This window comes from Mycobacterium sp. DL99, assembly GCF_004762045.1.
Taxonomy (GTDB): Bacteria; Actinomycetota; Actinomycetes; order Mycobacteriales; family Mycobacteriaceae; genus Mycobacterium.
This window is the reverse complement of the sequence record NZ_SJOM01000007.1, coordinates 3,297,906-3,520,657: the sequence shown is the minus strand read 5'-3', so window position 1 is coordinate 3,520,657 and position 222,752 is coordinate 3,297,906. Positions and strand designations below refer to the sequence as shown.

Genomic DNA, 222,752 nt, shown 5'->3' with positions numbered 1-222,752 from the left:
AGAACGCGATGAACGGCCGGGCCGCGCGGATGTAGACCAGATATGGCGGGATCAGCAGCATCGCGGCGGTTTCGGGTCCCGCGATGGCGATGTTCTTCGGCACCATCTCACCGAGCAGCACGTGCAGGATCACCACGATGGCCAGCGCGACGAAGAACGAGACCGTGTGCAGCACGGTGTCGGACACGCCGACCAACGCGAACGGCTTCTCCAGCAGATGCGCCACGGCCGGTTCGCCGACCCGGCCCAGCAGGATCGAGCAGATCGTGATGCCCAGCTGAGAGCCGGCCAGCATCAGTGAAAGGCGCTCGCCGGCCCGAATGACGGTGACGGCGCTGCGTTTGCCCTGTTCTGCCAGGGCCTGCAGCCGATCCCGGCGGGCCGAGATCAGCGCGAACTCCGCGGCCACGAAGAAGGCGTTGGCGGCCAGCAGCAGCACGGTCAACAGCACACCGAGGATGTCACCCATGACTGTTCTCCCGGTGGCCGAGGCTGGTCAGCTCGAGCAGGTCGATGCGGCGGCCGTCCATCCGCACCACCGTGGCCAGCCAGTGCGTCGGTTTGTCGGGGTCTCCGTCGGGATCGAAGGCGGCGAGCTCCACGGATTCGCCGGGCTCCGGTATGTGGCCGAGTTCCTGCAGGACCAGGCCTCCTATGGTCTCGTATTCGCCTTCGAGAGCCCGGAATCCGGTGCTGGTCGCCACCTCGTCGATGCGCAGCAGCCCGGATACCTGCCAGCCGTCCCCGGCCGGCACCACGTCGGGGGTGGCGTCATCGTGTTCGTCGCGCACGTCGCCGACGATCTCCTCGATCAGGTCCTCGACCGTCACCATGCCCGCGGTGCCGCCGTATTCGTCCACGACGAGCGCGGTCTGCAATCCGTTGGCACGGATCTGGGTCATCACGGCGTCGCCGTCGAGGGTGGACGGCACGGTGGCCACCGGCAGTGCCAGGGCGGCCAGCCGGGTCTTGTCCCGGTCCTCGCGCGGAATCGTGAACACCTGCTTGATGTGGACGACGCCGATGGTCTCGTCGAGGTCGCCCTCGACGATCGGGAATCGGGAGTAGCCGGTGCGGATCGCCGCCGACATCAGGTCGGCGACGGTGTCGCCTGCGTCGAGGACCTCGATCTTGGAGCGCGGGGTCATCAGTTCCTCGGCGGAGCGCTCGCCGAACTGCAGCGAGCGGTGCACCAACAACGCGGTGGACGGGTCGAGCGACCCGCTGCGGGCCGAGTTGCGCACGAGTGACGCCAGTTCCTGCGCCGAGCGCGCCGACCGCAGTTCCTCGGCCGGTTCGATGCCCAGCCGGCGCAGGATCCAGTTGGCGGTGCCGTTGGTCAGCCGGATGACCGGGGTGAACAGCATCGAGAACAGCAGCTGGAACGGTGCCGACGCGCGGGCCGTCGGGACCGGGCGGGCCACCGCCAGGTTCTTCGGCACGAGCTCGCCGAACACCATCGACAGTGACGTCGCGATGAGGATGGCAAGGAACAGGGACAGGCCGCCGGTGAATCTGGCAGGAATGCCGATGGCATCCAGGCCGGGGCGGATCAGTTCCCCGACGACGGGTTCGGCGAGATAACCGGTGGCCAGGGTGGTGATCGAGATGCCGACCTGGGCCCCGGAGAGCTGGAAGGACAGCGTGCGGTGGGCGCGGCGGACCAGCTGGTCGCGGCGGTCCCCGGTGCGGGCATTGGCCTCGACCGTGCTGCGCTCGAGTGCGGTCAGAGAGAACTCGGCAGCCACGAACACCGCGGTGCCGAAGGTGAGCAGGACGATCGCCAGGATCGACAGCAACGAGAGAAACACGTCCGCTGAGCTGCCCATCAGATTCTCACCAGGGGTACGCCGGGCCCGGGGCCCGGCCGACTAGAAGAGGGGTCGTCAGCTTCGGCGCTCAGAAGTGACTGCTGTTCCACCCGGAAGGCCGGTTCAGAACCGGAGGCCTCGGTGGGTGCCTGCGGCACGTGAACCCTTTCGTTCGATCTGACCGAGCGGGCGAAATGGGCAATCTGCCATCGTCCACTCGGTATCCAGGAAACCCAATAGTATCGCGACTCGGCGGATTACCAGCCCGTCGGTAGCGGATGCCCCTCGGCGAAACCAGCGGCCGACTGCACGCCCAGCACCACGTTCTCGTGCAGCTCGGCGAGGTTGGTGGCGCCGACGTAGGTGCAGGTGCTGCGCACCCCCGAGGTGATGTGGTCGAGCAGGTCCTCGACACCGCCGCGGCCCGGGTCGAGGCTCATCCGTGAGGACGAGATGCCCTCCTCGAACAGGGCCTTGCGGGCCCGGTCGAACTGGCCGTCTCCGGCGGTCCGGGCGGCCACCGCACGCTTGGAGGCCATGCCGTAGCTCTCCTTGTACGGGCGTTCCTCCCGGTCGTGCATCAGGTCGCCGGGGGACTCGTAGGTTCCGGCGAACCAGGAGCCGATCATCACGTTCGACGCCCCTGCGGCCAGCGCCAGCGCCACGTCCCGCGGGTGCCGCACTCCGCCGTCGGCCCACACGTGAGCGCCGAGTTCCTTTGCCGCAGCGGCACATTCGACGACTGCGGAAAACTGCGGTCGGCCGACGCCGGTCATCATCCGGGTGGTGCACATCGCGCCGGGCCCCACGCCGACCTTGACGATCGTGGCGCCGGCTTGGATGAGATCGCGGGTGCCCTCGGCGGAGACCACATTGCCCGCCGCCAGCGGCAGGCCGAGATCCAGGGCCGCCACCGACTTGATCGCGTCGAGCATCTTGAGCTGATGACCGTGGGCGGTGTCGATGACGAGCAGGTCGACCCCGGCCTCGGCCAGCGCGCGGGCCTTCGCGCCGACATCGCCGTTGATGCCGACGGCTGCGGCGATGCGCAGCCGCCCGGCGGAGTCGACGGCCGGGGTGTAGATGCCGGCCCGCACCGCAGCGGTGCGGGTCAGCACGCCGGCCAGGGAGCCGTCCGGCTCGGTGAGCACCGCGAGATCGATCGGCGCGTGCTCGAGAAGATCGAATACCTTCCGGGGATCGGTGCCCACCGGCGAAGTGACGAAGTCCGTCACCGCGACCTCACGGATCCGGGCGAACCGGTCCACCCCGGCGCAATTGGCCTCGGTGACCAGTCCGATCGGGCGTCCTTCGGACACCACCACCGCCGCGCCGTGCGCACGCTTGTGCAGCAACGCCGCGGCGTCGGACACCGAGTCGTCCGGGCCCAGCGTCACAGGCGTGTCCACCACGAGATCGCGGCTCTTGACGAACTGCACGGTGTCGGCGACCACGCCGCTCGGCAGGTCCTGCGGCAGCACCACGATGCCGCCGCGCCGGGCGATCGTCTCGGCCATGCGTCGACCCGCCACCGCCGTCATGTTCGCCACCACCACCGGGATGGTGGTGCCGGACCCGTCGGAGGTGGACAGATCGACGTCGAAGCGCGATGCCACATCCGACCGTCCGGGCACGACGAAGACGTCGTTGTAGGTCAGGTCGTACGGCGGGATGTGTCCGTTCAAAAACCTCACAACAACGAATCTACTCAGGCAGGCACTTCGCTGTGGTCGCCGCTCCAGAGCGTGTGGAACTTCTGACCGGGCTCGGCGTCGGTGCGTCCGTAGGTGTGCGCGCCGAAGTAGTCGCGCAGGCCCTGGGTCAGTGCCGCGGGCAGCCGCTCGGTGCGCAGCGCGTCGTAGTAAGACAGTGCCGACGAGAAACCGGGGACCGGGATACCGAGCTGGGTGGCGGTCACCACTACGCGGCGCCAGCTGTCGATCGCCGACTCCACCGCGCTGCGGAAGTACGGGGCGGCGAGCAATGTGGCCAGCTCCGGCTCCGCGTCGAAGGCTTCCTTGATCCGGTTGAGGAACTTGGCCCGGATGATGCAGCCGCCGCGCCAGATGGTGGCCAGATCGCCGGGATTGACGTTCCAGTTGTACTCGGCACTGCCGGCCTGGATCTGGTTGAAGCCCTGTGCGTAGGCGACGATCTTGGACGCATACAGCGCCTGGCGCACATCCTCGGTGAACTGCTTTGCGTCACCGGGCATTGCACCGAGCTCGCCGGAGGCCAGACCGGTGGCGGCCTTGCGCTGGGTGACCGAACCGGACAGTGCCCGCGCGAACACGGCTTCGGCGATACCGGTGACGGGAACCCCGAGGTCGAGTGCGGACTTCACGGTCCAGCGCCCGGTGCCCTTCTGCTCGGCCTCGTCCACGATCACGTCGACCAGCGGCTTGCCGGTCTTGGCGTCGACCTGACGGAGCACCTCGGCGGTGATCTCGACCAGGTAGCTGTCCAGTTCGCCCTTGTTCCATTCGGCGAACACGTCGGCGATCTCGGGCGCGGACTTGCCCAGCCCGTCGCGCAGCAACTGGTAGGCCTCGCCGATGAGCTGCATGTCGGAGTACTCGATGCCGTTGTGCACCATCTTCACGAAGTGCCCCGCCCCGTCCGGGCCGATGTGGGTGCAGCACGGCACACCGTCCACGTGGGCGGAGATCTCCTCCAGCAGCGGGCCGAGGGACTTGTAGGACTCGGCGGGGCCGCCGGGCATGATCGACGGGCCGTTGAGTGCGCCCTCCTCACCGCCGGAGATGCCCGCGCCGACGAAGTGCAGGCCGCGCTCGCGGACCGCCTTCTCGCGGCGGATGGTGTCGGTGTAGAGGGCGTTGCCGCCGTCGATGATGATGTCGCCGGGCTCCATGGCGTCGGCCAACTCGTTGATCACGGCATCGGTCGGGTCGCCGGCCTTGACCATGATGATCACCCGGCGTGGTTTCTCCAGGGCGTCAAGGAATTCCGCGATTGTCTCGCTGCGCACGAACTTGCCCTCGGAACCGTGTTCGGCCAGGAGTGCATCGGTTTTGGCGATCGACCGGTTGTGCAGCGCAACGGTATAGCCGTGGTGGGCGAAGTTGCGAGCGAGGTTGGAGCCCATCACGGCCAGGCCGGTGACTCCGATCTGCGCCGTACCGGAAGTGCTGGTCTTGCTCATGCAGCAGCCTTTCGTTGTTTTGTTGTAGCAGAACGCCTGTCGTGCAGCGCTTTATCCGAGTCCGGAGAACAGGCGGTGAAGCTCGGTGAGCCAGGGGACGGCGACGGCGACGGTGGGTACCACCAGAACCGCGGCCGCGGTCAGATAGGCGGTGACCGCCATGGCCACGCTGTTGGGCCTGCCGCCGAGGCGGCGCACCCGGATCACGGTGGTCGGTCCGCCGGCGGCCAGCGCGCCGGAGGGGGTGCGGCCGCCCGCGCAGGCGACCAACGCCCGGGCCAGGGGAGTGGGGCCCGCGGTCCGTACCGCGGCGTCGTCGGCCAGCAGCTCGATCAGCAGCCGGACCGCGTCCAGGGCGTTGGCGCTGCGGACGAACCGAGGGAAGGCGGCGTGGACGGCGGTGAACATCTCCAGGACCAGATCATGGCGTGCGCGCAGGTGGGCCCGCTCATGGGTGAGGATCGCGGCGACCTCGTTGTCGGACAACGTGGTCAGTGTTCCCTCACTGACCACGACGCGACTGCGGACCCCGGGCAGGCAGTAGGCGAGAGGCTGTGCGACGTCGAGGATGCGCAACCCGTCGCCGGCGAGCGGGCGGTGGGCCGTACAGAGGTGGGCCGGCACCGCGTCGCGCGACTTGCTGAGCAGGTCGACCATCATGCGGTGATGGGCGCGGCGGCGCCGGGTGGCCACCGCCACCTGGATCACCGCTACGCAGAGCCGCCCGCCGATGAGCAGGGTCAGGGTGAACACCACGACGTAGAGCAGCCACAACGGCAAACCGAGAGCGTCGATCTCACTGGTGATGGTTGCGGTCGGCCGGCCGTCAGGACCGGGAACGAACAGGCGGCTGGCGATCGCGATACCGGCCGAGAAGGCCGAGAGCACCGCGGCCAGTGCGATCGATTGCCACAGGACGATCGCCGCACGAGGGGCGCGCAGCGGCCACAGCGCACGGGCCAGCACTGCCGGCACTGGTCCCACCAGGGCCAGCGCGACGAGAGTGAAGGCCAGCGCGGACACGCCGTAAGTCTCTCTCAGGCAGTGCCCGAATTGCCAGCCGGTGGGGGCAGCTGGTGCTTGCTCTCCAGTTCGGCGAGCGCTCGGCGCAGTGCCCGGGCTTCGTCGACACCGACTCTCTCGACGAAATGGACCAGGGCGGCCTGGCGGCTGCCGGAGTCCGCGGCCTGGTCGAGGGCATCGACCATCAGGCCGGCGACCAGCTCGTCGCGGCCGTTGGTGGGCGCATAGCGGTGCGCACGGTCATCGCGGTGCTGTACGACCAGGTTCTTCTTCGCCAGTCGTTGCAGCACGGTCATGATCGTGGTGTAGGCCAAGTCGCGGCGGGCGGCCAGCGCCTCATGGACTTGGCGCACTGTTTGGGGTTCGGGCGCGGACCACAAGTGGTCCATCACCTCGCGCTCAAGCTCCCCGAGACGCGTCATTTTGGCCATGTTCCGTTCACTCTCCTGAGCAGTAAAGCCAGCGTACTACGGGTTTACTACCGCGCGTCGTATGCGTTTGGCGACGGCGCTCCAACTGCCTTCCATCGCGGTTTAGGGCAAGGTCAGCGCCATATATGGGGTCCGTTGTGAATCGAGTCACAGGAGGTAGCTCTCATCCTTCACGTGACTATAGTAAGGCTAACCTAAGTCAAACTGGAGCCTTCGGAGGTGACATGACGGTCTTGATCGAAGATCCGCTGATCGCGGGTATGGCCATCGAGCGGACGCTGCCGTTGCACGAGTCGAGTCGGCGTTTACGTGAGCTGTATCCGGAGTGTCCGCGGGTCTACGGTGTGGCCGTCGTGGGGGACCTGTCGCGCCGGCGGTGGTGGCCGCTGGCCGAGGCGTTGTCCGCCGATCGGTTGCAAGGCATGTTCGACGCCGCGATGGCCGAGACGGGTAATCGCGCCGCCGTCGCCCAGCAGTTGGCTGCCACGTTCACCCATGTGGTGATCGGCCGGGTGGTGCCGCTGCTGGTGCTGGAAGGGCGGGCCTGGGACACAGGCCTGGAGAACCTCTGGGTCCACGTCGATTCCGAGGGGGCGATCGACTGGGTCGGTGTCATCGATCCGACCCTGCGTGGGCTGCCCGGGGACCCCTATTTCGCGGGCCGGGCCGCCCGGTTTGTCAACGCATCCCATGACGGGATCGTCGCGCTGCCCAGCGAGGCCGCACTGACCACCTGGGTGGCGCATCGCAGTCATCGCGCGCTTGAGCCGCTGTTCGGCCGGTTGGTGCAGATCAGTGACGGCGCTGTGTCGGTCGCGACCATGTGGCACATGGTGGGCGCGGCAGTGGTCGGTGCGGCCACCCAGGTCCCGCTGCTGGCCGGGTCCAGCGAGGTGGTGAGCATGCGGCGTGGCCAGGCGGTGCTCGATGCCCTGGTGGGGTTCGGTCTGCCGGTCCGAGGCTCGGGCCGGGCGGGGAAGGTCTTGCTTAATTAGGATAGCCTTGCCTAGTATGTAGGGACGAGACTAACGGACCGTGCCGGAGTCCTGAGGGCTGCAGAGACCCCCGGTCCGCTCGAGGGCGGGTCCCGCGTTTGATACGCGGGACCCGCCCGCATCTTTGTGGCAATACGGCGTGTAGACACGAGGACTGTGACCACTGATTTCCCCGAAGGTCTGGGCAAAGGTTTCGACACCGAACTAGGCCTCACCTATCTCGAGCTCACCCCCGACGGCGGCCGCGCACAGCTGACGATCCATGACAAGCTGCTGCAGCCCTGGGGCATCGTGCACGGTGGCGTGTACTGCTCGATCGTCGAAAGCCTGGCCAGTGTGTCGGCCCATGTGTGGCTGTCGGAAAACGGCGGCGGCACCGTGGTCGGGGTCAACAACAACACCGATTTCCTGCGCGCGATCGGATCCGGCACTGTCACAGCGGTTTCGGAGCCGATCCACCGGGGCCGCCGCCAGCAGCTGTGGCTGATCACCATCACCGATGAGAACGGCAAGCTCGTAGCCCGCGGTCAGGTTCGGCTGCAGAACATTCCCGAGTAGCGAATTCGCCCGCCGGTCGTGCCGGGACAGCGAGCGCTGCCGAACCCCGCTCGCCGTGGCAGGATCGCGCACTATGCGTTTGACCCCGCATGAGCAGGATCGTCTGCTCATCTCGTATGCCGCGGAACTGGCGCGGCGCAGACAGGCTCGCGGCTTGCTGCTCAACCATCCCGAGGCCGTCGCGGTGATCACCGATCACCTGTTGGAAGGTGCCCGTGACGGTCGGACGGTTGCCGAGTTGATGGTTAGCGGACGCGATGTGCTGACCCGCGAGCAGGTCATGGAGGGAGTGCCCGAGATGCTGGATGACGTGCAGGTCGAGGCCACTTTCCCCGATGGCACCAAGCTGGTCACCGTCCACCACCCGATTGCCTGAGATCGCCATGGTTCCCGGCGAGATCGTGTTCGGTGACGGTGGCATCGCGCTCAATGCCGGTGCGCCGCGGTTGATGCTCGACGTCGTCAACACCGGTGACCGTCCGGTGCAGGTCGGCAGCCATGTGCACCTGCCGCAGGCCAACGCCGCCCTGGACTTCGACCGGTCCGCTGCCCGCGGTCACCGCCTCGATATCCCGGCCGGTACCGCGGTTCGATTCGAACCCGGTGTCGCCCAGCGCGTTTCACTGGTTCCACTCGGCGGCGCCCGCGAGGTTCACGGGATCAGTCTCGACCCGCCCGGCCGATTGGGAACCGAATGACCGAATTGACCCGGGCCCGCTACGCGGCACTGTTCGGCCCCACCACCGGTGACCGGATCCGGTTGGCCGACACCGACCTGTTCATCGAGATCACCGAGGACCGCAGTGGCGGCCCGGGCCTGGCCGGTGACGAGGCGGTGTTCGGCGGCGGCAAGGTCTTGCGTGAGTCGATGGGGCAGTCGCGGGCGACTCGCGCCGACGGCGCGCCCGATACCGTCATCACCGGCGCGGTGATCATCGACCACTGGGGAATCATCAAGGCCGACATCGGGATCCGCGACGGCCGCATCGCCGCCATCGGTAAGGCCGGCAACCCCGACATCATGACCGGTGTGCACCCGGATCTGGTCGTCGGTCCGTCGACCGAGATCATCGCGGGCAACGGTCGCATCCTGACCGCCGGCGCGATCGACTGCCACGTGCACCTGATCTGTCCGCAGATCATGGAAGAGGCCCTCGGCGGCGGCATCACCACGATCGTGGCCGGCGGTACCGGCCCGGCCGAGGGCAGCAAGGCGACTACGGTCACCCCGGGCGCCTGGCACCTGGCCAGGATGCTCGAATCGCTGGATTCCTGGCCGCTCAATGTCGCGCTGCTCGGCAAGGGCAACACTGTCAGTTCCGAGGCGATGTGGGAGCAGTTGCGTGGTGGCGCAGCGGGATTCAAGCTGCACGAGGACTGGGGCACCACGCCGGCGGCCATCGATGCCTGCCTCACGGTCGCCGAAGCCGCCGGGGTGCAGGTCAACATCCACACCGACACCCTCAACGAGGCCGGTTTCGTCGAGGACACGCTGGCTGCGATCAAGGGCCGCGGCATCCACGCGTATCACACCGAGGGCGCCGGTGGCGGGCACGCACCCGACATCATCACCGTTGCCTCGCATCCGAATGTGCTGCCCAGCTCCACCAATCCGACCCGGCCGCACACGGTAAACACCCTCGACGAGCACCTCGACATGCTCATGGTGTGCCATCACCTGAATCCGAGCGTGCCCGAGGACCTGGCATTCGCCGAAAGCCGGATCCGGCCGTCGACGATCGCTGCCGAGGATCTACTACACGACATCGGGGCCATCTCGATGATCGGCAGCGACTCGCAGGCGATGGGGCGGGTCGGCGAGGTGGTACTGCGGACCTGGCAGACCGCGCACGTAATGAAGCGCAGACGCGGAGCTCTCGAAGGGGACGGTCAGGCCGACAACAACCGCGTCCGCCGGTATGTCGCGAAATACACCATCTGCCCGGCCATCGCGCACGGCCTCGACGATGAGGTCGGGTCGGTCGAGGTCGGCAAGCTGGCCGACCTGGTGCTGTGGGAACCCGCGTTCTTCGGAGTGCGCCCGCACGCGGTGATCAAGGGCGGCATGATCGCCTGGGCGGCGATGGGTGACGCCAACGCGTCCATCCCCACCCCGCAGCCGGTGCTGCCGCGGCCGATGTTCGGTGCGGCCCCGGCCGCCGCGGCCGCCACCTCCGTGCACTTCGTCGCACCGCAGGCCATCGGGGACGGCTTGGCGGACCGCCTCGACATTCGTCGAAAGCTGGCTGCGGTCAAGAACGTTCGGCAAGTAGGCAAGGCGCAGATGCCGCTCAACGATGCGTTGCCGCACATCGAGGTCGAGCCGGATACCTTCACCGTTCGGATCGACGGGCAGGTCTGGCAGGAACAGCCCGCCGTCGAACTGCCCATGGCCCAGCGATATTTCCTGTTCTAGATGAGCAGCCTGGCAACGCTTCTGACCCTGGCCGACTCGCGGTTGCCGACCGGCGGTCACGTGCACTCCGGTGGCGTCGAGGAGGCGATCACCAGCGGTCTGCTCACCGACGTCGCCACCGTGCGCGCATACCTGGTCCGGCGGGTTCGCACCAGCGGGCTGGTCGCCGCCTCGATCGCGGTGGCGGTACAGACCGGGACCCTGGGCCCCGAGGTTGCCGACGTCGAAACCGACGCCCGCACACCAGCTCCGGCGGCGCGCGAGGCCTCGCGCGCCCAGGGCCGCGGATTGGTCCGGCTGGCCCGGCGGGTCTGGCCTCAGGAGTCGTGGGACGCGCTCGGACCCCGGCCGCATCTGCCGGTGGCGGCCGGCGCCGTCGGGGCAGCCGCCCAGCTGGATCCGGGCCAGACGGCACTGTCGGTGGTGTACACCACCATGACCGGCTCGGCCACCGCCGCGCAGCGTCTGCTCGCGTTGGATCCGGCCGATGTCGCAGCGCTGACCTTCGAGCTGTCGGGGTTGTGTGACGCGGTGGCGGCCGAGGCGGTCACCGGACTGGCCGACCTGTCCGATCCCTTGCTCGACGTCCTGGCGCAGCGGCACACCGAACGTGACCGGCCGCTGTTCGTCTCGTAAATCCGTAGTTCGATCTCGAAAGGCCCACCATGCCACCGCATTTCCTCGACGGCGAGCCCCACACCCACGTCGACCGGCCCAAGCGGGTGCGCCACCCCGGCGAGCCGCTGCGCATCGGCGTCGGCGGCCCCGTCGGGTCCGGAAAGACCGCGCTGGTGGCTGCCCTGTGCCGGCAGTTGCGCGATGACCTGTCGCTGGCCGTGCTGACCAACGACATCTACACCACCGAGGACGCCGACTTCCTGCGCAGGCATGCGGTGCTGCCCGACGAGCGGATCGCCGCGGTCCAGACCGGGGGATGTCCGCATACCGCGATCCGCGACGACATCACCGCCAACCTCGATGCCATCGACGACCTGATCGAGGCGAACCCCGCACTGGACCTGATCCTCGTCGAATCCGGTGGTGACAACCTCACCGCGACGTTCTCGTCGGGCCTGGTGGACGTTCAGATCTTCGTCGTCGACGTGGCCGGCGGAGACAAGGTGCCCCGCAAAGGTGGGCCCGGCGTGACGTACTCGGACCTGCTGGTGGTCAACAAGACCGATCTGGCGCCGTTGGTGGGTGCCGATCTGGACGTGATGCGACGCGACGCGGCCAAGGTCCGCGCAGACAGACCGACGGCGCTCATCTCACTGACCGAGGATCCGTCGGCGGGTCCGGTGCTGGCCTGGGTGCGTGAGCAGTTGAAGGTCGCGCAGGCGCCGTCGGCGTGATGCATCCGAACGTGGTTGTCGTGGCCTCGCCGGGACGGTTGCCGCGGATCGAGGCGCGCGGCGGGCTGGCGGGACGCTGCACCGAACCCGATACGGTCCATCTGATCTCCACGGCGGCCACGCCGCTCGGCGGCGACACGCTCACGGTGCGCGTGGTGGTGGAAGCCGGTGCCCGGCTGCGTATCCGCACCGCGGCCGCGACGATGGTGCTGCCCGGCGGCCACACATTGCGGTCGGTAGCGCAGTGGGAGATCGAGGTGGCCGGCCAGTTGGACCTCGATCCGCAGCCGACTGTCGTGGCCGGCGGCTCGGTGCATCACACCACGACACGACTGCGACTCGCCGAGTCCGCGCAGGTGCGGATACGGGAGCGGGTCCAGATCGGCAGGTCCGGTGAGCAGGAAGGGTTCTGGTCGTCAGCGCTGTACGCCGACGTCGAATCGACGCCGCTGTTGCGTCATCGCATCGAACTCGGCTGCGGGGCCGTTGGCGACGATGTGCTGGCCGCACCTCGGGCCTGCATCAGCGAATTGCGTTATCCCGCAGCTTCATTCGAGGCGCACGGGACTGTGCTGGAGCTGGCCCGCGGCGGCAGCCTGGCCACCTGGCAGGGGGACCGGCTGCCGCCTCAGACAGCAGAAGGCACAGAGGCCTAGGACGCGGCTTTCTCGGTTTCCTGCACGGAAGCCGCGATTTCCTCGAGTTCTTCGATTCTGGTGCGGGCGTAGGCCTGCTGCTCGGTGATGGTGAGCTGCCCCCGCTTGGTGCTCAGGAACGTCACACCCCAGGACAGCACCGTCACCAGCCGGCTCTTGAACCCGACGATGTACACCAGGTGCAGCACCAACCAGCACACCCAGGCGAAGAACCCGGAGAACTCGATCGGGCCGACCTTGGCGACCGCAGAGAACCGCGACACCGTGGCCATCGAGCCCTTGTCGAAGTACTCGAACGGGGCCCGGATCTTCGGGCTGGTGCCGGCGACCTCGCGCTTGATCAGCTTGGCCGCGTAGCGGCCGCCTTGGATCGCGCCCTGGGCGACGCCCGGCACCCCGTCCACAGCGGCCATGTCGCCGACCACGAACACGTTGGGATGACCGGGGATCGTCAGGTCGGGATCCACCTTGACCCGGCCCGCCCGGTCCAGTTCGACCCCGGACTGCTCGGCCAGATCCTTACCCAGCGGGCTGGCCGAGACGCCTGCCGACCACACCTTGCAGGCCGATTCGATGCGTCGCAGCGTGCCGTCGGAGTCCTTGACCGTCAGGCCGTTGCGGTCGACGTCGGTCACCATGGCGCCGAGCTGAACCTCGACCCCCATCTTCTCCAGCCGGGCCTGGGCCCGTTTGCCCAGTTTTTCGCCCATCGGCGGCAGCACCGCGGGCGCGGCGTCGAGCAGGATCACCCGGGCCTCGGTGGGATCGATGTGGCGGAAGCTGCCACGCAGGGTCTGGTCGGCCAACTCGGCGATCTGCCCGGCCATTTCGACACCTGTCGGACCGGCGCCCACCACGGTGAAGGTCAGGAGCTTGGCCCGGCGCACCGGGTCGCTGGAACGCTCGGCCTGTTCGAACGCGCCGAGGATGCGGCCACGGAGCTCCAGCGCATCGTCGATCGACTTCATACCGGGAGCGAACTCGGCGAAATGATCGTTGCCGAAGTAGGACTGCCCGGCGCCCGCGGCGATGATGAGACTGTCGTACGGAGTGGAGTAGGTGTGTCCGAGCAGCACCGAATCCACCGTCTGGTTTTCCAGATCGATGTGGGTGACGTCGCCCAGCAGCACCTGGGCGTTCTTCTGCTTGCGCAGGATCACGCGGGTGGCCGGGGCGATCTCGCCCTCGGAGATGATGCCGGTGGCCACCTGGTACAGCAACGGCTGGAACAGATGGTGGGTGGTGCGGGCGATCAGCTTGACGTCGACGTCAGCACGTTTGAGGGTCTTGGCGGCGGTCAGACCGCCGAAACCCGATCCGATGATGACTACCTTATGCCGATCCGATGCCGTAGCTCCGGGATGGCTCATTGCTGCTCCTCGCGGACGTGTTTGCCACTCGATACAACCGATAGGTTAGTCGGCGCGATTCCCCGCAGCGCGGTGAGATGGGCAACCGCACCGAACGTTTACCCCGAAATCAGTGTTTCAAGACTTCAGCTACCCCGAAATCAGTGGTTTCAAGACTTCGGCCACGGCAGTGATACCGCCCGGTACGTATCCGCCCATGGTCACCGGGCTGAGGATGACGCCGTCGACCCCGGTGTCGAAGAGCTTGGTCTTGAGCTGCTCGGCGATCTGCTCGGCGCTACCGAACACGGCGCGCTGCTGGAAGTCGGGCGGGATGGCGTCGGCGGTGAACTGCTCGCCGATCAGGGCGATCACCAGCATGCTGGTTTCCAACGTCGCCGGGTCACGGTCGATCTGCTCGCACTGCTGCCGGATGACGTCGAGCTTGCGGGGCAGTTCGTCGAAGTTGGCGATGATGTTGAGATGGTCGAAATGCCGCGCGGCCAGCGGGATCGTCTTCTTCTCTCCGCTGCCGCCGATCATCAGCGGAATGTGATCGCGGAAGCGGGGATTGGCCATCGCCTCGACCGTGCGATAGTACTTGCCGCTGAACGTCGGGCGCTCGCCGGCGAGCATCGGAAGGATGATCTGCAGCGCCTCACCGAGCTTGTTGAAGCGGTCGGTGAAGGTTCCGAACTCGTAGCCGAGGCTGTCGTGCTCGAGCTCGAACCATCCGGTGCCGATGCCCAGAATCGCTCGGCCCGCACTGACCACGTCGAGCGTGGTGATGGCCTTGGCCAGCAGCGTGGGGTTGCGGTAGGTGTTGCCGGTGACCAGGGTGCCCAGCTGCACATTTTGCGTCGCGGTGGCCAGTGCACCCAGTGCGGTGTAGGCCTCCAGCATCGGCTGGTCGGGGGTGCCGAGGCCGGGCAACTGATAGAAGTGGTCCATCACGAAGACGGAGTCGAAGCCCGCGGCCTCGGCTTCCTGCGCCTGGGCGATGACGGTGGGGAACAGTTCGGCGACACCGGTGCCGTAGGAGAAATTGGGTATCTGGAGTCCGAGTCGGATCGTCACTCCATCTACCGTAACCCTCTAGCCCAGAGTGGCCAACGCTCCGCGGCTGACGTGCATCGTCTGCCCGGTGATGTGGCGAGCCGCCGGGGTGCTCAAAAACACTGCGAGACGGGCGAATTCGTCGGCGACGGACGGCGGCGTGCTGCCCAGGCCGTCGTAGCCCGGCTCGGCCGACAGGCCGGGGGCGATGGCGTTGACGGTGATTCCGCGGGTGCCGAAGTATGTGGCCTGACCGGCGGTCCAATCGCCGAGGGCTGCCTTGACGGCAGCTTCTGCGCTGCCCTCACGCGGGCTTGTGGGCACGACGTTGATGATGGAACCGCCCGAGCGCAGGTGATCGCCGACGATCTGCACGGTCAGCACCGCGGAGACCACGTTGGCATCCAGCGCATTGCGCCACGCGGTGGCCAGATCGGTCAGCGTGAACGTGCGGGGGTCCTTGGCCTCGAACAACGGGGCCGGGACGTTCACAAGGGTGTCGAGGTGATGGGGAAACAGCGCGCGGGCGCTCTCGAGGCTGGCGGGATCGGTGTTGTCGAACACGATCGACGCGACGTCGAGCTGCTTGGCGGCCAATTCCAGATCTTCGCGGCGAGCGCCGGCGATGACCACGTTGTGGCCTGCGTCGAGAAAACCTGCCGCGATCGCGCGGCCCAGTTCAGTGTCGCCGCCGGTGACCAGCACCTCCGCCATGATGTACCTCCATGTACCCGGGGATCGCCGCGCCGGACGGGGGCGACCATCGGCCAATGTTACTGGACAGTAGCTAGGAGGCGAAACCCGGCGCGCCCGTGCCGGCTCACCTAAGGTTGCGCGGATGACCCGACCCAGCGCTCTCATCTGCGTCGACGTCGTCACCGGGGCTACATCGTGACGAATCCGCCACGGCTTCCGCGCTGGATCTATCTCCCTGCCGCGGCGGGCGCGATATTCGTCGTGCTACCGCTGGTTGCGATGGTGGCGAAGGTGAACTGGCCGCAGTTCGGGTCGCTGGTCACCAGCACGTCGTCCACCGCGGCGTTGAAACTCAGTCTGGAGACCTCGCTGGCGAGCACGGTGTTGTGCGTGCTGTTCGGTGTCCCGCTCGCGCTGGTGCTGGCCCGCGCCGAAGGGCTCGTCGCTCGGATCGTGCGGCCGCTGATCCTGCTGCCGCTGGTGCTTCCGCCGGTGGTCGGCGGCATCGCGCTGCTGTACGCCTTCGGCCGGCTCGGGCTGGTAGGCCGGTATCTGGAGGGCGCCGGGGTGCAGATCGCCTTCACCACGGTGGCGGTCGTGCTGGCGCAGACGTTCGTATCGTTGCCGTTCCTGGTCATCTCGCTGGAAGGGGTGGCCCGCACCGCCGGCGCCGATTTCGAGGTCGTGGCGGCGACGCTGGGTGCGTCGCCGGCGACGGTGTGGTGGCGGGTGACCCTCCCGCTGTTGGGACCCGGCCTCATCTCGGGAGCCGTGCTGGCCTTCGCGCGCTCCCTCGGCGAGTTCGGCGCCACGCTCACGTTCGCGGGGTCGCGCCAGGGCGTCACCCGCACCCTTCCGCTGGAGATCTACCTGCAGCGCGAGGGTGACGCCGACGCCGCTGTGGCGTTGTCGGTGCTGTTGGTGGTGGTGGCTGCGGTGGTGGTCATCGGTCTCGGCAGTCGACGGCTGCGGGCCGGGGGATGGGCATGACGCTGCATGTGCGCGCTGTCGTCGAGAACCGCGGCCTGGACCTGGAGTTCGGTGTGGCGGCCGGAGAGGTGCTCGCGGTACTGGGCCCCAACGGCGCGGGCAAGTCGACCACCCTGCATTCGATCGCCGGATTGGTCGGCCTGGACGCCGGGCGCATCCAGGTGGGTGATCGGGTGCTCACCGACGCGGCAGCGGGTGTGCAGGTGCCGACCCATGCCCGCCGGGTCGGCCTGCTGTTGCAGGACTCCCTGCTATTTCCGCATCTGAGTGTGCTGGCCAATGTGGCATTCGGTGCCCGCAGCGGGCGCCGGCTCGGGCGACGCGCCGCGCATGAGACCGCGCACCGGTGGTTGGCCGAGGTCGATGCCACGGATCTGGCCCACCGGCGGCCGCGCCAGTTGTCGGGTGGCCAGGCTCAGCGGGTCGCGCTGGCCCGGGCGTTGGCCGCCGATCCCGAGGTGCTGTTGCTCGACGAACCGCTGGCGGGTTTGGACGTGGCCGTGGCCGCGTCGATGCGCAGGGTGTTGCGGCGAGTGCTGACGACGGGCGGCAGGTGTGCGGTGCTGATCACCCACGACCTGCTCGACGTACTCACGCTGGCCGATCGGGTGATTGTGGTGGAGAGCGGGCGGATCATTGAAAGTGGTTCTGCTGCAGAGGTGTTGGCGACGCCCAAGAGTCATTTCGGGGCGCGGTTCGCCGGGGTGAACCTGATCGGCGGCACGGCTGCCGGCGACGGCGTGGTGGTCACCGCATGGGAAGCGAATTGGCAGGGCACGCCGGCGGTCGAGGTCCGGCCCGGGGCGCCGGTGGTAGCGGTGTTCTCGCCGGCGTCGGTCTCGGTGTACCGGGACGAGCCACATGGCAGTCCGCGCAACACCGTCGCGGTGACGGTCGCGGAGCTGGACAGCCGGGGGCCCGGCATCCGGGTGCGGGCCGATGAACAGCCCGACGGTGCACCGGGCCTGGCCGCTGACATCACCGCCGAATCGGCCGCCGAGCTGCGACTGACCCCTGGGGACACGGTGTACTTCTCGGTGAAGGCGCAGGAGGTTGCTGTCCACCCTGCGGGCGCCGGAAGTAACTGACCTGCGCGGCGTAACGCATGTGCGCGCACGTCCGAATCACGTGGTGAGGATCGCGGCACCGCGGGTGTCGAAGGTGGGTTGCCAGGTCCGGCGTGGCGCCCGACACACCCACGCTTCAGCAACTCGTCACCCTGCTGCCTAGCTGGGCATATCTCATCTGTCGCAATCGCACTTTTTGGCACTCTAAGAGCAACTCACACTTGCGTCACGGCCGTAACACGGTAGTTTCTTCCCCATGGACGAGTCGGATGCGATGTCACATCGGCGCAGAGGTCTGTCGAAGAAGCTGGCGCTGGTTGCGATGACCGGCGCGACCGCCGCGGCCGTTGCGCTGCCGGCGGTGGCGTATGCGGATCCCGAGCCGGCGCCCCCGGTGCCGGCGCCCGCCCCGGCAGTGCCCGGTGCACCGGCCCCGGCCCCGGCCGCACCTGCTCCCGCTCCCGGGGCCCCCGCCGCGGCGGCGCCTGTCGATCCCAATGCTCCGGCTCCCGCGCCGGCTCCGGCTCCCGTTGACCCGAACGCGCCGGCCCCGGCACCTGCTGACCCGAACGCCCCGGCCGCGGCACCTGCTGCTCCCGCGCCGGAGCCCGGCCGCATCGACAACGCCGCAGGCGGGTTCAGCTACGTCGTCCCCGGAGGCTGGAAGGTGTCCGACGCGACCCAGTTGTCCTATGGGCAGGCGTTGTTGACCAAGATCCCGCCGGAGGGCACGCCTGAACCGCCGAACGACACCAGTGTGCTGCTCGGGCGCCTCGACCTGAAGTTGTTCGCAGGCGCCGAGTCTGACAACGCCAAGGCTGCCGTCCGCCTGGCCTCCGACATGGGTGAGTTCTTCATGCCGTTCCCCGGGACCCGGGTGAATCAGGAGACCGTGCCGCTCGACGCCAACGGGCTCAGCGGCGTCGCCTCGTACTACGAGGTGAAGTTCACCGATACCAACAAGCCCAACGGCCAGATCTGGGCCGGTGTGGTCGGCGCGCCGCCCGCCCCGGGAACCCCGCGCGGGCAACGCGCACCGGAACGCTGGTTCGTGGTCTGGCTGGGGTCGGCCAGCCATCCGGTGGACAAGGCTGCCGCCGCGACGCTGGCCAACTCGATCCGGCCGTGGACGCCGCCGGCGCCACCCGCGGGCGATCCCAATGCGGCACCGCCGCCGGCCGACCCGAACGCGCCGCCTGCCCGTCCGGGTGTCGGGGTGCCGGTGCCGGTCACCAACGCTCCGCCGGAGATGCAGCCCCCGGCCTGATATCCGTTCATTGCTCACGCCGGCCCTGTTCAGGGTCGGCGTGAGGCATTTCTAAGCAACGTGATTTTTCGTCTGCCCACACAGGTGTGACCTGTCTGTGCCGTGGGAAACCCATAGGTGAACGTTGATCGTTCCCAAACAGCCAACCGAATCGTTACGTTCGGTAGGTACACCTTGGGTGAGGCTCAGCGAGCCCGCTGAGCATGGCCAGTGACAGGCAGGAGACCTGCAATGGACGTAATGGCGGCTACCGAAATCCTGGCGCGTTCCTCCACACTGACGAGTGTCGGCTGGATCGGCTACATCATCATCGGCGCGATCGCCGGGTGGATCGCCGGCAAGATCGTCGAGGGCGGCGGCCAGGGCATTCTGATGAACATCGTCATCGGTGTGATCGGCGCGCTCATCGGCGGGTTCCTACTCAGCTTTTTCCTCAACACAGCCGGCGGCGGGTGGTGGTTCACCCTGTTCACCGCGATCCTCGGATCGGTGATCCTGCTCTGGCTTGTCGGATTGGTACGTAAGCGCAGCTGACCGGAGCGGCTGATGCCGACCGGAACCGCTGGGACCATGACGGCCTGGCAGGTCGTCAGCCCGGGTCCGGTGAGTTCACGTCCGCTGCAACGGGTTAACGTGTCCACCCCGCGACCGGGGCCTGACGAACTGCTCGTCGCGGTCCTGGCCTGCGGGGTGTGTCGTACGGATCTGCATGTGGCGGAAGGGGATTTGGCCGTGCACCGGCCGCGGGTGATACCCGGGCACGAAGTTGTCGGTGAGGTGATCGCGGTCGGCCCCGAGGCCGGCGGCGGGTTCGCGCCGGGTGATCGCGTCGGCGTGGCCTGGCTGCGCCACACGTGTGGGCGGTGTGCCTACTGTGTGCGTGGTCGGGAGAATCTCTGTCCGTCTTCGCGGTACACGGGCTGGGATGCTGACGGCGGCTATGCCGAATTCACCACCGTCCCGGCTGCATTCGCGCTCCGGCTGCCGACCGGTTACTCCGATGTCGAGCTGGCGCCGTTGTTGTGCGCTGGGATCATCGGCTATCGGTCGCTGTTGCGCACCGACCTACCGCAGGGTGGGCGGCTGGGTATCTACGGCTTCGGCGGTAGTGCGCACCTGACCGCTCAGGTGGCGTTGGCGCAGGGGGCCCGCGTGCATGTGATGACCCGTGGCGAGCGCGCCCGCGAACTCGCGCTGGCACTGGGTGCGTCGTCGGTGCAGGGCAGCGCCGACATGCCGCCTGAGCCATTGGATGCGGCGATCCTGTTCGCTCCCGTGGGGGATCTGGTGCTGCCCGCTCTGGCGGCACTGGACCGTGGGGGCGTGCTGGCGATCGCGGGCATCCACCTCAGCGACATCCCGACCTTGAACTATCAACGGCACCTGTTCCAGGAACGCGAGATCCGCTCGGTCACCGCCAACACCCGTGCCGACGCCCGAGAATTCCTGGCGTTCGCCGGTGGCCACCGGATGGCGGTCAGTACTCCCGTGTACGGCCTGGACCGTGCGGACGAGGCGCTGGCCGATCTGAGCGCCGGCCATGTCGCGGGTGCTGCGGTGCTGCGGGTGTAGTTCAGAGCGCGGCCAGCGCAGCGCCCAATCTGCCGTTCAGGTCACCGTGGCCGAACGCGTACATCGGTCCGAGTCCGTCATTGATCACCCGGCTGAGCCGGGCCATGCCGCGCGCGTCCACCGGCGCAGGTGAGTGCAGCCGCAGGGTGATCGCGTCGATCATCATCTCCGCTGCGGCAATGTTCTTCCGGTGTAACGGGATTCGCGACGACCACAAGATGGTGTCGTTGGCGGCCTCACGCACGCAGCGGCGCAGTACGCGGGCGATCGCCTCGCGCTCGGAGGCCGACGTCAGCCGGGCCGCGCGCGCGGCGATCGCGCTGCCCGGGGTGATCGGCGCGCCGACGGCAAGCATGGCGTCGAGGCGACCCGACCGGATGCGTGCGGTCAGGCGGGCGCGGATCGAGGCACGGCAGGGGATGGCTGCACGGCGGACTGAGGTCGCGGGTGTCGCAGAAATTCGGTTGTCGTTCACGGCGATACCTCGTATTTTTCCGTATGCCCAGTCCGGAGATCGTGACTATCTATTACCGTACGCTGGTCATGAATGACTAGTCAAACCAATTTAGTGGTCACGGCGGTACGCTGGAGCGATGACGACGACGTGGGCCGGTGACTCCGAGACCAAACCCGCGCCCGGACCGCTGGCCCGGATTCAGGCCCTGGTCAACACGATCGAGTTACCTGCGGGAATCGACCGCCTCGCAGATCCCGACGACGCGGCGCCCTGGCTGGCGGCCAACGGGTTGCTCGCCGTAGGGGCGAGCCTGACCGCAGCCGAACTGGACCTGGTGCGCCGGGTGCGCGAAGCACTGCGCGCGCTGCTGATTCACAACACCGGCGGTCCGCCGCCGGATGCCGGTCAGCTCGCTGTGCTGCAGTCGCTCACCGACGCGTCCACCGCAAAGGTCGACGTGAACCCCGACGGGCAGGTGCGGTTGTCAGCCGCAGGAGAGGGCGTGGGTGAGCGCCTGCTGGAGCTGCTGCTGGTGATGCGCGACGCGCAGCAGGACGGGACGTGGGCACGGCTCAAGGCGTGTGCGAACGATGAATGCACGTGGGCGTTCTACGACCGGTCCCGCAACCATGGCGGTACCTGGTGCGTGATGTCCGAGTGTGGGAACAAGCTGAAGAACCGTGAGTTCCGGGCGCGTCGCCGTGCCGGAGGCGCGAGTTAGGTCCCGTGCCGGAGGCGCGAGTTAGGTCGACAGATGCCAGACCAGGGCGGCCGCCAGTGCACCCACCCCGTTGAGTGACCAGTGCAGGGCGATCGGGGCGATCAGGCTGCCGCTGCGCCGCCGCAGCCAGGTGAACACGAAACCGGCGATGCCGGTGGCCACCACGGCCAGCACCACACCGGCGAGCATGCCGAACACGCCGCCACCGAACAGTCGCGTGAAGCCGACGTTCTCACTCGTCAGCCCGAGCGAACTGGCGATGTGCCACAGGCCGAACAACAGCGAACCACCGGCGGCGACGCCGCGAAAACCCCAGGCCCGGTTCAGGGCTCCGTGCAGCACACCGCGAAACGCCAACTCCTCGGGGATCACGGTCTGCAGCGGGATGATCACCATCGACGCGAGCAGCGCACCCGAGACGGTCGCGTAGTTGTCGTTCATGAACATCGGCCGGGTCCACGGCAGCGCCGCGCCGATCGCGATCACCGAGACCACGAGTGCGACGGCACCCAGGGCGTACCCGGCGCCGGAGCGCCAGTGTTCGCGGCCCAGCCCCAGCTCTGCCCAGCCCAGGCCGCGGGCCCGCACCAGGACCAGCAGGCCCACCGCGGCCGCCGGGACGGTGGCGATGCTGGCCCACGGGGTGGTGAAGTGCGCGATGAGGTTGGTCAGCGTGAGGATGACGACGACGATGCCGATGTCGGCGTAGATCCGGAAATGGTGCAATGCCGAGAGCTGGGCCACCAGCGGATGGGGATGCGCGGCCACGGCGCTCTGATCAGACATAACTTGCCAATCGTACCGGTGCGGCGCAATTACCCAGGTCACACCGCATTCCACGTCCACTGGGAAATCGCCGGATCGTCCTCGCCGTGTTCCCGGGTGTAGCGCCGGGCGGCGAGTCGCGCGTCGACCATCTCCTGACGGAGCCCCGCGGCGCTGACCGCGAGCCCCTCGACTCGGTCGATCACATCCATGACCAAGTGGAACCGGTCGAGGTCGTTGAGCATCACCATGTCGAACGGCGTCGTTGTCGTGCCCCGCTCCTTGAACCCCCGCACGTGTAGCTGGGCGTGGTTGGTGTGCCGGTAGGCCAGCCGGTGAATCAGCCAGGGGTAGCCGTGATAGGCGAAGATGATGGGCTTGTCCGTGGTGAAGATCGAGTCGAACTCGCGCTCGGACAGCCCGTGCGGATGCTCGGACTCGGGTTGCAAGCGCATGATGTCGACGACGTTGACCACCCGGACTCTCACCTCGGGGAGTCGGCGGCGCAGGATGTCGGCGGCGGCCAGCGTCTCCAGCGTCGGGATGTCCCCGGCGCAGGCCAGCACCACGTCGGGTTCCCCGGTCGTATTGCCGGCCCACTCCCAGATCCCGAGCCCGCGGGTGCAGTGCGCGACCGCCTCGTCCATCGCCAGGTATGTCAGGGCCGGTTGTTTTCCGGCCACGATGACGTTCACGTACTGACGGCTGCGCAGGCAGTGGTCCGCGACCGACAGCAGGGTGTTGGCGTCCGGCGGCAGGTAGACGCGCACCACCTCGGGACGCTTGTTGGCGACGTGGTCGATGAAGCCCGGATCCTGATGCGAGGCACCGTTGTGGTCCTGGCGCCAGACATGGGAGGTCAGCAGATAGTTCAGCGACGCGATCGGCTGGCGCCAGGTCAGATGCGAGCTACTGAACAACCACTTGGCGTGCTGGTTGAGCATGGAGTCGACGATGTGGACGAAGGCTTCGTAGCAGTTGAACAACCCGTGGCGTCCGGTCAGCAGATATCCCTCCAGCCAGCCCTGGCACAGATGCTCAGAGAGCACTTCCATCACCCGGCCATCGGGGGCCAGGTTCTCGTCGACGGGCAGGATCTCGCCCTCCCAGGCCTTGTCGGTCGCCTCGAACACCGCGGCCAGACGGTTCGAGGCGGTTTCGTCCGGACCCATCAGCCGGAAGCGGTCCGGATTGTCGGCGATCACATCACGCAGGAACGTGCCGAGCACCCGGGTGGCTTCGGCCGTCCCGGTGGCCGGGCTCTCGACGGTGACCGCGTAGTCGGTGAAGTCCGGCAGGTCGAGGTCACGCAACAGCAGTCCGCCGTTGGCATGCGGGTTGGCGCTCATCCGCCGGGTGCCCGAGGGTGCCAGGGCCCGCAGATCGGGCCGCAGCGCCCCGTCTGCGTCGAACAACTCCTCGGGACGGTAGCTGCGCAGCCACGTCTCCAGCTGCGCCATGTGCGACGGGTTGGTCCGGGTCTCGGAAAGCGGCACCTGGTGTGCGCGCCAGGTGCCCTCGACCAGTTTCCCGTCCACCTCGTGGGGGCCGGTCCAGCCCTTGGGAGTGCGCAGGATGATCATCGGCCACAGCGGACGGCCCGGCTCGTCGTCGAGGCGGGCCGCGCGCTGGATCGCCGCGATCTCGTCGAACGCTTCGTCCATGGCCGCGGCCAGCTCCTGGTGCACAATGGCCGGGTCGTCCCCGGCCACGGTGATGGGGCGATAGCCGTAGCCGTAGAACAGCGATTCGAGTTCCTCGGCCGGAATGCGGGACAGCACTGTGGGATTGGCGATCTTGTAGCCGTTGAGGTGCAGGATCGGCAGCACCGCACCGTCGACGACGGGGTTGAGGAACTTGTTCGAATGCCAGCTGGCGGCCAGCGGGCCGGTCTCGGCCTCACCGTCGCCGACGACGCAGGCCACCACGAGGTCCGGATTGTCGAACGCGGCGCCGTAGGCGTGCACCAGTGCGTACCCGAGTTCGCCGCCCTCGTGGATGGAGCCGGGTGTCTCGGCGGCCACGTGGCTGGGAATCCCGCCGGGAAACGAGAACTGGCGGAACAGTTTCCGCAGGCCATCGGTGTCCTGCCCGATACCGGTGTAGACCTCGCTGTAGGTGCCTTCGAGATAAGCGTTGGCCACCAGGCCCGGACCACCATGACCGGGCCCGGTCACGTAGATGACGTTCGCGTCGCGCTCACGGATGATCCGGTTGAGGTGCGCGTACAGCAGGTTCAAACCCGGAGTGGTGCCCCAGTGGCCCAGCAGCCGCGGTTTGACGTGCTCCGCGGCCAGCCGCTCGTGGAGCAACGGGTTGTCCAGAAGATAGATCTGGCCGACGGACAAATAGTTGGCCGCCCGCCAGTAGGCGTTGAGCTGCTCGAGTTCTGTGTCGGTCAGTGCCGGTGAGAGGGTCGCGTCGCTCATGTTCTCCATAGTGGCGGGTGTCGGTGAATGGCGCCCACGATCCGGGTACCTGATTTCGTACGGGTCAACCAACGCCGCGCGAAATACCCCGCCGCACCCGGCCCGATGTGCTATTCACAGCCTGAGAACTCACGCAGATCGGAGCCCATCATGGATCGCGTTCCCGCTCCGGGCGAGCCCGCCCAGTTGTTCATTGACGGTGCGTTCCGTACTGCCGAGCGGGCCGAGCCGGTGATCGAGGCCGGCACCGGCGAACCCCTCGGATCAGGCTGTGCAGCAAATGAATCCGAGGTCGACCGGGCGGTCGCTGCGGCCCGCGCCGCATTGCCCGGCTGGCGGGAGGTTCCGCTGGCCGAGCGTGCCGCGGTACTGATCCGGTTCGCCGACGCGCTGCAGTCCCGGGCGAACAGCACCAGGGAACTGTGCAGCCGGGAGAACGGGATGCCGCTCGCCCTGTCGCGCGGGGCAAACGGCGCATTTCCCGCGGCGCTGCTGCGCTACTACGCCGCGCTGATCGTGGAGACCGGCGTCGAGGAAACCCGGCCGAGCATGATCGGCCACACAATCGTGCGGCGTGAACCGGTCGGCGTGGTCGCGGCGGTCATCCCGTGGAACTACCCGCAGGCGCTGGCCGCGATGAAGTTTGCGCCCGCACTGGCCGCGGGCTGCACCGTGGTACTCAAAGCAGCACCGGAAACAGCCCTGGACGCACTGGTTTTCGGGGACGCGGCGACCGAGGCCGGACTGCCGCCGGGGGTGTTGAACGTGCTGGCCGGTGGACCCGATGCCGGGGCGCATCTGGTGTCGCATCCCGGGATCGACAAGGTCGCCTTCACCGGGTCGACGGCGGCCGGGCGCAAGATCGCCGAGGTGTGCGGGCGGCTGATGCGTCCGGTCACCCTGGAGCTCGGCGGGAAGTCGGCGGCGATCGTGCTCGACGATGCCGACCTGGACGCGACGATCCGCGGGCTACGCAGCGCGTCGTTCGTCAACAACGGCCAAACCTGTCATCTCAATTCGCGCGTGCTGGCCCCTCGTTCGCGATATGACGAGGTGGTCGAGGCGGTGGCGGCTCTGGCCGACGGGTTGCAGGTGGGCGATCCGTTGGACACCGCGACCGAGGTCGGGCCGCTGGTCAGCGCCCGGCAGCGACGGCGGGTGCTGGACTACATCGAGGTGGGACTGGGTGAGGGAGCCAAGCTGGTGGCGGGCGGGTCGGTTCCCGCCGATCAACCGCGCGGCTGGTTCGTCTCGCCGACCGTGTTCGCCGAGGTGGACAACTCGGCGCGGATCGCGCAGGAGGAGATCTTCGGGCCGGTGCTGACGGTCATCCCGTACGACGGCGACGACGATGCGGTGGCCATCGCCAACGACAGCGAGTTCGGTCTCGGCGGCAGCGTGTGGTCCACGGACGTGGAGCGGGCCACGAACATCGCCAGGGCGGTACACACCGGCACCATCGGGATCAACGACTATCAACTGGACATGGGCGCGCCGTTCGGCGGCGTGAAATCCAGTGGCATGGGGCGCGAATTGGGACCCGAGGGTTTGGCCGCCTACCAGATCCTCAAGTCCATCTACCGCGTCGGCTAGGTTCGTGGGCATGACCCTGCCCAGGACTCTCGACCCGCGAACCCCGGTACTGGTGGGCTACGGCCAGGTCAACCAGCGGGAGGAGAAGCCGGACGTCGAGCCGGTCGATCTCATGGTGGAGGCGGCCCGGGCCGCCGCCGACCCGCGGGTTCTGGAAGCGGTCGACTCGGTACGGATCGTCAATCTGCTGTCCTGGCACTACCGCGATCCGGGTTTGCTGTTGGCCCAGCGCATCCGGGCTGACAAGGCCGCCACGCGCTACACCGGGGTGGGCGGAAACGTACCGCAGACACTGGTGAACGAAGCCTGCCTGGATCTGCAGGGCGGCCGGGCCGAGGTGGTGCTGATCGCCGGCGCCGAGACGTGGCGTACCCGCAGTCGGCTGCGCGCGGCCGGGGCCAAACCGGACTGGACGCGCCAAGACGAATCCGTGCCGGAGGCCCCGGGTGCGCATGAAGGTGTGCCGATGGCCGGTGAGGCCGAGATCCGGATCAAGCTGGACCGCCCGGCCTACGTGTACCCGATGTTCGAGCAGGCGCTGCGGATCGCGGCCGGCGAGACCAGTGAGGAGCACCGCAGGCGGATCGGCGAGTTGTGGTCACAGTTCAGTGCCGTGGCGGCGGGCAATCCGCATGCCTGGAGCCGGGAAGCCGTGCCCGCCGAGCAGATCTGGCAGCCGGGCCCGGACAACCGGATGATCAGCTGGCCCTACACGAAGCTGATGAACTCCAACAACATGGTGGACCAGGGCGCGGTGCTGATCCTGACCACAGTCGAGAAGGCGACCTATCTTCAGATCCCCACCGACCGTTGGGTTTTCCCGTATGCCGGGACAGATTCGCACGACACCTATGCGATCGGTGAGCGGGCCGAGCTCTACCGGTCGCCGGCGATCCGGATCGCCGGTAGCCGGGTTCTGGAACTGGCCGGTGTGGGAGTTGACGAGGTCGACTTCGTCGACGTGTACTCCTGCTTCCCGTCGGCGGTGCAGGTGGCGGCGGCCGAAATCGGTCTGCCTCTGGCCGATCCGTCGCGGCCATTGACGGTGACCGGCGGGCTGACGTTCGCGGGCGGGCCGTGGAACAACTACGTGTCCCATTCGATCGCCACCATGGCCGAGCGGCTCGTGGCCAATCCCGGGACCCGGGGGCTGATCACCGCCAACGGCGGTTACCTCACCAAGCACAGTTTCGGTGTATACGGCACCGAGCCGCCGACTCATGAATTCCGTTGGCAGGACGTGCAATCCGAGGTGGACGCCGAGCCCACACGTCAGCTGCAGGTGGAATTCGCGGGCACCGGCACCGTGGAATCCTGGACCACGCCGGTCGGTCGCGACGGCACCGCGGAGCGGGCGTTCCTGGCGGTGCGCACCCCGGAGGACGGTCGCACACTGGCCCGGATCGTCGACGAGTCACAGGCCGCGGCGACCATGTCCGAGGACATCGCCGGCGCGAAGGTGCAGGTTCACGCCGACGGCAGCGCGACCCTCCTCTGAGCCTCGGATCGGGTCAACGGCTCAGCGCGTCGCCGGCTCTCGCTGCGCCAGCGCGAGGACCTCGTCGGTCGTCGGCGGGCTGGGCGGATGATTGGACAGGCACCACGGCGTCTGGATCTTGTGAAAGGCGTTGCCTTCCAACGCCACATAGAACTGGCCCGACCGCAGCTTGCTGATGTCGGGTACGTGGCCGCCTTTCACCCGGGCCATCTCCCGGGCCACGGCGATCTGCGCGGGGGAGTTCAGCAGACCGTAGAACTGCGTGGTGGCATTGCCCGGGATGTGGTTGTGCAGACCGCGTGGAGACTGCGTGGCGAACACCAGCCCCAGCCCGTACTTTCGCGCCTGCGAGGACAGCGCCAGGGTGCTGTGTGTGGAGGCAGTCGTGTGACTGGAAGGCGCGAAGTTCTGTGCCTCGTCCATCACCAGCAGCCCACCCAGCGGCCGGTCCCCGGCCGGGTTGCGCTTGATCCAGGCGAACAGGGCCATCTGCAGCTGGTTGACGAACCCTTCGCGCTGTTGATCGCTGGTCAAACCGACCATGCTGATCACCGACACCCGGGCCCGGTAGCCCGGTGACGGTGTCAACAGCACGCCGGGGTCGGCGGCAGTCCCGGAGCCACCGAACAGCGGATCGTTGACGGTCGCGGCCCGAAGATTCTGGGCCAGTTCGGTGGCCAGTTTGTGCGCCCCGCTCAGTGCGCTGACCTCTGGGGGCAGATTGCCGAGCAGGTCGATGAATCCGCCCAGGGACACCGAGGGGCTCGCACCGTAGAACCGCAGCGCCTCGCGCAGCACCGCGCGAGACCGCTCGGCCTTGGCGGTGTTGCCGGCGATCAGGGCGCGGGGTTCGAGTGCGGCGACGGCGGATTCGACGGCGTCGGAGAACTCATCGGCGTCATCGATGACGCTGGCGAAGTCGGGGAGTGGCTGGAAGGACAGCGGGCGGCCGGTCGACCGGCCCGGCGTCCACACCACGACCTCGGCGTTGTCGAAGTACGCGTCGGCGCGTTCGTCGTCGGCCGGGTTCCATCCCGGGGGATTGTCGGGCCAACGGGCTCCCAGCCGGGACAGGTCGTTGTTGGGGTCCAACACGATCGACGACACGCCGCGCAGCGCGCACTCCTCGACCAGGCGTCGGATCAGCACGGTCTTGCCCGATCCGGAGCCGGCGAAGATCGCGGTGTGCTTACGCAGCGCGGCCAGGTCCACCGATACCGGGCGCCCGCCGGGACTGTCCAGGCCCAGGGTGACGGCGATGGGCGAATGCTCGATCGACGGCGTGGGCGGCTGCACCCGTATCGGCCCGGTCGCGAGCTCGGCCTCCACATCGATCTGGGCCGGTGGCGGCGGATCACCCGCGATGTCCCCGAGTGCGGATCGCAACCAGCCGATCCCGTGGGCGGGGCGGCGCCGGCGCAGCCACTCGGGCAGGTCGGGGTGATTGTCGTCGATCAGATCGCGCAGCGCCGTCATGGTGCGTACGTCGTCCTCGCTCATCGGCAACACTCGGCCGCCGGCAGCCTCGAACTCGGCGATCACCACCGCGGTTTTCGCGCCCTTCGGCCACGCGGTGTTGCGGAGCAGGAACAGCCGACGCCGGTCAGGGTTGAAACCCGTTGCTTCCCAGGCTTTCCGAATCCTGTTTTGTACCGCGACGGCATTGCCGGACGAGATCGCGCGAAATGCCCAGTGCCGCTCGTCGTCGGTGGCGGCGTCGAGCGTCTGGCGCAGCCGCCCGTGCAGCACCACCCGTTGGCCCGGCAGCGGATCGGGGCGAAACGCCTGCCCGGCCTCGCCGAGTTCGGTGATCCACGCATCCAATGCCGCCGACAACAGGCCGGGCATCGTGGTGTCCTCGCCGTCGGGGTCGAGCGCGGCGACGGTCACCGCGCGGCGCCGGTAGTCGGCGAAGCGACGGTCCAACTCGCCGGTGTCGCCGGCGGCGGCGCCCGTGGCGCGTTCGTGTGGTTCGGCCACCTCGCCGGTGAGTTGGGACAGCTCTTCGATCGTGTCGCGGTCCAGGCAGCGGCGGACATGGGTGTCGGCCCGCTTGAGCAGTTGTCGCGGCGTGTATTGGGTGGCGTCGTCGAACGCCGAGGGCAGGATCGGCCAGCTCGGGTACGGCGCGGTGAATCCGATGGACGCGTAACTCGCGGTGAACCGCCGTTCCAGGATGGCTCGGCCGACCTCCGGCGTCGGCAGGCCCTGCAGCAGCGCGGTGGTCCGGAACCGGTCCTGCACGGTGGCGGTGGCCCGGTCCTGGATCGCCTCCCAGGCTGCGGGCAGGCAGGCCACCACACCCACCGTGCGCCGCATGGTTTGGCGGATGGACATCAGCCCGTGCGCGATGTGCTCGAGGTCGCGGTTGCCCGGGGAGTGGGCAGTTCCGCCATCGCCCGGGGAGCGGGCAGTTCCACCGGGGTCGGCGCCGGACACGGCGCCCGCGGTGTCGGTGCGTTCGGTGGATTGGGCCAGCAGCGTGTCGATCTGGTCGAGGGCCAGCACCGACGGCCCGGCCAGGGCGATCAGGCGCGAGATGTCGCGCACCGATTCCTGCGGGGTGAGCACCGGCGCGGGCAGGCCCCACGATTCCTTCTCGCCGCTGCCGGTCAGGAAGGCCTCGCCGATGTCCTGCAGCTCGAGGTCGCCGGCACCCAGCAGCACCAGGGCGCGCAGGGTGTGGTGCGCGCGCTTGACGGTGTGGCGATGGACCTTGTGCAGGGAGTTGACGAAGTCGGTGAGGATCTCGGGGGTCAGGTCGTCGTCGCCGATCACGGCCCGGCGATTGGCGCGGGAGATGTGGGCCACCGAGGACAGTTCCCACAGCAGGTCTTTGAGTTGGGTTTCGCGCTCGCTGCCCGGCCGGCCCAGGCTTTCCAGGATGCCCGCGCGGGCGGACTGCCAGAAGCTGGCCGCATCGAGCAACTCGACGAGAAAGAAGAAACCGCCGCCGGTTTGCACCTGTTCGCGCACCTGACCGAGCAGGTGGGTCTTGCCGGACCCGGCCGGGCCCCGTACCACCACGCCCAGCGGGCTGGAGTCGATCTCCCGTTCGGCATCGCCGAACGCGGCCATCACATCGCCCATCGGCCGGTCGTGCAGCCCGCGCACGTGCAGCGCGCCCTGCGAATGCCACAGATCGTCGGCGGTCGGCGCCCAGGTCAGGCGAAGCGCGCTGAGCGCTTCGCGGTGCTGTAACTCCATCAGGACTCGATCGCGATCAGGTGCTTGTCCTGGTTGCCTATCTCCACCGCGGCTTCGCGGTCGGCGGGGGTGAGCACCTTCTGGTTCTCCTCGGGGATCAGGCTGACGCCGGGTTGCTGATAGAGGCTGATCAGCGCGGCGTCGACGGTGGGTCGGGGCAGACCGGGCACGGCCTGGCGCAGGCGCAGCAGACTCACCCAGCCTCCGGGCCGGGCGGTCAGCCCGGCATAGGCGGTGCGCAGCTGGATTTCGGGACCGGCTTCGGGAGCCGGCGCGGCCGCCTGGGCGGGCACCTCGGCGGGCAGGAATACGTCGGAGGGAACGAGGTCGGCGTGTTCGAAATAGCGGTGCAGCGCACCCAGCAGCGTGTACAGGGCCTTGCCCTGCCCGGTGGACCGGGGCGGCGCGCCGGCGCCGAACAGGGATCGGCACAGCGCCCACCCCGTGTCGGTCAGTTCGTGGACGAGGGGGCGGGTGCCGGTCGACTCGATCAGGCCCAACCGGTTGAGCCGGTCGCGCTTCGGTTTGTCGAGTTTGGGCCCGAGCCGCTCCAGTTCAGCGTTGGGCACCGGGCGGGACTCGGCCATCAGTACCAGCAGGACTGCCTGCTCGGTGCCGGACAGCTCGTCGGGCGCGACATTCACCGGATGCTCACCTTCCTGCCGTCATGGTTTGGGCACGCGGGCGGGGCGATACCGGCACGTGTCTCATGCACGTTAGCGCGTACCCCTGACCGCAGGAGAATGTTGTTGCGCTGCACGGATTTCGCCCGCGCGGCAGGCCCAGTGCCCGCAGCTACCCGACCGACAACGGCTGCGCCGGGTCGGCGATGCGTTCCGGGTCGACCGGCTCGGCCGATCGGATCAGCGCCTTGACGTCGTCAAGGACATCCCACACGTTGACGTTCATCCCCGCCAGGACACGGTTGGAGGCGTCGAGCCAGAATGCCACGAACTCGCGCCCAGCAACGTCGCCGCGGAACACCACTCGCCGATATTCGGGTGCGTGGCCGACATACTCCATGCCGAGGTCGTACTGATCGGTGAAGAAATAGGGCAATTCGTCATATTCGGCTTGCTTGCCCAACATCCCCGCAGCGGCCACCGCGGGCTGCTTGAGCGCGTTGGCCCAGTGTTCGGTGCGGATTCGCACTCCGAAGAACGGATGCTGTGCGGCGGCGATGTCGCCGACGGCGTAGATGTCGGGATCGCTGCTGCGCAGCGAGGCGTCGACGAGCACGCCGCCGTCCGCGATGGCCAGCCCGGCGGTTTCGGCCAGGCCGATGTTCGGTGCCGCGCCGACGGCGATCAGGACCGTGTCGGCGGTGACGGTGGAGCCGTCCCCGAGGCGTAGTCCCGTGGCGGTGCCGTTGTCGGTGGTGATTTCCTTCACCGACTGGTCCAGCCGCAGATCGACCCCGTGCTCGCGGTGCAATTGCGCGAACACCCCACCCACCTCGGCGCCGAGGGCGGCCAGCAGCGGTAGGTGCGCGGCCTCGACGACCGTGACGTTCACGTCGCGGCCGCGCGCACCGGCGGCGACCTCCAGCCCGATCCAGCCGCCGCCCACGATGGCCAGCGTCGAACCCGGGGTCAACGTGGCGCTCAGGGCCGCGGCGTCGTCGATGGTGCGCAGATAGTGCACGCCTGCGGCGTCTGATCCAGGGATCGGTGGCCGGCGTGACGAGGAACCGGTGGCCAGCAGCAGCTTGTCGTAACCGACGGTGGTGCCGTCGGGCAGTGCGAGCGTGTGCTCGGCGGCGTTGACGGCGGTGACCTCGGTTCCCAACCTCAGCTCGACGTTGTGGTCGCGGTACCAGGACGCCGGATCGACGGTGAAGTCATCGAGCTTCTTTTTTCCGGCCAGGTACTCCTTGGACAGCGGCGGACGCTCGTAGGGGAGCTGGTCTTCGGCGGCGAAAACCACGACGTGGCCGTCAAAGTCGTTGTCCCGCAGAGCTTCAGCAGCCTTGGCGCCGGCCAGGCCGCCACCGACGATCGCGAATGTGGACGACGTTGTCATGTCGATTCAGCCTACTCGCCCGATACCAACTGCTTCAGTTTTCGGGCGTTGCGTACCGCATGACCACCGAGATCGTTGTTGAAGTACACGACGACGCGGTGGCCGTCGCGGTCCCACTGCCGGATCTGCTGCGCCCACCCGCTCAGCTCGTCGTCGGAGTAGCAGCCGGTGTACATGCCGTCGTCGCCCGGACCGTGCATCCGGAGATAGACCAGATCACCGGTGGCCACCGGGCGGCAGGTCAGCCCGGGGCCGCTCATCACGACGTACGCCGCGCCGTACCGCTCCAGCACGGCGTACACCGCAAGCTCGTGCCAGGACGGGTGACGTAGTTCCATCGCGACCCGGATCTGGCGGGGGAGTTGGGACAGGAACGCGGTGAGCAGCTCGTCGTCGCGCTCCAGGGCGGGGTGAAGCTGGACCAGTAATGCTTCGTTGTGTGCGTCGAGCAGTTGCCAGCAGCGCTCGAACCGCGGCGTCCAGCTCTCCGGAGACCGCAGTCGCCGGTAGTGGGTCAACCCGCGGTGGGCCTTGACCGACATCGTGAAACCGGCGGGCATCTGTTCGCGCCACCCGGTGAACGTGGCGTCAGTGGGCCAGCGGTAGAAGCTGCCGTTGAGTTCCACGGTGTCGAACTCGTCGACGTAGTGGGCCAGCCGGGTCTTCGCCGGTGTGCCCCGCGGATACAGCACATCGGTCCAGTGGTCGTATGACCAGCCCGAGGTGCCGATCTGGATCATGTGCCATCGCTAGGGGACGTCGGTGTAATGCGGGGTGTAGCCCTCGGCCGAGAAGGTGAAACCTCGGCCGGTCAGCTCCCGTACGCAGGACACCCCGGACTGCTCCTGGACGTTGCACCGGAATCCGGCGACCGCCAGCACCTTCCCGAACGGCAGCGCGACGGCGGTCGGTTGCGCGAATTCGGGCTGTGCCAGGTTGACGAACTGGGCGTCGTTGTCCCGGTCGAGCACAAGGGCATTCGGTGCTGCCGTCCCACCGGTCCCGTCGGGCACCTCCGTCGGCGCTCCCGTCACCGCCATCGCCGATGCGCCGCCCGCTGCCTGGCAGCCCGCGCGATCGCGGGGCAGTATCGCGCACTGCCACCGGCCGCTCGGGGTGCTGAAGTAATAGGCCTTGCGCCCGTTGACGTCGAGCAGGTAGTCGGCGGCGTTGACCAGGTGGGCGGTGCCGAACGCCGGTGGCGCCGCGGTGGTGCTCGCGGGCGGCGGCGACGCGGCGTCGTCGGTGTTGACGACGGTTCCCGACGTACATCCGGCGAGCGCCGCAGCGGCGGCGACTACGACGAGACAAGCCTTCACGACGCAAGACCCTAGTCAATCGCCCCGGCCGCCCGGACGGTAGCGTCGAGTTTCCGTGACACCTGCCCGACGCCCCGCAGCTTCCCGACTCACCACGGCGTTGCTGGCGGCCGGGCTGGGCGCCGGATTGTCGATCACCACGGTTTCGCTCACCCTGGCGTTCACCCGCCCCGGCTTCGACCTGACCCGACATGCCAATTCCATGCTGGTTCTCGGTGATTGGGGCTGGATTCAGACGGTGAACTTCGTTGTGTGCGGGCTGTTGCTGATCGGGTTCGGGTTCGGGATCTGGCGCGTGGCCTCGGGCGTGCTGTCCGGCCGGGTCGCGGCGATGTGCGTGACGCTCTACGGGTTACTGGCCGGTGTGGTCGTGGGGCTCAACCCGACCGATCCGGGTTTCGGGTTCCCGCCGGGCTATCCCGAGGTGGAGGAGCTGAGTACTTCGGCGCAGATCCACGGCGTGGCCGGTGGGCTCGGCTTCCTGGCCGCGACTTGCGGATGCTTCGCGCTGGCAAGGTATTTCGCGCAAATGGGAGACCGGGGGTGGATGGCGATGTCGGCCGGGGTCGGCGTCGCGGTGTTGTCGGTGGGTGCGTACATGGGCCTCAATGCCGGTGCACACACCGAGACGTTCAACTTTGTGCCGACGTGGATCGGTGGTGCGGTGCTGTGGCTGTTTGTCGCGGCTGTGGCCGCGCGGCTGTTGCATTCACATCGCGACGCATATGTCGGCACCCAGTAGCAGCACCGGCCACAGCAGCGTCACCTGACCGAAGGCCACCAGATCGGCACCGGCCGGGAATTTGGTAAGCAGGCTCGCCTCGATGAGCTGTACCTGTTCGGGGTGGAAGAACGTCCAGACCAGGCCGATCACGAGGTAGGGCAGGGATATCCACATCAAAGTCTCGAGCAGTTGCTCGACGCTGAGCTTGTAGCTCAAGATGTGGCGGATCCGGTCCATCAGATCAGTGCCTTGTCGGCGGCCACACGTCGGCGGACATTGGCGAGCAGCAGGTAACTGCCCCCCTGGCGGACGAACACCGGTAGGAACCGGTTGCCGAATGCCACCGCCAGGAACAGCCATTCGAACAGCCGCTGCCGGCGACGGCCCCAGCCGAAGCCGACGGCATTCCGGAACACCGGCGCCAGAAATCCCGTGGTCAGGAATTTCAGCAGCGGCCGAAACGGTATTCGCAACAGCGGGTTGATCATCCGCAGATCCACCAGGTCATGTAAATACCGCCTGACGACGTCGTCCATCTGTATCTGCTCGCACGCGGTGTCCCAGTACGTGTCGAATTCGGCCCGAGTCGCCGGCCACTGCTCCGGGTCGACTTGCAGAGTGGTGCCCAGGGTGGCGGCGGATCGGTAGAACTGCTCGGCCTGCGCGGCGGTCATCTCACCGCGTAACAGCTGGTACACGTCCTCCAGTCCGACGAACAGACAGGCCGCCACCCACAGTTGCAGGTCGCGGTCGAAGGCGTTGTACTGCACGGGACTTGCCGGCCCGGACCGGACCTGCCGGTGGGCCGCGTCCACGGCGTCGCGGAACGCGGCCCGGTCCTCGGGCTCTCCGAGGATGGCCACCGCCAGATAACTGAGCGTGGTGCGGGCCCGCTTCCACGGATGTTTGAGCAGGTTGCCGGACTCCACCGTGCTCTCCACGACCCCGTAGCCGACGCCCGGCGAGGACAGCTGCATGATCACGTTGGCCGCGCCGGCGGCGAAGCCCCACAGGTCCATCGCATCGGCGACGGTGACGTCCTCGTCGGACCAGCGCGCGGTGCGTCGGGTGATCGAGATCCGGTTGGCGGAGGTTTCGTCGGAAGGCATTCGTCGGCTCCTCGTCAACTCATGCACACGTTGGTGAAGAGCAGGACCGGCCACGAGACGATGGAGCCCAGAAAGGACACCACGGTGTCGGCGCCGTGCAGGCCGGCCAGGTGGCTGGTGTGGGTGAGTGACCAGATCAGGCCGATGAGCAGGTAAGGCACCGCCAGGATGATGGCGGTGCCGAGCCACTCGGCGATCGTCATCTGGAAGCCGAGGATCTTGCGTACTGCGGTCAACATCAGAGCGGGCCCCCGTCGTTGTCAGGCACGCTCTATGTTAATGGGGATTCTCCTCGGCCGCGCCGGAAATTACTTGGGCGGCAGTCCCTTGGCGTAATCGATGCCGCGGGTGACCCACGACTGGAGCTGCCGCCGGGTCTTGATGCCGGGGCCGGCGATCCGCAGCCAGCCCCGCATCTCCCGGCCGCCCATGACCATCGGCTCGACGTGATCGCGTTGCAGCAGTTTCTCGCCGTCGTCGCGCGAGACCCGCACCATCAGGCCGCCTTCCCGGGTCGCCGCGACGGCCATGTTGCCGTTGACCAGAAAAGCCAGCCCACCGAACATGCGCCTCTCGTCGAGACCGCTCTCGGATGCCGTCAACTCGCGGATGCGGTCGGCCAGGTCCGGGTCGAAGGCCATGTCAGTCGAGGTCGATGCGGAGGGTCAGCAGGTCGCTGCCCACGGCGCGGACCACCGCGCTGTTGAGCGTCGGCAGCTCCTTGAGCCGCGCGGCCGGGTCGTCGTCGGGCAGCAGGTGCGCCGTCCCGGTCCGCCAGTGACCGTTGATCCGGAGCCGCACAGCAGGATTGGCCTTGATGTTCAGCACGTAGTGGGATCGTTCGCCGTGCTCGGAGACCATCCAGAACTGATCGCCGATCACCCGGCCGCCCACAGCGGTGTGCCGTGGTTCGCCGGATTTGCGGCCAATGGTCTCCAGCATGGTGACGGGCAGTTGACGGCCGACCGGATTGACGAACCGGCGTTGGGCGCCATGGACGATGCGTCGCTTCAGATCACGAAGATCCACCATGGCGCCACCCTACCGAGCGTCAGTCGGAATCCGTGGACTCCAGCTCGGCGCGGAACTTGGCTTCGCGGGCCAGATGTTGTGGGCGACGCCGCAGCACCAGCCAGGCGATACCCAGGACCAGGAACCACACCGGCGTCACCAGCTCGGCCTGCAGGGTGTCTTCCTTCAACGCGAACGCCACGATCAGGAAGGCGAAGAAGGCCAGGACGACGTAGCACATCACGACGCCGCCGGGCATCTTGAACTTCGAGGCCTCGTGCAGTTCCGGCCGGCGTTTCCGGTACACGAGATAGCTGATCAGGATGACCGACCAGACGAAGATGAAGCACAGCGACGAGATGGTCGTGACCAACGTGAAGGCCGCGACGATCGAGTCGCCGGCCACGACCATGACCACACCCGACAGCAGAAACACCCCGGACAGGAACAATGCGTTTGCGGGCACGCGCCGCGAGGTGAGCCGGCCGAACAGACTCGGCGCGTCACCTTCGGTGGCCAGGCCGTAGACCATCCGGGAGGTCGAATAGATGCCGGAGTTGGCCGACGACGTCGCCGAGGTCAGCACCACGAAGTTGACCACCGATGCCGCGATGCCCAGGCCTGCGAGGCTGAACATGGCCACGAACGGGCTGAGTTTGGGATCGATCTCGCGCCACGGCGTGACCGCGATGATGACGGTCAGGGCGACGACGTAGAAGAGCATGACGCGTACGGGGATCGAATTGATCGCCTTGGGCAGGTTGCGTTCGGGGTCCTTGGCCTCGGCCGCGGTGGTGCCCACCAATTCGATTCCGACGAACGCGAAGGTGGCGATCTGGAAGCCCGCCACGAATCCCATTGGGCCGGTGGGGAAGAACCCGCCGTCGTTCCACAGATTGGCGAACGAGGCCTGGGCGCCGGTGGGCGCTTCGAAACTGGTGAAGATCATGACAAGGCCGATGACGATCAACGTCACGATCGCGATGATCTTGATCAGGGCGAACCAGAACTCGGTCTCGCCGAAGGCTCGCACAGTCGGCAGATTCAGACCGATCAGCACCACGACCGTCGCGAGTGCCGGTATCCACAGCGGGAGATCGGGCCACCAGAAGGCCACATACCCGGCGATCACCACGACGTCGGCAACGCCCGTGACGATCCAGCAGAACCAGTACGTCCAGCCGGTGAAGAAGCCGGCCCACGGGCCGAGCAGGTCGGCGGCGAAGTCGGCGAAGGACTTGTAATGCAGGTTGGACAGCAGCAGCTCGCCCATGGCCCGCATCACGAAGAACAGCATGAAGCCGATGATCATGTAGACGAAGAGGACCGACGGGCCGGCCAGCGAGATGGTCTTGCCGGACCCCATGAACAGGCCCGTTCCGATCGCACCGCCGATCGCGATCAGCTGGATGTGCCGGTTGGACAGCTGGCGCGAGAGGTGTTGTGGCTCGCCGGACGATGCCGGCGATTCCGCTGATTCAGCGGACAGATCACTGGATTGGGACATAACAACCTAAGGATCTCAGGCCCCATGGGGAGCGCGGACTGCGGGCGCCTCCCCGCTCTGTCGTTTTGAACCTGAGAGTTTTCACGAACCGCCGCTATCGGCGCTTCACCTGCCCCTTCGGTGAGCCGGTCCTGGACTGGCCGACTGCTTTCCAGAGGTGCCTAGTCGCGGCGATACGGGGGCCTGAGAGATTCCTGGGGAGGATTTGCTCCTGCGGCGCCCGCCGGCTGGATGGGGCGGGACTCTCCCGCCGCGACTCAACGGCATCTTGAGTTGTGAGCCACTCCGAACCCGGAGTGTGCCGCGCGTCACGTTAGCAGCCGAGTGCGGAATGCGCACCCCCCCTGGTCAACCCTGCCCGCCGAGAGACCGTGTCTGTACGGTGACCGGCCGTCACCTGCGTACATTCACGGTCCCCCGCGCGGTGGCCGTCCTTACGCGGCGGCTGTCGCGAGCTCGGCAGCCGGCTCCAGCGCCGCCGCGATGATGTCAGCCACGTCGGTCATGGGCCTGACCTCCAGCGCATCGAGCACCTCGGCCGGCACGTCGTCCAGGTCGGGCTCGTTGCGCACCGGGATGAACACCGTCTTCAGCCCGGCTCGCTGTGCGGCGAGCAGCTTCTGCTTGACGCCGCCGATCGGCAGCACCCGGCCGTTCAGCGTGACCTCACCGGTCATGCCGACATCGCCGCGCACCTGCCGGCCGGTCGCCATCGACACCAGTGCCGTCACCATCGTGACGCCGGCCGAGGGACCGTCCTTCGGCACCGCGCCCGCGGGGACGTGCACGTGGATCTGGCGGTCCAGCGTCTTGGGGTCGACACCCAACTGCTCGGCGTGGGCCCGCACATAGGACAGCGCGATCTGTGCCGACTCCTTCATGACGTCACCCAATTGACCGGTCAGCTTCAGACCCGGTTCGCCGTCGTTCCCGTTGGCCTCGATGTAGAGCACATCGCCGCCCAGGCCCGTGACGGCCAGGCCGGTCGCCACGCCGGGCACCGCGGTGCGTTCGTCGGATTCCGGTGTGAATCGCGGACGGCCCAGGTACTCAACGAGATCCGGCTCATCGATGACGACCGGAGCGGCCGTCGAGTCCAACTTGGTCGTGACCTTGCGCAGCGCCTTGGCCAGCAGCCGTTCGAACTGCCGCACGCCCGGCTCGCGGGTGTAGTCCGCGGCGATCTTGCGCAGTGCCGCGTCCGTCACACTCACCTCGGAGTCGGTCAGCGCCGCACGCTCGGCCTGCCGGGGCAGCAGGTAGTCACGCGCGATGGCGACCTTGTCGTCCTCGGTGTAGCCGTCGATCTGCACCAACTCCATCCGGTCCAGCAGGGCCGACGGGATGTTCTCGATGACGTTGGCCGTCGCCAGGAACACCACATCCGACAGGTCCAGGTCCAGATCCAGGTAGTGGTCGCGGAACGTGTGGTTCTGTGCCGGGTCCAGTACCTCCAGTAGGGCGGCCGACGGATCGCCGCGGTAGTCCGAGCCCACCTTGTCGATCTCGTCCAGCAGCACAACGGGATTCATCGAACCCGCCTCACCGATGGCCCTCACGATGCGGCCGGGCAGTGCGCCGACGTAGGTACGTCGGTGGCCACGGATCTCGGCCTCGTCACGCACGCCGCCCAGGGCGACGCGCACGAACTTGCGGCCCAGCGCGCGGGCGACGGACTCGCCCAGCGAGGTCTTGCCGACCCCGGGCGGCCCGGCCAGCACCATCACGGCGCCCGAACCGCGCCCACCGACGACGGCCATGCCGCGCTGCGCACGACGGGCTCGCACGGCCAGGTACTCGACGATGCGGTCTTTGACGTCGTCCAGCCCGTGGTGGTCGGCGTCCAGGATCTCGCGGGCACCCTTGAGATCGGTCGAGTCCTCGGTGCGCACGTTCCACGGCAGATCCAGCACGGTGTCCAGCCAGGTGCGGATCCAGCCGCCCTCGGGGCTCTGCTCGCTGGAGCGTTCCAGCTTGCCGACCTCGCGAAGCGCGGCCTCGCGAACCTTCTCGGGCAGGTCGGCGGCCTCCACCCGGGCCCGGTAGTCATCGGACCCTTCCGGTTCACCCTCGCCCAGTTCCTTGCGGATGGCGTTCAACTGCTGGCGCAGCAGGAATTCCTTCTGCTGCTTGTCCATCCCGGCCCGGACGTCCTCGGCGATCTTGTCGTTGACCTCGACCTCGGCCAGGTGCTCGCCGGTCCAGTCGATCAGCAGACGGAGCCGGCGACCCACATCTGAGGTCTCCAGCAGCTCACGCTTCTGCACGTCGGTCAGGTACGAGGCGTAACCGGCCGTGTCGGCCAATGCGGACGGGTCGGTGATCTTGTTGACCACGTCGACGATCTGCCAGGCCTCGCGCCGCTGCAGCATGGCCAGCAGCAGCTTCTTGTATTCGGCAGCCAAGGCCTTGGTCTCGTCGGTCGCCGATTCGGGCTCGGCGGCTTCCTCCACCTCGACCCACAGGGCTGCGCCCGGTCCGGTGGTTCCGGAACCGATGTGGGCACGGCGCTCACCGCGGACGACGGCGGCTTCCGCACCGCCGGGCATGCGCCCGACCTGCACGATCGACGCGATCACACCGTGAGTGGGGTAGCGGTCGTCCAGGCGCGGGGCGATCAGCAGCTTGCCGGATTCGCTGGCCTGGGCGGCGTCGACCGCCGCACGGGCAGCGTCGTCGAGTTCGACGGGCACCACCATTCCGGGCAGGACGATCGGCTCGCTCAGGAACAGGATGGGCACTGCGTTTGATTGGGACATCAAACCTCCAAAGTTCAGTCTGATGCGCTCAACCTTGGCGGGCTCCCGTTTGTTCCCGGAGGAGTTCCCCTTTGGCCCTGGCCCGCTTGGCCACCACGACAGTCGCCGCCATCAGCAGGGCCGTGAAACCCAGCGAAACGACCGTGTTCACGCCATTCGCGATGTCTATGGCCAGGGAGAAGATGATCGCCAGGCTGATCAACATCCCGACCAGCAGGCCGATGCCCCACATCGCTGAGAGCGAAACGTGGACCCGGTGCCTGAACGCCGCCTCGCCGGGTTCGGGAGCCTCGTCGGAGGCGAACCGGACCCGTTCGGCGACGATCTGGGTCAGCGGTTTTCCGATGAAACAACTGCCGAGGAAAACCAGAGCGCCGATGCCGCCGACGAGGGTGTTGCCCGCCATCAGCATCCGGGCGTCCGAGGTGGCCAGGCCCACCGCGAGGCTCAGACCGAAGCTGAGCATCAGGTAGCCCGCGAACGGATCGAGCCGGCGAGCCTTGATCGCGTCATAGGCGACCTTGATTCCCGCGACCACGGTCGCCGTCAGCAGTGCGGCGTACTCGGAGATGCCCGCGGCGCGCAGCCCGTAGTAGGCGATCAGTGGAGGGGCGACATCAAAGAGGATGCCCCGCATCACGGGGCGCAGTGAGTGATCTTGGCTCACCACCACGAAGATATGGACACACCCTGTGAACTGTCTGTGCGCTTGGGGAACGGTGGATCGGTTTCGCGACCACTTCGGAATGTTTTCGGCCGGTGGGTCGTCTTAGGCCTTATGAGCAAAGCAGTCCAATTCGATGAATACGGCGGGATCGACGTCCTGCAGGTGCGTGACGTGCCGAGGCCGGTTCCGGCGGCAGGCGAGGTGCTCGTGGAGGTCCGTGCTGCTGGAATCAACCCGGGCGAGGCCATGATTCGCCGTGGCGCGCTGCACGACCGGTTCCCGGCCGCATTTCCGTCCGGCGAAGGCAGCGACCTCGCGGGTGTGGTGGCCGAACTCGGGCCCGGTGTGAGCGGGTTCGACGTCGGTGACGAGGTACTCGGATACACCGACGATCGCGCCAGCCACGCCGAGTATGTGAGCGTGCCCGCCACCCAGTTGGCTCCCAAACCTGCCGGCCTGCCGTGGGAGGTCGCCGGATCGCTGTATGTCGTGGGTGCCACCGCCTATGCGGCGGTGCGGGCCGTGCGGCTGCAACCCGGGGACACCGTGGCGATCGCGGGTGCCGCGGGTGGTGTCGGCACCATCGCCGTGCAACTCGCCAAGCGTGCCGGTGCCACCGTGCTCGGCATCGCCGGGCCCGACAACGACGACTGGCTCGCCCGGCACGGCGCCGTCCCGGTCAATTACGGCGACGATCTGGCCGCCCGGCTACGCGCCGCGTCCCCGTCGGGTCGCGTCGATGCCCTCCTCGATTTCTTCGGCGGCGGATACGTGAAGCTGGCCGTCGAGGAGTTGGGCGTCGCGCCCGAGCGAGTCGACACCATCATCGACTTCGGCGCCATCGAGGAGTTCGGCGTCCAGGGGGCCGGAAATGCCGAGGGGGCCGACATCGCGATCATCGCCGAGCTGGCCGATCTCGCCGCCAACGGGGAACTCGACGTGCCGATCGCCGGGGTGTTCGCCCTCGACGACGTCCGGGCCGCGTACACCGAGCTGGAAAAGCGGCACACCAGAGGGAAATTGGTGCTGCGTCCGTGACCGGTCCATCGATCGCCGGAACGGTGGTCGCAGTCACCGGAGCCAGCAGTGGCATCGGTGAAGCGACGGCGCGACTTTTGGCAGCGCGGGGCGCGAGGTTGGTCTTGGGCGCCAGGCGAGAAGACCGCCTTGAGCGGATCGCCGCCGAACTCGTAGCGGCGGGATCGAGCGTGGTCGCGCTGGCTGTCGATGTCACCCGCCGGGCCGACGTCGAAATGTTCGTCGAAGCGGCGACGAACGAGTTCGGCCGGCTGGACGTGTTGGTGAACAATGCGGGCATCAGCAAGATCGGGCAGCTGTCCGACGGTGACGTCGACGGGTGGTCGGCGATGATCGACGTCAATCTGCGCGGCGTGTTGCACGGAATCGCAGCGGCCGCACCGGTGTTCCGGCGCCAGGGCCACGGGCATTTCGTCACTACGGTGTCGACCGCCGGGTTGAAGATCGTGCCGGATATGGGCGTCTACGCCGCGACCAAGAATGCGGTACGGACCGTGATGGAGGCACTGCGACAGGAATCCACCGACGGTGTCATCCGGACCACCTCCATCTCACCGGGATTTGTCCGTACGGAGCTCGACGGCTCGATAGATGATCCGGTGCTGCGCGCCCGGATACGTTCCAACATGGACGAATTCGGCCTCCCGGCGGAAGCGGTGGCTCGTGCGGTGGCATTCGCGATCGAGCAGCCACGCGATGTCGAGATCGGCGAAATCGTCATCCGGCCCACCGTTCAGGGCTGAGTTGACGCACATTTGCGCGTAGCATCCAGCCATGAACAGGGGATACGTCGTGGCGTTCGCAGTCGGTGTGATCGTGGCTTTGTTCGGCCTGCTGTGGGCGCTACAGGGATTCGGTGTGGTGCAGGGCAGCCCGATGAGCAACACCACCACCTGGTCGATCATCGGACCGATCACCGCGGTGATCGGCGTCGTGATCGCGGCGTTGAGTTGGCGCAAGATCTCGTCGAAGTAGCCGTAGCAAGGGCCTGCGTTACGCGACGGTGAAATTCACCGAATGCCAACCGGTCGCGCCGTCGGGCACCGTAGGGGCTTCGTCTGATGTCTGGACAGCTCCGGTGTTGTCGGTCGCCCGCACCGTGATGGTGTGTCCGCCCGGGCTGTTCGCCTGCCAGTCGAAGCTCCACAACCGCCATGTCTCGTTGGAGTACGTGTCCCCGAGTTGGGCGGGTTGCCACGGGCTGTCGTCCATTCGGACCTCGACGCCGCGCACGCCGCGGTTCTGCGCCCACGCCACTCCACCGAACGTCGTCGGCCCTACCGGTACTTGTTGGCCGCGTTTTGGAACGTCGATGCGTGACTCGGTTTTGATCGGGCCCCGCGGTGCCCAGCCCTGTTTGGTCCAGTACGCCTCAGCCCGGTCGAAGCGGGTGAGTTCGAGGTCGGTGACCCATTTGGTGGCCGACACGTAGCCGTAGAGTCCGGCCATCACCAGCCTGGCCGGGTAGCCGTGCACGACGGGAAGCGGTTGCCCGTTGAGGCCGACGGCCAACATCGCGTCGCGGCCGTCGCCGATGGCCTCTACCGGGGTACCGACAGTGAATCCGTCGACGGATTTCGACAGCAGCATGTCCGCATCGGGAGATACCCCGGCGGCCCGCAGCAGGTCGGACAGTCGATAACCGGTCCACATTCCCGTCGAGATATATTCGCCACCAACCGGATTGGAGACGCAGGTCAGCGTCACCGCCTTCTCGACGACTTCGAATCGGTCCAGGTCGGCGAAGCTGTAGGTGATCTCGCGGTCCACCATGCCGTGAATGCGCAGCCGCCATTCGTCGCGGCTCAGCTGGGGAACGGAAAGCGCGATGTCGACCCGGTAGAAGTCGGCACCATCGGTGATGAAGCTCGGCAGGGCAACATCTTTCGGCTGCACACCGGCCGGTATCGGCGGAGCGGGTATGCGCGGACGCGGGATCACCGAGACATCGCGCTCGGCCGCCACGGAATTGGTCAAGCGGCCGATGACGACACCCAGCAGCCCGCTCGCCGCCCCGAAGGCCAGCAGGCCGCCGGTGGTGAGCCACATTCGTCGGGTGACGTCGGGTTCGTCACCGCCGTCGGCGGGGCCGGTCTCGGGGACCGTCCACAGCCGCAGCGCAAGGAGACGCAGCACTGCCACGCCGCATGCGGTGCCCGCCACCGTCGGCACGATGTCGGGCAGGGTCGCGCCGGGCCGCGAGAGCACGGCGGCACAGCTGAGAAGTCCTGCGATGACAAAGATCACGCTGCCGACCGGCCGGCGCCGAGTTTCGTAGGTCGCGGCGAGGGCGGCGATGGCCGCGATCACGACCAGGAGGACGACGACGAGGAAGAGCTTGTCCAGGCCGCCCAGCGTTTGAATCACCCATTCTTTGACGGCGCCTGGTGTGCGGTCGACGATCACCGCGCCGACCGCGCCGAGCGGTTGGGCCTGAGTCGGGAACGGAATGCCGACAACCGCCGCGACACCGAGCGAGACCGCGGCGGCCGCAACTCCGCCGAGCATCCGTGCATTCGGCGAGGGCCCGGACGAGGACCTCGACGGGGACTCAGTCATCGCCACCAACGTACTCCGGACACAGGGCAGGGAGCCTGCCGTAGGGGTGACGACAGGCTCCCTGGGTGGGTGGTCTTCTAGGTGGCCGACTGCGCGCCCAGCACCCGCTGGATGTCGGGCTTCATCTGCTCGAGCTGCTGTCCCCAGTAGCTCCAGGCGTGCGTGCCGTTGGAGGGGAAGTTGAACACCCCGTTGGTGCCGCCGGCGGCGATGTAGTTGTCCCGGAAGGTGACGTTGGTGCGCAGTGTCAGGCCTTCGAGGAACTGAGCTGCCATCAGGTTGCCGCCGTTGGTCCCGGAGTCGAGATCCGACGGGGTGCCGGTGCCGCAGTAGATCCAGAGGCGGGTGTTGTTGGCGACCAGCTGGTTGATGTTGACCATCGGGTCATTGCGCTTCCACGCCGGGTCGGTCGACGGTCCCCACATGCTCTCGGCGTTGTAGCCGCCGGCGTCGTTCATCGCCAGCCCGATCAGCATCGGCCACCAGCCCTCGGACGGGTTCAGGAAGCCCGAAAGCGTTCCGGCGTAGATGAACTGCTGCGGGTGATGGATCGCGTAGGTCAGCGCTGCGCTGCCCGCCATCGAGATGCCGACGACCGCGTTGCCGGTCTGCGACACGCCGCGGTTCGCGGCCAGCCAGGTCGGCAGCTCATTGGTCAGGAAGGTCTCCCACTTGTAGGTGTAGTCCTGACCGTTGCCCTTCGAGGGCTGGTACCAGTCGGTGTAGAAGCTGGACTGGCCGCCGACCGGCATGACCACCGACAGGCCCGATCCGTTGTACCACTCGAAGGCGGGGGTGTTGATGTCCCAACCGTTGTAGTCGTCCTGGGCCCGCAGGCCGTCGAGGAGGTACACGGCATGCGGTCCGCCGCCCTGGAACTGGACGCGGATGTTGCGGTTCATCGACGGCGAGAACACGTCGAGGTACTCGACCGGAAGACCCGGGCGGGAGAACGCGCCAGCGGTCGCCGAACCTCCTGCGAGACCGATCAGCGCGGGCAGGGTGGCGGCAGCCATTGCCCCCGCCGCCAGTCGGCGCGTCCACGCTCCGCGAATCTTGTTGAGGAACTTCATAACGGCAACCAACCGTCCTTTCTGCACGTATCCCAAGCAGTTTGCCGCTTGCTTCCGTAGTGAAACACGCGTCCCATCAGTCACACGCGTAACAACACCGCACATGCAGATCGCGGTTTACTAACGGTTGGAACTCGGCGCCGAGACCCTCGGCGACCGCATTCAGCGAGCGGCCGCGACGAGCGCCTGCCTGACGCTGGCCCGGCGCTCCTCGATCGCCCGGCCGATGTCCTGCAGCAGTACCGGCTTCCGCGCCACCAGATCCTCGATGCATTCGCGGTCGAACTGCGCGACGGTGACCTCTGTCAGCGCGTAGGCCGTCGTGATGACCGGCTCGCGGGTCAGGGCGGTCTGCCCGAGGAAGTCACCCTGTTCCAGGGTGAGGACCGGGACGAACAGATCGTCCGCGTCGGCAACGGCCAGCTGTACCGTGCCGGCGACGACGAACGTCATCTTCTTGGGAACCTGACCGACGACCTGGATGATCTCGTCCGTGCCGTACCGGGTGAGACGGACGTACGGTGCCAGATCCTGCTGGTCCTCGGCGCTCAGGCGGAGTGTCGGTGCGATCAGACGGAGCGTCTGCTCTACACGTTCGCTGGTCTCGAACTCGTCCTCGGCCTCGTCCAGATGCAGACCGGCACGCCGCGAGGCGTACCACGTCCAGCGCAGGAACGTGGATCTCGCGCTGAAATCATCGGCGGGCGAGTGCAGTGGGATGAGCGTCTTGTACTGCAACGAGCCGGCCGCAACGGTGGATACCGTTCCGTCGCTTCGTAGTTGAGGTAGGCGGCGGCCCACTTCGTTGAGTACACGGCAGACCTCGTCGGGGGCATCATCGACGGCGAACACCGTGATCACAGAAATGGTGTGCGCGCCTGACGGGCGGCTCAGGTTGGTGAACGATCCGCCGGCCAGCACGGAGTTCGGGATCACCTGCAGGCCGCTTCCGGTGTCGATATGGGTTGCGCGCCAGTTCACCTCCACCACGCGCCCGCGCGCCGATGGCGCATCGACCCAGTCACCGAGTTGGAACGGCTGCTCGAACAACACCAGCAGCCCGGAGATGATCTGGCCGACCGAGTTCTGCAGGGCCAGGCCCAGCACGATCGACGACACTCCCAGGGCCGTGAATAGCCCGCCGATATTGGCGCCCCAGATGTAGGCGAAGATCAAACCGATGCCGATGGCTATCAGTGCGAACCGGGCGACGTCGAGGAAGATCGACGGAATGCGCTTGCGCCAACTGCCTTCCGGAGCACTCTGGAACAGTGTCGCGTTGAGTCCGGACAGCAACAGGACCAGTACGACAAAGCCGAACACCGTCGCCACAATCCGCACCGGCGTGGTTTCCCCGGAGATCTGCATCGCCTGGCTCAGCAGGATCAGCAGCGCACCCAGCGGCAGGATGTAGGTCCGGACCAGGTGCACCGGGCCGGCCAGGAAGCTGCCCCGTCTGCGGAGCGCGTTATGGAGTTCGGTGAGGAGCACCAGACAGACGGGAAATCCGACCGCGACGCCGATCGCCCAGTAGAACCAGGGAGCGTCGAGCAGACCGGTCATCGTCGGTCCTGCAGTTTCCAGATCGGCTGGTCGGTACCGTCGACGTGCACGGTGCCCACCGGCTCGAGGTCGCGGGTATCGCCCATCACCTCGAACACCCGCTCGGTGACGTACACCCCCGGCTGCGGCGAGCCCCGCTGAACCCGGTAGGCGAGGTTGACCGCCGAGCCCCACATGTCGTAGGCCAGGTTGGAGCGTCCGACCAGGCCACTGCTCACCGCGCCGGTGTCGATGCCCGCGCGCAGGTTGAGTGCGGTCCCGGCCTCGGTGTTGAACCGTTCGATGATGCGCTGCATCTCGAGAGCGAAGTCGACGGTACGGCGGACATTGTCGAGCCGTGGGACGCTCAACCCGGAGCTGGCCCAGTAGCCGTTGCGCAGGGTGCGGACCCGTTCCACTCCCAGATCATCTGCGGCGGCGTCGAATTGGTGCACCAAGCGGTTGACGATGGCCAGCGCTTCCTCGGAGGACATTTCGGATGTCAGCTCGTCCAGGCCGACGGTGTCGGCGAACAGGACCGTCACGTTGTGGTGGTCCTGTGCGATCGTCTCCTCGCCGTCGCGGTAACGCTGTACCACCGACTCCGGCATCAGCGTGCGCAGCAGGCGGTCGTTCTCCCGGCGCTGCTCGGCGAGCAGATCTTCCTTGATCGCCAAATTGCGGCTCATGTCGTTGAAAGCTGTTGTCAGATCACCGAACTCGTCCCTCGACTGCACCGGCATCGAGATGTCGTAATCGCCCGCGCCGATCTGCTGGGCGCCGGCCTCCAGCCGGCGCAGCGGTCGGACGAACAGCCGGGCCAACATCATGGCGGCCAGACACACGATGAAGGTGATGATGACGGTCGACAACACCAGGGTGCGGGTGAACGTCGCGACGGGAGCGAATGCCTCGGCCGTGTCGATCTTGGCGATGATCGACCAGTTCAGCCCTTGCAGATTGACCGGTGCGTAGGCCTGCAGCGTCTCATTGCCCAGGTAGTCGTCCTCGATCACGGTGCCGCTCTGGCCGCGCAGGGCCAACCGGGTCGCTGTCGTCTCGACCGGCTGGACCAGCGTGGTCCCGTGCTGACGGAGTGATTTCGCCGCCACCGCCGGTGGGGTGCCGGCATCGACGACGTCGCGTTCGAACTTCTCCGGATTCTCCAGGAACAGCCGTGAATCGGACCGCATCAAACCGTCGGGACCGACCACGAACGTCTCGCCGGTCGCACCCATCCCGGCGGTTTCCCATTGTTTGTCGGCCGTCATGAGCCGGTTGATCTTGGAGATCGGGAACTGCAGGGCGAGTACGCCCTCAACCCGGCCGGGCGGGCCGACCGGCACCATCATCCAGGCTGTGGGCTCATCGGCCGGTTGATAGTCACCGAAGTCGGTGATCCCGACATAGTCGACCGCGTTCGACGCCAGGGTCTTCTCGTACGCGTCCGACAGCAGGCTCTGGCGGTACGGCCCGGTGACGACGTTGGTGCCGAGGTCGATGCCCTTGTACGCGGTGTAGACGACGTTGCCTGCGGTGTCGAGCAGGAGCGCATCCTCGAACTGGAATCGTTCGACGATCTCCCGGAAGTAGTCGTTGAACCGGGCATTCGCGGCCGACCATGCACTGCCGTCACGGGCGTCGTCGGCCCTGATCGCCTTCTCCGGGTCGGCGACCGGCGCCGTGTAGTACGCCTGGAGGTACTTCTGCGCGTTGGTAGTGGGCAGCAGCCGGGACACGTCCACGGCGTCGCCGGTCTGCTTCTGTTCCTGCGGCTCGAACTCGGTGTTGTAGTAGTTGACGATCGACTGCCACTGCTGCGGGTTGATCGTCGAGTTGTTGAGCTGACCGAACGCACCGGAGAACGCCTCGACGGCCTCGATGGTCGTCGTCCCCCGGGTGTAGACGATCAGGGAATCCTCGAGGTCGGCGAACTTCGACTCCAACTGCCGGGTTTGCGATTCCCGAACTTCGGTCAGCCGGTCGAATACCGACTGACGAAGCGACGACCTGCCGGACTGGTATCCGATCGCACCGACGATGGCAGCCGACAGAATGCTGGTCATCAACAGCATCACCAGCAGCTTCGACTGAATGCTGATCCGCGACAGGACGCGCCGACGCGGACTTCTGGTACGAGCGACGTGCTCGACGTCGGCAGTTGTAGTCATTGAATCCCGAAGATTAGCTTGTCGCGATGTATTGCGTGAGGTTGCGCGACAAACTTGAGGTATGAGCGACCCACTCGACTTGCAGAGGTTCGTCGATGCCCAGGCTGGCGTCTACGCCGAAGTTTGCGGCGAGTTGCGGGACGGCCGTAAGCGCAGCCATTGGATCTGGTTCATCTTCCCGCAGCTGCGCGGGCTCGGCCGGAGCCCGACCGCTGCCCACTACGGCATCGCCTCCGCCGAGGAGGCCCGTGCGTATCTGGCGCACCCGACGCTGGGGCCGAGGCTGCGGGAATGCACCCGACTGGTTGCGCAGATCGACGGGCGGACAGCCGAGCAGATCTTCGGTTGGCCGGACTGGCTGAAGGTGCGCTCCAGCATGACGTTGTTCGCCGAGGCCGCCGCGGACCCGGCCGAGCGAGTCGACTTCCAGGCCGTGCTGGACAAGTTCTATGACGGGCTGGAGGATCAGATGACTCTCGAAATGCTCAGTGCGGCTGGATGATCAGCCATCCGTGTGGAGGAACCTCCGTGTGGCTGATGTCCTCGTGCGGCGGTGCACCCGACCCCGCGATCACCCGGCCGGATACTGCCGCGAGATCGGGCAGCGACAGCCGCAGTGGCGCGTCACCGATGTTGAGCGCCACGATCAGGGACTCGGCACCTGCACTGGTTCGGTAGACATAGTGCGTGTTGGTCAGCAGCAACGGCGACGTCGTGGCGGTGTGCAGCCACGGGTGCCGACGGCGCAGCCCGATCAGATATTGATGCAGCCGGAGCGCATCGGAATCATCTGGCGGAGTGGAGAATTCCGGCCGCACGGCATCGTCGCCGCCGCGACGTTCCTCCTTGACGCCCCGGTAGGCCGACTCGTCGCCGGAGTAGATGCTCGGTGTCCCGCCGGTGGTGAGCAACAGCACCAGGGCGTGCTCGAGGTGCGCGGAGTTCTCCAACTGGCTGGCGATCCGGGTCACGTCATGGTTGCCCACGAAGGTCAGCGGCACGAAGGTGTCGAGGAAGTCGTTGTGCCGCTTCAGCGCCCAGTCCAGTTCGTGGAAGTTGCCGTCGTTGAGGCTGCTCCAGATGGCCTTCCACAGCTCGTACTGGGTCACCGAGTCGCAGGTGGCAGCGCGGACTGTCGCGGAATAATCGCCGTGGATCACCTCGCCGACGAACCAGGCATCGGGGAACTCCCGACGCACCGACGGCAACACCTGCGCCCAGAACCGGTCGGGCACCGCATACGCGGCATCGAGGCGCCAACCGTCGGCGCCGCGGCTCAACCAGTGCCGTAGCACCGTGGCGGTGTAGTCCGCCACCGCGGGCTCGTCGTGATTGAGCGCGATCAGCTCCCCGTGCCCTTCGAATGTGTCGAACTGGGATGCGTTGCCGCCGTGCCGAAACCAGTTCGCGGCAGGGTGATCCGGCCCGCCGTCGAGCGCTTGCCGGTACGTGGGGAAGTCGGTGCCCACGTGGTTGAACACGCCGTCGAGCAAGACGCGGAGTCCGCGCTGTCGGGCCTCGGCAACCAGGTGATCGAAGTCGTCGTCGTCACCCAGGCGCGGGTCGATGCGGAAGTGGTCGGTGGTGTCGTAACCGTGGGTTCGTGACGCGAAGATCGGGCCGAGCGCGATGCCGGAGGCGCCGAGCTGCACGGCGTGATCAAGCCAATCGACGATCCGGCGCAACCGGTGCTCGCCGGTGGACGGTGGCTGGTCGGCCGGAAACGCACCGACGAAACCCAGTGGGTAGATCTGCCACCAGATGGCGTGCGCGATCCAGGCGGGCTCAGGCACGGAACTTCGCCGCGTACAGATCCTTCATGGTCTCGGCCAGATCCCGCGCCGGGCCGTCCACCTCGATGCCCGGTGCCACGGTGGTGATCGGCAGCGGTGCCACCGGACCGGCAGGCGCGCCCCAGTCGGACAGCCAGCCACTCAGCTGCGCCGAGGAGGTGGCGTAGACAATTCGGCCGAGGCCGACCCAGGCGTGCGCGGCAGAGCACATCGGGCAGTGCTCGCCTGAGGTGTATACCGTGGCGCGGGCCCGGTCCTCGGGGCTCAGATGTTCGACGGCCCAGCGGGCGATGGCGAATTCGGGATGCTGGGTGGCGTCCCCGTCCTTGACCCTGTTGCGGTCGGTGAACAACGTCGTCCCGGTGTGGTCGACCAGTATCGATCCGAAAGGTTCGTCACCGCTGTCGAGTGCTTCGCGGGCCAACTCGACACATTTGCGCAGCTGACCGAGGTCGTTCTCGCTGATGGCCACGGGGGCGAGTTTACGCCCGGGCCGAAACGCGAACGTTCAGTCGCCGCCGCAACACGGATTCGCCACCTCGAGGCGGCACGCGCAGGAGGCCTGCACCGTGACGTCGGCGCGCGCCTGGGCCAACTCCAGCTGCCGGCCGATGATGACGGCCTCTACGCCGCGGCCCAGCCGGCGAAGACACTCGTGGTAGCCGTGCAGACTCCAGACGTTGTTCGGATGATGGCTGGACCGGCTCAGTGTGGGGTCAAGGCCCAGGTCGGCGGCGTAGACGCGAGCGGCCTCCTCGACACGTCCCTGTTCGAGCAGCAGCGCGCCGTAGGCATGCCGGGTCGGCTGCATCCAGCCCCAGGGTTCGTCGTAGGGCAGGGCGTCGTCGAGTTCGATGGCCCGGCGCAGGTACGTGAAGGCCGTATCGTAATCGCCTTCCCGGTAGGTGATTTCACCGTTGAGCATCTGCTCGGCGATCGCCAGGATGTCCCGGCTGGTGTTGTTGAACAGGTAGCGCGTGTCGGGGATGCGGCGGTACGCCGCGAGGAACTTCTCCCGCTCGGCACGGGCCTGCTCCACCCGTCCGGTGGCCGCGTAGGCGACGCCGCGGCCGTAGTGGATCGTCGCGGTGGTGGTGCAGTAGAGCTCGGGATCTGCGGGCAGCGGTTCGGCGATCAGTTCGTCCCAGCGGCCGAACCGCACCAGCACGTGCACCCGCAAGGGAGCGAAGGCCTCGAGCCAATCTGCCATCGGTGGTGAGGAGACCGACAGCACCTCAGGGGTGAGCTGTGCCGCCAGTTCCTCGGCCGCGTCCAGGGCGATCTGCGAACTGCCCTCGAACATGGCTGAATACACCACGAAATGCAGGTCGTGCGCCCGGTAGAGCGAATAGAAGTTGAGGGGGCCCTCGCGGGCGACGAATTCTCTGTCCGCTTGTACCGCAGCGAGATTGGCAGTCACCGAGTTGTGGTAATCGCCACACAACACATCGATGTGGCTGGCCATGTGCTGCAGGTGGCCGGCGTCGGGCACCAGCCCGCGCAACAGATCGGCAGCGGGCAGCGCCGCCTGCGGCGTCGTCGACATCTCCATCGCGTGGATGTACAGGTGCAACACCCCCGGGTGCTGCCGTCCGGCAGCGGTGGCCAGTGCCGCGTCGAGGATCCGTTTCGCCTCCACCACACGGGATCCCGGGGCGGGGTCACCGGTGCGACCGTCCCATAACGCCCACGCGGTCACGTTGAGCAGGGCATCGGCGGCCAGCGTCTGCACGTCGATGTCCTCGGGGTGGGCGGCGGCCAGGGCCGTCATCGCGTCCGCGTAGTCGGCGTGCCCGGCCGTCAGCGTCTCGGCGTCATCGGGGTCGGCGGTCGGAAATCGCTTGTGTAGAGCGGCGATCAGGTCGCGTTCCAGCGCCGAGGCGCGGCCCGTGGCGGCGTGTTCGAGTTCGGCGCGAGCCCTGGTCAGCGATGTGCTCAGGTCAGTCGGGTCGAACGCGTCCCAGGCCTTGTTGTAGTTGGGGCCGACAGCGTAGGCGATGCCCCAGCGGGCCAGGGCGAAATCCGGGTCGAGCTGCAATGCACGCTCGAAGCAGCGGATGGCCTCCTCGTGGTTGAAGGCATATGACCAGACCATGCCGCGGTCGAACCAGACCTGTGCCGGCGGTGAGGGCGTGTCCGTCGGCCGGTGGTAGCTCCCGAGCCGGTAATACGGTTCGGTCTGGGCGGGATCCGTCACGGTGCTGACGTTAGTTCAGCAGGGATGCGGGTGCGTAGCGTTGAAGGAACCGCTGAGCCGAATTCGAGCTGGCTCGACACCGGCGCGCCGCACATGTTCTAGTTCACCAATGCCGGGATACACCCATGTCGAGGGGCTCAGTTCTGCGGATGTGCAGCGTCTGCGGTCGGTGTGGGCGCCGCTGGCCGATTCGGTTCGGGCGCTGATCGACGCGAGCATCCGTTCGGAGGTCGACGCCGACGAGGTCGCGGCCGTGCAGGCGCAGATCGAGGACGCGACCGCGCGGTTGCGGGCCAGGCAGATCGACGGGCCGTTCGGCGTCCAGTTCACTTCGGACGGGGACCGGATGCCGTGGGGCAACCCGGCGATCGGCATCCGCAACCCGATCGCGCCGCCACTGGTGATGGTGAAAGAAGCAGACGGCGGTGTCCACACCGACTTCCACCTCGGTGCCGCCTACGAAGGACCGCCCGGCCATGTCCACGGCGGCATGGTGGCGATGGTGCTCGATCACGTATTGGGGGAGGTGGCTGCCAGTGACTCGGATCGCCCGCGGTTCACCGGTACCCTGACCATCCGCTATCTGCGGGCCACTCCGTTGGGCGACCTTCACGCCGAGGGGCGGATCACGCGCACGGATGGGATCAAAGCCTTTGCCTCCGGCCATGTTTCAGATGCCGAGGGGATCACTGCCGAGGCTGAGGGGGTTTTCATCCTGCCGAAATGGGCGCGCGGGTGAGCTAGCGCGAGCCGCCGGAAGGCTCGACGTGATCGATCGCGATGTCCTCGAGGCTGCGGGTGATCGTGGTCAACTCGCCGATCAGGATGCGGGCGGCGCCGTTGTCTGCGGACAGTGTCGAGGCCACGTTGTGCACGCGGCGTAGTGCGGTCGACAGTTCGGCGGTATCCAGGCTCCACGGCACGGCGGGGCTCGGCGGGGCTCCGCGCAGCGCCTCCACGTAATCGTCCACCGCGGCGACGAATTCGCCGTGCAGTGCCGACGACGGATGCGTCGGCAGGCTGCCCTCCAGCGTGGTGCAGGCACTGGTCACCGAGTTCAGCGCGGCGCGATAGGACCGCAGCCACCGCCGGAGGATCGGCGGGTCCAGACTGGTCGCGCCCCACGCGGCCTCGAACGCCGCCCGCGCACGGAACGCCCGCTGCCAGGCCGCCGACAGAATCTCGGCCGGGTGGTCGATCTCATGCACGAAGGCCTTGATCACCAGCGCGGCGTAGTCGATCTCGGTCATCAGCAGTTCCCCGGCCCGCTGGCGCAACCGGATCATGGCGTGGTCGGGTAGTGCCACGTGGGCCATCACGGCCAGCGCGCCGCCGATCATCACCGCGAACAGCCGGTCGGCATTGCCTGACCATGGCTCCGATGCGCTCACTCCGATGGCGAACATGACGATCGCGCCCACCGCCGCGCCGACAGCGAGGTAACCGAACTGTGCGACGCCGTAGGCCAGTCCGACGAACAACAGCGCGCATACCGCTGAGCCGATCGGGCCGGGTTGCCAGACGAAGGTGAGGATCGAGGCGACGATGATGCCGACGCAGAGGCCGGCGATGCGACCGGCGCACCGGGTGTAGGTGTGTGCCGTCTCCGGCCGGAGTACCACCACGACTGTCAACGGCATCCAGTAGGCGTGCTCGAGGCCGCCATACCGGGCGGCGGCTACCGTCAGTGCCGTTGTCACCGACAGCCGGATGGCGTGGCGCAGGATCGGGGAGGTCCAGGTCAGGTGGGAGCGCACCACGGCGGGGGCCGAGGCCAGTGAGCCGATCAAATCGGGCCGGTGCAACTGGCCGAACCGCAGGACCGCGGCCTCGCGCAGCTGTTCACAGAACCGTTGTGCCAGCGCCGCTTCGGGACCCGTCACGGCGGCCGCAGCAGTCTGGACGCGCACCAGGGCATGCTCGGCGTCCCGTCGTGCGGTGTGCCCGTGATCGGCGATCGCGTCGAGCAGCACCGCCGCGGCCGTCAGCAGTTGCGGCAGCCCGGTGTCCGCCGCTGATTCGTCATCGGCCTTGTCGTCACGTTCTGCGGTGGCGTGCAGCGAGGCGAGGGTGCCGGCGAGGCGTTCCGGCAGCCGGTATCCGCCGTGGTAGGCCCGCGGCCTCTGGCTCACCTGGCTGTTGGCGAACACCTCACGCAGCCACGTGAGTGGCGCGTCGTCGACGTCGGCGGCGCTGTTCGCCGCGACGTTGCGGGAATCGGTGGCCAATGACCGGTAGGCGCGGGTGAGTCCCTCGCGCTGGGCCCGCCAGCGTCGTGGCGGCCAGACGGCGATGAGCGCCGCCTGCACCACGCCGGCGGCCACCACCAGGGTGGGTGCCAGCAGGGACTGGCCCAGTGTCGGTGCGACCGGTGGTGCCAGCACGAGCAGTGCGCTGGCCGCCGAGGCGACCAGGCCGGAGTTGGCTCCGAGCGACCATTGCATGCCTGCGGCGAAGCACCACAGCGCCACGACCGCGATGAACGCCGGGTTGTGCCCGCCGGCGAGGGTGCCCAGCAGCACCGCGATGGCCAGTTCGACAGAGCCGGTGACAACGAGTGGGACCCGGCCGCCGGGACTGCGCTGCAACGCGATCGCACCGGCGATCACACCGCCGCCCAGCGTCCACATCGCGGTCGCGCCGGTACCCCACGTCAGGGCGACAGCGGTCACTGCCAGGACGCCGATCAGGCTTCGGGCCACCGCACCGGCGTCGGGGGTGTTCAGCCGGAGCGCGTCGGCTGCCTGTCCACCCGTGTGCACCCCACCATTCTCACTCGGCACGGGCCGCCCGTGTGGCAACCACCCACGCGTGGCGCGGATCGGGACGCCGGTAGGTTCTGGAGACCGTGGAGAAAGTCATCGTCCTGCTGCGCGCCGCACAATCGGATCAGCGGTGGTGTGAGCGGCTGCGCACCAGCGTCGCCGACGAGCTGCTGGCGCTCGGGCTACCGGGCCTGACGGTCAATGTCCGTGACGATGCGGTGCGGGAGTCGTTGATGACGTTGACGACGTTGGACCCACCGGTGGTCGCGGTGGTCAGCCTGTGGGTCCAGCAGTACTACGGCGAACAGGCCGTCCGGGCTTTGGAAGTGCTTGCTGCTGAATGTGATTCGCTGGCGGCGTATCTGGTCACCGAATCGGTTCCGATGCCTCCGCCGGCGACCGGGGTGGGGGAGCGGACCGATGGCCTGGCCAATATCGCGCTGCTGCGCCGGCCTTCGGACCTGGACCGGGCCACCTGGCTGCACCGCTGGCACATCGACCACACCTCGGTGGCCATCGAAACCCAGGACACGTTCGGTTACACCCAGAACACCGTGGTCCGTGCGCTGACGGACGATGCCCCGGCGATCGACGGCATCGTGGAGGAGTTGTTCCGCCAGGAGGCGGTGTCGGATCTGCATGCGTTCTTCGGCGCTGCCGACGACGACGATCTGGGCGATCGCATGCGCCGCATGGTGGCCAGCACCGACGCCTTCGGCGCCAGCGGCAATATCGACACGGTGCCGACCAGCCGTTACGTCTACGTCAGCCCCTTCGGCGGCGGGTTGCCCGCACCCGGCCGGCATTAGTGGAACGTGTTCTAGTTAGGCTGCAGCGGCCACGGCGCGTACGCGAGGAGTGAGAGATGATCCTGCTGATCGAGGACAACAATCGGGTTCGCACGCTGACCCTCAACCGTCCCGACGCGCTCAATGCGTTCAATGAGGCGCTCTATGACGAGACGACGGTTGCCCTGCGCGCCGCGGCCGAGGACCCCGATGTGGCCGTGGTGCTGCTGACCGGCGCCGGCCGGGCGTTCAGCGCGGGCAACGACCTCGTCGAGATGCAGACCCGCATCAGTAACCCGGAATCCACCCCGGGTGAGCACGGGTTCTACGGGATGCTCGAGGTGCTCGCCGATTTCCCGAAGCCCTTGATCTGTGCGGTTAATGGGGTCGGCGTGGGTATCGGCGCCACCATCCTCGGGTTCGCCGACCTGGCGTTCATGTCGTCCTCGGCCCGGTTGAAGTGTCCGTTCACCAGCCTGGGGGTGGCGCCTGAGGCGGCCTCGTCGTATCTGATGCCACGGCTGCTGGGTAGGCAGAATGCCGCCTGGCTGCTGATGTCCTCGGAGTGGGTGGGAGCCGCCGAGGCCCGGGAGATGGGCCTGATCTGGAAGGTCTGCGAGCCCGATGACCTCCTGGCCGATGCCCGCCGGTATGCCGAAACCCTGGCGGCCAAGCCGATTTCGAGCCTGATCGCCGTCAAGCAGGCCATGGTGGCGCCCATCCGGGACCAGATCTCGGCGGCCGTGGAACGGGAGAAGGCGTTGTTCGGTGAACTGGTCGGCGCGGCGGCCAACGTCGATGCGCTGGCTCAGTTCGCCGATCGCAAGCGCTAGCGGGTGACGCGTGACGGGCAGCCGTTGAACTCCGAGGGACGCCCGTCGGCCGCCTGATGGGCGGCGATGATGGCGCGGATCGTGCGCCGGCACCGTCCGCAGTCGGCCCCGGCGCCGCAGGCTTCGGCCACCTCTTTCGATGTGGTGGCTCCGGATTCCACGATTTCGTTGACGACCTGACTGGTCGCGCCGGTACAGAGGCAGACGAACATCAGTCGTCCTGCTCGTCGACGTTCATGATGTAGGCCAACTTGCCCACGAACAGGCTCGGGTACGCACCGAAACCGGCCGTGGTCATCCACTCGGCGGCCGCGTCGGGGTGATCGATCCACTGCCGGGCGGCGATCTCGTCGGAGACCTCCTGCAGGATCATCACTTCCTGGCCGTCGTCGAGCGCCTGGTAGACCCAGATCTTGCGGATGCCGCCCTGCTCGAAGCGGTCGAGACCGTCGTGCACTTTGCGCATCAGGGTGGGGACGTCGTCGACGGTGGCCACCGCACCCACGATCACCCCGGCCACGTGACCCTCGGGGGACGGCTCGGTCAGGTCGATTTTCTCGACCACCTCGCCGCCGAATATCGGCGGAATATCTTCGACGCCGGAAATATCGAACCACTCGAAAATCGCTGGTGAACGCAACACGTCGCGGATGGACCGGGCGTGCCGTATGCCGATCGTCACCAATACCCGGCCGGGTTCCCAAATTGATTTGTAGAGCACGACATGATGGGCGCCGATCGATAATAGGCCGGAACGGTGTTTCTTCATCCATTTCCACATTTGTTCGACGTCGTCGACGCGGAAATCGCACGAAAGAATGAGCGAGTGTAAATCGTACTCACTCATTCGTTACCGGCCTTTCTTTGGAAGCACACCAACAGATTAGTGCAGTCTAACCTTAGTTAGGACAGCCAGTCCACTCTTCGTGGCCACGCCTCGCTCCGGGTCGCCGCGAGGGTCGGACAATGTCGCACGGACACGCCGAATTAGCCGACAACCATTGCATGCCACAGTGCTTTCTGCACTAGATTGGATGTGCACGGCATGCGGCAACACTTGACCAGCCCTCAAGGTGCTTAGGAGTCACGATGCAAGGCGATCCGGATGTTCTGAAATTGCTCAATGAGCAATTGACAAGCGAACTCACGGCAATCAATCAGTATTTCCTCCATTCGAAAATGCAGGACAATTGGGGATTTACCGAATTGGCGGAGCACACCCGCTCGGAGTCTTTCGAAGAGATGCGGCACGCGGAGACCATCACCGACCGAATCCTGATCCTGGACGGTCTGCCCAACTATCAGCGGCTGTTTTCGCTGCGCGTCGGCCAGACGCTTCGTGAACAGTTCGAGGCGGACCTGGCGATCGAGTACGAGGTGGTCGCGCGGCTGAAGCCCGGGATCATCATGTGCCGGGAAAAGCAGGACGCCACCTCGGCGAACATCCTGGAAACCATCCTGGCGGACGAGGAAGGTCACATCGACTATCTGGAAACCCAGTTGGAGCTGATGGAGAAGCTGGGCGACGCTCTCTACGCCGCGCAGTGCGTCTCCCGGCCGCCCCATTAGGCCCTGGTAAGCGCCGCCCGTTTCGATCGAAGCCGCCCTGGGTAGCCGGTGACCCAGGGCGGTTTTGTTCGTGCTGTAACTTTCATAGCTTGTCTAACGATAGTCATGGTTGAACTGGCAGGCTGGTGAAAGGAAGACATGTCGAGCCCATCAACCACCGCCGAGCAGACCTCCGGCGCAGCGCTGCTGAGTGTGCGCAGGCGCAACCTCGTGTTCGTCGCCGTTCTGCTCGGCATGCTGCTGGCGTCGCTGAACCAGACCATCGTCGCCACGGCCCTGCCGACCGTGGTGGCGGATCTCGGCGGTGCGGGCCATCAGGCGTGGGTCGTGACGAGCTACCTGCTCGCCTCCACCGTCGTCACCGCCGTGGTCGGGAAGGTCGGCGACATCTTCGGCCGCAAGGTGGTGTACCAGGCCGCGGTCCTGTGCTTCCTCATCGGATCGGTCCTGAGCGGTCTGTCCGGTTCGATGGCCATGTTGGTGGCGGCGCGGGCACTGCAGGGGATCGGCGGCGGCGCGATCATGGTGACCTCCTCGGCCCTGATCGCCGAAGTCATCCCGCTGCGCGACCGTGGGCGGTATCAGGGTGCGCTCGGGGCGGTGTTCGGTGTCACGACCGTGGCGGGTCCGCTGCTGGGCGGCTTCGTCACCGATCACCTCGGCTGGCGGTGGGCGTTCTGGCTCAGCATCCCGGTCGGCCTGGTTGTGCTCGTGGTCGCGGCCGCCACCATCCCGGCACTGACGTCCCGGCCGGCACGTCCGGTGATCGATTACGCCGGAATCGTCTGGGTCGGAATCGGGGCGTCCGGCCTCACCCTGGCCACCAGCCTCGGCGGCGAGTTGGCTTGGACGTCACCGACGATCGTCGGACTCGTGGTCGGGTCGATCCTGGCCCTGGCGATGTTCGTGCGGGCGGAAACCAAGGCAGCCGAACCGATTCTGCCGATGCGCCTGTTCCGGAACCCGGTCTTCACCATGTGCTGCGTGCTGTCGCTGGTGGTCGGCTTCGCGATGCTCGGTGCACTGACCTTCATGCCGACGTTCATGCAGTTCGTGGACGGTGTGTCACCGTCGGAATCCGGACTGCGGACGATGCCGATGGTGATCGGGCTGCTGATCACCTCGACCGTCAGCGGCAGCCTGGTGGGCCGCACGGGTCGCTACAAGATCTATCCGATCGCCGGTACGGCGATCATGCTCGTCGGCTTCGTGCTGCTGTCGCGGATGAATGCCGCGACACCGATCCCGCTGCAATCGCTGTACCTGTTGATCCTGGGCGCCGGTATCGGCATGTGCATGCAGGTGCTCGTCCTCATCGTGCAGAACACGTCCGATTTCTCGGATCTGGGCGTCGCGACGTCCGGGGTGACGTTCTTCCGGACCATCGGGAGTTCCTTCGGTGCCGCCATTTTCGGCTCGCTGTTCGTCGGATTCCTGTCGGACCGGCTGCCGGGGGCGCTCGCGGCCAGCGGCGCCCCGCCCGTCGCGGGTGCGTCGCCCAAGGCCTTGCACGAGCTGCCGCCCGAGGTCGCGGCCCCGATCGTGAACGCCTACGCCGACGCGCTGGACCTGGTGTTCCTGTGTGCCGCGCCGGTGGCACTGGTCGGCCTGATCGTGGCGCTGTTCCTCAAAGAGGTGCCCTTGCTCGAGGCGGAGGCCACGCTGGCGGCCGATCTCGGCGAGGGCTTCGGCATGCCGAGTTCCGAATCTGCCGACCAGGTGCTGGAAAACGTGGTCAGCCGGCTGATGCGCAGTTCACCGGAGATCCGGCTGCGAAACGTGGCCGGCGGGCCGGGGTGCGAGCTGGACGTGGCCGGGTTGTGGGCGCTGCTCAAGATTTACCGGCACAGCCAGATTTTCGGTACAGCCCGCCTGACCGAGATCGCGGACCGGCTCGCTGTGCCGTTCGAAGTGCTCGAGCCGACCTTCAACCGGCTAGTGCGGGACGGTTACGTGTTGCGCACCGGGGACAGCCTGTGGCTGACCCAGAGTGGGGTACGGCAGGTCGACGGCGTGTCCGCGGCGCTGGTAGGGCGAATCGTCGACAAGCTGGGCGAATCCCCGTCCTTCGAAGGCCGCCCGGACCGGGCCCAGGTGGAGGCCGCGCTCGAGCGCATCGCCCACCGGATCGTGGTGCAACGGGACTGGGGTGACGAGGACCGGGCCACCGAGCTGAATAGCTCGGGACCGAAAAACTAGAACTTGTTCCAGAATTGCCGAGTCTTGCGTACGATTCGGCCATGAGCCGTATCGGAGAATTTCCCGACGACGACGTGGCCGGCTGGATCCTCAGGTCTCCCGAGATCGGCACCGCCATGGCCAACTACACCAACGCGGTGTACACCAAGGGGCGGTTGCCGTTGCGAGTACGCGAGCTGGCCCGGATGGTGATCGCCCTCGACAACGAATGTGTGGTGTGCCAGAACACCCGGGACTCCGACGGGGCCGCGGCGGGAGTGGACGAGGATCTCTACGATCACGCCGCCGAGTGGCGGACCTGGCCGGGTTACAGCGCGCAGGAGCGGATCGCCGCCGAGTTCGCCGAGCGCTTCGCGAGCGATCACACCGGACTCCGCGACGACGAGGACTTCTGGGACCGCGCCGCTGAGCAGTTCGATGCCGAACTGCTCACCGACCTGGCGTTGTCGTGTGCGATGTGGCTGGGTATGGGCCGGATGTTGCGGACGCTCGACATCGGCCAAACCTGCAAGATCACGCTGTAGCGCACCGCGCCTCGGCGCACAATGAGGTTGTGACGGCTGGATCATCACGACCGGCGAAACCCCTGGCTGCGGCAGCTATCGCGCAGCTGGAATCCGACGGCGTCGCGACGCTGATCGGCACGGTGGTCAGCCCGGCCGGGTTGACCCACGCGAAAACCGTTCCGCTGCGCCGGATGGGGATCTTCGCCGATCCCGGTCTGGGTGCCAGCCCGGTGTTTCACGCGTTCACCATCGACCAGACCGGTATCGCGATGAGCGAGGCCATCGGGGTGGTGGGGGATCAGCGGATCCGCATCGACCTCGGCGCGCTACGGATTCTCGGCGACGGATTGGCCTGGGCCCCAGCGGCTTTCTACAACCAGGACGGTTCTGGAGATCCGTACTGCAGCCGGGGCGTGCTGCAGCGCGTGCAGGACCGGCTGGAAGCCGCCGACCTGACCGCACTCGTGGGCCATGAGGTGGAGTTCGTACTCGTCGGGCCTGACGGGGCCCGGCTACCGTCGGTGCTGTGGGCGCAGTACGGGTTGGCCGGGGTGCTCGAGTTCGAGGGATTCGTCCGCGATGTCACCGATGCGGCCAACGGCTCCGGAGTGGGGATCGAGCAATTCCATCCCGAGTACGGGTGCAACCAGTTCGAGATCTCGCTGGCGCCGCTGCCGCCGGTGGCCGCCGCCGACCAGCTGGTACTGATGCGGATCATCGTGGCCCGGGTCGCCCGGCGCTACGGGCTGCGGGTGAGCCTTTCCCCGTTGCCATTTGCCACTGGCGTGGGTTCTGGTGCTCACCAACATTTTTCGCTGAGCCTGGCGGGTGTGCCGTTGTTCTCCGGCGGGACCGGGACGCAGGGAATGACGCCGGAAGGCGAGTCCGCGCTGGCCGGGCTGCTCGCCGGGTTGCCCGCCGCGCAGGGTGTGCTGTGCGGATCGGTGCTGTCCGGGCTGCGCATCCAGCCGGGCTACTGGGCGGGCGCCTATAACTGCTGGGGCACCGAAAATCGGGAAGCCGCCGTACGTTTCCTGATCGGCGGCCCCAGTAACCCGTATGGCGCCAACGTCGAGGTCAAGGTCATCGACCCCTCGGCCAACCCCTACCTGGCGACCGCGACCATCCTCGGGCTGGCCGAGCACGGAATCAGGCGAAGGCTGGCGCTGGGACCTGAGGTGCGGGTCGACCCGGACTCGCTGACCGACGCCCAGCGCGCCGACGACGGGATTGTGCTCCTGCCGAACCGGCAGGCCGACAACCTGGCCGCGCTGCGTTCCTCGACGCTGATCCGCGGAATCCTCGGCGACCCGGCGGTGGACGCGGTACTCGCGGTGCGCGACTACGAACAGGAGCACTTCGGCGACCTGGACGCCGAGCAACTCACCGAGCGGTTCCGGATGGCTTGGAGTTTGTGAGCCTCTGCGTCAGACCAGCCCGGTGGCGTCGAACACCCACGACATGTCGGCGGTGGCGAAGTTCTCCAGCCAGTCCGGCGGGGCGTGGTTGGCCAGGGCGCTCATGTCCCAGTAGTCCTTCCACAGCGTGACCTTACCGTTCTCGATCCGGTGCACCGTGACGAACTTCAGCACGGCGGATTCGCCGCTGGCCCAATGCCATTCCTCATGATGTTCGTACATGGCATCACGACCGTTCTCCACGAGCAGGCCCGGGAAGTTCTCGTAGGATGCCAGCGGTTCGAGACCGATCTTGAGGCGCTTGACGATGTCCTCGGGGCCCTTGGCAGCAGCGGCGGGACCCACCGGCATGTCGAGGTAGATGCAGTCGTCGGACAGGTACGTCTTGAGCGTTTCCCAGTCGCGATCCGACAGCGCTTTCCACATTCCGTGGACAGTTTCTTCAATTGATACGTCGTCAACGGACACTGGTCAGCTCACTGTCTTTGGCGGAGATCGACTGGGTCTGGTGTGCGGCCCGCAGGAACTGGCCGGTGCGCTGCTTGCCGACCAGGCCGGTCAGCTGACCGCCGGCGAAGACCGTTTGTCCGCCGACCAACACCGCGGTCACGGTCTCGTCGTTGCGATTCACCATGCGGGACAGCCCGCCATAGTGGTCGACGGTCTCCTCGGCGTAGGCATCGAGGGAGTCGTCGAGACGCTCCGGATCGATGACCACCACGTCGGCGCGGTCGCCGACGCGTAGGTGGCCGGCGTCGATCCGGTACCAGTCGGCGAGCTCACCGGTGAGCCGGTGCACGGCCTGCTCGATCGACATGAACGACGTGCCCGCCCGCTCGGCGTCACGGACATGCCGCAGCAGCCGCAGCCCCATGTTGTAGAACGCCATATTCCGCAGGTGCGCACCGGCGTCCGAGAACCCGAGCTGAATACCGGGATCGCGGGCCAGCTTCTTGAGCACCTCGGGCCGGTGGTTGGAGATCGTGGTGCGCCACCGCAGCGCGGTGCCGTGCTCGAGCACGAGATCCAGGAAGGTGTCGACGGGGTGGAGCTCGCCGCGCTCCTGACCGACCTGACCGAACGACTTGCCGACCACGGATTCATCAGGGCAGGCGACGATTTCGGCATCGAAGAAGTCCCGGTGCCAGACCCGCACCCCGAACTTGTTGTCGTAGTCCTTGCGGAACTTGCGACGGTATTCCTCGTCGCGCAGCAGTTCATTGCGCTCGACCTCATCGCGCAGGTGCAGCGCCGCCGCGCCGGAACCGAATTCCTCGAACACCACCAGATCGATACCGTCCGCGTACACCTCGAACGGCACCGGCAGGTGCTGCCACCGGAAGTTGCCGCCGAGTGCGTTGGCCACCCGGGCCAGCGGACCCATCATCCGGATCGCGTACGGGTTGGCCTTGATGTCGGCCGCCGACAGGAGGCTGGTCTTCAGGTTGTTGCGGAACAGCCCGAGTGACTGGGCCACCTGGGAGGCCAGGTTGAGCGGGTTCTGGATGTCGGGACCGGACTGCAGCACCCGGCCGGTGCGGCGCAGCATCGACTTGAGCCGGCGCAGTTCACGGGGTTTGGCGTAGGTCGACGGCAGGGTGCGGGACCGGCAGGTGTCGCCGTCGATCTTGTCGAAAAGCAGCTGCTGGGAAGACATCCCGACGAAGCCGGCGTCAAGGGCCTCTTTGAGCATCTGCTCCATCCGGGCCTGCTCGGCCGCGGTCGGCCGCTCGTCCTTACGGGTGGCGCGGTCGAGTCCCATCACCGCGGTCCGCATATCAGAATGCCCGATGAAGGCGGCCAGGTTGGGGCCCAGCGGCAGGCTCTCCAGCGCCGTCACGTATCCGTCGCAGTCGGTCCACGTCTTGTTGTCGTCCACTGCAGCGATCACCTGGTCCCGCGGGATCGCCTCGACCCGGCCGAACAGGTCGCCGGCGTCGACCCCGCCGACGTGCACGGTCGACAACGAGCAGGAACCGAGCATCGCGGTGGTCACGCCGTGGCGCAGTGACTCCGACAGCGACGGGCCGTTGAGCACCTCGACGTCGTAGTGGGTGTGGATGTCGAGCATTCCGGGCAGAACCCACTTCCCGGCGGCGTCGATGACCTGCGGGCAGTCCGTCTCGTCGAGAAACTCGGGGGAGATGGCAACCACATGCCCGTCGCGAATTCCGATGTTGCGGACTGCTGACGGGGCGCCGGTGCCGTCGAACCACCGGCCGTTGCGAATGATCGTGTCGAAGCTCACCCAGCCATAGAACAGGCCGGTAACGCCACTGTCAATGAAAATAGTGAACAGATTTGAAAAAATGTCTACTGCTCGGGTGGGATGCCTGCCCACCTGGGGTTATAGCGGGGTCCACGCGTCTGGCACGCGCCCGTCGAGGTCGCTGAACCCGTAGTGGCGGGCCAGTGCGGCCGAGCTGACGGACTGCTGGTTCCAGCGGGCCCGGTGCGGGTCGGCGGCCAGCGCGGCGATCCCGCGACCGACGAGCCGCGGCGACTCGGATTCGGCGAAGCCCGGCGGTGCGGCCGGATAGCCGTCGGTGCGGGCCAGGTCGAGGGCGCACCGCCAATTGGCCTCGGTGACGCCGTAGTTGTCGAGCATCATCTCCGAGCGCAGCCAACCCGGCGTGACGGAGACGGCGGTGGCCCCGAACGCGGCGAGCTCGTGCCCGTGGCTGAAGGCCAGTCGGTTCACCGCGGTCTTGACCAGATCGTAGAAGACCGAGAGCCGCGGGTTGGTGGCGTTGAATTCGGTTGTCCCATCGGTGACCTCGACCAGGAGCCCGCCGGGTCGGTCGGCGAGTAGCGGCAGCACACAGTGCGACGTGATCAGATGGGTGTCGAGTCCCAGCCGGAGCATCCGCAACCCGTCGTCGAGATCGTGCTGCCACATCGGCCGGCCCCAGGTGTCGGGCGGTCCCTTGAGCACCTCGGCGCCCCAGATGTCGTTGACCAGGATGTCGATGTGTCCGTAGTCGGCCTTGAGCCGTCCGGCCAGCATGCGCACCTGGGTCACATCGAGGTGGTCGACCTGTACGGCGATGCCGGACCCGCCCAGTTCCGTGACCAATTCGGCTGTTTCCTCGATGGTTTCGGGCCGGTCGTAGTCGGAGTCGCGGCTTCCGCATCGGCTGCTGCGTCCGGTGCACACGACGGTCGCACCGGCCTCGCCCAGCGCGGCGGCGATGCCCCGGCCCGCGCCCCGGGTGGCCCCGGCAACCACGGCGATGTATCCCCGCAGCGCTTCCGGGTCCGGTGTCCAGCCCATCGGATGAGTATCCCGCCGTGCGCAGTTCTAAGGCTGCGGTTCGGCATTTCGGCGCATACTGGCGGAGGTGACTCCACTGCAGCGCTACATCGCCGAGGAAATCGCAACCGATCACCTCGACGGGTTGTTGTCGCGCCGGGAGGCGCTGCGTCGACTGGGACTGTTGGGAATCGGCGCCGCCGCGGCGACCGCGCTGATCGCCGCCTGCGGGGAGGCGAAGCATGCCAACACCACCGCAACCCCCGACGCGGCTCCGAGTACCGCGCCGGCACCGGCCCAGCCGCCCGGACTGCAGGGCGCCCTGCCCACCAGCTCGGTGACTTGGACCGGCCCCGGCGGTGCGTTGCAGGGTGCCTGGGCCGCCGCGCCGGAACCCAGGGGCGCCGTTCTGGTGATCCACGAGAACAAGGGGCTCACCGACCACATCCGTTCGGTGGCCGGGCGGTTCGCCGGGGCCGGGTACTCGGCACTGGCGATCGACCTGCTCTCAGGTCAGGGCGGTACCGCCGCATTCGCCGACCCGGCCAACGCCACTGCCGCGTTGAGCAAGATCGAACCACCGGAGTTCATCGCCAACCTGAATTCGGGCATCGAAGAGGTGCAGCGGCGCGCGCCGGGCCGCAAGGTCGCCGCCGTGGGCTTCTGCATGGGGGGTGGGCTGGTCTGGCGGCTCTTGGCGGCGGGCACTCCCGCGCTGGCCGCCGCAGTGCCGTTCTACGGTCCGGCCCCCGATGACCCGGACTTCGCCGGCTCCCGCAACGTCGCGGTGCTCGCCTTCTACGGCGCCTTGGACCAGCGGGTCAACGCAACAGAACCAGTGGTACGCGCGGCGCTCGAGAAGGCCGGGATGGTGCACGAGTTGATCACCGAACCCGACGCCAACCATGCGTTCTTCAACGACACCGGTGATCGCTATCAGCCCGTTGCCGCGGCAGATGCCTGGCGCCGCATCCAGGGCTGGTTCGCGACGCACCTCGCCTGAGCCTCGCCCGGGCTTGTTCAGCGACTGTTCAGGTCTCGGTTCCAGCTGCGTTGTTGACCGCACACGCGGCCCGGTTCTGATCGTGGCATGCGGGTTGTCCAGGTAGCCAACTTCTACGGCCCGCGATCGGGAGGCCTCCGGACCGCGGTCGACCGCCTGGGCGCAGAGTATTGCGCCCTGGGCCACGAGGTGTATCTCATCGTCCCGGGTCCGCACCCGCAGCGCCATGTCCTCGCCAGTGGCGTCGTGCGGATCTCCTTGCCTGCCAGGCTCATCCCGTTCACCGGCGGCTACCGGGCGGTGCTGCCCGGTCCGGTGACGGCGTTGTTGCAGCAACTCGGTCCCGACGCCATCGAGGTGTCGGACCGGTTGACCCTGAGGTCGCTGGGCCCGTGGGGCCGTAAACACGGTGTGGCCACGGTGATGATCTCCCACGAACGCCTGGACCGGTTGGTCGGTCAGGTGCTGCCGCGGTCGGCCGCGGTCATGGTGGCCGACATCGCCAACCGTCGCACCGCGGCCAACTACGACACAGTGGTGTGCACCACGGGCTTCGCGCGTGAGGAATTCGACCGGATCGGCGCGGACAACGTCGCGACCGTGCCGCTCGGGGTGGACCTCGAGCAGTTCCACCCGAGGTGCCGGTGCGCCGAGATGCGCAGCCGCTGGGCCGCACCGCAGCAGACCCTCCTGGTGCACTGTGGCAGGTTGTCGGTGGAAAAACACGCCCACCGGAGCATCGATACGGTTGCCGCCCTGCGTGATTCGGGAGTGGATGCGCGGCTGGTGGTGGTCGGGGAGGGGCCGTTGCGGGCCCGGCTCGAACGGCAGGCCAGTGGGCTGCCGGTGGCCTTCACGGGGTACATCGGCTGCCGCGATACGGTGGCGTCGATTCTGGCCTCGGCAGATGTCGCGCTCGCACCGGGACCGCACGAGACCTTCGGCCTGGCCGCGCTGGAAGCGCTGGCCTGTGGAACTCCGGCGGTCGTGTCACGTACCTCGGCGCTGGCCGAGATCCTCACCTGCGACAGCGGGGCCACTGCCGACAACGACGCGCACGCCATCGCGCGCGCCGTCACCTCGGTGATCGGCCGCCCCGAACCGTTGCGGCGCAGCAGCGCGCGTCAGCGGGCCGAGCAGTTCACCTGGCCGCGATCCGCGGCCGGGATGCTCGATGTGTTGGGGGCGCGCTAGGCAAACCGACTTTTGCGCACGATGACGCCAGACCTGTTGTGCCGGCACACCCCGGCCCTATGTTCCCCGGGTCATGTTTACGCGCACGCTGCCTGAAGGACGGTCGAGCATGTCCGAAATCACCACAGCCCCAGAATCGTTGGGCTACCAACCGCCGCCGGCCGGCCGGCAGCTGCGCGGCAACCTCGGGGTGGCCTCGATCGTTTTCATGGTGGTGGCCGCGGCCGCACCACTGGGGGTGATCGGTGGTGTGGTGCCGTTGGGTATCGCGTCGGGCAACGGTGCCGGATTCCCCGCCACGTTCATCGCCTCCACGGTGGTGCTGCTGTTGTTCGCGGTCGGCTTCACGGCGATGACGCCGTATGTCGACGAGGCGGGCGCCTTCTTCTCTTATGTTCGTCAGTCACTCGGGTTGCCCGCAGGCATCGGTATCGCCTTCGTGGCACTGGTGAGCTACGTGGCGCTGGAGGCGGGCGTGTACGGACTGCTCGGGCCAGCCGGGGCCAGTGTCGTCGAGCTGGCCGGCGGGCCGGCTCTGCCCTGGTGGGTGTTCGCCGCGGTGGCCTTTGCCGTCACCACCTACCTCGGTTACCGCAACATCGAGCTGTCCAGCCGCCTGCTGGGCGTGCTGCTCACCGCCGAGATCGCGATCGTTCTGGTGCTCGACCTGGTGATCGTGGCCAACGGCGGCGACCACGGACTGTCCTCGGGCATCGTCAACCCGAGCGCGATCTTCTCCGGGTCATTGGGGATCGGTCTGCTTTTCGCGATCATCAGTTACGTCGGATTCGAGGCCACCGCGATCTTCCGCGACGAGGCCCGCACTCCCGAGCGGACGATTCCCCGGGCCACTTACCTGGCGCTGATCCTGATCGGGGTGTTCTACGCGGTCACCAGCTGGGCGTTGATCTCGGGTTGGGGTGACGAGCAGGCCATCGCCCGCGCCACAGACTCCGGCTCCACCTTCCTCGGCGACACCGCGCACCGGTACATCGGTGCGGCCGGCGCCGACATCATCACGGTGCTGTACTTCACCAGCCTGTTCGCCTGCATCCTGGCCTTCCACAACGTGGCGTCGCGCTACGTGTTCGCGCTGTCGCAGCGCGACGTGCTGCCCGCGCGGCTGAGCCAACCGCACGATCGGCACGGCTCACCGCATCAGGCTTCGCTGTGGATCTCCGGTGTCGTGGCGGTCAGCGTCCTGCTGGCGGTGGTGTTCGGGCTGGACCCGGCCGCCCAGTTCTACACCTGGTTCGCCGGGGCGACGACGGTCGGTGTGGTGCTGCTGATGATCGCCACCAGTGTCGCGGTCCTGGTCTACTTCGCTCGCGACCGGCACGGCCACTCACTGTGGCGAGTGCGCATCGCCCCGGGGCTCGGTCTGGCGGGTCTGCTGGGTGCGCTGGTGCTGATCCTGACCAACCTCAACGATCTGGTCGGCGGTTCCAGCGTGCTGGCCTGGGTGATCGTCGGTGTGCTCGTCGCCGCGTTCGCGGCCGGTGTGGTCACCGGTCGTCGGGTCGGGAGCACCTCATGACGGTCAACGGTGCGGCGAGGGTGCCGACGCGGACTTGAGATGTCGGATCGACGGAATCGGACACATCGGGCCCTGACGGGGCGATAATTGTCTGCGGTCAGGACGAACCTCAGGGGGCCCGGATGTCTCGACTTGCAGCGTTGGCGGTGTCGATGGTCCTGCTCGCGGGGGCGAGTGTTGCGTGCGGGCAAGCCAATTCGCCGGCCGGCCAGGGCCAGCATTCCGAAACGGTCACGACCAGCCCCGGTACATCGGTCCCGACCGGCCCCGTCATCACGATCGAGGGCATGGGATTCAGCTCCCTCGGACCCGTCGCGCCGGGCACGGAGATCACGATCATCAATAACGACGAGGTCGAGCATTCGGTGACGTCGCGGACCAAGGGGCTGTTCGACGTCCACATCGAGGGCAAGGGACGTGCGACGCTGACGGCTCCCCAGGAGCCGGGGGAGTACGCCTTCTACTGCCTCTATCACCCGGCGATGCTGGGCACGCTGACGGTGAAGTAGACCGTCAGCGGGTGGACCAGGCCACCGGCATCCGTTTGATGCCGTGAATGAACTGCGACTGCAGTCGGTCGGGTTCCTCGGTCACGACGATGTCCGGCAATTGGCGGTGCAGTTCCTCGAACGCCACGGTGATCTCACGGCGTGCCAGGTTTGCTCCGAGGCAGAAATGCGCACCGCCGCCGCCGAATCCGAGATGGGGATTGGGATGGCGGGTGACGTCGAACGTCCACGGATCGGCAAACTTCGACTCGTCCCGATTCGCCGATCCGTACCACAGCGTCACCTTGGCCCCGGCGGGCAGCGGCGTCCCGCCGAGCACCGTGTCCTGGGTGACCGTGCGGCGCATATAGCTCACCGGCGACGCCCAGCGCACGATCTCCTCCACCGCGGTGGGGGCCAATTCCTGGTACCGCGACCACCACTTCTCGCGCTGTTCGGGGAATCGGGTGAGTGTGAGCAGGCCGTGGCTGATGGCGTTGCGGGTGGTCTCGTTGCCCGCGACCACGAGCAGGATGAAGAAGGAGGCCACCTCCGCGGAGGTCAGCCGTTCGCCGTCGACCTCGGCCTGAACCAGGCTTGTCGTGAGGTCCTCGGTGGGCACCGCGCGTCGCTCATCTGCCAGCGCGGTCGCATAGGCGCCGATGTCCATCGCCACCTTGAGGAACTCGTCGAAGTCGGTGGTCAGATCGGGATCGCCGAACCCGAGGATCACGTTGGTCCAGTGGAAGATCCGTTGATGGTCCGGCTCGGGGATGCCCATCATGTCGCAGATGATCTGCAGCGGTAGGGGACCCGCGAGTTCGGTGACGAGTTCGGCGGTGCCGTCGGGATTTCTCGCCACCATGTCGGCAACCAGTCGCCGGGCCCGATCACGGACGGAATCCTCGATGAGCGCCACCACCCGCGGCGTGAATGCGCTGCGCACGATGTTGCGCAGGCGGGTGTGGCGGGGATCGTCCATCACGATCATGGAACCGAAATACTCGGCCAGTTCCACTGTCTGGTCGCCGATGGTGATTCCCGACGCGGAGCTGAAGATCTCCGGATGACGACTGGCGTGGAAGACGTCGTCGTACCTGGTCACCGCCCAGTGCCCGGGGCTTTCGGGAAAACCGCCGAGGACGCATGCCGGGTGAAACGAGATCGGGTCCTCACGTCGCAGCGCGGCGAATGCTCCGTCGCGAATGTCGTCGTCCTCGCGCCAGAACTGCCACGATCCCAGATCGATCTCCGAGCGCGGCACGTCCGGAGGAGGTGCCCCATTGACCCGCGGTGCGATACCCACCCCGCCAGGTTAGAGCCGGAGCCGACCGGAGAACGCGTAACGCTCGGATCCGTCGCGGCGATACCCCCACCGGGGTGCACGTTCCGCCGCTCGGTCCAGCGGCGAGTTGCAAGGCGTTGCGGCGCCGGGCCATTGGGGGATGGCCGGCGCCGGGGTCACGACTGTAGGAGGTCCAGGTATGAAACTGACCAGGTTCGTGGCGGCTGCGTTGACGGTCGGTGCGTTCGGAATAGGCGCTGCGGGGTTGGGGGTTCCGGTGGCGTCGGCATCGCCCGCTGTGCCGGTACCGCTCAAGCCGGGGCACGGCAACGACGACTGCTTCCCGTTCTGTGATGGCGGGCCGCCCGGCCATGACCGTGATTTCGACAATCGAGGGCGCGATTTCGGCAATCGTGGCCCTGATTTCGACCACCGCGATCACTGGGACGACAAGGGTCCCTGGTGGGCGAACAACCGGCACGACTGGTGGGATGACCGTAGAGGCCCGCCGCCGTGGGGTTGGGGCCCGCCGCCGGCGATGCACTGGAACGGCGGACCGCTGCCGCCGACCGTGAACTACTGGGGTTACAACTTGAACCCGGTGTGGGACAACGGGTTCCGGCAGTGGGGCGTGTGGCTGTTCGGCGTCTGGATCCCGATCATCGGGGTCGGCGTGGGCTGATGCCCCACCGATAGGTACCAACGGCCGCGCCGTATGCCGGTCAGCCGCTCTCGCGGGTGCGGGCGTCGCCGTCTTGATCGGAGTCATCCTGATCGTGGCGGACGATCCGGACCCGCCCGTGCGGCAGGCATGCGGCGTAGCCGTGGTACTTCCCGTACAGCTCCCACGAAGTGTGGCGTTCGTCGGGCCGGACATCGATCCGGTGGCCGTCGGAAAAACACAGGTGGAGGCTGCCGTCGTTCTCCCAATCGGCATGGGTGCAGCGTTGGCCGGCGAAATCGAACAGGGGCCGTACCTCGTTGCGGAGTGCGCGCGGATCCAGCGACACCACTTCGGGATCGTCGGCTCCGGTTGGCGGCAGCGTCAGTTCCAGCGGGACCGAGATGACCAGTTCGTTGTAGTCGTCGAGGTTGAGCACCAGGCCATCACGAAATGTGATCCGCTGGACCAAGCACCCTTGAATCCATTGTTCGCTCATTTTCTTACTCTGAACCGCAGACTGACCGGGCACAAGAGGCGCACCTTGGGTGTTACGTCCAATATGAATGGCATGGGACATCCTCGATGAAGGTCCGCTTCGGCGTGGGACTCGGCGCTGAAACCACCCCGGACGAACTGGGCGGCATCGTCGATCACCTGGAGAGTTCCGGGGTCGATTCGGTGTGGTTCTCCGAACTGGTCTACACCCCGGCAGTGGATCCGTTCGTCGGCATGGCCTACGCGCTGGCACGCACCCGGCGGCTCAAGGTCGGGACCTCGGTGGCGATCCTGCCGGGACGCCATCCGGTTCTGGTGGCCAAACAACTGGCATCTCTGGCGGCACTGGCGCCCAAGCGGGTGCTGCCCGCGTTCGGCCTGCATTCGGCACTGTCTCCCGAGCGGGACATCTTCGTCGTACCCGACGGCCGCCGGGCCGCGGTTTTCGACGAATCGCTGGACCTGCTGCGAGCAGCTCTGCGCGGCGGCGATGTGTCGTTCGAAGGGGAGTACTTCACGGTCCGCTCCGCGCAGGTTCAACCGGTACCGGCGACCCCGATCGACATCTGGCTGGGCGGGTCGGCGCCGGCGGCCCTTACCCGCATCGGCAAATTCGGCGACGGGTGGCTGGGCAGCTTCCTCACCGCCGACGAGGCGGCCGCAGCGCGCCGCCGCATCGAGGCTGAGGCGGTTGCCGCGGGCCGCACCATCGAGCCCGACCACTTCGGCATCAGCCTCGCCGTCGGGGACGGCGCGCTCCCGGCTGATCTGCTCGCCGCGGTCCGCCGCCGCAGACCAGACATCGACCCCGAGGAGCTGATCGCCGCGGACTGGCCCGATCTGCACCGCCAACTCGATCGCTACGTGGCCGCCGGCCTGACCAAGTTCGTGATCAGGGCGGCGGGTCCCGCCGACCGCGGTGCGTTCCTCGACCGGTTCGCCGCCGAACTGTTGCCGCGGCAGAACTGACGGGTGCGCAAAACTGCACACCGTTGAACTCTGATGTGCCTACCGCCGTGTCAGGGTTATGCGCACGCCGCACCTGTGCCTGCGCCCTGAGCGAAGGAGACGGTGCCATGAGGATGCGACTCGCGCGGTTGCACCTGGCGTTCACACCCGGCCTGCTGGGCCTGCTGTCCGCGGTCGCGATGGTGTTCGCACTGGTCGCGGCGCCGGCAGCGGCCGCCGACGACCGGCTGCAATTCACCGGCACCACCTTGTCGGGTGCCCCGTTCAACGGGTCGAGCCTGGCCGGGCGGCCCGCCGTCCTGTGGTTCTGGACGCCGTGGTGCCCGTTCTGCAACGCCGAGGCGCCGTCAGTGAGTCAAGTTGCGGCGGCCAACCCGCAGGTCAGCTTCGTAGGCATCGCGGCGCACTCCGATGTCGGAGCCATGCAGGGGTTCGTCGACAAGTACCACCTCAATTTCCCCAATCTCAATGACGCCGACGGGTCGATCTGGGCCCGCTACAACGTGCCCTGGCAGCCCGCCTACGTCTTCTACCGGGCCGACGGGTCATCGACGTTCGTCAACAACCCGACGTCGGCGATGCCGCAGCAGGAGCTGGCCGATCGGGTCGCGGCCCTGAAGAGCTAAGTCACCGGCGTGCCAGACAACCTGGTGGGGTTGGCGTTCGGCGCCGGACTCGTCGCGGCACTCAACCCCTGTGGGTTCGCCTTGTTGCCCGGGTACCTCGCGCTGGTGGTGCGGGGCACCTCGCCGCATGGACCGCTGCCGGCGCTGGGCCGGGCGCTGGTCGCCACCCTGGTGATGACCGCCGGATTCGTCGCGGTGTTCGGCACATTCGGGCTGCTCACGGTCGCGGCCGCGAGCACCGTCCAGCGCTACCTGCCGTACGTCACGTTGCTCATCGGTGTCATCCTGATCGTTCTCGGCGGCTGGCTGCTGGCCGGTCGCCGGCTCGGGTTGCTACTGCCCGACGCTGTGGCGGGCCACACCGGTTGGGCGCCGACCGCACGACTCGGCTCGATGGCCGGTTACGGCGTCGGGTACGCGCTCGCGTCACTGTCGTGCACCGTGGGACCGTTCCTGGCGGTCACCGGCGCAACTCTGGAATCGAATACGGCACTGCATCGGCTGGCGGTGTTCGCCGCGTACGCGGCGGGTTTCGCCCTCGTCGTCGGCGTGCTGGCCGTCGCCACGGCGCTGGCCGGCACGGTGGTGGTCGACCGGTTGCGACGCGTCATTCCCTACGTCAGCCGGATCAGCGGAGCGCTGTTGATCGTCGTCGGCGCCTACGTCGCGTACTACGGCTGGTACGAGATCCAATTATTCACTGCCGGAGGCAATCCCGAAGATCCGGTGATCGCCGCCGCCGGGCGCTTGCAGGGCACGCTCGCGGGGTGGGTGCACCGGCACGGGGCGTGGCCATGGCTGATGGCACTGGTGGCCCTGGCCGTGGCAGGAATGGTGGCGCGGACGGCGGTACGGGCGCGGTCCGCTCAGCGATCGAAATCGGACTCGTCGTCCAGCGGCACCCCGATCGCCTGATCGATCAGATCGGCTTCGGTGGCGTCGGCATCGGTTGAGATCCGTACCCGCCGCAGATCCGACATCGCGTCGTCCTCATCGTCGACACCGACCGGTATCAGTTGTTCGACGACATCGGCCTCCGGGGCGTCGTCATCGAAACCGTCATCGAAGTCGTCACCGTTGGCGTGCGTCATAATTGCCCCCTCACCGACCGGCATCGCCGTCCATACCGATTGTGCTACCCGTGAACTGGCGTTTCAACGTGAATTTCCGGCTGTTCAGCGCGCGGGCGGCCCTGCCGGGGTCTGAGTGGCGTCACGCCGCCGGGCGGCCATGCCCGCCAGCGCCTCGAACACCACCCGGTGCGCGGCGTTCACCGTGAGTTCGGCGTGGTCGTAGGCCGGGGCCACCTCGACGACGTCGACCCCGGCCACGTCGTGGGTGCGGCACAGCTCACGCACCATCCGCAGCAGGTCGGCACTGGTGATACCGCCGGGCTCCGGGGTGCCGGTGCCCGGTGCGTGCGCGGGGTCGAGAACGGCATGAGCGTCGAAGTGCACGATTCCGACGTTGCACGTATCCGTGCACGTCGGCCACCGCGGTCGCCGACGGCCAGGTGATCGAATGATCGCCGCCGAGCACCACGGGAACGATGCCGCGCGAGGCCACCGCGTGGACCCGCTCGCGGATGTTGGCGTGGGATACCTCGGTCTGACCGTATGGGCAGTACGCGTCGCCGAAATCGACCACTTCGAGCCAGTCGAAGATCTCCAAGCCGAGGTCGAGGTGGTAAGTGCCCGGTTCATAGGCCGTGGCCCGAATCGCCCGGGGACCGATCCGGGCACCTGGACGGTTCGTCGTCGAAATGTCGAACGGCGCACCGACGATCGCCACATCGGGCTGCCAGGCGTCGAGTTGGGCCGTCTCGGTCAGGATTGGGCGGTGCCCGAATGAGACCATGCCCGAGTGCGGCAGACCGAGTTGCTCGGCCATGCCGGGCGGCAACTCACGCTGCGGACCGTGATCGTGCTGATCGGCCATGAGCAGACATTACCGCCGAGGGCGGCACGGCACGCTCGGGTCGAAAGATTCATTGGCCGGCAACGGAACTGAGCGCTGCGCGAACACCTTCGGGGACTTCTCGCTTGGACCAGTCGCCGGTTGAGACGACGACGTAGACATTGCTGCCGCACACCCGGGGCTGCTCGTCACCGGCGGAGTCGGTGCCCAGCACCGTGAAGCCCAGGGTGAAGCTGGTGGTACCGATGCGCTCGCACCGCACGGCGATCCGCACCGACTCCCGCCACCGGACCGGCGCCCGGAAATCGATCTCGGTATGCACCACCTGCATGTCGAGGCCATCGGCGATCAGGTCGGCATAACTCACCCGCAGGTGGTCGAACAGCCCGGTACATGCCTCGTCGAACCAGGTGAGGTAGTGGCCGTTGAACACCACACCCTGCTGGTCGATCTCGGCGTAACGCGGAACGATGCCGAAGCTGTACTGGGTCACGTGAGCACTCCGATGCCGGCGGGTCTGCCGCTCCACGGTAACGGGAGGTGCCGCGGCCCGGACTTTCGCGGGTGCGGTCCGCAGGAGAGACTGATGTGGTGAAGCTGGTGACCCTCGACGACATCGACGCCGCGGCCCGGCGGATCGACTCCGACATCGTGCGAACCCCGCTGCTGGCGGCCGGATGGGGCGACCCCGGTCGGCCGTTGTGGCTCAAGCCCGAGAATCTGCAACCGATCGGCGCCTTCAAGATCCGCGGTGCGTTCAACGCGCTGGGCCGGCTCGATCCCGGCGTACGGGCCAGGGGAGTGGTGGCCTACTCCAGCGGTAATCATGCTCAGGCGGTGGCGTATGCGGCTGCGGCCTATGGCGTTGCCGCCCACATCGTGATGCCCGAGGAGACGCCGGTCGTGAAGGTGCAGGCCACCCGGGATCGCGGGGCGCAGGTGGTGTTGTGTGGGGCCGGGCAGCGTGAATCGGTTGCCGCCGAACTGGTCGAGCGCACCGGCGGTGTGCTGGTGCCACCGTTTGACCATCCTGACGTGATCGCCGGCCAGGGCACCATCGGGTTGGAGATCGCGCAGGATCTCCCCGACGTCGCATCCGTCTACATCCCGATCAGCGGCGGTGGCCTGGCCTCGGGTGTGGGTACCGCGGTCCGGGCGTTGTGCCCGCGGGCCAGGATATTCGGCGTCGAGCCCGAACTCGCCGCAGACACCGCGGAAAGCCTGGCCGCCGGTCACCGAGTGGACTGGTCTGTGGCGCAACGCAATCGGACCATTGCCGACGGACTGCGCTCGACACCGTCCGCATTGACGTTCGCCCATCTGCAACGTGTGATCGACGATGTCATCACCGTGACCGAGGACGAGATCTGTGCAGGAGTGCGAGAACTCGCGCATCGTGCGCACCTGGTGGCCGAACCCAGCGGTGCGGTGGCGCTGGCGGGCTACCGGAAGGCAGCGGCGCCACCGGGGCCCGCCGTCGTGATCGTCTCTGGCGGCAACATCGAGCCACCGCTGCTGGCCGAGATCCTGTCTCAGTGAACCCCTTCCATCAGCCGGCTGATCCGCGGTGACATCAGCAGAACCACGACACCGACGATGATCGCGACCGCCCCGAGTACGCCGAAGTAGGCGAACTCGTGCGCGGGATCGTAGCGCTGTGCGAGCACGCCCGACATCGCCGTACCCAGGCCGACCGAGAAGAAGAACAGCGCCATCATCTGAGCCCGGAATGCCTCTGGCGCAAGCTTTGTCGTCACCGAGAGGCCGATCGGCGACAGTAGGAGTTCAGACACCGCGAACACCACCATGATGCCGGCCACCAGTAGTGCGGGTACCACCCTGCCGGTGGACGGTGCCATCGGCAGGAACAGCAGGAAAGCCGCGCCCATGCCGATCACGCCGTAGGCGAATTTGCGCGGAGTGGTCGGTGCCCGGTTGCCCAGCCGGGTCCACAGGATCGCGAACAACGGGGAGAGCAGGATGATCCAGACGGGTTCGATCGACCCGATCCAGCTCGACGGTGCGGTCCAGCCGAAGACGGACCAGTTGACGCGTTCGTCGGAGTAGACCGCCAGCACTGTGAAGGTCTGCTGGAACAGCGACCAGAACACCGCGTTGGCGATGAACAGCGGGATGAAGGCACGGACCCGGATGCGTTCGGTTTCGGACACCTTGGCGCTGGTCAACATCACCACGAAATACACCACCGAGGCCACGACGATGACCCCGGTGGTGAACTGGGACAGGTTGGCCAGCTCGACCACGTGCATCGCGAACAGCACCGTCACGGCCACGGCCAGTGCGGCGACGACGCCGATGACCTTGCCGATTGCCCGCGGCGGCAACGGGTTTGCCACGACGCGTCCGTGGGTCCCGAGATTGCGCCGGAACAACACGTACTGCGTGAGGCCGAGCGCCATACCGACGGCCGCCGCGCCGAACCCGTAGTGGAAGCCGACCCGGGTCTGCAACAGTCCCGTAGCCAGCGGCCCGACGAAGGCGCCCAGATTGATTCCGAGGTAGAACAGGGTGAAGCCGCCGTCGGCACGCGGGTCGTTCTTGTCGTAGAGCGTGCCGAGCAGCGAGGAAGCGTTGGCCTTCAGTGCGCCGGATCCCAGGGCTACCAGCACCAGGCCGACGCCGACCCCGGACAGGCCCGGAACGACCGCGAGCGCGATGTGGCCCGCCATCACCACCACCCCGCCGTAGAACACCGTGCGTTCCATGCCCAGCACCCGATCGGCGATCCACGCGCCCAGGACGGTGGACAGGTACACCAGGCCTCCATAGGCGCCGACGATGCCGGTCGCGGTGCTCTTCGGTAACCCCAGGCCGCCGTCGGCCGCCATGTAGTACAGGTAGTAGCCGAGGATGGTGAGCATCCCGTAGAACGAGAAGCGCTCCCACAATTCCACCCCGAACAGGTTCGCCAACCCGATGGGATGGCCGAAGAGCGTGCGGTGGCGTGGTGAGTCCTGCCCTTGCTGCATGGGCCATAACCTTGCCACGGGAGCGGTCCGGTCGGTCGAAATTGACGGCGTCGGCGGCAAACCGGAACGCCGTTGTGTACTGGCGCTTCTGTGGCACAGCACATTTCGTCGCGGGTCGGATGCGGGCATCGCAGGTGCAGGGGATGGATACGATGCTGCCACCCGGTAATGTCATCGTGAAACGTTTGGGACGATGGCCACACTTTTCGGGGGTGCATGTGGAGGCGGTGCTCGGTGTTTCGTTGACACCGTCCACCGTCGGTCTGGTCCTGGTCGAGGGCAGCGAGGCTGACGGGGCGACCATCGACCACGACGCCTTCGACATTCGCGGCTATACGCCATCACGAACCGGCGAGATCTGCGCTGATGTGGTATCCGCGGTTCGGCGCGCCGAAAAGGTTGCGGCAGAACACGGTCGGCGGCTGACAACGATCGGTGTCACGTGGAGTTCGGGCGCAGGCGCCGAGGCCGCGGTGCTGCTGAAAAAGGTGGCCGAGGCCGGGTACGCCTCCGTGGTTCCGGTTCGGCTGCCGCAGGCCACGGATGCGCTCGCGCATCGCATCGCCGGCATCGTCGGATTCGACACGACCGGCGTATGCGTCCTGGAACCCGATGTCGTGCAGGCAATGACGGTCCGTGACGGCACTCCCGTGCAGACGACGGTCAGCCGGGGGATCGAGACCGTGGCAGGCCTGACCACCTGGCTGTCCGACACGTTCGACGCGGCTGATCCACGTCCCGATGCGCTCGTGGTGGTGGGCTCTGCCGTCGATCTGGACTCGGTGCTGCCGAAGCTGGAACAGGCCCTGGCGGTGCCGGTGTTCACGCCCGCCGAACCCGGATTGCCGTTGGCCCGGGGCGCCGCGCTGGCTTCGGTGCGCCGGGGCCGGACGCCGGCCGACAACGGCATGGCCCCGGCCGGGTGGCGCTGGCCCGCTACGCAATTGACCCCGCTGGCAATATTGCTCGGCGGAGTGCTGGCCTTCGGAGTGTCGCTGGCGCTGGCAGTGGGTCAGCAGCTGCTGCCGGGTTCAGAGCCGACTCCGCATCGGAGCACCCGTCCGGTGGTGAGTACGTCGGGCGACTCGGCCGTCGTGCACCAGCCGCCCGCGGCCGCCACCCCCGCGCCGTCCGAGGTGCCGCCGATGCTGGAGCCGGTGGAGGACGTCGCGCCGGAATACGTCATCGGCGAAAGTGCCACGGCCCCATCTGAGAACACCGTATTGCCGGACGGGCAGCTCGCGCCTCCCGGCTCCGAGCTGGAGCCGGTGCCACCGGAGCAGTCACCGCAGACGCCCGAGCACGTCCCCGGTGCCCCTCCGCCCGAAGCGGGACAAGAATCCCCGCCCGCAGGCCAGGCCCCGCCGACCGAGACCATGGTGTCGCCGGCACCGTCCCCGACATCGGAGGCACCTCCGCCGGCGCCGGCATCCGAGGTTCCGACGCCTCCGCCGAGTGCACCGCCAGAGGCGGCACCGATACAACAGACGGCTGCGCAGGCTCCGGCGACAGAACCTACGGCACCCATGCCGGAGCCCTTACCCTCCGAGGCTCAGTTACCTGCGCCCGATCCCGCCGCGCCCTGATCGCTGTGACGTTGCTGAGATCCGCGCGAGTTCGTCAATGCTGCGGTGAAACGTTCTGACGCATCGCGTCGATGTGTTCACCATGGGCAACTCATCGCGCTACCGCCGACACCGATTCGCCGCCGTCACGCTGCGCCTGAAAGGTACAGTCCCGGCGAGCACCTACACTGGTGGAATGCTGAGCGCCCCATCGTCGTCATTCGGAACCGTTCGAGCGTCGGTACTGAAAGTGTTTGCGGCGATCGGTGTCGCCACCTTGGCCGCGGCGAGCACGGTCAATGTCGCATCGGCTGCGGTGAGCACGCCCGAGCCTGGGGCGACGATCGAGCCTGCCGCCGGTTCGGTGGTCGGTGTCGCCATGCCGCTGACCGTGACTTTCGACAACCCGGTGACCGACCGCAGCGCGGCACAGCGCAGCTTGCAGATCAGCTCACCGCACACTCCCACAGGCACATTCACCTGGCTCAGCGATGACGTGATGCAGTGGAAGCCCGATCAGTTGTGGCCGGCTCACTCGAAGATCTCCGTGTCGGCGGGCGGCGCCAAGACCAGCTTCGAGACCGGGGCCGAGGTGCTCGGCGTCGCCGACATCGACGCTCACACGTTTACCGTCAGCATCGACGGCGCGGTGGCCCGTACCATGCCGGCCTCGATGGGCAAGCCCAAGCACCCGACACCGATCGGCACCTTCAGCGCATTGTCCAAAGAGCCTGTCGTGGTGATGGATTCGCGAACCATCGGGATTCCGCTGAGCGACCCTGAGGGGTACAAGCTGACCGTGTACGACGCGGTCCGCGTGACTTGGGGTGGTGTCTACGTGCATGGAGCCCCCTGGTCGGTGGGATCCCAGGGATATGCGAACGTCAGCCACGGCTGCATCAATTTGAGCCCTGACAACGCCGATTGGTACTTCAACACCGTGCACCTGGGTGATCCTATTGTCGTGCAGGCGTAGCCGCGTGCAGGTTCTTCGACGTCGGTGAGGCCGGCACCGTCGCCGGGTCGGGGTAGGTCCCCAGTGCGCGGTCGGCGGTTCCGGCGGTGGTGACCGTGAACCAGTAGTGCTCGTTCTTGTAGTGGTGCTGGCGGTGGTTACGCCAAACCGCGCGGTACACACGGGTTTTCGGCTTGTAGTCGCTATGGATCAGATAGTGACACCACTCGTAGGACAGACCCAGCACCGTCACGACCGACAGGAATGTCAGTCCCAGGCCGAGGCGAGGGAATGCCAGCAGCGCGACGGCCACTGCGACGGGCAGGATCCACAGCAGAGCCCGCCACGGTATGAAGATCAGCGGGATGTCGCGCGGGTCGACGTGGTGCAGGCGGTGATCACGGGCCAGCACTGAATCCAGTGTGATCCGGCCGAACCTCCTTGGCCGCCAGTGCAGTACGAGAACGTGGACGATCCATTCGAAGAACGGAAATGCCGCGAGCATCCCTGCGGGCACGAGTACATCGGTGAATTGCCAGTCCCCGGCCGCGCACCGCGCGGCGACGCTGCCGACAAGCGCGGTGCCGAGCATCCAGGGGGAGGGGTGTCTGACGAACTCCCGTGCCGCGTCACCCAATGTGAAAACGTTGCGCGTCATCGGTTTTCCTCCACTGCCTCGAGGGCGCCCATGAGCGCGTTGGTGGCCGGTTCCAGCAGGTCCTGAGCGGCCGCGCGGGCAGCCGCCGGGTCACCCGCTTCGATTGCCTCCACGATCCGCCGGTAGGCGTCCGGACGGCCGACCTCGGCGGCCATCATGGTGGCCAACGCCGGCAGCGCGGGCTCGTAGGTCTGCCGAAGGGTGTTGTACATCAAGCGGAATGCGATCGAGTCCGCTCCGTCGACAACCTGGTCCCAGAAGGTGAGCGCCTGGCGCTGCTTTTCCACCGGATCCGGTTCGGCCGCCAAGGCATCCACGGTGCGGCCGAGTTGGGCTGTGAGATCGGCCTGGGCTCGCTCGGCGGCCAGCTCGGCGACCTTGGGGCCGTTGTGCAGGCGGGTTTCCAGGATGCTGCGGACCACGCTGACGTCGAGTTCGCCTGCGCGCAACAGCAGTCGGGGCAACAGGTCGAGGCCGGCATGCTTGCGGAAGTCCCGCACTGTGGTGGAGTCGCCTTGCCGAACCTCTACCAGGCCGGCCTCGGTCAGTCGCTTGATCGCCTCGCGTACGGCCGGGCGGGACACCCCGAGCACCTCGGCCAGGCGGCGTTCGCTGGGTAGCGGTTCGCCGGGCTGCATCTCGCCGCTGAGCACTTCGGCAACGATCTGCTCGAAGACGTCCTCGGGTACGGATCGGCGGTTGACCGGTTGTAGCGCCATGCGGCCATGTTGCCTGTCCGACGGTCAGAGGTCAAGTGGTAAGACCACTGGCGATCAGCGCAGTGCGGCGGCGGTCTCGGCGTCCGCCGGCAGAAATGCCTCGATGCTCAGCTCCGCGGCGGTGAGGTCCAGCGCGGTGCCGAACGTCGTGACGGTGCTCAGGAAGGTCAGCACGGTGCCGTGAGGCGAGGTCAGTTCCAGTGGAACCACCACTCCGCCGAGATCGCGGACCGGTTCCATGCCTCCCGGGTAGGACTCGACCTCGGCGAGGAGGCCGGCCAGTTCGGCTGATCCGCTCACTGTGACCTCGCGGCGCAGCCGGCTGATCAGATGGTGGCGCCATTCCGCCAGATTTCGGATGCGCGGGGCCATGCCCTCGGGATGCAGGGTGATCCGAAGCGCATTGGGCTGGGCCAGTAGATGCGGTGCGACGCCGTCCAACATGACCGCGGTACCGGCGTTGGCCTGCAACAGGTTCCAGGTGCGATCGACGACCACGCAGGGAAACGGGTCGTAGGCGTCCAAAACCTGGGTTACGCCGTCGCGCACGGCGGTCATCTCGGGATCGTCCAGCCTGCGTTCGGCGTATACCGGTGCCAGTCCGGCGGCCAGCAGCAGTTGGTTCTGGTCTCGTAGCGGCACCTCGAGGGCTTCGGCAAGCCGCAGAACCATGGTCCGACTCGGCACCGAGCGCCCCGTCTCGATGAAGCTGAGGTGACGCGCCGACACATCGGCTTCGATGGCCAGGTCGAGTTGACTGATCCGGCGGCGCAACCGCCAGTCGCGCATCAGTGAGCCGATGGGTGTCTGGGTCGTCGCACTCGTCACCGTCCGAGTCTCACTCACACGACGCGAGATAACCACTACCTCAAGGGTAATTGCAGTGGCTACCTGATCCGCGTCACCGTGGAGTACGTCCCTACCAAGGAGGCAAGGATGTGTAAGCCACCTCAGTCGCCCCAGTCGATACCGCGTTGGCTGCACTTCGTGATGGCGGCCGACCGGGCCGGGTCGGCCGCCTACATCGGCACGGGGTTCTTCTTCGCGCCGGTGCTCGCTTTGGCGTCGCCGTGGCCCACGCTGACAACGGTGCTCTGGATCGCGATCGCGCTTGCCGGCCTGTGGCTCGGCCTACTCGGCATCGCGATGGCAACCGGTCTGGCGATCGTGCTGCGGTCGAACACCGAAATCCCGGAGGACTACTGGCGATCCATCATCGACTATCCGAGTGGCCGCGGTAATCCACCTGCCAATGCTTGATACCGTTCAGCCAGCCCGACCGCAGCCGTTCCGGCGCCGAGATCGGGGTCAGGTCGGGCATCACGTCGGCGATCGCATTGAAGATCAGGTCAATGGTCATCCTGGCGAGGTTGGCGCCGATGCAGTAGTGCGCCCCGGTGCCACCGAAACCCACGTGCGGGTTGGGATCACGCAAGATGTTGAAGCTGTACGGGTCGTCGAACACGTCCTCGTCGAAATTCGCCGAGCGGTAGAACATCACCACCCGCTGGCCCTTCTTGATCGGCACACCGGCGAGTTCGGTGTCCTCCAACGCGGTGCGCTGGAATGACGTCACCGGGGTGGCCCACCGCACGATCTCGTCAGCGGCGGTGCCGGGGCGCTCCCGCTTGAACAACTCCCATTGGTCGGGGTGATCGGCAAACGCCATCATTCCCTGGGTGATCGAGTTGCGGGTCGTCTCGTTACCCGCCACCGCGAGCAGGATGACGAAGAAACCGAACTCGTCGTCGGAGAGCTTGTGCCCCTCCACGTCGGCCTCCAGGAGCTTGGAGACCAGATCCTCGCCGGGGTTCTTCGTCCGCTCGGCCGCCATCTGCATCCCGTACATGATCAACTCGACCGAGGCGCTGATCGCATCGTTGGACGCGAACTCCGGGTCCTGGTCTCCGACCATCTGATTGGACCAGTCGAACAGTTTCTTGCGGTCCTCCTGCGGCACACCCATGAGTCCTGCGATCGCCTGCAGCGGCAGTTCGCACGACACCTGCTCGACGAAATCCCCGGAGCCTTCGGCGGCGGCCGCCTCCACGATCGCGCGGGCCCGCTCGGCCAGGTCGGCGCGCAGGCGTTCGACCGCCCGTGGTGTGAAGGCCCGCGAGATGATCTTGCGCAGGTGCGTGTGATGCGGGGCGTCCATGTTCAGCATCACGAACTTGCCCTGGTCGATCTGCTGCTGGACGGTGCCCTCCCGATAGCGCGGCAGGGCTGTCTTCTCCTGGCTGGAGAACACGTCACTGCGAAGCGACACCTCTTTGACGTCCTTGTGCTTGGTGACGACCCAGAACCCGCCGTCGTCGAACCCCCCTTGGCCCACCGGCTGTTCGTTCCACCAGATCGGAGCCAGCTTGCGCATCTCCGCGAGTTCCTCGACAGGCAGCCGTTCGGCGTAGATATCGGGATCGGTGAAGTCGAATCCGGGTGGAAGATTCAGAGTCGGCATGACGTGGGCACTCCTCGCGACGACGTTGTGTAGTGGCGTAAGCCATTGCTACACCACAGGTGGGGCCCCATGGAGTGGGTTTCGGAAACTCCGACATCGTTGGTATTGGAACGTGTTCCGATTTGTCCTCTGTAACGATTGAACGAGCGCAACGATGCACTCAGCGTTACCATCTGTCCCTGGAGCAACAGCAGGAAGGCCAACGCGATGAGTGTCGACATTCGAAGGTTCACGTCCGTCTTGGCGTGGAGTGTGTCAGGGCCAATCATCGCGTTGTCGATGGCCGCCGCGGCGGCTGCCGAGCCGGCCAACCCAGCACCCGCGCCTGCGCCGGCACCTGCTCCCGGGTTAGCGGCTCAGGCCGCGGCCGGAGATCCGGCAGCGCCGGCGGCCGCGGCCCCGGTGGGAACCCCTCACCTGGCGAGCCCGGATGCCCTGCCGCCGGGGGCGACGATGGATCCCACTGGACAGGGAGCCGAAACCCCCAATCTGAGCTACCTCAAGGATCTGTGGCACGCCGTGCAGAACCAGGAGATCAGCGGCAAGGAAGCACTGGTACTCGGGCTCGCGCAGCGCGGCATGAACACGCCCGTGCCGGGCCAGGTGCCCGGTCCGAACGTTCCGATCGCGCCACAGGCGACGGGGGAGGCACCGGTGTCCGCCGGACCGGGCGCTCCGGTTCCGTCCGTCGGCCCTGGTGGCGCCGTTGCGCCGGCCGGCCCTGGTGGTCCCGTTCCGGTAGCCGGCCCGGCCGGTCCGGTTCCGGCCCCGCCCGCGCCCCTGCCCTGACGGCCCACGGCGGGCTGATCAGGCCGGCACGCTGGCGACCGGAATCCGGTCGACCCGGGCGGGCACGTGCTTGTGCCACGGTGTGCCCGCGTACTCGTCGCGCCACTGTGATGAGGTGAGCTCGTTGGGTGCCACCCCTGGCGCGACGGCCCGCCCGTCGCCGTCGGTGTGATCCACGCCGAACCCGTTGGGTAGCGAGATGTGCCCGGGCAGCATCGCGTCGCTGATCTCCACGGTGGCCTCCGCGCTGCCCGCCGCCGTCGTGATCCTGGCCCGGTCGCCGTCGTGCAGTCCGATGGTTTCGGCATCGTCGACGCTGATCCGCAAGGCGCCGTTGGTGTCTCGCTTGCGCCAGCCCGGGTCTCGGATGATGTCGTTGGCGGTGTAGGCGCGCCGCTCACCCGCGGACAGCACCATGGGGAACTCCTCGGTGGTCAGCGCCGTCGGCATGGTCGGCAGCGCCCCGACCGCGTCGAGCATCTCGGGCATGTCCAGCGCGATCTTGTGGTCCGGGTGGCTGATCAGGGCGAAGTCGTCCGGATATTCATGGACGCTGAACGTGAGCCCGGACCGGCGGGCAAGGATGGCCTCGAACAAGGCGTTGCCGTCGGCGTGCCCGGCACGGCGTACCGCGTCGGGGTAGGTCATCGCGGTCTTCTGGGCCAGGCCCCACAGCGCCGCGGCCCCGGCCAGGCCGTCCGGCAATACCGGTCCGAGCGTCTCGTACAGCACGTACGGCAGCACCCGCCCGAGCCCGGGATTGGCGCCCACCGCGCCGAGGAACGCCGCGGCATAGGAGTCCAGCCCCTCCCGGGCGGCGCGCCGCAACGGGTCCAGCTCGGCGTCGTCGACCGTGCCGATGGCGCGGACCAGGCGTGCCCAGATCTCCGGTTCGGGCAGGGTTCCGGGCAGCGGCTCGAACAACGGGTGGCGCAAATGGAAGTTGTTGCGCGGGAATTCGAGATTGAAGAACGTCGCCTCGGGCTTCTCGAACTGATTGGCGGCGGGCAGCACATAGTCGGCCAGTCGTGCCGTCTCGGTCATCGCGACATCGATGACCACCAGTAGCTCGAGTGATTCGAGTGCCGCCCGCACCGCCGCCGAATCGGCGACCGAATGGGCCGGGTTGCTGCTCTCGACGATCATGGCGCGGAACCGGTCGGGGTGATCGGTGAGGATCTCCTGGGGTACCGCATTTGACGGCACCAGGCCGGCGATCACCGGGGCGCCGGTGACCGGACTACGGCCGACCCCGCCCGAGCCGAACAGCGGGGCGAACGACGAATGCAGGTGCTGCCCACCGGGTTTTGCGAAGTTTCCGGTGAGGATCCACAGCATCTTGTTGAGGTAGGAACACAGGGTGCTGTTGGGGGCCTGCTGGATGCCGAGATCCTCGAACACCGCCACGCTGCCGGCCGCGGCGATGCGGCGCACTGCCTGGCGCAGCAGCGATTCCTCGACACCGCACCGTGCGGCATAGTCGCCGATCGGCACCTGCCGGAGCGCGTCCCGGACCGGTTCGACACCGTTGACGTGCGCGGCCAGAAATTCCTCGTCGCACAGGTCTTCCTGCACCAGCACCGCGGCCATCGCGGCCAGGCACCAGGCGTCGGTGCCCGGCCGGACGCGCAGATGGAAGTCGGCGAGCTTGGCGGTGTCGGTGATCACCGGGTCGATGACGATCATCGCGCGGCCCGGATCCTTGGCGATCTCGTTGAGCACCACCCGGGCCCGTGGGAAACTCTGCGACATCCAGGGGTTCTTGCCCACGAACACCGAGACCTCGGCGTGCTCGAACTCACCGCGGGTATGCCCGCCGTAGAGGTGCGCATCGACCCACGCCTCACCGGTTTTCTCCTGCGCCAGGGCATTTGACCGGTACCGCGATCCGATCGCCTTGAGGAAGGCCCCGCTGTACGCGCCGCCGAGGTGATTGCCCTGCCCGCCACCGCCGTAGTAGAAGATCTTGTCCCCGCCGTGCTCGTCCCTGATGGCGAGGAACCCGGCCGCGATCTCGGAAATGGCGGTGTCCCAGCCGATCTCCTCATAGCTGCCGTCAGGACGACGGCGTAGCGGTGAGGTCAGCCGGTTGGCGTTGCTCTGGTAGTGGTCGAGTCTCAGTGCCTTGTTGCACGTGTAGCCCTGCGACGCCGGGTGGTCCTTGTCGCCCCGGATCTTGGTGATGGCGCGGTCTTCCGTCTGGACCACGATCCCGCAGTTGCACTCGCAGAGGATGCAGGCGGTGGGCTGCCATTGGTCGACCGTCATGGCGGAATCCTTTCGGTGGACTTTCGGGTCCGGAAGGGGTCAGGGGATTTCTGCCGCCAGTTGCGCGCGCAGCCGGTGGTGGATCAGGTCGAGCGGTTTGACGTCGCGGGTCGCACGCGCCACCACCACCGCGCCTTCGATCGCCGTCATGATCAGCATCGCCAGTTCCTCGGCGCGCTCGGCGGAGACTCCGTCGTCCTGTAGTCGACGGGCGATTTGACCGGTCCAGCGGAGAAAGGCGGCCCCGGCGCGGTCGAGCGCCGCGGTTTCAGCGGCGCCGGGTTCGCCGGCCTCGACGGCAACCGCGACCACCGGGCATCCGGCGCGGAAGTCGCTGGCCGACAGTTGTTTCCGAAATCCAGCGATCATGGCGTCGAGCAACACCTCGGCGCTGTCGGCCCTGTCGATCCGGGCGGCCACCTGATCGCTGGCGAAATCGATTGCCTCGCAAAGGAGTTGGCTGCGTCCGCCGGGGAAGTAATGATAGGCCGAGCCGCGCGGCGCGCCGCTGTGGGCCAGGACGTCGGCAATCGCGGTCGGGTGCGCACCGCGCTCCCGGATCAGCAATGCGGCCGAGGCCACCATGCGTTCACGAGGACCAGTCATCCGACGCCCTTTCACGGTCTATGTATGCAACCATACATAACCGACGGACATGGGTCTATCCCTGTGACGGGCATCGGTTACCCGGTCTCGAGCCCTTGTGCCAAGGATCGCAGCCACATGGTGGCCGGGATCCTCGGCGCAGGCACTCGGAAGCTCACGTCCCGTTGGTGACCAACCACAGCGCGAGGAACGTGGACATGCTCGTCAGGCACAGCAGGTGGTCGCGGCAGATGGCGCGCGCCAGTAGAGACTGCTCGGCAACGGTGCCCCCGCGGTGACCCAGTTCCACGGCCCGGGGGACGGTGCGTAGCAAGGCCAGCAACACGGGGCCACCGGCGAGCGCCGCGAACACCGCTGTCAGCCAACCCGGGCCGGTGCCGTCGACCGCGTGAAAAGTCAATGCCGCCAACAGGATCACCATGACGGCGGCGATCAGCAGGCTCATTGGGCGCGATGTGGTGGTCGCGCGGCGGTAGTAGCCGGCGATGGACGCCAGCACGGGTTCCGGTAACTCAGCCGACCTGCGATGGGGCAGCACCTGCACATCGAAGATCAGGTCCATCCACAGGACGGCGATCAGGAACCCGCTGCCGGCGGCCTCGATCACACGCCGGCAGCCTCGTTGAGGGCGTTGAGGGTGCCCGTCGCCTCCAGGTATTCCTGCACCCAGCGCTCGATCACCGCGGAGGTCTTCTCGACCTTGGTGAACTGGCCGACCACCTGGCCCACCGGGTTGAACGCGACGTCGACGCTCTCGTTGGGGTACTTGTGCGTGGCGGCCACGGCCATGCCGGACACCATGTACTGCAACGGCATGCCGAGCGGCTTCGGGTTGTCCGGGTTCTCCCAGGCGTCGGTCCAGTCGTTGCGGAGCATGCGGGCCGGCTTGCCGGTGAACGACCGGCTGCGCACGGTGTCCTTGCTGGTGGCCTTGGCGTACGCGGCGTGCTGTTGCTCGGTGTGCTCGCTCTCCTCGACCATCACCCACTGCGATCCGGTCCAGGCGCCCTGGGCGCCGAGCGCCAGCGCCGCGGCGATCTGCTGGCCGCTGCCGATACCGCCGGCGGCCAGGACCGGAACCGGGGCCACTTCCTTGACCACCTGGGGCCAGAGCACGATCGAGCCGATCTCGCCGCTGTGGCCGCCGGCCTCGCCGCCCTGGGCGATGATGATGTCGACGCCGGCATCGGCGTGCTTGCGGGCCTGCGAGGGCGATCCGCACAGCGCCGCGACCTTGCGCCCTTCGGCGTGGATGCGGTCGATCATGTCCTTCGGCGGGGTGCCCAGCGCGTTGGCGATGAGGGTCATCTTGGGGTGCTTCAGAGCGATCTCGACCTGAGGGGTTGCGGTGGCCTCGGTCCAGCCCAACAGCTGCAGGGCGTCGTCGTCACTGTGGTCGACCGGCACGCCGTGGTCGGCGAGGATCTTCTTGGCGAAATCCAGGTGTTCCTGGGGCACCAGCGACTGCAGCATGCCCTTGAGTTCGTCAGGGGACATGTTGGCGTCCATGCCCTCGTACTTGTTCGGGATCACGATGTCGACGCCGTAGGGGTGGTCGCCGATGTGCTCGTCGATCCAGTTGAGCTCGATCTCGAGCTGCTCGGGGCTGAACCCCACAGCGCCGAGCACGCCGAAGCCACCGGCCTTGCTGACGGCGACCACAACGTCGCGGCAGTGGGTGAACGCGAAGATCGGGACGTCGATCCCGAGTTCGTCGCAGAGTGCGGTGTGCATTCGGAGCTCCTTCAATGGCAATGCGGTTTGGGAGTCCTCGGCCGCTGCGGCCCGGACGGAAGTGAAACGTGTTCTAGTTTAGTGCCATCTTCGGCTGTTTTGGGTCGCGACCCGGCAGATTCACGCGAGCTCGGCTACGAACGACACCTCATTTCCGTCTGGGTCGGCGACATCGATGATGGCGACAATATCGGCGATGACCTGTGGTTCTGTGACGGCAACACCATTGTCGCGCAGCCAGGCGGCGGTGGTGCCCAGTTCGTCGACCCCGAATCGCACGGCCGATCGCCCGGCGCCGGCAGGATCGGTGACGACCTGTAGCCACGCAGTCGCGGTCAGCTGCCATTCCGCCACACCTGGAACAGGTTCCAGGTCCGGTTCCCGGCCGACGAGCCGGGTGTACCAGGCCTTTGCCTCCTCGAACCGCCCGGTGGTGATGACGGCTGCGACATCCTTGATCCCGATGGAGGGTGCGGTTGGGGTCATTCCCCATTTCTAGTCTCGATTGGCCGACTGTCGTGGTGGCTTGGTTTAGTAGCTCCATGGGCCGCACGTTGTCGCCACCCGAGTCGCTCGCGGAAATCGAGGGTGGTCCGGGCGGCGCGCTGGTGGGCGCCTTCTTCGACCTCGACGGCACATTGGTGGACGGATTCACCGCGACTGCGCACGCCGGTCATCGGATCCGTCGGCGGCAGGCCGCTGCCGGCGAGATCCTCGGCATCCTCGAAGCCTCCGTGCGGTACCGGATCGGCCGGATGCCGTTCGAGCGGCTCCTGGTGCGGGCGGCCGGGTACCTCCGCGGCGAATCCCTCGTCGAACTCGACGAGCTGGGGGAGTACCTCTTCGAGAATCGGATCGCGCAGCGGGTCTATCCCCACATGCGGGAGGTGGTGCGTCGGCACCAGGACCGCGGCCATACCGTCGTGTTGAGCTCCTCGGCCCTGACCATCCATGCCGAGCCGGTCGCGCGACACCTGGGAATCGAGCACGTGCTGTGCAATCACTTCATGACCGACGGCGAGGGCCGGCTGACCGGCGGGATCGTCGAGCCGATCATCTGGGGTACTCGCAAAGCCGATGCGGTGCGGAATTTCTGCCAGGCAGAGCGGATCGACCTGGCTCACAGCTATTTCTATGCCGACGGTGACGAGGACGGCGCACTCATGCGGTTGGTGGGCCATCCGCGGCCGGTGAACCCGCGGCCCGGGCTGGCCTCGGCCGCCACCGACCACGATTGGCCGGTGCTCACCGTGCCCCGCCCGGGTGGCCGGCGCCGGGGCGATCGCCGGCTGCGGCCCGGGGCATGACCGGACCGGATCAGCTCAACTTGTAGAGGCCCTTGCCGGTCACCAGCGGCAGGTCCAGGGTGGTGCGGATGCCCGGCGCCGCGGCCACCACGTCGGGGATGGCGTTGACGATCCGTCCGGCCGCCGCCACGATCGCGGCGTGGTTGTGGTCGCCCTTGCGGCTGCTCGGGCAGATGTCGACCACGTAGGAGGGCTCGCCGACAATCTCGACGCGGTAGGAGCCGCCGGATTGGGCCGACTGCGCCCAATCGGGCCGCAGATCCTCGCGCAACCGGGTGACGTGCTCGATGACGATCACCGGTTCCCCTTTGACCATGCCGCGGATCTCGAACCGCAATGCCGCCACGGTGCCCTTGGCGACATGGCCGGCGGCGATGTCGAAGGCCTCGGGTGCGGGCTCCTTCTCGCAGACCTCGGTGATGTCGTCGATCTCGATGCCCAGACCGGCGGCCAACTGCCGGATCGAGGTTCCCCAGGCGATGCTCAGCACGCCGGGCTGGAACAGGATCGGCGTTTCGTCCAGCGGCTTGCCGAAACCCATCACGTCGAACATCACCGTGACGCCGTCATAGGTGGCGTAGTCGGCGATCTCCATGCAGCGCACCTGCTCGATGCTCTGGCAGGTGCCGGCCAGCGCGAAAGGGATCAGGTCGTTGGCGAACCCGGGATCGACCCCGGTGATGAACAGGCTGGCGTTGCCGGCCTTGGCGGCCTCCTCGATGCCGTCGATGTACTTGTGCGGCATCAGTTTCCACGGGAACTGCAGGACCACCGGCGCGGATCCGACGACGTTGATCCCGGCCCCCAGCAAACGCACCACGTCGGTGATGGCCTCCGGTCCGCGGGTGTCGCCCATCGCGCAGTACACGGCGCAGTCCGGCTTGGCCGCGATCACCGCATCCAGGTCGTCGACGGCCGTCACCCCGGTGGTGATGTCCAGTCCGGCGAGCTCTCCGGCGTCCTTGCCGACCTTGGACTCGGAGGACACGCACAGGGTGGTGAGCTCGTAGGCCGGGTTGGTCAGCAACCCGGTCAGGGCCAACCGGCCGACGTTTCCGGTACCGATGTGGGCGACGCGGATGGCCCTCGACATACCTTGACATCCCTTCATCGAGTTGTAACGCGGACTGATGTTCCGCATCACGTTGTAGTGCACGTTTGCCTGTACTTCGAAGTATGCCTACTCAATGGAAGAATTGGAACAGGTTCTAATTTGGTGCCGCACCCGGTAGCCTCACCCGTCATGGGACGGGTAGACGGAAAAGTGGCACTGATCAGTGGCGGTGCGCGGGGTATGGGCGCCGAGCACGCTCGGGCGCTGGTCGCCGAAGGCGGCAAGGTGGTGATCGGGGACATCCTCGACGACGAAGGCAAGGCACTTGCCGCCGAACTCGGCGATTCGGTCCGCTACGTGCATCTCGATGTCACCCAGGAAGACCAGTGGAACGCCGCGGTGGACACCGCCACCGCGGAGTTCGGTCTCCTCAACGTGCTGGTGAACAACGCCGGGATCGTCGCCCTCGGCCAGATCGGCAAGTTCGACATGGCCCAGTGGCAGAAGGTGATCGACGTCAACCTGACCGGCACCTTCCTGGGCATGCAGGCGTGCGTCAAGGCGATGAAAGCCGCGGGCGGCGGATCGATCATCAATGTCTCGTCCATCGAAGGACTGCGCGGTGCGGCCATGGTGCACCCGTACGTCGCCTCCAAGTGGGCGGTGCGGGGCCTGACCAAGTCCGCGGCACTCGAGTTGGGCCCCAAGCAGATCCGGGTCAACTCGATCCACCCCGGATTCATCCGCACCCCGATGACCGAGCACTTCCCCGAGGACATGCTCACCATTCCGCTGGGCCGACCCGGGCAACCCGACGAGGTATCCAGCTTCGTGGTGTTCCTGGCCAGCGATGAATCCCGCTACGCCACCGGCGCCGAGTTCGTCATGGACGGGGGCCTCGTCAACGACGTCCCGCACAAACTCTGAGTGCGCACCGGCCGCACGCAGCGGTACGGACCACGGCAGAATGACCCGGCAGGGCATCGACTCACCGACACGGTGCCGCACCGGTCTGTGAGGAGCTGCCCATTTCCGCCCGGAATCGCCGCGCCGGCCTGAGCCTTCGGACCAGGATCGTGGGGTTCGTCCTCGCTGCGGTGCTGCTGTTGTCGCTGTGCGTCGCCGATTTCCCGCCCTTCGCCAAGCCGGAGCCGCCGTCCGGGCGCATGGAACTGGCACAGGGGTGGCAACTGGCCTCGGCGCGCACCGTGACGGCCGACGGCGCTGCGATGTCCACGCCCGGCGAGGTGAACGCCGACTGGCACCCGGTCAGGCAGATGCCGTCCACCGTGCTGGCGGCGCTGCAGGACGACGGCACCTATCCGGACCTCTATGTCGGGGACAACCTGGCCGACGTGCCGGATGATCTGTTCCGCCAGGACTGGTGGTACCGCACGACCTTCACCGCGCCGCAGGGCAGCTCGAGTTACCGGCTCGATTTCCCGGGCATCAACTACCGCGCGGAGGTCTGGCTCAACGGCACGATGATCGCCGGCAGCTCGCTGCTGGTGGGCATGCACACGATCCACGAGATCGACGCGACTCCGTGGATCAACCCCGGGGGCGTCAACACGCTGGCGGTCAAGGTGACTCCCGAGCAGGCGCTGCAGGACATCGATGGTGTGGAGCTGGCCGACAGCTGGTGGGACTGGCTCAACTGGAACCGCATCGGCTACCAAGGGCCGGACAAGAACCCGTTGCGGGGCAATTCCTATGTGGCCGACCGCAATGCGGGCATCTTCAAACCCGTCTACCTGAGCTACTCGGGCCAGGTCGTACTCAGTGACCCGGTGGTCACCACCGAGCTACCGCTGCCCGCCACCGATTCGGCCCGGCTCACCGTCTACTCCGACATCCGCAACACCGCCGACGTGCCGATGCGCGGTGTGGTGCGGGCCCGCATCAGCCGGCCCGGCAAACCGACCATCTCGGTGGATCAACCGGTTAGCCTGGCACCGGGGGAGAACCGTGAAATCCGTTTCGACCCGGATACTTTCGCGGCCCTGAGGGTCAGCAACCCCGATCTGTGGTGGCCCTACACCATGGGCAGGCCCGACCTGTACGACCTGCGGTTGGAGTTTCTGCGGTACGGCCGCGCCACTGACTCCCTGGATTCCCGGTTCGGCATCCGCACCGTGGCTCAGCACCGCGACAACGACGAGCAGTTCCCCGACTTGGGCCTCGGCGGCAGCTTCTACCTGACCGTCAACGGGCGCGATTTCCTGGTCCGGGGTGCGGCGTACACACCTGACCTGTTGTTCCAGTACGACCCGCGGCGGGAGGACGCCATCCTCGGATACGTCCGGGACCTGGGGCTGAACATGCTGCGTCTGGAGGGAAAGTTCCCGGGCGACAACATCATCGAACGCGCCGATGAGCTGGGCATCCCACTGATGTACGGATGGATGTGCTGCAACCAGTGGGAGAAGTGGTGGCAGTGGGACGACGAGGATCGACGGGTGGCCGACGAGAGCATGCGCTCACAGATCCTGTCGCTGCGCGGGCACGCGTCGGCGTTCCTGTGGGCCAACGGCAGCGACGGCAAGCCCCCGGCTCCGGTGCTCGAGGGCTATCACGGGATCCTGCGCGATCTGCACTGGCCGAACACCGTGGTCGACACGGTGTCGTCCCTGGCCCGCGACGCCAACGGGGAACCTGACTGGGACGGCATCCACATGGCCGGCCCCTACACATGGCGCCCGCCGAGCTACTGGTTCAGCGGCCAGTATCAGGCCACCCGCGGGTCCAACGCCGAACAGGGCGACAACGAACACATCCCGCCGTTCGCCAGCCTGCAGAAGTTCATCCCGCCGGACAAACTCTGGCCGATCAACGAGGCCTGGTATTTCCATGCCGGGGCCAACCCCAGCAACGCCGCCCTCGAGAGCATCCGAACCGCGGTGGTCCAACGCTACGGATCATCAAGCGGTGCAGAGGAATTCGCCCGCAAAGCGCAGCTGGCCCACTATGAGTCGACCCGAGCGCAGTTCGAGGCGTTCGCGGCCGGCGGGTGGGACAACCACAAGATGACCATCTACTGGATGCTCAACAATCACTGGCCGTCGTTCTTCGGTCATCTCTTCGACTACTACCTGCGGCCCGGCGGCGCCTATTACGGGGCCAAGAAAGGTCTGCGTCCGCTGTCGGTGGTGTTCGACTCCTATGCCACCGGCGATCACGACACCGCCCACGTGAGCGTGGTGAACCAGTCCCCGCAGGAGCAGACCGGCCTTCGGGTGCGGGTGCGGACCTATGACCTGACCGGCCGGATGCGCGACGACCGGAGCTCCGATGTGCCGCCCGTGCCGTCGAACGGCGTCGTGCCCGGGTTGTCGCTGCCCCGGCTGGCCGCCGACTCGCCGGTGGTGTTCGTCCGGTGTGAACTGCTCGACGAGGACGGCGCCGTCGTCGCCGACAACACCTACTGGCAGTCGCAACAACTCGACGATGTCGGCCCTCCGGTCAACGACCAGGCATTCGACCTCGTACAGAGCGGCTGGGCCGACATGACCCCGCTCAACACCATGGCGCCGGCATCGCTACAGGTGACCGCGCACCGGACCGAGTCGGCGGACGGCGGCGCCAGCGTGCTGATCCGGCTGCACAACCCCGGCCGTCAGATTGCGTTCTTCGAGCGCGCCGAGATCACCACCACGCGCGACGGTGACGAGATCCTGCCGATCGAGTACTCCGACAATTACGTCACCGTCTACCCGGGGGAGACGGTGGAGGTCACCGGCACGGTGCCCGGGTCGGAGCACGGCCCCAACTGGGTCCGGGTCGGCGGCTACAACAGTGCACCGACGGTGGTGCCGATCGACCAGCGGGCACGGCGATAGGATCGGCTGATGACCACAACCGATGAGCGCCATGAGGTCGGACAGCTGGCCGGGAGCGGCGGATGGCTGCACCGCGACCTCGACCGGGTGGATGTCTACCAGCGCGGTGCGAACCGGATCAGGGTGGTGTGGCAGGGCCCGACCACGATCAGCGGGGCGACGCTGTACCAGGACGACATCATGACCACCTACACCCGCGACCTGGCGACCTTGAACGCGTGGCTCAAGCGCTGATTTGCTAGCCGCCGGATCGTGCGAGCCGAAATTCGGTCGCATTGTCCGGTGATTGTGTGGCACCGTCGGACTCCGTGATCGACAACGTGGCTTCCCCGGCAACAACTCTCACTCTGCACAGCGTCACCGACGCCGACTGGGCGGGCATGGCACTGCTCGGCAACACCGCATTCGGCGAGATCAACCACCCCGAATCGATGGCGGCGTGGCAGCAGCTGGTGCCTGCCGACGGCGGCGTGGTGATGCGTGACGGTGGCAGCGAAGGCGACATCGTCGGGCAGTCGATCTACCTCGATCTCACCCTCACCGTTCCGGGCGGCGCTGTGCTGCCCGCGGCGGGTATCAGCTACGTGGCCGTCGCCCCCACTCATCGGAGGCGCGGGATCCTGCGGTCGATGTACACCGAGTTGCACCAGCGGATCGCCGATTCGAAGTATCCGATCGCCGCGCTCACCGCGAGCGAAGGCGGGATCTACGGCCGGTTCGGCTACGGCCCGGCCACCACCGTGCACCTGATGACGATCGACCGCAGGTTCGCCCAGTTCCATGCCTCCGTCCCCGACCCGGGCGGGGTGCGACTGGTCAAACCCGCCGAGCAGCGCGACGCCCTGGCCGAGATCTACGACCGCTGGCGACTGCGGACGCCGGGCGGTCTGGCGTGCCCGACGCCCCTGTGGGACGACGTCCTCGCCGATCGGGAGAACGCCCGCGACGGTGGTTCCGAGTTGTTCGCGTTCCTGCACCCCGACGGATATGCGCTGTACCGGGTGCACGGCGAGGAGTCCCGGTCGCTGCGGGTACGCGAGGTCACCGCGGTGACCCCCGACGCCCACATCGCACTCTGGCGGGCGCTGCTCGGGATGGACCTCATGGAGAAGGTGAGTATCTGGACACATCCCGGTGAGATCGTGCCCTACCTGCTGACAAACCCACGGCTGGCCCGGGTGACCTCGAGCAGCGATGACATGTGGGTCCGGATCATGGACATCCCGGTTGCCCTTGAGGCCCGCCGGTATCAGGCCGACCTCGACACCGTGCTGGACGTCGCCGACGGTTTCCGCGATGACGGCGGACGGTATGCCCTGCAGATTCGCGACGGCCGGGCCCGGTGTACGCCCACCGACGCTCCGGCTGACATCGAACTCGACCTGGATGTGCTCGGCAGTCTCTATCTGGGCGCCCATCACCCCGAGTCGTTTGTTGCCGCAAACCGGTTGCGCGGCAAGGACTCAGAGGTGGTGCGGCGGCTCGGTGCGGCCTTCGCGAGCGATGTTCCGGCCGAACTGGGCTACAGCTTCTGAGCCGGGGCGAGGGCCTGCTGCGTAGTGTTCATCTGGTGAGCGCACGTGCAGGCATCGTCGTTACCGGAACTGAAGTACTCACCGGAAGGGTCCAGGACCGCAACGGTCCGTGGCTGGCCGACCAGCTCCTCGAGCTCGGCGTGGAACTTGCCCACATCACCATCTGCGGTGACCGTCCTCGCGACATCGACGCGCAGTTGCGGTTCCTGGCCGCCGAGGGCGTGGACCTGATCGTGACGAGCGGTGGGCTCGGGCCGACAGCCGACGATCTCACCGTGGCGACGGTCGCCGAGTTCTGCGGTCGCGAACTCGTTCTGGACGAGGCGATGGAGGAGCGCATCGCCGCGATCCTGCGCAAGCTGATGGGCGACCGGCCCGGCGTGGATTTCGACGCGGTACGCGCCGCCAACCGCAAGCAGGCGATGGTGCCCGTCGGTGCGGAGGTCCTCGCGCCGGTCGGCACCGCCCCTGGCGTCGTGGTCGGCGGCAGTCCGACGGTCGTCGTGCTGCCCGGCCCGCCGCGGGAGTTGCAGCCGATGTGGCACACGGCCGTCGCGACCGAGGCTGTGCAACAGGCTATTTCGGGCCGCACGCAGTACCGGCAGGAGATGGTGCGGATGTTCGGCCTCGCCGAATCCGGTCTGGCCGAGACGCTGCGCGACGCCGAGGCCACGATCACGGGTTTCGACGCACTGGAGATCACCACCTGCCTGCGCCGCGGTGAGCTTGAGATCGTCACCCGTTACGAGCCCGACGCGGCCGGCACCTATCAGGAACTGCTGACGCTGCTGCGCGACCGGCACGGCGCCGCGCTGTACTCCGAGGACGGCACGACCGTGGACGAGCAGGTGGCCGGCCTGCTGGCCGGGCACCGGATCGCCACCGCGGAATCCTGCACCGCCGGACTGCTGGCCGCCCGGTTGGCCGACATCCCCGGCTGCTCGGACTACTTCGCCGGTGGCGTCGTCAGCTATTCGAACGAGGCCAAAGCCGAACTGCTGAACGTGGATCCGCTTCTGATCACCGAGTACGGCGCGGTGTCCGAGCCGGTGGTCGAATCGATGGTCACCGGTGCGATTCACCATTTCGGTGCCGATACCGCGGTGGCCATCAGCGGTATCGCGGGCCCGGACGGCGGCAGCCCCGAGAAGCCCGTCGGCACAGTGTGTTTCGCGGTCCGGGCCGGATCGACGGCAATCACCCGCACCCTGCGCCTCCCGGGCAATCGATCCGATATCCGGGAGCGGGCCACGACGGTGGCGATGCACCTGCTGCGCCGGGCCCTAACCGACGGTGGTGACTGACCCGGGTGTCGTCAGCCCAGCGGCGCCACGGCGGGTTCGGCGGGAGCAGGCCGTCGCGTGCGGCGCCGCCGGGACGCGCCGGCCGCCACCCGCCGCACGATCGACGGATGCACCAGGCGGCTCGGCGGATCGACCAGGTTCATCACCCGGAAGAACGCCTCGGTCACCACTGGATCGTCTTCGGCAGCCGTGAGCACCCGCTCGGTGTACCAGTTGGACAACCGCACCGAGACGGGGCGAGGCCCGGGTATCTGGGGCATGGCCAGGTCAGCGCCGCAGGCCATCTGCCATGCCGTGTTGACGCAGCCGGCGGCGGCCCGCAGGAATCGGCGGCCCAGGTCATCGCCGCCGCGGGCCAGGCAGTCACGCAATGCGAGCGCCTCGAGCGCGGCCACCGACATGCCTTGTCCGTAGACCGGATTGAAGCTGCAGATCGCGTCGCCGAAGACCAGTAGACCGTCGGGGAACCGGGTCAGGCGCTCATAGCGCCTACGCACACTCGCCGGGTAGCGGAAGGTGGCCGGCGGGCCCAACGGTTGCGCGGTGCGCAGGGCTGCGATGGTCTCGGCGGGGAACACATCCTCGACAAAGGCGATCATCCCGGCCAGGTCGGCGGGCGGTTCGCGGCCGCTCATCCCGGCGGTGGTGAGCAGCCAGGTGTCGTCCTCGTAGGCGAACAATGAACCACCACAAGGTCTTTCGGGGATGGTTCCGACGAGGGTGAGCCGGTCGCGCGGGGCGGTGCCGCCGAAGCACAACAGTTGGCTGGAGTAGGCCACCTGTACCGCTATCCGGTGCTCGGGCGGACGTCCGAATCCGGCGCTCTCCAGGAACACCGGTGTCCGTCCGGCGCGGCCCATGGCGTCGACGATCAGGTCGGCGGATATCGCCCGCCCGGCGCCACCGGTCCGGTCGGCCACCAACACACTTGTCACGCGCCGGGTGTCATCCATCAGCAACTCGACTGCGTCGTGGCCGTCCAGGATGTGGACATTGTCGATGGCGCGTACCCGGTCCCGCACGTGGGCCTCGAGGAACGGTCTGCTGGCCAGATAGGACTCGATCGGTTTGGCCGGCTGCCCGTTCAGATTGAGGGTGTGACCGCTCAACGTCAGGGAGATGAGGGACAGATTCGCGCCGTCGAGCACCGTGGCGCCGTCGGCCGCCAGTTCCTCTGGGAGCCCGGGAAACAGTTCGGCAAGTGCCTGCAGTCCGCCGCTGAGCAGCCCGTGAGCGTGCCGGCCCTGCGGGACGCCGCGCCGCTGAACCGGACCGTCGGGCAGCACGTCGCGCTCCACGAGCGTGACGGTGTCGAAGAAGTCAGCCAGTGCCCGAGCGGCCAGGAGCCCACCCATGCTCGCGCCCAGCACCACTGCGTGTTTGCCGATCGTTGCCATTGCCGACCTCCGGACCCGCTGGCACATCGCCAGTTGTTCGAAGTATCGGAGCAGGCCGGAGCCGGGCCTAGAGTAGTGCGCTACTCGAACGTCACCGGGTCACCGCTACCGAAGGTCGACTCCGGGGGTGCTCAGTCGGTGCTCGCCTCGTCCCACGTCGAGATCATGGCGCCCATGATCTCCTCCGCGCAGCCCAGTCCACCGAGGTGGCTTTCGTAGGGCAGCTCGGTCATCACGGCGTCGGGCAGCCGGGAGACTACATGCTGACCGTGTGCGAACGGCACGATGTGGTCGTGGTCGCCGTGCCACCAGCGCACCGGGACCTTGACCTCGTCGAGCCGGAAGCCCCAATCGCGCTCGAACACCACGATGTCGTAGAACGGGGCGGCCAGTTGCTTGCGGCTGCCGTTGAGCAGATCGTCGAGGAACATGGCCTTGAACTCGGGCCGGCCGAGCATGCGCCGGTCGCCCTCGGGGGAGATCCGGGCGTAGATCTCCAAGGCCGGGGAGGCGACCGGACGGATCAACCTGATCAGCCCGGATGCGACCAACCGGATCGGCGCACCGGCCACCTCCAGGATCGGTGCGACCGCCGCACCGAGCTGCATCAGCGGACTGCTGATCGCGTCGGGGCCGACCATCGGCGCCACCCCGCCGAGCACCCCGGCCGCCACGACCCGGTCGGGCATGGCGGCAGCGGTGGCCAGGGTGTAGGGCCCGCCACCGGACAACCCGATGACGGCCATCTTGTCGATGCCCAGCGTGTCGGCGATGGTGCGCAGATCGTCACCGAAATCCAGCACCCGGTCGTACTGATGCGGGGTGGAGGATCCGATGCCCGGGCGGTCGACCCCGATCAGCCGGATGTGGTTCCGCTCGGCGTAGATGCGGGCCTCGGTCGGGATCTGCCTGCGCGCACCCGGGGTGCCGTGCAGCCAGAAGACTGCACGGCCCTGTGGATCACCGAACTCGGCGAACCCGAGTTGCCGGCCGTCGCCCACGGCGACATTGCCCTCCAGTTTGGGGCGATCGATCGGGATGACCATCTTCGTGCGCCTCGGCCCGCCGGGATCCGCGACTAGCCTGCGACGGAGGCGTCGTAGATGGACTGGATGGACTTGTCCAGCGTGGCGTTGAACTCGTCGTCGCTCTGCTGGGCCGACAGACCCTCGGTCAGCGCCCGGCTGAAGCTGGCGATCACGCCGGTGTTTGCGGCCAGCAGCTTGTTGGCCTCATCGCGTGAGTAGCCACCGGACAGCGCCACGACCCGCATCACCTTCGGATGCTCGACCAGCGACTGGTAGTGATTGGCATGAGTCGGCAGGGTCAGCTTGAGCATCACCTTCTGGTCGGCGGGCAGCGCGTCGAGGTTCTTGGTGATCTCGTCGCGGAGCAGGTCCTCGGCCTCGGCCTTGTCGGAGATCGAGATGGTGACCTCGGGCTCGATGATCGGGATGAGACCGTGCGAGAGCACCTGGTTGGCCACCTCGAACTGCTGGGCGACCACGGCGGCGACGCCGTCGGCGTTGGCCGCGCCGATCACGGAGCGCTCCTTGGTGCCGAAGATGCCGTTCTTCGCCGCGCGGGCCAGCAGATCGTCCAGGCCGGGCATCGGCTTCATCACCTGCACGCCGTCAGCGACGTCGGCCAGCCCCTTGTCGATCTTGAGCAGCGGCACCACGCTCTTGTCTTCCCAGAGGTAGGTGGCGGTGGGCTTGCCCTCGATGGAACGGTCCATGGTCTGCTCGAACAGGATGGCGGCCAGGACCCGGTCGCCGTTGAACACCGGGGAGGTGATGATGCGCGAGCGCATCTGGTGGATCAGGTCGAACATCTCCTCTTCGGAGGAGTAGGCGCTCTCCTCGACCCCATACAGACGCAGGGCCTTGGGGGTGGACCCGCCACTCTGGTCGAGCGCGGCGATGAAGCCCTTGCCCGTGGTCATCTTGTCGGCCTGCTGCTGGTTCACCATGAGGTTGTCTACTCCTTTGAAGACGGCGTCCTGCGGTTGTTGTGCTGTCGAGGCGCTCACCGCTGGTGGCGGACAGTTCGACTCAGAGGATATGCGGCTACGTCCCGGCGGTAGCGGCCACCCATCGAGGCGGGGTGCGGGCACCCCACGGGGCAGCCTGCTCGAGCTGACCGGCCAGGCTGAGCAGGACCGATTCGTCGGGAGCCATCAGCTGCACCCCGATCGGCAAACCGTCGCGAGTCTGCCCCAGGGGCAGCGAGATCGCCGCCCAGCCGGTGACATTCGCCAGCGCCGTCCATCCGGTGGTGGCGAACTCGACGTCGAAGAAGGCTCGGGTGGTCCCCCGGGGCTGATTCAGCAGCCCGTACGGCGGTGGTCCGGTCAGCAGGGTCGGCACCAGCAGCACGTCGTGACCGGCCATTCCCGCTGCGAACCGACGGGTCTGGGCATGGATCGCTGCGATCGCCTGGGCATAGGCCAGGCCCGTGGTGGTGAAGCCCTCGCGGATCATCACCCAGGTGCTCGGCTCGAACTCGTCCTCGCGGGGCGCCCGGCCCAGGTGCTGCCGGGCCAACTCGTGCAGCTCTGCGTTGCTGACGGTGTGCAGCACCGCGATGGCCTCGGCGACCGCGTCCGGATCGATCGTGGGAGCGCCCGGGGTGAGGTGATGTCCGAGGCCTTCCAACAGCCGCCCGGTAGCTTCGACCGCCGACACCACCTCGGGGTCGATCCGGTCGGTGGGAAACGGCGATGCCGTGGCGATCAGGATGCGCTGGGCCGACGGGGTTCGCGCGGCCGTCTCGAGGTAGGAAACGGCTGGCACGGCGGCGCTGTAGGGATCACCGGGTGCGGTGCCGGCGATGATGTCCAGCAGGGCCGCGCAGTCGCGCACCGTCCGGGTCAGTGCGTGGTTGTTCACCAGGCCTTCGAGTCCGTGGCCACCGTCTGGCGCGAAGGAGGATCGTCCGCGCCGTGGTTTGAGGCCGACGACGCCGCAACATGAGGCCGGTACCCGGATGGAACCCGTGCCGTCCCCACCTGAGGCCGCGGGAACCACGCCGGCGGCCACGGCCGCGGCCGAACCGCCGCTGGATCCGCCCGGGGTGACGGTCGAGGACCACGGGTTCACGGTGGCGCCGGACAACAACGGCTCGGTGGTGCAGTGGTTGCCCCACTCCGGCGTGTTGGTCTTGCCGAACACGACGAGTCCGGCATCGAGGTACCGGTTCACCGTCCACGCGGTTTCCGTTGCGACATGGTCGCGAAACGCGCGTGAGCCCATGGCTTCGGGGGCGCCCGCCAGGGCTGCTCCGAGATCCTTGAGCAGGAAGGGGACGCCGGCCAGCGGCCCGGCCTGTCCGGTGCGCAGCACACCGGACTCGTCGAGGGCCGCGGCCTGGGTCCGGCCCCGCTCGAACAGGTCGGTGAGCACCGCATTGAGACCGCGGGTCGCCTCGACGCGGGTGATCGCAGCGTCGAGTAACTCGACGGCGGTCACCTCACCGTCCGCGGCGAGCGCCGACTGCCCGATCCCATCGGCGCGGGCAAGTTCGAAGGCGAACGACGAATCCATCTCACATCACTCCGGGAGATCGCTGGTGGTGTCTGTCGGTGAACTGATGCGGGTCAACTCGAGCGCGATGAGAACCTCCACCGCGGTGATGACCAGACCCGCGAAGTACATCCACTTGAGAGTCGGATCTGGTTGTGCAGCAAAGTAAACGATCAGGAAGATCGGCCCGACGATACCGACGACGAACACCATGGCCTGGATACCGAGGTACCGCCAGAATGTGGACATCGATCTCCCGCCGCGTGGCCGATGAGCGGCCAGCTTAGCGCGGTTACCGCGGTGCGATGACGACGGGCGTGGACAGAATCTCGCGGTATTCGACCATCGGTTCGCGCTTGAGGACCGCACTACCCGAGGTGACGAGCAACTCGGTCGGTGACACCGCGTAGTTGACCTGATAGTTGCTCGCGACGAAGCGGCGGCCCGACGTGGCATCGGCCGATGCGGCCAGCGCGGCGCGGTCGGAGAGTCGGACACCGTGGTACTCGAGCCGGCCGGTGCGGTCCAGGCAGATCACCACCAGCGAGCGTTCGGTTCGGCCGATGGCCCTGGCCGTCTGGTTGTCGCCGCAACGTGCCTGGGAATCGACGAATCCGGAGCCGTCAGAGGCGAACGCCGCGACGGCCGGAGCGGCCGCCCGCTCGGCGAAGCTGGGGAGCGGCTTCCGGGTCGGTTTCACCTCGTACGTCCTGGCGCCGACGGCATACACCGAATCCCTGGACGAGAATTTGGACGCAAGCGTGGTGAGGATGACGAACGCGGTGAGCATGGAGCTGACGACAGCCGCGGCCGCCACCCCCATGCCGACGGGCAGCCAGCGTCGCTGCGGAGCCTTGCGGTGCCGTCCACGGCGAGCCGGCTGATACGACGGATGCGGTGTGGAAACTAGGCAGGTGACCAAGCTTGCTCCCGGGGAACGGCGGTGTGATGGGCGTGGCAGGCGGCGACGGGCGCTCACGCGAGCTCATATTGTGCACGATGAGGTGCGGCGCTGTGGGTAACACCCGGGAATTCGGCGAAATCCACTTTCAGTGTGGGACTGTCGCGCGGCTGCGATGAAATTAGCTCGGCAACAGTGAGATTCGTACTCACGTACCGGCAGTGAGCCAGTACGCCGCAGGCAGAAGCGATTTGGGTCGTCTGGTTTGGGCACCGCCGGCAACGCCGCTTCGGTGTCGCGATCGCCGAGCGCCATTACGTCACGCCGATTCAAACCGGTAAGCCGCGAGGCCAACCTCGTTAGCGTCGAATCGTCGATATAAGCAGTCGCTTTCGAGGGAAGTGTGGCGATGTCTACTTCTGAACTGTCTTCTTCTGAACTCACGATCAGTCCGTTGTCGGGATTCACCGGGGCCTTGATCGACGGGGTCGATCTGTCTGTGCCGCTGCCGCATGAACAGGTCGCCGCCGTCCGCGCCGCACTGCACCGGTGGAAGGTGGTGTTCTTCCGCGGACAGGACCTCGACCACGCGTCTCAGATCGCGTTCGGCGCCCAGTTCGGTGAGGTGACTCCCGGCCACCCCTACGAGGGTGACTCTGCCCCAGCCGGATTCCCGCAGATTCACACGGTGTCCCCGGCCGCCTACGACCACCGGTACGGCACCAGGTACCGCAAGCGACAAAGTCCGAATGGTCCCGGCTGGCATGCCGACGTCACCCCGCTGATCAACCCGCCGTCGCATTCGATACTCCGGGCAGAACGGGTCCCCGAGTACGGCGGCGACACCCAGTTCGCCAATGTCGCCGCCGTGTACGCGGGACTGTCGCCCTCGGTGCAGACCCTGATCGGCGAACTGCGTGCCGAGCATCGCTTCGGTTCGACGACGTCGGCCGAACGCAGCACCGAGAAAATCGGCGATCTGGTGCGCGGCAATCCGCTCGCCACCATCCACCCTGTGGTCCGGGTACACCCGGAGACAGGGGAGAAGGTGCTCTACGTCAACCCGTCTTTCACGCGCGAGATCGTCAACCTATCGCCCCGGGAGAGCAGGCACCTGCTGGACCTGCTCTTCGAGGAGATCGCGCGACCCGAGTACTCGGTGCGGTTCAAGTGGGAGTCGGGCAGCGTGGCGTTCTGGGACAACCGGGCCGCGCTGCACCTGGCTCCGCGCGACTTCGAGCACGTCGAAGGTGACCGGGTGTTACACCGCATCACTCTGGTGGGCGACATTCCGGTGGGGCCCGATGGTGTTGCATCGGAGTCGATTTCGGGCGACTACTTCGGGGCCGCCTGAGATGTCCACTCTGTTGTCGCGGCCGGCGGGAGCCCCACCCACCGGCGCACCGATCGGGCTCGTCGATCCCCGCGCGGCGGTGCGGCGGGTGCAGCGCAAGCCCGTGGTGCCGCGTGCGGTGCAGCGGCTCCTGGGCCCGGTCCTGTTGGTGGGCCTGTGGCAACTGTGCTCCACCGTCGGCATCTTCGACGAGCGCACGGTACCGCCGCCGACCCGGGTGCTCGATGCCGCCTGGACACTGATCGCCGACGGAACCTTTCAGGACCATCTGACCGCCAGCCTGCTACGGGTCGGATATGGGCTCGTGTTCGGTATCGTGCTCGGACTCGGGCTGGCCCTGATCTCGGGACTGTCCCGGATCGGGGAGAACTTCGTCGACGCCAATATGGAAGTGCTGCGCGCGGTTCCGAACTTCGCACTGGTGCCGCTGCTGATCGTGTGGTTCGGCATCAGCGAGGTCCCGAAGATCCTGTTGATCACGCTGGCCGTCGCCGTCGCGATCTACATCAACACCTTCAGCGCGATCCGCAGCGTCGATGCCGCACTGGTGGAGGCGGCCCGATCCTTCGGCGCCGGCCGGGCCGAGATGATCTACCGGGTCATCATCCCGGGATCGCTGCCCGGGTTTCTGGTCGGTCTGCGCCTGGCCCTGACGGCGTCCTGGTTGTCGTTGATCTTCGCGGAGACCATCAACGCCAAGAAGGGTCTCGGCCGGATGATGACCGACGCCCGCGAATACTTCCAGATCGACATCGTCTTCGTGTTGATCGCGGTCTACGCGATTCTCGGGCTGATCTCGATTCTCGTGGTCCGGTTCCTCGAGGGGCGCCTGCTCACCTGGAGGCGGGCCTATGACGGAGACTGACACGCTCACAACCACTGTCGGCACGTCGTCGGTGGTGATCGCGCGCGACATCCGGAAGCGGTTCGGGGACAACGTCATCATCGACGGCCTCGATCTGGAGATCAGAGCAGGCGAGTTCGTCGCGCTGCTGGGCCGAAGCGGTTCCGGCAAGAGCACGTTCCTGCGGGCGCTGGGTGCGTTCGACAGTGACGTGGACGGATACCTCCGGGTGCCCGAGCGGCGCGCGATCGTTTTCCAGGATTCCCGGTTGCTGCCGTGGCAGCGCGTGCTCGCCAACGTGACGATCGGATTGTCCGCCACCGGCGTCGTACAACGACGCGCTCTGGCCGCGCTGGGTGAGGTCAATCTGGCGGACAAGGCAAAGGCGTGGCCGCGCACGTTGTCCGGTGGCGAGGCGCAGCGGGTCGCCCTGGCCCGGGCTTTGGTGCGCGAACCGCAGCTGCTGCTTCTCGACGAACCCTTCGGTGCACTCGACGCCCTCACCAGGATCAAGATGCACGGGCTGCTGATGGACCTTTATCGCAGGCATACCCCGGCGGTGCTGTTGGTGACCCATGACGTCGATGAGGCGATCCTGCTCGCCGACCGCGTGATCGTCCTGACCGACGGGGTCATCTCTCTCGACGTCGACGTCACGGTGCCGAAGCCCAGGGCCCGGGACACCCACGAATTCGCCACGCTGCGAAAGCGATTGCTGTCCGAACTCGGTGTATCCGAAGACAAGGAATAGTCACATGCCATTTGCTGGGCGGGCGCGGCGGGGTTCCGCGGCGCTGTTGCTGATGCCGTTGTTGCTCAGCGCGTGCGGGTTGTCCGATGACGAGGCCGGCAGCTCCATCGACACAGTGAAGATCGCCGCGAAGACCGAGGTTCCGGCCGGCACCAAGCTGGTCATCGCCGAGCAGAACGGGACGCAGTCACTGCCGTGGAACCTGGCCAATGCCGGCCAGGGGACACCCTACGAGGTTGACTTCGCCGATTTCAGTGGCGGTGCGGCGGTCATCGAGGCATTGCGCTCGGGTGCGGCCGACGTCGGATCGATCGGTGAGGCACCGGTCCCCATCGCGGTGGACAGCGGTGTCACCGATCTGGTGACCATCGGGCTGCAGGCGAACCCCGGCACCAGCGGCGGCTACTACCTGGTGGCACACCCCGACAGCGGAGTGAAGACGATCGAGGATCTTCGCGGCAAGCGGGTGGCCTACCCGCCGGGATCGGGTCGTCACATGGTCACCGCCGGACTGCTCAAGCGTCATGGCCTGGACCTGAGAACCGATGTTCAGCCCGTGGAACTGGCTGGGGCAGAAGTGGTTCCGACTTTTGCGGCCGGTGCCGTCGAAGCCGCCATCGTGCTGGGCAACCAGTACTACCAATTGGGCGAGCCACCGATCCTCGGTGACGGCACGGGCATCAACACCGGCATTCAGACGCTGATCGTGCGCCGCGATGTGCTCGACGACCCGGCCAAGGTGGCGGCGATCGGTGACTACGTCGGCCGGGCTGTTGCGGCCAACAACTGGAAGGACACCCATGCCGACCAGTGGATCGACGAGTACTACGTGAAGGTGCAGGGCATCACGTTCGACCAGGGCAAGAAGTTGTACGAGGAGGACGGGATCGCCTCGTACTACCCGATCGATGCCGATTCCACGGCGTTGTTCCAGACCGTGGCCGACGGCCTGCACGAGACCGGAACCATCAAGGGCCGCGTCGAGGTCACGCCGTACGTGGACGGCCGCTACAACGACATCGTCAACGCGCAGAACGAACTCGACAGTGTCACACCGAAATCGCTGAAATCGTAGCGATTTCTGCCATACGAAACAGAGGGGACAACAGATGACTCAATTGGCATCCGCACTGACCATCCGGCCGCAGTCCGGGTGGATCGGCGCCGAGATCCACGGAATCGACCTCACCGCACCGCTGCTCGCGGAACACGTGGCCGAAATCCGTGCCGCACTGCTCAAGTGGAAGGTGGTGTTCTTCCGCGACCAGTTCATCGGTCATGACGATCACCTGCGGCTGGCGCGGGCTTTCGGCTCACCGACGCCGGCGCATCCGCTGTTCGATTCCATCCCCGACCCGGAGTACCCGACGATCTACCCGATATTCGCCGACCGGTTCAATGCACGGTATGGCAGCAGCAGGGGCTACGACAAGGCGAACTGGCATGCCGATGTAACCGCGGCGGTGAATCCGCCTGCCGCGTCGATTCTTCGGGCCGAGGTGATCCCGCCGTACGGCGGCGACACCCAGTGGGCCAACACCGTTGCCGCGTACGACGGATTGTCCGCACCGTTGCAGCGATTGGCCGACGGGCTGCGGGCGGTGCACCGGTTCTCGCCGCCGGACGGCGCGACGGCAACCGAGGATTACGAGCGCCGGGTGAAGCGGCGTCCGCTGCTGACCGAGCATCCCGTCGTGCGGGTGCACCCTGAGACAGGGGAGCGGGCGCTCTACGTCAACCCCGGTTTCACCAGCCATATCGTAGATGTGTCACCGCACGAGAGTCGTCGCCTGCTGGGCCTGTTCTATGACGAGCTGGTGCGACCCGAGTACACTGTGCGGTTCAGGTGGGAGCCGGGGAGCATCGCGTTCTGGGACAACCGCTCGACCGTGCATCTCGCGCCGTCGGATCTCACCGGCGAGCATGACCGCCGGTTGTATCGCGTGACGCTCGTGGGGGATGTGCCGGTAGGGCCGGACGGCCGCCCATCGCAGGCATTGGACGGCGAGCCGTTCGAAGCGGCTTGAGCCGGCGAGCCGGTCGAGCCGTCAGGCCGGCACCACGACAGTGATTTCGTTGCCGTCACGTTCCACGCGCATCCCCGCACGGCGGGCGACTCCGGCGACCGCGGCAGCATCGTCGGGCTCGCTTCGGGAGCCGGCCAGCGCGCGGGCCAGGTGACCTTTGTGCGCCTTGTTGAAGTGGCTGACCACGGTGCGGTGCCCGTCGTCGTGTTCGGCCAGCACCTGCACGCGGACGGCACCGGGAATCCGGCCCAACCCCGCGTATGAGCCGGACCGAAGGTCCACGATCAGCTCACGTGCGGAAATGTCGGCCAGCACCGGCTCCAGCAGCGGGCGCCACCGTTTGGCCAGTCCGGGCTGACCGGGCAGCTTTGAGGAGGCGGAGAGTCGGTAGGCGGGCACCGGATCATCGGCCCGAAGCAGACCGAACAACGCCGATCCGACCGCCAATCGGGTGCGGGCCCGGGCGGCGGTCGCGCCGCGCAGGGATCCGATGTCGAGCGCGTCGTACAACACCCCGGTGTATCGCTCGATGGCCGGCATCGTGGGCGCCTGCCGGAGCGCGGCGTTGCGCTCGATCTCAACGTCCTGGCTGGCGGAGATGGCCAGGGCCTTGCGGCACGCCGGCGGGTCTGCGGCGAGATCGACAAGTTCGTCGAGCAGCGACTGGCGAAGCGGGGTGAGTTGAGGCGAGCTCAGAATGTCCAAACGCACCGGAGGGCCGTCCCCGCCGGTGCGTTTGGTCTCCGACGGTGGCAGGAGCACGATCACATCCAGACGTTATCCGAACGATCGCGGCCCGCTGACCACCGACAGGTGTGATCTCAGATGGCGATGGGAGCGGCGCTGGTAGGCGCCGCCGCCACCCACCCGCACGCCGTGGCCACCCTCGCCCGAGGAAACGGGCGTGCCGTCGGGCAGGGTCACCGCGGTGTGGCCGCTGTTCCAGCCGATCACCAGGGCGCCGGGTTGGGTGCCGTACTTGAAGCCACGGGCCAGGAGCGCGCGCTCCTGATTGCCGGTGTTGAAGCGGTCTCCGTATACCGGTCGGCCGGTGGCCATGTTGCTGACCCAAGAAGCCAGGCCCGAGCAGTCCGTTCCCGATGGGGAGTCTCCACCGGAGATGTACGGCGTGCCCGAAACCTGCTGGACAAGCGCCATAAGCGTCGCGATAGCAAACATGCGGCGGGACGCTAGCAGAGCAGATTTTGACCGGGCAAAATATGTGACTCCGTTCACAACGGGTGCTCTATATGGACTGATTCACGCATTTTGGGAATGAGTGCGGTTACCTGCGCGTGCAATTCGGTTGCCGGTGGCACCTGTTTGCCGGCGGATGGGTAGACGTCTGCAACTATCGCCAATAGTGCTGTGGCACTGGGCTTGTGATGCGAATCGTCCGGTCGATTGTCGGCTTGCGCAGGGCAACGGTGTGCCGAATTATATTGATGTGAATGGGATTTCGGGCACCACCCGGACATGCGTCCGACTCGGGGGCGCCGATTGGCATCGATGACCCGGCGCACCGCGGCGCCCCAGCTGCACAGGGAAACGGACGTGGTCGTGCCGGCAACGTCGACCCTCGTTTCATGGTGGCTGGCCGCCCCCGATCCAGTGTGCTCATTCATGGTTCTGGCGCCCGTCCTCGGCGTGAGTGAAAGTTGACATGCAGCCTGTGGGCTGCATGATTGACACGGACGACCGATCGGAAGCGTGTGAGGAGATGGCGAGGGTGGACGAAGTCTTCAAAGCACTGGCGGACCCGAGTCGGCGGCTACTTTTGGACAGCCTCAATGACCGCGACGGACAGAGTCTGCGAGAGCTCTGCAGCGGCCTGTCGATGGCTCGGCAGTCGGTCAGCAAGCATCTGGCCGTGTTGGAGGCGGCCAACCTCGTCACGACAGTCCGCCAGGGCCGGGAAAAACTGCACTACGTCAACGCCGAACCGATCAATGCCATCGCGGACCGCTGGATCGACCGCTACGACTCCACGAGGATGCAGACCCTCGCGGACCTGAAGACGGTATTGGAGACTCCCAACCCGGCCGGAGAGTTCGTGTACACGACCTATATCCGCACCACCCCGGAACGGCTGTGGCAGGCGATCACCAATCCGGCGTTCTCCCGCGGCTACCTGGGGCACGCCATCGAATCAGAATGGCAGAGGGGCTCGACCTACGTCTGGGTCGATAACGGGCTTCGCATCGAGGACCCCGAGCAGGTGATCGTCGAGTCTGATCCGTACCAGCGGATGGCCTTCATGTTCCACGCGTTCACGCCTGACCTGCAGCAGATCGCCCCGGATCTGAGCGAGGAGGCCATTGCCCAGGCCGCGGCCGAACGCCGGTCACGGGTGTCGTTCGACATCGAACCCGTCGGGGATCAGGTGAAGCTCACTGTGACCCACGACGGGTTCGACCCGGGCAGCATCGTGCGGGAACTGATCGCGCACGGTTGGCCGCTCAGGCTGTCCAGCCTGAAGTCCGGGCTGGAGCAGGCTGACTAGACCAGCGAGTCCTGCGGCTCACGCTGGACGGGCGTGGGCCAAGGCGCCGGCAGCGGACGCTGACGCACCCGTTGCGGCCACCAGAACCACTTGCCCATCAGGGCCGCGATCGACGGGGTCATGAAGGACCGGATGACCAGGGTGTCGAACAGCAGGCCCAGGCCGATCGTGGTGCCGACCTGGCCGATCACGGCGAGCTCGCTGACCGCCATCGACATCATGGTGAACGCGAACACCAGGCCCGCCGAGGTGACCACCGACCCGGTGCCGCCCATGGCGCGGATGATGCCGGTGTTCAAGCCGGCGTGGATCTCCTCCTTGAACCGGGACACCAGTAGCAGGTTGTAGTCCGCGCCGACGGCCAACAGCACGATGACCGCCATCGCGAGCACCATCCAGTGCAGTTCCAGGCCGATCAGGTGCTGCCAGATCAGCACCGACAGACCGAAGGATGCGCCGAGGGACAGCACCACCGTGCCGACGATGACCGCCGCGGCCACCACGCTGCGCGTGAGGATCAGCATGATGATGAAAATCAGGCACAGTGCCGCGATTCCGGCGATCAGCAGGTCGTAGTTGGCGCCTTCCTGCATGTCCTTGAAGGTGGCCGCGGTACCGCCGAGGTAGATCTTGGATCCCTCCAGCGGGGTGCCCTTGATCGCCTCCTTGGCGGCGTTTTGAATCGCCGCGATGTGGGAGATTCCCTCGGGGCTCATCGGGTCGCCTTCGTGGCTGATGATGAACCGCACCGCATGCCCGTCGGGGGACAGGAACATCTTCATGCCGCGCTTGAAGTCCGGATTATCGAAGGTTTCCGGTGGCAGATAGAACGAGTCGTCGTTCTTGGAAGCGTCGAAGGCCTGACCCATGGCCGTCTGGTTCTCCATCATCGCTTCCATCTGATCCTGCAGACCGCCCATCGTGGCCTGCATGGTCAGCATCATGTTCTTCATGTTCTTCATCGTCGTGATCATCGGCGGCATGATCGTGAGCATCTGGGGCATCAGCTGATCGAGACGATCCAAGTCCGGCATCATCTTCTGGATGTCATCGGTCATGGTGTCGATACCGTCGAGGGTGTCGAAGATCGACCGGATCGACCAGCACATGGGAATGTTGAAGCACTTCGGTTCCCAGTACAGGTAGTTGCGGATCGGCCGGAAGAAATCGTCGAAATCCGCGATGTGATCCCGCATTTCAGCCACGTCGGCGACCATGCTGTGCATCTTGCCGACCATGCTGTGGGTGGTGTCGGACATTTCCTTCACCAGCACCAGCATCTGCTGCATGGTGTCGACGGTGGTCTGCATCTCGTCGGCCATCTTCAACATGTCCTTCATGCGGTCCTGCATGTATTTCATGTTCATCATCTGGGTCGTGCCCTGCATGCTGATCTGGAACGGGATCGAGGTGTGCTCGATCGGCGTTCCCTGCGGGCGCGTGATGGCCTGGACCCGGGAGATACCGGGCACCTGGAAGATCCGCTTGGCGATTCGGTCGATGACCAGGAAGTCGGCGGAATTGCGCAGATCGTGATCGCTCTCGATCAGCAGCAGTTCGGGGTTCATCCGCGCCTGGGAGAAGTGCCGGTCGGATGCGGCGTACCCGGTGTTGGCCGGCAGATCCGCAGGCAGATACTTGCGGTCGTTGTAGTTGGTCCGGTAGCCGGGGAGAGTCAACAGACCGATCAGCGACAGCGCGATGGTGGCGATCAGGATCGGTCCGGGCCAACGCACCACGGCCGCACCGATTTTGCGCCAGCCTCGGGTGCGCATGGCCCGCTTGGGTTCCAGCGTCTTGCCGAACTTGCTGGCCACCGTGATGATGGCCGGCCCCAGGGTCAGGGCGGCGACAACGCCGGTGACCATGCCGATGGCCAACGGGATGCCCAGCGACTGGAAGTACGGCAGATTCGTGAAGTGCAGACACAGCGTGGCGCCGGCGATGGTCAGACCCGAGCCGAGCACCACATGCGCGGTGCCGTGGAACATCGTGTAGTAGGACTGTTCCCGGTCCTCACCGATACTTCGGGCCTCTTGATATCGGCCTATCAGGAAGATCGCGTAGTCGGTGGACGCGGCGATCGCCAGAGTCACCAACAGGTTCGTCGCGAACGTGGACAGGCCGATGATGTCGTAGTAGCCCAGAGCGGCGACGACGCCGCGTGCCGCTGAGAGTGAGAGCACCACCATGACCAGGGTGAGGATCACCGTGACGACGGACCGGTAGACCAGCAGCAGCATGATGATGATGACCGTGAAGGTCAGCGCCTCGATGATCTTGACACTTCGGTCACCGGCGATGTGCTGGTCGGCGGCCAACGCGGCCGGCCCGGTCACATAGGTCTTGACGCCCGGCGGCGGCGTGACACTCTCGACGATCTTCTGGACGGCTTCGACCGATTCGTTGGCCAGCGCCTCGCCCTGGTTGCCGGCGGTGTAGACCTGCACGTAGGAGGCCTTGCCGTCGGAGCTCTGCGCACCGGAGGCGGTCAGCGGGTCGCCCCAGAAATCCTGGACGTGCTCGACGTGCGCCTTGTCGGCCTCGAGCTTGGCGACGACTTCGTCGTAGTAATCGTGCGCCTTGATGTCCAGTGGCTCTTCGCCCTCGAGCACGACCATGACCGAGCTGTTGGACTTGAACTCCTGGAACACCTCGCCGACGCGCTTCATGGCGATCATCGACGGCGCCTGGTCGGGGCTCATCGACACCGACCGCATCTTGCCCACCTCTTCGAGCTGGGGCACAGCGGTGTTCAGGACGCCGATAAGGGCGACCCAGCCGATGATGATCGGCACTGCCAAGCGCCGGATCCACTTGGCGATCCCGCCGTGCTGGGCATGCCGCGGCCCGGTGACCGGGAAGGCTTCGGTCGGGGCGTCGTGGGTGCTCATGCGGATTTCACCAAGCAGAAGGTCTGGGCGTTCACGCCGTTGGAGGTTCTCTCGTCCTTGAGTTCGTCATCGACGGTGATGCGGCAGCTGATCGTGCTGCCGTCGCCCTGGGCCACGATGTTGGGGAACACCGACGGTGCGGTGGATTCCAACCGCAGCGTCCACGGCAGGGTCACCCCGTCGATGCGCTGGGGCTGAGCGTCGAGATCGAGATAGTTCACGTCCGCGGTGGCCCCGGGCTCGCCGTAGATCTCATAGACCACGACTTTGGGGTCGAACGGTTTGGTGTCATCGACCTTGGCACTGGAGATACCCGAACCGCCGCCTGCGCCGAAGAACGTGCGTACCCGCATCACCGTGAACCCGCCCACCAACACCACCACGATGATGATCAACGGAATCCAGAACTTCCTTGCCAGGCCTGAAATCGAAAACTGTTTCCGGCGAGGGGTTTTCGTCGCGTTGGTCGTCGCGTTGATCATCGTGAAAAGGCACCGGTCCGTCGGGTGTGGGCAATGTGGGCAATGTGCAGGTGGGGCGAGGTCGACACGCAGGCGGCAGGACAGCCCGAGGGGGAGGGCCTGTTCGCCATGTTCACCTCGATCCGTCTCGTTGTCTAGCCGAATGGCTAACCAGAACTTAGCGAGATATTAGCCTATTTAAATGAGTCGCAAAACGGTGACACAGCCTTGACTCCGCGCGCCCAATGTCCAGCCTTGGATGATCGTCGAACGTTGCCCTGAGGTGCGCAGGGCGAGGTGGAGCGGCTTTTTCGTATTGCGCAAAAAGCAAGCGGGCCTCGGCGGAGCCACCGATTGTGATGGAGCTAACGGGAATAAAGCGGGGCCCCACCGCCGCGTGACCGGCGACGGGGCCCCGTCCTCATCGAACTCGGTGGCTAGTGCCAATCCCAGACGGACATGTCGTTGGGCGGGTAGTTCTGGCAGACGTCGGTGGTGTTGGCCGCGACGCCCTTGTTGTTGAAGAACAGCTTGGCCCAGTTCGGCCAGCGCCAGGACATGTTCTCGAAGAACGCGTTGGTGGCGGTGTTCTCGGAGTACTGGCGGCGGCCCGCGTAGTCCATGGAGAAGAACCAGTGGATCCGGTCCTGGGCGCCCTGCTGATCGGCGACCGGCTTGTTGTTGTAGTCGATCATGTAGCGCTCGTAGTACACCGGTTCGACGTCGCGGGCGGCGGCCATGATCTGCTCCGCGGTGCACGGCGTCCTGAGGATCCGGTTGGGGATCGGGTAGTCATCGGTGGCGTCGGCCGAGGCGATGCCGGCCCCGGCCAAGCTCCCGGCGACGGCACAGGCGGCCACTCCGGTACGGATCAGGTTCTTGACACTCTTGCGATTCAACATCTCGCTCCAAAGCTCTGAGATCGGCGTCGGGAATCAGACTACGGCCGGTTAGCGGCCTGTTCGTAGATAAAGCGCTGATCGGGGCAGTAGTAATTGATTGCGGTACCAAGGAACTGCCACGACTGGGCATCGGAGCTGTCCTTGGCCAGCTGCTTTTTCACGAAACCGACCGAGTCCTGGGCATTGTGGTCGACACCGTTGTGCAGTCGCTTGCACATGATCTTGGCGATCCAGGCGTTGTAGTCACGCTGCCCATAGATGCCGAAAGTGTGCAGCTCATTCGCGAAATCGGTGTCGGGATCGGCTTGTGCGGGAGCGGCGAAGGCGATAGCCGCCGCGGCGCCGATTGCTGCCAGACCTGCAAGCTTCATGCGGTGAATCTTAGCCCATCTAAGCCTGTTTCGTGTGTGCGGTTTACTCATCCGATTGCAGACACCATCGGGACATACTGTTCGGCGCTCGTCAGCGAACCGTGATGGCCGATCAACGACGACTCCATGGGCTCGACGGAACGCCGCAGCAACGCGGCGGCCCCGCGGGCCGCGGCGACGACGTCGCCGATGCGGGATCGGACGTCGTCGCGTACCCGCGGGCCGAACCACCCCTCAGCGATTGCCTCATCTCGCGACATCACCCACGCGGAATCGCCCAGGGTGGTGCGCCACGCCGCGAGAACGTCGTCGGCCGCCCCGGCGGCGGTGTAGACGTGGCGGGCGCGGGCCTCGCCGCCGATGGCGGTCACGCCGTCGCGCAGCGGTTCACACTCGTCGATGTCGTGCACGGCGGCCGGGTCCACGGTGACCATCCCGTGGTCGGCCACCACGGTCAGCAGGCATTCTGACGGCAGGGCCTCCAACACCGATTCCACCAGGCGGTCGACCTGCCGCAACTGCATCCGCCACGCAGGCGAGCCGGGTCCGTGCAGGTGGCCCACCAAGTCGAGGTCGGCGTGGTATCCGTAGCAGAAGCCGCTGCCCGCGACGGCTGCGATGACCCCGGCCGCGAGATCGCCGAGTGCGGTCACCCCGACATAGCGTCCGCCGCGCAGGAGCGCCCGGGTCAGACCCGAACCGGCGTGCTCGGCGCCCGAGACGACCGAGACCTCGAACCCGGCCGCCCCAGCACGCTCGAAGGTGGTGGGCGACGGTTGAATCAACTCGGGCACCACACGGTCGCGCAGGTCCGGCCCCCACGGATGGGGGCGCCACCGCAGCGCATTGATGACGTCGAATTCCGGACCGGCCTCGGGGACCCGGAACGAGTAGCCGACAAAACCGTGGTCGCCCGAGCGGCGCCCGGTGCCGATGGCCGCCAATCCTGCTGCCGTGGTCGATGGAAACCCGACACTCAGAGTCCGGGAGGGTGACTGGTCGGCCAAGGCCGTCAGGACCGGCGCATCGGCGGCATGGGTGGCGAGCAGTTCCGCGCCGAGCCCGTCGATCAGCAGGACACATGCGCCGCGGATCGGGCTGGACCAGAACAGACGCGGTTCGAATCCTGGCGCCCCCATCGCGGCGAGTACCGAGGGCACGACGTCGGCCAGGTGGGGTGCATCGGGATCGGGACGCGGAGACTCCACTCCGCGAGCGTGCCACAGATCACGTCAGCGGGTTTTGGCAATGCAGACCTCCCCGCAAGTGCGCCCGACCACACCGCTTTGCCCGGTACGCTGGGTTTTCATGAAGCCGATGAAAGCCGTGATCTTCGCTGCCGCTTTGGCGGTGTCCGCAGGTGGGGCGTTCAGTGGCATTGCCAGTGCCGATCCGGAGACGCCGGCGCCCGTCCCCGCGCCCGGCCCGCCTCCGGGCCCGGTCGATGCAGCACCGGCTGCACCCGCCGCGCCCGGTGCCCCCGCTGCGCCGGCTGCTGCGAAGGCAATGGACCACGACGGCCTCTTCATGGTCGGTACCGATATCCAACCCGGCAACTACGCCTCGGCTGGGCCGGTCGAGGGCGGCACCTGCTATTGGAAGCGGATGGCCGATCTGCACGGTGGCGACATCATCGACAACGCGTTCACCAAGAAGCCACAGGTCATCACGATCGAGGCCACCGACAAGGCGTTCAAGACCAGTGGCTGCCAGCCGTGGCAGCCGACCGACGCCGTCCCCGACACCCCAGCCAACGGCACCATCCCGGCATTGGTCGGCCAGGCCAAGCTGCGCGCGTGGATGGATTCACTCAACAACAACGCCCGCAATTACGACGGTTCCTCGGTGCCGATGCCCTGATGACCCGGCGCTGAGTGATCAGCCGGGCGGGATCAGCGGGGGCCGGCAGGCAGTCCCGACCGGGTCCCACCACCAGCCGTTGTCGCACATCGGGGGCGACGGCACCACCGGCGGGCGACAGTCGTTGGCCACCGGGTCCCACCACGCACCGTTTTCACAGCCCAACGGCACGACCGGCGGCCGGCACACACTTGCCACCGGGTCCCACCATTCTCCGGCCCCACAGTCGGCCCAGCTGACGGCCGGCGTCGCCACCGTGACTACCGCCATCAGACCGAGCGGTGCCAATACGGCGCCGATGCCTGCGGTGCAGCGGCCGATGATGCTGGTCATCTCAAACCTCCCCGAGAGATCACGTGACCCGACCCTATCTGGCCATCCGGTCGACGGCCAGGAATCGGACACGCCGCGTCGCCGCTGACCACGACGGTCACCGTTCCCGTGTCTGCGCGTCAATTTCTTTGCTGCACAAGATCATCCGAGCCCGCCGTCGCCGGCGGGCGGGAGTCGCCCAGGTGGTGCACACCGCGCGGACAGCGCGCCCCGTAACGGCACGCTGCTAGTCTGCGAGAGCTGCCGGTTGCGTCAATCGCGGGCCGATCCGCCCGGCCAGCCGCGGCAATGACATGACAAAACAGCGAAGTGACGAATCAGCTGAGTGGATACGGAAAAGGGTGTTGTGCGCGGCGCAGAGATCAAGGCCCTGACGGGTCTGCGCATCGTGGCAGCGGTGTGGGTGGTCCTGTTCCACTTCCGGCCCCTGCTGTATCAGGTGGCGCCCGATGTCACCAAGGCACTGGCTCCCGTACTCGACCGCGGCGCGCAGGGCGTCGACCTGTTCTTCATCCTCAGCGGTTTCGTCTTGACCTGGAACTACATCGACCGAATGGGGCCAACTTGGTCCACCCGGGCCACGTTGCACTTCTTGTGGCTGCGGTTGTCGCGGGTGTGGCCGGTGTATCTCGTCACGCTGCACCTGGCCGCGCTGTGGCTGATCTTCACGCTCAACGTGGGGCATATCCCGCCCGAAGACACCAGCGGCTACAACGCCGTCAGCTACGTGCGTCAGCTCTTCCTGGTGCAATTGTGGTTCCAGCCCTACTTCGACGGTTCGAGCTGGGACGGGCCCGCTTGGTCGATCAGCGCGGAGTGGTTGGCCTACCTGCTGTTCGGAGCGCTGATCATGGTGATCTTCCGGATCGCGCGGGCCACCCGGGCGCGCAGCCTGGTCCTGCTGGCCATCGCCGCCGCTGTGCCACCGGTGGTGCTCTTGATGGCCACCGGCCACTTCTACACCCCGTGGAGCTGGCTGCCGAGGATCGTCATGCAGTTCACCGCGGGTGCGTTGGCGTGCGCGGCGGTGCGCAAGCTGCACCTGACGGATCGGACCCAGAAGCGCGCGGGTTACCTGTCGATCGTGCTGGGCGTTGTGATCGTCGGCGGGCTGTACTTCTTCGACAAGCACCCGATGAACACCGTCGGCGACGCCGGCGGCATGGTCGATATCCTGTTCGTCCCGCAGGTGGTCGCCCTGGCGGTCGGCGTCGGCAGCCTCCCCGCGTTGCTGTCCACCCGGCTTCTGGTCTACGGCGGACAGATCTCGTTCGGCCTGTACATGGTGCACGAGTTGGTCCACACCGCCTGGATCTGGACGACCAGGCAATTCGAGCTGACCCTGACACCCACGCTCTCGGGCAAGTTGACGCTTCTCGGCCTGTTCGCGATCGCACTGGTCGGCGCGATCGCGCTCTATCACCTCGTCGAGGAACCGGCGAGGAGGTGGATGCGCAGAATGGTCGACATCCGTCCCGTTGACTCGGTCGGAAAGAAACTGCACCGAATCGACACCGAGCCCGAGGACACCTCCGACGAGGTTTCAGCGCGCGCGGGCTGACCCGTTGTAACCATCCAAAGCCGCTGTGCGACAGGTTGTTATGCCCTTGTTATCGCTGTGTCACCGGCCGCCTATCTACGGCCCAGCTTCACACCATAGGCTGTTCGGCGTATTGCGGTCCGGGACGAACTGAGTCTCGCTGGGAGTGGAGGTTGCAGTGAGTCGTCTGGCCACTTTCATTGTCTCGCTCGCCCTCGTGGTGGGGCTGTTCGCGCAGGCCCCTCAGCAGCGCTATGTCACCTCGGGCCTGGATCCCCAGATCAACCACATCGCGGTGATCGGGGACTCCTACACCACAGGCATGCTCGCCGAGGGCGGCATGGGACCGAGGAACTGGGCCCCGCTGGCCTGGCAGGAGTTGGCGCAACGCGGCGTGCAGGTGGATGCCGATGTGGTGGCCGAGGGTGGCGCCGGCTACGAGGCCCGCGGCAACCGCGGCAGCGTCTTCGCCGACCTGACCGCCCGAGCGGTGCAACCCGACGACGCGTTGATCGTCTTCTTCGGGTCGCGCAACGACAAGGACTCCGATCTGGGTGCGGTCACCAGCTTGAGCCACGATGCCCTGACCACGGCCCGGCAGTCCGCACCCACCGCTCGGATGCTGGTGATCGGTCCGCCGTGGGTGAATGCCGATGTGCCGCCGAATCTGCTGGGCGTTCGTGACATCCTGCGAGACCAGGCTCGGCAGGTGGGGGCGACATTCGTCGATCCGATCGCCGAGCGCTGGTTCTTCGATCGCCCTGAGCTGATCGGCGCCGACGGTATCCACCCGACCGATGCCGGCCATGCCTATATGGCCGACAAGATCGCGCCGTTGATCGGCAAGGAGCTTCCGCGCTGGGTCTGAGCGTGCGCATTCAGCCACTGGATGTGGTGCGGAACCGGTCTCGGTAGGCCTTCGGCGATACCCCGAGGTGGTTGACGAACACGCGTCGTAGGGTCTCGGCGCTCCCGAATCCGGCCAACCGGGCGGTTTCTCCGACCTGGCGGCCCGCGTCGAGGGCCGCTCGGGCGACATCGATCCGCACCGTTTCGACATAGCGCGCGGGTGTGGTGCCCAGCTCGGCCTGAAACAGCCGGGTCAGCTGTCGGGTGCTCAATGAGGCCAGCGCCGCAAGGCTTTTCACGTTGTGGTCTGCGGTCGGGTCAGCCGCGATCGCGTCGGTCACCCGTCGCAGCGCCGACTCCGCGGGCGCGTCCGACTCGACCAGCGCGGAGAACTGCGATTGGCCGCCGGCGCGCTTGAGGTACACCACCAGTGACCGTGCGACGTTGCGTACCAGCTCAGCTCCGAAATCCGATTCCACCAGTGCCAATGCCAGGTCGATGCCCGCCGACACTCCGGCCGAGGTGTAGACGTCTCCGTCCCGGATGAAGATGGCGTCGGGCTCGACCGAGATCGTGGGATACGCCCGCGCCAACAGCCGTGCGTGCCGCCAGTGTGTGGTGGCCCGGCGACCGTCGAGCAGGCCGGCCTCGGCCAGAATGAAGGACCCCGTGCAGATCGACGCCAGCCGTCGGGTCCGGGTGGGTAGGTCTCGCAGCGCTGCCACCAGCCCGGGATCGATCGGCCGACCCACGAGATTGTCTCCGCCGGACACCAATACGGTATCCACGCCGGTGATCTCTGCGATCCGATCGGTCACCGCGAACCTCGTGCCGATCGAGGTGGTGACGTCGGCGCCGTCGACCGAGGCGATCCGGAGGCGGTAGTCGGCGCCGAACCGGTTGGCCTCGGCGAAAACCTCGGCGGGTCCGGCGGCATCCAGGAGTTTCATCCCGTCGAACACGACGATCACGACCTCACGTGGCCCCACCGCCTGTGCCATCGGTCCATTGTGTCGCTTTCTGTGGGAAAGGTGGCGCATCGGACATGGGCCGGGCCGAGGGCCGCGTCGGAGACTGGTTGCACCGTTAGCACCTGAACCCGCCTACCCACTGATCCACGTTTGAGAGAGACACATCATGACGACTTCACTGACCAACAACATCGCCGGGATCGACCTGCCGGACACCGCGCTGGTGCGGGAGACCACCGAGTACATCCGCGACGTCGAGGATGACCTGTTGTTCCACCATTCTCGCCGGGTGTTCTACTTCGGCGCGCTGCAAGGCCAACGCCGGGGGCTGACGCCCGATCTGGAATTGCTGTACGTGGGTGCGATGTTCCACGACCTCGGACTCACCGAGCGGTACCGTGCGACCTCACAATTGCGTTTCGAGGTCGACGGTGCCGATGCCGCGCGGGACTTTCTGTTGCAGCGCGGGGTCGACGAGGCCGCCGCGCGCAAGGTCTGGCTGGGAATCGCGCTGCACACCACCCCGGGCGTGCCGGAGTTCCTCGATCCCGAGATCGCGCTGGTGACAGCGGGGGTCGAAACCGATGTGCTGGGGATCGGCCGTGATGGCCTGACCCCGGACGAATTGAGTGCCGTCACCGCCGTGCATCCTAGGCCGGACTTCAAGAACCGGATCCTGCGCGCATTCGCCGATGGGGTGCAGCAGCGGCCGGGGTCGACGTTCGGCACCGTCAACGCCGATGTGCTCGCACATTTCGACGACTCGTTCGTGCGCGAGGACTTCGTCGAGGTGATCCGGAACAACAGCTGGCCGGAATAGCCTGCCCCGCAGCCGAATTCCGCTATCAGCTCTCGCTGGAGCGACGTTCGGCGAGCTCCCGCAGCGGTGCCGGCAGGGCATCAGCCCGCAGGATCTCGGGCAGGTGTTGTGGCTCAAGCGTCAGCGCCCGGAACACGAATCCGATGGTGATGTCATGGTCGGGCCTGTCGGTCACCACGATCTCGTCGCCGGCCGATACCGACCCGGGTGTCACCAGGCGCAGATAGGCACCCGGAATCGCCGCTCTGGTAAAGGTTTTGACCCATCCGTTGATCTGCAACCAGGTGGCGAAGGTCCGGCACGGGATGCGCGGTCGGGACACCTCGAGCTCGAGCCCGTCGGACCCGACCCGCCACCGTTCACCGATGACGGCGTTGGTGACGTCGATGCCCGCGGTGGTCAGGTTCTCGCCGAACACACCATTGGCGATCTCCCGGTCCAGTTCGGTCTGCCAGGCGTCGAGGTCTTCCCGCGCGTAGGCGTACACCGCCTGATCGTTTCCGCCGTGGAACTGATGGTCGCCGATCGTGTCGCCGATCAGGCCGCTACCGAGCCCGCCGTGCATCGGGCCCGGAGCGCGTACCGCGACCGCCCCGTCGACAGGCCGCTTGTCGATGCCGGTGGTGGCGCCTGCCTCGGCCGGATTGGGTCGTGGATGTGCGATATTGACCGTCAGTACCTGCGCCATGACAGCCAGCGTAGTTGCTCAGTAACTTGGTGTCGCAACACGATTCGGGACGGCCGGCGGTGGTGGCACCGGCAGGCACAGTCCGGTCGCCAGGTCGAGCTGCCGGCCCGGCACACAGAACGGTGAACATCCGTTGGTGACGCCCGTTTCTCCGGGCGCGCACGCCGAGCTCGGGGCCGGCGTCACGATCGTGGCCACGGCCATCGACCCGGCCGACAGCACCGCCGCGGACACCACGGTGAACATCCCGCGCCACACTGCGCTCGTCATTGGTTGTCTCCTCATGAGTCGCACCTGACCGGCCTATGCGCGCAGTGTAGGCCGCGCATACCGGAGGCGCGGGCAGTTGCCCCGTTGTCGGCCGGTGGCCGGGTCGGTCCGCTAGCGTCACGTGGTTGTGCAGACCCTGATCGACTTCGACCGTGCGCCCGTCTTCGCCATTCCGACCATCGAGCCGGTCGGTGGGCTCACTGTTCGGGAGGGCGTGCTCCTCGAGGGGCCGCAGGGATGGGGGGAGTTCAGCCCGCTGCCGACCGACCGGGCGCTGGGTCGTTGGCTCACCGCGGCGACCGAGCCGGGCACCGTCGGCTGGCCCGACCCGGTGCGTGGGCGAATTCCCATCGCGGTCACCGTTCCCGCCGTCGACGCCGCACACGCTCACCAGATCGCGGCGGCATCGGGCTGCCGGACCGCGGCGGTCGAGGTCGGCGCGGGTGGACTGGCGCAGGATGTCGAGCGGGTGCGGGCCGTGCGCGACGGGCTCGGTGCGGGCGGGGTGATCCGGTGTGACGCCAAGGGGCGGTGGGATCCGGACACCGCGGTCACCGCGATCGCGGCCCTCGACCGGGCGGCCGGTGGACTGGAGTTCGTCGAGCAACCGTGCCGGACGATCGATGAACTCGCGCAGGTCAGACGTCGGGTCGAAGTGCCCATCGGGGCCGGTGAGTCGATTCGCGACGACGACGACCCGATGGGCCTGCGCCTGGGAGAGGCAGCTGACATCGCGGTACTCGCCAGCGGACCGCTGGGCGGGGCGCGGCGTGCATTGCGGGTCGCCGAGTCCTGCGGGCTGCCCTGTGTGGTCAGCTCGACGCTGGAGACGACCATCGGCCTGGCGGCGGGGCTCGCGCTGGCCGGCGCGCTCCCTGAGTTGGCGTTCGCGTGCGAGTTGGGGACCAGAGGATTTCTCGCCGGCGACCTCGTCGCGGATTCCCGTTCTCTCCTTGCGGTCGACGGCTACCTGCCGGTGGCTCCGATGCCCCCCGCTCCGCAGCGTGACCGACTCGAGCGGTACGCAGTCACCGACCCTGCGCGACTGACATGGTGGCGCGAGCGCCTGCAGAGCGCCATATCTGCCTCTTGAACAGCCCTGATGCATGTTCCGGGCGGTCGCCGAGCGACCCGGCCGGGAACGCTCCGCCGAACAGATTCAAGTAGCGCACTACGCATGTGTGCGCCGGCCCGGCAACTCGAGAATCGACTTGGTCAGCTACCGCTGGCGGGAAGATCCAACGGAGGATGCCATGTCGTTGTTCGCCAAGCTCTCGGAACTCCGGGCCGTAAAGACCCAGGACTCCGGTGGGACCGACGAGCTCAGTATCAGCAGAGCTGATGGATTCCAGTTCAAGGCTGTGTCGATGTGCCAGGGGGATGTGGTGGATCTGGACCGACTGCTGCCGTTCGACGGCCGGCTGGAGATCGTGTTGCGGGAGGTGGATGTGCGTACGGACGAGATGGAGGACGTCGGCTCGATATTCATCTGTTCGGACGAGTTGGGACGAGGAGAGCTCACCCAGCAGTTCAGCGGGGCGGGCGCACTGTACGACCTCACCTACAAGGTGATCTGAGAATCTCAGTCCTGCACGGCCTTGGCGATCGCCACACAGGTCGTCAACGAGTCCGCGTCGGGATCGGCCGCCTCGGTCAGCTCCCACATCGCGTTGTGCAGCATGCGCACGATCACCCAGGCCCTGGCCCGGTCCGCATCCAGGCCGGCCGCATCGACCAGGGTCGACAACCGCCGCCGGACCCCGTCGCGGACGTAACCGGCCAGCTCGTCCCACCGGTTCCACAGCATCGGCGCGACCTCGTAGTGCGGGTCTCCGCTCATCGGCTTGGGATCGATCACCAGCCACGGCTCGCGGTCGGCGGCGAGGACGTTCTCGTAGTGCAGGTCGCTGTGGATCAGGGTGCCGGTGGTCGCGGGATCGGTGGCCAGATCCTTGCCGAGTGTGATCGCCTGCTCCACCAGCCGACGCGGAACCGGGGCGTTGCGGGGGAGTCGTGTCAGGTCGGCGGTCCACCGTTCGGTGCATTGGGCGAGTGACCGCAACTGCGGCAGGGCCGGCACGTGAAGCCGGGCGTAGAGCTCCGCGACGATCTCGCAGGCCTCAATGTCCCACAGCTCGTTGAGGTTTCGCTGTTGTAACCGTTCCAGCAACATCGTCCGGCGGTGCGGATCGGCCCGCAGCAGCCGGACCGCACCGGTACCCGCCCACCGGCGTAGCGCCAGGTGTTCGTGTTCGGACTCATCGTCGGGGAAGGCGGCCTTGAGGACCGCCAACGCCCCTTCGCCGGTCCGCACCGGCAGCACGATCGAGCAATAGCCGTGAAAGGCAGGCCCGTCGGCGTGCAGGTCCCATTCGTCGAACTGGTCCCGGATCATTCGCGGCAGGCCATCGACCCACGCTTGCCACTGCGGTCCCCGCGCGCCCATCGCGCGCACCGCCTCGGGCAGATCGATCATCGCGATCCATCGTCGCACCCCGGCCTGCCCGCCGAGCACCCGGTTTTGACAGACTGTGCCCCATGGCACAGATAACCTTCAAGGGAAACCCCATCAACACGGTCGGCGACCTGCCGGCAGTCGGTAGCCCGGCCCCCAGCTTCTCGGTCACCGGCACCGATCTCGGTACCGTCACCAACGATCAGTTCCAGGGCAAGTCAGTGCTGCTGAACATCTTCCCGTCGCTGGACACCGGGATATGCGCCGCCAGCGTGCGTACCTTCAACGAGCGCGCCGCTGCCGGCGGCGCCACGGTCCTGTGCGTGTCGAAGGACCTGCCGTTCGCGCTCAGCCGTTTCTGCGGAGCCGAGGGGATCGAGAACGTCATCACCGCGTCGGCGTTCCGCGACAGCTTCGGCGAGGATTACGGAATCACCATGGCCGATGGTCCGATGGCCGGTCTGCTGGGACGCGCCGTCGTCGTCATCGGTGCCGACGGCAACGTGGCCTACACCGAACTGGTGCCCGAGATCGTTCAGGAGCCCAACTACGACGCCGCGCTGGCCGCGCTCTGATCGTCGTAACCCTTCCTCACCGGCGCGCCTCGCGCCGGTGAGGGACCGGCAGGCACTCAGATCGGCCACTGCTCGCGGCGATAGGCCGCATCGAAGAACATCCACTCGTATTTCGCCGTGACCACGAAATGGGCTCGTGCAGCGGCTTCGTCCGCCCCACCCAGAGTCGGTCCGACCCGATCCGTCAGATCGAGCACCTCGGCGACAGTCGCGGCGAACTCCTCACCGCCGTAGCTGTCGATCCAGCGCTGATAGCGCCGATCAGGCGATCCGCGTTCCAGCAATGCCGCGCCGACCTGAGCGTAGATCCAGTAGCAGGGCAGAACCGCCGCCAACCCCTCGGCGAAGGTGCCGCTGTAGGTAGTGGCCAGCAGATAACTCGTGTAGGCGCGCGTGGTCGGGGTGACCGGCGTCGCGTTGAGCGCCGCGACATCCAGCCCCAGCTCGGGCAGAAGTTCGTTGTGCAGACCCAGTTCGACATCGAAGACCTCGGCGGCATGTCGGGAGAACATCGCCGTATCGGCCAGGGTGGGGGCCTTGGCGGCGACGATCGTCAGCGCGCGGGCGTAGTCGCGCAGGTAGTGCACGTCCTGTGCCACGTAGTGGGCGAATGCCGCGTCATCCAGGCTGCCGTCGGTGAGGCCGGTCAGAAACGGGTGCGCGAGGATCGCGGTGTACGTCGGCTCGATCGCCTCCCAGAGCCGGGCCGACCAGGATTGCGGGTTCGCATCGGGGTGCATACCACCATGGTCTCAGGTGATCCGCAAACGTTGTGTGCCCCGTCGGCGTGCCGTGCACCACAACGATTTTCGCGGTGGGGAGGTCAAATCTGACCTGCCCCGCGCACTTTGCCGAAGCAGCCGGCCGGCAACCCGGCGTCCTGCGTGGACGGCAGTGCGGCGGCCACTGTCACGACTGCTGCCCAAAGCCGTTCCGGTAACCGTTGGGTCACGGTACTGCATCTGATCGAGCTTGTGCCCCAATCTAATTGGGAAAATGGATCGTTGGGCGGTACAAATGGTTGACTCGGCTGACAACGACCAGCGGCCGGTGTCGCCTTCTGGTGGTCGAGAGAGTTGATGTTCGATGAGACGTACCTTTGCCCTTCTGTTCGGTCTGGCATTCCTGGTAGCGGCTCCCGGACTAGCCGGCGCCGCACCGATCGAACGCCCGACCGGCAACCAGCGCTTTGTCGATCTCGTGATCTCCCGCGCGCTGTCACAGCGCGGTGTGCCCTTCAGCTATGGCGGCGGGGACATGAACGGGCCCACCCGTGGCGTCGCCCGCAGCCTGCCCGCGCCCGGCCTGGCTCCCGTGACGCCGCCGCTCGCGGGCGGCGGTCTGACACCCGGACTGTCGACTCCCGTGGTCACCGCTCCGGTCGCTCCGGTGCTGACCCCCGGTTTCGGCGTTGCGCCGGATCCGTCGGCGAATGTGGTCGGCTTCGATGCCTCGGGGCTGATCGTCTACGCGTTCGGTGGAGTCGGGGTGAAGATGCCGCGGTCCTCCGGCGAGCAGTACAAGGTAGGGCAGAAGGTGCTGCCCGCCCAGGCTCTGCCCGGTGACTTGATCTTCTACGGACCCGAGGGCACCCAGAGTGTGGCGCTCTACCTCGGGAACAACCAGATGATCCAGGGCACCGAGCCCGCTGTCGCGGTCACTCCGGTGCGCGGCGAGGGTATGACTCCCTATCTGGTCCGCATCATCGCCTGACGCTCGAGATTGTGTGTCTGAGGCGCCTCAACAGTCCGTAGGCTTTGAGCCGTCGACGACGAAGGGCGTATTGCATTGACGGAGCAGACACCTGCGACTACGCGGACCGTTTTTCCCGGCATCAGTTCGCGGGCGTGGGAGCATCCGGCGGACCGGACCGCGCTGACCGCGTTACGCCGGCTCAAGGGATTCGACCAGATCCTCAAGGTGTTGTCCGGGATGCTGCGCGAACGCAAGCACCGGCTGCTGTATCTGGCCAGTTCCGCCCGGGTGGGTCCGCGGCAGTTCGCCGACCTCGACGCGCTGCTCGACGAATGCGTTCAGGTGCTCGACGCCCAGGTGCGCCCGGAGATGTTCATCATCCAGTCGCCGGAAGCCAATGCGTACTGCATCGGCATGGAGGACCCGTTCATCGTCATTACGTCGGGCATGTATGAACTGATGACGCATGACGAGATGCGGTTCGTCATCGGCCATGAACTCGGCCACGCCCTCAGTGGTCACGCCGTCTACCGCACGATGCTCCATCACCTGCTGCGGCTGGCGTCGTCGTTCGGCTTCGTCCCGATCGGCGGCTGGGCACTGCGCGCGATCGTCGCCGCCCTCCAGGAATGGCAACGCAAATCAGAACTTTCGGGCGACCGGGCGGGTCTGCTGTGCGGACAGGACTTCGACATGGCGATCCGGGTCGAGCTGAAGTTGGCGGCGGGCCGGCACCTCGACAAGCTCGACTCGCAGGCGTTCCTGGCTCAGGCACGGGACTATGACGCGACCGGCGACATGCGCGACGGGGTGCTCAAACTGCTCAACCTGGAGCTGCAAACGCATCCCTTCTCGGTGCTTCGCGCGGCGGCGCTGACGAAGTGGGTCGATACCGGTGGATACGGCGCGATCATGGCCGGCAACTATCCGCTGCGGTCCGACGATGCGACGGCGAGCTGGACCGATGACGTGAGTGCGGCGGCACGCCATTACAAGGACGGGTTCGACCAGTCCAACGACCCGTTGATCCGGGGCATTCGGGATGGCTTGGGCGGCGTGGTCGACGGGGTGGGGCAGGCCGCGACGAGTGCGGCCGACTCGATGGGCCGCAAGATCTCCGAGTGGCGTCGCAACACCAAGCCGAGCGAGGAATAGCGCGCCGGTGGGTAGTTGCCGTCGGATCAACGGTAAGCCCCTAGACTAGGCGCTCGTGGGCATCCTGTTTGGCTTCGCGCCGTGGATCATCTATTGGGTACTCGTCGGCAACGTGCCGTTCGTTGTCGCTGTGCTGGTGGCGCTGGCGACGGCCATCGCGACGTTCACGATCAGCCGGATCTCTGGCACGCCGGGACGCACCCTGGAGGTCGGTGCACTCGCTACCTTCACCGTGCTCACGATCTTGACCCTGGTGCTCAGCCAGGATGTCATGGAGCGCTGGATCCAACCGCTGAGTACTGCGGGGATCTTCTTGGTCGCCCTCATCGGCCTGCTGATCGGCAAGCCGTTCGTGCTGGAGTTCGCCGCGGCGGGCCAACCGCCCGGAGTCGTGGAAAGTGACCTGTTTCAACGGATCGTGAAGGTCCTGAGCTGGATCTGGGTGGGTGCGTTCGCCGGGATGACGATCTCCTCGGCGATCCCGCCGATCGTGCAGAGTGACGCCACGATTCTGGACACAAAGACTCCACTGCCGTTCATCTGTTACTGGGTCATCCCGTTCATCCTGCTGGGCCTGGCCGCGATGGCCTCACGTGTTCTGCCCGACCGAATGACGGCCGGCATGAACGACATCGTGCGCAAGACCACCTTCGTGGCGTTCTCCGAAGCCGAGATCGACCAGCTCTACTACCTGGCCCAGGAGCATGCCAACCGCGAGGTCGGCGCCGGACAGGAGGCCTATGACGTCCGGGTCGGCGGTTCGGGAACTCCGTTGGTGGGCGATGAATCCCGCCTGTCGTGGCCCTCGACGTACAAGGTGCGCGACCGCAAGCGGTAGTCGGGCGTGACTCAGCCGGCCGGCATCATCCCGAGTAGGCCGAACATCATCACGATGCCGGGCAGCAGGTTGGTCACCTGGTGCGCGATGATGCCGCCCCACAAACTCCCGGAATAGAGCCGGGCCAACGCAATTGGGATTGCCACCACCAGTAGCAGCGGTGCCCGCTGAGGTTCGAGGTGGGCGAGCGCGAACACCAGGGTGGACACCGTTACCGCCGTGACGCGTCCCCAGCGTTGTTCGAGCGCACCCCACAGCAGGCCGCGGTACACCACCTCTTCGCAGATCGGCGCGATGACCGCGACCAGCAGCAGGACGGTGATCGCCACCGGCCAGGTGGTGCGAACGCCTTCGAACACGCCTCCCACCGCCGACGTCGCGTCGGGCCCGACGATGGATTGGTAGAGCAACGCGGCAGGCAGCGTGACGAACAGTCCGCCGATGCCGAAGGCCAAACCGAGACCGATGGCACGCCAGGACCATTGCCACCGGAAGTCGATGCGGGGACCGTTGCCTCGCCATGTCGCGATCGCGACGGCCAGGGCCGCGGCGACCAGTGTCGGCACTCCGATCGCCAGGGTGATCAACCAGGGCGGTGGTGCGCCGGGAGGTGCGAACAGTCCGAACGATGCCGAGGTGAGCAGATAGACGGCCTCGACGATGACGAACGCACCGAGGCCCCAGCGGTGCGTGGGCCCGGCCGGTACGGTCGGCACTTCCTGAACGGCATCCATGCGGCCAGAGGCTACTGGCCCTGGACGGCCACCGTCACTTGGTCCCGAAGATCCGGTCACCGGCGTCTCCGACCCCGGGAACGATGTACCCAGCCGCGTCGAGTTCCCGGTCCAGTGCCGCAGCGTAGATGGGCACCTCGGGGTGTGCCTGCTGCATCGCCGCGACCCCCTCGGGGCAGGTCAGCAGGCAGACGAACTTGATGGATCGGGGCTCGTATTCCTTGATGCGGTCGATGGCGGCGACGGCTGAATTGCCAGTGGCCAGCATCGGATCGACGACCACCACGTCACGTTCGTGTAGATCGCCGGGAAGCTTGAAGTAGTACTCCACGGCCACACGCGTTTTCGGGTCGCGGTAGAGGCCGATGTGGCCGACCCGGGCGCTCGGAACCACGCTGAGCATGCCTTCCAGAATGCCGCTGCCGGCGCGCAGGATCGACACGAAGACCAGCTTCTTGCCGTCGATCACGGCTCCGGTCGTGGACTCCAGCGGGGTCTCGATGTCGATGTCGTGCACCGGGATGTCACGCAGCACCTCATAGCTCATCAGCATCGAGATCTCGTTGAGCAATTGGCGGAACCCGTTGGTGGACACGTCTTTCTGTCGCATCAGGGTCAGCTTGTGCTGAATCAGCGGGTGGTCGATGACATGCAGGTTGCCCATGGCTGACTCTCCTAGAAGACCGTGCCGTCGCTGATGATGGACAACGGAGGGCGGCCATCGCGCAGGCGTGCGGCGAGTTCCCGCCCGGTCGCCCAGGTTCCGCCCTCCAGTACGCAGGCCAGTGGCAGCTGCGGGGCGTTGAGATGGCGGCGGATCAGCGGCGCCAGCTCGTCGAGCAGTGCAACGGTCAGCGCCCGCCATTCGACCACGATCTCGTCGCCCACCGCCCAGTCTCTCTCGGCGAGTGCGGGATCGCGTAACCGCAGTACGCCGGTATCGAGCAGCAGACCGCCATTGCGGTATTCGGGCAACCCGGTCAGCGTATCGAGATCGGTGACCTGTACACCTGCCCATTCGAACGGCTCCAGGAGCGAGTAGGTCAGCCACTGCGAGAGCTTGTGAAACGGCATCCATCCGCGCGAGAGGCCGGGACCGGGGACCGCCCGATGCCTCCAGCAGTCACCGAGCGGTTGGCCACCGATGGCATTGTCGGTGAGCCACACTCCGGACAACGTGTCCAACACCGTCGAGAGCAGGTCGTCGGCCGCGACGGTCGGACCTGTCACGGTGTCGAACAACCCGCCGGGACGACCCTGCGGGCCGAACACATCGGGGCGAGCCGCCAATTGCGTGCCCAGCCGGTGCAGCAGCTCGACCCGACCGGCCAGCCCCACCAACGGATTTCCGGGACCCACCTGGAAGGCGCCGGCCAGACTGTCGGCGTCGAGGCGGTTCAGCGCGGTGGCATCGGCCCGCAGCGGATCGCTCGCGTCGTCGGAGAACAATCCACCGCAGAACGCATGCCAACTGGCCACCCCCAGCCCTTCCGATCGGGTCAGCCGAAGGCCCGTGCCGGATTCGAGGTAATGCCAGTCGGTTCCGGCCCCGGCATCCAGCAATACGCTGATCACGACCAGGTCGATCATCGAGCGGGCCTGGGTTGCGCCAACCACACCGGTTGTGCGCGTTGCCAACTCTGCGCGGCGGTCCAGGCCGCCGGCCTCGAAATGGCGCCACCGGCTGTGGTACGGGATGGCGAGCGTGGGGTAGCGGGTGCGGGTGACTTCGGCGACCTCGACTGCTGCGTGGTCCAGGGCGTCGTCGTCGACCGCGAACCAGGGCGAATCGCCGGCACGAGCGCGCTGCAGAAGATGTTGGGCCCGTTCGCGGATCGCGGCGGTGGTACGAAGGGCGGCGACGGCCGCCGAGCCGTCCAAGGTTGCGGTCATGGGGCAAGTCCGCGGCCCTTGGCGATCTTGAGTTCGTCCGCGCCCGGCACCGGCCCCGGGGTGAAGTAGCCGGCGGCCATCTTGGCGTCGATCTCGACCCGGGCGTCGGCGGGGATCAGGTCGTCGGGGATGTTGACCCGCTCGCCGACCTCGATCCCCGAACCGGTGATCGCGTCGTATTTCATGTTGCTCATCGAGACCAGGCGGTGGATCTTGCGTACCCCCAGCCAGTGCAGGACATCGGGCATGAGCTCCTGGAACCGCATATCCTGCACGCCCGCCACGCATTCGGTGCGGGCGAAGTACTGGTCGGCGGTGTCACCGCCGTCTTGGCGCTTGCGTGCGTTGTAGACCAGGAATTTGGTGACCTCGCCGAGTGCGCGGCCCTCCTTGCGTGAGTAGGCCACCAAACCGACGCCGCCACGCTGGGCCCCGGCGATACACTCCTCGATCGCGTGCGTCAGATAGGGCCTGCACGTACAGATGTCGGAACCGAAGACGTCCGAGCCGTTGCACTCGTCGTGTACCCGGGCGGTCAGTTCCACACTCGGATCGGCCAGATCGCGTGGGGCGCCGAAGATGTACACGGTCTGCCCGCCGATCGGGGGCAGGAACACCTCAAGGTCACCGCGGGTGACGAGTTCGGGGTACATGCCCCCGGTCTCCTCGAACAGCACGCGGCGCAGCGCGGTTTCGGTGCAGCCGAACCGGGCGGCCACCCCGGGAAGGAACCACACCGGCTCGATCGCGGCCTTCGTCACCAGCGCCGCACCATTTTCCAGGAGCACACGGCCATCCGGGTGCAGCCGGCCGGCCGCGATGGCCGTGGCGATCTCCGGCACGATGACATGAGCCTTGGTTACCGCGATGGTCGGCCGGATGTCGTAACCCGCCGCCAGTTCGGTGGTGAACGCGTCGGCGACCATCGCGCCCCAGGGATCCATGCTGACGATCGCATCCGGTTGGCTCCACTGCGGATACGGCCCGATCACGTCGGTGGGGGCGGTGTTGGTGAGATCGGCACGGTGCTCGGGCGAGAGCGCGCCCGCGGCAACGGCCAATGCGCGGTACACGCCATACGAGCCACTGTGGGTGCCGATCACGTTGCGATGCGCACGCGTGGTGGTGGTACCGATCACCGGACCGCGCTCGGCGGCGCTCGGTGCGGCCCACTGGATCGTCGGAGTACCCGCGACAGCACTGTGGGATGTCAGCCGGATATGCCGGGCCTTTGTCGGCTCCGCGGACACACCACCACCTGAGTCGGCGACCATTCCGGTGCTCCTTCCTCCGTGCATGTGCCCGGCTGAGACATTCCAGTCAACTCCGATTCGGCGGGTTCTGCATGCGGTGTGCCCGTACCGTCGGTCGGGTGCGGTGGATCGTGGACGCCATGAATGTGATCGGCTCGAAGCCGGACGGCTGGTGGAAGGACCGTCGAGGCGCGATGGTCGGTTTGGTCGAGCGGCTCGAGCGCTGGGCCTCGGCCGAGGGACACCGGGTGATGGTGGTGTTCGAAGGGCCGACGACGCCGCCGATCGAGTCCGCAGTCGTCGAGGTGGGTCACGCTCCGCGGGCGAGTGCGAACTCCGCCGACGACGAGATCGTGCGGTTGGTCGGGGCTGCTCCTCGACCCCGCGAGATCACCGTCGTGACATCGGACAGCGGGCTGGCCGCGCGCGTCCGCGAGGCTGGCGCGCTCGTGCAGCCGGCCGCCGGATTCCGCGATCTGATCGAGCGATTCTGAGTATCCGGGCGTTACGGTGCACTACCGTCACGACATGCTCGACGATGCGGTCAGCATCAGCGGTGTGGACCTGACCGATCCAGCGGTGTATGAGGCGGGTGTGCCATTCGAGGCATTCCGGGAACTTCGGCGGCGAGCTCCGGTGGCGTGGCATCCGTATTCGGACGGAGCGGGCTTCTGGGCACTCACCGGCTATGACGAGGTCCTCGCGGTGTCTCGGGACAGCGCGACGTGGTCCTCGCAACGAACCGGAGTGCTCTTCGACGTTCCGCTACCGGAGAATTCGTATCAACTCGAACTCATGATGCTGACGATGGACCCGCCGCGGCACAGCGCGCTTCGGACGCTGGTCAGCAAGGGGTTCACCCCGCGACATGTCACCCAGCTGCGCGAGCGGCTGGGCTGCCTGGCCGCCGAGATCGTCGACGGGGTGCTGGACCGCGGTGAGTGTGAATTCGTGTCCGACATCGCCGGCGCGTTGCCGTCGTATGTGATCGCCGAACTCCTCGGCATCTCCCACGAGGACGGTCGCCGCTTGTATTTCCTCACCGAGGCCATGAACTCGGAGCACGTCGGCGAAGCCACAGACACGGTGCTGCAGGCGCAGATCGAAATGTTTGAGTACGCGTCGGCGCTGGCGCAACGCAAGCGCGCCGAACCGGGCGATGACATTGCGACCGCGCTGCTCAATGCCGAGGTGGACGGCCAACACCTCACCGACCTCGAATTCAACATGTTCTTCCTGTTGATGATCAATGCCGGGGGAGACACCACCCGCAACCTGGTCTCGGCGGGAACACTGGCGCTATTGGAGCACCCGGACGAACACGCTCGGCTGGCGGCCGACCCTGGGCTGCTGTCCACGGCGGTCGAGGAGATGCTCCGCTATGTCAGTCCGGTGACCGCATTCACCCGCACGGCAACGAAAGACACTGAACTGCACGGCGTTCATATCGCCGAAGGCGAGCGGGTAGCGATGTTCTTCCCGTCGGCCAATCGCGACGAGGCACATTTTACCGATCCCGACCGGTTCGACATCGGACGAAATCTGAATCCGCACCTGGCTTTCGGTGGCGGCGGAACACACTTCTGTCTCGGCGCGAACCTGGCCCGGGTGGAAGCGGCGGCCATCTTCCCCGAAATTCTGCACCGGATGAAGGATCTCGAGGTCACCGGGCCGGTGCAGCGAGTGCGTTCGAACCTGATGAACGGCATCCATTCGATGCCAGTGCGGTTCAGCGCAGCGTGATCAGCTCGCCGGCGGTCGCGCAGGCCGCAGGCGTACCGTCTCGACCTCTTCGTCGATGATCAACTGCCGCAGGGTTTTCCGGTCAAACTTTCCGCTGGACAGGGTCGGTATCCGGTCACCGGTGGTCAGCGCCCACCGGGTCGGCACCTTGTAGGCGGACAATTGCTCCCGCGCATAGTCGGCGAGGGCGCTCAGGTCGAGATCCGCGGTGGGCACCACGACCGCGCAGACCTCCTCGCCGCGTTGCGGATCGTCGATGCCGACGACCACACATTGCGCCACGCCGGCAGACGCGGCGATGACCGCCTCGACCTCCAAGGGGGAGACGTTGGCCCCGGCGGCCTTGATCAGATCGGTGGTGCGCCCGACATAGAACAGACGGGGGTCGCCGTCGCGCCGGTACACCTTGTCGCCCGTGTGGTACCAGCCGTCGGCGTCGAAGGTCTCCGACCGTTCGCGCTTGTTGTACCCGGCCATGACCCCGATACCGCGGATCATGAGTTCGCCGGTCTCCCCGGACGCGACCGGGGAGCCGTGCTCATCGACGATGGCCATGTCGGTGAAGACGAATCCGCCTGCGGTCTCCGACATGGTGCGGTGCACCGGGAATCCGTCGGGCACATCGGTCATCGCGATATCCAGCGGGCCGTCGCGCAGCATCGGTGCACTGCTCAGGTCGCGGTCGGCGAACGACGGATGGTCGCGCAACCGCTGGGTGAACGCCGGCCAGCCCACAATCCCGGTGATCCGTTCCCGCTCAGCCAGATCCAGTGCGGTTTCCGGATCCAGTTTCGGCATGACCACCAGGGTGACGGGTTCGTGCAGGGCGCCGGTCACCGCGAGCAGTCCGCCGATCCAGAAGAACGGCATGGCGCACAAGATCCGGGACCGGTCCTGTGACCCGGTGATCGCCCGGATGGCGGCGGGCCAGGTCGAGGTCTGGCGCACCAGCGTGCCATGGGTGTGCAGGACGCCTTTGGGATCGGCGGTGGACCCGGATGTGTGCACCATGACGGCGAGGTCGGCGGGGGAGACCTCGGCCTCCGCGGCGGCCAGGACCTCGGCCGGTACCTGGTCGTCGGTCTCGTCGCCCTCGCGCGATGCCCACGGTCGGTTGCTGGCCCCGATCAGCGCGATATGGCGCAGATAGGGGGCGGCGCGCAGGGTCAGTCGGTTCGTGGCGTGGCCCGCCAGTTCGGGCAGGGCTGCCTCCAACCGTTCGGCGACGTCGATGTTGAGCACCGTGCTGGGGGCGACGAGCAGACCGATATCGGCCAGCCGCAACACTTTTGCGATCTCGGTGGGTGTGTACAGCGTGCTCAGCGGCACTGCCACCGCTCCGATCCGCGACACCGCGAGCCACCACGCCACCCACTCGGCACTGTTCGGGAAGAACAGGCCCACGCGACTGCCTTTGCCCACCCCTTCGTGCAACAGCCACCGCGCCAGCCGCGCCGACAATTGCTCGGCCTCGAGGTAGGTGAGCCGGCCGGTGGGGGTGACCAGGTATTCGGACTCACCGAACTCGGTGACACTGTGCCGAAGCAGCGCGGGCACGGTCAGCGGAGATTGCGTCACCCGCCCATCATCTCCAATGGGCGCGGGTAGGTCTGCCCGCGGTGGGTCAGTGACTCTCGCAGGCGGCGCATTCGTCACGTGGCGGGCGTGGGTCGTGGGGATTGTCGGGGTCGGGGTCACCGAACCACCGCGACGCCTCATGCTCGACGTAGGTGTCATGCCAGGACCACCACTCGTAGGGCTTGGTCTGCGGGTAGCCCGGCGGTGAGTCCTCCCAACTCTCCTGGCGGCCGAGCGCGGTCATGTCCAGGAAGTTCCAGGTGTTGACGAATACCTCGTCGCCCCGGCTGTCGATGAAGTAGGTGCGGAAGACCCGGTCGCCGTCGCGAATGAACGCATTGGTGCCGTGCCATTCGTCGACCCCGAAGTCCACGTCGAACTCTGCGCCCGCCCGGGGAACCATGGTGTACCACGGGTGGTTCCACCCCATGCGCGCCTTGATCCGGGCGATATCGGCCTGCGACCCGCGGGAGGCGTAGACGAGGGTGGTGTCGCGGGCGTTGAGATGGGCCAGGTTGCCGATGTGGTCGGCCATCAAAGAACAGCCGACGCAACCGTGCTCGGGCCAGCCGTGCACGCCGGGGTCGAGAAAGGCGCGGTACACGATGAGCTGCCGACGCCCGGCGAACAGGTCGAGCAGGGTGGCGGTGCCGCCGGGACCTTCGAACTCGTAGTCCTTGTCCACCGGCGTCCACGGCATGCGCCGGCGCAGGGCTGCGAGCCGGTCCCGCGCGCGGGTGAGTTCTTTTTCCTTGACCAGCATTTCGTCGAGTGCGGCCTGCCATTCCGTTGCCGGCACGATCGGTGGATTCTTCACGGTTGCTCCCGTCGTCGGTCCCTTGCGGTGCTCATCGAACATTCAACAAATCAGTTGAATAACCTGTCTCGAGAGAACCACGATCCACGGCTATAGTCAACAAGGTGGTTGAAGATCAAGTTCTGGACCGCGCATATTCGGCCCTGGCCGATTCGACTCGTCGTCGGCTGTTGGAGGCCCTGCGTGAGGGCGATGCCCGCATCAGCGACCTGGCCGCCCCGTTGCCCATGACCTTCGCCGGCGTCTCCCGCCATATCGGGGTGCTGGAAGCCGCCGGTCTGGTGCAGCGTGAAATCCGCGGTCGCGAGCACTGGGTGTCGCTCAAGCAGGACGGGTTGACGATGGCCCAGCAGTGGATGAGCGAGCAGACGGACTTCTGGTCGAGCCGCGCAGATGCGCTGGCCGCACGGTTGCGGCGTCAGGCGGGCTCCCGATGACCGACGCGCCGACGGTCCGCGTACAACGACTGATGCCTGCGGAGCCCGATGTGGTGTTCGACCAGTGGCTCGACCCGGAGTCGCTGCTGGAGTGGATGTGTCCCCGCCCGGTACGCTGCGTCGAGGTGGTGGTCGAGCCCCGCGTTGGCGGACTGGTGCGGTTCGACCTCGACGCTTCCGGTAGCAGCGTTCTGACCACCGGACAGTTTCTGGCCATCGAGCGCCCTCGCCTGCTCCGGTTCACCTGGAGCAACTCGAACTGGATCGATCCGACCGCCACCAGCATCGTCAATGTCGAATTCGAGCCGGCCGCCGACGGGCAGACGATGATGACCATCGAGCATTCCCTTTTGCCACCAGAGGAATTCGGCAACTTCCACAGCGGATGGACTCTCACGCTCGAGCAGCTGGCAATCTTCCTCGAGGGTGCCGCCACCTAGACTGCGGGCATGGACAGCGGCACCCAGGTTCAATACGAGGCTCCGGCAGGCCTGCTCCGCATCGAGGACTGCCTGGACGAGGCAGGCGGCATCGTGCTGCCCCCGGGGACGACCCTGATATCGCTCATCGACCGCAACATCGCTCATGTCGGTGACCTGGTCGCCTACCGCTACCTCGACTACAGCCACGCCGAGGAAGAGATCATCGAGCTGACCTGGACTCAGTTGGGCGTGCGGCTCCGGGCCGTCTCTGCGCGACTGCAGCAGGTTGCCGAGCGTGGTGACCGAGTCGCCATCCTCGCACCTCAGGGGCTTGACTATGTCGTCGGCTTCTTCGCCGCGATCAAGGCGGGCAACATCGCGGTGCCACTGTTCGCACCGGAATTGCAGGGCCACGCCGAACGACTCGAAACCGCGCTGCTCGATTCCCGTCCGACGACGGTGCTGACCACCTCCGCCGCCGATACCGCGGTGCAGGCGTTCCTGGCGAAGATGCCGGAGTCCGTGCGTCCCCGGGTGGTGCTCATCGATGAGGTACCCGATCATGAAGGGGACGACTTCGCTCCGATCCCGGTAGATCCCGACGACATCTCCCACCTGCAGTACACGTCGGGTTCGACGCGTGCCCCGGTCGGAGTGGAGATCACCCACCGTGCGGTCGGCACCAACCTGCTACAGATGATCCTGTCCATCGATCTGCTGAACCGAAACACCCACGGCCTCAGCTGGTTACCGCTCTATCACGACATGGGTCTGTCCATGATCGGATTCCCCGCGGTGTACGGCGGGCACTCGACGCTCATGTCACCGACCGCGTTCGTCCGGCGCCCCCAGCGGTGGGTCCGGGCCATGTCGGAGGCATCGAAGCACGGCCGCGTCATCACGGCCGCACCGAATTTCGCCTACGAATGGACCGCCCAACGTGGTGTGCCTGAAGCGGGGGAGGACATCGATCTGAGCAATGTGGTGCTCATCATCGGTTCCGAGCCGGTAATCCCCGAGGTGATAACGACATTCAATGAGGTGTTCGCGCCCTACGGGCTGCCGCCGACCGCGTTCAAGCCGTCGTACGGCATCGCCGAGGCGACCCTGCTGATCTCGACGATCGCTCCGGCCGAGCAGTCGTCGGTGGTTTACTTCGACCGTGAGCACCTCGCCGTCGGGCGTGCGGTCCGCGTCGACGCGCACGCTGAAGGTGCCGTCGCCCATGTGTCGTGTGGCCATCCGGCCCGCAGCTTGTGGGCGGTGATCGTCAACCCCGCGACTGCCGACCGACTCTCCGAGGAATTGCCCGACGGTGAGATCGGGGAAATCTGGTTGCACGGCAACAACATCGGTCGGGGCTACTGGGGTCGGCCCGAGGAGACGCGCAAGACATTCGGGGTGTCGCTGCACTCGCGCCTTGCCTCGGGCAGTCACGCCGACGGGCTTCCCGGGCACGCCACCTGGCTGCGCACCGGCGATCTCGGGGTGTATTTCGAGGGGCAGTTCTATGTGACCGGGCGGCTGGCCGACCTGGTGCAGATCGACGGTCGCAGCCACTACCCACAGGACATCGAGGCCACCGTGGCGGACGCCTCGCCACTCGTCCGGCGCGGCTATGTCACGGCATTCACCGTGACCACTGATGCCGGCGCCGATGGTGACGGCGCCCGGCTGGTGGTGATCGCCGAACGCGCGGCCGGCACCAGCCGCGCCGACCCTCGGGAGGCTGTTGAGGCCATCAGCGCTGCGGTGGCAGCGCGGCACGGGCTGAGGGTGGCGGATCTGCGTTTCCTTCCGGCAGGTGCGATCCCGCGGACCACGAGCGGCAAGCTGGCCCGGCTGGCCTGTCGCGGTGAGTATCTGGAGGGCACCTTGGGCGTGCGGTGACCGTTCGCCGCAGGCATGCTGCTGGGTATGAGCAGAGACGAGATCACCGCCGCGATCGTGGAAGCCCGCCTGACCAAGGGCCTGACCTGGCAGCAGCTGGCCGATGCCATCGACAAACCCGTGGTGTGGACGGTGTCTGCGCTGCTCGGACAGCATCCGGTTCCGGTCGAATCCGGCAAGATCATCGTGGACCTGCTCGGATTGGACGAGTCGGCGATCCCGGTGCTGGCCGCGGTGCCGATGCGTGGTGGACTGCCGACGGCCGTGCCCACCGACCCGACCATCTACCGCTTCTACGAGGCGCTTCAGGTGTACGGCGGCGCGCTCAAGGAACTCATCCACGAACAGTTCGGTGACGGCATCATGAGCGCCATCAACTTCAGCCTCGACGTGCAGCGCAAATCGCACCCTGCCGGTGATCGGGTGGTGGTGACGTTCGACGGAAAGTTCCTGCCGTACGACTGGACTGCCGCGGAAAAATAGCATCCGCGGCTAGTTGACGTTCGTCCCGGCTGATGTCTGGCTATGGCCAAGTGGGGCGCCGACGGTCGATGATTACCTGATATCAGACGGCGACGGTAAGGATCTCCATGTCTACACATCGAGCTGTTCACGTCCAGTCTTCCGGCGGTGCCCTGGAACTCGTTGACGCACAAACCCTCTCACCAGAGCGGGGGCAGGTACGGGTGGCAGTGGCCGCGTGCGGGGTCTGCGGCACCGATCGGGCCATCGTCAACGGCGGGTTCCCGGGCATGACCTGGCCACTGACTCCCGGCCATGAGATCGCGGGCACCATCGTCGAAGTCGGCCCGGGCGTCACCGATTTCGCGGTGGGCGACCGTGTCGCGATCGGCTGGTTCGGCGGCCACTGTGGCGTCTGCATCCAGTGCCGGAAGGGCCTGTTCATTCATTGTGAGAAGGGGCAGATTCCGAGCCTGCATTACCCGGGCGGTTACGCGGAATCGGTGACGGTGCCGGCCAATGCACTCGCCCGGATCCCCGACGAACTCTCCTTCGCCGAAGCTGCCCCGATGGGGTGTGCGGGGGTGACCACGTACAACGCCCTTCGCCACACCCGTGCACTTCCGGGTGATCTCGTTGCGGTGCTCGGCGTCGGCGGCTTGGGCCACCTCGGTCTGCAGTTCGCCCACGCTATGGGCTTCGAGACGGTCGCGATCGCCCGTGGCCCCGGCAAAGAGGCGGATGCGCGCTCGCTGGGCGCCAGGCACTACATCGATTCGACCGCCGGGGACGTCAGCGCAGCACTGCGTGACCTGGGCGGTGCGGCCGTGGTCCTGGCTACCGTGGGCAATTCGCAGGCGATGGCCGACACGGTTGGCGGGCTGGCCCCGCGTGGCGAGCTGGTGGCGATCGGGGTGTCGGCGGACCCGTTGCCGATCAGCCCGGTGCAGCTGATCCAGCCTGCCCTGAGCATCTCCGGGCATCCCTCGGGGACCGCTCGTGACGTGGAGGAGACAATGCATTTCGCGGTGCTGTCGGGTGTTCGGGCCCTGATCGAGGAGCGCCCGCTCGACGACGCGGCAGAGGCCTATGCCGCGATGGAGCACGGGCAGGCGCGCTACCGCATGGTCCTGACGATCTGATCTTTCTCACCCCGCCGGTCGCCGCGAGCAGGTAGCGTCGGTACTTCGTTTGCTGGACGACGAATCGGTGGGGGCCGGGGATGACGTGGAAGCGGATGATGACGGTTGCCGGGGGGATCTTCTCCGGTAGGTCACGTGGCGTTGCCGGGAAGTTCGCCCGTGATATCTACTCTGCCCCGGTGCATTTCACCCCGGGACGTCTCAGAGCGCTGGTATCCGCCGCACTTGTCGTGCTCTCCTGGTCCGCGGCCGCACCGGCGTCGGCAGTACCCCTTCCGTCGGCGCAGATCGACTACGGCGGCATGATGCGTACGTATCGGCTCCATCTACCTGCCGGCGGCCCACCATCCGGGCTGGTCGTCAACCTGCATGCCGCCGGTGCGACCGGAGCCGACCAGGCCGCGCTCACCCATTACGACGCGGTGGCAGACGCCTACGGGTTGGCCGTGGTCTACCCGGACGGCATCGATTACAGCTGGGCTGACGGCCGCGGCGCCTCTGTGCCGGACCGTCAGCGGGTCGACGATGTCGGGTTCATCGCGACCCTCGTCGATCGTCTGGTGGCCGAGAACGCGATCCCGAGGGGCCGGGTATATGCCACCGGTCTGTCGGCCGGCGGATTCATGGCCAACCGGTTGGCCTGTGATCGGGCCGACCTGTTCGCGGCCATCGCCCCGGTCGCGGGCACCCTCGGGACGAATGTCGGTTGCAATCCGTCGAGGCCGGTTTCGGTCCTGGCCACATATGGGACGGCGGACCCCGTTGTGCCGTTCAACGGCGGACCGATGACGGGGCGTGGGGGAGGAAGCACGGTGGTGTCGGGACCCGCGATGGTGGACCGGTGGCGCCAGATCAACGGCTGCCCGGCTCCGTCTGACGAGGTGCTGCCCAGCACCGGCGACGGCACCGAAACCCACCGCATCGCCTCGGATGGGTGTGCCGCCGGAACTTCGGTGGTGTTCATGCGGGTCGACGGGGGCGGGCACACCTGGCCGGGCGTGCCCGAGATCCTTCCGGTGCAGTCCGTTGGAGCGGCCAGTCGGGCTTTCGATGCCTCGGACGCCTCGGCGCAGTTCTTCGCCGCTCACGGCAGATAGTCGCCGGCCCTGCGGTTCCAGCGCTGGCCGCCAATATTCATCACGCCGCGATAAACCCGCCACCTGGTCCGATCAGTCGACCAGTGCTGATCGAATAGCGCTCTGCGCCAAATGAATTCACAACGCGGGGGTGACCGTGCGTAGTCAAGTGCGGCGGCGTCGGGCCGGCCTGCAACGCCGGGGCGGATCGTCCCCCGGCCATAGGGTTTCTCCCGTGGTGGACTGGCACAGCTGGCATGAAGACTATGACCGACCCGATTCGGCGCTGGCGCACCGGCTTCGCGCCGTGCAGACCTTGATCAGACAAGCGCTGGACGACGCTCCGGCCGGCCCGCTTCGGGTCGTCAGCTTGTGCGCCGGCCAAGGCCGGGACCTGCTCGAGGTACTGGCCGGGCATCCGCGACGCGACGATGTCCGGGCGCGCCTGGTCGAGTTGGATCCCCGCAACGCCGAGGTCGCCGCCGAGAAGGTGAGCAGCTATGGGTTGACCGGCGTCGAGGTGGTGATCGGAGATGCCGCGCTCATCGACCACTACGCGGACCTGGTCCCTGCCGACGTCGTGGTGGCCTGCGGCATCTTCGGCAACATCACCGACGAGGACATCGAACGGGCCATCGGCTTCCTCCCGCAGCTGACGAAGACCGGCGGCACCGTGCTGTGGACCCGGGGGCGCACCGTTCCCGACCGGGTTCCCTTGATCCTCAACTGGTTTGACGAGCGCGGTTTCGACCTGGTCTGGGTGTCGCCACCGGATGTGAGCTATGGCGTGGGAGCGCATCGCTTCACCGGGTCCCCTGAACCGTTGGCGCCGGGCGCGCAGATCTTCACCTTTGTCGGCTCCGATGTGATCCGGGCCGCCGACCGCGCCCGCTGACGACACCGCGGGCCGAGGCGTAGTTCCACCGGGAGCCGACCGTTCATCAGTACGCTTTTCAACGATGGCTGAGGAAGGTCTGAACGGCAGGGACCGCTTGCGCGGCGGGCTGCGCATGGCCCTGCGAGGGCGCCGCGACCCGGCACCGGTCGCCGGCCGACGCAGTCGCGCGTCGGCGGGGATGGGTGACGTGCACACCCGCAAGGTCCTCGACCTGACCATCCGGCTCGCGGAGGTGATGCTGTCGTCGGGCTCGGGTACTGCCGATGTCGTGGCCACCACCCAGGACGTCGCACAGGCCTACCGGCTCACCGACTGCGTCGTCGACATCACCGTCGCGACGATCATCGTGTCGGCACTGCCGACCGCGGACAGCCCGCCGGTAACGATCATGCGGGCGGTACGGACCAGGTCGACGGATTACACCCGGCTCGCTCATCTCGATCGATTGGTTCGGCGCATCACCGCCGGCGGTATCACCGTCGACGAGGCGCACGAGGCCATGGATGAGCTGACCGAGAGCCCGCATCCGTTTCCTCGATGGCTCGCGACCGCCGGGTGGGCGGGTTTCGCGCTCGGCATCGCGATGTTGCTGGGCGGCAACTGGTTGACCTGTCTGCTGGCCAGCCTCACCGCCGCGCTGATCGACCGGGTCGGCCGGCTGCTGAACCGAATCGGTACACCGTTCTTCTTCCAGCATGCGGTCGGGGCGGCGATCGCGACGTTGATCGCTCTGGCCGCCTACCGCTACACCGGTCAGGGTCTCAGCGCCCTGGTCGCCACCGGGATCGTGTTGTTGTTGTCCGGGATGACCCTGGTCGGTGCCGTGCAGGACGCGTTGACCGGGTACATGGTCACCGCAGTCGCGCGGCTCGGTGACGCGGTGTTTCTCACCGCGGGAATCGTCGTCGGCATCACCGGCGCACTGCAGGCCGCCACGCTGCTGGGGGTCGAGATCGAACTGCACGTCAACGCGGCCGGCACCTTCATCACGCCGAGGGGACCGGTGCCGATAATCCTGGCGGTTGTGGGTGCCGCGCTGGCCGGAATCTGCCTGACCATGGCCAGCTATGCACCACTGCGCTCATTGCCCACAGCCGGGCTGGCGGCCGGGCTGGCGGAGCTGACATTGATCGGGCTGGGGACAGCCGGGTTCGGCCAGTGGGCGGCCACCGGGATCGCGGCGGTCGGTGTCGGTTTCCTGGCCACGTTGATCTCCATTCGCCGGCAGTCTCCGGCGCTGGTGACGGCGACGGCCGGCATCATGCCGATGCTCCCCGGCCTCGCGGTGTTCTGGGCGGTGTTCGCCTTCGCCGTGGACGAGAAGTTCGGTGAGGGGCTCGCGCACCTGCTGACCGCGGCAGCGACAGCGCTGGCCCTCGGCAGCGGCGTGGTGTTGGGTGAGCTGCTCGGCTCGCCACTTCGGTACCGTGCCGGACGCATCGGTGAGTACTTCCGTAAAGAAGGACCGCCTGGGCTGCGCCGCGCAGTCGGCCAGGTGGTCCGGCTCCAACCCGCTGACAACACCCCCGCCGTCGGCGCCCAACGCGAAAGCGTCCCGTTGGAAGCGGCACCGGCCGAAGAGTCCGACGCCGATGAGAGCGAAGACCAGGGCCACTGAAATCAGGCGATCAGGGCGATCCCACACCGGGAATGTCGACGCGTGCCTGCAGGATCCGACCCGTCGAGGAGCCGGCCAGAAGACCTTCGTGAGTTGTTTCGTCGACCACGAGATACAGCGTTCGTCCGTCGTGGCCGCCGAGCGCCGGGGCCACCGCCCATCCGCTGTCGATCTCGATGCGATGGGTGATCTCGCCACCGGCGAGCACGCGCAGGAACTCCCCGGTGTCATAGCAGCCGACCCAGACGCCTCCCGCGGTGTCGACGCACAACCCGTCGGGGTGCCGGTGCGGACCGAGGTCGGCGAACACGGTCGGCGAACTGAAGCTGCCGTCGGGACCGGCGGTGAACGCCAGCAGCCGCGAGCCGTGTGTCTCGCTGACCACCAGGGTCGACTCATCGGGTAGGAACGCCAGGCCATTGGGCATCGACAACCCGGTGGCGACCACCTGCACGGTGCCGTCGGGGGCGACCAGGCCGATCCCGCCGGTCAGGCCGCCGCCGTCGGCGATGTATAGGTCGACGTACGCCCGGCCGTCCGGCGCGACCACCAGATCGTTGGTGGACCACGCCAGGTCGCTGACGTCGTAGGTGGCCGTCACGCTCCCGCGCGCGTCGGCATGGTGCAGCTGCGCTGCGAAGAGCGTCGACACCACGAGGGTTCCGTCGGGTAGCCACCCGAGACCGGAAGCACGCGCGAGCTCGACCTCGACTGCGAGGTCACCGGCCGCGCCGGCCGAGTACACCCGGCCGGCCAGGCCATCGGTGAACCACAGGCGGTCACCGTGCCAACGGGGCCCCTCGCCGTAGACGATCCCGTCGACGAACGGGACTGCGGCGAGGGCCTCGATGGATGTCATCGGGCCCTCAGGTCCGGTTCAACCGATCAGGTGAACGGGAGGAAGTCGCCGTTGACCCAGACGCCCCAGTGGCCGCCGGCAGGCAGGTTCCACCAGACCATCGGCTTGCCCTGCCAGGTCTCAGCCGGCTTCTTCGGCGCGTTCGGCGGTGGCGGCAGGCTCGGATCCGGTTCCGCGCTCGCGATGGCGGTGCCGAGGCCGAGGGCGGCCCCGATCAGGCCTGTGGCCGCGATGGTGGCCAGGGTTGCCTTGCTTCCGAACATGAATGTCCACCTCGGTGCTTGACTCTGAACTTGGATACCCGAAGCTTAGCCAAACGAAGTGATTGAGTCTGCACTTGAGGTCGGCGACGGGGTCATACGTCATCCTGAACCAGCGCGACATGGGCTGACACCGAGATCAGAAAGATTTCGGTCTTCGATGTCGAGAATCGCCGCGATGGCTCCGTCCCAGATGTGAGCGACCAACTAGGGTCGCGAACCTGAAGGGAGAATCACATGGCCAAGTACCTGTTTCTCAAGCACTACCGAGGCGCGCCCGCGTCCGTCAACGACATCCCGATGGACCAGTGGACACCAGACGAGATCCAGGCCCACCTCCAGTACATGAACGACTTCGCGGACCGGCTGAAGGACAGCGGTGAGTACGTCAACAGCCAGGCCCTCGCCCCGGAGGGCGCCTGGGTCCGCTACGACGGCGAGGGCAGGCCACCGGTGACCGACGGCCCGTTCGCCGAGACCAAGGACCTGATCGCGGGCTGGATGATCGTCGACGTCGACTCCTACGAGCGGGCCGTCGCGCTGGCCGGAGAACTGTCGGCGGCGCCCGGCGCCGGCGGCAAGCCGATCCACGAGTGGCTCGAGGTGCGCCCGTTCCTGACGGCCTCGTCGACCGTCACCGAGTAGATGGCCGCCGGCGCGGTGGACGAGCAGCAACTCCGCGATCTGATTCCCGGTGTCCTGGCTGCCCTCGTCCACCGCGGGGCCGACTTCGCGACGGCCGAGGACGCCGTGCAGGAAGCCCTGGTCCGGGCCTGGGAAACCTGGCCGAGCCGCCAACCCGACGACCCGAAGGGCTGGCTGATCACCACGGCGTGGCGGCGTTTCCTCGACGTCACCCGCTCCGACGCGGCGCGGCGTAACCGTGAGGTCCGGGTCTCGGCCGAACCGGCCGCCGGAGCCGCGCCCGCGGCCGACGACACGCTGCAGCTCTACTTCCTGTGCGCGCATCCGAGCCTGACCTCGTCGTCCGCCGTCGCATTGACGCTGCGCGCGGTCGGCGGCCTGACCACACGCCAGATCGCGCAGGCCTATCTCGTGCCGGAATCGACGATGGCGCAACGGATCAGCCGCGCCAAGCGCACTGTGGCCGAGGTGCGGCTGGACAGTCCCGGGGACCTGGGCACCGTGCTGAGCGTGCTGTACCTGGTGTTCAACGAGGGCTACAGCGGCGATGTCGACCTGGCAGCCGAGGCGATCAGGTTGGCCCGTCAATTGGCCAGGACCACCGACGATCCGGAAGTCAGCGGCCTGCTCGCACTGTTCCTGCTGCACCATGCCAGGCGCCCGGCTCGCACCCGCGCCGACGGGAGCCTGGTTCCGCTGGCGGAGCAGGACCGCACGCTGTGGCAGCGCCATCTCATCGCCGAGGGTGTGTTCGTGCTGCAAGCCGCGCTGGCACGCGACCGGCTCGGGCAGTACCAGGCGCAGGCGGCGGTGGCGGCGCTGCATGCCGACGCCCAGTCCGCCGAGGAGACCGACTGGGTGCAGATCGTCGAGTGGTACGACGAACTCGTGGCGCTCACCGACAGTCCGGTGGTGCGACTCAACCGCGCTGTCGCCGTAGGTGAGGCCGACGGGCCGCAGGCGGGGTTGGCCGCGCTCGCCGAACTCGACCCGGCACTGCCGCGCCACACCGCGGCGGCCGCCTATCTGCACGAGCGTGCAGGCGACATCTCGATGGCGGCACGGCTCTACGTGAAGGCGGCGGCCGAGGCGCAATCGCTGGCCGAGCGCAACCATCTCACCCTGCGGGCATCTGTTCTGCACGGTCGTATTTCCAGGGAGGACGGCTAACCTCCTAGTTGTGGGCAGCAGTCGAATGAGGGTGTTGATCATCGGTGGGGGATTCGGCGGTCTGTTCTGTGCGCGCCGACTGGGCGGAACCGACGTTGACGTGACCCTGCTGGACCGGGCGGCGGGACACTTGTTCCAGCCCCTCCTGTACCAGTGCGCCACCGGAACGTTGAGCTTCGGACAGATCAGCCGTCCGCTGCGTGAGGAGTTCGAGCGACACCGCAACGTGACCACGTTGCTCGGCGAGGCGGTCGACGTCGACCCGCAATTGCGGCAGGTGACCGCCCGACGGCCGGATGAGACGACGTTCACCATCGACTACGACGTGCTCGTGGTGGCCGCGGGGATGCAGCAGTCCTACTTCGGCAACGAGCACTTCGCGCAGTGGGCCCCGGGGATGAAGACGCTCGACGATGCGGCCAACATCCGTCAGCGGGTGCTCACCGCCTTCGAAATCGCCGAGACGTTGCCGCCGGGACCTGAGCGTGACGGTTGGCTCACGTTCGCCGTCACCGGTGGTGGCCCCACCGGGGTGGAGCTGGCCGGGCAGATACGAGAGATGGCAACCCGCACTCTGGCGCACGAGTTCCACAGCATCGAGCCCGAGGAAGCCAGAGTGCTGCTGTTCGACGGTGGCGAACGGGTTTTGAAGGCTTTCTGTCCGGAACTGGGGGAGAAGGCGACACGGTCGCTACAGCGGCTGGGCGTCGAACTGCACATGGGGGTCCGTGTGACCGACGTCGGCCGGGACGGGGTGACCGTCAGCCCGAAGTCCGGCGGTCCCGATGAGCAGTACGTGGCACGAACCGTGCTGTGGACCGCTGGAGTCGAGGCCGTGCCCTTTGCCCGGCATGTCGCCAAGGTGTTGGGCGCGGAGTCTGACCGTAGCGGGAGAATCACTGTCGGACCGGATCTTTCGGTCGCCGGCTATCCCGAGATTTTCGTGATCGGAGATCTGGCCGGCCGCGAGAATCTGCCCGGGGTCGCCGAGAACGCGATGCAGGGTGGGCTGCACGTCGCTTCGTGCATTCGTCGGGAACTCGCCGGCAAGCCCCGACGGCCGTTCCGCTACCGGGACCTCGGCTCAGCGGCGTATATCGCTCGGGGACAGGCACTTCTGCAAGTCGGCCCGGTCAAGGTCGCTGGTGTTCTCGGATGGCTGGCATGGGGTTTCCTCCACATCGCATTTCTGACCGGCATCCGTAACCGGGTCAGCACGGTCAGCACCTGGCTGGCCACCATCGCGCGGGCCCGCCGTGCGCACCGGGCGTTCATGCTCGGAGCGACCGGCCTCCCCGAGCAGCGATACACGTGGACCACATGGGACGCGCTGACACCGCCGCCGCCCGAAGTGCCTCCGGGCGGAAGCGACGGCTAGTACAGCAACAACAGTTTGTGACCAATATGGCTGTTGCGGTGAGTGATCCGCTGTGCAGTCAGAGGTGCTGGAGTGGTCGACAGGGCACCGCGTTCAGTGCGCGGTTCGTAGCAGGCGGCGAAGAAGAAGGGCGTCTTGATTATGGGTATCTTCTTGAAGATCACTTATGATTCACAAGGAGGGAAAACGGCGGAAAAGGCCACCATAAACCAGGGCATCCTGGACGACGTTCTCAATAGCCTGAATGACTACGCCTGGCAGGATCGAATTGCTCCCCAATTGCGGAACCTTGATGCCCAGTTCAGCCACATTGCGCTCGGCCTGATCCTGCGGTTCTATCACAAGGTCAATGTCGAGAAGGGCGACCTGAGGTCGCTTGTTCGGTATATCAAGAAAGACGACAAGCTTCTGGTCGATCAGATGCTCGTCGTAGACGAGTATGAGGAGCTATCGGAATGGGAGACGAGGACACATCTTTGCGACGATATCGTGAGTCATCTTGAGCAATCCCTCATGAAGTACAGGGACCGCTTCCAAGACTTTGATGCCGTTGCGTTCATTCCGTTCCTCAGAGAGAGATTCGAAGAGATCAAGCAGCAAGGAAATCGCTAGGGCGTGTCTCCTAGATACGCGTGCCTGCGTTGGCGACACTGGGCATCGTGTCTCGCACCGAACACCTCACCGATGCGCAGTGGTCGCTGATCGAACCGATGTTGCCGTCTTCTGACGGCCTGCGGGGTCGCCCGTTGCGGAACAATCGCCGGGTCGTCGAGGGCATCGTGTACCGGTACCGCGCTGGTATTGCGTGGCGCGACGTGCCTGCGGAATTCGGTCCGTGGCAGACGATCTGGAAGCGTCACCGTCGCTATGCCGGCGACGGAACCTGGGACACGATCTTGGCCGCGCGGACCCGGCCGGACGCGGTGCTCGGCGACAAGGCTTTTTCGTCGAAAGCCAACCGGAGGCATCTGCGGGCACGGGGCCTCGAGGCGGTGATCACCGAACCGGACGACCAGAAACGCAATCGCGTCCGACGAGGCAGTCGCGCGGGACGTCCGGTCCAGTTCGATGCAGAGAAGTACAAGGGACGCAACGTCGTTGAGCGGTCATTCTGCACCCTCAAGCAGTGGCGGGCATTGGCCACCCGCTACGACAAACTCGCGCTTACCTACCGAGCCGGCGTGATGCTCTCAGCAGTTTGTACCTGGCTCAGGCTCCTTGCCGATTAGGAGACATGCCCTAGATCCTGGACACGCAGACCGGCTGAGGTGCGCTACGCGCCTCGGGCCGGCCGGGCCTGAAGGTCGGGGGCGGCGGCCGCGAGCAGGGCCTGTCGGTCACCGGTCAGCGGCGGGTAGATCCGTTCGGTGTTGATGGTCTTCTTGGTGGCCTTGGCCGCCGCGCCCGTCGCCACGACATCGCGATCCCAGCCCTCGGTGTAGACCGCACCGGCCGGGCCTAGATCGAGAACAGTGACATACCAAGGGATTCGCAGCGCGCGCATGGGCCGACCGAGCAGGTCGCCGATCACGTTGTATCCGGCGTATCGGCCCATCGGCCTGCCGTGTTGACACGACATCACTGACAGGTGGCCATCGTCGACCCGCGCGGCGGCCACGTCGCCGGCCGCGAACACCGCGGGCACGCCCTCGACGCGCAGGTAGTCGTCGACCGGCAGCCGACCGAACCGGTCCAGTGTCACCGGCAGTTGCGCCGTCAGTGCGTTGGCGCGCATTCCCGCGCACCACACCACGGTGGCCGTGGGTATCGTGTCGCCCGATGACAACGTCACTGCGCCGATATCGACGGCGCGCACGCTGACACCGGTCATGACCTGAACTCCGTTGTCGCACAATGCGGTTTCGATCACCGGGCGCGCCGAGGCGCCCATGTCCGAGCCGACCTGCGGGTTGTGGTCGACGAGCAGGACCTTCGGCGCCGGGGAGCCGTCGAAGATCGCGGCCAGCCTCGTGGGCAATTCGCAGGCGGTCTCGATGCCGGTCAGTCCCGCCCCGACCACAACGACCGTGCCGGCACCCGATGTCTGCGGATTTGCAGCCAACGTATCCAGATGAGCCGCGAGGCGGCTGGCGCCGGCGAACGTGTCGACGTCGTAACCGAACTCGGCCAGTCCGGGGATACCTGGTCGTGCGACCCGGCTGCCGGCGGCCAACACCAGTCGGTCGTAGCCGAGGGTCAGCGTTCGTCCATCCTGGTGCGCCGTGACATTCCGGGCCCCGGCATCGATTGCGGTGACCTCGGCGAGGACATGGACGATGCCGACGGGATCCAGCAGCTTCTCCAACGGGATTCGGCAGTCGGTGAGATCGGTCTCGTAGTTGCGGACGCGGATGTCGTGGAAGGGACGCTCGCTGACCACCGTGATCTGCACGCCGTCCGCCGCTGGTCCGAGTTCGTCGACGCGCCTGGCCGCACCGAGCGCCGCCCACAACCCGGCGAAACCTGATCCGACGATCAGTACTCGCCCCACTGGTTCAGCCTGCCATGCGAGACAAATCGGGGTCGCCGATCAGCGCGCCGGCTGCCCAGACGCGACCTGTTCGTCGCGCGAGTACAGCGCGTGACCGGTGGGGTGTGCGACGATGCACGGACCGCCCGGTACCCGCCCTGTTTGCCGAACAGGAGTTCTAGCGGGTGAGACAGAGAGGACCGCCGGATAGATGACCGAAGTGCATCGGGCCACGCTCCGCGTCAAAGGGGCGAAGCTCGCGATCGCAGGCTTGACCGTCGTCGGTGCTGTGCTGGCCACCGCCGGTCAGGCGGCAGCAGACCCTGTCGTGCCCGACCCGGCACCGGCACCGTCGGATCCGGCGCTGGCGGCCCCGCCGCCGCCCGCGCCGGTCGGTCCGCCGCAGGTGCCCGAGATCGCGAACCCGGTGTACGGCTCCGGGCAGTACGGATCGGGCCCGGTCGGCACGCTGAGGGATCTCTGGCATCAGGCCCACGACCCGGGCGGCTTCCAGGGCGGCGGGGGAGCGCCCGAGGGTGTCGCACCGCCTCCCGGCGCAGGTCCGGCTCCGCCGCTGCCGCCCGGCTACAAATCGATCAACGCTCCCGGCTCGGAGACACCGGTCACGGCGCCGGCACCCGGCAGCGCTCCGGCCGGCCCGGCGCTGCCACCTGGCTACTACTCGCTGAACGGCCCACCTCCGCCCGGATACGAGTACAACGCACCGGGTCAGCGCCCCCCGGCACCACCTGCGGCCCCTACGCCGTAACCGCGCGTCCCAATACGTGGCGCAGCGCCTGATCCAGGTGGGGATGGCGGAAGCGGTGATCGGCGGCGGTAAGAACCGCAGGAACGGCCCGCTGGCTGGCGCAGGCCAGTTCGCGGGCACCTTGATCGCCCAGCAGTACCCGTGGCCCCAGCGCGGGCACCGGCAGAACTGTCGGGCGGTGCAGGACGCGGCCGAGCGTGTCGGTGTATTCAGCGTTGCGCACCGGCTCCGGGGCCACGGCGTTGACCGGGCCGGACAGTCCCTCGTCCCACAACGCGCGGTAGTAGATGTCGACCAGGTCGTCGATGCCGATCCAGGGCAACCATTGTTGTCCGTCGCCGATGCGGCCGCCGAGCCCGACGGCGAACAGCGGACGCAACAGTCGAAGCGTGCCGCCGCTCGGAGATTGCACGATCCCGGTACGGATCCGCACCACGCGCGCCCCGGATTGTTCCGCCGGGGCCAGCGCGTCCTCCCAGTCGGCCACGACATCGGCGAGGAACCCATCGCCGCGCTCACTGGTCTCGGTGAGAACCTCGTCGGCGCGGTCGTACCCGTAGAAACCGACCGCTGACGCGCTGACCACCACCCGCGGCCCGGGATCGGTGTCGGCGATCAGTTCGGCGAGCCGGCGGGTCGGCCCGATGCGGCTGTCGCGAATCGCGCGGCGGTGCCCATCGGTGAACCGGCCGGCGATCGAAGCACCGGCAAGGTGGATGACGGCGTCGACCCCGGTGAACAGGTCCGGGTCGGGATCGGTCGGGTTCCATTGCCGTTCAGCAGGTTTGGCTGCCGCATGGCGGACCAGCCGGATGACGCGGTGGCCACCGGTGCTCAGAAATGCGGTCAACGCTGACCCGACCAACCCGGACGCGCCAGTGACCGCGACCGTCAGCGGCGCCAGTCCCTGTGCGCGGGCCTCTTGGTGGGCCGCGAGGTCGTCGGCGAGTTGGCGATGACGGTAGGCGAACATCGGACGCAGGAAATGGCCGGGCACCAGCGTCTCGACACGGTCGGTCATCCGGGTGTGGGTGGCGTCGACGGCTTCGAATTCGTGAATGTGCTTCCAGCGCAACGCCAGTGCCGCGGGCAGCGAGGCCGGCCCACCGCGGGCTATCTGGTCGACGAAGCGTCGTGGCGGGTCGTACGCGTCGGCCTGGTGCTCAGCCACCCAGCGCAGCCCGCCGGGGAGCGCGAGTTCAGCGCGGCCGTCGCGCAGTGAAGTGGCCTCGGACTTGAGCTGCATCGCCTGCCACGGCGGTGACAGCCTGGCGAACGCGCCCGATCGGCTGTGCCAGGCGAAGACTTCGTCCTGCGGGGCGTCGACGATGCTGGAGTACACCAATCCCATCGGACGACGTTACCTGCAGGATCCGAGCCGGGGGCGGCTCCGTGACCGCCTTTACGGGGTAGCCTGCCTCGCCCGCATGCCGGCATAGGCGAACAACAGTCCGGTACCGATCTCGGAAAGGGCTGTCACCCAGGAGAACCAGGTGACATTGATGCGGGGACCGCTGAGGTAGCTGTCCTGGAAATCCGGCCAGAAATTCGGCAGCAGATGTGCATAGGTGAACAGCAGCGCGCTGCCGACACCGGTGAAGATCGCGACGTCGGCCGCTCGGGGATGACCGCGCAAGGCCATGGTGATCGCGATGATGACGACCACGCCCTGAATCATGCCGCCGGCCATGACGAACATCGGTGATGCCGACATTCCGCGGAGCAGATGGTCGAGCACGTGCAATCCCCAGCCGGCCAGGAATGTCCATGCTGTCAGGCGCAGAAAGCGTTGTGTCTGAACGGTTGTCGGTGTCGTCACAGGACCCCCATTCGAACTACTACACGCGATAGTAGAACGATGTGGGCGCCTGTGGCAATAGCCGCGAGCAAGGCGCTCGCTACCCGTGGCACCCTTGGCACATGGCTGTCGCGCGATCCGATCGAGTGGGCCGGCGGTGATCCTTCCCAAGATCCGCGATCCTCGCTTCAGCACCATCCGACGCGGCGGGACCCTGACCGATCCGGATCATCGCCTCCTCGCCTTGTGGGCGGCGTCGTGTGCAGAGCACGTGCTGTATCTTTTCGAGTCGGTTCAACCCGGGGATCCTCGACCGCGTCAGGCCATCGATCACGCCCGGGCCTGGGTCCGCGGTGAGGTCAAGATGATGCAGGCGCGCGCAGCGGGCGGTCACGCCATGGGCGCGGCCCGAAGCCTGCGCGGGCCGGCGCGGCACGCGGCGTATGCGGCCGGTCAGGCCGGGGCTGTGGCCCATGTGGCAGCGCACGAACTCGGTGCGGCGGCGTACGCCATCAAAGCCGTGCGCGCAGCGGCCCCGAAAGGAGATGCTGACGCCGCGGGTCGACTCGAATGTCAGTGGCAGCGCGACCAACTGCCGGACGCCATTCGAGACCTGGTCCTCGACGACCAACGGCGGCGCAATGACATCTGTTGGTCGGTCTTCCCGAACGGGTCGAGCTAGGCGGGGCGCAGGATCGCGACGAGAAAATCCGAGTCTTCGGTGAAGGGCCGCACATCCCACGTGGACAGCAACAGGTCCGGGGTGAAACCGGCCGTCGCCGCGTCGTCGAGGAACTGACCGAACTCGTATTCGCGGCCGGCTCCGAATCCGATCACCGCACGGCCGTCGTCGGCGAGATGGGCGCGCAGTCGGGTCAGGACCTGGACCCGGGTGCTCGGGGCGAGGAATGTCATCACGTTGCCTGCCGACACGATGATGTCGAACGCGTCGGCGATGCCCCGTGCCGGCAGGTCGAGCTCGGCAAGGTCGCCGACGAGCCACCGCGGTCCGGGATGGTCCTTCTTGGCTGCTTCGATCAATGCCGGGTCGACGTCGACGCCGACCACCTGGTGTCCGGCCGCGGCCAGATATCCGCCTACCCGGCCGGGACCGCAGCCGGCATCCAGGATGCGGGCATTGCGCGACGCCATCGCGTCGATCAGGCGAGCTTCCCCGGCCAGGTCCTCACCGGCGCGCGCCATGGCACGAAAGCGTTCGATGTACCAGTTCGAATGCCCGGGATCGGCCGCGACCTTTTGCATCCAGATACTCCGCTCGACCATGTGAGCATTGTTGCAAGCGGATGCCGGGCCCGGGCCGGGCGGTGTGGCTCAGCCCTGGGCGTCGAGGATCTTGATCGCGAAGACCAACGAGTCGCCCGGCTGGATACCGGCAGCGGGCTGCCCCTGGGGGTAACCGTCGGCAGAGGTCATCGCCACCGCCACGGTGGACCCGACCTTCTGTCCTGAAATGGCTTTCTGGAAGCCCGGCACGACGCCGTTGAGCGGGAAGTCGACCGGTTCGCCACGTTGGTAGCTGCTGTCGAACACCGATCCGTCGCGTCCGTTGACGCCCATGTAGCAGACGGTGACGTTGGCCGACGGTGCGACGACGGGCCCATCGCCGGCCTTGAGGGTCTGCACCTGCGTCTGGGCCACGCTGAACGGTCCGTCGACCTTGACCACAGGCGCCGCGGTATCGGTGGAGCCGGTGACCGCGACGCTGCCGGTCGCCCCGGACATCGTCCATTCGGGGGCGCCCGCGTTCTGGGGCGCTGCGGTCGGGCACGTGCTGGCCTCGGTTGCGGTCTCGGCGATCGAGGGCGTGAGCACCTCGGCGACCGACGGCGTGCTCGGCGAGGAGGTGGCCGAGGACTTTTCCGTGTCGGAGCCGCACGCGGCGAGCGCCATGGTCAACGACGCGGCACAGGCCACGAGCGCAACGGAGGAAGGCACGCGAAAGGAGTTCATGCCTCGTCACGCTACAGCGGCGGGAAGTGGTGCCCGCCGATAGCCGGGCACTCGCCGGTTCCCTCATCGTCGGGATCGGTGAATTCTGTCGGAATTGTGAAAATGCAACAATTCGATACGGGGTGGGTCGAGATATTCATCGATAGGCACGGGATGCTGTTTGCCCGTGATAGCGTCGCCGCAGGCAGACCGTTTATCCACACCCGAGGACACGGATTATGGCCAACAATTCCATGGGTGACTTTGTCAGCCAGTTGCGCCCAGCACTACATCGGCTCCAGGACTGGCCTTATCCCGATCAGATACACCACACCCTCTTCGGTGCCTTCATGAAGAACCCGCACGACGTCGGCGGCGATCCTGACGCCCCGGCGATCTTCGAAGAAAAAGAAGAAGAGGCGTGGGAACTCAATACCTTTGTCACGTGTGAGGTTCTCGGCTGGCGTGGCATTTGGACGTCCGAAGAACGGCGGCGGCTGGGAAACGTCGATGTGGGGCGGACGATCTACCACGGCTTCCCCTATTACGGCCGGTGGGTGTGGGCTATCGCCCGACTCCTGGTCGAGAAGGACCACATCACGCTTCGCGAGTTGTTGGAGCGAGTCGATGAGGTGCGCGCCCGCGTGGCCGCAGGTGCCGTGGACGCGCTGTCGGCCGCACCGCGCAGCGTCGGTGATCCGACGACGGTCTCGAGGAACCGCCATCACATCGAGGCGCTGGGGAAGGGCGATCCGCAACGGTTCGCCGGCCAGGCCGGCACTCCTCGGTTCGCCGTCGGTGATCGGGTGCGTGTGCGGGATCTCCCGACGATCTTCTACACCCGGACCCAGGAGTATCTGCGCGGCAAACCGGCGACGGTCGTCGAGGTGTCCTACGAGAGCCTGGTGCCCGAGGACGAGGCGTTCGACCGCGAAGAGCAGAAGCCTCAGTGGTTCTACATCGTGCGCTTCAACATGACAGATGTCTGGGACCCGTACGCGGGCGCCGAAGGCGACACCCTTCAGGCCGAGATCTCCGAATTGTGGTTGCAGCCGCTCGGTTAGACCGTTCATTCGACGGACGAACAGGAATGCGAAATGACGCACGACGACGCCGCACATTCACATCACGATGCTCCTGAGCGGCACGCGGCCCCGATGGTCGAGGAAGTGACCGATTTCGAGGTCCTGGAGATCGCGCTACGCGAATTGGCTATCGAGAAGGGCCTGTTCACCGCCGAAGACCATCGGCACTACACCGAGTTCGTCGAACAGATCGGACCGGCGCCGGGGTCGCGATTCGTCGCGAAGGCCTGGGTCGATCCGGATTTCAAGCAGCTGGCGCTCACGGATCCCATCGCCGCCAGTAAGGAAGTGGGAATCGATTGGCTGCACCCGACCGGATTCGGGACGCCCAGTGACTTCACGGCGCTGGAGGTGCTCGAGAACACGCCGACTTTGCATCACGTGATCGTCTGCACCTTGTGCTCGTGTTATCCGCGGCCGCTTCTCGGCAACTCTCCTGAGTGGTATCGGACGCCCAACTACCGGCGTCGGATCGTGCGCTGGCCGCGTCAGGTACTCGGGGAGTTCGGCCTTTTCCTGCCCGATGACGTCGAGATCCGTATCGAGGACTCCAATTCCAAACGCCGATTCCTGGTGATGCCGGTCCGGCCCGCCGGAACCGAGGGCTGGACCGAGGAGCAACTCGCCGAGATCGTCACCCGCGATTGCATGATCGGTGTTGCCCTGCCGAAGCCAGGCGTGACGACGAATGCGCAGCGTCCGGTGCATGCAGCGGTCCGGCCGGCCGAAGGGTACTGAGGGACAGTCGATGGCAGACGACGACGTGACGACAGTCAGGGTGCGGACGCTGGAGGAGCTTGTCGGGCGCGGGCAGGTGTGGCCCCGCATGGCGCAGAAGTATGGCGTCTCCAACCTGGTACCGCCGTGGAAGTCGAGTCTGGACGGGATATGCGACGCACTCGACCACGAGGGAGTGACTCTGCCGTTGCTCACCCGCCGAAACGATGAGGACCGTCTGGTCAACGAGGTGTACGTGACGCTGCCGTACCCGGAGAACCAGCTTGCCGCACTGACGCATTCGCTGATTGCCAGGAACATCATCGATGAGCAGTCACTGGCCGAACGTATGCGGGAGGTCCGGGCCCGACTCGAGGCGGACTGACCGGGAATTCAGTACCGGCGGTGTCCATTTCGGCCACGTGGGTGACCCGACGACGAATCCGCCGGCGATCTGAGCGACGATCCGCGGGCCTCTGATGGTGCTGTTGTCGTAGAACATCGCCGAGTCCACCCGCACCGCGGCGATCGCTACAAGATTCCAAAGTCGTTGGTAGCGTTCACGAATCTTCGTCTCGGGGACGTCGTGGCCGCCGGCCCGCACCCGGTGGTGCACTCGTTGCACAGCCAGGTCTTCGGGGATCAGGACGCAGTGCAGGATCACGGTGTACCCCGCCGCGTGTGCGGTGTCGATTAGCTCGAGCTTGGACGGGTGGGAGAACACCGTCTCGGCGATGAAGGACTCACCGAGCTCGATGAGTTTGGCCCGGGTTTCGGCGGCGACCAGCGCCGCCTCGTAGGAGTGCGGGGCCGGGTCTTCGGGCCAGCGTCGTTTGGCGATTTCGTCTGCGTTGACGAATGCGCTGCCGGGGAGCAGCGGTGAGAGGGTGAGTTCGACGAAGGTGGATTTGCCGGCGCCGTTGCAGCCGACGACGAGGTCGAGGCGCTTCACCGTGCGGCGGTACGGTCCAGATCAGCGCAAGCCACGATCACCGCTGGTGCGCCAGTACCGCAGTGCTGCCGTCGGGGCGGTACTGCACGATCTCGCCATTCTCGTCGAGCGCCACGGTGGTGATCCCGCGTCCGGCCAGCGTCTTGCCGTAGTCGGCGCGCGCCAGGCTCTCCTCGATCGAGGCGGTGATCTCGGCGTCGAACACCGCGCCTTCCTCGGCCGTCAACTCCCGGAGCGGGGTATCGCCTGCCAACGCGGACTCCACCTTGCGGCGTGCCGCACTGTGCTGGCTCGACACGGCCCGGCCCACACGGGCCCAGTGGTCGAGTTGCTGCTTGGCCGACCGGCTCTGACGTGCGCCTTCCGCGGCGGCACTGTCCATCAGGTCGGCGGCGAACCGGGTTACCCGATCTGCGGTTTCGGTCATGATGGACCTCCGTTGTAGCAGTCTGAAACCAGCGTAGCAGAATGCTACGAAGCTGGCTTGTCCTGGTGTTATATCGCCGTCAATCGCTTCGCGATCTCGCCGTACCGCTCGAATCGTTCGGGCCCGCCGAGCGCGTTGTAGAGCACGATGCGGGTGGCGATTCCGGCGTATTTGGCCGTCAACGCGTCCGCGAGTCCATCCCAGGTCGATTCGGTGGCAAAGGCGGCGATGTGATCGTCGGTGATCTGGGCTGCCATGCCGGCGATGTCACCGGCTTTCTGCTTTTCGCGCAGGCGTGCGGTGGTGCCGTCGAAACCCGCCTCGTCCCAGATGAAGGCATAGTTCGGCGTGCTGCCGTAGAAGCTCATGCTGGCCCGCACGAACTCGCGCTCGTTGGCGCGTTCTTCGTCGCTGTCGCCGACGATCGTCATCACGGGGATGATCTTGGCGATATCGGCGGGGGAGCGGCCCGCCTTGGCAGCGCCCGCGGCCAGGTTGGGCAGCACGTGGCGGGCGATGTAGCCCGGCTCGCCGATCGGATGGACGTGTACGCCGTCGGCAACTTCGCCGGCCATGCGCAGCATCCACGGATTCACGGCGGCGATGTCGACCTTGGGATCGGGTGCGTCGATCGGTCCGGGGCTCCACTGGGCGGTGATGAAGTCGAGGTCGTAGAAATCCCCGTGATGATCGAGCTTGCCAGTGCGGAATGCGGCGAAGCAGGCCTTCACGGCCAGCACGTAGTCGCGCAGGCGTGGGCCCGGTCGCTCGAAGGGCATCCCGTAGCGCCGGACCACGTGCGTGCGGACCTGGGTGCCGATGCCGAGCCGAAACCTGCCATCCGTTGCCTCCTGGAGTTCCCAGGCCGACGCCGCGGTGATGAACGGACTGCGCGGAAACGCAACGGCGACACCGGTCGAGAGCTCCAGGCCGGGAGCGGACTGAGACGCGACCGCCGCATTGAGGTACGCGGTGCGGCCGGTTTCGGTGAGTAGGAGCCCGGAGAATCCGGCGGACTGGGTACGACGGGCAAGGTCGCCGATTTTTGCCAGCGGCTGCGGAACGGTCATCACGTCGACGTACACGTGGGGAGCGTACGTGAGCGTTGGTGCCGCGTACCTGTAATGCCTTTGAAGTCAACCGTTTCACGCCACTGGGCGCCTAGACTTGTGGGAGATCAGGGCAATCGGACTCGTCGTCAACCAGAGCTCGTTGCAACTGAAGGAGGGGACCCATGGTCAGGATTCATACGGTCGTGGCGGGGGAGACTCTGTCAGCATTGGCGTTGCGGTTCTACGGAGACGCGGACCTGTACCGGCTGATCGCGGCGGCCAGCGCAATTCCCAACCCCAACGTCGTCAACGTCGGACAGAAACTGGTCTTTCCCGACTATGCGCGGTACACCGTGGCACCCGGGGACACGTTGCCGGCCGTGGCCTCGCGTTTCTACGGGCATCCGGAGTTGTCCCGGTTGATCGCAGCCGCCAGCGGGATTGCCGAGGGCGACGCCCTCAATCCGGGGCAGCGGCTCATCGTCCCGGAACTGAAGAGATACATCATCGCCCCCGGAGATACGTTGTCGGCGTTGGCTTCACGCTTCTATGGTGACGCCTCGTTCTATCCGCCGATCGCCGGTGTCAACGGCATCCCCGACCCCGGCCACATCAACCCGGGGCAGGCGCTGGTCATATTCAGCGGTCGCAGCGACGGATTCGGCCTGCGGATCGTGGACCGCAATGAGAACGATCCGCGGCTGTGGTACTACCGATTCCAGACCGCCGCCATCGGCTGGAACCCCGGCGTCAACGTCCTGCTTCCCGACGATTACCACACGAGCGGCCGCACCTATCCCGTGCTCTACATGTTCCACGGCGGCAACGACGACTTCCGCTCGTTCGACTTCATGGGTATCCGCGACTGGACGGCCGCCAAGCCGATCATCGTGGTGATGCCCGACGGCGGGCACGCCGGGTGGTATTCCAACCCGGTCACGTCATTCGTCGGACCGCGCAACTGGGAGACGTTCCACATCGCCCAGCTGCTGCCGTGGATCGAAGCGAATTTCCGGACGTATGCGGAGTACGACGGCCGCGCAGTCGGTGGCTTCTCGATGGGCGGTTTCGGCGCGCTGAAGTACGCGGCCAAGTATTACGGTCACTTCGCCTCGGTCAGTGCCCATTCGGGCCCGGCCAGCCTGCGCCGCGATTTCGGCCTCGTGGTGCACTGGGCGAACATCACGTCGGCGGTTCTGGATCTGGCCGGCGGAACCGTTTACGGCGCCCCATTCTGGGACCAGGCCAGGGTCAGTGCCGACAACCCGGTCGAGCGGATCGAGAGCTACCGCAACAAACGAATCTTCCTTGTCGCCGGTACCAGTCCAGACCCGGTCAACTGGTTCGACAGCGCCAACGAGACCGAGGTGCTCGCCGGTCAGCGGGAGTTCCGTAGCCTGCTCGGCCAGGCCGGTATCCCGTATGACGCACATGAGGTGCCAGGAGGTCACGTCTTCCGTCCCGACATGTTCTTCATCGACCTCGACGGGATCATCGCCCGCCTGCGCCCGGCGAGTGTCGTCAGCAACGTCTTGTAACAGAAATCACATCTACCTCATCTGTCACAGTTGCACCAGAATTCATTTCTTTCACTGCCGACGCACCAGAAACTAATTTCACGGTAGTGGCCAATTACCACAGCAGTCGGCGCGGAAATTTATGAGACGGTGCCGCGCGTCTTCGGCCCGACCCCGTTCCCGAAGCTGGGCCTGTGACCTGCACTTACGTTGCCTCAGTGGTGAAGTATCGCCTTCCCCATTGGCCACAAGAACCGCATAACTATTAAATAAACTCAAAGAAGATAATTAGACTCTCTAGCACGGCTATTTTACTTTCGCCTCATCGGTAAACTCCGTATCACGATGGGCTGAAAATGGCCTCTCGCCCCGCCATTATCGGCGTGCACGGTCAGTGCATGCCGCCATGAAGGGATCGACATGCGCGTGCGCAAGGTCGTCACCGTGTTCGGGTTCATCGGTGCGATCGCCATGGCTCAGACCCTCCTGACAGTCCCGCACGCCGGCGCAGAACCGAACTGGGATGCGATGGCGCAATGCGAATCGGGCGGGAACTGGTCAGCTGACACCGGTAACGGCTTCTATGGTGGGCTGCAGTTCACCCCGGCCACGTGGGCCTCCCATGGGGGAACGGGGTCGCCTGCCGCGGCGAGTCGCGAGGAGCAGATTCGCGTGGCCCGCAACGTGATGCAAACTCAAGGCCTCGGAGCGTGGCCGGTGTGCGGCGGACCGATCGGCCAGGCCACCGGAACCTGCCGGCAGGTGATGGTCTGGATCCCACTGAGAAACCTGCCACGGTTGTGCACCTTGGTGCTCAATCCGCTGGGCTGATCGCCCCTTCGCCCCCGGAACTGTTCCAGCGCGAATGGACGACCAGCAGATACTCACCGCTGCCCGCATCGAGGCCGAGCGGGTGCGGCTCAGAAAGGGACGCGACGACGACGAAGAGGGGCTCATCGAGACGCAGACCGATGAGCGGGTGCGCCGTTTCCTCGGCGGTCCCCGTGTCCAGGCGGATGTCCGCGCTGTGGTGACCTCAATCGGGGCGGCAACGTTGTTGGCCGCCGATGGCTGCTACATCGTGGCCGACCGGGAATCCGACGACATGCTCGGCATGGTGACACTCAGCCGACGCGATGCGGAATTGCCCGGTCATGTGCAGGACGGTGGCGGTGAGTTGGAGCTCAGCTATGTCTTTCGGGCACATGCGTGGGGCAGGGGCTATGCGGCCGACGCGGCGCGTGCGTTACTACGCTGCGCCGCACAGCAACTCGTTGACCAGCCGATCGTGATCGTCACCCAGGCGGCAAATGCGTCCGCGCTTCGCCTGGCCGACCGCCTCGGCTTCACACGAGTGGGAACCTTTGAGCAGTTCGGGGCCGAACAGGTGCTCGCGACCGTCCGGCTGGGGACGTTCCTGCCGCAGTAGCGCTTTCGCGTGTCGCCTCTACGCCGTGTGACCGTGCCCACGTGCGGTCAGGCAAAGTCTTGGGCCGCGCCGAACTCACTCTCAGCAAACCCTCAGTACGGGGCGGCAACATCTAGGTAGGCGCCGGCACGGCGCATAAATGTCGGTGTCGCAAGGGAAGAGGCAAGTGGATGAACGAGTGGTCGGGGATGTCGCCGCAAAATAGCAATCGGGAATGGGAAGCGAACCAGGCGGCGGATCAACGGAATCCGAGCCCGTGGAGCCGGAGGGGCTACCAGCAGCCGTACCCGCATTATGGGCTGCATCCTGAGATGAGCCAGAAGTTCGACATGCCTGTCGCACAGGAAATTTCACAGCCGAAGAAGAAGTCCCGTGTTGGCGTGCTGGTCGCTGGCACGGCCGCAGTCGCCATGGCTACCGGAGCAGTCGCAGCAGTAGCGGTGGTGGACCATTCCGGAAAGCCCATGCCGGTTGCCCAGGCGCCGACCGCCGACCGCATCGGCAAACAGTCGCCTGCCACAGGAGCCGTTCCGGCGCAGCCGAAGGGTTCGGCACCGGCCGGATCGGTCGAACAGGTCTCGGCCAAGGTGCTGCCCAGCGTGGTGAAACTGCAGATCGAGACTGGACAGGGGCGTGAGGAAGGCTCGGGCATCGTCCTCAGCGAAGACGGGCTGATCCTGACCAACAACCACGTCGTGGCCGCCGCCGCCAGAGGTACCGGCGATCAGGGGCCGATGGCCGCCGAGGCTTCACCCGGTGACCAGGCGCCGGGATTCCCGCGCGGCCTGTTCCCCGGCGGACGGATGCCGGGCGGTCAGTTCCCCGGTGACGAGCAGTATTCGCCGGACGGACCTTCGGCCAACAGCTCCGGACGGACCAGCGGCGCAATGAAGGCGACCGTGACGATGTCCGACGGTCGTACCGTGCCGTTCTCTGTTGTGGGCACCGACCCGGCCGACGACATCGCGGTGGTGAAGGCGCAGAACATCTCTGGGCTCACCCCGATCACGATCGGTTCGTCGAACGATCTGAAGGTGGGGCAGAACGTGGTTGCGGTCGGCTCACCGCTGGGCCTTCAGGGAACGGTGACGACAGGCATCATCAGCGCGTTGGATCGCCCGGTCGCGACCGGCGACGGGCAGACTGGCCAGCAGTCGGTGATGAGTGCCATTCAGACGGACGCGGCGATCAATCCGGGCAACTCCGGGGGCGCACTGGTCGACATGAACGGTGACCTCATCGGGGTCAATTCGGCCATCGCATCGTTGGGTGGCGGCCAAGGTTCGCAGGGCGGCGGGCAGGCCGGGTCGATTGGTCTGGGCTTCGCCATCCCGGTGGATCAGGCCAAACGTATTGCCGACGAGCTGGTTTCGACCGGAACCGTTCAGCACGCCTCGCTGGGTGTTCAACTCTCCGGCACCGACACCAGCGGCGCAGCGGTCGCCGGAGTCGTCAACGGTGGCCCGGCGGCAGCCGCAGGCCTGCCCAAAGGCGCGGTGATCACCAAGCTCGACAACAAGGTGATCGACGGTCCCGATGCGCTGGTCGCTGCTGTGCGCTCCAAGGCACCGGGCGACACCGTGACGCTGACCTATGAGGACCCGTCCGGAGCATCGCGCACCGTGGACGTCACCCTGGGGCAGGTGCAGGCGTAACGACCGCGGTGCGAGGCCCCAGCCTGGTGTTTCCGGGCTGGGGTCGCACAGCGAAAATGGGATGACGGTCGCGCGCCACATGTGTGACGATGCCTGGATGCCCAGCACACTCATCGAGGTCAGGCGCCCGTACACCGAATCAGAAGAGGTGGCGATCATCGATGCGGTGCACGATGCGCTGGTGACCGCGTTCCAGATACCTCCCGGCGACAAGCATGTCCGGCTGGTATCCCATGAACCACATCGGTTCTCGTGTTCGCCGGGCCTTACCAGCCCCGAGTTGTACACGCTTGTGGCCATCGACTGCTTCGCCGGCCGCTCGGTGCAGGCCAAGCGAAATCTCTACCGGGAGATCGTCACTCGTCTGGAGACGCTGGACATCCCGGCTGATCACATCACGATCGTCCTGCGTGAAAGCGCACTGGAGAACTGGGGTGTTCGTGGTGGGCGGGCGGCCTGCGATATCGACCTGGGTTTCGACGTCAACGTCTGAACTGGGAGTTCTTCTGACGTCCGACACCGGGCAGAAATCGCCCGACCGTCGTGCAATAGTCGCGATACGCCTGGCCGTGTGTGCGTAGCAGGTAGGGCTCTTCGACGACCCTGACCTGCAGTTCGATCGTGGCCGACAACACGACGAAGGCCAAGAGTGCGACCGGATTGGGCGTCATCAGGGTGATTCCGCCGGCGAAGACGAGCATGGCGGCGAAGATCGGATTGCGCACGGTCCCGAAAACCCCGGTGCGCACCAATGTTGTTGTCTCGCTGGGATCGACACCGATTCGCCAGGAGTCGCCCATGTCCAGTTGGGCATAGACGGTGAAGGCGATTCCGGCAACGGCCAGCAGTGTGCCCAGACCCTGGATCCACGGGGCATGCAGGAGGGCGATCGGTGTGACGAAGCCGAGCTGTTGCGCGACCGGAGCGGCAACGCCGACGATGATCGCAGCGATGAATCCGACACCGGCCAACCATTCGAGCGAGCCGGGATTTCCGTGAATGCCGCGGAATCCCGTCGACCCGGTCTGCCGGTACTGGAGCCAACTTCGCCAGCCGAACCCCAGCACCGCGAAGATCAGGTAGAGAATCAGCGCGGTCACGGCCATGGTCGTCATCTCCTCAGGTGGTCAGTCGCTGCAGTTCAGGCAACAGTCATCGTCGGCCGGGCGCCGTCAACAGCACTCATCCGAGACTGCACTGGGACAGTGCTCGGCGTCAGCGGCCAGCACCACCTGCAGCAGATCGTTCAATGCGTGGGCGAGCTTGGGATCGGCCAGTTCGTAGCGGGTGCGCCGGCCTTCGGGCACCGCTACCACCAGACCGCAACCCCGTAGGCAGGCAAGGTGATTCGACATGCTCTGCCGGGACACTCCTGCCGCCTCGGCCAGATCGGCCGGGTAGGCGGGGGAATCCTTGAGCGCCAGCAGGATCTTGGACCGCGTCTGATCCGACAGGGCGTGTCCGAACCGAGCCAATACCGTCACGTGAGTCAGCGTCTCCACGCCTTTGACTGTACATCGTGATGTGTATTCACAAAAGGATGAATCATCACCGGTGTGAGACGTCAGAGGGGAGTGCGCGCCCCGGGACCGTCAGGGAAAGCAAGCAGTTGTCACAGGCCCGGGACGTTGACCGTCGGTGCGTGCCTCATTGATCTGGTGGACGCGAACGCTGACCTCCAACTGGAAGCGGTCGGCGGGGTCCTTGAGCGACAGGCCCGTGAGTTCCTCGATGAGCTTGATCCGGTAGATCAGGGAGTGCCGATTGAGGTAGAGCGCTCGCGCGGCGGCGCTGATATTGGTGGCCTCGTTGAGGAGGATCTCCAACGTATGGACGAGTTGCCCTCGGCGTGTCTTGTCGTAGTCGATGAGCGGCTGCAAGGTCTCAAGGATGGTCGCCATGGACTGCGGATCCTGGCGCAGCACCTCAGCGAATTGACGTGAGCCGGCCGGCCGGCCGGGCAGGGCCGGCGGTACCGATGCCGTCACCGGGACGGACTGTCCGTCGACAGGAGGAAGCAACGCCCAACTCACGAGATTCTCGGGAAGCGCACTCAGCCGCTGCGCGGACGCGACCAACACGGAAACGGTGGACGCCGACGGGGCCGAGGAGAAGTGACACATCACGAGGTCATCGGTGACCGAAGAATGCACGGAGACACCGGCTGAGAGCGCCAACTCGTCGAGGGCTTCGCCGAACGCCGCGGCAAGGTCGTTCCAGCCGGCGTCTTCATGTTGGCGCCGTCCGATGGCCATTTCCACCTGTGAGCCGGGAATTGCGGGACTCAACAGTGGGAGCAGGCGTTTCTGCACATCGGCGAAGGCGATCTCCCATGGCAGAAGTACCACCGGGAACTCATGACGATCGGCGAGCGGAACCAGCGAGTTGAGGAGTTCGCGGACAGTGATCTCGGGGGGAGGGCTCAAGATGAGCCCCGCCGCATGGGAGGACACGAGATAAGCGAGGAACTCCCGGTTGCCCGGCTGCCGGATATCGGCACCGGTGCACAGCACGAGGTCGCCGGGGCGGATGAAGGACTCCGCAGGCGCGTGGATGATGTCCACCCAGGCGACTTCACGGGTAAGGCCGCGATGACCGGCGACCACGGAGCCCCGGTCCAAGGGCGCCACGGTCAAGGCCGCCGCCACGCTCAGCGGCGAGTCCTGGGACATGTCGCGCCTTCTCCTGATCTACCGTTGCGGCCCGCTTGTTCGTTGTTCTTGTCGGCGAGACCGCGGCGGCACACCCACACCCCCCGAGCTCGACGGTACCAGCGAATCGTGGGCGTTCTCGCAGCACGTGAGGGGCATGCTCGCGGACCGGAGAGTCCGCGAGCATGCCCTCATCGATCACACCGAGGACAGGTCCACGGTCGACCGTCGGCTGAGAAGCATCCCGACTCCGAAGAACACCAGCGGCATCACGCCGAAGATCACCGCGAGGGTGGAGCTGCCACCGACGATCAGGGTCAGATTCGACACAACCAGCACCAGCGCCCCGGCCAGGGCGAGCGTGGCTGCCGAACCCAACACCACCTGGCGGGTCGAGTCACCGCGGCGGCGGAAGAAGATCACCACGGAGATCGTCGTCAGTAACCACAGGATCGCCAGCGCGAGGATGCCCAGACCACCGAGCGGCCCGAAGATCTGCAGCACCGGGTCCAGCTTGAGCGCGACGAAGATGCCCATCATCACGAACGAGGCCACGGTGATGGCGATCGAAGCGTTCGACGGAGCGCCATGGCGGCCATGGACCTCGCCCAGACGCTTCGGGAAAACACCGCTCTGGCCCAGTGCGAAGGCGTAACGGGACGCGATGTTGTGGAAGGCCAGGGCACACGCGAAGACGCTGATGAACCAGAAGCCGGTGGTCAGGTCGCGCCCCAGCATGCCGAGGTACTGCTGCGCGGTGTTCACCATGAAGTTGTCTGGATCGGCCTCGGCCGCCGCGATGGCGTCCGGGCCACCGTTGCCCTCGATCAGTGCCCAGCTCGAGAAGGCGTAGAAGCTCGCCACGATGCCGACGGCCCAGTAGGTCGCCCGCGGGACGGTCCGGTCCGGGTCCTTGGCCTCGTCCCGGAAGACCGCGGTCGCCTCGACACCGACGAAGCCCCACAGGGCGTACAGCAGGGCGATCCCGAGCCCACCGGCGATGCCCTGGGCGTTGAACGAGTCGCCGGTGATCCCGTGCTCACCGCCCCGCAGAACGATGACCAGGTCGAGGACGACGAGGATGGCCACCTCCGACACCAGGAAGATGCCGAGGACCTTGGCGCTGAGGTCGATGTCGCGGTAACCCAGCCAGGCGACAACCGCGAGTACCAGCGCGGTGAGCAACCACCACGGGATGTCCGGTCCGCCGAACCGGGTGATGAGGCCGTTGAGGATGACCCCGTCATACGCCGAGACACCGAGGAGGGTGGCCATGTAGGCGGGAAGGGCAAGCACGGCGGCGCCGGCCCCGGCCGCACGGCCGAGTGCCATCTGGATGTACGCGTAGAACGCACCGGGATTGGTCACATACTTCGACATCGCGACGAAGGCGGCGGCAAAGAGCAGGAAGATCGCCCCTGCCACCAGAAACGCGACCGGAATACCCGTCGTCTTGCCGAGCACCATCGCGATCGGCACGTTGCCACCGATGGTCGACAGCGGTGCTGCGGCGGCCACAACCATCAGGACAATCGAGGGGACGCCGAGTCTTCCCCGCAATTTTGCGGGGCGACCGTCCGGTGATGGTTCGCTACTTCGTGAGTTGTCAGCGTCGACAACCTGGGTCATGCGCGGATCCCTTCCACTGCCACCGGGGCCGCAGATCGCCGGCTCCGTCGAGTACCGGTGAAGTCTGCGAGACGGACGTCTCGTGGGCCAGGGGTGGGACGGCTCTTTCCAACACCTTGTTGTAGGCCAGGTCACACCACTATCCGGATGTGGTGCCCGCATCACACAACTTGTTGGAAGGACTGCGTACGTCGTTGTTCGCACCCTGACGTTCGGTCAATGCTGTGCCCGTCAGGCAATCAGAGAGGCACGGCGACGGGCATGCACTTGAACAGCACCGACATCGAGCAGGATCATCGGCTGGGACGCATTCGGCTGTTGGACGAGCAGCGCGTCAACCTCGACGGGTTCGCCGAGCCCGACCCGGACCTGGGCATGATCTCGCACCTTTCGCCCTACGACCCGGCACCGTCCTGGGTCGTGGCCGACGACGGCAGCGTGCTGGAGATGGACTCGACCCCGGCCGCGAGCTTCGACACGATCGACGAGTTCATCGTGCGGTACGCCATCGACCACGCCGAGGCGCCGCGGTCGATGGCCATGGACGAGACCGATCTGGCGCGGATGATCGTGGATTCGAGCGTGCCCCGTGAGCAGGTGCTGCGGGTCTGTGCGGGACTGACCCCGGCCAAGATGGCTCGCGTCGTCGCGATGCTGCAACCGGTCGAGATCCAGATGGCGATGATGAAGATGCGCGCGCGCCGGACCCCGGCGAATCAGGCCCACGTCACCAATCGGCTCGACGATCCGTTGCTGATCGCCGCGGATGCGGCTACCGCCGTGGTCTACGGGTTCCGGGAGCTGGAGGCGACGGTGCCGGTGCTCGACGATGCCCCGGCCGTCGCGGTGGGGCTGCTGATCGGTTCCCAGGTGCCCGCGCCCGGTGCCCTGACCCAGTGCTCTGTCGAGGAGGCCCGCGAGCTGGAGCTGGGTGTGCGCGGGCTGGTGTCCTATGCCGAGACGGTGTCGGTGTACGGCACCGAGCAGGTCTTCACCGACGGCGACGACACCCCGTGGTCCAAGGCGTTCCTGACCTCGTCGTACGCCTCGCGCGGCATCAAGATGCGGTTGTCGAGTGGGGCCGGCTCCGAGGTACTCATGGGCCAGGCCGAGCGAAAGTCCATGAACTACTTGGAGTCTCGGTGCGTGGCGCTGGCCAAGGGCATCGGAGCGCAGGGCGTGCAGAACGGCGGTATCGACGGTGCGGGCATCACGGCCTCGGTGCCCGGAGGTGTTCGCGAACTGATAGCCGAGAACCTGATGGTCATGCTGCGCGGGCTGGAGTCGTGCAGCGGCAACGACAGTTTGATGTCCGAGTCGACGATGCGCCGGACCAGCCGGACGTTACCGGTGCTGCTGTCCGGCTCGGATTTCATCTTCTCGGGCTTTGGGTCCGTGTCCGCCTACGACAACATGTTCGGGCCTTCGAACTTCAATGCCGACGATCTCGACGACTACCTGGTGCTGCAGCGGGACTGGGGCGTCGACGGGGGATTGCGGTCGGTCGACCCGACCACGCTGGAGGCGATGCGGCGGCTGGCCGCCGAAGCCACCCGTGCGGTCTTCGAGTATCTCGGCCTCGCCGACTTCGACGACGATCACGTGGAAGCCGTTGTGGGAGCGCAAGGTTCCAAGGATCTGCCGGAGACCGACGGGGTCAAGGTGCTCAGCGCGGCCAGGATGATCGACCAGTCGGGGCTCACCGTGCTCGATATCGTCACCGCGCTCGCCGAGACCGGTTTCACCGACCTCGCCGACCGTGTGCTGGGCATGGCCAAGGCCAGAGTCACCGGCGACTACCTGCAGACTGCCGCCATCTTCGACGAGGAGATGAATGTGCTGTCGGCGCTGCAGGATCCGAACGACTACCGCGGACCCGGGACGGGCTATCGGCCATCACCGGAACGGCAGGCCCAGATCGACGCCGTCCGGCAGGCGAGGTCGGTGGCCGATCTGGTCAAGGAGCAGGCCACCTTCGCCCAGACGGAGCGGCTCGTTTCGGTCGGCGCCGCGCGGGTGGGCGACGACCCGCGGGACGTCGTCATCGGTGTCTCACCGGCGTTCGGCACCAAGTTGTTTCGGACACTTTCGGGCCTGACCATCTATGACGTGCTGGAACAGATCCTGGCCGGGCTCGAGGAGGAGCAGTGCGTGCCGCGACTGGTCCGGATCACCGACAGCATCGACCTCGGCGCGATCGGGAAGTCCGCGGCTCAGCTGTCCGGATCCGGCATCGCGGTCGGACTCCAGGCCAAGGGCACGACGATCATCCACCGGCGTGACCTCACACCGCTGGCCAATCTCGAATTGCTCAGCGTCGCACCGCTCATCACACCGGAGATGTACCGGCTCATCGGGATCAATGCCGGCCGGCACGCCAAGGGCGCTACTCCCGCCCCGATGCGCAACGCCTACACGGAGGAGGCGATCACCGCGAGATACCACACCAGGGTGGTGTCGATGGTCGCCATCGAGCGGGAGCAGTCCGAACACCGCGACGAGAACCGAAACCCCCACATCGAACTGGAGTTCACGCAATGACCGTCTCCTCACACTCCGGCCGGAGCGTCGCCGAGGTGACCGTCGAGGCTGCCCGCAACGGGGACCTTGCCCTTGACGACATCCGGATCAGCCGAGAGACCCTGCTCGTTCAGGCAGCTACTGCCGAGCGCACCGGGTCGGCACAGCTGGCCATGAATCTGCGGCGAGCGGCCGAGATGACCGCGCTGAGCTCTGACGACATGCTGTCGGCGTACGAGGCCCTTCGACCGGGTCGCTCCACGTTCGCCGAGTTGCAGGATCTTGCACAGAAGTTGGCCGGACAGCAGGCGCACATCTGCGCCGAATTCGTCCGCGAGGCCGCCGAGGTCTACCAACGGCGCGGCCTGCTGCGATGACCATCTGGGCCGGCGTCGACATCGGCAATTCCACCACCGAGGTGGTGCTCTGCCGTGCGGGCACCGAACTCGAGGTGTTGACCAGCGCGCGCACGCCGACGCGCGGCGGCAAGGGGTCGGTGCGGGCGGTCCAGGGAGCCGCACAGCTGGCACGACGGCTGGCCGAAGCGCACGGGCTGGCGATCGAACGGGCCGCGTTCGCCCCCACCGCTCCCGTGCGGTCGTCCGTCGAACGGGTCAAGCTGGAGACCCGGCGCACCGGGCGCCTCACCATCGCCACCCGGTCGGCGGCAACAACCGCGGGCGATGCCGTCGGGGTCGGTGTTCCCGTACCGGTTGACCGTCTCGGGACGGTCGACGGTCGCCCGGTCGTTGCCTGCGCGACCCGGGATTGGGGTTACCGCGAGGTGGCCGGCGCGGTGAATGCGGCAGTCGAGGATGGTCGGAACGTCGTTGCGGTGCTGACGGAGAACGACGAGGCCGTGCTGGTGTCGAACCGGCTCGGGGCCGCACTGCCGGTGGTTGATGATATCGATGTGCGGCAACTGCTTTCGGCAACGCTCATCGCTGTCGAGGTGCGCCAGGGCGTGGCTCCACTGCAGCACCTCACCGACCCGTTCTGGCTGGCCGATGTGTTCGGCCTGCGCGACGACGAACGGGTCGACGCCCGGGTCGTCGCGGACCGGCTCTTCGACAGCGCATGCGCGGTCGTTTCGCTCGACAGTTCTGCACCGGCGCTCGACACAACAACTCTGCGGACGACCGACCCAGCCTCCGAAGCCGGTGAACCGGCCGACCTGGTTCATGCCATCCATCTGGCTGATATTGCGGCACAGGCAAATTCACGACGGGGATCGGTCGCCGTCGACAGTGTGGTGATGGCCACCATGGGTGGTGCGGAGGCCCCGCCGGCCGGCGCAGATGTGCTCGGGGGAGTTCTCGGGGTTGATGTAACCCAAATCGACTCGGAGGCAGCCGCTGCGCGGGTCGGGGCCCTGACCACGCCCGGCGTCACCGACGGCGTCGTGGTGGTGGACGTCGGCGGCGGCACGGTGGACGTCGTCACGAACGGATCCCGCGTCGTCCTGCCCGGGGCGGGGCAACTGCTCACCACCGCCACCGCCAGCGCCCTCGACATCTCCAGAAGCGCCGCAGAGTACGCAAAACGCGCGGAGGCGGTCACGGCGGTCACCGTCCAACTCGTCGAGGATGAGCATGGCCGTCGCCAGTTTCTCGACAAGCCGATCAGCGGCCGGTGCACGGGGTGGCTGCTGACCTCGGCTCCCAGCGGCCTACTGCCGTTTACGTCGCGGATGTCCGGAACAGAATGGCGCAGTTGGCGACTCGCGGCCAAACGGCTGGTCATCGGCGGCAATGTGATGAGGGGACTGGAACAGGTGTCGGCCGGTGCAACCGGGGTGCTCCTGGTCGGCGGGGGAGCCAGCGACGATGAACTCGTCAGGGCGGTCAGTGAACAACTCGGCCATGAGGTCAGCGTCGGGCGGGGCAACGTGGGTGGACAGCTAGGCCATCGCTTTGCGGTGGCCTACGGGCTCGTCGTCATGGCGACGCGAGAGTAGACGCAAAGTCCCTACGCATCCTTGTCGGACTGCTCGTAGAGAATGCCGAGTCGGTCGATGCGCCACAGCTGACCGAGGACGATCAACGCGGCACCCGATGCTGTCGGCCACGGCTCGAGGGCAATCAACCCGTACACGAGCATGGCGAATCCGGCGAGCGCGTTCAAGGTCCAAATGCGTTGGACGACCTTGAATCCCTGTGGAATTCGGCTCCGATCGCGCATCCACATCCGCTCGCCGTAGATGCCCTTCGACGACCAGGCGGTCGGCTTGTCGATCGGCGCGAACGCGTGCGGGTTCCACCACAGCCACAGCGCGACCACCGCCAGTGGGACAAGTGCCCACCAGCCGATCCACGTGCGACTCCAGATCGCCAGGATCGCCGGGGGGATGGCCGCGAATCTGGTCCACACGCTCCACGGATTGGCATGGCGCCGCCACGCCTCGTCGCTCATCCCAGCCATGCGGGCGTACCTGTCCAGCAGGCTCATCGGAGCATTCCTCTCGCCAGTGTGCGGATAGTGGCGTCAAGCACGGCGTCGTAGCCGGGCTCGAAGCGGTCGCGGTGCATGACCACCAGGCCGATGGCGCGAATGACTTGGAGCAGTACGGCCGGTTCGATGTCGTCGACAAGGGCGCCCTCACGTTGTCCCGTCGTCAGATAGTCGAGCAGCGGCGTCACGAGATGCGGTGTGACACGAGCGATCTGATCGTTGCCGAGCCGGTCGGTTACGGCGTCGAGTTCCTCGGGTCGGGTAATCAGCCGTCGGTACATGGGATCGTCGGCCAGGGCGTCGGTGACACTGCGCAGGACTTTCACGAGTCCGTCCTCGCTCACCGGGGACTCGAGCGTGGCGGCGATGCGGGCGGCAACGCTCGGCGCCCGCTTCAGCATCACCTCGAGGTAGAGCGACTCCTTCGAGTCGAAGAAGGCATAGAAACTGCCTTTGGCGATGCCCACTGCCGCGACGAGGTCGTCGAGCGACGTCTGCTTCAGGCCCTGCGCGATGAACCGCTGCTCACCGGCGTCCAGTAGGGCGTCGTTGATTCGTTGTTTCTCGTTCTGCGTGAACGCTGTCGCCATGGCTATGACTCTTTCTAGAATGTAGTCATAGCCTACCTCTGCCTAGCGAGCTGCGCATCCACCTCGCGCCGCGACCGGGTCTCTGACGTCGGCGGCTGCGCTACGCGACCCATTCGTCGACTACCGTGGCCTCGGTGTCGACTTGTATCGCACTCTTACGACGGAGCCTTGGGGTGCAGGAACTTTCATTGTGAGGGATCCGGACGGCAATTTGATTCTGTTCGCGGCAGGAGCCGATTGAGGGCCGGCAGGACCGGTCTTCAGGGTTGGTCGAGATGGACGCGTTGCCGCTAGATGGCCCCAGGCGTGCCGGGCGGGCTCATCGACCCGTCGACATCCGGCACCATTGCCGGAGCCGGTATGCCGCCTTCGGCAGCGTTGTCACCGGGCATTCCGTCGTCTGGCACTTGGTCGTACATGCCGCCGAAGCAGTCCGGATTCCACCCCTCCGTCGCGCACGCCGGATCATCCGGGCTGACGGGGGATTCAGGAGTGGCGGGTATGCGGGGTGCTGCTGAAGCGACGGACGACATGTTCGCCGGAACCGCGCCCAGCACGAACACTCCAGCGATCGCCGCCACGGCTGCTCTCGTCAGTGCGTTTCGCGCCTCAGAAGCCATCATCCAACTCATCTGCCGCTCCCTTCGTCTGGGGCTCAAACGGGTCGGCTTGATGTTTGCCGTTGCCGAACCGTTGTCGCCATGCTCACAGCTCCGCACGTGCTGCGGGTGGAAATACGAACTTCGCTGGCAAAAACTGCAACGGCGCTTGAAGTTTGACGTGCATGTCAAAAACGAATGGGCCAACCACTACGAACGATCAGTGATTCCAGACAGCGGGTACGCACGGTGTGAGAGAAGTCGGGCGAATCCGGCTCTGGGTGCCTGCATATTCACTGGCCGGAAACGAGTACGCATCGATATGGTCCGATGATGGCCTCGGTCAAGCAGTTCCAAGTCACTTTCGACTGCGCAGATCCGGAGCGTGTCGCTCGGTTCTGGTGCGCCGTCCTGGGATACGTCGTCCCGCCGCCACCACCGGGGTTCGACGCATGGGCGGATTTCGATCGAACGCTGCCCCCTGAGAGTCAGGGTTCGATGTACGCCTGCGTGGATCCCTCAGGCATCGGTCCGAGACTGTTCTTCCAACGCGTTCCCGAAGGCAAGGTCGTGAAGAACCGCGTGCATCTTGACGTGCGGGTGGGCACCGGACTGGTCGGTCAGCAGCGTCTGGAGACGCTTGAGGCCGAGTGCGAGCGGTTGGTCGAGTTGGGCGCGGCGCGTGTGCGATTGCTGGCCGCCGACGGCATCAACGAGTCGTGCATCGTGATGCGGGACGTCGAGGGCAACGAGTTCTGTCTCGACTGACACCTCCAACTCACAGCGGAGCCGATGCCGGCGGGAGAGTATCGACGACGGGCGTGTTCTGCGCCGCGGCGACCCACCATTTCCCACCTTGCCGGACCAAGACGTACATCGCCATCTCGCTGAAACCACCGTCCAGCGCGCTGCGGCGAATCTGGGCAACCACTACGTCCGGTGCGGGATGGCTGACCTGTGCCGGTTCGAAGCGCGAAGCAGGAACGACCGGGGGACCACTCATCATCCGACGATGGATCGGGTTGAGATTCGAATAGCCCTGGAGCACCATCCCTTTTGGTGTGCCCCACAGGATGTCGGCTGCGAACATCTCGTCGTACACGTCAGCGTTTCCGGTTTCACCACCGCGCTGGAGATGGTTGATCAGATCGCGCACCGCCTGATCGCCGTCAACGGTTGGGGCATTCAGGTATGGACGCTGCGTCGTCATGGCTCAACCGTAGAATCCCAAGCGCACTTGAGGTCAAGGAGTTTCAAGGCTCGACTACCGTGCGGTGGCGTCGTCGATCTGTTCGCGCAGGATGTCGCCGTGACCTGCGTGCCGGGCGAATTCCTCGCTCATGGCAAGCAGAGTCCATCGCATGCTGACCCGGCCCTCGCGGGGATTGTCCTTGGTGTCATCGAGGTCGAACTGGGAGGCGATCGCGCGTGACCGGCGGCTTGCGCGCTCGAACTCGGCGATGACGTCGGCCAGTGACTCGTTGTCGGCGACGGCGAAGGTGCCCTCGTCGCGGTTCGAGTATCCGTCGCATTGAGATTCGCCGAGTCCTGCCCAGAACCGTTGGAACCAGATCCGTTCCGCGGCGGCGGCATGCTTGATCAACGAGATCGGCGTCGTCAACGACGCAACGAGCCGTCGGCGGGCGTCCGCATCGGACAGGCCGCGTACGGTGTCGACCAGCGCCTCGCGGTTGCGGTCGAGCATGTTCTCGATGATCGCTCGCTCTTCTCCATCGGTGATTCGGTTGGTACTCATGTGATTTCACTCCGTTCTGCAACGTGTTGGGCAGGCGCGGTCGACATCGGTCCGCCGAACGCTGCGGACCGCGGGTACGGCGATCGGTGTCGGAGGGGGAAGAGGTGCCCGCGTCAGGGGACGGCCCAGGAGCGCTCGCCGCGAGGATGGCGGACCGAGCATGGACGATGCGTGCTGCATCGGTATGGAAGCTTCGACCCGTCAGGAAGACCTGCCGTCTAGGTCAGTATGTGGGTCCGCCGGCGTCCTGGCAATGTTCCGAGGCCAGGGCACCTGAGCACCACCGCGAAGTCCGGGGCCGGCCACCATGCTCGTGGTGAGAGGGTATCGGCGACCTGGTGCGGACCGGCCACCGATACCCTCTCACGTCACACCGGAGAAGCGCTGTCCGTCTGTCCGAGGTGTCGGGGGAAGAACCGAGTGTCTATCCGGCCATCAGTTGGCACCTGGTGATGCCCGCCCGGGAAGGCGTGTAACGCCTTGTCCTGCGAGGCGAACGCGTCGAACAACTCGAGACCGAATTCGCGCGGGATTTCCTTGTCGTCCAACGGGAGCAGGTACTCGATGGGGATGGTTACCCGTGCTGCGGCGTCGAGCAGAGCGTCGTGCGCCGACACCCAACCGAAGACCGCCGCGGCGATCCGAGGCTCGGTCGCTGCCAGCGTTATCCCAACCGCACCGGACAGTGACGCTCCGGAGTAGCCGATCGGTGCCTGCACACCGATTTCGGGCAGCGCTTGCACGGCGTCGATGGCTACCTGCCATTCCGGGACAGCGCGCTCGGCCACCGATTGGCAGTAATCGGCGAGGATCCGGCCGAACGCGGGACTGCCTTCGTCACGTGCCTGGCGAAAATCGGTGATCAGGCGCTGGTCTTGTGGGCTTCGCGGCCGATCACCGTGCCCGGGCAAGTCGATAGAGACGACGTGGAAACCGTCAGCGGTCACCGCGGAATGGGCCCGGGCTACGTGCTGCGGGGCTTTCGTGTCCATGCCGCCGGGATGGCCGGCCAGGATCAGGGGAGCGCCCTGAGTATCGGAGTCCGGTGACCAGAGCACACCGGTGACGCCGTCCAGGGTAAAAGTGCGTTCAATGACGCCGTTCGAGGTTGTCTGCGAGGTGAAATGCATGGTGTTGCCTTTCGGTATTGCCGTTGGTCAGGCGCTCCCGGCGACACCTTCGTCGATCCCTCAACCGTGAACACGAGTGGGGAGCACCCACATGGTTGCTGCGTACATGGGTCTCACCTCCTCGCGTCATCTCACGGTTCCGGCGCACGGTATCAACGTGAAGGTGGACCCGTCCAACGGTTTTTCTCGTCGCTCGGCGCACCGGCTGCGGTCAGGCCGGCGATTGCATCAGCGATCTCCTCGGCCATGGCAGGGCTGCCGGTGTGACCCGCATCGTCGATGATCTTCAGTTTCGCCGCGGGCCAAGCCTGCGCGAGTTCCCACGCCGTGAGCAACGGTCCTGACAGGTCGAGACGTCCGTGAATCAGCACTCCCGGAATCTCGGCCAGCCGGTGTGCGTCCCGCAACAGTTGTCCGTGGTCGAGCCACGCGTTGTGAGCGAAGTAGTGCGCGCAGATACGGACAAACGCCAACTTCGCCGTGTCCGGCTTGTCGCTGTATTGTCCTGGCTTACCGAGGTTTTCATGTGCGATCACGGCGTCTTCCCACGCACACCAGTTCACGGCGGCCTGCTCGCGGGTAGCGCGATCAGGACTTTCCATGAGCTTTCGATACGCCTCGACGAGGTTGCTGTCGCGCGCTTCGGCAGGCACGCCAGAGCGGAAACGTTCCCATTCGGCAGGCAGCAGCAGACGGAGGCCGCGGTAGAGCCAGTCGATCTCCTGCGGCCGGCTCATCGTTACTCCGACCAGGATGATGCCGGTAACGCGTTCGGGATGGCGCTGCGCATAGGCAAGGATCAGCGTGGATGCCCACGATCCGCCGTAGAGCAGCCACCGGTCAATGCCCAGATGCTCACGGAGGAGTTCCATGTCGGCCAGCAGATGTTCGGTGGTGTTGCACCCCATGTCGGTAGTGGGATCGGCAGCGCTGGGGACACTGTCGCCGCATCCTCGCTGGTCGAACGAGATGACGCGAAACTGTTCGGGATCGAATGACTTGTGAGCGTTGCGCGATCGTCCTGACCCCGGCCCACCATGAACAATCAACACCGGGCGGCCGGCCGGATTGCCCCTGCACTGCCAGTACATGCGGTTGCCGTCACCGACATCGAGCAGACCCTCGTCATGGACCGGGAACTCACGGAACGATTCGGCAGCCACAAGTTGTGACGGTACTGCGCCGTCAGCCCCGGGGTGATCCACCGAAGTAGACCGGCTTGTCGGTCGTCGGAGGCAAGATGTCCACCGTGACGCTGTTCAGTGACGACGACCCCGGCTACCTCGCCTGGCTCGCCGACCATCCTGATGGCTACGTGATCAACATTGCCCGTAGCCGCAGCGTGGCGGCCGCGCGTGTGCACCGTGCGGGTTGCCGGACGATCCGCGGTGAGAACCCTGTCGGGGGCGGGTGGACCAGGCAGTACGTGAAAAAGTGCGCGGATCAGCTGGCCGAGCTCGAGCAGTGGGCGATACACGAAGTGGGGCAGCATATCCCGCCGTGCGGGGCCTGCCACCCACATGGCGTTGCTGCGCAACCCACTTCAGTCAAGAAGGTCAACCAGACGTTCGGCTCCCCGTTGCCCGACGGGGGCTGCGAGGTCCGCGGGCCGACGGCGGATCGGCCCGTGGTCGAGGCATGGGCCGATGATTACATCCGCTTCGAGCGTCGGCCCGCCTGGCAAGAGCGGCTGCGGACCGAGATCCGGGATGGCTGTGGGCGGCTCGAACCCTCGGCTGGGCAGGTACTGCAGGCAACGTAATTCGGCGCCAAGCCTCCCAACGCCGACGTGGAGAACCTCGTGCTCTACAACATCGATTCGTTCCGGGTCGCCGGCGGCAACGGCATCCGCTTCGAGCAGGGGGCCGTCGCACCATCGGCTCCATCCAGGACGGAGTATCCGTTCTGCTACCGCTACGCGCTGGTGCCCGGATCGGGCGGCTTCGACAGTTGGCGGCAGGGGAGAACGGTTGCATCGTTCGACTGGACCGACCTGGGCGCCTTCGCAGGCGACAAGAAGCTGGCACAGGTGTGGCTAGCGCTCGCCCGCGGCCGGGACGACCATGACGTGGCCGAGCCGGCGGTCGCGCCCGACATGGCCTTCGCCGTCAAAGTCCGGGTCCGGCCACCGCACGGGCGTGAGCCGGTGTGGGGCGGATTGGTGAAGGGAGTATTCGACGGCGTGATCTCCGCGTTCCAGGCTCACACCGACACGGCCATCCTGCCTGACGTTTCAAGACGAATCGCGAAAGTCCTTCCGGCAGAACCGGAAGAGATCGAGAAACTCCTGCTTGACGAAAGTCGGGCGGTGCTGGGCGCTGTGCGGCAGCTCGTCAGGCCTTTCGGTGCAGGCGTGCAGTGGCACCCAACCGACCACCTGTGCGTTGCCGGCGAATTGCTCGCTGCTGATCCGGAAGGTGCGCACTGGGCGATCAAAGGTGAGATCGTCGAGGTATCCCGCTGAGACGGCGGTCAACCGGTGGTGAGAATGTTCGCCGGCCAGCGGTGGCGATGCGGTGTGAGCCGAGAAAGTAGATGTAGGTCGCTACAAGGCTTTCAGTTGCCGGCAGCCAGGTGTCTCTCAGTCAACGCTCGCATACTGATGCTGTGCCGCCCAACGGTTCAGCGACAACCGAGCCGCCAGTTCCGACCCCGATGCCTCCGATCCCGGATCCCGATTTCAGCCGTTTTGGGCATGGGATCTCGCTGCTTGGCGGTTGGTTGCCGCTGAGCGTCGAGATCGCGACGCTCGTGGTGCTGGTCGTCGCGATCGGATGGCGGACGCGACGTTGGCGGACACTCTGGATACCTATCTGCGTGGCAGTCGCTGCCCTCGCCGCGTTCGCGGCTCGCGCGTATATGAACTCGCAAGGGCTGGCCTCCGACCCGGCACCGATCACACTGTGGGTGTGGACTGCGGTGTTCGCCGGTTCCGTGGCGGTGGCGATCGTGGGTTTTCGCGGCACCCGATGGTGGCGGCGGACTTTGTCTGCATCGGCCGTCCCGTTGACGTTGATCTGTACGTTGCTCGTGCTCAACGGGTGGGTCGGCTATTACCCGACAGTGCAGCGTGCGTGGGGAGATCTCACCTCGGGCCCCCTTCCGGACGAGACAGATGCAGCCGCGCTTGCCGGCATGCGCAATACCCAGCCCGACACGGGGAAGGTTGTGCCGATTGACATTCCCTCCGACGCAAGCGGATTCACGCACAGACGTGAGTATGTCTACCTGCCACCGGCCTGGTTCAGCGGTGCCACTCCACCGTCCCTGCCAGTCGTCATGATGATCGCAGGGGAGTTCAGCAATCCGACGAACTGGATGCGCACCGGAAACGCGATCGGCGTGATCGACAGCTTCGCCAGAGGACACGGGGGAGCGGCGCCGATCTTCGTTTTTGTCGATTCCAGCGGGAGCTTCAACAACGACACAGAGTGCGTCAACGGTCCGCGCGGAAACGCCGCTGACCACTTGACAATGGATGTGCGTCCGTACGTGATTTCGCGCTTCGCCGCTTCATCGGACGCTGCGAACTGGGGCGTGGTCGGGTGGTCGATGGGAGGCACGTGTGCGATCGACCTGACGGTCATGCACTCCGACATGTTCCAGACGTTCGACGACATAGGGGGTGACCGGGGACCGAATTCGGGCACCGAGGAGCAGACGATCAGCCGACTTTACGGTGGCAATGCCGATGCGTGGGCGACATTCGACCCGCGAACGGTCATGGCCAAGCACGGGCCGTACGTGGGAGTGGCGGGGTATTTCGACGACTCGCAGGAGCCGGCCGACGACAAGACGAAAAATCTGCCGAACCGTCCCGATCAACATCGTGCGCCTGTCGGTTTCGGTGGCCACGACGACGCCGACGAGTTCCGAGAGAAGGGGGCCCTACCCGATCTGTGCGCGGCAGCCGTCGCGGTCGGCATTGGTTGTTCGCTGCGCGTGTATCCCGGCTACCACACATGGCAATTCGCGGCCACGGCGTTCGCCAATGCGCTGCCGTGGCTGGCGCATCGCGTGCATGTCCCCGGCGCTTAGACGTTCTCCGGTGCGGGCGACTTCCTCGAACTCGCTCACGGCCCGTCAGCGTCGACGGTAATCTCCCAGCGTGACGGTTAATCGTCGCAAAATCTTGGGCGGAGCGGGCCTGGCAGGCGCCGCGGCCGCAACCGGTGTGGGCGTTGACCGCCTGATCATCTCCACCGGCACCGGCGATGGCCCTGACAAGGAAACCCCAATGTCCGATGATGCTGCGCGCTTTGGCGACCCCCGCCTACCCGCCGAGACGATCACCTCGCAATCACACTTGTTCCATCTTGGCGCTTCGCCCAAAAGCACGCATGACGGCGGCTGGTACCAACAAGCCAACGAGGACAACTTTCCGATCCTCAAGGGGCAGGAGGCCAGCCTCCTGCTGCTCACATTGCAGCCTGGGGGAATCCGCGAGCCGCACTGGCATCCGAGTGCGTGGGAACTCAACATCGTTACCAGCGGAGTGGCGACCTGGATTGTCATCGACGGGAACGGGAACTACGAGCAGTTCGAGCAGCATGTCAATGACATCGTTTTCGCGCCCCAAGGTTCATTTCACTACTTTGAGAACCGCGGCCCCGACGACATGACAATAATCATCATCCAGAACACCAGTGCGCCCGAAGACAAAGACAATATCGGTATCGGTGAGTCCCTCAGCAGGCTTCCACCGCGGGTGCTGTCCGCCGTATTCGGCGTTCCCGCAGAGACATTCAGCTCCTTCAAAAAGATCGACAACGCCATCGTAATCTTGCGATCGCCGTAGCCGAAACTCATCGCGATGGACGCCGGGATCTGTAGCAACTGAAGAACGATCACGTATCGACGGCTGAGAATCAGCAACCCGGTCGATACTCTGAGGCGATGGTCGATGATTGTCCGTGGGAGCCGCCACTGGCGGGAACAGAGGCGGAGCACCTCATCGGTGCGCTGGAGCGGCTGCGAGCCACCTTCCGATGGAAGGTGGGCGGCCTGGACTCCTCGGGATTACAGGTTCGGGTCGGCGTGTCCCCGTTGACTCTTGGGGGGTTGACCAAGCACTTGGCGCGGGCCGAGGCGGAGCGCTTCGGCCCCATGCTCGACGGGTCGCCGATTGGATCACCATGGGATACCGCGGACTGGGATACCGATCCGGACTGGGACTTCAATTCGGCCGCTGATGACACCCCAGAACAGCTCTATGCGTTGTGGGATGGCACCGTGGCACGATCCAGGGACAAACTCCAAACTGTGCTTGTCGCAGATGGTTTGAACCAGCTTGTGGACCTCGCATGGCCTGACGGTCGACGAGCCAGCCTGCGGCGCAGCGTCTGCGACATGATCGAGGAGTACGGGCGCCACACCGGCCATGCAGATTTGATCCGCGAGAGTGTTGACGGTTTGGTGGGCGAAGATCCGCCCGCTGGCTGGCGGCCGGCTGAGTTGGGGTGATCTGATCGAGGTGTCGACGTCGCGTGGCACGTGCGAAAAGGCTGCGGGATGGTGGCGGGAGGCACTGTCTCGACGAACGCGCCTGCCGCGGCGGCGAGTTCGCGGCACATACGCCCTCACCGGTGTGTTTGAACAACCAGCCGCCGTGCCCCTCGATCACGGTGCACAACACCTTCATGAGCGGCGAGCTCCGCCCGCATCCCCTCCCCATGTGGGCGCACCCGGATCAGCCCTTCCAGACCACCTTGTCAGTGCCGCCGGAGTCCCGGTAAACGACGCTGTCGGGAACGGTGCCCCCGCGTACGTCGAAGTAGATCCGCCCGGTTGTCTGGGCGCCCGGCGCGATCGGTTGGTTGGCAAGGCCGTCCGTCTGGTTTCCCTTCATGTCCGCGTAGGTGGAGCTGTTGACAGCTCGGGCGTTGAAATCGGAAATGTTCGGCGTTGGGGAGCCGCTCGCGGCTCGGGCCGTCACCTCGGAGTACCAGATGCCGTCGTTGTGACCGCTGGGCTGCAAGCTACTCACGGTGTAGTCGATCGCGCCACCTGAACTGGGAATCTCTGCCGTTTGGCCGAACTGGAGCACTTCCGGGTCGGCGAACGCCGGTGGGGCCGCGAAGACTCCGGCCGCCGCGATTCCAGCGGCAGCTGCCGTTGTTTTCAATGCGATGTGCGAGAACGTCATGTCATGCTCCCTTCACCCAGGTTCCCGCTGCCAGGAAATGACTACGTTCTGTTCCGCTGAGTGCGTATCCAAATTCAGGGATTTCAAACCTCCCCGTTTCCAGCCGGTGGCCAGGTTTCTCTCACCAAGCTCTCCTTCCATGCCGCGGGAGCAGTGGTCGTGCAGGCGGCCGCGGCTTGTCGGCGCGATAGTCCAGGCGACGGCAAATCGTAAAATCGGCTCATGAGTGAAGTACTCGATGAGGGGCCGTTCTTTCACGGCACCAAGGCAGAACTGCGCCCCGGTGACCACCTGACGGCCGGATACAACTCGAACTATCGGCCCGAGGTCGTCATGAATCACATCTACTTCACTGCCTTGCGCGACGGCGCCGGACTCGCCGCAGAGGTTGCAGCACTGGAGGAATCGACACCACACGTCTACGAGGTCGTTCCCACCGGGCCCTTTGAGGATGACCCGAATGTCACGGACAAGAAGTTCCCGGGCAACCCGACGCGATCGTTTCGAAGCGAAGCACCACTTCGTGTGGTGCGCGAAGTCACCGACTGGGCGCGGCTGACGCCGGAGGCACTACTGATGTGGAAGGACCGGCTGGCCTCGATCCGTGCCGACGAACGAGGCGAGATCATCAACTGAAAGAGGAAGTCCGCCAGATATTTTGCGAGAAGCGCCGGACAACCTGAGGCGGGGCACGCGGAATGCTGACGCTGGCGATTCGGACTGTCGAGTTCACCCACCGAGTCATCAACCGGGACTCCGGCCTGGATGCCTGAGACGTCGGTGACGCAAACCGTCACGACAAGCCTCTCGGCAAACGCAAAACCAATGAACCATCAGGACTGCAGGAGCCTCTGGTGGTCGTGGCTGTACTGGGGTTTTGCCAGATAACGGATGATCCAATAGAGTGCTCGGCTAATTACTATTATGCCGTAGCACCAGGCAAGGTGACGCGCATCACATCGTGGCAAACCGGGGTGGTAGTTGCCACGGATGTGACGGGTCGGCGGCAGGTTAACCCCTGCTTCGCAGCAGCTGTAACTCACGCAGCAAACTCTTGCTGGCACACATCTGGTCGGGCGGTGCTGGTCGCCGCATTGTGACCGGTGTGCAGTTCAACCCTGTTTTTCACGCCGACAGCGGGGTTGGAGGGGGGTGTTCGTGTCCGACGCACGGATCCACAAGTTCAAACCCCCACAGAGGAGAGCACAACCATGCCGAAGGCCGCCCGACCACTGGAGACGTTCGGAAAACCGAAACACGTAAAGAAGATCATCACCACCCTTCTCGTCGCGACCGGCCTCGGTGGTGCCACACTGCTCTCGTCGCCGATGCACCGGCATCCAGCGATCGCCGTTGAGCAACGGCCGGCGGACGACTCCGTCACCAGACCGGCCGCACCCGCAGTCACCATCCCCAGGCCGGTGGTCGTGACCAAGGAATCCAACGCGCAGGACATCGTCAACGCCATCGTGAGCCAGGGCAGGGCCGCCAGCTTGAGCGAAGACCAGATCAAGACCGTCATCGCCACAGCGAACATCGAATCCAGTTTCCGCCCGACCGCGTCCGGTGGCGTGCAGGCCTACGGAGGGCCGGGGGGAGCCGCCGATGAGGTCATCGGCCTGTTCCAGGAGAAAGCCAGCTTCGGCACCCTTGCCGAGCGTCAAGACCCCAACATGGCGATCGCCCGGTTCATTGCCCGATTCACTGAGGCGTTCAACAAATACGGCATTACCGGCGACCCGGTGCTGGCAGCCACGCTCGCGCAGAACCCGCAACTGCTCAAGTACCACGGTGGGGTTGGAACGCACTACTACAACACTGTGAAGTCCGCGATGACCACAGCGGCAGACATGTACAGCCGGGCGGTCGGTGCCACGCTGCAACCGGTGACCTGACGCCGGATGTGACGGCGGCGTTCCGTCTGATGCGAAAGCCGCCAAGCTGAGCCGGCTCTGGTCACATGGCGGTTGAAAGTTGTTGGGCGGCAGAGTGATGCTCCGCCGATGATTCGCACGGGCCGGTCACGGTGCGGAGGCTTGGTGCGGAAATATCGTGACGGTTTCATTTGAATAAACGTTCTGCAGCGTCCCGGCGACGCGGGCGCCGACATCGCCTGGTTGGCTTTAGCGTCGACTGCCGTGGCCGAACTGGGCAATTTCGTGAAACGTTGGCGCACAGCGCTTCATCTCACCGTGTCGACACTGATAGTGGCCACACTCGGACTCGCGATCACGCCCGTGGCGCATGCGGCTGCGGCCGTGGCGACATTATCGGTGACATCGACATGGCAGACCGGTTTCATCGCCCGCTTCACCATCACCAACTTGAGCTCGATGCCGCTATCCGATTGGACGCTTGAATTCGACTTGCCGGTGGGCGAATCCGTCTCGCACACGTGGAGTAGCACCCTGACCCAATCTGGCACGCACTATGTTCTCACGCCCGTAAATTGGAATCGCATCATTCCACCTGGCGGTTCAGCCAAAGGTGGTCTAAGAGGCGTGCTGAGCGGTTCTTACACACCACCGTTGAATTGTGTGCTCAACAGGCAGTATTTCTGCACCTAACGGCGACTGCGCACCGATGATCGACACTGAAGCTGTTGTTGCGCAGTGAGTTACGCGTGATCGCATAGTTGGTGCGGTGCGGTGTCGCGCGATTCGAGCGGCGTTCGCCCTAGCCGCCGCGACCGCGGCCTCTACCCAAGTGCTCTGGCTCGCCCTCAATGGACCGCTATCGCCTGCGCCACTTCTGTGGTTCGGTTATAGTCCCGGCCGGGCGAGGGTTCAGTTGTAACTTGACCCACACCACAGGATGACGCGAGAGGAAACCATGAGGACGATCGCAAACCGCCACACGGCAGCAGTCGGCCTGGTCGCTGTCGCGCTGGTCGCTGCGGGATGCAGCAATGGCAACAGCGTCGATACATCGATGTCGCCTCAGGTCGGCTTGATCGCCACCTCCACGTCCGAAACACCGGGGCAGCCCACCGAGGTCAAGCTCATCGGGGACAGAGACGTCGAGGTGACGCTGACCGGCCCGATCGCGGCGAAATACTCGTCGGCAACCGAGAGTCAGAAGCAGACGCTCGGCAAGCCGCTGACGGGTGATCGCAACGCGGGAACGCGGGACAGCGGAGTGGTGTTCCAGCAGTTCCAGGGCGGCGTGATCGTCGCCAAGAACGACGAGGCAGGCACGCCTGCCTACATCACCTCGGGCAAGATCCGGGAGGCCTGGAACATCCCACGCGACCCGGAGGGCGTGCCTGTGGTCACCGGCGATAATGGCTCGGCAGGTCCACTGGGCGCCCCCACCAGCGACGAGAACGCCGACGGCGATCTGCTCGTGACGACGTTCGAGCACGGCAAGATTGAGTACAACGCGCAGACCGGCCACGTCGAGGTGACCGTCAACGGCAAGGTCGTACCGTCCGGGCTGTAGTACGCGAGTGGCGGGTTCCGTTCGTCGGCAGGGCTCCATCTGAAGTGCCGGGCGAATGGGTCGCAGCCCTGGCAGCCGTCACGCGTGATCTTCGATGTCGGCGACAGGGCAGAGCCGTCAGCCTCGATGGCGTCGAATGGGTGCTCACCGTGCACTCAGACCGTTCGGTAGCGATCGGAATGACGACGTTGACGGCTGACGCAGACCTGGGCGCATTCTCCATCGGCCGCGGTTTCGCACTCGAGACAAGCCCCGCGCAGGCGATGGTATGGGTCGCATCAGTGGTTCAGGACGAATTGGCCGGCTACGAGTTCGTGCAGTGGCCTTCGGACGGTTGGAAGTTGCTGGCCCCGGACCTCAGGGGCGGTGAGGCTGTTTGGGTCGACCGCAGTGACCATGTGGTGGCGCCGATCGGTGCATTGTGCGACGAATCTGGGCGACGGTAGTTGGAGGCCGACCTGGGTGTCAGGCACTAGACGGTGAACCGTGTGACGTCGCGATGAGTTTTTCCCTCCGGTGAAGTCCGATCTCAATGGGCAAACTCATCTATGGCTTCAACGTGTCGGTGGACGGGTACATCGCTGATGCACAAGGCAACATCGACTGGGGCGATCCAAGCGAAGAACTGCACGAGTACTGGAACGACTTCGAACGGGAGACCGCCCTGTCGTTCTACGGGCGGCGGCTTTACGAACTGATGTCCGCGTACTGGCCGACTGCCGACAAGGCCCCGGAAGCCACCCCTCTGATCGTCGACTTCGCCCGCATCTGGCGCGACATGCCCAAGGTCGTATTCTCGCAAACCCTGGAGTCTGTCGACTGGAACTCACGACTGGAACGCGGCGACCCGGTCGAGGTGGTGAAAAAGCTGAAAGCCGAAACCGACGGCAGGCTGGAGGTGGCCGGCGCGACGCTGGCCGCACCGATCGTGCAGGCCGGTCTCGTGGACGAATACCGGATCGTGGTCGCGCCCACCGCCGTGGGCGGTGGCATCCCGTTCTTCCCGACACTGCCGTCATGGATCTCGCTGCGACTGTTGGAGAACCGCACCTTCCCGGGTGGCACGGTCCTGCTGCGCTACGAGGCGAAGCGCGACTGATCGGACGCACACAGCCGAGCGAGATCGTGATGGCAACAATTGTGGGTGGTGTCAGACTTTGTGGTGTGAGCGCCGATGAGCCGTGGGTTGAGGTGGTCGCGCATGGCGGCGGCTGGGCTGAGTCATACCGGGCGGAGGCCGCAGTGATTCGCGCCAAGCTGGGGGATTACGTGCTTGGAGTCGAGCACTTCGGAAGCACTGCAGTGCCCGGGCTTTTCGCTAAACCGATCATCGACATCCTCGTCGGCACCCAGCCCGGCGGAGAACCGCACACGGCGATTGACGCCCTGGGGCAAATCTCGCGGTCCGCGACTTTCTTCGTGCCCGTCCGGACTGGGTCGAACGGTATGGGCAGGCCAAGTTGGATGCTGCGGCAGCAGCTGGGACAAGCATGCTGAGATACCAGAACCACAAACGAGATTTCGTCGACGAGCTGCGCGGCTTCGCTTTGGCGTGGGCGGCTGCGCCCCGTTGATTGCGCGTCCGGCAGGTCGTTGATGCCTCATCTGCCCTCAGCTTGGCTACTGCGCGGCCCGAACGCGTGGCTGATGCAAATCCCTTGTTGGCGCCGTCTGAAATTTTGACGGTCCATTGAAGTTGCCGTGCAGGGGAGCGGCCCCGGAGGCGCGTCGGCAACCGTGTCTTGCTGCGTCAAGGTAGGTGCGCTCGAGGTGGAAGATCCCCCCCGTATCACTGCCCGGATCCTGCCGCCTGATTGCAAACCTGTTGCATCTTGGCGAGGTCAACCAGTTCACCGTAACCCTTGTGCAGTGCCGCGGGGTCCGCGGCGTTTCTCGCTACCCACGAAAGAAGCTGGTCGGCAATGAGATTCACCATCTCCCCGCGCGATGGATCGCGCAGATCAAGCATCAGTACGTTGTGTTCGTTCAGTTCGTGAATCTCCCGTCGCGCCGGGCCGTCCGGCAGCGTGTCCTCAAGAAAATCGAACAAGAAGCTGGTCATGGAGCTTCTCCAGGACCAGTCACCCGCCTGGAAACGAACAAAGCCGCCCATCGCCGTCCTCTCATGTGACCGCGGACCCGCACTCCGCACACGTCGCGACTCGGTCGATTACCCACCCTGCCGCATATTGTTTCAACCATGGGCGCACCCAGTGAGCGGATCATCGAACAACGCGTGCGTAACCGTGTCATGGAAGCAGTGGAGGTCCTCGCCGACGGAGACGACGGCGTTCGGACGGTCGGCGACTGCTGTTACTACAACTACTTCTTCGACTTCATCGACGACGACATCACCGCCACGTGGCGTGATCTGAGCACTCTGACGCCTGCGGAGGTCCGGCAACTCGAATCCCTCCATGACTTGGTGAAAATGTCCTTGCAGACGACAAACGCGATGGACGCTGACGAGCTGATCGCATCAGGGTGGCCGGTCCGCATCGCCGCGGTTGCTCGCAGAACCCTCGAGACCATGCAGACGCGGGGACGATATGACGAAGAGAGCGAGGAATTCGACCGGTGACCGGTGTCGGCGCGTGGCTGATTGACTTGTAGTGCTGGGCTGGTTGCATTTCCGGTCGCGCGTGGACATTGCGAGATGATGCGCTGGTAGCGTGGGGTATGAGCGCACAACCATCGGCATTCCATCCCGCCCATTGCGCCGACGACCTCATCGACGCCTATCTCGAACACGAAGATCGGCTACTCGCCGAAGCCGCGGGCGACGCTACCGGCGCTGGCGAATACCGCAATCGCGAAGATGACGACGTCCTAGCCGCGCTCATCGCCTGGAAAAAGAAGGCCCACGATCGCGGCAAACCGCTCACCGAGAAGGACTGGATGAGTCTGGTCCTCGAACTTGTGCACCGCGCTGCCGCGCAGCGGCGATGACCCGCCTGTCGTGCACGGCCTGAAAGCCCCGTCGGCGGCAGGCATACACCCGGGTGCTTGCCGAGCAGGACGCCGCGCTCGAACCGCGCCGCCCACCACATCGGACGAAAGTAATTGGTGGGCAGTGCAATACAGTGCGACTTCTACTGGTAGCCAACCATATCTGGAGTGATCGCCGGGTTCGCAGTTAGCAGGTGTCGCCGTAGGCGGTGATCTTGTATTCCGTCGCGGCGAAATCAGGCAGGCCGGGGGACCGGGCCAGTATTCGCCGGCTTATCCCAGGATCGCCCGCGCTGCGCGCTCTGCGATGAGCATGACCGGTGCGTTGGTGTTGCCGGAAGTGATAGTCGGCATCGCGGAAGCATCGGCCACTCGAAGGCCGGCGACGCGGTACACGCGGCAATCGGTGTCGAGCACCGTAGCTGCTGACGTCGGGATACCTTGTGCATCAAAGGATCCCATCGCGCAGGTGCCCACCGGGTGGAAAATAGTCGTACCCAGTTCTCCAGCCGCTTTCTGCAGCTCGGCATCACTCACCAGTTGTGGGCCGGGAAGCAATTCCTGCGGGTGGTAGCGGGCCAGAGCCGGCGCTGCCATGATCTGCCGGGTCATCCGGAGACCAGTCACGGCGGCCTGACGATCAGCCTCAGTCGACAGGTAGTTGCAGAGAATCTTCGGGTAGGTCAGCGGGTCTGCATCGGCTATTCGCACGTGGCCACGCGAGCTCGGGCGCAGATTGCAGACCGAGGGAGTGATCGCTGCGAAAGGGTGTAGTGGATCGCCGAACTTGGGCAACGACAAGGGTTGCACATGCCACTCCAGATCAGGACTGGCCAGCGCGGCATCGCTTTTGGCAAAGGCCCCCAGGGTAGAGGGCGGCATGGTCATGGGTCCCGATCGCAGCAGCAGATACTGAAGCCCCATGCCTGCACGGGTGATCCAATTCCGGTACAGGGTGTTCACGGTCGGAGCACCCTTGATCCGGTAGACCGTTCGCAGCTGCAGGTGGTCCTGGAGGTTTTCACCCACCCCTGGCAGGTCGACGGCCACCGGCACCTGATGCTGGGTAAGAAGCTGGGCCGGGCCCAGACCCGAGACCTGCATGAGATGCGGCGAGCCAATCGATCCAGCGCTCAGGATCACCTCGCGGCGCGCACGGACGTCGACGATTTGGCCGTCTTTGAGCACCCGCAGGCCGGTGGCGCGGTGCTGAGCCGTGGTCCAGGCGCCGCGACGCTGGTCTTCGTGGACCTGATCATCCATCAGCAGCCGCAAGGCCTGGGTCTGGGTGTAGACGGTGAGATTGGGTCGGTGGGCGATGGGATGCAGGAAAGCGTCGGCCATCGACCAGCGCCGGCCGCGCCGTTGGTTGACATGAAAGTACGCGCTGCCGGCGTTGTCGCCCCGGTTGAATTCCTCGATCGCGGCGATGCCCACCTGGGCAGCGGCGGCCTGCCAGGCGTCCAAGATCTTCCAGCGCACCCGCGGCCGTTCGACGCGGATCTCCCCACCGGCGCCGTGCCAATCGTCGGCTCCGCCGAAGTAGTCCTCTAACTCCTTGTAGATCGTCAGTGTCTCGCCGGGGGAGTCCGGGCCACCCCAACGCCATCGGTCGTCACCGGTGGCCTGTGCCCACAGGTCGTAATCGCTGGACTGTCCACGCATGTGGATCATGGCGTTGATCGATGAGCACCCGCCGATCACGCGGCCCCGCGCGTAGTGAATGCTGCGGCCAGCCAGACCCGGATCGGCCTCGGTCGTGAAGCACCAGTCCGTGCGGGGGTTGGCAATGGTGTACAGATAGCCCACCGGAATCTTGATCCAGAACCAGTTGTCTTTGCCGCCGGCCTCAATCAAGAGCACACGATAGTCAGGGTTGGCGCTGAGGCGATTGGCGAGCAGGCAGCCCGCACTGCCTGCTCCCACGATGACGAAGTCGAACTCGGCGACGGGGCTCATTCCGGAATCGTTCCTCCATGGCGTCGGATGCGTGTTCTAGTTTGTCCGATGAGCGCCCGGTAAGTGCACATTCCCGTGCTTGCTATCGCGGTTCACTGTGCCGGTTGTGACCGTTCGATCAACTGCTTACGGTCCCAGTCCCGCAACCGCCGAGAACGATGCCTTTGCCGCGATGAGCATCTGCCACAATCTGCAGATGGCCTCTCAGTCCACTGTGCGGCTTCGCGCAGCAACCGCCGACGACCACGCCTTCGTCGTCGAGATGGCCCGCCACGCCTGCATTATTGAAGACTGGCCTCTTCCGGACCCAGACGACGACGAAGTGCTCGAGATGCTCCCGCCGCCCGGGGTTATACCGATCATCGCCGAGGATCGGAGCGAGTTGCCCATTGGCGCGGTGTGGACGTACTACAGCAATCCGCCGCTGCGCTCCGGTGCCGATGGCGCGCCGCTGCCGGAACTCTGCATTGGTGTCGCACCCGGCCGGCGTGGCGACGGGGTTGGTGGCTTGCTTCTGGATGCGCTGTTCGCGGACCTTTCACCACACGTCGAAATGATGTGCACCAACGTTCACGTTCGCAATCCCGCCAAGCGCCTGTACGAACGCAATGGATTTCGTGAAGTCGGCCAGGGAAACGGCCCGCTCGGGCTGGCGATGATCAAAGACCTCCGGTGACCACGGGCGTGCTGCGCAAGCCGTTCCGCCCCAACAGAATCCACCAAACCCGAACGCTCAATTCTTCGGTCGTGGTCACCCGTTGTCCCGCCATGCGACCACCTGCTTGAGAGACGTGAGGTCGTAATTGTCGTCGGAGGTGAGTTCGGTCTGGAACAGCGTGACGCCTGCCTCGCGGAAGGCATCGGCGCTGTGGGCGTTCTCCCAGAGTGTCGAGCGTTCGATATCGGCGCCGTTGCGGCCGAACCCCGCTGCCAGCTCGTCGACGCGGGCGCTGGACCTGCGGAACGAATCGAGGTCCTGGAACGCGTGCCAGATGTCGGCGTGCCTGGCAACGGCGGGCAGCGAGCGCTTGGGCCCCGTGCCGCCGATGAGGATCGGCAGTTTGCGCACGGGCGGCGGAATCAGTGCGGCCAGCCGGTTCTCGATGCGGATCAGGCTCTCGTCGAACAGATCGAAGCGGGATCCGAAGGTGCCGAAGTCGTAACCGTAGGTGGTGTAGTCCTTTTCGTACCACCCCGCGCCGAGGCCCAGGATGAGCCGGCCGCCGCTGATGTGGTCGACGGTGCGCGCCATGTCAGCGAGCAGGTCCGCGTTGCGGTAGCCGACACCGGTGACGAGGAGCCCGATCTCGGCGTGTGAGGTGATCTCACCCCACGATGCGAGCGCGGTCCAGCCCTCGAAGTTGGCGACATCGGGTTGCTCATCGTTCAGGACAGGTTTGCCGTCGACGATGGCCTCCATCGCCGGGCGATGGAAGTGGTCGTAGCCGAAGATTACGTCGACGCCGAGGTCGTCGGCAGCCAGGACGGCGTCGCGCCACGTGCGGTAGTCGGGCGTGCCGCCAGGCTGGATCTGCACGGCGACGCGGATCTGACGAGTCATGGATAGCTCCTGGGACGGTGGAAAGGCGACTCTTGAGCCAAGTTCACCTGGCGCCGGGTTTATTCCGGATCGGCACATCGACCTAGGTGGAGCGCAGCGCATTCAACACCGGCGAGAGGGCTGGACAGGACAGCATTTCCGTACGGTCCGGCTGTGCTGACGGCTGCAAAGCCAGGAGATCGCGGTCATACCGGGCATAAGTCGTGACCATCCGCTACAGGGCAGCTGTGAGACCCGCGGTGTGGGAAAGGATTTGAGATGCCGCAACCTGGAGTCGTGCTACAGAGGGTCGCCGGACGGGAGCTTTCCTGGACGTCTGGAACCGCGACCTCCATCGTGTCACCATCGGCCTACCAGCTGATGGCGACTAACGTCGGGGACAGGCCGCCCGATTCATCGAGCCCGCAACTGCCGTCCATGTTGATTGCCCAGTCCGCAGACCGCCGGTCTGACCCGTGACAGGAGAACCTCCTTGAACCCCACGATCTCCATCATCGGAGCTGGTCTCGGTGGCCTGACGCTTGCTCGCGTGCTGCACGTCGCCGGGGTTCGCGCGACCATCTACGAAGCCGAAGCTTCCGCGGGAGCCCGAACCCAGGGCGGGCAGCTAGACCTACACGAAGAGGACGGCCAGCGCGCTCTTGAGATGGCGGGACTCACCGAGCAGTACCGCGGCATCATTCACCTTGGCGGCGGCGCGCGTCGGATCTACGACATCAGCGGCCAGGTAGTCGTCGAGGTCCCTGACGACGGTTCGATGACGCGCCCCGAGTCATTGCGCGGCGACATTCGGCGCATTCTGCTGGGTTCATTGCCTGCCGACGTTGTGCAGTGGAACAAGAAACTCACGGCGGCCACCCCGGTCGGCGCCGGTCGGCATCGTCTCACGTTCTCGGATGGCTCCAGCGTAATCACCGACCTTCTCGTCGGTGCCGATGGGACGTGGTCCAAGGTGCGCTCGTTGCTTTCCGATGAGCAGCCCGTCTATTCGGGGCTGAGCTACGTTGATTCCTACCTCCTAGATGTCGACCAGCAACATCCGGAGGTCGCCGAAACCGTAGGCGATGGCGCGCTTTACGCCATCCTGCCGGGCAGAGGGCTCCTGGCGCATCGAAAGGCCGGGAACGTGGTGCACACGTATGTGATCCTGCATCGTCCCGTCGAGTGGTTCGACGGGATTGATTTCACCGACGCGGCATCCTCCCGCGCTCGGATTGCCGCCGAGTTCAGCGGTTGGTCCCCGAAGCTCACGGCGCTGATCACCAAAGGTGACCAGGCCCCAGCCCTGCGCAAGATCTACCAGCTTCCGGATCGTCACCGGTGGAACCGCACACCCGGCGTGACGCTCATCGGCGATGCCGCGCACGTGACCGTTCCCGGAGGCGACGGCGCAAACCTCGCCATGTTCGACGGTGCCCAACTAGGCGAAGCCATCGCCGCCCGCCTCGATGACACCGAAGCCGCGTTGAGCAGTTATGAAGAAGCCATGTTTCCCCGCAGCGAGGCGGCGGCTGTCGCCGCACACCAAACGATCGACGCCATCTTCGGCGCGGGTGCACCTGACGGCGTGATCAACCTATTCAACGGCATACTGGCCCAGCAGCAGTCCTAGGTGCCGATGAACGTGATTCCATCAGGCGTATTCGATTCCGCCGCATTCCTTGTGATGGGCGGCGATACGTCGGTCGAGATGCGGCAGGGGAGAGGCGCTGATTGCCGGGCTCGCCGGCTTGATCGTCTGGCCGGCTCCAGCAAGGTGTATCTGACGCAGGTTGAGATGGGACCGCCCGCGTCAATTGCGTTGCGGTGTCACAGCGCGTCGTACACCGCGGCGATGAGCCGATAGGCACGGCGATCGCCGGCCAGCCAGTCGCGGCGCAGGTTGGGCACGAAGGCGAAAGCGACCTTGTGTTCGAGATCTGCCAGTCCTACCGAGCCACCGGCCCCCGGGTGACCGAAGACGGTCGATTGCGCAGGTTGGGGCACCACGAAGTTCTGCGACGGCAGCATGTAGCCGAGCCCGAATGCACTTTCCAAGCGCAGCACCCGGTCGCGGCCGCGTACGCGTTCTGTGATCGCTTCCCGCAGGGGACCCGGGGCGACCAGGGTTCCGCTGATCAGGTCGCCATAGAATTTGGCCAGATCACGAGCGGTGGTAACTAGGCCGGCCGCGGGCCAGCCGGCCGCCAATACTTCTGGATCATTATAGGATGCAACGGGATTCGATGCTGCCCGGATGAACAGCGATTCTGGATCGGACATCGCGGCCACCATCTCGGCGACTGTGTCGTCCGGTATCGGCGGCGCGTTCTCGGCGTCCCAGGCACGCTGCTCGGGCGGTGGCGAACTGATCCGGGCGGCCTCGCGCACCGCCGCTCCGGAAGCGCCGATGAACAGCCGATCGCCCAAGTGGCGCCGGGTGAACTCGCCGACAGTCAGGCCGGTGTGGCGGCGCACGAATTCGCCGACCAGCCATCCGAAAGTCAAAGCGTGATAACCATGTTCGGTCCCGGGCTGCCAGAGCGGGCATTGGCGCGCCAACAGGTCGGCCATCGCCGCGGGATCTGAGGCTTGGGCCACCGAAACCGGGCGCTCCAACGGGCAACCCGGCCCGGTGGGCCATCAGGTCGCTCAGTGTGGTCTCGCGCTTGTCGTGTTGTGCGAATTCCGGCCACCAGGCGCTCACCGGTTCGTCGGCGCCGCGGCCGCATTGCTGGGCGACCATGAGTGCCGCGGTCGCCGTCACACCCTTGGTGCAGGAAAAGGTCGGACAAGCGGTATCGCGCGTCCATGGACGTCCGGTCCGTCGGTCGGCGATGCCTCCCCACAGATCCACCACCGCACGACCGTCGATGAATACCGCCACCGCGGCGCCGAGATCGTCGCCGTTGGCTAAACCTGCTTCAAAGACGGCTTTCACTTCCGCAAAAGCGGGGTCAGCGTGCCCCGCCGCTGGACTGGACATACACCGAATTAGAACACGTTCTAGTCTTGGTCGAGTGCGGATCCCGCACACTACCCGCGAATCGGCGCGCTGTGGCCTCCCTCAACGAACAGGTCAACGACAAACTCGGGTTCACGCCAAATCGATCGTTGGACGTCGATCGAGATCTGCCAAACGGCACGACAACTACCGTGCTCGTGGGCCGTAGGCGGTGTTCGCCGATTTGTTCATCGACGTGGGGAGCGCACGGGGCACGGCTGGTGCCCGTTCATCTACTGGCTCAGGGCGCATATCCTGATATTGGGACCACAAATCCGGCCCAAATGGTTGCCGCTACGACATCCCAAAGCGACGGCCAGCCATGAACGACGACGCGCTATGCGACGCCCGGACATCCGGAGGCAAGCGATGTTCGAAGAAGCTCGGCTCTATGCGCCGGTGACGCGCACGGGAGATGACGTCACCGTTCACCTGGCTGCCGACCACCCGGGTGCGGTGGACCCGGAATACCGCGCCCGCCGCAACGCGTTGGCCGCCCTCGCGATGGATTGGCAGCCTGGCACACCACCACCAATCGCGACCTATACCGACGCCGAGCAGGAGGTCTGGCGCATCGTCTGCACGGAGCTTCACAGGCTGCACCAGCGGCTGGCCTGCGCCGTGTACCAGCAGGGCCGGGAGCGGCTCCAGCTTCCCGAGGACCGGATCCCACAACTGGTCGAGGTCAACGAGATGCTCAGGCCGCTCACCGGCTTTCAGTACGTGCCAGCGGCCGGGCTGGTACCACTACGTGAGTTCTACGGATTCCTGGCAGACGGAATTTTCCACTCCACTCAGTACATCCGGCACCACTCCGTGCCGCTCTACACGCCAGAGCCCGATCTGATCCACGAGGTGGTCGGCCACGGCAATTCCTTGGCTCATGATCGTTTCGCGACTCTGTACCGGCTGGCCGGACAGGCGGCTCGGCGTGTGCAAACGACTGAGGCGCTGGAATTCTTCTCGAAGGTCTTCTGGTTCTCCTTGGAATTCGGGGTGGTACGTGAGCATGGCCAAGTGCGCGCCTACGGCGCCGGCCTGCTTTCCTCATACGGGGAGATCCAGCAGATCGAAGCGGCCGAACTCCGGCCGCTGAACGTCGGCCGGATGGGTGTTCAGCCATACGACATCACGCACTACCAGCCGGTGCTTTTCTGCGCCGACGGATTCAACGAGATCGAAGACGTGGTCGGCGCGTTTTTCGCCGACGCTGATGACGACATTGTGGAGCGCTTGGTGCATGACGCTTCGGCACCAGCGTAAGCAAGCCCGTAGCCAGATCATGGGTAGGTGATCGCTGGTTGTACGACGGCGACACACTCGCCGAATCCGATGGTGGCTGCGTCCGGGCGATGGGCTTTGGCGGTCAGGATGACTTCGTCACCGTCTTCGAGAAACGTGCGGGTTTCACCGTTGGGCAGTGTGACCGGGTCTTTTCCGCCATGGCTAAGTTCCATCAGGCTGCCTTCGGAGCCCACGGTGGGCCCGGAGATGGTGCCGCTGCCGAGCAAGTCGCCGGGCTGTAGGTCGCATCCGTTGCTGGTGTGGTGGGTGATCATTTGCGCAACACTCCAGTACATGTGGCGGCTGGACGAGCGGGAGATCGGGTGCGGCGCCTCGCCGTCTTTGCGCATCTGCGCCGTGCTGATAAGTACGTACAGCTCAACATCGAGTCCGCCATGCGTGCGGTGCAGGGGACTGTCGAGGTACGGCAGGGGGTCGGGATCTTCCTTGGGTCGATCAACCGGAATCCGAAACGGCGCCAACGCTTCTGGGGTGATGACCCAGGGGGAGATCGTGGTGCCGAAGTTCTTGGCCAGGAAGGGACCGAGCGGCTGGTATTCCCAGGCTTGCACATCGCGGGCAGACCAGTCGTTGAGCAGGCAGTAACCGGCGACGTGGGATTCGGCGTGATCGAGACGCACTGGCTCGCCGAGACGATTCTCGGGGCCGATCCAGACACCGAGCTCCAGCTCGAAATCCATCCGCCGGGTTGGTGCCAGCACCGGTGCCGGCGCATCGCCGGACTTCAGTTGCCCGTGCGGGCGGGTGATCGGAGTGCCGCTGACACGCACGCTGGAGGCACGTCCGTGATAGCCGATCGGAACCCATTTGTAGTTGGGCAGCAGGGGGTCGTTCGGCCGGAACAGAGCACCGATATTGCGGGCATGGTGGATACCGACATAGAAATCGGTGTAGTCACCGATTCGGGCGGGCAGCAGAACGTCGACCTCCGACAGTGGGGTGAGGAACCTGGCAACGGTCTGCTGGTGCTGTGCCCCCTCGACGAGCAGCGAATGCAGTGCCCTGCGCAGAGCGACCCGCGGGCCTGATCCCAAGGCGAACAGGGCGTTAAGCGTTCCGTGCGCGGCAGCTTCCGCCGCCGCCTGTGCCTCACCGGTGAGCAACCCCGACGTGGCGAGTTCTCGCAGGTCCAGGACCGCATCTCCGATACGGACGACGCCATGGGGCCCGTCGTACTTTGTGACCCCGGTCGTGCCGGTCACCACGCCGAACGGCAGGTTTTGCAGCGGGAAGTCGCTGGTGGCATCGGCGGAGGTAACCCAGCTGCGCGAGCGCGGGTCATGCGTGATGTCCAATGCAGGCATTGGCGAGGTCACGGCTTGTCCGGGTGGAACCGCTTGGTCAGACCGCTCCAGCAGTCCGCGTAGTCCTGCTGCCGCTGTGGAAGATTCGCGGCGTAGGTGGTGACCTTCTGCGGGAACCGGGTTTCGAACATGAAGGCCAGGGTGTTTTCCTGTTTGACCGGTTTCAATTCTTCGGTGCTGGCGGCTTCGAATGCGTTGGCGTCGGGGCCGTGTGGGGTCATGCAGTTGTGCAGGCTGAAGCCGCCCGGCACAAAGCCGTTTGGTTTGGCGTCGTAGACACCATGCACGAGTCCCATGAACTCGCTCATGATGTTCATGTGGTACCACGGCGGCCGGAAGGTGTCCTCGGCGACCATCCACCGCTCGGGGAAGCACACAAAGTCGACGTTGGCGGTTCCCGGTGTCTCGCTGGGCGAGGTGAGCACCGTGAAGATGGACGGGTCGGCATGATCGAACAACAGTGGGCCCACGGGGGAGAAGCGCCGCATACCGTACTTGTACGGCGCGTAATTTCCGTGCCAGGCAACAACATCCAGCGGCGAATGACCCAGCTCGGCCTGCCACAGAGTGCCACCCCACTTCACATACATCGTGGACGGGACTTCGCGGTCCTCGTAGGCCGCGACCGGGGTGAGGAAGTCGCGCGGATTGGCCAGACAGTTGGCGCCGATCGGGCCGCGCTCGGGGAGAGCGAAAGAGCCACCGTAGTTTTCGCAGAGGTAGCCCCGGGCCGGACCGTCGAGCACCTCGACGCGAAGTTTCACGCCACGGGGGATGACGACGATCTCGCTGGGTTCGGCGTCGATGATCCCGAACTCGGTCCAGAACCGAACGTCGCCGCGCTCCAGGACGAACAGCATCTCGGCGTCGCCGTTGTAGAAGTAGGCATCAACCATCGACGATGTGATGGTGTAGATGCTGCAGGCAAACCCGGTGCGGGTCCCGACGTCCCCGCCGGTCGTGATCGTGCGAACGCCGGTGATGAACGTGGTGTCCTCGACCGCGGGATTCGGCATCGGCAATGGGTTCCACCGCATTTGGGCGATCGGCACGGGCAGTGCGTCGTCGGGGGCCGAGCGCCAGCACGCAACTCCTTCGGTCTGGACGGGGGTGAATTGGCCCCAATGGGCCACGCTTGGCCGAATCCGGTACAGCCAGGACCGTTCATTGCTGGCGCGGGGCGCGGTGAACGGTGAACCGCTGAGCTGTTCGGCGTAGAGGCCGTAGGCGCACTGTTGAGGGGAGTTCCGGCCGACCGGCAACGCGCCGGGCAGAGCCTCGCTTTCGAAGCTGTTGCCAAAGCCGGACAGATAATCGGTCATCACGTTCTTCTCCTCCTTCGTCGTGAGGTCAGGTGGGGTCGGTGATGAGGCCGAGCCGCCGCAGATCCAGGTCAACTTCCATGATCACTTGGATCCGATCGCCGTCGTCGAGCTGCTCGTGCAGTTCGGCAAATCGGTCGGCCGGGCACACGAACCGTTGGGACAACACGGGATTCGAGATTGCTTGGTCACTGCGGTGCCGAGCTAGCGCGGAAGCCATATCGAGTGCCTCCGGCGGAAACAGACCCGCGTCGTCGACGATGCGGTCGGTAAGGATCCGCGCCGCCGGTAGCCGGGTTTCCGCGTGCATCACAGGTTGCCGCGCTTTTCCTGCTCACGCTCGATGGACTCGAACAGCGCCTTGAAGTTGCCCTTGCCGAAACCGAGCGAACCGTGGCGCTCGATGAGTTCGAAAAAGACCGTCGGCCGATCTCCCAACGGCTTGGTGAAGATCTGCAGCAGATACCCGTCCTCGTCGCGGTCGACAAGGATGCCGCGCTGTTGCAGTTCCTCCACCGATACGCGCACCTCGCCTATACGGGCACGCAGTTTCGGGTCCTCGTAGTAGGCATCCGGGGTATCGAGGAACTGCACGCCCTCTTTGCGTAGCTCGTCGACGGCGCGCAGGATGTCGTTGGTTGCCAGCGCCAGGTGCTGAACGCCGGGACCGCGGTAGAACTCCAGGTACTCGTCAATCTGAGACTTGCGCTTGGCAGCCGCCGGTTCGTTGAGCGGAAACTTCACCCGGTGGTTGCCGTTGGCCACAACCTTCGACATCAGCGCCGAGTAGTCGGTGGCAATGTCATCGCCGATGAACTCAGCCATGTTCACGAACCCCATGACCCGGTTGTAGAAACCGACCCATTCGTCCATCTTGCCGAGTTCGACATTGCCGACGACGTGATCCAAAGCTTCGAATAGACGCTTGGGGGCACCCTCACGTTTGAGGTAGCCGCTCGTCGCCGGCTGATAGCCCGGCAGGTAGGGACCGTCGTAGCGGGTGCCGTTGACCGACCGCTGAACCAGCGTATGTCGCGTTTGCCCATAGGTCGCGATGGCCGCGACTCGCACGGTGCCGTGCTCATCAGACAGGTTATGAGGTTCGTCGAGGACCGTAGCGCCGGCTAGCTTGGCCTGCGAGATGCACTTGTCGACGTCGGGAACCTCCAACGAGATATCGACAACGCCGTCACCGTGTCTGGCGTGGTGAGCCACAAGGGGGCTGTCGGGACTCACCGCGCCCTTCAGGACGAACCGGACGGAGCCCGAACGCAACACGAACGCCTTGTGGTCGCGGTTGCCGTTCTCCGGTCCCGAGTACGCGACCAGTTCCATGCCCCACGTGGATTGGAAATAACTCGCGGCCTCGGTGGCATTTCCGACCACAAAGACAATGGAATCCCAGCCGGTTACGGGAAACGGGTCGTTAGTCAGGTCGTAATCCACCAGGCCCACTAGCTGCTTGAGCTGATTGACGTCCAGGCGGGCCTGCTTCTCCTCGTCAGTCAGGGCGATCTGGTTCGTCATGTTGACATTCTTCTCTCTTCTTCATTGTCCCGATGTCGGGATTGCTCGACGACTTCGCCTTGCGCGAGCACACCGCCGTGCACCCCGACGATCTCTACCAAGTGGTCAGCGACCGCGCGGTCAACGGCAAACCCCCGCCGGGCTGTCCGGCGGCCGCACTTCATCGCGCGAGGGGGTGGAGGGACAGGCCTTGTTGGCTGTGGTGCCAGGTCAATTGCATCCTCGGTCGTGTGCGGGACATTGCGCGAAATGCCCTGGTAGCGTGGGGTATGAGCGCACAACCATCGACATTCCACCCCGCCCATTGCGCCGACGACCTCATCGATGCCTATCTCGAACACGAAGATCGGCTACTCGCCGAAGCCGCAGGCGATGCCACCGGCGCTGGCGAGTACCGCAACCGCGGAGATGACGACGTCCTTGCGGCGCTCATCGCCTGGAAATTGAAGGCGGATGATCGCGGCAAACCGCTCAACGAACAGGACTGGACAAGTCTGGTCCTAGAGCTTGTGCACCGCGCTGCCGCACTGCGACGATGACCCACGTGTAGTACACGGTCTCGCAGCAGCAACCTGATCGCCGGCTGCTCGAATATCGTGAGGACGCCGAAGCGAGGATGGACCTCATGCATGGCCTGAACAGGCCGCGTCGTTCAAGCCTCCAAAGTCGAGTGTCCGTGGTTTTCCGCCATGTTCGATTCCGCCGTATTGGGTGGTGGAACGCGACGTGTAGCGGCATCTCGTAGTGGAGGCTGGGGAAGACTACTTGGGTCCCGCTGTTCGGGTCTGTGGGTTGCGTGTCTCGGCAACCACTGAAGGTGTCGATAGTTTGCTGGAGCTTTTGTTCAAGTGACGGCCCTGCGGAGCAAGCCTCGGTGCGTGTCGCCGTTGCCAACTGAAACTGGATTGCCCACCAGCGGACGGTGCGCTTACCGTCGAAGCTATGCCCGCGGATGCACCCACCATTCTGGCGATCAGTGGCGGAATTGGCATGGGCCAGCGCACGCGGTTCGAGTTCACCGCCATGACCGATTACGCGGTCGCGCTATCCGGTGTCACCGGGCGGCCTCCGCGCGTCTGCCTGTTGGCGACGGCGATGGGTGACGACAAAGCGGTGCTGCACTACCTCACCGAGGCAGCGCAGGTCCGTGGCTTCGTCCCGTCGCACGTGGCGTTGTTCCCGATGCCCACGGTCGACGATGTCACCGCGCATCTACTGGAGCAGGATGTGGTGTGGGTGTTCGGCGGCAGCGTCGCGGGACTGCTGGCGCTGCGGCGGCTGCATGGCGTGGATGAGGCGCTACGCATTGCGTGGCACGCCGGGGTGGTATTGACCGGCATCTCGGCCGGCTCCATCTGCTGGCATGCTGGCGGCACCACTGATTCGTTCGGCCCGCAACTACTGCCTGTTACCAACGGGCTGGGGTTCCTGCCTTACGCCAACGGCGTGCACTACGATTCTGAGGATCAGCGCCGGCCGCTACTGCATGAGCTAGTTGGTACCGGAGTTCTGCCATCAGCGTTTGCCACCGATGACGGCGCGGGCCTTGTTTACCGCGGTCCTCAGTTCGTGGAAGCCGTCGCCGAAAAAGACACAGCGGGAGCGTATTTCGTCGAACGACGTGGCGCTGCGGTGATCGAGACCGCCCTCGATGTCCGGCGGTTGCAGCGCTGAACATGATCGGTTTCCGGCCCGTCATCGATGAGGACTTCGAGTTCATTTTCGAGCTGCACAAGACCACTTTGGGACCTTATGTCGATGCCGTTTGGGGGTGGGTAGACGAGGAGCAGCGTGACTACCTGCGTCGCGCCCTCAGCGTACAGAACAGTCAGGTCATCGTCATCGATGGCGTGGACGCCGGCAGGCTAACCGTCGAGCATCGCGACCGGGAGGTGTATGTCGGCCTAATCGAGATCAACCGCCCCATGCAGGGCACCGGTATTGGCAGCCACATCCTGCGCAACGTTCTCGATGACGCAATTGATGAAGGAAAGTGCGTGCGGCTCAACGTGCTGGGAGTGAACACCGGCGCCTATCGCCTCTACAGTCGGCTGGGCTTCATCGAAGTCGCGAGAGAGGAAGTCGCCGGTGTGAGCGGCACATCGCATCTACGCATCGAAATGCTGGCGCATCCAACGGCACCCGGCTAACAGATGCCCTTCAGTCAGCATTATCAAGGTCCAGGTTGTTTAGTAGCGACGCGACTTTGAGGCTGTGCACCTACCGAGTTCTGCCGCCCGCCGATGTTGCGCTATATCTTGATATCTCGATCGACGATGGTAGGGCTGCCGCTCTTAGCGAGGCTGAACTATCCCTCGCGCTGGCTGCACTGACCCGGACATCGGTTCTGTACCCAGCCCCAGACCTTGACAATGACAGCGCGTACTTGGTTGCGACGGCAGATGGTCGCAAGGTGCGTTGTCGGCTTGAGGAGGTCGATTCGAGCGATGACCCGGCTTATCGGGTCGATGTCGTGGAGAGCGTTGTGGCTGATCTCCCACGGGCGAGGGTGGAGATCATTTCCGCAGTCCTAGAACATGAGCGCCTTGATACGCCGCTCTCGGATGCCTTTCTGGCCGAGTATCCGAGGGGCACGACGGCGAGTGTGGAAGGGCGCGTTCGTTATTGCCTGTGGGTGTGGGAGCGGTTGGTCTGCCGTCTTACGAACGATCGGTGGGGTGCTGCTGGTCGCTACCACAGGGCACCGTTCCGACGAGATCTTGAGGCCCGTGTGTTTCGTCAAGTCGCTTGGCCCCGGCTGTCGTCACCAACTTTGGCTCCGCACTGTTCTGAGTTCCGGTCAAGCACGGTTACGGTGGATCGGTGCGTCACGCGATTTATGTCCCGCTGTTCGGCGCGCTGTCTGATCCGCGTGCCATTACGGAGATCGCGGCAGCTACCGAGCAGCGCGGCTGGGACGGTCTGTTCGTATGGGATCACGTCCTGAGCCCGGTCGAGGGACGATGGGAGATTGCGGATCCCTGGGTCGTGCTAGCCGCCGCAGCGACGGTGACTGATCGAATCCGATTGGGTCCTATGGTGACTCCATTACCACGGCGGCGTGTGCTTAAGCTCGCACGTGAGACGGTGACCCTAGACCGGCTTAGCCGGGGGCGCTTGATAGTGGGCTTGGGCACTGGTGGCGACATCGCGCGGGAGTATTCGGCGTTTGGCGAGGATGCTGATCCACGTCGGCTTAGCGATGTGCTCGACGACGGCACCGCGGCGCTGACGGCGTTGTGGGCAGGCGACACGGTGACTCACCGCAGGGCGATGATCGTCGAAGGTGTGGAAGCGATTCCAGGACCGGTTCAGCAGCCGCGCATCCCGCTGTGGTTCGGCACCGCACGCACCACAGGTAAACCGATCGATCGCGCTGCTCGATACGACGGCGTGTTTCCGCTCGGAGCAGACGCGGACGCCATCGGCCGTGTCGCCGACGCAATCGAGCACGCGCGTGGCGGCCGTGAAGGCTTCGACATCGCCGTCGCGGTTCGCCCAGGTGACGACCTGGATAGGTTCGCCACCGCGGGTGCAACCTGGGCGATGCACGCCTTTTGGCCCGGGCATCGCCCAGATCAGGTGCTGCGGGTCATCGACCGCGGGGCTCCGGTCTGACAGAGGCGGGGTCCTATCCCGTCCTCTTTCGACGCGCAACGCCTTTGGAGGTGCGTAGTCGGTAGGACTGGGTGCCGGTTTCGAGGATGTGGGCATTGAAGGTGATGCGGTCGACGATCGCGGCGACCAGCCGTGGGTCTGGGAAGACGGCTCCCCATTCGCTGAACGGCAAATTGCTGGCCAGCCCGATGCTTGCTCTGTCCTCGCGCTCGGTGATGATCTGGAACAGCAGCTCGGCACCGCGGGGGTCAATCTGAACGTAGCCGACCTCATCGAGCAGCAGCAGATCCAACCGCCCGTAGCGGGCCACCACACGCGAGAGGACACGTTCGTCGGCGGCTTCGACGAGTTCGTTGACCAGCTGTGCGCAGGTGACGTAGCGAACCTTGCGGCCCTCGCCAAACCAGCATCCCGTGGTGACCGGGTGCGTTGGGCCGGAACGCTTGGACACAATCATCGACCAGCGTTACGCCCAGCGGCGCACCGAACAGACCGCTACCCCCAGCGGGTCCAGGTCCGGAGGAGCCTCAATGATCACAACTTCAGTGGGCCAACGACTTTCGCCAGGAAGCCCAGAGTGGCGACACCAGCTCTGATCCGGCCGACCCGTTCGGAAATGATTCATCTGATGAAAACGGAGTACTTTACTCGCACCCGCCAAGATCATCATGGGTGATACCGGTTCCCTGGCACTGGGCGGCATCATCGCAGGCCTGTCGGTAACCAGCCGCACCGAGATCCTCGCCATCATCCTGGGCGCGCTGTTCGTCGTCGAAGTGACCTCGGTCGTCATCCAGGTAATCTCGTTCCGCACTACCGGCCGACGGGTGTTCCGAAATTCTCCGCTGCACCACCACTTCGAACTACTGGGCTGGCCGGAAACCACATTGACCATTCGGTTCTGGCTGATCGCCGCCATCGCCTGCGGAATCGGGATCGCGCTCTTCTACAGCGAATGGCTGACGACTGCCGGAATCTGAGGCCCCCAGTACGTCAGCGGGCGGCGCACCAACAAAGGTTGCGTGCGCTGCACCGAGACAAGATGTGATCAGTCTCGTTTCTTTAGATGTGAGACAGCCCCAGGGTCGTGTGGGGTGATGGCGGTTCTGCGGCACCGCTTCTCATCAGTTGGAGGTAGTGACGACCGCAGCGGCAAGGAGGTCATCAACGAGGCTGCGGAGCCTGCTCGCGGGACTTCCTTTCGGATACAAGCCGGCGACGCTGAGGCTACCGACGATCACGATGTGCAACCGATCAGCGAGTTCGTCGCTGTTGTTGACCTTTAGCCGGGACGTGAGTCCTCGCAACCGGCGGTGGAGTTCCTCTTCGTGTTGAAGGCATCTCGTTCGGATCGCGTGATGCTCGGTATCGTCGAATTCAGCTGCGGTGTTGAGGAACGCGCACCCACGGTAGTTTTCGGAGGTCGCCAGGTCTTGGATCCACGCGATCTGCGCGTCGAGTTCGTTCCTCGGATCTGGATGGGCAGCTGCCGTGTGATCCCATGCGGCCCAGAAGTTTTCGTCGCGGCGTTCGAGAACGGCCAGGATGAGGTCGTCTTTGGTGGGGAACCAGCGGTACAGGCTGGCCTTGGCCATGCCGGTTTGACGGACGATTTCGTCGATGCCAACAGCGCGGACTCCGTGCGTGTAGAACAGCGCGGTGGCCACGTCAACGAACCGCTCCCGGACAGCAACACCACGGACCTGCTTGGGCTTGTCTGTCATGGTTGAGTTGCCGGGTCAATGACGATGGCGGCCTTCCCGACACCGTGGCGATCTAGCACCCAGTGCTGGGCCTGCGCAGCGTGATCGAGCGGGAACTGTGCACCGACGACCACGCGCAGACCACCGGTATCGACCAAGGAACTGATGATCTTGAGTGCTTCGGGATCGGGTTCGACCAAACACGAATGGGCATGGACGCTGCGTTCGGCGGCAAGCTGCTGGTAGTCAGGAATGGACCACGCCGTCGCCAACGCCACATGGCCGCCCGGGGCAAGATGGTCGATCAAGGATCGCCCGAAGTCGTGACCCACCAAATCGATGACGGCATCAGCGGTCCCTATCGTGGCCAGGGCCTGTCGGTCCGTGTAATCAATACAGACGTGCGCTCCCAGGTCGGTCAACACTTCGTGATCGTGCGCACGCGCGAGTGCGAAGACGGTCGCACCACGGCCCGCTGCGAGCTGCACGGCCAGGTGGCCGACACCACCGGAGGCGCCGCTGATCAGAACCCTTTGTCCAGCATCGACTTTGGCGGCGGCCAGCATCTGCCACGCGGTCAACGCCGCCATCGGTAGGCACGCTGCTTCTGTGAACGACGCCGAAGCCGGCATGGGTACCAGATGCTGTGCGGGTACGGTCACGTACTGGGCATAGGTGCCCGCAGGGTAGGGAAACCACGCCAACCCGAAAACGCCGGTCCCCACCCTGAGGCGGGTGACACCGTAGCCGAGCGCATCCACGACGCCGGCGACATCCCACCCGGGAATGAATGGCAGCCGCATCGACTGTTCGTAGCCGGCGTTGCGACCGGTGAAAACGTCGATGGGGTTCACCCCGGCCGCCTTCACCCTAACGCGGACCTCACCGGCCGCTGGCTCTGGGCGCGGCAGGTCAACGACCTCCAGTGGCGATCCCCACTCGCTATGGCGCGCGCCACGCATCGTGGCGCTACTCGGGCGCCGTGCTCCGACGATCACTGTGCCCGCACCAGCGCTGAGGCATCGACGCCGCACTGGCGAGCTACGGCGGCGACATCGAAGTGAAAACTCTCCCAACAGATTCGGCCCTCGTTGAACTGGAACAAGATGAAGACCGGTACCGACGCCCTCTGGCCGTTCGGAATAGCACCGTTTGTGGTGAAGGCCGGGGTGAACGATGCCCGCCCCCAGCTGCACAGAGTGTCGGTGTCCATGCCATGCCCCTCGAGCTGGACCTCGTAGTCCGGCGCGAAGGCGAACCAGCCGGCGATGGCACCTTCGATGTCCGGGCCCACGTAGCGGGTTCCCAGACAGGGCGATTCGAGCACACCATCGGGGTGATAGATCGCCATCGCCGCGGCCACGTCCTGACAACTCTTGGCCCGAGCCAACTTTTCGACAATGCCGACTGCTTGTGCCGCATCGACATAGTGATTGTCGCCCACCTCAACCCCCATCTATCGAGACCGATCTGTCTTGATGGTACACATCGAGGGTCGAAGTCGGCTCACAGCGGATATAGGTCCAGTCCGTCCGAGACAGGATGTGATCGGCCTCAAATCACTAGAAACGAGACACCGCAGGTCGAGGTCTTTGGGGCGGGCACAACCAACTCGACTGACACCAGCCGCAATACCGACGACCGCCAGCTTCAATGCGAAAACCGCCAGATGCAACAAGACCGGACAGGCGGAGTGGGCGTGATTCATCAGATGAAAACGGCGACGTTTACTGGTAAGTCGCCATATTCGTCTCCGTCGTATTCCAATCGATGCGTAACAGCGGATCGGTTGGAAGGTAACAGGGGAGAGGCGCTGACTGCTGGCCAGATCGCCATCGGCGGCTGGTGCGCCTCGAGTGTCGCTTTGCGGCATGGGGTGTTTGCTGAGCGCCCAGGGCCAGCAGCCCGACCGTCACTGCGGCGGCGATGGCCCGAACCCGTCGGTGCTGGCGTACGCCGGCGGTCTGGGCCGCAGCGGAACCTACGATCAGACAATGACCGGCTCTGCCTTTGAATGGCTCCCCGATCGTCACATTGGTGTCGCGGCAACCCTGTCCCACTCGGACGAGCTGATCGGGCAGATTAGCGAGCTACTGTTCCCGTACCAAACACAAGAGGGTGGCATCGTCCGCTTGCGTGAAATCCGGCATGGATCGGTCAGTAGGACGGTGGTCGACGGTGTAGTCCCCATCCCTAGAAAACTCCCTCTGCTGGTTGCGGACGCACTGGTGACTCTGCGTGCCGCCATCGAACACGCAATCTTCACGGAGGTCGAGTTCCTCGATGGATCACTCGATGAAAAAGCAGCCAGGCTAGTTGAAATGCCCGCTGCGGGGTCGTGGGAAGCCTTCGAAGAATGGAAGAAGAAGCGACGCAAGAACGGATCGCCGTCACTTCAGACTGGGAGCGAGCTTGTCCGACGGATCGCAGCACTGCAACCGTTTCACCGCAATCAGCATCCAGAGCTACATCCATTGGCACGGCTGGTGGCCCACACGAACCACGCAAAGCATCGAACACCAGCCGTCGTGGCTATCGGCCTGGCAGGGATGTACGAGGATGCCAATGTGCCACAGTCGATCGATGACCTTCGCCGTGGCCCAATGGGACCTCTGCGCGTCGGCGATGTTCTCGCCGAGACGCCCCTGGGTACGCGAGTCCCGGTCACGATGTTCCCGGTCGTCGGCATCAATCGACCTGGGACTGACGATTGGCCGGTGCTGCTGAAGGAGCTAGACGAGATCGGGACATGGGTCCGTGAACAGGCGGTGCCTCGCTTGATCGCAGGTGGTGAGCCGCGGAAACCTGCGCTCCCTGCTCGCTACGACATCTCAGTCGCGCACACTGATGAGCGACGGGCGATCGGATTAGGAAAACCGACCACGGCAGCGGCGCATCACACTCTTCGTCTTTCAGCCGCTGATGGCCGTCGGGAGCTAATCGAGCTTGTCGGCTCTATTGAAGGTTCTCCGGGAACCACGGTGCTCATCGCGTGGCTGGACGCGCTGTCTGATGAAGATGTGAATAACAAAAGGAAACGCTTCGCAGACACCGCCACGCGTCGTGGCGGAAACGCGCATCGATCACTCGCTGTCTTGGTGAATCTCCGCGACGAAGCGATAGCGTTCGCTGTGCAACAGGGTTTGTCGTAACCGTCGGGAGATCGTACGAATCTAAAGGGCGCCATAATCCATTGGCGTAGAGGCGCTTTGATCGCATCAACCCTGTCGCCGTGGGTGAGAGGGCACACTCAGATGGCACTGCCATCTATACGACGCGGACGGTGACGGTCCGCTAGTACCTCGGGCTCAGACCTTCACTCCAACGGCTCGGGCGTGAAGGTGACGTCGACTCCGCCTACAGTCATCGTCACCTGACCTTCGATCACCATCACCTGCGCCGAGACCCGTCGATCGACAGTCTGGGCCAGTTGCTGCACGGGTGCGTGCGGTATCTGCACCACCGACAGGTTCGGCAGCCCCGCCACTTTGGGGCCGACGGTGCGCCACCAGGTGGCCACGCCGGCGGCAAACGGGAATAGCAGCACCTGGTCGGCCTGGCTGGCCGCCTTGGCCAAGGCGCGTTCGTCGGGCTGGCCGACGTTGATCCACTCCAGGATCCGGCCGGTGTAGTCGGCGAGCCGCAAGTCCGGTACGCCAGGGGTGGACAGGCCCGCCCCGAACGCCAACTCGCCGTCGACGTTGCTGAGTCGGTGTGCGCGCAGCCCAAACGCCAACAACCGCACCACCATCCGCTCATCGGTCTCACTGGGATGACGGGCCACGGTCAGCGTGTGATCGGCGTAGTAACCGTGATCGACATCGGAGACGCCAAGCTCGACTTTGAACACTGTTGCAGAAAGGGCCACGTCATAGTGTCCACCCAGGGGGTGTACCCCGAGCAATCGGGCCGCTTTGAGTGGTCAGGCCGCCGCGCTAGCCGTCGGCGTGGAGCACAGCGTGTGCGAGGTCCTCTGCGGCTGCGGCGACGGCCCGTGCCCGCGGGACAGCGTCCGCCGCGTCATCAAGGGTGTCGAGGAGAGCCTGAGCGGGACTGGCTGGGGAGGCGCCGTCGTCGATGTCGTCATCGGCGATGGCTAAGGTCAGTTGATCACCGGTGTCGGCGGGCGCAGTGTCAGGGACACGAGGCCCCTGCGGTGTGTCTGGCAACAGCGCGAACACGATGGAGGAATACAGCGAGGTGAGTCAGGCTTTGCATAGAGGCTCGCAATGGTAGCTGTGTCGGCGCTGGTGCTTTCGGGTAAGGGCGGCACAGCGAAAACGCTATGGCAGATGATGCTGGCGGGGGAGGCCTCGCGGGCCGGGATCTCCGCGTTGTTGGTCGACGCAGACCCAGAGCGAAATCTGTCTAACCACTTCGGAGTGTCGCAGCATTCGACCGGCTTGGGTTCAGTGCTTGAGGATGCCGATATCAGTTTTTGGGGGAATCCCGACAAGGGCGCGAAGCGAATCGATGAGGAGATCATTGAAACTAGATGGCCCGGTATCGATTTGCTGCCTGCAGGTGCTTCCTTAGGCCGTGTTGCGGGCTTCGGCGTACCGGACACCGGATTGTTGCGGGCCATCTTTGACGCTGCCGACATCTTTGGCCGTTATGACATTGTTTTGATCGACACAGGCGGCCGCACTGGCTCTCTGGAAGCCCTGGCAATGCATCTAGGTGATGTTGCGTACGCGCCGATCACTCCGACCCTTGATGCGGTACGCAAAGCCCGCGAGGCCCGTGACAGAGTCGAGCGTATCCAACGAACGCATCCACTCAAGTGGTGTGGTGTGGTTCTATCCGGTTTCGACAGTAGAAACGGCATCGACCAGTCGATCAGGGAACGGGTACAGACGGAATTTGGCGATGAGGTCCGTGCTGAACTGCCACGGCGGGCCGTCATTAATGAGGCCTTTCAACTCGGAAACCGACTCGGTGATTACTCCGACGCAACCGCGAAGAATCTCGCGCGAATCTTCCGAGATTTCCTGGAACACGACCTGCTGGGTCGAAACACGAGCGACCAGTGACGGCGGCGAAATACGGTGGGGAACAACGTGAGAACGAGTGTTGTATGCCGTGTGACTGGCATTCCGCCATATTCGATTCCGCCGTATTTCACCCGGTAAAGAGATGCACCGACGGGGTTCGGGCACAGCCAGGTGTCATGCGCGAGATCGCTACAAGTTGTTGCCGGCTGCCGATGATCGGACGTCTGGTTGCCGGCGGAGTGTCCGTAGCGTAGGGGAAGCGCCCGGGACGTGCACCCACCGGTGCCGACTCAAGCCAAAACGATTGCAACGCAGATAATCGCGATCCACGCCACGCCCAGTACCTGCAATACGCGGTCTTGCAGAACGATGTCTTCGGGCTCGCCGGCAACGCCACCGTCGACGTCAACTGCGTAGCGCAGGACTGCGATGGTGATCGGGACCATCGAGACGGCAAACCATGACCCGGAATGGCCGTCGCGCTCGAATGCCCACAGCCCGTAGCACACGACGACGGCGGTGGCGGACATCGTCCACACAAACCGCAGGTACGTGCCGGTATAGCTCTCAAGCGATTTGCGGATCTTGGCGCCTGTCCGCTCTGCGAGTTGCAGTTCGGCATAGCGCTTGCCTGCAACCATGAACAGCGATGCGAACGCCATCACCAACAAGAACCACTGCGACAGCGGGATACCGGTGGCCGCACCACCCGCGATCGCTCTCATCAGGTAGGCCGAGGAGACGATGCAGATATCAAGCACGGCTTGATGTTTGAGACCGAAGCAGTAGCCGAGCTGGATCGCCAGATAGACCCCGATCACGAGCGCGAGGGATGGTGCAATCGCCGCCGAGATCGCCAGCGTGGTCGCGGCGAGCGCGATTGCCAGTGCGTAGGCGAGTGCAGGGGAGATCACCCCGGCGGCGATAGGCCGGAAGCGCTTGGTCGGATGCTGGCGGTCGGCCTCCACATCACGGGCGTCGTTGACGAGATAGATCGAGGATGCAGCCAAACTGAACGCCACAAACGCGACACCAACCTTGAAGAAGAGATCACCGTAGTCGTAGCGGACATCGCCGCCGAGAGTCGCCAGAGGTGCAGCCACCACCAGGACGTTTTTGATCCATTGCCGAGGTCGCAGGGCCTTGATGATGCCGACGGCCCGGTTGGGAGGCGGCCCGACTCGGGTCAATGCTTCTTCAGCCACAAGTGGTGATTATCGCCGGGCGCTTCCACCTCACGTCCAATGACGCGCCTGATCATCAGGCCGAATTGGCGCGGTGTGGTGCCCGAGGCGGTCTTCTTCTTGCGGGCCTCGGTGGCGGTAACGGTGACAAGGTCTTCGACGCCGCAGCCGAGGATGTCACACAGGGCTGCCAGCAGCTGTGCGAGCGAGTGGCGCCCGGCTCAGCTGTACCGCGCTACAAGCGCGCTGCCGATCGAAGCGAGGTGGTCGCGCACGCCCTGCGGGCCGGTGACTTCGAGCCATTCGGTGAGCCAGGCGAGTTCGCCTGCGAGGGCGTACTCGTTGCGGCCGCGGATCACGATCTCGATCCGGCCGTCGGGGGTGGAACCGCCAACTTCGAGGCGGCCCCCGAGCACCATCCGGAGCAGGCCGAGCCCGTCGGGAGCGCACACGGCCTGGGCCTCGAGCGGAGTGCGCTTTCGATCGACCGCGTCCGCGATCTCACGCCAGCTCTGGGCAAGGTCGAATCCCTCGGGTCGTAGGACGGCATCGTGGGTCAACTCGACCGAGGAGACACGGTCGATTCGGAAGGTCCGTTGTCCGGCCTCCGTATTGGAGACCAGGTACCACGTCGGCCTCTTGGCGACGATGCCCAGCGGGTGTACGGTCCGCTCGGTCCCCGAGCCCTTACGGTCGACGTAGCCGAGCCGTACCTGGACACCGCGGATCACCGCCTCTTGCAGTTCGTCGAGAAACCGGGGTCGTCGGGGCTCGGGCTGGCTGGATCCCCAGTGCCGCGGGTCTACGACGACTGATGTCGCGGCCGCCTCAGCCTGCTCTCGGAAGGGCTCAGGCAGCGCGCGTACGAGTTTGCGCAGAGCGGCCTTCACGCTCGGGGTTGCCGTCGAGGCGGGTCCGGCTACCAGAAACAGCGCGCGAGCTTCGCTCGCGGTCAGCCCGGACAGGTCGGTGCGAGCGCCACCCAAGAGGCGCCACCCGCCCCCTCGGCCCGGGATGGCGTACACGGGCACCCCGGCGCCGCTCAACGCTTCGAGGTCTCGGCGCGCAGTGCGCTCGGACACCTCCAACTCCAGGGCGACCTCCGGTGCTGTGACCTGCTCGCGCTGTTGCAGAAGGAGGAGAAGGGCGACTAGCCGGTCGGCTCGCATGCAACCACACTTGCACATCAAACTGGTCATAAGGTGACCGGTTTAGGTCGGCACAATGGCGCCATGATCACATCGACGATGTCCACCACGGACCACCTCAAGGATCCCCGGCCAATCCTCGACCGTGCCATCGCCACCGGAGGGGCCGTCATTGCCGGCGTCCGACCAGAGCAACTCACGGACCCGACGCCATGCACAGACATGGACGTGCGAGCACTGCTCGCCCACCTCATCGGCGTGCTTGACCGAGTAGCCGCACTCGGCAACGGCGAGGATCCCTTCGCAGTCATCGACACACCTGTCGCCGACGATCGCTGGCCCGACGCGTGGCGGGAGTCGGGGAGACGAGCCGCGGATGCCTGGAGCGACGACGCCGTGCTCGAACGACCCATGGCGCTGCCGTGGATCGAAGGCAGCGGCGCCCAGGTGCTGGTGTCCTACTTCTCCGAGCTGACCGTCCACACGTGGGACCTTGCGACGGCGACCGGTCAGCAGCCCGACTGGGACGACACAGTCGTCGCCACGGCGTTCGACGGGGCGCGGCAGATCCTCCCGGCCGCGAACCGCCGAGCTCTCTACGAAGAGATCTCGGCCGCGAGGGGTTTCGACGAAGTCGCCGTCCCGTTCGCCGAGGCTGTTCCGATCTCCGACGACGCGCCCGCCATCGACCGCCTCGTCGCCTGGAATGGCCGGGATCCGCTCCGCCGATCCTGACGGAGCGGATAGATGCGGTTCGACATCGCGGCTGGCCCGCGACGCCACGGGCGGGCGAGCGGACTTTCAAAACCTTTGGGCCACAATCTAAAACGGAGCACTTTACTTGACATAATGTAGCTTATCGGCGTATAAAGCATGCGAGTTATGTTGAGCTGCAAAGTGATTCACTGGAAAGTAATAAGCGGGTGTCGTTTGCAGTTGACCTACAACTTTTCACTGATCCGCCTGCCGGTGCACTGAGTCCACTACCGGATCGTGTGACGTTGTGATGCTTCCGAGTTCGTTGCGTGATCTGCTGCTGCCCAGGTCCGCGACAACGCGTGGTCACCGCGTCGCTCTCGGCAAAATATGTTGCGCTGCAATGGATTACGATTCGCTTCCCATGCAAGATGTCGCCTCGCACGTGCGGAGCTCTATGCCCACTTTTTCGTCACTGTGACGTATCAGATCTCGGGTCAGGCCGATCATCCGCCACATGTCGCGAACCTACTCTGTCTGTCGAATCGGCTTCCCAAACGGCGATCTCCGCATCTGGTAGCGGCTCATCGAACTCTTCCGGTACATGGACATTAGCTGTCCGAATGGACGCGACGGCGTCCACTAATCAAATCGCTGTCATTTCAGCAACCTCGGCGGGTCACGAAGGGTGATACGCCGCGGGAATCAAGCGATCGGACGGCGTACGCTGATGAGCCATCTGCGATTTGCGCCGAGCCTACTGGTCTGCAAGATAGCCGGCTATGCCGCGTCGGCCGGCTGGCAGGCCTAGATTCGCTCCGCGGCTCAGGGCAACTGAAACGTGTTCGGACCAATCTGGGCAACTTGCGCCAACAGCCCGCGCCCTGTGAGGTCGTCGACCTCGACTAGCTGTCCAATTGTGGTAGGCCCTCCGCCTCCACCAAACTCGTCCCAGATCATGGTCGGATCCGGCGGTGGCCTGTCGTCATTGCCGGCGGGTTGCCATAGCGGGTTCCCGCCCCCAAATCCGGGTCCATCGTCGGCCGGAAGCCATTTGGGATCTACCGGACCGCCTCCCGAGCCGTCCGGATCTGGGTAACTGTCGCCCTCCTGACTCTTCTTCGGGTCTCCATCGCCCTCGGGCTCAGGTTCGGGCTCAGGTTCGGGCTCAGGTTCGGGCTCGGGTTCGGGTTCGGGCTCAGGTGCCGGGGCCGGGGCCGGATCGCGGCCCCATGCCTTCTTAACGGCTTCGTCCGATGCATCTTCCGCGGCTGCAACCGCCTTCGCTAGCACCCACACACCTCCGCCAAGAATGACGGCGTACGCGGCGACGTCCTTGCCTAACCCCTCCACCACAGCGCCGGTGGCCTTCTCGGCGGCCCCGCCGCCCACGGACCCGAAAACACGTCCGGCCGCGGCGATGACGCCTCCTACCACGGCGGCACCCTTGCCGACTGAATCGAGCATGTCAAGGGTGGCATGCCCAAACCCCTTCCCCGTTGGGTAGTCGCCCTCTGGGGATTCGACTCCCCCTCCTCCGAGGCTGCCTGGACCGCCGGGCGTGGGGTCGAAACCGTTGAATGGTCCGCCGCCAGAGCCGAACCCGCCAGGACCGTCGAACCCGCCAGGACCGAACCCGCCACCGAAGCCACCCGGA

At 66.1% G+C, this 222,752-nt stretch carries 230 protein-coding genes, 8 pseudogenes and 1 riboswitch (1 of these 239 only partly in view); of the genes and pseudogenes, 120 read left to right on the top strand and 118 right to left on the bottom strand.

The window, feature by feature from the left end; translation table 11 throughout:
- The 6 genes from EYZ64_RS17375 to EYZ64_RS17350 form a co-directional block, all read right to left on the bottom strand.
- On the bottom strand, positions 1 to 469 hold the 5' end (the start) of the coding sequence (locus EYZ64_RS17375; RefSeq protein WP_135455113.1) for a hemolysin family protein. Its footprint begins 584 nt before the window's first position; only the first 469 of its 1,053 coding nucleotides appear in the window; it begins with the start codon at positions 467 to 469; its stop codon lies beyond the left edge, outside the window.
- Complete coding sequence (locus EYZ64_RS17370; RefSeq protein ID WP_135455111.1) at positions 462 to 1,829, bottom strand: hemolysin family protein; 1,368 nt, start codon at positions 1,827 to 1,829, stop codon at positions 462 to 464. Before EYZ64_RS17370 ends, EYZ64_RS17375 begins: the two co-directional genes overlap by 8 nt.
- A 239-nt stretch (positions 1,830 to 2,068) precedes the next feature.
- Positions 2,069 to 3,505 carry a GuaB1 family IMP dehydrogenase-related protein gene (locus EYZ64_RS17365; RefSeq protein WP_135455109.1) on the bottom strand — a complete coding sequence of 479 codons (1,437 nt, stop codon included), beginning with the start codon at positions 3,503 to 3,505 and terminating at the stop codon, positions 2,069 to 2,071.
- A gap of 14 nt (positions 3,506 to 3,519) precedes the next feature.
- Positions 3,520 to 4,974 carry an NADP-dependent phosphogluconate dehydrogenase gene (gnd, locus tag EYZ64_RS17360; RefSeq protein WP_135455107.1) on the bottom strand — a complete coding sequence of 485 codons (1,455 nt, stop codon included), beginning with the start codon at positions 4,972 to 4,974 and terminating at the stop codon, positions 3,520 to 3,522.
- Between the two features lie 51 nt (positions 4,975 to 5,025).
- Positions 5,026 to 5,997: a M56 family metallopeptidase gene (locus tag EYZ64_RS17355; protein WP_135455105.1), complete on the bottom strand. Its 972-nt coding sequence runs from the start codon at positions 5,995 to 5,997 to the stop codon at positions 5,026 to 5,028.
- A gap of 14 nt (positions 5,998 to 6,011) precedes the next feature.
- The gene (locus tag EYZ64_RS17350; protein WP_044518806.1) at positions 6,012 to 6,428 is read right to left on the bottom strand and encodes a BlaI/MecI/CopY family transcriptional regulator; all 417 of its coding nucleotides are present in this window, start codon (positions 6,426 to 6,428) and stop codon (positions 6,012 to 6,014) included.
- Positions 6,429 to 6,652: 224 nt separating this feature from the next.
- Here EYZ64_RS17350 and EYZ64_RS17345 point away from each other — a divergent pair, with 224 nt between their 5' ends.
- The 8 genes from EYZ64_RS17345 to EYZ64_RS17310 all read left to right on the top strand — a co-directional run bounded on the left by EYZ64_RS17345 (position 6,653) and on the right by EYZ64_RS17310 (position 12,405).
- Positions 6,653 to 7,423: an iron reductase gene (locus EYZ64_RS17345; protein ID WP_135455103.1), complete on the top strand. Its 771-nt coding sequence runs from the start codon at positions 6,653 to 6,655 to the stop codon at positions 7,421 to 7,423.
- A gap of 156 nt (positions 7,424 to 7,579) precedes the next feature.
- On the top strand, positions 7,580 to 7,981 hold the full coding sequence (locus EYZ64_RS17340) for a PaaI family thioesterase (RefSeq protein ID WP_135455101.1): 402 nt from the start codon (positions 7,580 to 7,582) through the stop codon (positions 7,979 to 7,981).
- 73 nt (positions 7,982 to 8,054) lie between these two features.
- A complete protein-coding gene (locus tag EYZ64_RS17335) occupies positions 8,055 to 8,357 on the top strand; it encodes an urease subunit gamma (RefSeq protein ID WP_135455099.1) in 303 nt (100 codons plus the stop codon).
- A 7-nt stretch (positions 8,358 to 8,364) separates the two neighbouring features.
- The gene (locus EYZ64_RS17330) at positions 8,365 to 8,679 is read left to right on the top strand and encodes an urease subunit beta (protein WP_135460081.1); all 315 of its coding nucleotides are present in this window, start codon (positions 8,365 to 8,367) and stop codon (positions 8,677 to 8,679) included.
- Positions 8,676 to 10,397 (top strand): urease subunit alpha, encoded by a 1,722-nt coding sequence (locus tag EYZ64_RS17325; protein WP_135455097.1) that lies wholly within the window; start codon positions 8,676 to 8,678, stop codon positions 10,395 to 10,397. Before EYZ64_RS17330 ends, EYZ64_RS17325 begins: the two co-directional genes overlap by 4 nt.
- Positions 10,398 to 11,033, top strand: a complete 636-nt coding sequence (locus EYZ64_RS17320; RefSeq protein ID WP_135455095.1) for an urease accessory protein UreF — start codon at positions 10,398 to 10,400, stop codon at positions 11,031 to 11,033.
- A gap of 29 nt (positions 11,034 to 11,062) precedes the next feature.
- A complete protein-coding gene (ureG, locus tag EYZ64_RS17315) occupies positions 11,063 to 11,749 on the top strand; it encodes an urease accessory protein UreG (RefSeq protein ID WP_135455094.1) in 687 nt (228 codons plus the stop codon).
- Positions 11,749 to 12,405 (top strand): urease accessory protein UreD, encoded by a 657-nt coding sequence (locus EYZ64_RS17310; RefSeq protein WP_135455092.1) that lies wholly within the window; start codon positions 11,749 to 11,751, stop codon positions 12,403 to 12,405. The genes ureG and EYZ64_RS17310 overlap by 1 nt, the downstream gene beginning before the upstream one ends.
- On the opposite strand, the gene EYZ64_RS17305 is transcribed toward EYZ64_RS17310, so the two are convergent.
- The 3 genes from EYZ64_RS17305 to EYZ64_RS17295 all read right to left on the bottom strand — a co-directional run bounded on the left by EYZ64_RS17305 (position 12,402) and on the right by EYZ64_RS17295 (position 15,524).
- Positions 12,402 to 13,775 (bottom strand): NAD(P)/FAD-dependent oxidoreductase, encoded by a 1,374-nt coding sequence (locus EYZ64_RS17305; RefSeq protein ID WP_135455090.1) that lies wholly within the window; start codon positions 13,773 to 13,775, stop codon positions 12,402 to 12,404. The genes EYZ64_RS17310 and EYZ64_RS17305 overlap by 4 nt on opposite strands.
- Positions 13,776 to 13,904: 129 nt before the next feature.
- On the bottom strand, positions 13,905 to 14,831 hold the full coding sequence (locus EYZ64_RS17300) for an LLM class F420-dependent oxidoreductase (RefSeq protein WP_135455087.1): 927 nt from the start codon (positions 14,829 to 14,831) through the stop codon (positions 13,905 to 13,907).
- A gap of 18 nt (positions 14,832 to 14,849) precedes the next feature.
- On the bottom strand, positions 14,850 to 15,524 hold the full coding sequence (locus tag EYZ64_RS17295) for an SDR family oxidoreductase (protein ID WP_135455086.1): 675 nt from the start codon (positions 15,522 to 15,524) through the stop codon (positions 14,850 to 14,852).
- A 177-nt stretch (positions 15,525 to 15,701) separates the two neighbouring features.
- Here EYZ64_RS17295 and EYZ64_RS17290 point away from each other — a divergent pair, with 177 nt between their 5' ends.
- The 5 genes from EYZ64_RS17290 (at position 15,702) to EYZ64_RS17270 (ending at position 20,402) form a co-directional block, all read left to right on the top strand.
- Complete coding sequence (locus EYZ64_RS17290; RefSeq protein ID WP_135455084.1) at positions 15,702 to 16,496, top strand: ABC transporter permease; 795 nt, start codon at positions 15,702 to 15,704, stop codon at positions 16,494 to 16,496.
- Complete coding sequence (locus tag EYZ64_RS17285) at positions 16,487 to 17,584, top strand: sulfate/molybdate ABC transporter ATP-binding protein (RefSeq protein ID WP_450071667.1); 1,098 nt, start codon at positions 16,487 to 16,489, stop codon at positions 17,582 to 17,584. The genes EYZ64_RS17290 and EYZ64_RS17285 overlap by 10 nt, the downstream gene beginning before the upstream one ends.
- A gap of 235 nt (positions 17,585 to 17,819) precedes the next feature.
- The gene (locus EYZ64_RS17280) at positions 17,820 to 18,830 is read left to right on the top strand and encodes an alanine and proline-rich secreted protein Apa (RefSeq protein WP_135455080.1); all 1,011 of its coding nucleotides are present in this window, start codon (positions 17,820 to 17,822) and stop codon (positions 18,828 to 18,830) included.
- A 231-nt stretch (positions 18,831 to 19,061) separates the two neighbouring features.
- Positions 19,062 to 19,364: a GlsB/YeaQ/YmgE family stress response membrane protein gene (locus EYZ64_RS17275; protein ID WP_135455078.1), complete on the top strand. Its 303-nt coding sequence runs from the start codon at positions 19,062 to 19,064 to the stop codon at positions 19,362 to 19,364.
- A gap of 9 nt (positions 19,365 to 19,373) precedes the next feature.
- A complete protein-coding gene (locus EYZ64_RS17270) occupies positions 19,374 to 20,402 on the top strand; it encodes a zinc-binding alcohol dehydrogenase family protein (RefSeq protein WP_502703017.1) in 1,029 nt (342 codons plus the stop codon).
- A gap of 1 nt (position 20,403) precedes the next feature.
- On the opposite strand, the gene EYZ64_RS17265 is transcribed toward EYZ64_RS17270, so the two are convergent.
- A complete protein-coding gene (locus EYZ64_RS17265) occupies positions 20,404 to 20,877 on the bottom strand; it encodes a hypothetical protein (RefSeq protein WP_353653679.1) in 474 nt (157 codons plus the stop codon).
- A 118-nt stretch (positions 20,878 to 20,995) separates the two neighbouring features.
- On the opposite strand from EYZ64_RS17265, the gene EYZ64_RS17260 reads away from it, so the two are divergent.
- A complete protein-coding gene (locus EYZ64_RS17260; RefSeq protein WP_135455073.1) occupies positions 20,996 to 21,580 on the top strand; it encodes a CGNR zinc finger domain-containing protein in 585 nt (194 codons plus the stop codon).
- Between the two features lie 21 nt (positions 21,581 to 21,601).
- Here the strand turns inward: EYZ64_RS17260 and EYZ64_RS17255 are convergent, their stop codons facing one another.
- Positions 21,602 to 22,366, bottom strand: a complete 765-nt coding sequence (locus EYZ64_RS17255) for a CPBP family intramembrane glutamic endopeptidase (RefSeq protein ID WP_135455072.1) — start codon at positions 22,364 to 22,366, stop codon at positions 21,602 to 21,604.
- Between the two features lie 38 nt (positions 22,367 to 22,404).
- Positions 22,405 to 24,774 carry a phosphoketolase family protein gene (locus EYZ64_RS17250; protein WP_135455070.1) on the bottom strand — a complete coding sequence of 790 codons (2,370 nt, stop codon included), beginning with the start codon at positions 24,772 to 24,774 and terminating at the stop codon, positions 22,405 to 22,407.
- Between the two features lie 150 nt (positions 24,775 to 24,924).
- Here EYZ64_RS17250 and EYZ64_RS17245 point away from each other — a divergent pair, with 150 nt between their 5' ends.
- Together EYZ64_RS17245 and EYZ64_RS17240 are read left to right on the top strand one after the other, a co-directional pair.
- Positions 24,925 to 26,367: an aldehyde dehydrogenase gene (locus EYZ64_RS17245; protein WP_135455068.1), complete on the top strand. Its 1,443-nt coding sequence runs from the start codon at positions 24,925 to 24,927 to the stop codon at positions 26,365 to 26,367.
- 10 nt (positions 26,368 to 26,377) lie between these two features.
- Positions 26,378 to 27,865, top strand: coding sequence for an acetyl-CoA acetyltransferase (locus EYZ64_RS17240; RefSeq protein ID WP_135455067.1), 1,488 nt, complete (start codon positions 26,378 to 26,380; stop codon positions 27,863 to 27,865).
- 21 nt (positions 27,866 to 27,886) lie between these two features.
- On the opposite strand, the gene EYZ64_RS17235 is transcribed toward EYZ64_RS17240, so the two are convergent.
- From EYZ64_RS17235 to EYZ64_RS17215, 5 genes are all read right to left on the bottom strand, one after another.
- Positions 27,887 to 31,072 (bottom strand): helicase HerA domain-containing protein, encoded by a 3,186-nt coding sequence (locus EYZ64_RS17235; RefSeq protein WP_135455065.1) that lies wholly within the window; start codon positions 31,070 to 31,072, stop codon positions 27,887 to 27,889.
- A complete protein-coding gene (locus EYZ64_RS17230; RefSeq protein WP_135455063.1) occupies positions 31,072 to 31,716 on the bottom strand; it encodes a hypothetical protein in 645 nt (214 codons plus the stop codon). Before EYZ64_RS17230 ends, EYZ64_RS17235 begins: the two co-directional genes overlap by 1 nt.
- Before the next feature lie 151 nt (positions 31,717 to 31,867).
- Positions 31,868 to 33,094, bottom strand: a complete 1,227-nt coding sequence (locus tag EYZ64_RS17225; protein WP_135455061.1) for an NAD(P)/FAD-dependent oxidoreductase — start codon at positions 33,092 to 33,094, stop codon at positions 31,868 to 31,870.
- Positions 33,095 to 33,105: 11 nt separating this feature from the next.
- Entirely contained in the window at positions 33,106 to 33,834 is a 729-nt protein-coding gene (locus EYZ64_RS17220; protein WP_135455059.1) for a DUF72 domain-containing protein, read from the bottom strand.
- Between the two features lie 9 nt (positions 33,835 to 33,843).
- Positions 33,844 to 34,413: a hypothetical protein gene (locus EYZ64_RS17215; RefSeq protein WP_135455057.1), complete on the bottom strand. Its 570-nt coding sequence runs from the start codon at positions 34,411 to 34,413 to the stop codon at positions 33,844 to 33,846.
- 55 nt (positions 34,414 to 34,468) lie between these two features.
- Here EYZ64_RS17215 and EYZ64_RS17210 point away from each other — a divergent pair, with 55 nt between their 5' ends.
- Complete coding sequence (locus EYZ64_RS17210; RefSeq protein ID WP_135455055.1) at positions 34,469 to 35,155, top strand: DUF998 domain-containing protein; 687 nt, start codon at positions 34,469 to 34,471, stop codon at positions 35,153 to 35,155.
- Here EYZ64_RS17210 and EYZ64_RS17205 read toward each other — a convergent pair.
- The 8 genes from EYZ64_RS17205 to EYZ64_RS17170 all read right to left on the bottom strand — a co-directional run bounded on the left by EYZ64_RS17205 (position 35,123) and on the right by EYZ64_RS17170 (position 42,190).
- Entirely contained in the window at positions 35,123 to 35,374 is a 252-nt protein-coding gene (locus tag EYZ64_RS17205; RefSeq protein ID WP_135455052.1) for a hypothetical protein, read from the bottom strand. The two genes, EYZ64_RS17210 and EYZ64_RS17205, sit on opposite strands and share 33 nt — an antisense overlap.
- Positions 35,374 to 36,246 (bottom strand): oxygenase MpaB family protein, encoded by an 873-nt coding sequence (locus tag EYZ64_RS17200; RefSeq protein WP_135455050.1) that lies wholly within the window; start codon positions 36,244 to 36,246, stop codon positions 35,374 to 35,376. The genes EYZ64_RS17205 and EYZ64_RS17200 overlap by 1 nt, the downstream gene beginning before the upstream one ends.
- A 14-nt stretch (positions 36,247 to 36,260) precedes the next feature.
- Positions 36,261 to 36,485, bottom strand: a complete 225-nt coding sequence (locus EYZ64_RS17195) for a hypothetical protein (RefSeq protein WP_135455048.1) — start codon at positions 36,483 to 36,485, stop codon at positions 36,261 to 36,263.
- A gap of 69 nt (positions 36,486 to 36,554) precedes the next feature.
- Positions 36,555 to 36,887 carry a TfoX/Sxy family protein gene (locus EYZ64_RS17190; RefSeq protein ID WP_135455046.1) on the bottom strand — a complete coding sequence of 111 codons (333 nt, stop codon included), beginning with the start codon at positions 36,885 to 36,887 and terminating at the stop codon, positions 36,555 to 36,557.
- 1 nt (position 36,888) lies between these two features.
- Positions 36,889 to 37,278 carry a nitroreductase/quinone reductase family protein gene (locus EYZ64_RS17185; protein WP_135455044.1) on the bottom strand — a complete coding sequence of 130 codons (390 nt, stop codon included), beginning with the start codon at positions 37,276 to 37,278 and terminating at the stop codon, positions 36,889 to 36,891.
- A 19-nt stretch (positions 37,279 to 37,297) separates the two neighbouring features.
- The gene (gene cycA, locus EYZ64_RS17180) at positions 37,298 to 38,764 is read right to left on the bottom strand and encodes a D-serine/D-alanine/glycine transporter (protein ID WP_286175021.1); all 1,467 of its coding nucleotides are present in this window, start codon (positions 38,762 to 38,764) and stop codon (positions 37,298 to 37,300) included.
- Between the two features lie 161 nt (positions 38,765 to 38,925).
- Positions 38,926 to 39,024, bottom strand: a riboswitch (glycine riboswitch).
- A 174-nt stretch (positions 39,025 to 39,198) separates the two neighbouring features.
- A complete protein-coding gene (lon, locus tag EYZ64_RS17175) occupies positions 39,199 to 41,523 on the bottom strand; it encodes an endopeptidase La (protein ID WP_135455042.1) in 2,325 nt (774 codons plus the stop codon).
- Between the two features lie 28 nt (positions 41,524 to 41,551).
- On the bottom strand, positions 41,552 to 42,190 hold the full coding sequence (locus EYZ64_RS17170; protein ID WP_286175020.1) for a VC0807 family protein: 639 nt from the start codon (positions 42,188 to 42,190) through the stop codon (positions 41,552 to 41,554).
- Between the two features lie 111 nt (positions 42,191 to 42,301).
- Here EYZ64_RS17170 and EYZ64_RS17165 point away from each other — a divergent pair, with 111 nt between their 5' ends.
- From EYZ64_RS17165 to EYZ64_RS17155, 3 genes are read left to right on the top strand one after another with little or no spacing between them, the layout of a single operon-like run.
- Complete coding sequence (locus tag EYZ64_RS17165; protein ID WP_135455040.1) at positions 42,302 to 43,228, top strand: NADP-dependent oxidoreductase; 927 nt, start codon at positions 42,302 to 42,304, stop codon at positions 43,226 to 43,228.
- Positions 43,225 to 43,971 (top strand): SDR family oxidoreductase, encoded by a 747-nt coding sequence (locus EYZ64_RS17160; protein WP_135455038.1) that lies wholly within the window; start codon positions 43,225 to 43,227, stop codon positions 43,969 to 43,971. The genes EYZ64_RS17165 and EYZ64_RS17160 overlap by 4 nt, the downstream gene beginning before the upstream one ends.
- Before the next feature lie 31 nt (positions 43,972 to 44,002).
- Positions 44,003 to 44,203, top strand: coding sequence for a hypothetical protein (locus EYZ64_RS17155; RefSeq protein WP_135455037.1), 201 nt, complete (start codon positions 44,003 to 44,005; stop codon positions 44,201 to 44,203).
- Positions 44,204 to 44,221: 18 nt separating this feature from the next.
- Here EYZ64_RS17155 and EYZ64_RS17150 read toward each other — a convergent pair whose 3' ends face one another.
- From EYZ64_RS17150 to EYZ64_RS17135, 4 genes are all read right to left on the bottom strand, one after another.
- Positions 44,222 to 45,787, bottom strand: coding sequence for a molybdopterin-dependent oxidoreductase (locus EYZ64_RS17150; RefSeq protein WP_286175018.1), 1,566 nt, complete (start codon positions 45,785 to 45,787; stop codon positions 44,222 to 44,224).
- A 77-nt stretch (positions 45,788 to 45,864) separates the two neighbouring features.
- Positions 45,865 to 46,860, bottom strand: a complete 996-nt coding sequence (locus tag EYZ64_RS17145; protein WP_135455035.1) for an esterase family protein — start codon at positions 46,858 to 46,860, stop codon at positions 45,865 to 45,867.
- Positions 46,861 to 47,022: 162 nt separating this feature from the next.
- Entirely contained in the window at positions 47,023 to 48,423 is a 1,401-nt protein-coding gene (locus tag EYZ64_RS17140; RefSeq protein WP_135455033.1) for a mechanosensitive ion channel family protein, read from the bottom strand.
- On the bottom strand, positions 48,420 to 50,573 hold the full coding sequence (locus EYZ64_RS17135; RefSeq protein ID WP_135455031.1) for an adenylate/guanylate cyclase domain-containing protein: 2,154 nt from the start codon (positions 50,571 to 50,573) through the stop codon (positions 48,420 to 48,422). The genes EYZ64_RS17140 and EYZ64_RS17135 overlap by 4 nt, the downstream gene beginning before the upstream one ends.
- Before the next feature lie 61 nt (positions 50,574 to 50,634).
- Here EYZ64_RS17135 and EYZ64_RS17130 point away from each other — a divergent pair, with 61 nt between their 5' ends.
- Positions 50,635 to 51,075 (top strand): DUF1810 domain-containing protein, encoded by a 441-nt coding sequence (locus tag EYZ64_RS17130; protein ID WP_135455029.1) that lies wholly within the window; start codon positions 50,635 to 50,637, stop codon positions 51,073 to 51,075.
- Here EYZ64_RS17130 and EYZ64_RS17125 read toward each other — a convergent pair.
- Genes EYZ64_RS17125 through EYZ64_RS17115 form a run of 3 tightly spaced genes read right to left on the bottom strand, consistent with a single transcriptional unit; the run spans position 51,059 to position 54,563 of the window.
- Positions 51,059 to 52,366, bottom strand: a complete 1,308-nt coding sequence (locus tag EYZ64_RS17125) for an alpha-amylase family protein (RefSeq protein WP_135455027.1) — start codon at positions 52,364 to 52,366, stop codon at positions 51,059 to 51,061. The two genes, EYZ64_RS17130 and EYZ64_RS17125, sit on opposite strands and share 17 nt — an antisense overlap.
- Positions 52,359 to 52,838 carry a nucleoside deaminase gene (locus tag EYZ64_RS17120; RefSeq protein WP_135455025.1) on the bottom strand — a complete coding sequence of 160 codons (480 nt, stop codon included), beginning with the start codon at positions 52,836 to 52,838 and terminating at the stop codon, positions 52,359 to 52,361. Before EYZ64_RS17120 ends, EYZ64_RS17125 begins: the two co-directional genes overlap by 8 nt.
- Positions 52,839 to 52,874: 36 nt before the next feature.
- Entirely contained in the window at positions 52,875 to 54,563 is a 1,689-nt protein-coding gene (locus EYZ64_RS17115) for a tetratricopeptide repeat protein (protein WP_135455022.1), read from the bottom strand.
- 109 nt (positions 54,564 to 54,672) lie between these two features.
- Between EYZ64_RS17115 and EYZ64_RS17110 the strand changes: the two genes are divergently transcribed.
- Positions 54,673 to 55,302, top strand: a complete 630-nt coding sequence (locus EYZ64_RS17110; protein WP_135455020.1) for a PaaI family thioesterase — start codon at positions 54,673 to 54,675, stop codon at positions 55,300 to 55,302.
- 1 nt (position 55,303) lies between these two features.
- Here EYZ64_RS17110 and EYZ64_RS17105 read toward each other — a convergent pair whose 3' ends face one another.
- Positions 55,304 to 57,325, bottom strand: coding sequence for an FUSC family protein (locus EYZ64_RS17105; RefSeq protein WP_135455018.1), 2,022 nt, complete (start codon positions 57,323 to 57,325; stop codon positions 55,304 to 55,306).
- An 86-nt stretch (positions 57,326 to 57,411) separates the two neighbouring features.
- Here EYZ64_RS17105 and EYZ64_RS17100 point away from each other — a divergent pair, with 86 nt between their 5' ends.
- Both EYZ64_RS17100 and EYZ64_RS17095 read left to right on the top strand, forming a co-directional pair.
- Complete coding sequence (locus tag EYZ64_RS17100; protein ID WP_135455016.1) at positions 57,412 to 58,137, top strand: EthD domain-containing protein; 726 nt, start codon at positions 57,412 to 57,414, stop codon at positions 58,135 to 58,137.
- A 56-nt stretch (positions 58,138 to 58,193) separates the two neighbouring features.
- On the top strand, positions 58,194 to 58,949 hold the full coding sequence (locus tag EYZ64_RS17095) for an enoyl-CoA hydratase/isomerase family protein (RefSeq protein WP_135455014.1): 756 nt from the start codon (positions 58,194 to 58,196) through the stop codon (positions 58,947 to 58,949).
- On the opposite strand, the gene EYZ64_RS17090 is transcribed toward EYZ64_RS17095, so the two are convergent.
- Both EYZ64_RS17090 and EYZ64_RS17085 read right to left on the bottom strand, forming a co-directional pair.
- Entirely contained in the window at positions 58,946 to 59,161 is a 216-nt protein-coding gene (locus EYZ64_RS17090; RefSeq protein WP_135455012.1) for a (2Fe-2S)-binding protein, read from the bottom strand. The two genes, EYZ64_RS17095 and EYZ64_RS17090, sit on opposite strands and share 4 nt — an antisense overlap.
- Positions 59,161 to 59,796: a fatty-acid--CoA ligase gene (locus EYZ64_RS17085; RefSeq protein WP_135455010.1), complete on the bottom strand. Its 636-nt coding sequence runs from the start codon at positions 59,794 to 59,796 to the stop codon at positions 59,161 to 59,163. Before EYZ64_RS17085 ends, EYZ64_RS17090 begins: the two co-directional genes overlap by 1 nt.
- Positions 59,797 to 60,038: 242 nt before the next feature.
- Between EYZ64_RS17085 and bfr the strand changes: the two genes are divergently transcribed.
- The 4 genes from bfr (at position 60,039) to EYZ64_RS17065 (ending at position 64,641) form a co-directional block, all read left to right on the top strand.
- Positions 60,039 to 60,518 (top strand): bacterioferritin, encoded by a 480-nt coding sequence (gene bfr, locus EYZ64_RS17080; protein ID WP_135455007.1) that lies wholly within the window; start codon positions 60,039 to 60,041, stop codon positions 60,516 to 60,518.
- A gap of 138 nt (positions 60,519 to 60,656) precedes the next feature.
- The gene (locus EYZ64_RS17075; protein WP_135455005.1) at positions 60,657 to 62,717 is read left to right on the top strand and encodes an MDR family MFS transporter; all 2,061 of its coding nucleotides are present in this window, start codon (positions 60,657 to 60,659) and stop codon (positions 62,715 to 62,717) included.
- A 41-nt stretch (positions 62,718 to 62,758) separates the two neighbouring features.
- Positions 62,759 to 63,241: a carboxymuconolactone decarboxylase family protein gene (locus EYZ64_RS17070; protein WP_135455003.1), complete on the top strand. Its 483-nt coding sequence runs from the start codon at positions 62,759 to 62,761 to the stop codon at positions 63,239 to 63,241.
- A gap of 29 nt (positions 63,242 to 63,270) precedes the next feature.
- Complete coding sequence (locus EYZ64_RS17065; RefSeq protein ID WP_135455002.1) at positions 63,271 to 64,641, top strand: type I glutamate--ammonia ligase; 1,371 nt, start codon at positions 63,271 to 63,273, stop codon at positions 64,639 to 64,641.
- A gap of 9 nt (positions 64,642 to 64,650) precedes the next feature.
- Here EYZ64_RS17065 and EYZ64_RS17060 read toward each other — a convergent pair whose 3' ends face one another.
- From EYZ64_RS17060 to EYZ64_RS17050, 3 genes are all read right to left on the bottom strand, one after another.
- On the bottom strand, positions 64,651 to 65,109 hold the full coding sequence (locus EYZ64_RS17060) for a nuclear transport factor 2 family protein (protein ID WP_286175015.1): 459 nt from the start codon (positions 65,107 to 65,109) through the stop codon (positions 64,651 to 64,653).
- Positions 65,099 to 66,889, bottom strand: a complete 1,791-nt coding sequence (locus EYZ64_RS17055) for an N-acyl-D-amino-acid deacylase family protein (protein ID WP_167857864.1) — start codon at positions 66,887 to 66,889, stop codon at positions 65,099 to 65,101. The genes EYZ64_RS17060 and EYZ64_RS17055 overlap by 11 nt, the downstream gene beginning before the upstream one ends.
- A gap of 99 nt (positions 66,890 to 66,988) precedes the next feature.
- On the bottom strand, positions 66,989 to 67,915 hold the full coding sequence (locus tag EYZ64_RS17050) for an SDR family oxidoreductase (RefSeq protein ID WP_135454998.1): 927 nt from the start codon (positions 67,913 to 67,915) through the stop codon (positions 66,989 to 66,991).
- A gap of 67 nt (positions 67,916 to 67,982) precedes the next feature.
- On the opposite strand from EYZ64_RS17050, the gene EYZ64_RS17045 reads away from it, so the two are divergent.
- From EYZ64_RS17045 to EYZ64_RS17030, 4 genes are all read left to right on the top strand, one after another.
- Positions 67,983 to 68,897 (top strand): dienelactone hydrolase family protein, encoded by a 915-nt coding sequence (locus EYZ64_RS17045; protein WP_135454996.1) that lies wholly within the window; start codon positions 67,983 to 67,985, stop codon positions 68,895 to 68,897.
- Positions 68,898 to 68,984: 87 nt separating this feature from the next.
- Complete coding sequence (locus tag EYZ64_RS17040; RefSeq protein ID WP_135454994.1) at positions 68,985 to 70,091, top strand: glycosyltransferase; 1,107 nt, start codon at positions 68,985 to 68,987, stop codon at positions 70,089 to 70,091.
- Between the two features lie 109 nt (positions 70,092 to 70,200).
- Positions 70,201 to 71,628 carry an APC family permease gene (locus tag EYZ64_RS17035; protein ID WP_135454991.1) on the top strand — a complete coding sequence of 476 codons (1,428 nt, stop codon included), beginning with the start codon at positions 70,201 to 70,203 and terminating at the stop codon, positions 71,626 to 71,628.
- A gap of 122 nt (positions 71,629 to 71,750) precedes the next feature.
- On the top strand, positions 71,751 to 72,137 hold the full coding sequence (locus EYZ64_RS17030) for a cupredoxin domain-containing protein (protein WP_210115521.1): 387 nt from the start codon (positions 71,751 to 71,753) through the stop codon (positions 72,135 to 72,137).
- A 4-nt stretch (positions 72,138 to 72,141) separates the two neighbouring features.
- Here EYZ64_RS17030 and EYZ64_RS17025 read toward each other — a convergent pair whose 3' ends face one another.
- Positions 72,142 to 73,422 (bottom strand): cytochrome P450, encoded by a 1,281-nt coding sequence (locus EYZ64_RS17025; RefSeq protein WP_135454990.1) that lies wholly within the window; start codon positions 73,420 to 73,422, stop codon positions 72,142 to 72,144.
- Between the two features lie 178 nt (positions 73,423 to 73,600).
- On the opposite strand from EYZ64_RS17025, the gene EYZ64_RS17020 reads away from it, so the two are divergent.
- Complete coding sequence (locus tag EYZ64_RS17020) at positions 73,601 to 74,083, top strand: hypothetical protein (RefSeq protein ID WP_135454987.1); 483 nt, start codon at positions 73,601 to 73,603, stop codon at positions 74,081 to 74,083.
- A gap of 40 nt (positions 74,084 to 74,123) precedes the next feature.
- Here the strand turns inward: EYZ64_RS17020 and EYZ64_RS17015 are convergent, their stop codons facing one another.
- Positions 74,124 to 74,561: a DUF6188 family protein gene (locus EYZ64_RS17015; RefSeq protein ID WP_135454985.1), complete on the bottom strand. Its 438-nt coding sequence runs from the start codon at positions 74,559 to 74,561 to the stop codon at positions 74,124 to 74,126.
- Between the two features lie 86 nt (positions 74,562 to 74,647).
- Between EYZ64_RS17015 and EYZ64_RS17010 the strand changes: the two genes are divergently transcribed.
- From EYZ64_RS17010 to EYZ64_RS17000, 3 genes are all read left to right on the top strand, one after another.
- Complete coding sequence (locus EYZ64_RS17010; protein ID WP_135454983.1) at positions 74,648 to 75,529, top strand: TIGR03854 family LLM class F420-dependent oxidoreductase; 882 nt, start codon at positions 74,648 to 74,650, stop codon at positions 75,527 to 75,529.
- A 107-nt stretch (positions 75,530 to 75,636) separates the two neighbouring features.
- On the top strand, positions 75,637 to 76,155 hold the full coding sequence (dsbE, locus tag EYZ64_RS17005) for a disulfide bond-forming protein DsbE (protein ID WP_135454980.1): 519 nt from the start codon (positions 75,637 to 75,639) through the stop codon (positions 76,153 to 76,155).
- 9 nt (positions 76,156 to 76,164) lie between these two features.
- Entirely contained in the window at positions 76,165 to 77,070 is a 906-nt protein-coding gene (locus EYZ64_RS17000; protein ID WP_135454978.1) for a cytochrome c biogenesis CcdA family protein, read from the top strand.
- Here EYZ64_RS17000 and EYZ64_RS16995 read toward each other — a convergent pair.
- The 3 genes and pseudogenes from EYZ64_RS16995 to EYZ64_RS16985 form a co-directional block, all read right to left on the bottom strand.
- The gene (locus EYZ64_RS16995) at positions 77,022 to 77,246 is read right to left on the bottom strand and encodes an Rv3202a family protein (RefSeq protein WP_135454976.1); all 225 of its coding nucleotides are present in this window, start codon (positions 77,244 to 77,246) and stop codon (positions 77,022 to 77,024) included. The genes EYZ64_RS17000 and EYZ64_RS16995 overlap by 49 nt on opposite strands.
- An 84-nt stretch (positions 77,247 to 77,330) precedes the next feature.
- Positions 77,331 to 78,093, bottom strand: a pseudogene (locus EYZ64_RS16990) (arginase family protein).
- A 49-nt stretch (positions 78,094 to 78,142) separates the two neighbouring features.
- The gene (locus tag EYZ64_RS16985; RefSeq protein WP_135454975.1) at positions 78,143 to 78,565 is read right to left on the bottom strand and encodes an acyl-CoA thioesterase; all 423 of its coding nucleotides are present in this window, start codon (positions 78,563 to 78,565) and stop codon (positions 78,143 to 78,145) included.
- Positions 78,566 to 78,663: 98 nt separating this feature from the next.
- On the opposite strand from EYZ64_RS16985, the gene EYZ64_RS16980 reads away from it, so the two are divergent.
- Positions 78,664 to 79,611 (top strand): threonine ammonia-lyase, encoded by a 948-nt coding sequence (locus EYZ64_RS16980; RefSeq protein ID WP_135454973.1) that lies wholly within the window; start codon positions 78,664 to 78,666, stop codon positions 79,609 to 79,611.
- Here EYZ64_RS16980 and EYZ64_RS16975 read toward each other — a convergent pair.
- On the bottom strand, positions 79,605 to 81,062 hold the full coding sequence (locus EYZ64_RS16975) for a peptide MFS transporter (protein WP_135454971.1): 1,458 nt from the start codon (positions 81,060 to 81,062) through the stop codon (positions 79,605 to 79,607). The genes EYZ64_RS16980 and EYZ64_RS16975 overlap by 7 nt on opposite strands.
- Before the next feature lie 212 nt (positions 81,063 to 81,274).
- Here EYZ64_RS16975 and EYZ64_RS32055 point away from each other — a divergent pair, with 212 nt between their 5' ends.
- On the top strand, positions 81,275 to 82,648 hold the full coding sequence (locus EYZ64_RS32055; RefSeq protein WP_167857863.1) for a DUF7159 family protein: 1,374 nt from the start codon (positions 81,275 to 81,277) through the stop codon (positions 82,646 to 82,648).
- A 175-nt stretch (positions 82,649 to 82,823) separates the two neighbouring features.
- Positions 82,824 to 83,603, top strand: a complete 780-nt coding sequence (locus EYZ64_RS16965) for a L,D-transpeptidase (RefSeq protein WP_135454967.1) — start codon at positions 82,824 to 82,826, stop codon at positions 83,601 to 83,603.
- On the opposite strand, the gene EYZ64_RS16960 is transcribed toward EYZ64_RS16965, so the two are convergent.
- Genes EYZ64_RS16960 through EYZ64_RS16950 form a run of 3 tightly spaced genes read right to left on the bottom strand, consistent with a single transcriptional unit; the run spans position 83,584 to position 85,748 of the window.
- On the bottom strand, positions 83,584 to 84,240 hold the full coding sequence (locus EYZ64_RS16960) for a sterol desaturase family protein (RefSeq protein ID WP_135454965.1): 657 nt from the start codon (positions 84,238 to 84,240) through the stop codon (positions 83,584 to 83,586). The two genes, EYZ64_RS16965 and EYZ64_RS16960, sit on opposite strands and share 20 nt — an antisense overlap.
- On the bottom strand, positions 84,237 to 84,959 hold the full coding sequence (locus tag EYZ64_RS16955) for a FadR/GntR family transcriptional regulator (protein ID WP_135454963.1): 723 nt from the start codon (positions 84,957 to 84,959) through the stop codon (positions 84,237 to 84,239). Before EYZ64_RS16955 ends, EYZ64_RS16960 begins: the two co-directional genes overlap by 4 nt.
- 54 nt (positions 84,960 to 85,013) lie before the next feature.
- Positions 85,014 to 85,748 (bottom strand): helix-turn-helix transcriptional regulator, encoded by a 735-nt coding sequence (locus tag EYZ64_RS16950; protein ID WP_135460074.1) that lies wholly within the window; start codon positions 85,746 to 85,748, stop codon positions 85,014 to 85,016.
- 147 nt (positions 85,749 to 85,895) lie between these two features.
- On the opposite strand from EYZ64_RS16950, the gene EYZ64_RS16945 reads away from it, so the two are divergent.
- Complete coding sequence (locus EYZ64_RS16945; protein WP_135454960.1) at positions 85,896 to 86,219, top strand: hypothetical protein; 324 nt, start codon at positions 85,896 to 85,898, stop codon at positions 86,217 to 86,219.
- On the opposite strand, the gene EYZ64_RS16940 is transcribed toward EYZ64_RS16945, so the two are convergent.
- The gene (locus tag EYZ64_RS16940; RefSeq protein WP_135454958.1) at positions 86,173 to 87,420 is read right to left on the bottom strand and encodes a cytochrome P450; all 1,248 of its coding nucleotides are present in this window, start codon (positions 87,418 to 87,420) and stop codon (positions 86,173 to 86,175) included. The genes EYZ64_RS16945 and EYZ64_RS16940 overlap by 47 nt on opposite strands.
- Before the next feature lie 252 nt (positions 87,421 to 87,672).
- On the opposite strand from EYZ64_RS16940, the gene EYZ64_RS16935 reads away from it, so the two are divergent.
- On the top strand, positions 87,673 to 88,209 hold the full coding sequence (locus tag EYZ64_RS16935) for a hypothetical protein (RefSeq protein WP_286175009.1): 537 nt from the start codon (positions 87,673 to 87,675) through the stop codon (positions 88,207 to 88,209).
- A gap of 18 nt (positions 88,210 to 88,227) precedes the next feature.
- Here EYZ64_RS16935 and EYZ64_RS16930 read toward each other — a convergent pair whose 3' ends face one another.
- From EYZ64_RS16930 to EYZ64_RS16910, 5 genes are all read right to left on the bottom strand, one after another.
- Entirely contained in the window at positions 88,228 to 90,477 is a 2,250-nt protein-coding gene (locus EYZ64_RS16930) for a molybdopterin-dependent oxidoreductase (RefSeq protein ID WP_135454956.1), read from the bottom strand.
- A 39-nt stretch (positions 90,478 to 90,516) separates the two neighbouring features.
- Entirely contained in the window at positions 90,517 to 91,083 is a 567-nt protein-coding gene (locus tag EYZ64_RS16925; protein WP_135460072.1) for a TetR/AcrR family transcriptional regulator, read from the bottom strand.
- Positions 91,084 to 91,237: 154 nt separating this feature from the next.
- The gene (locus EYZ64_RS16920) at positions 91,238 to 91,645 is read right to left on the bottom strand and encodes a hypothetical protein (protein ID WP_135460071.1); all 408 of its coding nucleotides are present in this window, start codon (positions 91,643 to 91,645) and stop codon (positions 91,238 to 91,240) included.
- 41 nt (positions 91,646 to 91,686) lie between these two features.
- Positions 91,687 to 92,817 (bottom strand): nitronate monooxygenase, encoded by a 1,131-nt coding sequence (locus EYZ64_RS16915; RefSeq protein ID WP_135454954.1) that lies wholly within the window; start codon positions 92,815 to 92,817, stop codon positions 91,687 to 91,689.
- Positions 92,818 to 92,937: 120 nt separating this feature from the next.
- Positions 92,938 to 93,303, bottom strand: a complete 366-nt coding sequence (locus tag EYZ64_RS16910; RefSeq protein ID WP_135454951.1) for a VOC family protein — start codon at positions 93,301 to 93,303, stop codon at positions 92,938 to 92,940.
- 56 nt (positions 93,304 to 93,359) lie between these two features.
- On the opposite strand from EYZ64_RS16910, the gene EYZ64_RS16905 reads away from it, so the two are divergent.
- Entirely contained in the window at positions 93,360 to 94,124 is a 765-nt protein-coding gene (locus EYZ64_RS16905; RefSeq protein ID WP_167857862.1) for an HAD family hydrolase, read from the top strand.
- A gap of 10 nt (positions 94,125 to 94,134) precedes the next feature.
- Here EYZ64_RS16905 and EYZ64_RS16900 read toward each other — a convergent pair whose 3' ends face one another.
- Positions 94,135 to 95,217: an NAD(P)H-dependent amine dehydrogenase family protein gene (locus EYZ64_RS16900; RefSeq protein WP_135454949.1), complete on the bottom strand. Its 1,083-nt coding sequence runs from the start codon at positions 95,215 to 95,217 to the stop codon at positions 94,135 to 94,137.
- A gap of 150 nt (positions 95,218 to 95,367) precedes the next feature.
- On the opposite strand from EYZ64_RS16900, the gene EYZ64_RS16895 reads away from it, so the two are divergent.
- The 5 genes from EYZ64_RS16895 to EYZ64_RS16875 all read left to right on the top strand — a co-directional run bounded on the left by EYZ64_RS16895 (position 95,368) and on the right by EYZ64_RS16875 (position 101,856).
- On the top strand, positions 95,368 to 96,105 hold the full coding sequence (locus EYZ64_RS16895) for a glucose 1-dehydrogenase (protein WP_135454947.1): 738 nt from the start codon (positions 95,368 to 95,370) through the stop codon (positions 96,103 to 96,105).
- Between the two features lie 185 nt (positions 96,106 to 96,290).
- Positions 96,291 to 99,017 carry a glycoside hydrolase family 2 protein gene (locus tag EYZ64_RS16890; RefSeq protein ID WP_135460069.1) on the top strand — a complete coding sequence of 909 codons (2,727 nt, stop codon included), beginning with the start codon at positions 96,291 to 96,293 and terminating at the stop codon, positions 99,015 to 99,017.
- 9 nt (positions 99,018 to 99,026) lie between these two features.
- On the top strand, positions 99,027 to 99,251 hold the full coding sequence (locus EYZ64_RS16885) for a hypothetical protein (RefSeq protein WP_135454945.1): 225 nt from the start codon (positions 99,027 to 99,029) through the stop codon (positions 99,249 to 99,251).
- A 74-nt stretch (positions 99,252 to 99,325) separates the two neighbouring features.
- A complete protein-coding gene (locus EYZ64_RS16880; RefSeq protein WP_286175007.1) occupies positions 99,326 to 100,552 on the top strand; it encodes an enhanced intracellular survival protein Eis in 1,227 nt (408 codons plus the stop codon).
- Positions 100,553 to 100,587: 35 nt separating this feature from the next.
- Positions 100,588 to 101,856 (top strand): competence/damage-inducible protein A, encoded by a 1,269-nt coding sequence (locus EYZ64_RS16875; RefSeq protein ID WP_135454941.1) that lies wholly within the window; start codon positions 100,588 to 100,590, stop codon positions 101,854 to 101,856.
- An 11-nt stretch (positions 101,857 to 101,867) separates the two neighbouring features.
- Here the strand turns inward: EYZ64_RS16875 and EYZ64_RS16870 are convergent, their stop codons facing one another.
- From EYZ64_RS16870 to EYZ64_RS16845, 6 genes are all read right to left on the bottom strand, one after another.
- The gene (locus EYZ64_RS16870; protein WP_135454939.1) at positions 101,868 to 103,253 is read right to left on the bottom strand and encodes an FAD-dependent oxidoreductase; all 1,386 of its coding nucleotides are present in this window, start codon (positions 103,251 to 103,253) and stop codon (positions 101,868 to 101,870) included.
- Positions 103,254 to 103,384: 131 nt separating this feature from the next.
- A complete protein-coding gene (locus EYZ64_RS16865; protein ID WP_135454938.1) occupies positions 103,385 to 104,299 on the bottom strand; it encodes an alpha/beta fold hydrolase in 915 nt (304 codons plus the stop codon).
- 32 nt (positions 104,300 to 104,331) lie between these two features.
- Positions 104,332 to 105,225 carry a fructose bisphosphate aldolase gene (locus EYZ64_RS16860; protein WP_135454936.1) on the bottom strand — a complete coding sequence of 298 codons (894 nt, stop codon included), beginning with the start codon at positions 105,223 to 105,225 and terminating at the stop codon, positions 104,332 to 104,334.
- A 97-nt stretch (positions 105,226 to 105,322) separates the two neighbouring features.
- A complete protein-coding gene (locus tag EYZ64_RS16855; RefSeq protein ID WP_135454934.1) occupies positions 105,323 to 106,798 on the bottom strand; it encodes an amidase in 1,476 nt (491 codons plus the stop codon).
- Between the two features lie 6 nt (positions 106,799 to 106,804).
- Positions 106,805 to 107,026 (bottom strand): hypothetical protein, encoded by a 222-nt coding sequence (locus tag EYZ64_RS16850; protein ID WP_135454932.1) that lies wholly within the window; start codon positions 107,024 to 107,026, stop codon positions 106,805 to 106,807.
- Between the two features lie 43 nt (positions 107,027 to 107,069).
- Positions 107,070 to 107,699, bottom strand: coding sequence for a hypothetical protein (locus tag EYZ64_RS16845; protein ID WP_286175004.1), 630 nt, complete (start codon positions 107,697 to 107,699; stop codon positions 107,070 to 107,072).
- A gap of 388 nt (positions 107,700 to 108,087) precedes the next feature.
- On the opposite strand from EYZ64_RS16845, the gene EYZ64_RS16840 reads away from it, so the two are divergent.
- The 5 genes from EYZ64_RS16840 to EYZ64_RS16820 are packed head-to-tail and all read left to right on the top strand — an operon-like array spanning position 108,088 to position 112,654.
- Positions 108,088 to 109,032, top strand: a complete 945-nt coding sequence (locus EYZ64_RS16840; RefSeq protein ID WP_135454929.1) for a TauD/TfdA dioxygenase family protein — start codon at positions 108,088 to 108,090, stop codon at positions 109,030 to 109,032.
- A 1-nt stretch (position 109,033) separates the two neighbouring features.
- Positions 109,034 to 109,897, top strand: coding sequence for an ABC transporter permease (locus tag EYZ64_RS16835; RefSeq protein ID WP_135454927.1), 864 nt, complete (start codon positions 109,034 to 109,036; stop codon positions 109,895 to 109,897).
- Positions 109,884 to 110,627: an ABC transporter ATP-binding protein gene (locus tag EYZ64_RS16830; RefSeq protein WP_135454925.1), complete on the top strand. Its 744-nt coding sequence runs from the start codon at positions 109,884 to 109,886 to the stop codon at positions 110,625 to 110,627. The genes EYZ64_RS16835 and EYZ64_RS16830 overlap by 14 nt, the downstream gene beginning before the upstream one ends.
- A gap of 4 nt (positions 110,628 to 110,631) precedes the next feature.
- The gene (locus tag EYZ64_RS16825) at positions 110,632 to 111,702 is read left to right on the top strand and encodes a PhnD/SsuA/transferrin family substrate-binding protein (protein ID WP_135454923.1); all 1,071 of its coding nucleotides are present in this window, start codon (positions 110,632 to 110,634) and stop codon (positions 111,700 to 111,702) included.
- Positions 111,703 to 111,736: 34 nt separating this feature from the next.
- The gene (locus tag EYZ64_RS16820; RefSeq protein ID WP_135454921.1) at positions 111,737 to 112,654 is read left to right on the top strand and encodes a TauD/TfdA dioxygenase family protein; all 918 of its coding nucleotides are present in this window, start codon (positions 111,737 to 111,739) and stop codon (positions 112,652 to 112,654) included.
- Between the two features lie 21 nt (positions 112,655 to 112,675).
- Here the strand turns inward: EYZ64_RS16820 and yaaA are convergent, their stop codons facing one another.
- Positions 112,676 to 113,422: a peroxide stress protein YaaA gene (gene yaaA, locus EYZ64_RS16815; RefSeq protein WP_135454919.1), complete on the bottom strand. Its 747-nt coding sequence runs from the start codon at positions 113,420 to 113,422 to the stop codon at positions 112,676 to 112,678.
- 27 nt (positions 113,423 to 113,449) lie between these two features.
- Positions 113,450 to 113,833, bottom strand: a pseudogene (locus tag EYZ64_RS16810) (peptidoglycan endopeptidase); the annotation flags it as partial.
- A gap of 550 nt (positions 113,834 to 114,383) precedes the next feature.
- On the opposite strand from EYZ64_RS16810, the gene EYZ64_RS16805 reads away from it, so the two are divergent.
- Positions 114,384 to 115,157 carry an ArsR/SmtB family transcription factor gene (locus EYZ64_RS16805; protein WP_135454917.1) on the top strand — a complete coding sequence of 258 codons (774 nt, stop codon included), beginning with the start codon at positions 114,384 to 114,386 and terminating at the stop codon, positions 115,155 to 115,157.
- On the opposite strand, the gene EYZ64_RS16800 is transcribed toward EYZ64_RS16805, so the two are convergent.
- From EYZ64_RS16800 to EYZ64_RS16780, 5 genes are all read right to left on the bottom strand, one after another.
- A complete protein-coding gene (locus EYZ64_RS16800; protein ID WP_135454915.1) occupies positions 115,154 to 118,051 on the bottom strand; it encodes an MMPL/RND family transporter in 2,898 nt (965 codons plus the stop codon). The genes EYZ64_RS16805 and EYZ64_RS16800 overlap by 4 nt on opposite strands.
- Positions 118,048 to 118,533, bottom strand: coding sequence for an MmpS family transport accessory protein (locus tag EYZ64_RS16795; RefSeq protein ID WP_286175001.1), 486 nt, complete (start codon positions 118,531 to 118,533; stop codon positions 118,048 to 118,050). The genes EYZ64_RS16800 and EYZ64_RS16795 overlap by 4 nt, the downstream gene beginning before the upstream one ends.
- A 416-nt stretch (positions 118,534 to 118,949) precedes the next feature.
- Positions 118,950 to 119,414, bottom strand: a complete 465-nt coding sequence (locus tag EYZ64_RS16790) for a DUF5078 domain-containing protein (protein WP_135454913.1) — start codon at positions 119,412 to 119,414, stop codon at positions 118,950 to 118,952.
- 38 nt (positions 119,415 to 119,452) lie between these two features.
- Positions 119,453 to 119,785 (bottom strand): DUF732 domain-containing protein, encoded by a 333-nt coding sequence (locus EYZ64_RS16785; protein WP_135454911.1) that lies wholly within the window; start codon positions 119,783 to 119,785, stop codon positions 119,453 to 119,455.
- Between the two features lie 47 nt (positions 119,786 to 119,832).
- Complete coding sequence (locus tag EYZ64_RS16780) at positions 119,833 to 120,993, bottom strand: alkaline phosphatase family protein (RefSeq protein ID WP_135454909.1); 1,161 nt, start codon at positions 120,991 to 120,993, stop codon at positions 119,833 to 119,835.
- A gap of 100 nt (positions 120,994 to 121,093) precedes the next feature.
- On the opposite strand from EYZ64_RS16780, the gene EYZ64_RS16775 reads away from it, so the two are divergent.
- Positions 121,094 to 121,645, top strand: coding sequence for an Rv1352/Rv1906c domain-containing protein (locus tag EYZ64_RS16775; protein ID WP_135454907.1), 552 nt, complete (start codon positions 121,094 to 121,096; stop codon positions 121,643 to 121,645).
- Between the two features lie 18 nt (positions 121,646 to 121,663).
- Here EYZ64_RS16775 and EYZ64_RS16770 read toward each other — a convergent pair whose 3' ends face one another.
- On the bottom strand, positions 121,664 to 121,915 hold the full coding sequence (locus EYZ64_RS16770; RefSeq protein ID WP_167858131.1) for a hypothetical protein: 252 nt from the start codon (positions 121,913 to 121,915) through the stop codon (positions 121,664 to 121,666).
- A 409-nt stretch (positions 121,916 to 122,324) separates the two neighbouring features.
- Here EYZ64_RS16770 and EYZ64_RS16765 point away from each other — a divergent pair, with 409 nt between their 5' ends.
- Together EYZ64_RS16765 and EYZ64_RS16760 are read left to right on the top strand one after the other, a co-directional pair.
- Entirely contained in the window at positions 122,325 to 123,539 is a 1,215-nt protein-coding gene (locus EYZ64_RS16765; RefSeq protein ID WP_135460066.1) for an acyltransferase family protein, read from the top strand.
- Positions 123,540 to 123,696: 157 nt separating this feature from the next.
- Positions 123,697 to 124,386 carry an Rv0518 family GDSL lipase gene (locus EYZ64_RS16760; RefSeq protein WP_135454904.1) on the top strand — a complete coding sequence of 230 codons (690 nt, stop codon included), beginning with the start codon at positions 123,697 to 123,699 and terminating at the stop codon, positions 124,384 to 124,386.
- Positions 124,387 to 124,396: 10 nt separating this feature from the next.
- Here EYZ64_RS16760 and EYZ64_RS16755 read toward each other — a convergent pair whose 3' ends face one another.
- Positions 124,397 to 125,368 (bottom strand): GlxA family transcriptional regulator, encoded by a 972-nt coding sequence (locus EYZ64_RS16755; RefSeq protein ID WP_135454902.1) that lies wholly within the window; start codon positions 125,366 to 125,368, stop codon positions 124,397 to 124,399.
- Positions 125,369 to 125,504: 136 nt separating this feature from the next.
- Here EYZ64_RS16755 and EYZ64_RS16750 point away from each other — a divergent pair, with 136 nt between their 5' ends.
- Positions 125,505 to 126,158, top strand: a complete 654-nt coding sequence (locus tag EYZ64_RS16750) for an HD domain-containing protein (protein ID WP_135454900.1) — start codon at positions 125,505 to 125,507, stop codon at positions 126,156 to 126,158.
- A 25-nt stretch (positions 126,159 to 126,183) separates the two neighbouring features.
- Here the strand turns inward: EYZ64_RS16750 and EYZ64_RS16745 are convergent, their stop codons facing one another.
- Together EYZ64_RS16745 and EYZ64_RS16740 are read right to left on the bottom strand one after the other, a co-directional pair.
- Positions 126,184 to 126,846, bottom strand: coding sequence for an MOSC domain-containing protein (locus tag EYZ64_RS16745; RefSeq protein ID WP_135454898.1), 663 nt, complete (start codon positions 126,844 to 126,846; stop codon positions 126,184 to 126,186).
- An 18-nt stretch (positions 126,847 to 126,864) separates the two neighbouring features.
- Positions 126,865 to 127,116 carry a hypothetical protein gene (locus EYZ64_RS16740; protein ID WP_135454896.1) on the bottom strand — a complete coding sequence of 84 codons (252 nt, stop codon included), beginning with the start codon at positions 127,114 to 127,116 and terminating at the stop codon, positions 126,865 to 126,867.
- Between the two features lie 127 nt (positions 127,117 to 127,243).
- Between EYZ64_RS16740 and EYZ64_RS16735 the strand changes: the two genes are divergently transcribed.
- Together EYZ64_RS16735 and EYZ64_RS16730 are read left to right on the top strand one after the other, a co-directional pair.
- Positions 127,244 to 128,209, top strand: coding sequence for an o-succinylbenzoate synthase (locus EYZ64_RS16735; RefSeq protein WP_135460065.1), 966 nt, complete (start codon positions 127,244 to 127,246; stop codon positions 128,207 to 128,209).
- 160 nt (positions 128,210 to 128,369) lie between these two features.
- Positions 128,370 to 128,693 (top strand): hypothetical protein, encoded by a 324-nt coding sequence (locus EYZ64_RS16730; RefSeq protein WP_135454894.1) that lies wholly within the window; start codon positions 128,370 to 128,372, stop codon positions 128,691 to 128,693.
- Between the two features lie 5 nt (positions 128,694 to 128,698).
- On the opposite strand, the gene EYZ64_RS16725 is transcribed toward EYZ64_RS16730, so the two are convergent.
- Complete coding sequence (locus EYZ64_RS16725) at positions 128,699 to 129,592, bottom strand: aminoglycoside phosphotransferase family protein (protein ID WP_135460064.1); 894 nt, start codon at positions 129,590 to 129,592, stop codon at positions 128,699 to 128,701.
- Between the two features lie 62 nt (positions 129,593 to 129,654).
- Here EYZ64_RS16725 and tpx point away from each other — a divergent pair, with 62 nt between their 5' ends.
- Positions 129,655 to 130,146 (top strand): thiol peroxidase, encoded by a 492-nt coding sequence (tpx, locus tag EYZ64_RS16720; protein ID WP_135454892.1) that lies wholly within the window; start codon positions 129,655 to 129,657, stop codon positions 130,144 to 130,146.
- 56 nt (positions 130,147 to 130,202) lie between these two features.
- On the opposite strand, the gene tenA is transcribed toward tpx, so the two are convergent.
- A complete protein-coding gene (tenA, locus tag EYZ64_RS16715; protein ID WP_135454890.1) occupies positions 130,203 to 130,886 on the bottom strand; it encodes a thiaminase II in 684 nt (227 codons plus the stop codon).
- A gap of 346 nt (positions 130,887 to 131,232) precedes the next feature.
- Here tenA and ripD point away from each other — a divergent pair, with 346 nt between their 5' ends.
- The 3 genes from ripD (at position 131,233) to EYZ64_RS16700 (ending at position 133,834) form a co-directional block, all read left to right on the top strand.
- Entirely contained in the window at positions 131,233 to 131,859 is a 627-nt protein-coding gene (gene ripD / locus EYZ64_RS16710) for an NlpC/P60 family peptidoglycan-binding protein RipD (RefSeq protein WP_135454887.1), read from the top strand.
- A 75-nt stretch (positions 131,860 to 131,934) separates the two neighbouring features.
- Complete coding sequence (locus EYZ64_RS16705; protein WP_167857861.1) at positions 131,935 to 132,996, top strand: M48 family metallopeptidase; 1,062 nt, start codon at positions 131,935 to 131,937, stop codon at positions 132,994 to 132,996.
- A gap of 55 nt (positions 132,997 to 133,051) precedes the next feature.
- Positions 133,052 to 133,834: a hypothetical protein gene (locus EYZ64_RS16700; RefSeq protein ID WP_135454883.1), complete on the top strand. Its 783-nt coding sequence runs from the start codon at positions 133,052 to 133,054 to the stop codon at positions 133,832 to 133,834.
- Between the two features lie 11 nt (positions 133,835 to 133,845).
- On the opposite strand, the gene EYZ64_RS16695 is transcribed toward EYZ64_RS16700, so the two are convergent.
- Genes EYZ64_RS16695 through EYZ64_RS16680 form a run of 4 tightly spaced genes read right to left on the bottom strand, consistent with a single transcriptional unit; the run spans position 133,846 to position 137,735 of the window.
- Positions 133,846 to 134,568 carry a CPBP family intramembrane glutamic endopeptidase gene (locus EYZ64_RS16695; RefSeq protein WP_135454881.1) on the bottom strand — a complete coding sequence of 241 codons (723 nt, stop codon included), beginning with the start codon at positions 134,566 to 134,568 and terminating at the stop codon, positions 133,846 to 133,848.
- Positions 134,569 to 134,602: 34 nt separating this feature from the next.
- On the bottom strand, positions 134,603 to 135,232 hold the full coding sequence (gene upp / locus EYZ64_RS16690; protein ID WP_135454879.1) for a uracil phosphoribosyltransferase: 630 nt from the start codon (positions 135,230 to 135,232) through the stop codon (positions 134,603 to 134,605).
- A gap of 11 nt (positions 135,233 to 135,243) precedes the next feature.
- Positions 135,244 to 136,461 (bottom strand): URC4/urg3 family protein, encoded by a 1,218-nt coding sequence (locus EYZ64_RS16685; protein ID WP_135454877.1) that lies wholly within the window; start codon positions 136,459 to 136,461, stop codon positions 135,244 to 135,246.
- Entirely contained in the window at positions 136,458 to 137,735 is a 1,278-nt protein-coding gene (locus EYZ64_RS16680) for a GTP cyclohydrolase II (RefSeq protein ID WP_135454875.1), read from the bottom strand. The genes EYZ64_RS16685 and EYZ64_RS16680 overlap by 4 nt, the downstream gene beginning before the upstream one ends.
- Before the next feature lie 98 nt (positions 137,736 to 137,833).
- Between EYZ64_RS16680 and EYZ64_RS16675 the strand changes: the two genes are divergently transcribed.
- Both EYZ64_RS16675 and EYZ64_RS16670 read left to right on the top strand, forming a co-directional pair.
- Entirely contained in the window at positions 137,834 to 138,208 is a 375-nt protein-coding gene (locus tag EYZ64_RS16675) for an NYN domain-containing protein (protein WP_167857860.1), read from the top strand.
- Between the two features lie 64 nt (positions 138,209 to 138,272).
- A complete protein-coding gene (locus EYZ64_RS16670) occupies positions 138,273 to 139,457 on the top strand; it encodes a cytochrome P450 (RefSeq protein WP_210115662.1) in 1,185 nt (394 codons plus the stop codon).
- On the opposite strand, the gene EYZ64_RS16665 is transcribed toward EYZ64_RS16670, so the two are convergent.
- Positions 139,458 to 141,035, bottom strand: coding sequence for a class I adenylate-forming enzyme family protein (locus EYZ64_RS16665; RefSeq protein ID WP_135454871.1), 1,578 nt, complete (start codon positions 141,033 to 141,035; stop codon positions 139,458 to 139,460).
- Between the two features lie 46 nt (positions 141,036 to 141,081).
- Positions 141,082 to 141,852: a DUF899 domain-containing protein gene (locus EYZ64_RS16660; protein ID WP_135454868.1), complete on the bottom strand. Its 771-nt coding sequence runs from the start codon at positions 141,850 to 141,852 to the stop codon at positions 141,082 to 141,084.
- A 104-nt stretch (positions 141,853 to 141,956) separates the two neighbouring features.
- Between EYZ64_RS16660 and EYZ64_RS16655 the strand changes: the two genes are divergently transcribed.
- The 8 genes from EYZ64_RS16655 (at position 141,957) to EYZ64_RS16620 (ending at position 149,797) form a co-directional block, all read left to right on the top strand.
- Positions 141,957 to 142,289 carry an ArsR/SmtB family transcription factor gene (locus EYZ64_RS16655; protein ID WP_135454866.1) on the top strand — a complete coding sequence of 111 codons (333 nt, stop codon included), beginning with the start codon at positions 141,957 to 141,959 and terminating at the stop codon, positions 142,287 to 142,289.
- Positions 142,286 to 142,729, top strand: coding sequence for an SRPBCC family protein (locus tag EYZ64_RS16650; protein WP_135454864.1), 444 nt, complete (start codon positions 142,286 to 142,288; stop codon positions 142,727 to 142,729). The genes EYZ64_RS16655 and EYZ64_RS16650 overlap by 4 nt, the downstream gene beginning before the upstream one ends.
- A gap of 9 nt (positions 142,730 to 142,738) precedes the next feature.
- Positions 142,739 to 144,601, top strand: a complete 1,863-nt coding sequence (locus EYZ64_RS16645) for a fatty acyl-AMP ligase (RefSeq protein ID WP_135454862.1) — start codon at positions 142,739 to 142,741, stop codon at positions 144,599 to 144,601.
- Positions 144,602 to 144,628: 27 nt separating this feature from the next.
- Positions 144,629 to 145,084 carry a cyanase gene (cynS, locus tag EYZ64_RS16640; protein WP_135454860.1) on the top strand — a complete coding sequence of 152 codons (456 nt, stop codon included), beginning with the start codon at positions 144,629 to 144,631 and terminating at the stop codon, positions 145,082 to 145,084.
- Between the two features lie 107 nt (positions 145,085 to 145,191).
- Positions 145,192 to 146,205 (top strand): alcohol dehydrogenase catalytic domain-containing protein, encoded by a 1,014-nt coding sequence (locus EYZ64_RS16635; RefSeq protein ID WP_135454859.1) that lies wholly within the window; start codon positions 145,192 to 145,194, stop codon positions 146,203 to 146,205.
- 230 nt (positions 146,206 to 146,435) lie between these two features.
- On the top strand, positions 146,436 to 147,302 hold the full coding sequence (locus tag EYZ64_RS16630; protein ID WP_450071926.1) for a CE1 family esterase: 867 nt from the start codon (positions 146,436 to 146,438) through the stop codon (positions 147,300 to 147,302).
- A 214-nt stretch (positions 147,303 to 147,516) separates the two neighbouring features.
- The gene (locus tag EYZ64_RS16625) at positions 147,517 to 148,176 is read left to right on the top strand and encodes a class I SAM-dependent methyltransferase family protein (protein WP_135454858.1); all 660 of its coding nucleotides are present in this window, start codon (positions 147,517 to 147,519) and stop codon (positions 148,174 to 148,176) included.
- Between the two features lie 64 nt (positions 148,177 to 148,240).
- Positions 148,241 to 149,797: a threonine/serine exporter family protein gene (locus EYZ64_RS16620; RefSeq protein WP_167857858.1), complete on the top strand. Its 1,557-nt coding sequence runs from the start codon at positions 148,241 to 148,243 to the stop codon at positions 149,795 to 149,797.
- A gap of 10 nt (positions 149,798 to 149,807) precedes the next feature.
- On the opposite strand, the gene EYZ64_RS16615 is transcribed toward EYZ64_RS16620, so the two are convergent.
- Both EYZ64_RS16615 and EYZ64_RS16610 read right to left on the bottom strand, forming a co-directional pair.
- Positions 149,808 to 150,656, bottom strand: coding sequence for an SMP-30/gluconolactonase/LRE family protein (locus tag EYZ64_RS16615; protein WP_135454855.1), 849 nt, complete (start codon positions 150,654 to 150,656; stop codon positions 149,808 to 149,810).
- A gap of 26 nt (positions 150,657 to 150,682) precedes the next feature.
- Positions 150,683 to 150,919 (bottom strand): hypothetical protein, encoded by a 237-nt coding sequence (locus tag EYZ64_RS16610; RefSeq protein WP_135454854.1) that lies wholly within the window; start codon positions 150,917 to 150,919, stop codon positions 150,683 to 150,685.
- Between the two features lie 234 nt (positions 150,920 to 151,153).
- Between EYZ64_RS16610 and EYZ64_RS16605 the strand changes: the two genes are divergently transcribed.
- The 5 genes from EYZ64_RS16605 to EYZ64_RS16585 all read left to right on the top strand — a co-directional run bounded on the left by EYZ64_RS16605 (position 151,154) and on the right by EYZ64_RS16585 (position 155,338).
- Positions 151,154 to 151,561, top strand: coding sequence for a YciI family protein (locus EYZ64_RS16605; RefSeq protein ID WP_135454852.1), 408 nt, complete (start codon positions 151,154 to 151,156; stop codon positions 151,559 to 151,561).
- On the top strand, positions 151,562 to 152,731 hold the full coding sequence (locus EYZ64_RS16600; protein ID WP_167857857.1) for an RNA polymerase sigma factor: 1,170 nt from the start codon (positions 151,562 to 151,564) through the stop codon (positions 152,729 to 152,731). It begins immediately after the preceding gene.
- Between the two features lie 25 nt (positions 152,732 to 152,756).
- The gene (locus tag EYZ64_RS16595; RefSeq protein WP_135460059.1) at positions 152,757 to 154,109 is read left to right on the top strand and encodes an NAD(P)/FAD-dependent oxidoreductase; all 1,353 of its coding nucleotides are present in this window, start codon (positions 152,757 to 152,759) and stop codon (positions 154,107 to 154,109) included.
- A 141-nt stretch (positions 154,110 to 154,250) separates the two neighbouring features.
- A complete protein-coding gene (locus tag EYZ64_RS16590; protein WP_135454850.1) occupies positions 154,251 to 154,721 on the top strand; it encodes an Imm44 family immunity protein in 471 nt (156 codons plus the stop codon).
- A 47-nt stretch (positions 154,722 to 154,768) separates the two neighbouring features.
- On the top strand, positions 154,769 to 155,338 hold the full coding sequence (locus tag EYZ64_RS16585; protein ID WP_135454847.1) for a transposase: 570 nt from the start codon (positions 154,769 to 154,771) through the stop codon (positions 155,336 to 155,338).
- Between the two features lie 44 nt (positions 155,339 to 155,382).
- On the opposite strand, the gene EYZ64_RS16580 is transcribed toward EYZ64_RS16585, so the two are convergent.
- Positions 155,383 to 156,600, bottom strand: a complete 1,218-nt coding sequence (locus EYZ64_RS16580; RefSeq protein ID WP_135454845.1) for an NAD(P)/FAD-dependent oxidoreductase — start codon at positions 156,598 to 156,600, stop codon at positions 155,383 to 155,385.
- Between the two features lie 190 nt (positions 156,601 to 156,790).
- On the opposite strand from EYZ64_RS16580, the gene EYZ64_RS16575 reads away from it, so the two are divergent.
- Complete coding sequence (locus EYZ64_RS16575) at positions 156,791 to 157,348, top strand: hypothetical protein (RefSeq protein WP_135454843.1); 558 nt, start codon at positions 156,791 to 156,793, stop codon at positions 157,346 to 157,348.
- Here EYZ64_RS16575 and EYZ64_RS16570 read toward each other — a convergent pair.
- Positions 157,338 to 158,699, bottom strand: a complete 1,362-nt coding sequence (locus tag EYZ64_RS16570) for a TIGR01777 family oxidoreductase (protein ID WP_135454841.1) — start codon at positions 158,697 to 158,699, stop codon at positions 157,338 to 157,340. The genes EYZ64_RS16575 and EYZ64_RS16570 overlap by 11 nt on opposite strands.
- A 51-nt stretch (positions 158,700 to 158,750) precedes the next feature.
- The gene (locus EYZ64_RS16565) at positions 158,751 to 159,167 is read right to left on the bottom strand and encodes a hypothetical protein (protein WP_135454839.1); all 417 of its coding nucleotides are present in this window, start codon (positions 159,165 to 159,167) and stop codon (positions 158,751 to 158,753) included.
- Positions 159,168 to 159,303: 136 nt separating this feature from the next.
- On the opposite strand from EYZ64_RS16565, the gene EYZ64_RS16560 reads away from it, so the two are divergent.
- Positions 159,304 to 159,828, top strand: a complete 525-nt coding sequence (locus tag EYZ64_RS16560) for a putative immunity protein (RefSeq protein WP_135454837.1) — start codon at positions 159,304 to 159,306, stop codon at positions 159,826 to 159,828.
- Here the strand turns inward: EYZ64_RS16560 and EYZ64_RS16555 are convergent.
- Positions 159,825 to 160,430 carry a class I SAM-dependent methyltransferase gene (locus EYZ64_RS16555; protein WP_135454835.1) on the bottom strand — a complete coding sequence of 202 codons (606 nt, stop codon included), beginning with the start codon at positions 160,428 to 160,430 and terminating at the stop codon, positions 159,825 to 159,827. The two genes, EYZ64_RS16560 and EYZ64_RS16555, sit on opposite strands and share 4 nt — an antisense overlap.
- A gap of 48 nt (positions 160,431 to 160,478) precedes the next feature.
- A complete protein-coding gene (locus EYZ64_RS16550) occupies positions 160,479 to 161,117 on the bottom strand; it encodes an FKBP-type peptidyl-prolyl cis-trans isomerase (RefSeq protein ID WP_167857856.1) in 639 nt (212 codons plus the stop codon).
- A 218-nt stretch (positions 161,118 to 161,335) separates the two neighbouring features.
- On the opposite strand from EYZ64_RS16550, the gene EYZ64_RS16545 reads away from it, so the two are divergent.
- From EYZ64_RS16545 to EYZ64_RS16535, 3 genes are read left to right on the top strand one after another with little or no spacing between them, the layout of a single operon-like run.
- Positions 161,336 to 162,160, top strand: a complete 825-nt coding sequence (locus EYZ64_RS16545; RefSeq protein WP_135454833.1) for an SH3-like domain-containing protein — start codon at positions 161,336 to 161,338, stop codon at positions 162,158 to 162,160.
- A 33-nt stretch (positions 162,161 to 162,193) separates the two neighbouring features.
- Positions 162,194 to 162,919 carry a thiocyanate hydrolase subunit gamma gene (gene scnC / locus EYZ64_RS16540; protein ID WP_135454831.1) on the top strand — a complete coding sequence of 242 codons (726 nt, stop codon included), beginning with the start codon at positions 162,194 to 162,196 and terminating at the stop codon, positions 162,917 to 162,919.
- Positions 162,920 to 162,929: 10 nt separating this feature from the next.
- The gene (locus EYZ64_RS16535) at positions 162,930 to 163,283 is read left to right on the top strand and encodes a thiocyanate hydrolase (protein ID WP_135454829.1); all 354 of its coding nucleotides are present in this window, start codon (positions 162,930 to 162,932) and stop codon (positions 163,281 to 163,283) included.
- On the opposite strand, the gene EYZ64_RS16530 is transcribed toward EYZ64_RS16535, so the two are convergent.
- The 3 genes from EYZ64_RS16530 to EYZ64_RS16520 form a co-directional block, all read right to left on the bottom strand.
- Complete coding sequence (locus EYZ64_RS16530) at positions 163,233 to 163,850, bottom strand: ATPase (RefSeq protein WP_135454827.1); 618 nt, start codon at positions 163,848 to 163,850, stop codon at positions 163,233 to 163,235. The genes EYZ64_RS16535 and EYZ64_RS16530 overlap by 51 nt on opposite strands.
- Positions 163,851 to 163,887: 37 nt before the next feature.
- Entirely contained in the window at positions 163,888 to 164,277 is a 390-nt protein-coding gene (locus EYZ64_RS16525) for a TA system antitoxin ParD family protein (protein ID WP_135454825.1), read from the bottom strand.
- A gap of 68 nt (positions 164,278 to 164,345) precedes the next feature.
- Positions 164,346 to 165,362: a TIGR03617 family F420-dependent LLM class oxidoreductase gene (locus EYZ64_RS16520; RefSeq protein WP_135454823.1), complete on the bottom strand. Its 1,017-nt coding sequence runs from the start codon at positions 165,360 to 165,362 to the stop codon at positions 164,346 to 164,348.
- Positions 165,363 to 165,511: 149 nt separating this feature from the next.
- On the opposite strand from EYZ64_RS16520, the gene EYZ64_RS16515 reads away from it, so the two are divergent.
- The 5 genes from EYZ64_RS16515 (at position 165,512) to EYZ64_RS16495 (ending at position 170,423) form a co-directional block, all read left to right on the top strand.
- The gene (locus tag EYZ64_RS16515; RefSeq protein WP_135454822.1) at positions 165,512 to 166,867 is read left to right on the top strand and encodes an alpha/beta hydrolase-fold protein; all 1,356 of its coding nucleotides are present in this window, start codon (positions 165,512 to 165,514) and stop codon (positions 166,865 to 166,867) included.
- A gap of 399 nt (positions 166,868 to 167,266) precedes the next feature.
- A complete protein-coding gene (locus EYZ64_RS16510) occupies positions 167,267 to 167,677 on the top strand; it encodes a transglycosylase family protein (protein ID WP_135454820.1) in 411 nt (136 codons plus the stop codon).
- A 34-nt stretch (positions 167,678 to 167,711) separates the two neighbouring features.
- Positions 167,712 to 168,275 carry a GNAT family N-acetyltransferase gene (locus EYZ64_RS16505; RefSeq protein WP_167857855.1) on the top strand — a complete coding sequence of 188 codons (564 nt, stop codon included), beginning with the start codon at positions 167,712 to 167,714 and terminating at the stop codon, positions 168,273 to 168,275.
- Positions 168,276 to 168,658: 383 nt separating this feature from the next.
- Positions 168,659 to 169,930 carry a S1C family serine protease gene (locus EYZ64_RS16500; RefSeq protein ID WP_450071923.1) on the top strand — a complete coding sequence of 424 codons (1,272 nt, stop codon included), beginning with the start codon at positions 168,659 to 168,661 and terminating at the stop codon, positions 169,928 to 169,930.
- 97 nt (positions 169,931 to 170,027) lie between these two features.
- Entirely contained in the window at positions 170,028 to 170,423 is a 396-nt protein-coding gene (locus EYZ64_RS16495) for a tautomerase family protein (protein ID WP_135454816.1), read from the top strand.
- Here EYZ64_RS16495 and EYZ64_RS16490 read toward each other — a convergent pair.
- From EYZ64_RS16490 to EYZ64_RS16475, 4 genes are all read right to left on the bottom strand, one after another.
- The gene (locus tag EYZ64_RS16490) at positions 170,413 to 171,036 is read right to left on the bottom strand and encodes a methyltransferase family protein (RefSeq protein ID WP_135460056.1); all 624 of its coding nucleotides are present in this window, start codon (positions 171,034 to 171,036) and stop codon (positions 170,413 to 170,415) included. The genes EYZ64_RS16495 and EYZ64_RS16490 overlap by 11 nt on opposite strands.
- 66 nt (positions 171,037 to 171,102) lie before the next feature.
- Positions 171,103 to 171,432: an ArsR/SmtB family transcription factor gene (locus tag EYZ64_RS16485; RefSeq protein ID WP_135454814.1), complete on the bottom strand. Its 330-nt coding sequence runs from the start codon at positions 171,430 to 171,432 to the stop codon at positions 171,103 to 171,105.
- Positions 171,433 to 171,522: 90 nt separating this feature from the next.
- Entirely contained in the window at positions 171,523 to 172,602 is a 1,080-nt protein-coding gene (locus EYZ64_RS16480; RefSeq protein WP_135454812.1) for a PucR family transcriptional regulator, read from the bottom strand.
- Positions 172,603 to 172,779: 177 nt separating this feature from the next.
- Entirely contained in the window at positions 172,780 to 174,105 is a 1,326-nt protein-coding gene (locus EYZ64_RS16475; RefSeq protein ID WP_286174992.1) for an APC family permease, read from the bottom strand.
- Between the two features lie 366 nt (positions 174,106 to 174,471).
- On the opposite strand from EYZ64_RS16475, the gene EYZ64_RS16470 reads away from it, so the two are divergent.
- From EYZ64_RS16470 to EYZ64_RS16460, 3 genes are read left to right on the top strand one after another with little or no spacing between them, the layout of a single operon-like run.
- The gene (locus EYZ64_RS16470) at positions 174,472 to 176,751 is read left to right on the top strand and encodes a propanediol/glycerol family dehydratase large subunit (protein ID WP_135454808.1); all 2,280 of its coding nucleotides are present in this window, start codon (positions 174,472 to 174,474) and stop codon (positions 176,749 to 176,751) included.
- Positions 176,748 to 177,107, top strand: coding sequence for a diol dehydratase small subunit (locus tag EYZ64_RS16465; protein WP_135454806.1), 360 nt, complete (start codon positions 176,748 to 176,750; stop codon positions 177,105 to 177,107). The genes EYZ64_RS16470 and EYZ64_RS16465 overlap by 4 nt, the downstream gene beginning before the upstream one ends.
- Positions 177,104 to 178,687, top strand: coding sequence for a diol dehydratase reactivase ATPase-like domain-containing protein (locus tag EYZ64_RS16460; RefSeq protein WP_135454804.1), 1,584 nt, complete (start codon positions 177,104 to 177,106; stop codon positions 178,685 to 178,687). Before EYZ64_RS16465 ends, EYZ64_RS16460 begins: the two co-directional genes overlap by 4 nt.
- Positions 178,688 to 178,698: 11 nt before the next feature.
- Here EYZ64_RS16460 and EYZ64_RS16455 read toward each other — a convergent pair whose 3' ends face one another.
- A complete protein-coding gene (locus EYZ64_RS16455) occupies positions 178,699 to 179,178 on the bottom strand; it encodes a DUF6653 family protein (RefSeq protein ID WP_135454802.1) in 480 nt (159 codons plus the stop codon).
- A complete protein-coding gene (locus EYZ64_RS16450; RefSeq protein WP_135454800.1) occupies positions 179,175 to 179,771 on the bottom strand; it encodes a TetR/AcrR family transcriptional regulator in 597 nt (198 codons plus the stop codon). The genes EYZ64_RS16455 and EYZ64_RS16450 overlap by 4 nt, the downstream gene beginning before the upstream one ends.
- A gap of 142 nt (positions 179,772 to 179,913) precedes the next feature.
- Here EYZ64_RS16450 and EYZ64_RS32670 point away from each other — a divergent pair, with 142 nt between their 5' ends.
- On the top strand, positions 179,914 to 180,012 hold the full coding sequence (locus EYZ64_RS32670) for a VOC family protein (RefSeq protein WP_353653678.1): 99 nt from the start codon (positions 179,914 to 179,916) through the stop codon (positions 180,010 to 180,012).
- Positions 180,013 to 180,061: 49 nt separating this feature from the next.
- On the opposite strand, the gene EYZ64_RS16440 is transcribed toward EYZ64_RS32670, so the two are convergent.
- A complete protein-coding gene (locus EYZ64_RS16440; protein ID WP_135454799.1) occupies positions 180,062 to 180,403 on the bottom strand; it encodes a hypothetical protein in 342 nt (113 codons plus the stop codon).
- A 300-nt stretch (positions 180,404 to 180,703) separates the two neighbouring features.
- Here EYZ64_RS16440 and EYZ64_RS16435 point away from each other — a divergent pair, with 300 nt between their 5' ends.
- Entirely contained in the window at positions 180,704 to 181,138 is a 435-nt protein-coding gene (locus EYZ64_RS16435; RefSeq protein ID WP_135454797.1) for a VOC family protein, read from the top strand.
- Between the two features lie 10 nt (positions 181,139 to 181,148).
- Here EYZ64_RS16435 and EYZ64_RS16430 read toward each other — a convergent pair whose 3' ends face one another.
- The 4 genes from EYZ64_RS16430 to pip all read right to left on the bottom strand — a co-directional run bounded on the left by EYZ64_RS16430 (position 181,149) and on the right by pip (position 184,419).
- The gene (locus EYZ64_RS16430) at positions 181,149 to 181,580 is read right to left on the bottom strand and encodes an SgcJ/EcaC family oxidoreductase (protein ID WP_135454795.1); all 432 of its coding nucleotides are present in this window, start codon (positions 181,578 to 181,580) and stop codon (positions 181,149 to 181,151) included.
- Between the two features lie 54 nt (positions 181,581 to 181,634).
- The gene (locus EYZ64_RS16425; protein ID WP_135454793.1) at positions 181,635 to 182,126 is read right to left on the bottom strand and encodes a DinB family protein; all 492 of its coding nucleotides are present in this window, start codon (positions 182,124 to 182,126) and stop codon (positions 181,635 to 181,637) included.
- Between the two features lie 368 nt (positions 182,127 to 182,494).
- A complete protein-coding gene (locus EYZ64_RS16420; protein ID WP_135454791.1) occupies positions 182,495 to 183,256 on the bottom strand; it encodes an alpha/beta hydrolase family protein in 762 nt (253 codons plus the stop codon).
- A gap of 152 nt (positions 183,257 to 183,408) precedes the next feature.
- On the bottom strand, positions 183,409 to 184,419 hold the full coding sequence (gene pip, locus EYZ64_RS16415; protein ID WP_286174987.1) for a prolyl aminopeptidase: 1,011 nt from the start codon (positions 184,417 to 184,419) through the stop codon (positions 183,409 to 183,411).
- 56 nt (positions 184,420 to 184,475) lie between these two features.
- Between pip and EYZ64_RS16410 the strand changes: the two genes are divergently transcribed.
- The 5 genes from EYZ64_RS16410 to EYZ64_RS16390 all read left to right on the top strand — a co-directional run bounded on the left by EYZ64_RS16410 (position 184,476) and on the right by EYZ64_RS16390 (position 188,719).
- Positions 184,476 to 185,018, top strand: a complete 543-nt coding sequence (locus EYZ64_RS16410; protein ID WP_135454786.1) for a hypothetical protein — start codon at positions 184,476 to 184,478, stop codon at positions 185,016 to 185,018.
- Between the two features lie 27 nt (positions 185,019 to 185,045).
- Positions 185,046 to 185,720, top strand: coding sequence for a hypothetical protein (locus EYZ64_RS16405; protein WP_167857854.1), 675 nt, complete (start codon positions 185,046 to 185,048; stop codon positions 185,718 to 185,720).
- 191 nt (positions 185,721 to 185,911) lie between these two features.
- Complete coding sequence (locus EYZ64_RS16400; protein ID WP_135460055.1) at positions 185,912 to 187,294, top strand: alpha/beta hydrolase-fold protein; 1,383 nt, start codon at positions 185,912 to 185,914, stop codon at positions 187,292 to 187,294.
- A 70-nt stretch (positions 187,295 to 187,364) separates the two neighbouring features.
- A complete protein-coding gene (locus tag EYZ64_RS16395; protein ID WP_135454783.1) occupies positions 187,365 to 188,054 on the top strand; it encodes a cupin domain-containing protein in 690 nt (229 codons plus the stop codon).
- A gap of 98 nt (positions 188,055 to 188,152) precedes the next feature.
- Entirely contained in the window at positions 188,153 to 188,719 is a 567-nt protein-coding gene (locus EYZ64_RS16390; RefSeq protein ID WP_135454781.1) for a mycothiol transferase, read from the top strand.
- A 226-nt stretch (positions 188,720 to 188,945) separates the two neighbouring features.
- Here EYZ64_RS16390 and EYZ64_RS16385 read toward each other — a convergent pair whose 3' ends face one another.
- A complete protein-coding gene (locus EYZ64_RS16385) occupies positions 188,946 to 189,401 on the bottom strand; it encodes a DUF1942 domain-containing protein (RefSeq protein WP_135454779.1) in 456 nt (151 codons plus the stop codon).
- A gap of 222 nt (positions 189,402 to 189,623) precedes the next feature.
- On the opposite strand from EYZ64_RS16385, the gene arr reads away from it, so the two are divergent.
- The 8 genes and pseudogenes from arr to EYZ64_RS32665 form a co-directional block, all read left to right on the top strand.
- The gene (arr, locus tag EYZ64_RS16380) at positions 189,624 to 190,037 is read left to right on the top strand and encodes an NAD(+)--rifampin ADP-ribosyltransferase (protein ID WP_135454776.1); all 414 of its coding nucleotides are present in this window, start codon (positions 189,624 to 189,626) and stop codon (positions 190,035 to 190,037) included.
- A 575-nt stretch (positions 190,038 to 190,612) separates the two neighbouring features.
- The gene (locus tag EYZ64_RS16375) at positions 190,613 to 191,296 is read left to right on the top strand and encodes a hypothetical protein (RefSeq protein ID WP_135454774.1); all 684 of its coding nucleotides are present in this window, start codon (positions 190,613 to 190,615) and stop codon (positions 191,294 to 191,296) included.
- A 243-nt stretch (positions 191,297 to 191,539) separates the two neighbouring features.
- Positions 191,540 to 191,968 carry a cellulose-binding domain-containing protein gene (locus EYZ64_RS16370; protein ID WP_135454772.1) on the top strand — a complete coding sequence of 143 codons (429 nt, stop codon included), beginning with the start codon at positions 191,540 to 191,542 and terminating at the stop codon, positions 191,966 to 191,968.
- A gap of 265 nt (positions 191,969 to 192,233) precedes the next feature.
- Complete coding sequence (locus EYZ64_RS16365) at positions 192,234 to 192,842, top strand: LGFP repeat-containing protein (protein WP_135454770.1); 609 nt, start codon at positions 192,234 to 192,236, stop codon at positions 192,840 to 192,842.
- 149 nt (positions 192,843 to 192,991) lie between these two features.
- Positions 192,992 to 193,288 (top strand): hypothetical protein, encoded by a 297-nt coding sequence (locus tag EYZ64_RS16360; protein ID WP_135454768.1) that lies wholly within the window; start codon positions 192,992 to 192,994, stop codon positions 193,286 to 193,288.
- Between the two features lie 86 nt (positions 193,289 to 193,374).
- Positions 193,375 to 193,941 (top strand): dihydrofolate reductase family protein, encoded by a 567-nt coding sequence (locus EYZ64_RS16355; protein WP_135454765.1) that lies wholly within the window; start codon positions 193,375 to 193,377, stop codon positions 193,939 to 193,941.
- Positions 193,860 to 194,339: a GrpB family protein gene (locus EYZ64_RS16350; RefSeq protein ID WP_353653677.1), complete on the top strand. Its 480-nt coding sequence runs from the start codon at positions 193,860 to 193,862 to the stop codon at positions 194,337 to 194,339. The genes EYZ64_RS16355 and EYZ64_RS16350 overlap by 82 nt, the downstream gene beginning before the upstream one ends.
- Positions 194,297 to 194,416: pseudogene (locus tag EYZ64_RS32665) on the top strand (hypothetical protein); the annotation flags it as partial. The gene EYZ64_RS16350 and the pseudogene EYZ64_RS32665, both read left to right, overlap by 43 nt.
- Before the next feature lie 215 nt (positions 194,417 to 194,631).
- Here the strand turns inward: EYZ64_RS32665 and EYZ64_RS16345 are convergent.
- Positions 194,632 to 194,904, bottom strand: a complete 273-nt coding sequence (locus tag EYZ64_RS16345; protein ID WP_135454762.1) for a hypothetical protein — start codon at positions 194,902 to 194,904, stop codon at positions 194,632 to 194,634.
- Between the two features lie 138 nt (positions 194,905 to 195,042).
- Between EYZ64_RS16345 and EYZ64_RS16340 the strand changes: the two genes are divergently transcribed.
- Positions 195,043 to 195,423, top strand: coding sequence for a hypothetical protein (locus tag EYZ64_RS16340; RefSeq protein ID WP_135454760.1), 381 nt, complete (start codon positions 195,043 to 195,045; stop codon positions 195,421 to 195,423).
- 98 nt (positions 195,424 to 195,521) lie between these two features.
- Positions 195,522 to 195,791: a hypothetical protein gene (locus EYZ64_RS16335; RefSeq protein ID WP_135454758.1), complete on the top strand. Its 270-nt coding sequence runs from the start codon at positions 195,522 to 195,524 to the stop codon at positions 195,789 to 195,791.
- A gap of 273 nt (positions 195,792 to 196,064) precedes the next feature.
- Here the strand turns inward: EYZ64_RS16335 and EYZ64_RS16330 are convergent, their stop codons facing one another.
- Positions 196,065 to 197,750, bottom strand: coding sequence for a GMC family oxidoreductase (locus tag EYZ64_RS16330; RefSeq protein WP_135454757.1), 1,686 nt, complete (start codon positions 197,748 to 197,750; stop codon positions 196,065 to 196,067).
- A 106-nt stretch (positions 197,751 to 197,856) separates the two neighbouring features.
- On the opposite strand from EYZ64_RS16330, the gene EYZ64_RS16325 reads away from it, so the two are divergent.
- Positions 197,857 to 198,426 carry a GNAT family N-acetyltransferase gene (locus EYZ64_RS16325; protein WP_135454754.1) on the top strand — a complete coding sequence of 190 codons (570 nt, stop codon included), beginning with the start codon at positions 197,857 to 197,859 and terminating at the stop codon, positions 198,424 to 198,426.
- Between the two features lie 75 nt (positions 198,427 to 198,501).
- Here EYZ64_RS16325 and EYZ64_RS16320 read toward each other — a convergent pair whose 3' ends face one another.
- The gene (locus EYZ64_RS16320; protein WP_135454752.1) at positions 198,502 to 199,311 is read right to left on the bottom strand and encodes an LLM class F420-dependent oxidoreductase; all 810 of its coding nucleotides are present in this window, start codon (positions 199,309 to 199,311) and stop codon (positions 198,502 to 198,504) included.
- Positions 199,312 to 199,783: 472 nt separating this feature from the next.
- On the opposite strand from EYZ64_RS16320, the gene EYZ64_RS16315 reads away from it, so the two are divergent.
- Complete coding sequence (locus tag EYZ64_RS16315; RefSeq protein WP_135454750.1) at positions 199,784 to 200,923, top strand: FAD-dependent oxidoreductase; 1,140 nt, start codon at positions 199,784 to 199,786, stop codon at positions 200,921 to 200,923.
- Positions 200,924 to 201,120: 197 nt separating this feature from the next.
- On the opposite strand, the gene EYZ64_RS16310 is transcribed toward EYZ64_RS16315, so the two are convergent.
- Both EYZ64_RS16310 and EYZ64_RS32455 read right to left on the bottom strand, forming a co-directional pair.
- Positions 201,121 to 201,909, bottom strand: a complete 789-nt coding sequence (locus EYZ64_RS16310; protein ID WP_286174979.1) for a serine hydrolase domain-containing protein — start codon at positions 201,907 to 201,909, stop codon at positions 201,121 to 201,123.
- A 52-nt stretch (positions 201,910 to 201,961) separates the two neighbouring features.
- Positions 201,962 to 202,276, bottom strand: a pseudogene (locus EYZ64_RS32455) (serine hydrolase domain-containing protein); the annotation flags it as partial.
- A gap of 387 nt (positions 202,277 to 202,663) precedes the next feature.
- Here EYZ64_RS32455 and EYZ64_RS16305 point away from each other — a divergent pair.
- Complete coding sequence (locus EYZ64_RS16305; protein WP_135454748.1) at positions 202,664 to 203,557, top strand: phenylalanine 4-monooxygenase; 894 nt, start codon at positions 202,664 to 202,666, stop codon at positions 203,555 to 203,557.
- 17 nt (positions 203,558 to 203,574) lie between these two features.
- Here EYZ64_RS16305 and fahA read toward each other — a convergent pair whose 3' ends face one another.
- The 4 genes from fahA to hppD are packed head-to-tail and all read right to left on the bottom strand — an operon-like array spanning position 203,575 to position 207,752.
- Positions 203,575 to 204,915: a fumarylacetoacetase gene (gene fahA, locus EYZ64_RS16300; RefSeq protein WP_286174978.1), complete on the bottom strand. Its 1,341-nt coding sequence runs from the start codon at positions 204,913 to 204,915 to the stop codon at positions 203,575 to 203,577.
- A complete protein-coding gene (gene hmgA, locus EYZ64_RS16295) occupies positions 204,912 to 206,225 on the bottom strand; it encodes a homogentisate 1,2-dioxygenase (RefSeq protein ID WP_135454746.1) in 1,314 nt (437 codons plus the stop codon). Before hmgA ends, fahA begins: the two co-directional genes overlap by 4 nt.
- A gap of 28 nt (positions 206,226 to 206,253) precedes the next feature.
- Positions 206,254 to 206,535 (bottom strand): hypothetical protein, encoded by a 282-nt coding sequence (locus EYZ64_RS16290; protein WP_135454744.1) that lies wholly within the window; start codon positions 206,533 to 206,535, stop codon positions 206,254 to 206,256.
- Positions 206,535 to 207,752: a 4-hydroxyphenylpyruvate dioxygenase gene (hppD, locus tag EYZ64_RS16285; protein WP_135454742.1), complete on the bottom strand. Its 1,218-nt coding sequence runs from the start codon at positions 207,750 to 207,752 to the stop codon at positions 206,535 to 206,537. The genes EYZ64_RS16290 and hppD overlap by 1 nt, the downstream gene beginning before the upstream one ends.
- A gap of 41 nt (positions 207,753 to 207,793) precedes the next feature.
- Here hppD and EYZ64_RS32780 point away from each other — a divergent pair.
- The 4 genes and pseudogenes from EYZ64_RS32780 to EYZ64_RS16265 all read left to right on the top strand — a co-directional run.
- Positions 207,794 to 207,886: pseudogene (locus EYZ64_RS32780) on the top strand (ATP-binding protein); the annotation flags it as partial.
- 808 nt (positions 207,887 to 208,694) lie between these two features.
- Positions 208,695 to 209,426 (top strand): Type 1 glutamine amidotransferase-like domain-containing protein, encoded by a 732-nt coding sequence (locus tag EYZ64_RS16275; RefSeq protein WP_135454738.1) that lies wholly within the window; start codon positions 208,695 to 208,697, stop codon positions 209,424 to 209,426.
- Positions 209,427 to 209,428: 2 nt separating this feature from the next.
- Positions 209,429 to 209,902, top strand: coding sequence for a GNAT family N-acetyltransferase (locus EYZ64_RS16270; RefSeq protein ID WP_135454735.1), 474 nt, complete (start codon positions 209,429 to 209,431; stop codon positions 209,900 to 209,902).
- Between the two features lie 673 nt (positions 209,903 to 210,575).
- Complete coding sequence (locus EYZ64_RS16265) at positions 210,576 to 211,370, top strand: LLM class flavin-dependent oxidoreductase (RefSeq protein WP_135454734.1); 795 nt, start codon at positions 210,576 to 210,578, stop codon at positions 211,368 to 211,370.
- Between the two features lie 13 nt (positions 211,371 to 211,383).
- On the opposite strand, the pseudogene EYZ64_RS16260 reads toward EYZ64_RS16265, so the two are convergent.
- Positions 211,384 to 211,767 (bottom strand): annotated as a pseudogene (locus tag EYZ64_RS16260) (ATP-binding protein); the annotation flags it as partial.
- Between the two features lie 253 nt (positions 211,768 to 212,020).
- Between EYZ64_RS16260 and EYZ64_RS16255 the strand changes: the two are divergent.
- Positions 212,021 to 212,350 (top strand): annotated as a pseudogene (locus tag EYZ64_RS16255) (phospho-N-acetylmuramoyl-pentapeptide-transferase); the annotation flags it as partial.
- Positions 212,351 to 212,494: 144 nt separating this feature from the next.
- On the opposite strand, the gene EYZ64_RS16250 reads toward EYZ64_RS16255, so the two are convergent.
- Genes EYZ64_RS16250 through EYZ64_RS16240 form a run of 3 tightly spaced genes read right to left on the bottom strand, consistent with a single transcriptional unit; the run spans position 212,495 to position 214,517 of the window.
- A complete protein-coding gene (locus tag EYZ64_RS16250) occupies positions 212,495 to 213,094 on the bottom strand; it encodes a TetR/AcrR family transcriptional regulator (RefSeq protein WP_135454732.1) in 600 nt (199 codons plus the stop codon).
- A complete protein-coding gene (locus tag EYZ64_RS16245) occupies positions 213,091 to 214,035 on the bottom strand; it encodes an NADP-dependent oxidoreductase (protein ID WP_286174977.1) in 945 nt (314 codons plus the stop codon). Before EYZ64_RS16245 ends, EYZ64_RS16250 begins: the two co-directional genes overlap by 4 nt.
- A gap of 32 nt (positions 214,036 to 214,067) precedes the next feature.
- The gene (locus EYZ64_RS16240) at positions 214,068 to 214,517 is read right to left on the bottom strand and encodes a nuclear transport factor 2 family protein (RefSeq protein WP_286174976.1); all 450 of its coding nucleotides are present in this window, start codon (positions 214,515 to 214,517) and stop codon (positions 214,068 to 214,070) included.
- Between the two features lie 550 nt (positions 214,518 to 215,067).
- On the opposite strand from EYZ64_RS16240, the gene EYZ64_RS16235 reads away from it, so the two are divergent.
- Positions 215,068 to 216,225 carry a hypothetical protein gene (locus tag EYZ64_RS16235; protein ID WP_135454726.1) on the top strand — a complete coding sequence of 386 codons (1,158 nt, stop codon included), beginning with the start codon at positions 215,068 to 215,070 and terminating at the stop codon, positions 216,223 to 216,225.
- 164 nt (positions 216,226 to 216,389) lie between these two features.
- Here EYZ64_RS16235 and EYZ64_RS16230 read toward each other — a convergent pair whose 3' ends face one another.
- Positions 216,390 to 216,941: a YaeQ family protein gene (locus EYZ64_RS16230; RefSeq protein ID WP_135454724.1), complete on the bottom strand. Its 552-nt coding sequence runs from the start codon at positions 216,939 to 216,941 to the stop codon at positions 216,390 to 216,392.
- Between the two features lie 91 nt (positions 216,942 to 217,032).
- Here EYZ64_RS16230 and EYZ64_RS32240 point away from each other — a divergent pair, with 91 nt between their 5' ends.
- Positions 217,033 to 217,173, top strand: a complete 141-nt coding sequence (locus EYZ64_RS32240) for a hypothetical protein (protein WP_210115518.1) — start codon at positions 217,033 to 217,035, stop codon at positions 217,171 to 217,173.
- A 129-nt stretch (positions 217,174 to 217,302) separates the two neighbouring features.
- On the top strand, positions 217,303 to 218,106 hold the full coding sequence (locus tag EYZ64_RS16220; protein WP_135454720.1) for a ParA family protein: 804 nt from the start codon (positions 217,303 to 217,305) through the stop codon (positions 218,104 to 218,106).
- A gap of 251 nt (positions 218,107 to 218,357) precedes the next feature.
- On the opposite strand, the gene EYZ64_RS16215 is transcribed toward EYZ64_RS16220, so the two are convergent.
- The 3 genes and pseudogenes from EYZ64_RS16215 to EYZ64_RS16205 all read right to left on the bottom strand — a co-directional run bounded on the left by EYZ64_RS16215 (position 218,358) and on the right by EYZ64_RS16205 (position 220,420).
- Positions 218,358 to 219,272, bottom strand: a complete 915-nt coding sequence (locus EYZ64_RS16215) for a decaprenyl-phosphate phosphoribosyltransferase (protein WP_135454717.1) — start codon at positions 219,270 to 219,272, stop codon at positions 218,358 to 218,360.
- Positions 219,254 to 219,451: pseudogene (locus tag EYZ64_RS32450) on the bottom strand (hypothetical protein); the annotation flags it as partial. The gene EYZ64_RS16215 and the pseudogene EYZ64_RS32450, both read right to left, overlap by 19 nt.
- A gap of 21 nt (positions 219,452 to 219,472) precedes the next feature.
- Positions 219,473 to 220,420, bottom strand: coding sequence for a helix-turn-helix transcriptional regulator (locus EYZ64_RS16205; RefSeq protein ID WP_135454715.1), 948 nt, complete (start codon positions 220,418 to 220,420; stop codon positions 219,473 to 219,475).
- Positions 220,421 to 220,483: 63 nt separating this feature from the next.
- Here EYZ64_RS16205 and EYZ64_RS16200 point away from each other — a divergent pair, with 63 nt between their 5' ends.
- Positions 220,484 to 221,134 carry a TIGR03086 family metal-binding protein gene (locus tag EYZ64_RS16200; protein ID WP_286174974.1) on the top strand — a complete coding sequence of 217 codons (651 nt, stop codon included), beginning with the start codon at positions 220,484 to 220,486 and terminating at the stop codon, positions 221,132 to 221,134.
- The last annotated feature ends 1,618 nt before the right edge of the window (positions 221,135 to 222,752 follow it).

Excerpts from the sequence above, each read along its gene's own strand:
- EYZ64_RS17370 (WP_135455111.1), bottom strand. The coding sequence starts at position 1,829 with ATGGGCAGCTCAGCGGACGTGTTTCTCTCGTTGCTGTCGATCCTGGCG.
- gnd (WP_135455107.1), bottom strand. The coding sequence starts at position 4,974 with ATGAGCAAGACCAGCACTTCCGGTACGGCGCAGATCGGAGTCACCGGC.
- EYZ64_RS17350 (WP_044518806.1), bottom strand. The coding sequence starts at position 6,428 with ATGGCCAAAATGACGCGTCTCGGGGAGCTTGAGCGCGAGGTGATGGAC.
- EYZ64_RS17345 (WP_135455103.1), top strand. The coding sequence starts at position 6,653 with ATGACGGTCTTGATCGAAGATCCGCTGATCGCGGGTATGGCCATCGAG.
- EYZ64_RS17335 (WP_135455099.1), top strand. The coding sequence starts at position 8,055 with ATGCGTTTGACCCCGCATGAGCAGGATCGTCTGCTCATCTCGTATGCC.
- EYZ64_RS17330 (WP_135460081.1), top strand. The coding sequence starts at position 8,365 with ATGGTTCCCGGCGAGATCGTGTTCGGTGACGGTGGCATCGCGCTCAAT.
- EYZ64_RS17325 (WP_135455097.1), top strand. The coding sequence starts at position 8,676 with ATGACCGAATTGACCCGGGCCCGCTACGCGGCACTGTTCGGCCCCACC.
- EYZ64_RS17320 (WP_135455095.1), top strand. The coding sequence starts at position 10,398 with ATGAGCAGCCTGGCAACGCTTCTGACCCTGGCCGACTCGCGGTTGCCG.
- ureG (WP_135455094.1), top strand. The coding sequence starts at position 11,063 with ATGCCACCGCATTTCCTCGACGGCGAGCCCCACACCCACGTCGACCGG.
- EYZ64_RS17310 (WP_135455092.1), top strand. The coding sequence starts at position 11,749 with ATGCATCCGAACGTGGTTGTCGTGGCCTCGCCGGGACGGTTGCCGCGG.
- EYZ64_RS17305 (WP_135455090.1), bottom strand. The coding sequence starts at position 13,775 with ATGAGCCATCCCGGAGCTACGGCATCGGATCGGCATAAGGTAGTCATC.
- EYZ64_RS17295 (WP_135455086.1), bottom strand. The coding sequence starts at position 15,524 with ATGGCGGAGGTGCTGGTCACCGGCGGCGACACTGAACTGGGCCGCGCG.
- EYZ64_RS17285 (WP_450071667.1), top strand. The coding sequence starts at position 16,487 with ATGGGCATGACGCTGCATGTGCGCGCTGTCGTCGAGAACCGCGGCCTG.
- EYZ64_RS17280 (WP_135455080.1), top strand. The coding sequence starts at position 17,820 with ATGGACGAGTCGGATGCGATGTCACATCGGCGCAGAGGTCTGTCGAAG.
- EYZ64_RS17275 (WP_135455078.1), top strand. The coding sequence starts at position 19,062 with ATGGACGTAATGGCGGCTACCGAAATCCTGGCGCGTTCCTCCACACTG.
- EYZ64_RS17260 (WP_135455073.1), top strand. The coding sequence starts at position 20,996 with ATGACGACGACGTGGGCCGGTGACTCCGAGACCAAACCCGCGCCCGGA.
- EYZ64_RS17255 (WP_135455072.1), bottom strand. The coding sequence starts at position 22,366 with ATGTCTGATCAGAGCGCCGTGGCCGCGCATCCCCATCCGCTGGTGGCC.
- EYZ64_RS17250 (WP_135455070.1), bottom strand. The coding sequence starts at position 24,774 with ATGAGCGACGCGACCCTCTCACCGGCACTGACCGACACAGAACTCGAG.
- EYZ64_RS17245 (WP_135455068.1), top strand. The coding sequence starts at position 24,925 with ATGGATCGCGTTCCCGCTCCGGGCGAGCCCGCCCAGTTGTTCATTGAC.
- EYZ64_RS17240 (WP_135455067.1), top strand. The coding sequence starts at position 26,378 with ATGACCCTGCCCAGGACTCTCGACCCGCGAACCCCGGTACTGGTGGGC.
- EYZ64_RS17235 (WP_135455065.1), bottom strand. The coding sequence starts at position 31,072 with ATGGAGTTACAGCACCGCGAAGCGCTCAGCGCGCTTCGCCTGACCTGG.
- EYZ64_RS17225 (WP_135455061.1), bottom strand. The coding sequence starts at position 33,094 with ATGACAACGTCGTCCACATTCGCGATCGTCGGTGGCGGCCTGGCCGGC.
- EYZ64_RS17220 (WP_135455059.1), bottom strand. The coding sequence starts at position 33,834 with ATGATCCAGATCGGCACCTCGGGCTGGTCATACGACCACTGGACCGAT.
- EYZ64_RS17205 (WP_135455052.1), bottom strand. The coding sequence starts at position 35,374 with ATGGACCGGATCCGCCACATCTTGAGCTACAAGCTCAGCGTCGAGCAA.
- EYZ64_RS17200 (WP_135455050.1), bottom strand. The coding sequence starts at position 36,246 with ATGCCTTCCGACGAAACCTCCGCCAACCGGATCTCGATCACCCGACGC.
- EYZ64_RS17195 (WP_135455048.1), bottom strand. The coding sequence starts at position 36,485 with ATGTTGACCGCAGTACGCAAGATCCTCGGCTTCCAGATGACGATCGCC.
- EYZ64_RS17190 (WP_135455046.1), bottom strand. The coding sequence starts at position 36,887 with ATGGCCTTCGACCCGGACCTGGCCGACCGCATCCGCGAGTTGACGGCA.
- EYZ64_RS17185 (WP_135455044.1), bottom strand. The coding sequence starts at position 37,278 with ATGGTGGATCTTCGTGATCTGAAGCGACGCATCGTCCATGGCGCCCAA.
- cycA (WP_286175021.1), bottom strand. The coding sequence starts at position 38,764 with ATGTCCCAATCCAGTGATCTGTCCGCTGAATCAGCGGAATCGCCGGCA.
- lon (WP_135455042.1), bottom strand. The coding sequence starts at position 41,523 with ATGTCCCAATCAAACGCAGTGCCCATCCTGTTCCTGAGCGAGCCGATC.
- EYZ64_RS17165 (WP_135455040.1), top strand. The coding sequence starts at position 42,302 with ATGAGCAAAGCAGTCCAATTCGATGAATACGGCGGGATCGACGTCCTG.
- EYZ64_RS17155 (WP_135455037.1), top strand. The coding sequence starts at position 44,003 with ATGAACAGGGGATACGTCGTGGCGTTCGCAGTCGGTGTGATCGTGGCT.
- EYZ64_RS17150 (WP_286175018.1), bottom strand. The coding sequence starts at position 45,787 with ATGACTGAGTCCCCGTCGAGGTCCTCGTCCGGGCCCTCGCCGAATGCA.
- EYZ64_RS17145 (WP_135455035.1), bottom strand. The coding sequence starts at position 46,860 with ATGAAGTTCCTCAACAAGATTCGCGGAGCGTGGACGCGCCGACTGGCG.
- EYZ64_RS17140 (WP_135455033.1), bottom strand. The coding sequence starts at position 48,423 with ATGACCGGTCTGCTCGACGCTCCCTGGTTCTACTGGGCGATCGGCGTC.
- EYZ64_RS17135 (WP_135455031.1), bottom strand. The coding sequence starts at position 50,573 with ATGACTACAACTGCCGACGTCGAGCACGTCGCTCGTACCAGAAGTCCG.
- EYZ64_RS17130 (WP_135455029.1), top strand. The coding sequence starts at position 50,635 with ATGAGCGACCCACTCGACTTGCAGAGGTTCGTCGATGCCCAGGCTGGC.
- EYZ64_RS17110 (WP_135455020.1), top strand. The coding sequence starts at position 54,673 with ATGCCGGGATACACCCATGTCGAGGGGCTCAGTTCTGCGGATGTGCAG.
- EYZ64_RS17095 (WP_135455014.1), top strand. The coding sequence starts at position 58,194 with ATGATCCTGCTGATCGAGGACAACAATCGGGTTCGCACGCTGACCCTC.
- EYZ64_RS17090 (WP_135455012.1), bottom strand. The coding sequence starts at position 59,161 with ATGTTCGTCTGCCTCTGTACCGGCGCGACCAGTCAGGTCGTCAACGAA.
- EYZ64_RS17085 (WP_135455010.1), bottom strand. The coding sequence starts at position 59,796 with ATGAGTGAGTACGATTTACACTCGCTCATTCTTTCGTGCGATTTCCGC.
- bfr (WP_135455007.1), top strand. The coding sequence starts at position 60,039 with ATGCAAGGCGATCCGGATGTTCTGAAATTGCTCAATGAGCAATTGACA.
- EYZ64_RS17075 (WP_135455005.1), top strand. The coding sequence starts at position 60,657 with ATGTCGAGCCCATCAACCACCGCCGAGCAGACCTCCGGCGCAGCGCTG.
- EYZ64_RS17070 (WP_135455003.1), top strand. The coding sequence starts at position 62,759 with ATGAGCCGTATCGGAGAATTTCCCGACGACGACGTGGCCGGCTGGATC.
- EYZ64_RS17050 (WP_135454998.1), bottom strand. The coding sequence starts at position 67,915 with ATGGGCTGGACACCGGACCCGGAAGCGCTGCGGGGATACATCGCCGTG.
- EYZ64_RS17040 (WP_135454994.1), top strand. The coding sequence starts at position 68,985 with ATGCGGGTTGTCCAGGTAGCCAACTTCTACGGCCCGCGATCGGGAGGC.
- EYZ64_RS17035 (WP_135454991.1), top strand. The coding sequence starts at position 70,201 with ATGTCCGAAATCACCACAGCCCCAGAATCGTTGGGCTACCAACCGCCG.
- EYZ64_RS17030 (WP_210115521.1), top strand. The coding sequence starts at position 71,751 with ATGTCTCGACTTGCAGCGTTGGCGGTGTCGATGGTCCTGCTCGCGGGG.
- EYZ64_RS17020 (WP_135454987.1), top strand. The coding sequence starts at position 73,601 with ATGAAACTGACCAGGTTCGTGGCGGCTGCGTTGACGGTCGGTGCGTTC.
- EYZ64_RS17015 (WP_135454985.1), bottom strand. The coding sequence starts at position 74,561 with ATGAGCGAACAATGGATTCAAGGGTGCTTGGTCCAGCGGATCACATTT.
- EYZ64_RS17010 (WP_135454983.1), top strand. The coding sequence starts at position 74,648 with ATGAAGGTCCGCTTCGGCGTGGGACTCGGCGCTGAAACCACCCCGGAC.
- dsbE (WP_135454980.1), top strand. The coding sequence starts at position 75,637 with ATGAGGATGCGACTCGCGCGGTTGCACCTGGCGTTCACACCCGGCCTG.
- EYZ64_RS16995 (WP_135454976.1), bottom strand. The coding sequence starts at position 77,246 with ATGACGCACGCCAACGGTGACGACTTCGATGACGGTTTCGATGACGAC.
- EYZ64_RS16975 (WP_135454971.1), bottom strand. The coding sequence starts at position 81,062 with ATGCAGCAAGGGCAGGACTCACCACGCCACCGCACGCTCTTCGGCCAT.
- EYZ64_RS16965 (WP_135454967.1), top strand. The coding sequence starts at position 82,824 with ATGCTGAGCGCCCCATCGTCGTCATTCGGAACCGTTCGAGCGTCGGTA.
- EYZ64_RS16960 (WP_135454965.1), bottom strand. The coding sequence starts at position 84,240 with ATGACGCGCAACGTTTTCACATTGGGTGACGCGGCACGGGAGTTCGTC.
- EYZ64_RS16955 (WP_135454963.1), bottom strand. The coding sequence starts at position 84,959 with ATGGCGCTACAACCGGTCAACCGCCGATCCGTACCCGAGGACGTCTTC.
- EYZ64_RS16950 (WP_135460074.1), bottom strand. The coding sequence starts at position 85,748 with ATGCGCGACTGGCGGTTGCGCCGCCGGATCAGTCAACTCGACCTGGCC.
- EYZ64_RS16945 (WP_135454960.1), top strand. The coding sequence starts at position 85,896 with ATGTGTAAGCCACCTCAGTCGCCCCAGTCGATACCGCGTTGGCTGCAC.
- EYZ64_RS16940 (WP_135454958.1), bottom strand. The coding sequence starts at position 87,420 with ATGCCGACTCTGAATCTTCCACCCGGATTCGACTTCACCGATCCCGAT.
- EYZ64_RS16930 (WP_135454956.1), bottom strand. The coding sequence starts at position 90,477 with ATGACGGTCGACCAATGGCAGCCCACCGCCTGCATCCTCTGCGAGTGC.
- EYZ64_RS16925 (WP_135460072.1), bottom strand. The coding sequence starts at position 91,083 with ATGACTGGTCCTCGTGAACGCATGGTGGCCTCGGCCGCATTGCTGATC.
- EYZ64_RS16920 (WP_135460071.1), bottom strand. The coding sequence starts at position 91,645 with ATGGACCTGATCTTCGATGTGCAGGTGCTGCCCCATCGCAGGTCGGCT.
- EYZ64_RS16915 (WP_135454954.1), bottom strand. The coding sequence starts at position 92,817 with ATGCACACCGCACTCTGCGACGAACTCGGGATCGACGTCCCGATCTTC.
- EYZ64_RS16910 (WP_135454951.1), bottom strand. The coding sequence starts at position 93,303 with ATGACCCCAACCGCACCCTCCATCGGGATCAAGGATGTCGCAGCCGTC.
- EYZ64_RS16905 (WP_167857862.1), top strand. The coding sequence starts at position 93,360 with ATGGGCCGCACGTTGTCGCCACCCGAGTCGCTCGCGGAAATCGAGGGT.
- EYZ64_RS16900 (WP_135454949.1), bottom strand. The coding sequence starts at position 95,217 with ATGTCGAGGGCCATCCGCGTCGCCCACATCGGTACCGGAAACGTCGGC.
- EYZ64_RS16895 (WP_135454947.1), top strand. The coding sequence starts at position 95,368 with ATGGGACGGGTAGACGGAAAAGTGGCACTGATCAGTGGCGGTGCGCGG.
- EYZ64_RS16885 (WP_135454945.1), top strand. The coding sequence starts at position 99,027 with ATGACCACAACCGATGAGCGCCATGAGGTCGGACAGCTGGCCGGGAGC.
- EYZ64_RS16870 (WP_135454939.1), bottom strand. The coding sequence starts at position 103,253 with ATGGCAACGATCGGCAAACACGCAGTGGTGCTGGGCGCGAGCATGGGT.
- EYZ64_RS16865 (WP_135454938.1), bottom strand. The coding sequence starts at position 104,299 with ATGGTCATCCCGATCGATCGCCCCAAACTGGAGGGCAATGTCGCCGTG.
- EYZ64_RS16860 (WP_135454936.1), bottom strand. The coding sequence starts at position 105,225 with ATGGTGAACCAGCAGCAGGCCGACAAGATGACCACGGGCAAGGGCTTC.
- EYZ64_RS16855 (WP_135454934.1), bottom strand. The coding sequence starts at position 106,798 with ATGGATTCGTCGTTCGCCTTCGAACTTGCCCGCGCCGATGGGATCGGG.
- EYZ64_RS16850 (WP_135454932.1), bottom strand. The coding sequence starts at position 107,026 with ATGTCCACATTCTGGCGGTACCTCGGTATCCAGGCCATGGTGTTCGTC.
- EYZ64_RS16840 (WP_135454929.1), top strand. The coding sequence starts at position 108,088 with ATGTCTACTTCTGAACTGTCTTCTTCTGAACTCACGATCAGTCCGTTG.
- EYZ64_RS16835 (WP_135454927.1), top strand. The coding sequence starts at position 109,034 with ATGTCCACTCTGTTGTCGCGGCCGGCGGGAGCCCCACCCACCGGCGCA.
- EYZ64_RS16830 (WP_135454925.1), top strand. The coding sequence starts at position 109,884 with ATGACGGAGACTGACACGCTCACAACCACTGTCGGCACGTCGTCGGTG.
- EYZ64_RS16825 (WP_135454923.1), top strand. The coding sequence starts at position 110,632 with ATGCCATTTGCTGGGCGGGCGCGGCGGGGTTCCGCGGCGCTGTTGCTG.
- EYZ64_RS16820 (WP_135454921.1), top strand. The coding sequence starts at position 111,737 with ATGACTCAATTGGCATCCGCACTGACCATCCGGCCGCAGTCCGGGTGG.
- EYZ64_RS16800 (WP_135454915.1), bottom strand. The coding sequence starts at position 118,051 with ATGAGCACCCACGACGCCCCGACCGAAGCCTTCCCGGTCACCGGGCCG.
- EYZ64_RS16795 (WP_286175001.1), bottom strand. The coding sequence starts at position 118,533 with ATGATCAACGCGACGACCAACGCGACGAAAACCCCTCGCCGGAAACAG.
- EYZ64_RS16790 (WP_135454913.1), bottom strand. The coding sequence starts at position 119,414 with ATGTTGAATCGCAAGAGTGTCAAGAACCTGATCCGTACCGGAGTGGCC.
- EYZ64_RS16785 (WP_135454911.1), bottom strand. The coding sequence starts at position 119,785 with ATGAAGCTTGCAGGTCTGGCAGCAATCGGCGCCGCGGCGGCTATCGCC.
- EYZ64_RS16775 (WP_135454907.1), top strand. The coding sequence starts at position 121,094 with ATGAAGCCGATGAAAGCCGTGATCTTCGCTGCCGCTTTGGCGGTGTCC.
- EYZ64_RS16770 (WP_167858131.1), bottom strand. The coding sequence starts at position 121,915 with ATGGCGGTAGTCACGGTGGCGACGCCGGCCGTCAGCTGGGCCGACTGT.
- EYZ64_RS16755 (WP_135454902.1), bottom strand. The coding sequence starts at position 125,368 with ATGGCACAGGCGGTGGGGCCACGTGAGGTCGTGATCGTCGTGTTCGAC.
- EYZ64_RS16750 (WP_135454900.1), top strand. The coding sequence starts at position 125,505 with ATGACGACTTCACTGACCAACAACATCGCCGGGATCGACCTGCCGGAC.
- EYZ64_RS16745 (WP_135454898.1), bottom strand. The coding sequence starts at position 126,846 with ATGGCGCAGGTACTGACGGTCAATATCGCACATCCACGACCCAATCCG.
- EYZ64_RS16740 (WP_135454896.1), bottom strand. The coding sequence starts at position 127,116 with ATGACGAGCGCAGTGTGGCGCGGGATGTTCACCGTGGTGTCCGCGGCG.
- EYZ64_RS16730 (WP_135454894.1), top strand. The coding sequence starts at position 128,370 with ATGTCGTTGTTCGCCAAGCTCTCGGAACTCCGGGCCGTAAAGACCCAG.
- EYZ64_RS16725 (WP_135460064.1), bottom strand. The coding sequence starts at position 129,592 with ATGATCGATCTGCCCGAGGCGGTGCGCGCGATGGGCGCGCGGGGACCG.
- tpx (WP_135454892.1), top strand. The coding sequence starts at position 129,655 with ATGGCACAGATAACCTTCAAGGGAAACCCCATCAACACGGTCGGCGAC.
- tenA (WP_135454890.1), bottom strand. The coding sequence starts at position 130,886 with ATGCACCCCGATGCGAACCCGCAATCCTGGTCGGCCCGGCTCTGGGAG.
- ripD (WP_135454887.1), top strand. The coding sequence starts at position 131,233 with ATGAGACGTACCTTTGCCCTTCTGTTCGGTCTGGCATTCCTGGTAGCG.
- EYZ64_RS16695 (WP_135454881.1), bottom strand. The coding sequence starts at position 134,568 with ATGGATGCCGTTCAGGAAGTGCCGACCGTACCGGCCGGGCCCACGCAC.
- upp (WP_135454879.1), bottom strand. The coding sequence starts at position 135,232 with ATGGGCAACCTGCATGTCATCGACCACCCGCTGATTCAGCACAAGCTG.
- EYZ64_RS16685 (WP_135454877.1), bottom strand. The coding sequence starts at position 136,461 with ATGACCGCAACCTTGGACGGCTCGGCGGCCGTCGCCGCCCTTCGTACC.
- EYZ64_RS16680 (WP_135454875.1), bottom strand. The coding sequence starts at position 137,735 with ATGGTCGCCGACTCAGGTGGTGGTGTGTCCGCGGAGCCGACAAAGGCC.
- EYZ64_RS16650 (WP_135454864.1), top strand. The coding sequence starts at position 142,286 with ATGACCGACGCGCCGACGGTCCGCGTACAACGACTGATGCCTGCGGAG.
- EYZ64_RS16645 (WP_135454862.1), top strand. The coding sequence starts at position 142,739 with ATGGACAGCGGCACCCAGGTTCAATACGAGGCTCCGGCAGGCCTGCTC.
- cynS (WP_135454860.1), top strand. The coding sequence starts at position 144,629 with ATGAGCAGAGACGAGATCACCGCCGCGATCGTGGAAGCCCGCCTGACC.
- EYZ64_RS16635 (WP_135454859.1), top strand. The coding sequence starts at position 145,192 with ATGTCTACACATCGAGCTGTTCACGTCCAGTCTTCCGGCGGTGCCCTG.
- EYZ64_RS16620 (WP_167857858.1), top strand. The coding sequence starts at position 148,241 with ATGGCTGAGGAAGGTCTGAACGGCAGGGACCGCTTGCGCGGCGGGCTG.
- EYZ64_RS16615 (WP_135454855.1), bottom strand. The coding sequence starts at position 150,656 with ATGACATCCATCGAGGCCCTCGCCGCAGTCCCGTTCGTCGACGGGATC.
- EYZ64_RS16610 (WP_135454854.1), bottom strand. The coding sequence starts at position 150,919 with ATGTTCGGAAGCAAGGCAACCCTGGCCACCATCGCGGCCACAGGCCTG.
- EYZ64_RS16605 (WP_135454852.1), top strand. The coding sequence starts at position 151,154 with ATGGCCAAGTACCTGTTTCTCAAGCACTACCGAGGCGCGCCCGCGTCC.
- EYZ64_RS16600 (WP_167857857.1), top strand. The coding sequence starts at position 151,562 with ATGGCCGCCGGCGCGGTGGACGAGCAGCAACTCCGCGATCTGATTCCC.
- EYZ64_RS16595 (WP_135460059.1), top strand. The coding sequence starts at position 152,757 with ATGAGGGTGTTGATCATCGGTGGGGGATTCGGCGGTCTGTTCTGTGCG.
- EYZ64_RS16590 (WP_135454850.1), top strand. The coding sequence starts at position 154,251 with ATGGGTATCTTCTTGAAGATCACTTATGATTCACAAGGAGGGAAAACG.
- EYZ64_RS16575 (WP_135454843.1), top strand. The coding sequence starts at position 156,791 with ATGACCGAAGTGCATCGGGCCACGCTCCGCGTCAAAGGGGCGAAGCTC.
- EYZ64_RS16570 (WP_135454841.1), bottom strand. The coding sequence starts at position 158,699 with ATGGGATTGGTGTACTCCAGCATCGTCGACGCCCCGCAGGACGAAGTC.
- EYZ64_RS16555 (WP_135454835.1), bottom strand. The coding sequence starts at position 160,430 with ATGGTCGAGCGGAGTATCTGGATGCAAAAGGTCGCGGCCGATCCCGGG.
- EYZ64_RS16550 (WP_167857856.1), bottom strand. The coding sequence starts at position 161,117 with ATGAACTCCTTTCGCGTGCCTTCCTCCGTTGCGCTCGTGGCCTGTGCC.
- EYZ64_RS16545 (WP_135454833.1), top strand. The coding sequence starts at position 161,336 with ATGGCCAACAATTCCATGGGTGACTTTGTCAGCCAGTTGCGCCCAGCA.
- scnC (WP_135454831.1), top strand. The coding sequence starts at position 162,194 with ATGACGCACGACGACGCCGCACATTCACATCACGATGCTCCTGAGCGG.
- EYZ64_RS16535 (WP_135454829.1), top strand. The coding sequence starts at position 162,930 with ATGGCAGACGACGACGTGACGACAGTCAGGGTGCGGACGCTGGAGGAG.
- EYZ64_RS16525 (WP_135454825.1), bottom strand. The coding sequence starts at position 164,277 with ATGACCGAAACCGCAGATCGGGTAACCCGGTTCGCCGCCGACCTGATG.
- EYZ64_RS16515 (WP_135454822.1), top strand. The coding sequence starts at position 165,512 with ATGGTCAGGATTCATACGGTCGTGGCGGGGGAGACTCTGTCAGCATTG.
- EYZ64_RS16510 (WP_135454820.1), top strand. The coding sequence starts at position 167,267 with ATGCGCGTGCGCAAGGTCGTCACCGTGTTCGGGTTCATCGGTGCGATC.
- EYZ64_RS16505 (WP_167857855.1), top strand. The coding sequence starts at position 167,712 with ATGGACGACCAGCAGATACTCACCGCTGCCCGCATCGAGGCCGAGCGG.
- EYZ64_RS16495 (WP_135454816.1), top strand. The coding sequence starts at position 170,028 with ATGCCCAGCACACTCATCGAGGTCAGGCGCCCGTACACCGAATCAGAA.
- EYZ64_RS16490 (WP_135460056.1), bottom strand. The coding sequence starts at position 171,036 with ATGGCCGTGACCGCGCTGATTCTCTACCTGATCTTCGCGGTGCTGGGG.
- EYZ64_RS16480 (WP_135454812.1), bottom strand. The coding sequence starts at position 172,602 with ATGTCCCAGGACTCGCCGCTGAGCGTGGCGGCGGCCTTGACCGTGGCG.
- EYZ64_RS16475 (WP_286174992.1), bottom strand. The coding sequence starts at position 174,105 with ATGGTTGTGGCCGCCGCAGCACCGCTGTCGACCATCGGTGGCAACGTG.
- EYZ64_RS16470 (WP_135454808.1), top strand. The coding sequence starts at position 174,472 with ATGCACTTGAACAGCACCGACATCGAGCAGGATCATCGGCTGGGACGC.
- EYZ64_RS16465 (WP_135454806.1), top strand. The coding sequence starts at position 176,748 with ATGACCGTCTCCTCACACTCCGGCCGGAGCGTCGCCGAGGTGACCGTC.
- EYZ64_RS16460 (WP_135454804.1), top strand. The coding sequence starts at position 177,104 with ATGACCATCTGGGCCGGCGTCGACATCGGCAATTCCACCACCGAGGTG.
- EYZ64_RS16455 (WP_135454802.1), bottom strand. The coding sequence starts at position 179,178 with ATGAGCCTGCTGGACAGGTACGCCCGCATGGCTGGGATGAGCGACGAG.
- EYZ64_RS16450 (WP_135454800.1), bottom strand. The coding sequence starts at position 179,771 with ATGGCGACAGCGTTCACGCAGAACGAGAAACAACGAATCAACGACGCC.
- EYZ64_RS16440 (WP_135454799.1), bottom strand. The coding sequence starts at position 180,403 with ATGAGTTGGATGATGGCTTCTGAGGCGCGAAACGCACTGACGAGAGCA.
- EYZ64_RS16435 (WP_135454797.1), top strand. The coding sequence starts at position 180,704 with ATGGCCTCGGTCAAGCAGTTCCAAGTCACTTTCGACTGCGCAGATCCG.
- EYZ64_RS16430 (WP_135454795.1), bottom strand. The coding sequence starts at position 181,580 with ATGACGACGCAGCGTCCATACCTGAATGCCCCAACCGTTGACGGCGAT.
- EYZ64_RS16425 (WP_135454793.1), bottom strand. The coding sequence starts at position 182,126 with ATGAGTACCAACCGAATCACCGATGGAGAAGAGCGAGCGATCATCGAG.
- EYZ64_RS16420 (WP_135454791.1), bottom strand. The coding sequence starts at position 183,256 with ATGCATTTCACCTCGCAGACAACCTCGAACGGCGTCATTGAACGCACT.
- EYZ64_RS16400 (WP_135460055.1), top strand. The coding sequence starts at position 185,912 with ATGCCTCCGATCCCGGATCCCGATTTCAGCCGTTTTGGGCATGGGATC.
- EYZ64_RS16390 (WP_135454781.1), top strand. The coding sequence starts at position 188,153 with ATGGTCGATGATTGTCCGTGGGAGCCGCCACTGGCGGGAACAGAGGCG.
- EYZ64_RS16385 (WP_135454779.1), bottom strand. The coding sequence starts at position 189,401 with ATGACGTTCTCGCACATCGCATTGAAAACAACGGCAGCTGCCGCTGGA.
- arr (WP_135454776.1), top strand. The coding sequence starts at position 189,624 with ATGAGTGAAGTACTCGATGAGGGGCCGTTCTTTCACGGCACCAAGGCA.
- EYZ64_RS16375 (WP_135454774.1), top strand. The coding sequence starts at position 190,613 with ATGCCGAAGGCCGCCCGACCACTGGAGACGTTCGGAAAACCGAAACAC.
- EYZ64_RS16365 (WP_135454770.1), top strand. The coding sequence starts at position 192,234 with ATGAGGACGATCGCAAACCGCCACACGGCAGCAGTCGGCCTGGTCGCT.
- EYZ64_RS16355 (WP_135454765.1), top strand. The coding sequence starts at position 193,375 with ATGGGCAAACTCATCTATGGCTTCAACGTGTCGGTGGACGGGTACATC.
- EYZ64_RS16350 (WP_353653677.1), top strand. The coding sequence starts at position 193,860 with ATGGATCTCGCTGCGACTGTTGGAGAACCGCACCTTCCCGGGTGGCAC.
- EYZ64_RS16345 (WP_135454762.1), bottom strand. The coding sequence starts at position 194,904 with ATGACCAGCTTCTTGTTCGATTTTCTTGAGGACACGCTGCCGGACGGC.
- EYZ64_RS16340 (WP_135454760.1), top strand. The coding sequence starts at position 195,043 with ATGGGCGCACCCAGTGAGCGGATCATCGAACAACGCGTGCGTAACCGT.
- EYZ64_RS16335 (WP_135454758.1), top strand. The coding sequence starts at position 195,522 with ATGAGCGCACAACCATCGGCATTCCATCCCGCCCATTGCGCCGACGAC.
- EYZ64_RS16330 (WP_135454757.1), bottom strand. The coding sequence starts at position 197,750 with ATGAGCCCCGTCGCCGAGTTCGACTTCGTCATCGTGGGAGCAGGCAGT.
- EYZ64_RS16320 (WP_135454752.1), bottom strand. The coding sequence starts at position 199,311 with ATGACTCGTCAGATCCGCGTCGCCGTGCAGATCCAGCCTGGCGGCACG.
- EYZ64_RS16305 (WP_135454748.1), top strand. The coding sequence starts at position 202,664 with ATGTTCGAAGAAGCTCGGCTCTATGCGCCGGTGACGCGCACGGGAGAT.
- hmgA (WP_135454746.1), bottom strand. The coding sequence starts at position 206,225 with ATGACCGATTATCTGTCCGGCTTTGGCAACAGCTTCGAAAGCGAGGCT.
- EYZ64_RS16290 (WP_135454744.1), bottom strand. The coding sequence starts at position 206,535 with ATGCACGCGGAAACCCGGCTACCGGCGGCGCGGATCCTTACCGACCGC.
- hppD (WP_135454742.1), bottom strand. The coding sequence starts at position 207,752 with ATGACGAACCAGATCGCCCTGACTGACGAGGAGAAGCAGGCCCGCCTG.
- EYZ64_RS16275 (WP_135454738.1), top strand. The coding sequence starts at position 208,695 with ATGCCCGCGGATGCACCCACCATTCTGGCGATCAGTGGCGGAATTGGC.
- EYZ64_RS16270 (WP_135454735.1), top strand. The coding sequence starts at position 209,429 with ATGATCGGTTTCCGGCCCGTCATCGATGAGGACTTCGAGTTCATTTTC.
- EYZ64_RS16250 (WP_135454732.1), bottom strand. The coding sequence starts at position 213,094 with ATGACAGACAAGCCCAAGCAGGTCCGTGGTGTTGCTGTCCGGGAGCGG.
- EYZ64_RS16245 (WP_286174977.1), bottom strand. The coding sequence starts at position 214,035 with ATGCGTGGCGCGCGCCATAGCGAGTGGGGATCGCCACTGGAGGTCGTT.
- EYZ64_RS16235 (WP_135454726.1), top strand. The coding sequence starts at position 215,068 with ATGACCGGCTCTGCCTTTGAATGGCTCCCCGATCGTCACATTGGTGTC.
- EYZ64_RS16220 (WP_135454720.1), top strand. The coding sequence starts at position 217,303 with ATGGTAGCTGTGTCGGCGCTGGTGCTTTCGGGTAAGGGCGGCACAGCG.
- EYZ64_RS16205 (WP_135454715.1), bottom strand. The coding sequence starts at position 220,420 with ATGCGAGCCGACCGGCTAGTCGCCCTTCTCCTCCTTCTGCAACAGCGC.
- EYZ64_RS16200 (WP_286174974.1), top strand. The coding sequence starts at position 220,484 with ATGATCACATCGACGATGTCCACCACGGACCACCTCAAGGATCCCCGG.